This is a genomic window from Streptomyces sp. 12E (assembly GCF_055633275.1).
In genome coordinates this window covers 6,620,309-6,843,469 of the sequence record NZ_JBVNCJ010000001.1, presented here as the reverse complement: position 1 = coordinate 6,843,469, position 223,161 = coordinate 6,620,309, and the positions used below count along the sequence as shown (strand labels likewise).

General features: G+C 73.6%; 199 protein-coding genes and 10 pseudogenes (1 of these 209 running past the window's edge). 110 read left to right on the top strand and 99 right to left on the bottom strand.

All coding sequences use genetic code 11. From position 1 onward, the window contains the following. From ACZ8ZB_RS31440 to ACZ8ZB_RS31425, 4 genes are all read right to left on the bottom strand, one after another. On the bottom strand, nt 1-39 hold the 5' end (the start) of the coding sequence (locus ACZ8ZB_RS31440; protein ID WP_470740982.1) for an SRPBCC family protein. It extends 468 nt beyond the left edge of the window; 39 of the gene's 507 nt are visible here — the first part of the coding sequence; its start codon is at nt 37-39; its stop codon lies off the left edge, out of view. A gap of 247 nt (nt 40-286) precedes the next feature. Continuing rightward, on the bottom strand, nt 287-1,162 hold the full coding sequence (locus tag ACZ8ZB_RS31435) for an oxygenase MpaB family protein (RefSeq protein ID WP_470740981.1): 876 nt from the start codon (nt 1,160-1,162) through the stop codon (nt 287-289). A gap of 78 nt (nt 1,163-1,240) precedes the next feature. Next, nucleotides 1,241-1,507 carry a hypothetical protein gene (locus ACZ8ZB_RS31430; protein ID WP_381226537.1) on the bottom strand — a complete coding sequence of 89 codons (267 nt, stop codon included), beginning with the start codon at nt 1,505-1,507 and terminating at the stop codon, nt 1,241-1,243. A 34-nt stretch (nt 1,508-1,541) separates the two neighbouring features. Continuing rightward, the gene (locus ACZ8ZB_RS31425; RefSeq protein ID WP_470740980.1) at nt 1,542-2,339 is read right to left on the bottom strand and encodes a restriction endonuclease; all 798 of its coding nucleotides are present in this window, start codon (nt 2,337-2,339) and stop codon (nt 1,542-1,544) included. Between the two features lie 166 nt (nt 2,340-2,505). On the opposite strand from ACZ8ZB_RS31425, the gene ACZ8ZB_RS31420 reads away from it, so the two are divergent. Beyond that, nucleotides 2,506-3,198, top strand: a complete 693-nt coding sequence (locus ACZ8ZB_RS31420; protein ID WP_470740979.1) for a GAF and ANTAR domain-containing protein — start codon at nt 2,506-2,508, stop codon at nt 3,196-3,198. 15 nt (nt 3,199-3,213) lie between these two features. Here the strand turns inward: ACZ8ZB_RS31420 and ACZ8ZB_RS31415 are convergent, their stop codons facing one another. Then, the gene (locus tag ACZ8ZB_RS31415; protein WP_470740978.1) at nt 3,214-3,795 is read right to left on the bottom strand and encodes an AMIN-like domain-containing (lipo)protein; all 582 of its coding nucleotides are present in this window, start codon (nt 3,793-3,795) and stop codon (nt 3,214-3,216) included. Nucleotides 3,796-3,948: 153 nt separating this feature from the next. Between ACZ8ZB_RS31415 and ACZ8ZB_RS31410 the strand changes: the two genes are divergently transcribed. Beyond that, the gene (locus ACZ8ZB_RS31410; protein WP_470740977.1) at nt 3,949-6,540 is read left to right on the top strand and encodes a SpoIIE family protein phosphatase; all 2,592 of its coding nucleotides are present in this window, start codon (nt 3,949-3,951) and stop codon (nt 6,538-6,540) included. A 611-nt stretch (nt 6,541-7,151) separates the two neighbouring features. Then, entirely contained in the window at nt 7,152-8,117 is a 966-nt protein-coding gene (locus tag ACZ8ZB_RS31405; RefSeq protein WP_470740976.1) for a DMT family transporter, read from the top strand. Nucleotides 8,118-8,417: 300 nt separating this feature from the next. Here the strand turns inward: ACZ8ZB_RS31405 and ACZ8ZB_RS31400 are convergent, their stop codons facing one another. Then, nucleotides 8,418-10,409, bottom strand: coding sequence for a DUF1996 domain-containing protein (locus tag ACZ8ZB_RS31400; protein WP_470741629.1), 1,992 nt, complete (start codon nt 10,407-10,409; stop codon nt 8,418-8,420). Between the two features lie 207 nt (nt 10,410-10,616). Then, entirely contained in the window at nt 10,617-11,249 is a 633-nt protein-coding gene (locus ACZ8ZB_RS31395) for a GNAT family N-acetyltransferase (RefSeq protein WP_470740975.1), read from the bottom strand. A 104-nt stretch (nt 11,250-11,353) separates the two neighbouring features. Between ACZ8ZB_RS31395 and ACZ8ZB_RS31390 the strand changes: the two genes are divergently transcribed. After that, entirely contained in the window at nt 11,354-12,436 is a 1,083-nt protein-coding gene (locus tag ACZ8ZB_RS31390) for a YihY/virulence factor BrkB family protein (RefSeq protein WP_470740974.1), read from the top strand. A gap of 18 nt (nt 12,437-12,454) precedes the next feature. On the opposite strand, the gene ACZ8ZB_RS31385 is transcribed toward ACZ8ZB_RS31390, so the two are convergent. Beyond that, complete coding sequence (locus tag ACZ8ZB_RS31385; RefSeq protein ID WP_470740973.1) at nt 12,455-12,907, bottom strand: flavodoxin family protein; 453 nt, start codon at nt 12,905-12,907, stop codon at nt 12,455-12,457. 119 nt (nt 12,908-13,026) lie between these two features. On the opposite strand from ACZ8ZB_RS31385, the gene ACZ8ZB_RS31380 reads away from it, so the two are divergent. After that, a complete protein-coding gene (locus tag ACZ8ZB_RS31380) occupies nt 13,027-13,668 on the top strand; it encodes a class I SAM-dependent methyltransferase (RefSeq protein ID WP_470740972.1) in 642 nt (213 codons plus the stop codon). Nucleotides 13,669-13,686: 18 nt separating this feature from the next. Here the strand turns inward: ACZ8ZB_RS31380 and ACZ8ZB_RS31375 are convergent. The 5 genes and pseudogenes from ACZ8ZB_RS31375 to ACZ8ZB_RS31355 form a co-directional block, all read right to left on the bottom strand. Next, nucleotides 13,687-14,007 (bottom strand): annotated as a pseudogene (locus ACZ8ZB_RS31375) (transcriptional regulator); the annotation flags it as partial. 278 nt (nt 14,008-14,285) lie between these two features. Next, nucleotides 14,286-14,882 (bottom strand): Rv1733c family protein, encoded by a 597-nt coding sequence (locus tag ACZ8ZB_RS31370; RefSeq protein ID WP_470740971.1) that lies wholly within the window; start codon nt 14,880-14,882, stop codon nt 14,286-14,288. Between the two features lie 106 nt (nt 14,883-14,988). Then, complete coding sequence (locus ACZ8ZB_RS31365; protein ID WP_470740970.1) at nt 14,989-16,062, bottom strand: alcohol dehydrogenase catalytic domain-containing protein; 1,074 nt, start codon at nt 16,060-16,062, stop codon at nt 14,989-14,991. Between the two features lie 206 nt (nt 16,063-16,268). Further along, entirely contained in the window at nt 16,269-20,600 is a 4,332-nt protein-coding gene (locus ACZ8ZB_RS31360; RefSeq protein WP_470740969.1) for a cation-translocating P-type ATPase, read from the bottom strand. 25 nt (nt 20,601-20,625) lie between these two features. Beyond that, nucleotides 20,626-21,225: a hypothetical protein gene (locus ACZ8ZB_RS31355; protein ID WP_470740968.1), complete on the bottom strand. Its 600-nt coding sequence runs from the start codon at nt 21,223-21,225 to the stop codon at nt 20,626-20,628. Nucleotides 21,226-21,438: 213 nt separating this feature from the next. Here ACZ8ZB_RS31355 and ACZ8ZB_RS31350 point away from each other — a divergent pair, with 213 nt between their 5' ends. The 5 genes from ACZ8ZB_RS31350 to ACZ8ZB_RS31330 all read left to right on the top strand — a co-directional run bounded on the left by ACZ8ZB_RS31350 (nt 21,439) and on the right by ACZ8ZB_RS31330 (nt 26,659). Then, complete coding sequence (locus tag ACZ8ZB_RS31350) at nt 21,439-22,128, top strand: nucleotidyltransferase family protein (protein WP_470740967.1); 690 nt, start codon at nt 21,439-21,441, stop codon at nt 22,126-22,128. Between the two features lie 21 nt (nt 22,129-22,149). Further along, nucleotides 22,150-22,437 carry a BON domain-containing protein gene (locus ACZ8ZB_RS31345; protein ID WP_030833113.1) on the top strand — a complete coding sequence of 96 codons (288 nt, stop codon included), beginning with the start codon at nt 22,150-22,152 and terminating at the stop codon, nt 22,435-22,437. Beyond that, nucleotides 22,434-23,195 (top strand): metallophosphoesterase family protein, encoded by a 762-nt coding sequence (locus ACZ8ZB_RS31340; protein WP_470740966.1) that lies wholly within the window; start codon nt 22,434-22,436, stop codon nt 23,193-23,195. The genes ACZ8ZB_RS31345 and ACZ8ZB_RS31340 overlap by 4 nt, the downstream gene beginning before the upstream one ends. Nucleotides 23,196-23,457: 262 nt before the next feature. Beyond that, nucleotides 23,458-25,122 (top strand): alkaline phosphatase D family protein, encoded by a 1,665-nt coding sequence (locus tag ACZ8ZB_RS31335; protein WP_470740965.1) that lies wholly within the window; start codon nt 23,458-23,460, stop codon nt 25,120-25,122. 160 nt (nt 25,123-25,282) lie between these two features. Further along, nucleotides 25,283-26,659, top strand: a complete 1,377-nt coding sequence (locus ACZ8ZB_RS31330) for a trypsin-like serine protease (RefSeq protein ID WP_470740964.1) — start codon at nt 25,283-25,285, stop codon at nt 26,657-26,659. Between the two features lie 79 nt (nt 26,660-26,738). Here ACZ8ZB_RS31330 and ACZ8ZB_RS31325 read toward each other — a convergent pair whose 3' ends face one another. After that, a complete protein-coding gene (locus ACZ8ZB_RS31325) occupies nt 26,739-27,992 on the bottom strand; it encodes a cytochrome P450 (RefSeq protein WP_470740963.1) in 1,254 nt (417 codons plus the stop codon). 164 nt (nt 27,993-28,156) lie between these two features. On the opposite strand from ACZ8ZB_RS31325, the gene ACZ8ZB_RS31320 reads away from it, so the two are divergent. From ACZ8ZB_RS31320 to rfaE2, 7 genes are all read left to right on the top strand, one after another. Further along, the gene (locus ACZ8ZB_RS31320; RefSeq protein WP_470740962.1) at nt 28,157-28,663 is read left to right on the top strand and encodes a hypothetical protein; all 507 of its coding nucleotides are present in this window, start codon (nt 28,157-28,159) and stop codon (nt 28,661-28,663) included. 262 nt (nt 28,664-28,925) lie between these two features. Beyond that, entirely contained in the window at nt 28,926-29,888 is a 963-nt protein-coding gene (locus ACZ8ZB_RS31315) for an NAD-dependent epimerase/dehydratase family protein (RefSeq protein ID WP_470740961.1), read from the top strand. 74 nt (nt 29,889-29,962) lie between these two features. Continuing rightward, on the top strand, nt 29,963-31,630 hold the full coding sequence (locus ACZ8ZB_RS31310) for a carbamoyltransferase family protein (RefSeq protein WP_470740960.1): 1,668 nt from the start codon (nt 29,963-29,965) through the stop codon (nt 31,628-31,630). Continuing rightward, on the top strand, nt 31,627-32,691 hold the full coding sequence (locus ACZ8ZB_RS31305; RefSeq protein WP_470740959.1) for a glycosyltransferase family 2 protein: 1,065 nt from the start codon (nt 31,627-31,629) through the stop codon (nt 32,689-32,691). Before ACZ8ZB_RS31310 ends, ACZ8ZB_RS31305 begins: the two co-directional genes overlap by 4 nt. 142 nt (nt 32,692-32,833) lie before the next feature. Continuing rightward, nucleotides 32,834-34,081 carry a glycosyltransferase gene (locus tag ACZ8ZB_RS31300; protein ID WP_470740958.1) on the top strand — a complete coding sequence of 416 codons (1,248 nt, stop codon included), beginning with the start codon at nt 32,834-32,836 and terminating at the stop codon, nt 34,079-34,081. A gap of 68 nt (nt 34,082-34,149) precedes the next feature. Further along, nucleotides 34,150-34,776, top strand: coding sequence for a D-sedoheptulose-7-phosphate isomerase (locus ACZ8ZB_RS31295; protein WP_470740957.1), 627 nt, complete (start codon nt 34,150-34,152; stop codon nt 34,774-34,776). Beyond that, on the top strand, nt 34,773-36,188 hold the full coding sequence (gene rfaE2, locus ACZ8ZB_RS31290; protein ID WP_470740956.1) for a D-glycero-beta-D-manno-heptose 1-phosphate adenylyltransferase: 1,416 nt from the start codon (nt 34,773-34,775) through the stop codon (nt 36,186-36,188). The genes ACZ8ZB_RS31295 and rfaE2 overlap by 4 nt, the downstream gene beginning before the upstream one ends. A gap of 103 nt (nt 36,189-36,291) precedes the next feature. Here rfaE2 and ACZ8ZB_RS31285 read toward each other — a convergent pair whose 3' ends face one another. The 4 genes from ACZ8ZB_RS31285 to ACZ8ZB_RS31270 form a co-directional block, all read right to left on the bottom strand. Continuing rightward, nucleotides 36,292-37,509, bottom strand: a complete 1,218-nt coding sequence (locus tag ACZ8ZB_RS31285) for an MFS transporter (protein ID WP_470741628.1) — start codon at nt 37,507-37,509, stop codon at nt 36,292-36,294. A 380-nt stretch (nt 37,510-37,889) separates the two neighbouring features. Beyond that, nucleotides 37,890-38,453 carry a hemerythrin domain-containing protein gene (locus ACZ8ZB_RS31280; protein WP_470740955.1) on the bottom strand — a complete coding sequence of 188 codons (564 nt, stop codon included), beginning with the start codon at nt 38,451-38,453 and terminating at the stop codon, nt 37,890-37,892. Between the two features lie 90 nt (nt 38,454-38,543). Continuing rightward, nucleotides 38,544-39,077: a DoxX family protein gene (locus ACZ8ZB_RS31275; RefSeq protein WP_470740954.1), complete on the bottom strand. Its 534-nt coding sequence runs from the start codon at nt 39,075-39,077 to the stop codon at nt 38,544-38,546. Nucleotides 39,078-39,150: 73 nt separating this feature from the next. Continuing rightward, the gene (locus ACZ8ZB_RS31270; RefSeq protein WP_470740953.1) at nt 39,151-39,474 is read right to left on the bottom strand and encodes a hypothetical protein; all 324 of its coding nucleotides are present in this window, start codon (nt 39,472-39,474) and stop codon (nt 39,151-39,153) included. A 155-nt stretch (nt 39,475-39,629) separates the two neighbouring features. On the opposite strand from ACZ8ZB_RS31270, the gene ACZ8ZB_RS31265 reads away from it, so the two are divergent. Continuing rightward, complete coding sequence (locus ACZ8ZB_RS31265; protein WP_470740952.1) at nt 39,630-40,517, top strand: fructosamine kinase family protein; 888 nt, start codon at nt 39,630-39,632, stop codon at nt 40,515-40,517. Here ACZ8ZB_RS31265 and ACZ8ZB_RS31260 read toward each other — a convergent pair. From ACZ8ZB_RS31260 to ACZ8ZB_RS31250, 3 genes are all read right to left on the bottom strand, one after another. Beyond that, entirely contained in the window at nt 40,514-42,172 is a 1,659-nt protein-coding gene (locus tag ACZ8ZB_RS31260) for a catalase (protein ID WP_470740951.1), read from the bottom strand. The two genes, ACZ8ZB_RS31265 and ACZ8ZB_RS31260, sit on opposite strands and share 4 nt — an antisense overlap. A 191-nt stretch (nt 42,173-42,363) precedes the next feature. Beyond that, entirely contained in the window at nt 42,364-42,600 is a 237-nt protein-coding gene (locus ACZ8ZB_RS31255) for a hypothetical protein (RefSeq protein WP_470740950.1), read from the bottom strand. A gap of 264 nt (nt 42,601-42,864) precedes the next feature. After that, nucleotides 42,865-44,355, bottom strand: a complete 1,491-nt coding sequence (locus ACZ8ZB_RS31250) for a helix-turn-helix domain-containing protein (protein WP_470740949.1) — start codon at nt 44,353-44,355, stop codon at nt 42,865-42,867. A gap of 146 nt (nt 44,356-44,501) precedes the next feature. On the opposite strand from ACZ8ZB_RS31250, the gene ACZ8ZB_RS31245 reads away from it, so the two are divergent. From ACZ8ZB_RS31245 to ACZ8ZB_RS31230, 4 genes are all read left to right on the top strand, one after another. Next, nucleotides 44,502-45,122, top strand: coding sequence for an L-threonylcarbamoyladenylate synthase (locus ACZ8ZB_RS31245; RefSeq protein WP_030833055.1), 621 nt, complete (start codon nt 44,502-44,504; stop codon nt 45,120-45,122). A 26-nt stretch (nt 45,123-45,148) separates the two neighbouring features. Then, complete coding sequence (locus ACZ8ZB_RS31240; RefSeq protein WP_470740948.1) at nt 45,149-45,904, top strand: dienelactone hydrolase family protein; 756 nt, start codon at nt 45,149-45,151, stop codon at nt 45,902-45,904. 88 nt (nt 45,905-45,992) lie between these two features. Beyond that, nucleotides 45,993-47,498 (top strand): metallophosphoesterase family protein, encoded by a 1,506-nt coding sequence (locus ACZ8ZB_RS31235; protein ID WP_470740947.1) that lies wholly within the window; start codon nt 45,993-45,995, stop codon nt 47,496-47,498. 227 nt (nt 47,499-47,725) lie between these two features. Then, nucleotides 47,726-48,556: an aldo/keto reductase gene (locus ACZ8ZB_RS31230; RefSeq protein WP_470740946.1), complete on the top strand. Its 831-nt coding sequence runs from the start codon at nt 47,726-47,728 to the stop codon at nt 48,554-48,556. Between the two features lie 53 nt (nt 48,557-48,609). Here ACZ8ZB_RS31230 and ACZ8ZB_RS31225 read toward each other — a convergent pair whose 3' ends face one another. Further along, entirely contained in the window at nt 48,610-50,928 is a 2,319-nt protein-coding gene (locus tag ACZ8ZB_RS31225) for a SpoIIE family protein phosphatase (protein ID WP_470740945.1), read from the bottom strand. A gap of 60 nt (nt 50,929-50,988) precedes the next feature. Next, nucleotides 50,989-51,299: pseudogene (locus ACZ8ZB_RS31220) on the bottom strand (redoxin domain-containing protein); the annotation flags it as partial. A 580-nt stretch (nt 51,300-51,879) separates the two neighbouring features. Here ACZ8ZB_RS31220 and ACZ8ZB_RS31215 point away from each other — a divergent pair. Continuing rightward, nucleotides 51,880-52,656 (top strand): NPP1 family protein, encoded by a 777-nt coding sequence (locus ACZ8ZB_RS31215; protein WP_470740944.1) that lies wholly within the window; start codon nt 51,880-51,882, stop codon nt 52,654-52,656. Between the two features lie 78 nt (nt 52,657-52,734). After that, nucleotides 52,735-53,670, top strand: coding sequence for a hydroxymethylbilane synthase (gene hemC / locus ACZ8ZB_RS31210; protein WP_470740943.1), 936 nt, complete (start codon nt 52,735-52,737; stop codon nt 53,668-53,670). Between the two features lie 8 nt (nt 53,671-53,678). Here the strand turns inward: hemC and ACZ8ZB_RS31205 are convergent, their stop codons facing one another. Further along, the gene (locus ACZ8ZB_RS31205; protein ID WP_470740942.1) at nt 53,679-54,200 is read right to left on the bottom strand and encodes a hypothetical protein; all 522 of its coding nucleotides are present in this window, start codon (nt 54,198-54,200) and stop codon (nt 53,679-53,681) included. 498 nt (nt 54,201-54,698) lie between these two features. Here ACZ8ZB_RS31205 and ACZ8ZB_RS31200 point away from each other — a divergent pair, with 498 nt between their 5' ends. Continuing rightward, complete coding sequence (locus tag ACZ8ZB_RS31200; protein WP_470740941.1) at nt 54,699-55,490, top strand: RNA polymerase sigma factor SigF; 792 nt, start codon at nt 54,699-54,701, stop codon at nt 55,488-55,490. Between the two features lie 24 nt (nt 55,491-55,514). On the opposite strand, the gene ACZ8ZB_RS31195 is transcribed toward ACZ8ZB_RS31200, so the two are convergent. Beyond that, complete coding sequence (locus ACZ8ZB_RS31195; RefSeq protein ID WP_470740940.1) at nt 55,515-55,835, bottom strand: ANTAR domain-containing protein; 321 nt, start codon at nt 55,833-55,835, stop codon at nt 55,515-55,517. 249 nt (nt 55,836-56,084) lie between these two features. On the opposite strand from ACZ8ZB_RS31195, the gene ACZ8ZB_RS31190 reads away from it, so the two are divergent. Then, the gene (locus tag ACZ8ZB_RS31190) at nt 56,085-56,888 is read left to right on the top strand and encodes a VOC family protein (protein ID WP_470740939.1); all 804 of its coding nucleotides are present in this window, start codon (nt 56,085-56,087) and stop codon (nt 56,886-56,888) included. A 20-nt stretch (nt 56,889-56,908) separates the two neighbouring features. Here the strand turns inward: ACZ8ZB_RS31190 and glgX are convergent, their stop codons facing one another. Together glgX and ACZ8ZB_RS31180 are read right to left on the bottom strand one after the other, a co-directional pair. Continuing rightward, nucleotides 56,909-59,053, bottom strand: coding sequence for a glycogen debranching protein GlgX (gene glgX / locus ACZ8ZB_RS31185; protein ID WP_470740938.1), 2,145 nt, complete (start codon nt 59,051-59,053; stop codon nt 56,909-56,911). Beyond that, complete coding sequence (locus tag ACZ8ZB_RS31180; protein ID WP_470740937.1) at nt 59,050-59,562, bottom strand: pep a2; 513 nt, start codon at nt 59,560-59,562, stop codon at nt 59,050-59,052. Before ACZ8ZB_RS31180 ends, glgX begins: the two co-directional genes overlap by 4 nt. A 349-nt stretch (nt 59,563-59,911) precedes the next feature. Between ACZ8ZB_RS31180 and ACZ8ZB_RS31175 the strand changes: the two genes are divergently transcribed. From ACZ8ZB_RS31175 to ACZ8ZB_RS31150, 6 genes are all read left to right on the top strand, one after another. Beyond that, nucleotides 59,912-60,214 (top strand): DUF5133 domain-containing protein, encoded by a 303-nt coding sequence (locus ACZ8ZB_RS31175; RefSeq protein WP_470740936.1) that lies wholly within the window; start codon nt 59,912-59,914, stop codon nt 60,212-60,214. A 73-nt stretch (nt 60,215-60,287) separates the two neighbouring features. Then, complete coding sequence (locus ACZ8ZB_RS31170) at nt 60,288-62,285, top strand: alpha-1,4-glucan--maltose-1-phosphate maltosyltransferase (protein WP_470740935.1); 1,998 nt, start codon at nt 60,288-60,290, stop codon at nt 62,283-62,285. Further along, nucleotides 62,282-64,018: a maltose alpha-D-glucosyltransferase gene (gene treS, locus ACZ8ZB_RS31165; protein ID WP_470740934.1), complete on the top strand. Its 1,737-nt coding sequence runs from the start codon at nt 62,282-62,284 to the stop codon at nt 64,016-64,018. The genes ACZ8ZB_RS31170 and treS overlap by 4 nt, the downstream gene beginning before the upstream one ends. A gap of 28 nt (nt 64,019-64,046) precedes the next feature. Next, a complete protein-coding gene (locus ACZ8ZB_RS31160) occupies nt 64,047-65,405 on the top strand; it encodes a maltokinase N-terminal cap-like domain-containing protein (protein ID WP_470740933.1) in 1,359 nt (452 codons plus the stop codon). Between the two features lie 4 nt (nt 65,406-65,409). Further along, a complete protein-coding gene (gene glgB / locus ACZ8ZB_RS31155) occupies nt 65,410-67,635 on the top strand; it encodes a 1,4-alpha-glucan branching enzyme (RefSeq protein WP_470740932.1) in 2,226 nt (741 codons plus the stop codon). 109 nt (nt 67,636-67,744) lie between these two features. Further along, nucleotides 67,745-68,863 (top strand): glutamate--cysteine ligase 2, encoded by a 1,119-nt coding sequence (locus ACZ8ZB_RS31150; RefSeq protein WP_470740931.1) that lies wholly within the window; start codon nt 67,745-67,747, stop codon nt 68,861-68,863. A 6-nt stretch (nt 68,864-68,869) separates the two neighbouring features. Here the strand turns inward: ACZ8ZB_RS31150 and ACZ8ZB_RS31145 are convergent, their stop codons facing one another. Beyond that, nucleotides 68,870-69,103 carry a DUF6480 family protein gene (locus ACZ8ZB_RS31145; protein ID WP_470741627.1) on the bottom strand — a complete coding sequence of 78 codons (234 nt, stop codon included), beginning with the start codon at nt 69,101-69,103 and terminating at the stop codon, nt 68,870-68,872. Nucleotides 69,104-69,256: 153 nt separating this feature from the next. On the opposite strand from ACZ8ZB_RS31145, the gene ACZ8ZB_RS31140 reads away from it, so the two are divergent. Continuing rightward, the gene (locus tag ACZ8ZB_RS31140; RefSeq protein ID WP_470740930.1) at nt 69,257-71,161 is read left to right on the top strand and encodes an AMP-dependent synthetase/ligase; all 1,905 of its coding nucleotides are present in this window, start codon (nt 69,257-69,259) and stop codon (nt 71,159-71,161) included. 162 nt (nt 71,162-71,323) lie between these two features. Further along, a complete protein-coding gene (locus ACZ8ZB_RS31135) occupies nt 71,324-71,758 on the top strand; it encodes an ATP-binding protein (protein ID WP_470740929.1) in 435 nt (144 codons plus the stop codon). 2 nt (nt 71,759-71,760) lie between these two features. Here ACZ8ZB_RS31135 and ACZ8ZB_RS31130 read toward each other — a convergent pair whose 3' ends face one another. Both ACZ8ZB_RS31130 and ACZ8ZB_RS31125 read right to left on the bottom strand, forming a co-directional pair. Further along, nucleotides 71,761-72,192 carry an ATP-binding protein gene (locus ACZ8ZB_RS31130; RefSeq protein ID WP_470740928.1) on the bottom strand — a complete coding sequence of 144 codons (432 nt, stop codon included), beginning with the start codon at nt 72,190-72,192 and terminating at the stop codon, nt 71,761-71,763. Then, on the bottom strand, nt 72,189-72,560 hold the full coding sequence (locus tag ACZ8ZB_RS31125) for a PRC-barrel domain containing protein (protein ID WP_470740927.1): 372 nt from the start codon (nt 72,558-72,560) through the stop codon (nt 72,189-72,191). Before ACZ8ZB_RS31125 ends, ACZ8ZB_RS31130 begins: the two co-directional genes overlap by 4 nt. A gap of 330 nt (nt 72,561-72,890) precedes the next feature. Between ACZ8ZB_RS31125 and ACZ8ZB_RS31120 the strand changes: the two genes are divergently transcribed. The 10 genes from ACZ8ZB_RS31120 (at nt 72,891) to ACZ8ZB_RS31075 (ending at nt 88,308) form a co-directional block, all read left to right on the top strand. Continuing rightward, the gene (locus tag ACZ8ZB_RS31120) at nt 72,891-76,889 is read left to right on the top strand and encodes a HAMP domain-containing protein (protein WP_470740926.1); all 3,999 of its coding nucleotides are present in this window, start codon (nt 72,891-72,893) and stop codon (nt 76,887-76,889) included. A gap of 40 nt (nt 76,890-76,929) precedes the next feature. Then, nucleotides 76,930-79,344 (top strand): SpoIIE family protein phosphatase, encoded by a 2,415-nt coding sequence (locus ACZ8ZB_RS31115; RefSeq protein ID WP_470740925.1) that lies wholly within the window; start codon nt 76,930-76,932, stop codon nt 79,342-79,344. 103 nt (nt 79,345-79,447) lie between these two features. Further along, a complete protein-coding gene (locus tag ACZ8ZB_RS31110) occupies nt 79,448-79,840 on the top strand; it encodes an STAS domain-containing protein (RefSeq protein ID WP_470740924.1) in 393 nt (130 codons plus the stop codon). 127 nt (nt 79,841-79,967) lie between these two features. Beyond that, the gene (locus ACZ8ZB_RS31105; RefSeq protein WP_470741626.1) at nt 79,968-80,867 is read left to right on the top strand and encodes an STAS domain-containing protein; all 900 of its coding nucleotides are present in this window, start codon (nt 79,968-79,970) and stop codon (nt 80,865-80,867) included. Next, on the top strand, nt 80,864-81,283 hold the full coding sequence (locus tag ACZ8ZB_RS31100) for an STAS domain-containing protein (protein ID WP_470740923.1): 420 nt from the start codon (nt 80,864-80,866) through the stop codon (nt 81,281-81,283). The genes ACZ8ZB_RS31105 and ACZ8ZB_RS31100 overlap by 4 nt, the downstream gene beginning before the upstream one ends. After that, a complete protein-coding gene (locus ACZ8ZB_RS31095) occupies nt 81,283-81,723 on the top strand; it encodes an anti-sigma regulatory factor (RefSeq protein WP_470740922.1) in 441 nt (146 codons plus the stop codon). Before ACZ8ZB_RS31100 ends, ACZ8ZB_RS31095 begins: the two co-directional genes overlap by 1 nt. After that, entirely contained in the window at nt 81,723-82,775 is a 1,053-nt protein-coding gene (locus ACZ8ZB_RS31090; protein ID WP_470740921.1) for an anti-sigma regulatory factor, read from the top strand. The genes ACZ8ZB_RS31095 and ACZ8ZB_RS31090 overlap by 1 nt, the downstream gene beginning before the upstream one ends. Further along, on the top strand, nt 82,772-84,502 hold the full coding sequence (locus ACZ8ZB_RS31085; protein ID WP_470740920.1) for a PP2C family protein-serine/threonine phosphatase: 1,731 nt from the start codon (nt 82,772-82,774) through the stop codon (nt 84,500-84,502). Before ACZ8ZB_RS31090 ends, ACZ8ZB_RS31085 begins: the two co-directional genes overlap by 4 nt. Before the next feature lie 118 nt (nt 84,503-84,620). Then, entirely contained in the window at nt 84,621-85,994 is a 1,374-nt protein-coding gene (locus ACZ8ZB_RS31080; RefSeq protein WP_470741625.1) for an NAD(P)/FAD-dependent oxidoreductase, read from the top strand. Nucleotides 85,995-86,073: 79 nt separating this feature from the next. Beyond that, nucleotides 86,074-88,308, top strand: coding sequence for an FUSC family protein (locus tag ACZ8ZB_RS31075; protein WP_470741624.1), 2,235 nt, complete (start codon nt 86,074-86,076; stop codon nt 88,306-88,308). Between the two features lie 164 nt (nt 88,309-88,472). On the opposite strand, the gene ACZ8ZB_RS31070 is transcribed toward ACZ8ZB_RS31075, so the two are convergent. The 4 genes from ACZ8ZB_RS31070 to ACZ8ZB_RS31055 form a co-directional block, all read right to left on the bottom strand. Further along, nucleotides 88,473-88,901 carry a hypothetical protein gene (locus ACZ8ZB_RS31070; RefSeq protein ID WP_381230625.1) on the bottom strand — a complete coding sequence of 143 codons (429 nt, stop codon included), beginning with the start codon at nt 88,899-88,901 and terminating at the stop codon, nt 88,473-88,475. A 28-nt stretch (nt 88,902-88,929) separates the two neighbouring features. Then, nucleotides 88,930-89,160: a DUF5133 domain-containing protein gene (locus ACZ8ZB_RS31065; RefSeq protein ID WP_470740919.1), complete on the bottom strand. Its 231-nt coding sequence runs from the start codon at nt 89,158-89,160 to the stop codon at nt 88,930-88,932. A 31-nt stretch (nt 89,161-89,191) separates the two neighbouring features. Continuing rightward, nucleotides 89,192-90,055 carry an RNA polymerase sigma factor SigF gene (locus ACZ8ZB_RS31060; protein ID WP_470740918.1) on the bottom strand — a complete coding sequence of 288 codons (864 nt, stop codon included), beginning with the start codon at nt 90,053-90,055 and terminating at the stop codon, nt 89,192-89,194. Nucleotides 90,056-90,250: 195 nt separating this feature from the next. Then, nucleotides 90,251-90,691, bottom strand: a complete 441-nt coding sequence (locus ACZ8ZB_RS31055) for an ATP-binding protein (RefSeq protein WP_470740917.1) — start codon at nt 90,689-90,691, stop codon at nt 90,251-90,253. 156 nt (nt 90,692-90,847) lie between these two features. Here ACZ8ZB_RS31055 and ACZ8ZB_RS31050 point away from each other — a divergent pair, with 156 nt between their 5' ends. The 3 genes and pseudogenes from ACZ8ZB_RS31050 to ACZ8ZB_RS31040 all read left to right on the top strand — a co-directional run bounded on the left by ACZ8ZB_RS31050 (nt 90,848) and on the right by ACZ8ZB_RS31040 (nt 91,990). Beyond that, nucleotides 90,848-91,078 carry a hypothetical protein gene (locus tag ACZ8ZB_RS31050; RefSeq protein WP_470740916.1) on the top strand — a complete coding sequence of 77 codons (231 nt, stop codon included), beginning with the start codon at nt 90,848-90,850 and terminating at the stop codon, nt 91,076-91,078. Between the two features lie 4 nt (nt 91,079-91,082). Further along, nucleotides 91,083-91,246, top strand: a pseudogene (locus ACZ8ZB_RS31045) (ornithine decarboxylase); the annotation flags it as partial. 285 nt (nt 91,247-91,531) lie between these two features. Further along, nucleotides 91,532-91,990: a cyclic nucleotide-binding domain-containing protein gene (locus tag ACZ8ZB_RS31040; RefSeq protein WP_470740915.1), complete on the top strand. Its 459-nt coding sequence runs from the start codon at nt 91,532-91,534 to the stop codon at nt 91,988-91,990. 55 nt (nt 91,991-92,045) lie between these two features. Here ACZ8ZB_RS31040 and ACZ8ZB_RS31035 read toward each other — a convergent pair whose 3' ends face one another. Further along, entirely contained in the window at nt 92,046-92,663 is a 618-nt protein-coding gene (locus tag ACZ8ZB_RS31035; RefSeq protein ID WP_470740914.1) for a LysE/ArgO family amino acid transporter, read from the bottom strand. A 70-nt stretch (nt 92,664-92,733) separates the two neighbouring features. Between ACZ8ZB_RS31035 and ACZ8ZB_RS31030 the strand changes: the two genes are divergently transcribed. Continuing rightward, nucleotides 92,734-93,630, top strand: a complete 897-nt coding sequence (locus tag ACZ8ZB_RS31030; RefSeq protein ID WP_470741623.1) for a LysR family transcriptional regulator ArgP — start codon at nt 92,734-92,736, stop codon at nt 93,628-93,630. Here ACZ8ZB_RS31030 and ACZ8ZB_RS31025 read toward each other — a convergent pair. Continuing rightward, nucleotides 93,596-94,348 carry a TetR/AcrR family transcriptional regulator gene (locus ACZ8ZB_RS31025; protein ID WP_470740913.1) on the bottom strand — a complete coding sequence of 251 codons (753 nt, stop codon included), beginning with the start codon at nt 94,346-94,348 and terminating at the stop codon, nt 93,596-93,598. The genes ACZ8ZB_RS31030 and ACZ8ZB_RS31025 overlap by 35 nt on opposite strands. Nucleotides 94,349-94,481: 133 nt before the next feature. On the opposite strand from ACZ8ZB_RS31025, the gene ACZ8ZB_RS31020 reads away from it, so the two are divergent. Next, nucleotides 94,482-95,702, top strand: coding sequence for a saccharopine dehydrogenase family protein (locus ACZ8ZB_RS31020; RefSeq protein WP_470740912.1), 1,221 nt, complete (start codon nt 94,482-94,484; stop codon nt 95,700-95,702). Between the two features lie 111 nt (nt 95,703-95,813). Then, complete coding sequence (locus tag ACZ8ZB_RS31015) at nt 95,814-96,065, top strand: WhiB family transcriptional regulator (protein ID WP_381230645.1); 252 nt, start codon at nt 95,814-95,816, stop codon at nt 96,063-96,065. 38 nt (nt 96,066-96,103) lie between these two features. Here ACZ8ZB_RS31015 and ACZ8ZB_RS31010 read toward each other — a convergent pair whose 3' ends face one another. Then, nucleotides 96,104-96,553 (bottom strand): DUF6098 family protein, encoded by a 450-nt coding sequence (locus ACZ8ZB_RS31010; protein WP_470740911.1) that lies wholly within the window; start codon nt 96,551-96,553, stop codon nt 96,104-96,106. 154 nt (nt 96,554-96,707) lie between these two features. On the opposite strand from ACZ8ZB_RS31010, the gene ACZ8ZB_RS31005 reads away from it, so the two are divergent. Further along, nucleotides 96,708-97,058 (top strand): DUF488 domain-containing protein, encoded by a 351-nt coding sequence (locus ACZ8ZB_RS31005; protein ID WP_470740910.1) that lies wholly within the window; start codon nt 96,708-96,710, stop codon nt 97,056-97,058. A gap of 18 nt (nt 97,059-97,076) precedes the next feature. On the opposite strand, the gene ACZ8ZB_RS31000 is transcribed toward ACZ8ZB_RS31005, so the two are convergent. Continuing rightward, nucleotides 97,077-98,750 (bottom strand): FAD-binding dehydrogenase, encoded by a 1,674-nt coding sequence (locus ACZ8ZB_RS31000; protein WP_470740909.1) that lies wholly within the window; start codon nt 98,748-98,750, stop codon nt 97,077-97,079. An 18-nt stretch (nt 98,751-98,768) separates the two neighbouring features. Further along, nucleotides 98,769-99,377, bottom strand: coding sequence for a TetR/AcrR family transcriptional regulator (locus ACZ8ZB_RS30995; RefSeq protein WP_470740908.1), 609 nt, complete (start codon nt 99,375-99,377; stop codon nt 98,769-98,771). A 367-nt stretch (nt 99,378-99,744) separates the two neighbouring features. Here ACZ8ZB_RS30995 and ACZ8ZB_RS30990 point away from each other — a divergent pair, with 367 nt between their 5' ends. Together ACZ8ZB_RS30990 and ACZ8ZB_RS30985 are read left to right on the top strand one after the other, a co-directional pair. Further along, complete coding sequence (locus ACZ8ZB_RS30990; RefSeq protein ID WP_470740907.1) at nt 99,745-100,497, top strand: MBL fold metallo-hydrolase; 753 nt, start codon at nt 99,745-99,747, stop codon at nt 100,495-100,497. Nucleotides 100,498-100,538: 41 nt separating this feature from the next. Next, nucleotides 100,539-101,771, top strand: coding sequence for a DUF4032 domain-containing protein (locus ACZ8ZB_RS30985; RefSeq protein ID WP_470740906.1), 1,233 nt, complete (start codon nt 100,539-100,541; stop codon nt 101,769-101,771). Between the two features lie 19 nt (nt 101,772-101,790). Here the strand turns inward: ACZ8ZB_RS30985 and ACZ8ZB_RS30980 are convergent, their stop codons facing one another. Further along, nucleotides 101,791-102,663 (bottom strand): universal stress protein, encoded by an 873-nt coding sequence (locus ACZ8ZB_RS30980; protein ID WP_470740905.1) that lies wholly within the window; start codon nt 102,661-102,663, stop codon nt 101,791-101,793. 200 nt (nt 102,664-102,863) lie between these two features. Between ACZ8ZB_RS30980 and ACZ8ZB_RS30975 the strand changes: the two genes are divergently transcribed. From ACZ8ZB_RS30975 to ACZ8ZB_RS30965, 3 genes and pseudogenes are all read left to right on the top strand, one after another. Beyond that, nucleotides 102,864-103,541: an AIM24 family protein gene (locus tag ACZ8ZB_RS30975; RefSeq protein ID WP_470740904.1), complete on the top strand. Its 678-nt coding sequence runs from the start codon at nt 102,864-102,866 to the stop codon at nt 103,539-103,541. A 79-nt stretch (nt 103,542-103,620) separates the two neighbouring features. Beyond that, nucleotides 103,621-104,580, top strand: coding sequence for a threonine/serine dehydratase (locus tag ACZ8ZB_RS30970; protein WP_470740903.1), 960 nt, complete (start codon nt 103,621-103,623; stop codon nt 104,578-104,580). Between the two features lie 18 nt (nt 104,581-104,598). Next, nucleotides 104,599-105,107, top strand: a pseudogene (locus tag ACZ8ZB_RS30965) (serine/threonine protein kinase); the annotation flags it as partial. Here the strand turns inward: ACZ8ZB_RS30965 and ACZ8ZB_RS30960 are convergent. Further along, a complete protein-coding gene (locus ACZ8ZB_RS30960; protein ID WP_470740902.1) occupies nt 105,081-106,553 on the bottom strand; it encodes a serine hydrolase domain-containing protein in 1,473 nt (490 codons plus the stop codon). The pseudogene ACZ8ZB_RS30965 and the gene ACZ8ZB_RS30960 overlap by 27 nt on opposite strands. A gap of 74 nt (nt 106,554-106,627) precedes the next feature. Between ACZ8ZB_RS30960 and ACZ8ZB_RS30955 the strand changes: the two genes are divergently transcribed. Next, on the top strand, nt 106,628-107,599 hold the full coding sequence (locus tag ACZ8ZB_RS30955) for an LLM class F420-dependent oxidoreductase (protein WP_470740901.1): 972 nt from the start codon (nt 106,628-106,630) through the stop codon (nt 107,597-107,599). Between the two features lie 105 nt (nt 107,600-107,704). Beyond that, nucleotides 107,705-108,130 (top strand): SsgA family sporulation/cell division regulator, encoded by a 426-nt coding sequence (locus ACZ8ZB_RS30950; RefSeq protein ID WP_470740900.1) that lies wholly within the window; start codon nt 107,705-107,707, stop codon nt 108,128-108,130. On the opposite strand, the gene ACZ8ZB_RS30945 is transcribed toward ACZ8ZB_RS30950, so the two are convergent. After that, nucleotides 108,131-108,628, bottom strand: coding sequence for a DUF6328 family protein (locus ACZ8ZB_RS30945; protein ID WP_470740899.1), 498 nt, complete (start codon nt 108,626-108,628; stop codon nt 108,131-108,133). It lies immediately after the preceding gene. A gap of 137 nt (nt 108,629-108,765) precedes the next feature. Between ACZ8ZB_RS30945 and ACZ8ZB_RS30940 the strand changes: the two genes are divergently transcribed. Further along, complete coding sequence (locus ACZ8ZB_RS30940; RefSeq protein ID WP_470740898.1) at nt 108,766-109,107, top strand: hypothetical protein; 342 nt, start codon at nt 108,766-108,768, stop codon at nt 109,105-109,107. Between the two features lie 12 nt (nt 109,108-109,119). Here ACZ8ZB_RS30940 and ACZ8ZB_RS30935 read toward each other — a convergent pair whose 3' ends face one another. The 3 genes from ACZ8ZB_RS30935 to ACZ8ZB_RS30925 all read right to left on the bottom strand — a co-directional run bounded on the left by ACZ8ZB_RS30935 (nt 109,120) and on the right by ACZ8ZB_RS30925 (nt 111,535). After that, a complete protein-coding gene (locus ACZ8ZB_RS30935) occupies nt 109,120-110,103 on the bottom strand; it encodes an aldo/keto reductase (protein ID WP_470740897.1) in 984 nt (327 codons plus the stop codon). A gap of 63 nt (nt 110,104-110,166) precedes the next feature. After that, nucleotides 110,167-110,868: a ribonuclease H family protein gene (locus ACZ8ZB_RS30930; RefSeq protein ID WP_470740896.1), complete on the bottom strand. Its 702-nt coding sequence runs from the start codon at nt 110,866-110,868 to the stop codon at nt 110,167-110,169. A 184-nt stretch (nt 110,869-111,052) separates the two neighbouring features. Further along, complete coding sequence (locus tag ACZ8ZB_RS30925; RefSeq protein ID WP_470740895.1) at nt 111,053-111,535, bottom strand: VOC family protein; 483 nt, start codon at nt 111,533-111,535, stop codon at nt 111,053-111,055. Nucleotides 111,536-111,665: 130 nt separating this feature from the next. On the opposite strand from ACZ8ZB_RS30925, the pseudogene ACZ8ZB_RS30920 reads away from it, so the two are divergent. Next, a pseudogene (locus tag ACZ8ZB_RS30920) lies at nt 111,666-111,782 on the top strand (ATP-dependent Clp protease proteolytic subunit); the annotation flags it as partial. Nucleotides 111,783-111,815: 33 nt separating this feature from the next. On the opposite strand, the gene ACZ8ZB_RS30915 reads toward ACZ8ZB_RS30920, so the two are convergent. Then, nucleotides 111,816-112,205 (bottom strand): helix-turn-helix domain-containing protein, encoded by a 390-nt coding sequence (locus ACZ8ZB_RS30915; protein WP_470741622.1) that lies wholly within the window; start codon nt 112,203-112,205, stop codon nt 111,816-111,818. Between the two features lie 257 nt (nt 112,206-112,462). Between ACZ8ZB_RS30915 and ACZ8ZB_RS30910 the strand changes: the two genes are divergently transcribed. Next, nucleotides 112,463-113,350 carry an RNA polymerase sigma factor SigF gene (locus ACZ8ZB_RS30910; protein WP_470740894.1) on the top strand — a complete coding sequence of 296 codons (888 nt, stop codon included), beginning with the start codon at nt 112,463-112,465 and terminating at the stop codon, nt 113,348-113,350. A 22-nt stretch (nt 113,351-113,372) separates the two neighbouring features. On the opposite strand, the gene ACZ8ZB_RS30905 is transcribed toward ACZ8ZB_RS30910, so the two are convergent. Continuing rightward, a complete protein-coding gene (locus ACZ8ZB_RS30905) occupies nt 113,373-113,828 on the bottom strand; it encodes an ATP-binding protein (protein WP_470740893.1) in 456 nt (151 codons plus the stop codon). A gap of 334 nt (nt 113,829-114,162) precedes the next feature. Here ACZ8ZB_RS30905 and ACZ8ZB_RS30900 point away from each other — a divergent pair, with 334 nt between their 5' ends. Together ACZ8ZB_RS30900 and ACZ8ZB_RS30895 are read left to right on the top strand one after the other, a co-directional pair. After that, nucleotides 114,163-114,579: a hypothetical protein gene (locus tag ACZ8ZB_RS30900; protein WP_470740892.1), complete on the top strand. Its 417-nt coding sequence runs from the start codon at nt 114,163-114,165 to the stop codon at nt 114,577-114,579. Next, nucleotides 114,576-115,850: a streptophobe family protein gene (locus tag ACZ8ZB_RS30895; RefSeq protein WP_470740891.1), complete on the top strand. Its 1,275-nt coding sequence runs from the start codon at nt 114,576-114,578 to the stop codon at nt 115,848-115,850. Before ACZ8ZB_RS30900 ends, ACZ8ZB_RS30895 begins: the two co-directional genes overlap by 4 nt. Before the next feature lie 80 nt (nt 115,851-115,930). Here the strand turns inward: ACZ8ZB_RS30895 and ACZ8ZB_RS30890 are convergent, their stop codons facing one another. Both ACZ8ZB_RS30890 and mgrA read right to left on the bottom strand, forming a co-directional pair. Continuing rightward, nucleotides 115,931-116,341, bottom strand: a complete 411-nt coding sequence (locus tag ACZ8ZB_RS30890) for a hypothetical protein (protein ID WP_470740890.1) — start codon at nt 116,339-116,341, stop codon at nt 115,931-115,933. A gap of 678 nt (nt 116,342-117,019) precedes the next feature. Then, nucleotides 117,020-118,012: an L-glyceraldehyde 3-phosphate reductase gene (gene mgrA / locus ACZ8ZB_RS30885; RefSeq protein WP_470741621.1), complete on the bottom strand. Its 993-nt coding sequence runs from the start codon at nt 118,010-118,012 to the stop codon at nt 117,020-117,022. 126 nt (nt 118,013-118,138) lie between these two features. Here mgrA and ACZ8ZB_RS30880 point away from each other — a divergent pair, with 126 nt between their 5' ends. Together ACZ8ZB_RS30880 and ACZ8ZB_RS30875 are read left to right on the top strand one after the other, a co-directional pair. After that, complete coding sequence (locus tag ACZ8ZB_RS30880) at nt 118,139-119,023, top strand: LysR family transcriptional regulator (protein WP_470740889.1); 885 nt, start codon at nt 118,139-118,141, stop codon at nt 119,021-119,023. A 27-nt stretch (nt 119,024-119,050) separates the two neighbouring features. Next, on the top strand, nt 119,051-119,566 hold the full coding sequence (locus tag ACZ8ZB_RS30875) for a mycothiol transferase (protein WP_470740888.1): 516 nt from the start codon (nt 119,051-119,053) through the stop codon (nt 119,564-119,566). Here ACZ8ZB_RS30875 and ACZ8ZB_RS30870 read toward each other — a convergent pair. The 4 genes and pseudogenes from ACZ8ZB_RS30870 to ACZ8ZB_RS30855 all read right to left on the bottom strand — a co-directional run bounded on the left by ACZ8ZB_RS30870 (nt 119,548) and on the right by ACZ8ZB_RS30855 (nt 123,527). Next, a pseudogene (locus ACZ8ZB_RS30870) lies at nt 119,548-120,619 on the bottom strand (adenosine deaminase). The gene ACZ8ZB_RS30875 and the pseudogene ACZ8ZB_RS30870 overlap by 19 nt on opposite strands. A 46-nt stretch (nt 120,620-120,665) precedes the next feature. Continuing rightward, the gene (locus ACZ8ZB_RS30865; RefSeq protein ID WP_470740887.1) at nt 120,666-121,061 is read right to left on the bottom strand and encodes a VOC family protein; all 396 of its coding nucleotides are present in this window, start codon (nt 121,059-121,061) and stop codon (nt 120,666-120,668) included. A gap of 102 nt (nt 121,062-121,163) precedes the next feature. Further along, nucleotides 121,164-122,525: a phospholipase gene (locus ACZ8ZB_RS30860; RefSeq protein ID WP_470740886.1), complete on the bottom strand. Its 1,362-nt coding sequence runs from the start codon at nt 122,523-122,525 to the stop codon at nt 121,164-121,166. Nucleotides 122,526-122,630: 105 nt separating this feature from the next. Then, the gene (locus tag ACZ8ZB_RS30855; protein ID WP_470740885.1) at nt 122,631-123,527 is read right to left on the bottom strand and encodes a glycoside hydrolase family 19 protein; all 897 of its coding nucleotides are present in this window, start codon (nt 123,525-123,527) and stop codon (nt 122,631-122,633) included. Nucleotides 123,528-123,865: 338 nt separating this feature from the next. Between ACZ8ZB_RS30855 and ACZ8ZB_RS30850 the strand changes: the two genes are divergently transcribed. Together ACZ8ZB_RS30850 and ACZ8ZB_RS30845 are read left to right on the top strand one after the other, a co-directional pair. Continuing rightward, complete coding sequence (locus ACZ8ZB_RS30850; RefSeq protein ID WP_470740884.1) at nt 123,866-125,422, top strand: SDR family oxidoreductase; 1,557 nt, start codon at nt 123,866-123,868, stop codon at nt 125,420-125,422. A 67-nt stretch (nt 125,423-125,489) separates the two neighbouring features. Continuing rightward, entirely contained in the window at nt 125,490-125,930 is a 441-nt protein-coding gene (locus ACZ8ZB_RS30845; RefSeq protein WP_470740883.1) for an SPW repeat protein, read from the top strand. Nucleotides 125,931-126,372: 442 nt separating this feature from the next. On the opposite strand, the gene ACZ8ZB_RS30840 is transcribed toward ACZ8ZB_RS30845, so the two are convergent. Then, nucleotides 126,373-127,188: a GNAT family N-acetyltransferase gene (locus ACZ8ZB_RS30840; protein WP_470740882.1), complete on the bottom strand. Its 816-nt coding sequence runs from the start codon at nt 127,186-127,188 to the stop codon at nt 126,373-126,375. An 82-nt stretch (nt 127,189-127,270) separates the two neighbouring features. Here ACZ8ZB_RS30840 and ACZ8ZB_RS30835 point away from each other — a divergent pair, with 82 nt between their 5' ends. The 4 genes from ACZ8ZB_RS30835 to ACZ8ZB_RS30820 all read left to right on the top strand — a co-directional run bounded on the left by ACZ8ZB_RS30835 (nt 127,271) and on the right by ACZ8ZB_RS30820 (nt 132,604). Then, nucleotides 127,271-127,756, top strand: a complete 486-nt coding sequence (locus tag ACZ8ZB_RS30835) for a nucleoside deaminase (protein WP_470740881.1) — start codon at nt 127,271-127,273, stop codon at nt 127,754-127,756. A gap of 398 nt (nt 127,757-128,154) precedes the next feature. Further along, nucleotides 128,155-129,756: an alpha/beta hydrolase gene (locus ACZ8ZB_RS30830; protein ID WP_470740880.1), complete on the top strand. Its 1,602-nt coding sequence runs from the start codon at nt 128,155-128,157 to the stop codon at nt 129,754-129,756. A gap of 78 nt (nt 129,757-129,834) precedes the next feature. Then, nucleotides 129,835-130,929: a baeRF3 domain-containing protein gene (locus ACZ8ZB_RS30825; RefSeq protein WP_470740879.1), complete on the top strand. Its 1,095-nt coding sequence runs from the start codon at nt 129,835-129,837 to the stop codon at nt 130,927-130,929. A gap of 295 nt (nt 130,930-131,224) precedes the next feature. Then, entirely contained in the window at nt 131,225-132,604 is a 1,380-nt protein-coding gene (locus ACZ8ZB_RS30820) for a PP2C family protein-serine/threonine phosphatase (RefSeq protein WP_470740878.1), read from the top strand. Between the two features lie 25 nt (nt 132,605-132,629). Here the strand turns inward: ACZ8ZB_RS30820 and ACZ8ZB_RS30815 are convergent, their stop codons facing one another. Next, a complete protein-coding gene (locus tag ACZ8ZB_RS30815) occupies nt 132,630-134,120 on the bottom strand; it encodes a DNA-binding protein NsdB (RefSeq protein WP_470740877.1) in 1,491 nt (496 codons plus the stop codon). A 235-nt stretch (nt 134,121-134,355) separates the two neighbouring features. Here ACZ8ZB_RS30815 and ACZ8ZB_RS30810 point away from each other — a divergent pair, with 235 nt between their 5' ends. Together ACZ8ZB_RS30810 and ACZ8ZB_RS30805 are read left to right on the top strand one after the other, a co-directional pair. After that, the gene (locus ACZ8ZB_RS30810) at nt 134,356-135,468 is read left to right on the top strand and encodes an aminoglycoside phosphotransferase family protein (RefSeq protein WP_470740876.1); all 1,113 of its coding nucleotides are present in this window, start codon (nt 134,356-134,358) and stop codon (nt 135,466-135,468) included. Between the two features lie 329 nt (nt 135,469-135,797). Beyond that, the gene (locus ACZ8ZB_RS30805; RefSeq protein ID WP_470740875.1) at nt 135,798-137,762 is read left to right on the top strand and encodes an N-acetylmuramoyl-L-alanine amidase; all 1,965 of its coding nucleotides are present in this window, start codon (nt 135,798-135,800) and stop codon (nt 137,760-137,762) included. Nucleotides 137,763-137,818: 56 nt separating this feature from the next. On the opposite strand, the gene ACZ8ZB_RS30800 is transcribed toward ACZ8ZB_RS30805, so the two are convergent. From ACZ8ZB_RS30800 to ACZ8ZB_RS30785, 4 genes are all read right to left on the bottom strand, one after another. Continuing rightward, a complete protein-coding gene (locus ACZ8ZB_RS30800; RefSeq protein ID WP_381230780.1) occupies nt 137,819-138,316 on the bottom strand; it encodes a glycosyltransferase family protein in 498 nt (165 codons plus the stop codon). A gap of 57 nt (nt 138,317-138,373) precedes the next feature. Then, nucleotides 138,374-138,976: a CGNR zinc finger domain-containing protein gene (locus ACZ8ZB_RS30795; RefSeq protein WP_470740874.1), complete on the bottom strand. Its 603-nt coding sequence runs from the start codon at nt 138,974-138,976 to the stop codon at nt 138,374-138,376. A 164-nt stretch (nt 138,977-139,140) separates the two neighbouring features. Further along, entirely contained in the window at nt 139,141-140,046 is a 906-nt protein-coding gene (locus ACZ8ZB_RS30790; protein WP_470740873.1) for a universal stress protein, read from the bottom strand. Nucleotides 140,047-140,179: 133 nt separating this feature from the next. Beyond that, nucleotides 140,180-140,422: a DUF397 domain-containing protein gene (locus ACZ8ZB_RS30785; protein ID WP_470740872.1), complete on the bottom strand. Its 243-nt coding sequence runs from the start codon at nt 140,420-140,422 to the stop codon at nt 140,180-140,182. Between the two features lie 261 nt (nt 140,423-140,683). Here ACZ8ZB_RS30785 and ACZ8ZB_RS30780 point away from each other — a divergent pair. Then, nucleotides 140,684-141,162: pseudogene (locus tag ACZ8ZB_RS30780) on the top strand (hypothetical protein); the annotation flags it as partial. Here ACZ8ZB_RS30780 and ACZ8ZB_RS30775 read toward each other — a convergent pair. From ACZ8ZB_RS30775 to ACZ8ZB_RS30760, 4 genes and pseudogenes are all read right to left on the bottom strand, one after another. Then, nucleotides 141,080-141,658, bottom strand: a complete 579-nt coding sequence (locus tag ACZ8ZB_RS30775; RefSeq protein WP_470740871.1) for a TetR/AcrR family transcriptional regulator — start codon at nt 141,656-141,658, stop codon at nt 141,080-141,082. The pseudogene ACZ8ZB_RS30780 and the gene ACZ8ZB_RS30775 sit on opposite strands and share 83 nt — an antisense overlap. Nucleotides 141,659-141,734: 76 nt before the next feature. After that, nucleotides 141,735-143,303 (bottom strand): phytoene desaturase family protein, encoded by a 1,569-nt coding sequence (locus tag ACZ8ZB_RS30770; protein ID WP_470740870.1) that lies wholly within the window; start codon nt 143,301-143,303, stop codon nt 141,735-141,737. Nucleotides 143,304-143,342: 39 nt separating this feature from the next. Continuing rightward, nucleotides 143,343-143,612, bottom strand: a pseudogene (locus tag ACZ8ZB_RS30765) (tetratricopeptide repeat protein); the annotation flags it as partial. A 210-nt stretch (nt 143,613-143,822) separates the two neighbouring features. Next, on the bottom strand, nt 143,823-144,194 hold the full coding sequence (locus ACZ8ZB_RS30760) for a four-helix bundle copper-binding protein (protein WP_371241449.1): 372 nt from the start codon (nt 144,192-144,194) through the stop codon (nt 143,823-143,825). A gap of 145 nt (nt 144,195-144,339) precedes the next feature. Here ACZ8ZB_RS30760 and ACZ8ZB_RS30755 point away from each other — a divergent pair, with 145 nt between their 5' ends. The 7 genes from ACZ8ZB_RS30755 (at nt 144,340) to ACZ8ZB_RS30725 (ending at nt 150,211) form a co-directional block, all read left to right on the top strand. Next, nucleotides 144,340-144,717 (top strand): DUF6479 family protein, encoded by a 378-nt coding sequence (locus ACZ8ZB_RS30755; RefSeq protein ID WP_470741620.1) that lies wholly within the window; start codon nt 144,340-144,342, stop codon nt 144,715-144,717. Between the two features lie 77 nt (nt 144,718-144,794). After that, complete coding sequence (locus tag ACZ8ZB_RS30750; RefSeq protein WP_470740869.1) at nt 144,795-145,145, top strand: DUF8129 domain-containing protein; 351 nt, start codon at nt 144,795-144,797, stop codon at nt 145,143-145,145. A 204-nt stretch (nt 145,146-145,349) separates the two neighbouring features. Next, on the top strand, nt 145,350-145,856 hold the full coding sequence (locus tag ACZ8ZB_RS30745) for a SigE family RNA polymerase sigma factor (RefSeq protein WP_470740868.1): 507 nt from the start codon (nt 145,350-145,352) through the stop codon (nt 145,854-145,856). Between the two features lie 11 nt (nt 145,857-145,867). Continuing rightward, nucleotides 145,868-146,401, top strand: coding sequence for a cellulase (locus tag ACZ8ZB_RS30740; protein WP_470740867.1), 534 nt, complete (start codon nt 145,868-145,870; stop codon nt 146,399-146,401). 133 nt (nt 146,402-146,534) lie between these two features. Beyond that, a complete protein-coding gene (locus tag ACZ8ZB_RS30735; protein ID WP_470740866.1) occupies nt 146,535-147,833 on the top strand; it encodes a bifunctional glycosyltransferase family 2/GtrA family protein in 1,299 nt (432 codons plus the stop codon). Beyond that, nucleotides 147,830-149,095: a hypothetical protein gene (locus ACZ8ZB_RS30730; RefSeq protein WP_470740865.1), complete on the top strand. Its 1,266-nt coding sequence runs from the start codon at nt 147,830-147,832 to the stop codon at nt 149,093-149,095. Before ACZ8ZB_RS30735 ends, ACZ8ZB_RS30730 begins: the two co-directional genes overlap by 4 nt. 15 nt (nt 149,096-149,110) lie before the next feature. Continuing rightward, nucleotides 149,111-150,211, top strand: a complete 1,101-nt coding sequence (locus tag ACZ8ZB_RS30725; RefSeq protein ID WP_470740864.1) for a CapA family protein — start codon at nt 149,111-149,113, stop codon at nt 150,209-150,211. A gap of 209 nt (nt 150,212-150,420) precedes the next feature. On the opposite strand, the gene ACZ8ZB_RS30720 is transcribed toward ACZ8ZB_RS30725, so the two are convergent. From ACZ8ZB_RS30720 to ACZ8ZB_RS30705, 4 genes are all read right to left on the bottom strand, one after another. Next, entirely contained in the window at nt 150,421-151,458 is a 1,038-nt protein-coding gene (locus tag ACZ8ZB_RS30720; protein WP_470740863.1) for a hemolysin family protein, read from the bottom strand. Further along, entirely contained in the window at nt 151,455-152,792 is a 1,338-nt protein-coding gene (locus ACZ8ZB_RS30715; protein WP_470740862.1) for a hemolysin family protein, read from the bottom strand. Before ACZ8ZB_RS30715 ends, ACZ8ZB_RS30720 begins: the two co-directional genes overlap by 4 nt. Before the next feature lie 179 nt (nt 152,793-152,971). Then, nucleotides 152,972-153,997, bottom strand: a complete 1,026-nt coding sequence (locus ACZ8ZB_RS30710) for a hemolysin family protein (protein ID WP_470740861.1) — start codon at nt 153,995-153,997, stop codon at nt 152,972-152,974. Continuing rightward, nucleotides 153,994-155,331, bottom strand: a complete 1,338-nt coding sequence (locus tag ACZ8ZB_RS30705) for a hemolysin family protein (protein WP_470740860.1) — start codon at nt 155,329-155,331, stop codon at nt 153,994-153,996. Before ACZ8ZB_RS30705 ends, ACZ8ZB_RS30710 begins: the two co-directional genes overlap by 4 nt. 290 nt (nt 155,332-155,621) lie before the next feature. On the opposite strand from ACZ8ZB_RS30705, the pseudogene ACZ8ZB_RS30700 reads away from it, so the two are divergent. Together ACZ8ZB_RS30700 and ACZ8ZB_RS30695 are read left to right on the top strand one after the other, a co-directional pair. Further along, nucleotides 155,622-155,846 (top strand): annotated as a pseudogene (locus ACZ8ZB_RS30700) (sporulation protein); the annotation flags it as partial. A 159-nt stretch (nt 155,847-156,005) separates the two neighbouring features. Further along, nucleotides 156,006-156,461 (top strand): tellurite resistance TerB family protein, encoded by a 456-nt coding sequence (locus tag ACZ8ZB_RS30695; protein ID WP_470741619.1) that lies wholly within the window; start codon nt 156,006-156,008, stop codon nt 156,459-156,461. Between the two features lie 37 nt (nt 156,462-156,498). Here the strand turns inward: ACZ8ZB_RS30695 and ACZ8ZB_RS30690 are convergent, their stop codons facing one another. Then, nucleotides 156,499-157,431: a M56 family metallopeptidase gene (locus ACZ8ZB_RS30690; RefSeq protein ID WP_470740859.1), complete on the bottom strand. Its 933-nt coding sequence runs from the start codon at nt 157,429-157,431 to the stop codon at nt 156,499-156,501. A gap of 6 nt (nt 157,432-157,437) precedes the next feature. Continuing rightward, nucleotides 157,438-157,824 carry a BlaI/MecI/CopY family transcriptional regulator gene (locus ACZ8ZB_RS30685; protein WP_470740858.1) on the bottom strand — a complete coding sequence of 129 codons (387 nt, stop codon included), beginning with the start codon at nt 157,822-157,824 and terminating at the stop codon, nt 157,438-157,440. 144 nt (nt 157,825-157,968) lie between these two features. On the opposite strand from ACZ8ZB_RS30685, the gene ACZ8ZB_RS30680 reads away from it, so the two are divergent. The 4 genes from ACZ8ZB_RS30680 (at nt 157,969) to ACZ8ZB_RS30665 (ending at nt 160,213) form a co-directional block, all read left to right on the top strand. Further along, complete coding sequence (locus ACZ8ZB_RS30680) at nt 157,969-158,232, top strand: twin-arginine translocase TatA/TatE family subunit (RefSeq protein WP_470740857.1); 264 nt, start codon at nt 157,969-157,971, stop codon at nt 158,230-158,232. A 146-nt stretch (nt 158,233-158,378) separates the two neighbouring features. Then, complete coding sequence (locus tag ACZ8ZB_RS30675) at nt 158,379-158,834, top strand: Crp/Fnr family transcriptional regulator (protein WP_470740856.1); 456 nt, start codon at nt 158,379-158,381, stop codon at nt 158,832-158,834. A gap of 5 nt (nt 158,835-158,839) precedes the next feature. Next, on the top strand, nt 158,840-159,295 hold the full coding sequence (locus ACZ8ZB_RS30670) for a BON domain-containing protein (protein WP_470740855.1): 456 nt from the start codon (nt 158,840-158,842) through the stop codon (nt 159,293-159,295). Between the two features lie 81 nt (nt 159,296-159,376). Further along, nucleotides 159,377-160,213, top strand: a complete 837-nt coding sequence (locus ACZ8ZB_RS30665) for a pyridoxamine 5'-phosphate oxidase family protein (protein ID WP_470740854.1) — start codon at nt 159,377-159,379, stop codon at nt 160,211-160,213. A 94-nt stretch (nt 160,214-160,307) separates the two neighbouring features. On the opposite strand, the gene ACZ8ZB_RS30660 is transcribed toward ACZ8ZB_RS30665, so the two are convergent. The 9 genes from ACZ8ZB_RS30660 to ACZ8ZB_RS30620 all read right to left on the bottom strand — a co-directional run bounded on the left by ACZ8ZB_RS30660 (nt 160,308) and on the right by ACZ8ZB_RS30620 (nt 168,884). Beyond that, a complete protein-coding gene (locus ACZ8ZB_RS30660) occupies nt 160,308-161,000 on the bottom strand; it encodes a response regulator (protein ID WP_470741618.1) in 693 nt (230 codons plus the stop codon). A gap of 309 nt (nt 161,001-161,309) precedes the next feature. Next, on the bottom strand, nt 161,310-161,759 hold the full coding sequence (locus ACZ8ZB_RS30655; protein ID WP_470740853.1) for a pyridoxamine 5'-phosphate oxidase family protein: 450 nt from the start codon (nt 161,757-161,759) through the stop codon (nt 161,310-161,312). Nucleotides 161,760-161,899: 140 nt separating this feature from the next. Continuing rightward, complete coding sequence (locus ACZ8ZB_RS30650; RefSeq protein WP_470740852.1) at nt 161,900-162,784, bottom strand: SGNH/GDSL hydrolase family protein; 885 nt, start codon at nt 162,782-162,784, stop codon at nt 161,900-161,902. Between the two features lie 470 nt (nt 162,785-163,254). Continuing rightward, nucleotides 163,255-164,124: a universal stress protein gene (locus ACZ8ZB_RS30645; protein ID WP_470740851.1), complete on the bottom strand. Its 870-nt coding sequence runs from the start codon at nt 164,122-164,124 to the stop codon at nt 163,255-163,257. A 271-nt stretch (nt 164,125-164,395) separates the two neighbouring features. Then, the gene (locus ACZ8ZB_RS30640; RefSeq protein ID WP_470740850.1) at nt 164,396-165,199 is read right to left on the bottom strand and encodes a GvpL/GvpF family gas vesicle protein; all 804 of its coding nucleotides are present in this window, start codon (nt 165,197-165,199) and stop codon (nt 164,396-164,398) included. Then, nucleotides 165,196-165,510, bottom strand: a complete 315-nt coding sequence (locus ACZ8ZB_RS30635; RefSeq protein WP_470740849.1) for a gas vesicle protein K — start codon at nt 165,508-165,510, stop codon at nt 165,196-165,198. The genes ACZ8ZB_RS30640 and ACZ8ZB_RS30635 overlap by 4 nt, the downstream gene beginning before the upstream one ends. 37 nt (nt 165,511-165,547) lie before the next feature. Further along, nucleotides 165,548-166,477, bottom strand: a complete 930-nt coding sequence (locus ACZ8ZB_RS30630) for a gas vesicle protein (RefSeq protein ID WP_470740848.1) — start codon at nt 166,475-166,477, stop codon at nt 165,548-165,550. Next, nucleotides 166,470-166,937, bottom strand: coding sequence for a gas vesicle protein (locus ACZ8ZB_RS30625; RefSeq protein WP_470740847.1), 468 nt, complete (start codon nt 166,935-166,937; stop codon nt 166,470-166,472). The genes ACZ8ZB_RS30630 and ACZ8ZB_RS30625 overlap by 8 nt, the downstream gene beginning before the upstream one ends. Before the next feature lie 405 nt (nt 166,938-167,342). Continuing rightward, a complete protein-coding gene (locus ACZ8ZB_RS30620; RefSeq protein ID WP_470740846.1) occupies nt 167,343-168,884 on the bottom strand; it encodes an alanine/glycine:cation symporter family protein in 1,542 nt (513 codons plus the stop codon). 707 nt (nt 168,885-169,591) lie between these two features. Between ACZ8ZB_RS30620 and ACZ8ZB_RS30615 the strand changes: the two genes are divergently transcribed. Together ACZ8ZB_RS30615 and ACZ8ZB_RS30610 are read left to right on the top strand one after the other, a co-directional pair. Beyond that, nucleotides 169,592-171,286 carry a BCCT family transporter gene (locus ACZ8ZB_RS30615; RefSeq protein ID WP_470740845.1) on the top strand — a complete coding sequence of 565 codons (1,695 nt, stop codon included), beginning with the start codon at nt 169,592-169,594 and terminating at the stop codon, nt 171,284-171,286. 403 nt (nt 171,287-171,689) lie between these two features. Beyond that, nucleotides 171,690-171,911 (top strand): hypothetical protein, encoded by a 222-nt coding sequence (locus ACZ8ZB_RS30610; protein WP_470740844.1) that lies wholly within the window; start codon nt 171,690-171,692, stop codon nt 171,909-171,911. A 1,100-nt stretch (nt 171,912-173,011) separates the two neighbouring features. On the opposite strand, the gene rpsR is transcribed toward ACZ8ZB_RS30610, so the two are convergent. The 4 genes from rpsR to rpmG are packed head-to-tail and all read right to left on the bottom strand — an operon-like array spanning nt 173,012 to nt 174,902. Further along, complete coding sequence (gene rpsR, locus ACZ8ZB_RS30605; RefSeq protein ID WP_470740843.1) at nt 173,012-173,260, bottom strand: 30S ribosomal protein S18; 249 nt, start codon at nt 173,258-173,260, stop codon at nt 173,012-173,014. Nucleotides 173,261-173,298: 38 nt separating this feature from the next. Further along, complete coding sequence (locus ACZ8ZB_RS30600; protein WP_470740842.1) at nt 173,299-174,450, bottom strand: CobW family GTP-binding protein; 1,152 nt, start codon at nt 174,448-174,450, stop codon at nt 173,299-173,301. Continuing rightward, nucleotides 174,450-174,695 carry a type B 50S ribosomal protein L31 gene (locus ACZ8ZB_RS30595; RefSeq protein WP_073935410.1) on the bottom strand — a complete coding sequence of 82 codons (246 nt, stop codon included), beginning with the start codon at nt 174,693-174,695 and terminating at the stop codon, nt 174,450-174,452. The genes ACZ8ZB_RS30600 and ACZ8ZB_RS30595 overlap by 1 nt, the downstream gene beginning before the upstream one ends. 42 nt (nt 174,696-174,737) lie before the next feature. Further along, on the bottom strand, nt 174,738-174,902 hold the full coding sequence (rpmG, locus tag ACZ8ZB_RS30590) for a 50S ribosomal protein L33 (RefSeq protein ID WP_073935409.1): 165 nt from the start codon (nt 174,900-174,902) through the stop codon (nt 174,738-174,740). Between the two features lie 67 nt (nt 174,903-174,969). Between rpmG and rpmB the strand changes: the two genes are divergently transcribed. From rpmB to ACZ8ZB_RS30575, 3 genes and pseudogenes are all read left to right on the top strand, one after another. Further along, nucleotides 174,970-175,206 carry a 50S ribosomal protein L28 gene (gene rpmB, locus ACZ8ZB_RS30585; RefSeq protein WP_073935408.1) on the top strand — a complete coding sequence of 79 codons (237 nt, stop codon included), beginning with the start codon at nt 174,970-174,972 and terminating at the stop codon, nt 175,204-175,206. Further along, entirely contained in the window at nt 175,206-175,511 is a 306-nt protein-coding gene (rpsN, locus tag ACZ8ZB_RS30580; protein ID WP_470740841.1) for a 30S ribosomal protein S14, read from the top strand. The genes rpmB and rpsN overlap by 1 nt, the downstream gene beginning before the upstream one ends. Nucleotides 175,512-175,952: 441 nt before the next feature. Next, nucleotides 175,953-176,201 (top strand): annotated as a pseudogene (locus ACZ8ZB_RS30575) (integrase core domain-containing protein); the annotation flags it as partial. Between the two features lie 290 nt (nt 176,202-176,491). On the opposite strand, the gene ACZ8ZB_RS30570 reads toward ACZ8ZB_RS30575, so the two are convergent. Beyond that, nucleotides 176,492-176,872 carry a hypothetical protein gene (locus tag ACZ8ZB_RS30570; RefSeq protein ID WP_470740840.1) on the bottom strand — a complete coding sequence of 127 codons (381 nt, stop codon included), beginning with the start codon at nt 176,870-176,872 and terminating at the stop codon, nt 176,492-176,494. Between the two features lie 354 nt (nt 176,873-177,226). Here ACZ8ZB_RS30570 and rpmF point away from each other — a divergent pair, with 354 nt between their 5' ends. The 4 genes from rpmF (at nt 177,227) to ACZ8ZB_RS30550 (ending at nt 179,733) form a co-directional block, all read left to right on the top strand. After that, nucleotides 177,227-177,397 carry a 50S ribosomal protein L32 gene (gene rpmF / locus ACZ8ZB_RS30565; RefSeq protein ID WP_470740839.1) on the top strand — a complete coding sequence of 57 codons (171 nt, stop codon included), beginning with the start codon at nt 177,227-177,229 and terminating at the stop codon, nt 177,395-177,397. Nucleotides 177,398-177,402: 5 nt separating this feature from the next. Continuing rightward, nucleotides 177,403-178,578: a GTP-binding protein gene (locus ACZ8ZB_RS30560; protein WP_470740838.1), complete on the top strand. Its 1,176-nt coding sequence runs from the start codon at nt 177,403-177,405 to the stop codon at nt 178,576-178,578. A 66-nt stretch (nt 178,579-178,644) separates the two neighbouring features. Beyond that, the gene (locus ACZ8ZB_RS30555) at nt 178,645-179,076 is read left to right on the top strand and encodes a Fur family transcriptional regulator (protein ID WP_470740837.1); all 432 of its coding nucleotides are present in this window, start codon (nt 178,645-178,647) and stop codon (nt 179,074-179,076) included. 99 nt (nt 179,077-179,175) lie between these two features. Continuing rightward, nucleotides 179,176-179,733 (top strand): GNAT family N-acetyltransferase, encoded by a 558-nt coding sequence (locus ACZ8ZB_RS30550; RefSeq protein WP_470740836.1) that lies wholly within the window; start codon nt 179,176-179,178, stop codon nt 179,731-179,733. A gap of 62 nt (nt 179,734-179,795) precedes the next feature. Here the strand turns inward: ACZ8ZB_RS30550 and ACZ8ZB_RS30545 are convergent, their stop codons facing one another. The 6 genes from ACZ8ZB_RS30545 to ACZ8ZB_RS30520 form a co-directional block, all read right to left on the bottom strand. Next, the gene (locus ACZ8ZB_RS30545) at nt 179,796-180,512 is read right to left on the bottom strand and encodes a class I SAM-dependent methyltransferase (protein WP_470740835.1); all 717 of its coding nucleotides are present in this window, start codon (nt 180,510-180,512) and stop codon (nt 179,796-179,798) included. Nucleotides 180,513-180,733: 221 nt separating this feature from the next. Continuing rightward, nucleotides 180,734-182,488: an ABC transporter ATP-binding protein gene (locus tag ACZ8ZB_RS30540; RefSeq protein WP_470740834.1), complete on the bottom strand. Its 1,755-nt coding sequence runs from the start codon at nt 182,486-182,488 to the stop codon at nt 180,734-180,736. Continuing rightward, a complete protein-coding gene (locus ACZ8ZB_RS30535; RefSeq protein ID WP_470740833.1) occupies nt 182,488-184,332 on the bottom strand; it encodes an ABC transporter ATP-binding protein in 1,845 nt (614 codons plus the stop codon). The genes ACZ8ZB_RS30540 and ACZ8ZB_RS30535 overlap by 1 nt, the downstream gene beginning before the upstream one ends. Before the next feature lie 445 nt (nt 184,333-184,777). Then, nucleotides 184,778-186,163 (bottom strand): salicylate synthase, encoded by a 1,386-nt coding sequence (locus ACZ8ZB_RS30530; protein WP_470740832.1) that lies wholly within the window; start codon nt 186,161-186,163, stop codon nt 184,778-184,780. Between the two features lie 561 nt (nt 186,164-186,724). Further along, on the bottom strand, nt 186,725-187,456 hold the full coding sequence (locus ACZ8ZB_RS30525) for a class I SAM-dependent methyltransferase (RefSeq protein WP_470740831.1): 732 nt from the start codon (nt 187,454-187,456) through the stop codon (nt 186,725-186,727). A gap of 22 nt (nt 187,457-187,478) precedes the next feature. Next, entirely contained in the window at nt 187,479-188,195 is a 717-nt protein-coding gene (locus ACZ8ZB_RS30520) for a thioesterase II family protein (RefSeq protein ID WP_470740830.1), read from the bottom strand. 274 nt (nt 188,196-188,469) lie between these two features. On the opposite strand from ACZ8ZB_RS30520, the gene ACZ8ZB_RS30515 reads away from it, so the two are divergent. Then, nucleotides 188,470-189,696 (top strand): cytochrome P450, encoded by a 1,227-nt coding sequence (locus tag ACZ8ZB_RS30515; protein WP_470740829.1) that lies wholly within the window; start codon nt 188,470-188,472, stop codon nt 189,694-189,696. Here ACZ8ZB_RS30515 and ACZ8ZB_RS30510 read toward each other — a convergent pair. Genes ACZ8ZB_RS30510 through ACZ8ZB_RS30495 form a run of 4 tightly spaced genes read right to left on the bottom strand, consistent with a single transcriptional unit; the run spans nt 189,686 to nt 204,919 of the window. Further along, nucleotides 189,686-191,668: a Gfo/Idh/MocA family oxidoreductase gene (locus ACZ8ZB_RS30510; protein WP_470740828.1), complete on the bottom strand. Its 1,983-nt coding sequence runs from the start codon at nt 191,666-191,668 to the stop codon at nt 189,686-189,688. The genes ACZ8ZB_RS30515 and ACZ8ZB_RS30510 overlap by 11 nt on opposite strands. Further along, on the bottom strand, nt 191,665-192,807 hold the full coding sequence (locus tag ACZ8ZB_RS30505; protein WP_470740827.1) for a saccharopine dehydrogenase NADP-binding domain-containing protein: 1,143 nt from the start codon (nt 192,805-192,807) through the stop codon (nt 191,665-191,667). Before ACZ8ZB_RS30505 ends, ACZ8ZB_RS30510 begins: the two co-directional genes overlap by 4 nt. Next, nucleotides 192,804-198,272, bottom strand: coding sequence for a non-ribosomal peptide synthetase (locus ACZ8ZB_RS30500; protein ID WP_470740826.1), 5,469 nt, complete (start codon nt 198,270-198,272; stop codon nt 192,804-192,806). The genes ACZ8ZB_RS30505 and ACZ8ZB_RS30500 overlap by 4 nt, the downstream gene beginning before the upstream one ends. Then, nucleotides 198,269-204,919: an amino acid adenylation domain-containing protein gene (locus ACZ8ZB_RS30495; protein ID WP_470740825.1), complete on the bottom strand. Its 6,651-nt coding sequence runs from the start codon at nt 204,917-204,919 to the stop codon at nt 198,269-198,271. Before ACZ8ZB_RS30495 ends, ACZ8ZB_RS30500 begins: the two co-directional genes overlap by 4 nt. A 121-nt stretch (nt 204,920-205,040) precedes the next feature. On the opposite strand from ACZ8ZB_RS30495, the gene ACZ8ZB_RS30490 reads away from it, so the two are divergent. Together ACZ8ZB_RS30490 and ACZ8ZB_RS30485 are read left to right on the top strand one after the other, a co-directional pair. After that, nucleotides 205,041-206,708, top strand: coding sequence for a (2,3-dihydroxybenzoyl)adenylate synthase (locus tag ACZ8ZB_RS30490; protein ID WP_470740824.1), 1,668 nt, complete (start codon nt 205,041-205,043; stop codon nt 206,706-206,708). A 103-nt stretch (nt 206,709-206,811) separates the two neighbouring features. Continuing rightward, on the top strand, nt 206,812-207,009 hold the full coding sequence (locus ACZ8ZB_RS30485) for a ferredoxin (RefSeq protein ID WP_470740823.1): 198 nt from the start codon (nt 206,812-206,814) through the stop codon (nt 207,007-207,009). A gap of 153 nt (nt 207,010-207,162) precedes the next feature. On the opposite strand, the gene ACZ8ZB_RS30480 is transcribed toward ACZ8ZB_RS30485, so the two are convergent. From ACZ8ZB_RS30480 to ACZ8ZB_RS30465, 4 genes are read right to left on the bottom strand one after another with little or no spacing between them, the layout of a single operon-like run. Continuing rightward, nucleotides 207,163-208,650: an ABC transporter ATP-binding protein gene (locus ACZ8ZB_RS30480; RefSeq protein WP_470740822.1), complete on the bottom strand. Its 1,488-nt coding sequence runs from the start codon at nt 208,648-208,650 to the stop codon at nt 207,163-207,165. Next, nucleotides 208,647-209,468 (bottom strand): ABC transporter permease, encoded by an 822-nt coding sequence (locus ACZ8ZB_RS30475; RefSeq protein WP_470740821.1) that lies wholly within the window; start codon nt 209,466-209,468, stop codon nt 208,647-208,649. The genes ACZ8ZB_RS30480 and ACZ8ZB_RS30475 overlap by 4 nt, the downstream gene beginning before the upstream one ends. Beyond that, complete coding sequence (locus ACZ8ZB_RS30470; RefSeq protein WP_470740820.1) at nt 209,465-210,439, bottom strand: ABC transporter permease; 975 nt, start codon at nt 210,437-210,439, stop codon at nt 209,465-209,467. Before ACZ8ZB_RS30470 ends, ACZ8ZB_RS30475 begins: the two co-directional genes overlap by 4 nt. A 4-nt stretch (nt 210,440-210,443) precedes the next feature. After that, nucleotides 210,444-211,889 (bottom strand): ABC transporter substrate-binding protein, encoded by a 1,446-nt coding sequence (locus ACZ8ZB_RS30465; protein WP_470740819.1) that lies wholly within the window; start codon nt 211,887-211,889, stop codon nt 210,444-210,446. Nucleotides 211,890-212,177: 288 nt separating this feature from the next. Between ACZ8ZB_RS30465 and ACZ8ZB_RS30460 the strand changes: the two genes are divergently transcribed. From ACZ8ZB_RS30460 to ACZ8ZB_RS30430, 7 genes are all read left to right on the top strand, one after another. After that, a complete protein-coding gene (locus ACZ8ZB_RS30460; protein WP_470740818.1) occupies nt 212,178-213,023 on the top strand; it encodes a class I SAM-dependent methyltransferase in 846 nt (281 codons plus the stop codon). Nucleotides 213,024-213,117: 94 nt separating this feature from the next. Next, a complete protein-coding gene (locus tag ACZ8ZB_RS30455) occupies nt 213,118-213,366 on the top strand; it encodes a chorismate mutase (RefSeq protein WP_470740817.1) in 249 nt (82 codons plus the stop codon). 428 nt (nt 213,367-213,794) lie between these two features. Beyond that, nucleotides 213,795-214,028, top strand: coding sequence for a hypothetical protein (locus ACZ8ZB_RS30450; RefSeq protein ID WP_470740816.1), 234 nt, complete (start codon nt 213,795-213,797; stop codon nt 214,026-214,028). A gap of 171 nt (nt 214,029-214,199) precedes the next feature. After that, nucleotides 214,200-215,696 carry an ABC transporter substrate-binding protein gene (locus ACZ8ZB_RS30445; protein ID WP_470740815.1) on the top strand — a complete coding sequence of 499 codons (1,497 nt, stop codon included), beginning with the start codon at nt 214,200-214,202 and terminating at the stop codon, nt 215,694-215,696. Further along, nucleotides 215,693-217,498, top strand: a complete 1,806-nt coding sequence (locus ACZ8ZB_RS30440) for an ABC transporter permease subunit (protein ID WP_470740814.1) — start codon at nt 215,693-215,695, stop codon at nt 217,496-217,498. Before ACZ8ZB_RS30445 ends, ACZ8ZB_RS30440 begins: the two co-directional genes overlap by 4 nt. Beyond that, complete coding sequence (locus tag ACZ8ZB_RS30435) at nt 217,479-218,519, top strand: ABC transporter ATP-binding protein (RefSeq protein ID WP_470740813.1); 1,041 nt, start codon at nt 217,479-217,481, stop codon at nt 218,517-218,519. Before ACZ8ZB_RS30440 ends, ACZ8ZB_RS30435 begins: the two co-directional genes overlap by 20 nt. Continuing rightward, on the top strand, nt 218,516-219,232 hold the full coding sequence (locus ACZ8ZB_RS30430; protein WP_470740812.1) for an ATP-binding cassette domain-containing protein: 717 nt from the start codon (nt 218,516-218,518) through the stop codon (nt 219,230-219,232). The genes ACZ8ZB_RS30435 and ACZ8ZB_RS30430 overlap by 4 nt, the downstream gene beginning before the upstream one ends. Nucleotides 219,233-219,256: 24 nt before the next feature. Here the strand turns inward: ACZ8ZB_RS30430 and ACZ8ZB_RS30425 are convergent, their stop codons facing one another. Then, the gene (locus ACZ8ZB_RS30425) at nt 219,257-219,481 is read right to left on the bottom strand and encodes a hypothetical protein (RefSeq protein WP_470740811.1); all 225 of its coding nucleotides are present in this window, start codon (nt 219,479-219,481) and stop codon (nt 219,257-219,259) included. 9 nt (nt 219,482-219,490) lie between these two features. Here ACZ8ZB_RS30425 and ACZ8ZB_RS30420 point away from each other — a divergent pair, with 9 nt between their 5' ends. The 4 genes from ACZ8ZB_RS30420 to ACZ8ZB_RS30405 all read left to right on the top strand — a co-directional run bounded on the left by ACZ8ZB_RS30420 (nt 219,491) and on the right by ACZ8ZB_RS30405 (nt 222,147). Further along, complete coding sequence (locus ACZ8ZB_RS30420; protein WP_470740810.1) at nt 219,491-219,664, top strand: hypothetical protein; 174 nt, start codon at nt 219,491-219,493, stop codon at nt 219,662-219,664. Between the two features lie 415 nt (nt 219,665-220,079). Continuing rightward, on the top strand, nt 220,080-221,072 hold the full coding sequence (gene dhaK, locus ACZ8ZB_RS30415; protein WP_470740809.1) for a dihydroxyacetone kinase subunit DhaK: 993 nt from the start codon (nt 220,080-220,082) through the stop codon (nt 221,070-221,072). 54 nt (nt 221,073-221,126) lie between these two features. After that, complete coding sequence (dhaL, locus tag ACZ8ZB_RS30410; protein ID WP_470740808.1) at nt 221,127-221,744, top strand: dihydroxyacetone kinase subunit DhaL; 618 nt, start codon at nt 221,127-221,129, stop codon at nt 221,742-221,744. Next, a complete protein-coding gene (locus tag ACZ8ZB_RS30405; protein WP_470740807.1) occupies nt 221,737-222,147 on the top strand; it encodes a PTS-dependent dihydroxyacetone kinase phosphotransferase subunit DhaM in 411 nt (136 codons plus the stop codon). The genes dhaL and ACZ8ZB_RS30405 overlap by 8 nt, the downstream gene beginning before the upstream one ends. 21 nt (nt 222,148-222,168) lie before the next feature. On the opposite strand, the gene ACZ8ZB_RS30400 is transcribed toward ACZ8ZB_RS30405, so the two are convergent. Further along, on the bottom strand, nt 222,169-223,050 hold the full coding sequence (locus tag ACZ8ZB_RS30400; protein ID WP_470740806.1) for a glycoside hydrolase family 75 protein: 882 nt from the start codon (nt 223,048-223,050) through the stop codon (nt 222,169-222,171). Nucleotides 223,051-223,161: the final 111 nt, after the last annotated feature.

Sequence of the window (223,161 nt, the reverse complement as noted above, 5' to 3'; positions counted from 1 at the left end):
CTGCGGGCTCGTTCTGACCAGATGATGGCGAACCGCCACTTCGACCTCCCGTGTCCGCGCGTGACGTCAGTCAGCGTCAGCACTGAGTGCCCCTTCTGGCCGGGGTCAACCGGCGACTCCGCGTCGGGGCGGGCCGGGGCCGCGCGGCCCGGCGCTTGCGGGGCGCCTCCCCCGCTCCCGGCTTCGCCCGAGCGGGGCCCCCACCACCGCCCGGAGGTCTTCAAGGCGCTGGGGAAGGCACGGCTGTCCGCCGAGGCGACCGCGGGTGAGGCCGGTGTACGGGGTGTCAGGCCGGGGTGTCGCGGGTGGGGGCCAGGGCCCAACGGATGACCGAGGTGACCGCGGTGCCCAGGGGGCGTACGCAGACGTCCTCGGCCGGGGGTACGCGGGGCAGCCACAGCGCGCGGGAGGCCCAGCCGGGCAGCAGGGAGACGGCGTTGGCGGCGAGGACGCCGTACGGCACCCGGGCGAGCAGCGGGACGGGCGGGTTGAGCAGCAGGAAGCGGGCGGTGGAGCGCGCCTCGGGGGTGGCGCGCAGCTCGGCGCGGTAGGCGGCCAGCCGCTCGGCGAGTCCGGCGCGGTCGACCGGCGGGTCGGGCACGCCGAGCGCGGTGGCGACGCGCGCCATGTCGGCGACGTACGCGTCGCAGCCCTCGGCGTCCAGGGGACGGGCGCCGTAGCGCTGGTGGGCGCGCAGGAACATGTCGACCTCGGCGATGTGCACCCAGCACAGCAGACGGGGGTCGGACGCCCGGTACTCCTCGCCGTCGACGGTGGTGCCGCGCACCGTCTCGTGGACGGCCCGCACCCGGTCGACGGCCCGCTGGGCGCTGTCGGCGGTGCCGTACGTGGTGGTGGCGAGGAAGGTGCTGGTGCGCTGGAGGCGCCCCCAGGGGTCACCGCGGAACCCGGAGTGCCCGGCGACGGCGGCCATGGCCAGCGGGTGCAGCGACTGCAGCAGCAGGGCCGACAGTCCGCCGATGAACATCGACGCGTCCCCGTGCACCCTTCTGACCGGCCGGTCGGGGCCGAACCAGCGCGGGCCGGGCGTGCCGTGGATGCGTGCGCGGTTGTCCGGGCCGTCCGGGCCGGCGACCCGGGAGAAGATCGCCCGGCCGATCCGGTCGCGCAGCACCGAGCCGCCTTCCGTCAGCAGTCCCATGGCTCGCCCCACTTCCTCGCGCGCTCCGACGACCCGTCGGCGTCCACGGCCACACCTGCCCCGTACCCGGCCGGACGGCTAGGGAACGTCGCCCCGCCAGTCGTACACCCGGGCGTCGGTGCCGCGGGGCACGTACACCGCGCGGCCGCCCGCGCCGTAGCGGCCTATCTCGGTGGGCAGGCCGACGCCGTGCCTCAGCTCCGTCTCGCCGCGGTCGGTGACGTCCAGCAGCAGGCCGTCCAGCGGGCCTCCGGCCAGCTCCACGTACGACCGACCGTCGCGCGGGCCCGGGTCGTCGTGGTCCGCCCCGTAGACCCGGCCGCGCATGAACTCCAGTTCGTCCATACCGGCAGGATGGCACCCGGCACTGACAACGAGGTCACGCCTGGGCCCCGTCCGCGCCGGCCGCCCAGGGTTCCGGTGCCCGCCCCTCGCTCCAGGCGAGCAGGGCGTCGCGGTTCACGCACACGATGCCGCACTGCTCGGCGTACTCGACGGCCGGCGCGGTGAAGTCGCTGGTGGTGACGATGAGGGCGACATCCGCCTCGTGGACGGTGAAGCAGGTGCCGCCGAAGCGCTGCAGGTCCTGGGAACCCACCTTGTTGTCCTCGCCGTAGCGCTTGCACTGGACGACGAGCCGGCGGCCGTCGGGGGTCAGGGCCGTCACGTCGGCGCCCAGGTCCCCCGCTCCCCCGACGACCTCCACCCGCGTGCAGCCGTCCCGTGCGCACAGGCCGGCTATCGCCGCCTCGAACTCCTCGGGGCTCAGGGCGTCGTGGCCGACGCCCGGGGCGACGGGCGCGACGACCGTGGGGAGGACGTCGTCGTACGCTGCGGCCGGTGCGGGGATCGCGGGCGGAAGCGGGGAGGGGACGGGGTCGTCCAGGGCGTCGAGCGCCGTCGACGTGCCCCGTTCCAGGGCCTCGCCCGCCCGGCGGGCGATCCCCGCCGCGGACAGCCGCCGTCTGCGCCCGTGGGCCAGCAGGACCGCGAGGACCACGCACAGCAGGACGACGGCCCACACCGGGCGCCGCTGCACGACCGAGGCCAGCGCGCGCACCGCGAAGCCGGCGACGATCAGGGCCGTGGCGAGCAGGCCGAAGAACATGGCCGTCGCCCGCAGGTCGAAGCGGCGCCCGCGGTGTCCCGGACGCGTACGGGGCCGGTGCGTGGTCACCCTGGTGTTCCTCTCTCGCGGCCGGCAGGACGTGCGCCCCGGGGTCCACGGGGCTTGCGGAGACCGCTTACGCCGTCTGCCCCGGATCCGGCCGTTCACCGGCGTGCCGCACATCGGTGCGGGGTAGGGGCGGTGTGTGCTGACCGCGGCACCAGGGAGGCGGACGGTGGACTGGCGGAACTTCGCGCGGCAGATGGCCTCCATGGCGCGTGACCTCCTGGCCGAGCACACCCTCGACTCGACCCTGGAGCAGATCACGCGCAAGGCGGTGGAGCTCGTCGACGGCTGCGACGCCTCCGGGATCCTCGTCCTGCGGGGGGACCGGGTGAGTTCGCTGGCGCCGACCGCGCAGCTCGTGGTCGACAGCGACCGCCTCCAGGAGCGCCTGCGCGAAGGGCCCTGCCTCGACGCGGCCCGGCCCGACCGGGCCGAACGCCTCTTCCGCATCCCCGACTTCACCGCGGACCCCGAACGCTGGACGTCCTTCGTGCCGCGCTGCCGGGAGCTCGGGGTGGGCAGCATGATGGGCTTCCTGCTGTACACCCGGGAGGAGGAGCTGGGGGCCCTCAACATGTACTCCCACAAGCCGGGCACGTTCACCGAGGACAGCGAGACGGCCGGCTGGCTGCTGGCCTCCCACGCGGCGGTCGCCTTCTCCACCGCCAGGACCGACGCCCAGTTGCAGGACGCCATCGCCACGCGGCATCTGATCGGCGAGGCGATGGGCATCCTGATGGGCCGCCACCGGGTGACGGAGGACCAGGCCTTCGACCTCCTGCGCGCCCGGTCCCAGCGCACCAACACCAAACTGCGCGAGGTGGCGCGCCGGGTCTGCGAGACGGGCGCCCTGGAGCAGTGACCGCCCGGCGGTCGCTCAGCGGTCGCCGGTCCAGCCGTGGGCGACGTCGATCACGAGGTGGCCGTCGAGCCGCAGCACCCGGAACGGCAGCCGCGCCCGCGTACCGAGTCCGATCTGGGTCCCGCCCTCGAAGCTGCCGGCGAACCGCGCGTCCCGGAACGTGCGGTACCCGGTGAGGTCGACGCCCGGCAGGGGACCTCCGGCGCGCGCGGGGTAGGTGGGCTCGCCGCTCCCGGGGTCGTACGAGGGCGCGGCCACCCGCACCTCGAGGACGGCGCCGCCGGCGACGGGCACGGGCCGGCCCGATCCGTCCTGGCGGAGCCGGTCGACGTACCGGACGGAGTAGCCGAGGCCGTCGCGCGCGGCGCCGGGCAGGTCGACGACCATGCGGTCGTGGCAGTCGTGCCGCCCGGTCCTGACGTCCCGCACCGGCGTGGCCGTGCCGCCGGGGCCGGACTCGGGCAGGCTGCCCCAGCCGGTCGGGCACGTCGTGGTCGGGGCCGCCGTCGCCGGGGCGGCGACGGCCGGGACCGCCGCCGTGGTCAGCGTGGCGCCCACGAGCACGAGGGTCGCGCAGATCATTCTCTTTCGTAGCATTTTCAGCCCCCTGGGCTCGCATCCTTCTGGTATCGGGTGGGACGACCGGGATGACCCGAAGGTTGCGGCTCCGCCGCGCCGGACCGTCCGGCATGGCACATCCTGGTGGGGAACGAACGGATGTCCCGTGCGTCCGCACCGGGAGGACGCGACATGGATGATGCAGCCGCCGCACCGCGCGGGGAGCGGCCGGCGGGCGCGGACGGCCGCGGCGCCGGGGAGAGCGCGGGCGCGGACGTGTCCCGGGCGGCGCATCCGGCGGCCCGGCTCGAGGACGCGCTCGCGGAGCCCGTGGTGGCGGCGGTCCAGGACGTCGGCGGGTACGGCGGGCTGGTGTACCTGCGCTCGCGTGACCGGCGCTCGCTGGTGCTGTGCGTGGTGGCCGGCGTCCCGCGGTCGCTGCTGATGACCTGGTGGCGGGTGCCCGTGGGCGGCGCGCTGCCCATGTCCGAGGCGTACCGCAGGAGCGAGAGCATGTGGCTGCCGGACGAGCGGGCCATGATGCTGCGCTTCCCGCAGTTCACCGCCGCGCTGCCGTACTCGTTCGGTTCCGCCTTCCACCCGGTGCACGTCGACGGCGAACCCGTGGGCGTCCTGTCCGTCCTGCGCTCGGCCGCCCGGGAGCAGATGGACGAGCGGACGGTGCGGGCGGCGCTGCACGCCGCGGGGCGGGACATGGAGGAGCGCCTCACCGAGTTCGCCCGCCGGATGCCCGGCCGGGAGGGCGCGGAGGCCGTGACGTACGGCATCGACTACGACGACCAGCCGGTCGGCGTGAAGCTGCCCGCCCCCTCCCTCGGGGCCGTGTCGGTCGGCATGGTCGAGTGGGACCTGGACAGCGACCGGTGGTCCGGGGACGACGACGCGCTGTCCCTGCTGGGTGTCGTCCGGGAGGAGTTCGGCGGCACCATGGCGGAGGTCGAGGACCGGGTGTCCCCCGACGACCTGTACGAACTGCGGGCGGGCCGGCGGGAGGCGGCGGACACCGGGCAGATCAGGGGCCGGCACTTCAGGGTGCTGGAGGAGGCCGGGGACGACGGGCGCATCCGCTACCGGCCGGTCGAACTGTGGGGGCACGTCGTACGGGTGGAGGGGGACGCCCGGCTGCTGGTGGGCGCCCTCGTCGACGCGGTCGGCGGGGTCACCGCGGCGGAGGCCGCCGAGCGGCTGCCCGACGGGGTGTTCTCCCTGGACCAGGACGGCCGGATCATCTACGCCAACCGCCGCTGCCAGGAACTGCTGGCCTGCGACCTGGAGCACATGCTCGGCCACTACCCGTGGGACGTTCTCCCCTGGCTGCGCGATCCGGCCTACGAGGACCGCTACCGGGCCGCGATGCTGTCGCAGGAACCGGTGTCGTACCTGGTGCACTCCCCGGACGGCGTCTGGCTGGGGTTCGTGCTCTATCCGGGGGTGCACGGGCTGACCGGACGCGTCTTCCTCACCAGCGCTCCCGCCGGGGCCGAGCCGGGCGGGTCCCTGGCGCCGGCCGGCCCGGACACCGCGGCGGCGCCGGAGCTGGTCGGGACGGCCCGCGCGGGAGCGCTCTACCACGTGGTGCAGATGGCCAGCGTGCTGACCGAGGCCGTCACCGTCAGGGACGTCTGCCTGGCCGTCGCCGAGCAGCTGCTGCCCGCGTTCGGCGCGCAGGAGATCGCCCTGTACACGATCCGCGACAGCCGGATGCACCTGCTGTGGGAGTCCGGTTATCCGGAGCACTTCCTCGACGACTTCGAGGGCGTGCCGCTCAACGCGAACCTGCCCGGCGTGCACGCCCTGACCACCCGGCTCCCGCTCTTCTTCGAGTCGCCGGAGGCACTGGTCAACGCCTACCCCCAGCTCCTCCTGGACACGATGGGCGCCTGGGCGTTCCTGCCGCTGATCGCCTCCGGCCATCCGGTCGGCTCCTGCATCCTCGGCTGGAACGCGCCGCACCGGTTCACCCCCGAGGAACGCACCGCGCTGACCGCGCTGGGCGGTCTGACCGCGCAGGCGATGGAGCGGGCCCGGCTGTACGACGCCGAGTCCGCCGTGGCGCGGGGGCTGCAGGAGGGGCTGCTGCCGCACCGGCTGCCCGCCATCGACGGACTGCTCACCACCGGCCGCTACCTGCCGGGCACCCAGGGCATGGCCATCGGGGGCGACTGGTACGACGTGATCAGGACGGGGCGGGGGGTGGCGCTGGTCATCGGCGACGTCGAGGGGCACAGCGTCGGTGCCGCCGCCGTCATGGGGCAGCTGCGCAGCGCGGTGCACGCCTTCGCCGCCAGCGGCCGGCCGCCGCAGGAGGTCATCACCCACACCAACCGGCTGCTGGCGGAGCTGGAGACGGATCTCTTCGCCACCTGCTGCTACGTCGAGCTCGACCCGGTCACCGGCCGTGCCCTGGCCGTCCGGGCGGGCCACCCCCCGCCCCTGCTGCGCCACCCCGACGGGCACACGGAGAGCCTGGACCTGCCCGGTGGCGTGCTGCTCGGGGTGCAGCCGGAGGCCGTCTACCCGGTCACGGCGCTCACCCTGGCTCCCGGCAGCGTCCTCGCGCTGTACACGGACGGGCTCGTCGAGACGCCCGGCGGTGACATCGAGACGGGCATCGAGGTGGTCCGGCGCTGTCTGGCGCGCAGCCGCACCGACTCGGTGGAGGAGCTCGCCGACCAGTTGGTCACAACGGCCCGCCGGACCGAGGACCGCCCGGACGACGTGGCGCTGCTGCTGGCGGCGTACGACCGGCGGCCCGCCCGCTGACCGCGGCCCGCCCGCCGGTCGCCGCACCGGCGTGCGCGCGTGGCGCGGAGCGGGCGTGGCGCGCGGTCGCCGCCCCGTCCGTCTCCTCGTGCGCGCGCACTGTCCCCTCGTCCACGGCGACTCCCCCCTCGCGGCCTCGACGTCAAGGGTCACGCACCGGTGGCCGGAAGCATGGCCTCCGTCACAGCCGGCCGCGACCAGAACTGGCCGGCTCCTCGTATGCGCAGCCGCTCCCTCTCTGCCGGGGCCCGTGCCGCACGGCACCGAGGGGATCGTCGAGGACGTGGCTCCGGACCGGAGGGCCGTGGGCGGGGTCGCGCCGAGCGGGTCGACGGCGGGCCCGCGGGAGGTGAGCCGGGTGCGGACCGCCGAGGTGCGCAGCGTGCCGGTCGACGAGGCGCCGCCCCCCGGTGGCCCGTGTCCGGACTGCGGTGTCCGCGGGTACGCGGACGAGGCGGATGCCGCCATGGGCCTGACGACGGGGAAGCCGGGCGTCGGCCCCCGGGGGAGGCGGGAGGAGCTGCGGGAAGGCCTCCCGGTCGGATTGGTCCCCGATGACGGGGCGGAAGTGGACCTCTCTGCGGACCGCCGTCCTTCCTAGCGTCGGTGCCATGAACGCCGTCACCACGCGCGGGACCCTGCTCGCCGCGCTCGCCTGTGTCCTCGTCGGAGGCTCCTTCACCGCCAACAGCGTCCTCGGCGACTACCCGTACGCGGGCGGTCAGTTCCTGCGGTACGCGCTGGCCTGTCTGCTGCTGGTCCCCCTGGCCGGCCGGGGCTCCACCGCGAAGCTGCGGTCGCTCCCGGCCCGCGGGTGGGCCCGGCTGGCGCTGCTCGCCGCGGTCGGCATGGTCGGGTTCAACCTGGCCGTCCTGGCCGCGGAGCGGACCGCGGAGCCGGCGGTGCCCGGCGTCTTCGTGGGCTGCGCGCCCGTGGTGGTCGCCGTCCTCGTCCCCCTGCTGGACGGCTGGCGGCCGAGGCGGGCGGTGCTGTACGGGGCGTCGGCGGTGGCCGTCGGCGCCTTCACCGTGCAGGGCTGGGGGCGTACGGACGGGGCGGGTCTCGCCTTCTCGCTGTGCGCGCTGGTCGGGGAGGTCGGGTTCGCCGTACTGGCCGTGCCCGTGCTGCGGCCCCTGGGCCCCCGGCTGCTGTCCGCCGCGGTGTGCGGCGTCGCCGCGGTCGAGTCGGCGGCGGCCGGGCTGCTGCTCGACGGATCCGCGTGGCTGCGCCGCCCGGACGGGGTCGAGGCGACGGCGCTGCTGTGGCAGGCGGTGGTGGTCACCGTCATCGGCTTCGTGTGCTGGTACATGGGCATGCAGCGGATCGGCGCCGAGCGGGCCACCCTGTTCTCCGGTCTGATCCCGGTGGCGGCGGCGTGCACCGCGCCGCTCGTCGGCACCGGGTCCTACGGCACGGCGCAGGCGGCGGGCAGTGTCCTGGTCGGCGCCGGGGTCGCCCTGGGGTCCGGCGCGCTGCGCGTGCCCGTACGACTGCGCCGGTCCCGTGCCCTGCCCGAGCGGGCCGGCGCCTCCCCGGGCGGGGAGCAGGACGTCCTCGCCGGGACCCCGCACCGGTGAGCCGGTCCGGCGCCCGCGGTCCGGGCCGGGATGCCGGAGGGATCCCGTGAACCTCTCATGAGGAGGGAGGGCCGGGGACCACCCGGCCGGGCAGTCGGCCCTCGGTGACGGCCGCCCCCACGGGCGGACGGCGCCGTACGGCCGCCGCTGGTGCCGTCCGTGATGACCCTGCTGGGGCGGCTCGCCTGGTGGACGCCACGATGGCCGGACCGGGCCGTGCCGCACATCGACGCGGAGGGGAGGGGAACACGGGACGGCAGGGCCCCTGAGGAGTCCTGCCGCCGCCGATGTGCCGCGGAATCAGGCCCCGCGCCGCACGCTCCGCAGGACGAGGAATCCGAAGATCACCAGCACTCCGCCCAGCGCGGCCGGCCAGAGCTGGGCCCCGGTCTCGGCGAGGCTTCCGGTCCCGCCCTGTGCCCGCGACCGGTCCTCGGCGCCGAGTTCGGGGAGGCTGCCGGGCACTTCGGCGGCCTGGGCCGCCTGGCCGCCGCCGTCCTGGCCGCCCTCGTCACCGTCCTGGTTCCCGGCGCCGGCGTCGTCGCCGTTCCCGGCCGGGGCCGAGGCTTTGACGTCGGGCTGCTCGGTGGCCGGGGTCTTTGACGGCTGCTCCCGCGCACCGTCGTTCTGGTTTCCGTCGTCGTTCTGGTTTCCGTCGTCGCCCTTGTCGCCGCCGTCGCCCTTGTCGCCGCCGTCGTTCCGACCCGGGTCGTCGGGTGTGGCCGTGGGCTCCTCCGGCTGCTGCGGCTCCTCGCTCGGCTCACCGCCGCTGTCACCGCCGCCGCTGTCACCGCCGCCGCTGTCACCGCCGCCGCTGTCACCGCCGCCGTTGCCGCCGTCACCGGCGCCCGCACCGCAGGTGCGGCCCTCGTTGATGCACTCGACGACCTCGTTCATCAGGTCCTCGTCGAAGACGTTGATGAAGTCGCCGTGGTCCGTGATCGGCTTGTGCAGCTGCTCCGGGAAGGAGTCCACCGCGAACAGCGGGGTCGTTCGGCCTCCGTCGTCCAGGCTCGGCGCGTCGACGTCGTAGACGATGCGCTGCACCAGCTGCGGCACCGGTTCGAAGCCGGACGGGCAGTTGCCGGCCGCGTCCGCGAACGCCATGTGCGTACGGTGGTTGGCGCTGTCGATGTTGCGGCCGTCCCAGCAGCTCTGGAAGTCGAAGCTGCGCACCACGTCACTGCCCTGCGGGCACAGCGGGTACTTGTCCGTCAGCTGCCGGTCCTCGAAACCGGTGCAGCTCCAGGAGGCGTTGGCGTTGGCGGGGCCGTTGACGAACGACTTGGCGTCGCCGGTGATGATGCGCAGCAGCCGCGGCATGGCCGTGACCTCGCCCTGCGGGTTGCCCACGAAGGTCAGCGTGACCTCCTTGGGCGTGACGATCTCACCGACGTTGCCCTCGATGCCGCCGCCCGGGGAGCCGGCGTCCTGCTCCTGGGCGCCGTTCTGCAGGCGCAGCACGGGCCAGTAGTACGACGACCTGTCGCCCTGGTCCACGCAGCTGGTGTCCGCCGCCGCCAGCTCCTCGTCGCTGGAGAAGGCGTCGGTGGACTGGTTGCCGATGTAGTCGTGGAAGTGGTGGGCGCCGTTGCCGACACCCGGTGCGGCGATCACGTTGTCCGAGTTGAACAGGCCGTTCTCGTTGACGCCGCACTCGCTGACGAAGGCGCCGCGGGAGGCGTTCTCCGTCTGCTCCGGCTCCGGGACATTGGGCTGGACGCTCTTGATGTCGACGTAGTCGCCGGCGACGGGCCCGTTGCCGGCCTGACCGCCGTTTCCGCCCTGGTCCTGGTCCTGCTCGCCTCCCCGGTCCTGTTCGCCTCCCTGACCTTGCTGGTCCTGGCCGTCGCCTCCGTCGCCCGCCTGCTCGCCGTCGCCCTCCTGTCCGGCGTCCGGCTGCGCGGGGGCGTTGCCGGACTCGCGCACGGCGCAGCCGGCGAGTCCCTCGAGGCCCTCGGGGCGCTCGCCGACCCGCTCGATGGCGGTCGCGATGCGGGCGAGGGCCGCGGAGCGCTTCTCCTCGAGCGGCCCGGCTATCGCGTTCTCCGCGAAGCCGGGGTCCTGGCGGAGGGCCTCGGCCGACTCCCCGAGCCGCTTGTAGGCCTCCGCGATCTGCGCGTCCAGGCCGGCGAGCTCCTTGTCCACCTCCGCCCGCGCCTCCCCCGGCACCGACGTCAGCTCGGTGGCCACGTCCGGGCAGTCGATCGTGGCGCCCGAGAAGACCTGCGCCCGGCCGTCGCCCTGCCCTCCCTCCTCCGTCGCGGAAGCGTAGACGTTGGCCGCCGTCATCCCGCCGCCGCCCAGGATCAAGGCGAATGCGGCGAGGGTCGCGCGCTGTTTGGGGCGTCTGCGTGTGTTGCGTGCCAAGGCAGTACTCCTACGCTTCTGGTGCGGGGGGTGGGCAGGGGATTCCCACGCCCCATACGCAGGCGGGCCACCGGGTGTTCAAAGGACTCGCGGTTTCTTCGCGGAATCCCGGAGCACCCCGGCTCCCCGTCAGAGCCCGTCGAGGTCGTGCGTCGTGCGGCCGAGGCAGACGACCGAGTCGTCCATCGGGACGTCGATCTCCTCGAAGCCCATGCGGTCGTAGAAGGCGCGGGCGGGCTTGTTGGCCGTCGCCATGACGAGGTGGACGGACGGCACTCCCGCGTCCCGCAGGGCCCCGAGGAAGGTCCGCATCAGCTGCCGGCCGTAGCCGCGCCCCTGCCACTCGGGCAGCAGGTCGATGTGCAGGTGGGCCGGCCAGGCGGCCAGCTCCGGGACGATCATCCGCTCCGGGTGGTGCAGGAGCCGGGCGATCGCCTCGTCCGGGGTGGCCGGCGGACCGGACGGCTCGGGGTGGCGGTCGGCGACCAGGGGCAGCCACGCGGCCCGGAAGGTCTTGGCGAAGCGGACGGTGTCGGCGGTGCCGACGATGTAGCCGACCGCCCGGCCCCGGCCGTCGTCCAGCACGAAGGCCAGCTCCGGCTCCAGATGGACGTAGGGCGCCGCGAAGGTGTCGGGGAAGACACTGGGGTCGGTGTAATGGGGGCGGCTGTCCTGGCCGTTGTGCGCGGTGCGGATGCAGATGTCGTCGAGGGCCGGCCGGTCCTCGCGGCGGTACGGGCGGATCATGGGTGCCTCGGTCATGCCTGGCATCCTGCCCATTTGGGAGCGCTCCCACAACCCCTTTCGGGCCGGGTCGGGGCCCGGGTCGCGGGCTTAGTCCGCCGGTCCCTGGTTACCCGGGAGGCATGAAGCTGCATATCCCGGGACGGAACGGTCCGCAGGTCGGCGAGGGTGCGACGGACGAGCCCCGTCCGGGTCACGGGGGCGACGCGACGCCGGACGACCCCGGACCCAGCGACGCGGTGGAACGGGCTGCGCCGGACTCGCCGACCAAGCTGCCGAAAGGGGCGTGGGGCGCGGCGCTGAAGGGCAGTCTGCGCGAGTTCAAGGACGACGAGCTCACCGACCGGGCCGCGGCGCTGACGTACTACGGTGTGCTGTCGCTCTTCCCGGCGCTGCTGGCCCTGGTGTCGATCCTGGGCCTCACCGGCAGGTCGACCACGGACAAGGTGGTGGACAACCTCCAGGAGCTCACCGCCCCGGGCGCGGCCCGCGACATCATGACCCAGGCGGTGGAGCAGCTGCAGGGCCGGGCGGGCATCGGGTCGGTCGTGGCGGTCGTCAGTCTGCTGCTGGCCGTCTGGTCGGCGTCGGGTTACGTGGCGGCCTTCATGCGCTCCTCGAACGCGGTCTACGACATGCCCGAGGGGCGTCCGGTCTGGAAGGTGCTGCCGGTACGGGTCGGGGTGACGGTCGCGCTCATGGTGATGGCCGTGATCAGTGCGCTGATCGTGGTGTTCACCGGCGGGATCGCCCGTCAGGCGGGCGACCTGCTCGGACTGGGCGACACCGCGCTGACCGTGTGGTCGATCGCCAAGTGGCCGGTGCTGGTCCTGCTGGTCACCATGATGATCGCGCTGCTGTACTGGGCGGCCCCGAACGCCAAGGTCAGGGGCTTCAGGTGGGTCACCCCGGGCAGTTTCCTGGCGCTGGTGATCTGGCTGGCCGCGTCCGCCGGGTTCGCCCTCTACGTCGCGAACTTCGGCTCGTACAACAAGACGTACGGCACGATGGCCGGTGTCATCGTGTTCCTGATCTGGCTGTGGATCTCCAACCTGGCCATTCTGCTGGGTCTGGAGTTCGACGCGGAGATCGCCCGGCAGCGGGCCATCGCCGGCGGCCATCCGCCCCAGGCGGAGCCGTACACGCAGCCCCGCGACACCCGGGCCTGGGACGAGCAGGACCGACGGCGCATGGACGAGGCCTGACGGCGCCCGCGGCGCGGCTCAGTCCATCAGGCCGGCGGCGACCGTGGCGCCCAGCTCCCGGCAGCGCTCGACGGCCGCCTTGTCCGGCTCGCCGGTGACGGTCACGCCGTCGGCGGCGTGACGCCGGCCGAGCCCCGTCGTGATCGACTCGATGCCCCGCACCGCGCCCGTGACGTCGTTCCCGCCGTGCACGTAGTACCCGAAGGGCCGGCCCCGGGTGGTGTCCAGGCACGGGTAGTACACCTGGTCGAAGAAGTGCTTGAGCGCCCCCGACATGTAGCCGAGGTTCGCCGGGGTGCCGAGGAGGTGGCCGTCGGCGTCCAGGACGTCGGCGGCGGTGGCGGACAGCGCCGCCCTGCGCACCACCCGGACGCCCTCGATCTCCGGCGCGCCCGCGCCGGAGAGGACGGCCTCGAACATCGCCTGGCAGTTCGGCGAGGGCGTGTGGTGGACGATCAGCAGGGTCGGCACACCCCGACCCTGCCGTGCCGGTCCGTGTGTCCGCAAGCCGCCACGGGCGGTGTCCCGTTGTGAGGGCGGGCCGGGGATGGCACGATGCCCGGCATCGGTACGCGGAGACGGGGTGTGTCTTGGTCGACGAGGGTCACGGGTCACCGGCGGCGGCGGTGTTCGACGCGCTGGGCGGCGCGTACGAGAAGGCGTTCGCCTCCTCCCCGGCGCACCGGGCGTCGCTGGAGCGGCTGCTCGAAGGGCTGGCGCCCGGCAGCAGGGTGCTGGACGTGGGCAGCGGGACGGGCCGGCCCACGGCCGCCGCGCTCGCCGGTGCGGGTCACCGGGTGCTGGGCGTCGACGTGTCCCCCGTGATGGTGGAGATCGCCTCCCGGCAGGTTCCGGAGGCCGGGTTCCGGTGCGCCGACATCCGCCGGATGCCGCTCGAGGAGGGTTCGCTCGACGCGGTCTGCGTGTACTTCGCGCTGCTGCAGATGTCCCGTGCGCAGCAGTCGGAGCTGGTGGGCCGGCTGGCGCGGGCGCTGCGGCCGGGCGGCCTGCTGGCGCTGGCCACCGTGCCGCTGGACGTCGAGGGACTCGAGGGCGTCTTCATGGGGCAGGACGTGCGCGTCACCAGCTTCGCGGCCGAGGACGTCGTCGCCCTGGTGCGCGCGGCGGGCCTGACGGTGGAGTCGCGGGAGAGCGTCATGTTCACCCCGGCCCACCCCGACGCCCGGCCGGAGCCGCAGCTCTTCCTGCACTGCCGCCGCGAGGAGGCGTGACCCCTCGGCGGCCCCTCGTGGTCCCGGCCCGCCCTGTGCGGCCTGGAGGTCGGCGAGCAGCTCGGCCTGCCCCGCGAGCACGCCGGACAGGATGGCGCGCGCCACCCGCAGCAGCTCCGCCACGTGCGGACCGGTCGGCGAGCAGTACACGGTCGAGCCCTCCCTGCGGCCGGCCACCGGGTTCGTCCGCCGCGGCACCGCCGGCTGCTGCGAGAGGTGCGCCGGCTCGATGCCCGCCTCGGGAGGCATCTCCCCCGCCGCGTGCTCGCGCTCGCTGAGCAGTTCCAGCACGCGGATGCGGGCGGGACGGCCCGGGGTCTTGAAGGATTCGGCTTTCATCCGGTACAGCGGCGTGGCCGTCGTGCCGTCCCCCTTCCGGCGCGGCAGCACGGCCCGCACGACCGGTCCTCGGTCCATCGCCTCATCTGTTCGTCGGCGTCGGCGTCGGGGCTTTCCGACATCAGCGACTCGCTCCATCCCCGCCGTCCGGCGGCCGGACCCCGTGAGCGCACAGGGGGAGCGTGATCCGGACGCTCTTCCCCGGCCGTCGGCGTCGCCATTGCTGAACTTCGCAGTTCAGCAGGTCACGGAGTGCCCGGTCGCCACGGCGCCCCGCCTCAGCCCGTCATACGCCTGCGCCACGACGGCTCGACCCGGCTCCATTCCTCCTCCCACTCGGCCAGGCGCCGCAAGCGCAGCCGGGCGCGGACCAGCCAGCCGCCGAGCAGGACCAGTCCCCCGGAGGCGACGGCGACCGTGGCGCCGGCCATGACGGTCTGGAACCGCGCCTCCGCGCCCTCGGGCGGCGCGGGGACCAGCCGGCCCGCGGGGTCCGTCCACACGGTGACCTCCGTGCCCGCCGGGCTCCCCGGGTCGACCTCCGCCCGGCCCGTGCGGTCGGTGCCGTCGGAAGCGGTCCACCGCACCTTCGCCCATACGCCGCCGTCCCCGTTCTCCGTGACCGGCGCGGACAGCCCGGCGGCGTCCTCGGCCAGTACGGCGGGGACGGGGGTGGTCCGCTCCCGGCGCTCGGCGAGCGACCCGTCCACGGCCGCGGCCGCCGTCAGGCCGGAGAACGCCCCGAGCAGCAGGGCGAGGACGAGTGCGGCGAGCACCAGCCAGGCCTCGGCCAGATCGCTGCGGCGGCGCAGCGGGTTCCTCCGCCACCGCCACAGCCGCACCCTCCGGGGCCTCGCACCCTGTGTCCTCGCCATCGGAGGTCACCTCCTCGCGTGGGTGACGAACGGCGCCTCGTTCCAGGGTGGACCCGGCCGTCCCGCTCCCGCACGGGCCGAACGGCCCGGTCCGCCGGTGCGCCCGTCAGACCGTCGGGTGCACGGGCACCACCTCGTGCTGCGGAACGCCGAGGACGACCTTGAGCGCCCCGGTCTCGGCGGCGTTGCCGAAGACGTCGTAGGCCTCCTGCATGTGGTCGAGCGGGAACGTGTGGGTGACCAGCCGGCGGGTGGGCAGCCGGCCGGCGGCCGCCATCCGCAGCAGGGCGGGGGTGGAGCGGGTGTCGACCAGTCCGGTGGTGATGGTGACGTTCCTGCTCCACAGGTCCTCGAGGTGCAGCGTGGCGGGGGCGCCGTGCACGCCGACGTTGGCCAGGCGCCCGCCGGGCCGCACCACGCGGGCGCACAGCTCGAAGGTCTCCGGGACGCCCACCGCCTCGACGGCCACGTCCGCGCCGAGCCCGCCGGTGAGGTCCGCGATCAGCTGCTCGGGACCCTCACCGGCGTCGGCGACGGCCTCGGCCCCGAACTCCTTCGCGGCCTGCAGCCGGGAGGCCGCCACGTCCACGGCGACGACGCGTTCGGGGCCGAACAGCCGGGCGGTGGCGATCGCGGCGAGCCCGACGGGCCCGGCGCCGACCACGACGACCGTGTCACCGGGACGCACCCGCCCGTTGAGCACGCCCACCTCGTAGGCGGTGGGGAAGACGTCGGCCAGCAGCACGGCGTCCTCGTTCGCGACCGCCCCGGGCAGCGGGTACACCGACAGGTCGGCGTACGGGACGCGCACGTATTCGGCCTGGGTGCCGTCGACGAGGTGGCCGAGGATCCAGCCCCCGCCGCCCCGGCACTGGCCGTACACGCCCTCGCGGCAGTACCCGCAGCGCCCGCAGGCGGAGATGCAGGAGACCAGGACGCGGTCCCCGGGGCGCACGGTGCGGACGTCGCCGCCGGTCTCGACGATCTCGCCGACCGCCTCGTGGCCGAGGACGGTGCCCGGGCGGACCTCGGGCACGTCTCCCTTGAGGATGTGCAGGTCCGTGCCGCAGACGGTGACGGCGTCGACGCGCACGATGGCGTCGCCGGGTTCCTCGACGGCCGGGTCGGGGACCTCCTCCCAGGCGGACTGCCCGGGGCCGTGGAAGACGTAGCCCTTCATGCCGATCCTCACCCTCTCGCTCTGCGGCGGGCCGCGGCACCGGGCGCACCGTCACCCGCCTGCGTCGGCGGTGCCCGGGTGGGTGCCGGGACCGCCCTCCCCTTCCAGTCTGGGCGCAGGACGCCGGATCCGCTCGGGCCGGACGGTCCCCCGCCGCGCCCACGCGGCAAAGCCGCGTGTCGGCACGGCCCCGCGCCCCCGGAGGATCAGGCCACCGGCCGGGCGATGCCGCTGCCCGGCAGGTGGCGGGTCCGCCTCACGGAGTCGCCGAGGCGCAGGGCGAGGCGGGACGCGAGGTCGTACAGGCGCCGTACCGCTTCGAGGCGTTCCAGGCGCGGGGCGAGGACCGACAGGGTGATGGCCAGGGCGACGCCGGCCCAGGCGACGGGACCGAGTGGGACGCAGCCGAAGAAGTGGCTGACGCCCGGGGTCTGGACGAGGGCGGCGAGCACGGCCGCCGAACCCAGGGCCGTCGTCCACACCAGAGGGCTGTGGCGGCGCCCGGAGAGGGTCTGCGCCAGCTGGGCGCCGACCACCCCGCACAGGGCCATCGTGGTGGAGCGGCGTTCGGTGCCGGGGGTGAGGCGGCCGATCAGGTAGGCGGTGACCGCGCCGAGGCAGGTGGTGACGCCCCGGCGCCGGATGGAGCGCAGCAGGGGCGCGCCCAGGACGTCGAGGCCCATCGGGCCGCTCGCGGCGTGCGCCGCCGTCGACGGGTCGTCGCTCGGTGTCACCGCCACCGCCATGGCGGGGAACATGTCGGTGAGCAGGTTGACCAGGAGCAGTTGACGGGTCGACAGCGGCGAGGCCCCGGCGAGCAGGGTGCCCAGCACGCTGAAGCCGACCTCGCCCGCGTTGCCGCCGATGAGGATGCTGACCGCGTCGGCGACGCTGCGCCACAGCGCGCGGCCCTCGCCGACGGCGTCCACCAGGACGGACAGGTCGCCGGTGGTGAGCACCAGGTCGGCGGCGTTGCGGGCGGCGGCGGAGCCGCGGGCCTCGATGCCGACGCCGACGTCGGCGGCGCGGATGGCCGCGGCGTCGTTGGCGCCGTCGCCGGCCATCGCCACCACCCGGCCGGCCTGTTGCAGGGCCTCCACGACGTGCAGTTTCTGTTCGGGGGCGACCCGGGCGACGACTCCCGCGCCGTGCAGCGCGCGCACCCGGTCCGAGCGGCCCATGGCGACCAGGTCGTCCCCGGTGACCACCTCCGTCTCCTCGGGCCAGCCCAGTTGCAGGGCGATGGCGCGGGCGGTCTCCGGGTGGTCGCCGGTGAGCATGACGGGCAGGATGCCGGCCCGGCGCAGCTCCGTGAGCAGCTCCCGCGAGGTGTCGCGGGGTGCGTCGGCGAGGGCGATCAGGCCGGCGAACTCCAGGTCCGCGAGGCCGGCGTCGAGGTCGGCGTCCGCATCGGTCCCCCGGCGGGGGCGACGGGCGACGGCGAGGACGCGCAGCCCCTGGCCCGCCAGGGTGTGGGCGGTGCCGGCCACCTCCTCGGGAAGGTCCCGGCAGGCGGGGAGCACCGTCTCGGGGGCGCCCTTGACGACGAGGAGTGCGGCGTCGCCGTCCCGGCCGACGGCCGCCGCGTAGCCGCGGCTGGCCTCGAAGGCCAGCTCGCCGTCGGCGGTCCAGTCGTCGTCGGGCGGGGCGGCGTCGAGGACGGCCTCGTCGGTGGCGTGGGCGACCCGGCGCCCCTCGCCGGTCTCCTCCTGCGGGCAGGCCCGCGCGGCGAGCCGTACGACCGCCGCGGCGCTCTCGGCGTCCGGGGCGAGGACGGTGCCGTCGGCGGTGGCCACCCGGACCAGGCGGAGCCGGTTCTCGGTGAGGGTGCCGGTCTTGTCGAAGCAGACGGTGTCGACCCGGCCGAGCGCCTCCAGGGTGCGCGGGGTGCGGACCAGCACGCCCCGCCGGGAGAGCCTGCGGGCGGCGGCCGTCTGGGCGACGGTCGCGACCAGCGGCAGCCCTTCGGGGACGGCGGCGACGGCCACGGCGACGCCGCCGCTGACGGCACGCCGGAGCGGGCTGCCGCGCAGCAGGGACAGGCCGGTCACCAGCACACCGCCGGTGAGGGTCACCGGGAGGGCCGTGCGGGTCAGTTCCTGCAGGCGCGCCTGGACGCCCGCGGGCGGCGGGGTGCGGGCGGCCAGGGCGACGGCGCGGCCCGCCTCGGTGCGGTCGCCGGTGTCCACGACGAGCGCGTCGGCGCGGCCGGCCACGACGGTGGTGCCCTCGAAGACCATGCAGGTCCGCCCGGCGACCGGCGCGCCCGGGGTCGGTTCCAGTGCCTTGGCCACGGGCAGCGACTCGCCGGTGAGCGACGACTCGTCGACCTCCAGCCCGTCCGCCTCCAGCAACCGGGCGTCCGCCGGTACGACGTCGCCGGCGCCGAGGCTGATCCGGTCCCCCGGCCGCAGCCGGGCGGCGTCGACGGCGACCGTGCGGCCGTGGGCGTCCCGTCGGCGGGCCTGGGGCCGCTGGTGGGCGGCGAGCCGGGCGAGCGCCCGTTCGGCGCGCAGCCGCTGGAGGCCGCCCGCGACCGCGTTGATGTCCATGGCCCCGACGACGAGCAGCGCGTCGACGAGCGAGCCGAGCAGCGCCGAGGCGACCGCCCCGGTGGCCAGGACGGGGGTGAGCGGGTCGTCGAGCTCGCGGAGGACGGCGCCGGCCGCCTGCCAGGTCCAGCGGGCGGGGGCCGCCGCGGGCGTGCGGGTGAGCCGCGCGGCCCGCTGCCGCGAGCGGTCGGCGACCAGGGCGAGTCCGCGGGGCTCGGCGTCGGCGTCGGGGGTGCTGAGCAGGTCGCGGGCCTCGTGCGGTTCCAGGGCGTGCCAGGGCACGTGCAGCCGGGGTTCGGGCGGCGTGGCGGTGGCCACGCGCACGGCCGCGGTCACGCCGGCGAGCAGGGCGGCGGCCGCCGCGATGTTCACCGGGGCGTGCCGGGTGAGCCGCCGCCACAGACGGCCGCCGGGCGTGCCGCCGCGGGCCACCATGAGTCCGGACAGGGCGGCGCCCGCCCGGGCCAGCGCCTGCGAGCGACGGCCCACCCGGCGTGCCGCCGGGATCGCGGTCAGCAGGCGCCACACGTCCCCGAGTCCGTTCGGGACGAGCGCGTCGGCGCCCCAGGCGACGGCCGATCCCGCGTCGGTGAGGGCGATGGCCACGTCGCCGGCGGGCAGTCCCTCCGCCGCGTCACCGCCCCCGCCCGCGGCCGCGCGGGCGACGCTCACCACGATGTGCCCGTCGTTCTGCAGCGCCCGGACGACGTCGGCGAACGGCAGGCCGGCCGGGGCGACCTCGTCGGCCAGGCGGGTGATGTCCTTCAGGTCGGAGCCGCCCGTGACCACCACGTGCAGTCCCGCCCTGCGGGCCGCGTCGAGGACGGCCTCGGCGCAGGGGTCGACCGGGTCCCGGAACGCGGCGGGAGCCTCGTCGGGGGCGGCGTCGCGGCGCGGGCGGCTGCGCAGGGCGTCGGCGTGCAGGACGAGGGAGTCGGCGATCTCCAGTTGTCCCAGCCGCTCCCTGCCGCGCACGAGGACACCGGTCCGGGCGAGATGGGTCCCGAGGGCCGCGCCGAAGGCGGCCGGACCGTAGCGCGCGGCCTTGGGCGATCCCGCCAGGAGGGCCTCGGCGGCCTCCTGGGTGTCGTGGGTGACGAGGAGGGCGGCGGCGGCGCCCGCGACGCTGCCGGTGCCGGCGTGGGCCGCGTAGGCCTGGGCGGGCGTCACCCGCAACGGCGGGCGGGTGCCGGCGGGGCAGGGGACGCTGGTGCGCTGTTCGAGGCAGACGTCGTCGCACAGGGTCTCGAAGGCGGCGGCCCTGGCGACCGCCTCGGTGAGCTGGCCGGTGCGCAGCAGCCCGTCGAGCACCAGCGAGACCGGGGACTGCCCGGCACCGTGCGCGGCGGCGTTGGCCGCGGTGAGGGCCAGTTCCATGCCGCTGCCGCCGAACCGCTGCCGCAACAGGGCGCGGAAGCGGGGGTTCTCGCGCAGCAGGGTGACGGCGGCGGTGACCGCCTTGGGGCTGCGCGGCAGGCGCAGTGACCGGCCGGCCAGGGCGCCGGCCACGCCGGCCGCGTCCAGCAGCAGCGCGGTGGCGGCGATCCGTATCTCGCGGGGGTCGCCGGGATGGGCGGCCTCGGCCTCCTCCTCCGGGCCGGCGTCCTCGGTCAGTCCGAGGCGGGCGGCGAGCGCCACGGCACGCTCGCTCACGCGGTCGCCGGCCGCGTCCGTCGCGGCGGTCACCACGAGCCGGGCCAGTCCCTCGTCCCAGTACGCGGTCAGCACGTCGGGGTGGTCGAGCAGTTCGGCGGCGACCTCGCGGGCGAGCGGGGCGGCGGCGCCGTCCGGGTGCCGCAGGGCCAGGTGGACGCGGTGTCCGGCGCGCCAGTGCCGGCCGCCGCCGAGGGCGTTGCGGGCGACGTGGCCGAGGCGGCGCGTGGTGCCGTGGGCGGACGTCATGCCCCGCGCGGTGGAGCGGGCGGCGCCTGCGGCGGCTCCCGCCACGGCCCCGGCGAGGGGGGCGACGTCGAAGCGTGTGAGCATCTGCGCGGATCCCGTCGGTCGTGGCTCAGCCGGTGTGCCGGGCGCCGCGCGGCTGCCCGGGGGCGGCGTCCGGGCCCGGTCGGGGGGCGGGGTGCGTGTCGTGGTGCCGGGTGGCGTCGGCGACCTGCCTGAGGGCCGAGGCGGTGGCGGTGTCGCCCACCTTGGCGGGCTGTTCGCGCACCGGCTGCTCCGCCCGGTCGTCACGGCCGCGGAAGGGGGTGAGCCGGTCGCCGGGGCCCGCGGGCGGCCGGTCGGCGGGTGCGCCGTCCCCGGCCGGTGTTCCGTGCCGTCCGGCCGCGCCGGCCTGCGGCTGCGCACCCGGTCCGTCGTCCGGCCGTGCGGGGCGCGGCCGGGTGAGCCAGGCGACGGCCGCGCCGGTCAGCGCCACCGGCCATTCCACGACGCCGGCCACGCCGAGCACCCCGGCTCCGGCGTAGACGGCCATCCTGCGCCCGCGCGGGGACACCGCGCCGACCGCGTCCAGGGCGCCGCCGGCCACCCTCCCCACCTGCTCGGCGCCCGGCAGTCGCCGCAGGCCCGAGGTGACGGCCCGCAGGGGCTGCGGAAGATCGGACGGACGAGACGTGCCCTGCTCCATGTCGGCCTCCACGAGCGAGTCCCTCACGGGCACTCATCACCTTCCCTGGCTTTTGCACCATATTCCGTCACTATCAATGGGAATGCGCATTTTGTAAGCCCGTGGCCTCGAGGCCGTCGCACGGCGCCCCGGCCCGGGGCTCCGCCTTTCGCCCGCGCCCGTGTCGGAACGGGCACGCCGGGTACTAGGTGCAGGCACACGACGGCCGTGCGGACCGTCCGGTCCGCGAAGGGAGGGGTCATGACGGAGAACGGCGAGGACACCACACTCGCCCGGCCCTCGGGGCCCCGGGAGCTCCGTCTGGCCACGGACCTCCCGGGACCTGTGCCGGCGCACGCCGCGCGGAGCGGCGCGCACGTCCAGGAGGACGACCCGGAGCTGCCCCGCGACCGCAATCAGGCGATCCTGGAGGCGGCCAAGCAGGTCGGCGCGGTGCTCAAGCGGGGCGGGTACCCGTTCGCGCTGGCCGGCAGCGTCGCCGTCCACGCGCACGGCGGCAGCGGGAACCTCCAGCACGACGTCGACTTCTGCATCCGGCCCGAGGACGCCGAGTCGGTGGCCGCCACGCTCCGCGAGGCCGGGCTGACGGTGTACGCCCCGCCCGAGGACTGGCTGATCAAGGCCACCTGCTTCGGCCAGGACGTCGACCTCATCTTCGAGCTGGCGCACCGGCCCGTCTCCACCGAGATGCTCCGGCGGGCGCGGGAACTCCCGGTGGAGTCGGTGCGCATGCCGGTCCTGGCGCCCACCGATCTGCTGGCCGCCCTGCTGGCCGCCTTCTCGGAGCACCACTGCGACTTCGGGGCCGTCCTGCCCATCGCCCGCGCCCTGCGCGAGAAGGTCGACTGGGAGCAGGTGCGGCGCGACTGCGGGGACGAGCCCATGCCGGCCGCCTTCTTCTTCCTCCTGGAACGCCTGAACGTCATCTGAACGTCCGCGGAAGGAACTCCCATGAACACCCACGACGCCGGACCGGCGGGCGGCGCACCGGCGGCGGCGAGCCCGGAGTACCGCATCGCCCACCTCCAGGACCGTCTCGCCTCCGGCGAGCTCGGCGAACTCGGTGTACGGGTCGAGGTCCGCGGCGGGGCCGTGCTGGTCACCGGGACCGTCCCCTCGGCCCACTGCCGCGAGGAGGTCCTCGGCACGGTGCGCGAGGAGCTCACCGGACTCGAGGTGCACTGCGACATCGTGGTCAGCGAGACCGCGTCGCCCGATCACGCGGAGGAACTGTCATGATCCGGATCGCCGCCGTCGGCGACATCCACATGGGACCCGACACCCGGGGCACGCTGCGCCCCGCGTTCGACACCCTGCCCGACTGCGCCGACCTGCTGCTGCTGGCCGGGGACCTCACCCGGCACGGCACCGTCGAGGAGGCCCGCGTGGTGGCCGACGAGATCCGGGACCTGGGCGTCCCCGTGGTCGCCGTGCTCGGCAACCACGACCACCACGACGACCGGCAGGACGAGGTCACGGACGTCCTGCGGGACGCCGGCGCCCATGTCCTGGAGGGCGGTTCGGCGGTGGTGCGGGCCGGTGACGCGCGCGTCGGGGTGGCCGGCACCAAGGGGTTCGGCGGCGGGTTCGTCGGGGCGAGCGCCGGGGAGTTCGGCGAGCCGGTGATGAAGGAGTTCGTCCGGGTCTCGCGCCGGTGCGCCGACGGGCTGCGGGCCTCGCTGGAGAAGCTGGACCAGGAGGGCTGCGACGTCCGGATCGCCCTCACCCACTACTCCCCCGTGCCGGAGACCCTGGCCGGGGAGCCGCTGGAGATCTATCCGTTCCTGGGCAGCTACCTGCTGGCCGAGGCGATCGACACGGCCGGCGCCGATCTCGCCGTGCACGGGCACGCGCACGCCGGCACCGAGCACGGCATGACGACGGGAGGCGTGAAGGTGCGCAACGTCGCCCAGCCGGTCATCGGCCGCGCCTTCCACGTCTACCACCTGCCGGTCCGCGACCGCGCGGGCGCCGGCACGGGAGCGGCGACCGCCTGACCCACCGCCCCAGCGCCCCAGCGCCGCCGGTCGTACCGGCGGCGCTTTTCCCCGTTCCGGGCCGGGTCCGCGTACCGCCTCCCGGGTGCACGCCCCCGTGAGGCGCGCGCACTTCGGGCATTTCGTCTGCTTAGCATGCAAGCTCCGCGTCCCGTGCTCCGGGTCGCCGCGCACACGCCGGGCACGGCCGCGCTCGCCCGTCCGCGCCGCAGTCGGCCTGCGCCCTCCGTCCACCCGCCCGCCCCGCACGAGAGGACGCCGGATGGCGCCGTCGAGCCGTACCGGACCGCGGTCCGAGCCCGTTCCCACCCCGCACGACGCCGAACTGCGCGCCGCCGCACGGCGGCCGGCCCGCCGTCGCTTCCTCACCGCCACCGCCGCGGCCGCCGCCCTCGCCTTCACCACCAACCTCCCCGCGCGCGGCGCCTTCGCCGCGCGCCGGCTCGACGCGGCCCGGATCACCGGGGACCCGTTCACGCTCGGCGTCGCCTCCGGGGACCCGCTGCCCGGGTCGGTGCTCATCTGGACCCGGCTGGCCCCGGCCCCCTTCGAACCGGACGGGGGCCTCGGACAGCAGCAGGTGGAGGTCTCCTGGGAAGTCGCCGCCGACGAGTCCTTCGCCCTGGTCGTGCAGCGGGGCACCGCCCTCGCCCACCCCGAGTACGGGCACAGCGTGCGCGTCGACGTCCGGGGCCTGGATCCGGGCGGCCACTACTACTACCGGTTCCGCACGGGCGCCTGGATCAGCCCCGTCGGCCGCACCCGCACCGCTCCCCCGGCCGGCGCGGACACCGCGAGCCTGAGACTGGCGGCGGTCGCCTGCCAGGCGTACCACGACGGCTACTACACGGCGCACCGGCACCTCGCGCGGGAGGACGTCGACGTGGTGTTCCACCTCGGCGACTACCTGTACGAGTACGCCGTCGACTCCGCGGGCGGCGCCCGCGGCTACACCGACGTCGCGCTGCCGTCCGTGTTCGACCGCGAGACGACGACGCTGGCGGACTACCGGATGCGCTACGCGCTCTACAAGAGCGACCCCGACCTGCGGGCCGCGCACGCCGCACACCCGTTCGTCGTCACCTGGGACGACCACGAGACCGAGAACAACTACGCGGGCGCGATCGACGAGAACGGCAGCGACCCGGCGCTGTTCCTGCCCCGCCGCGCCGCCGCCTACCGCGCCTACTGGGAGAACCAGCCGCTGCGCGCCGACCAGTTCCCCGAGGGCCCCGACGCCCGGTTGTTCCGCCGGCTGCACTGGGGCGGCCTCGCCCAGTTCGACGTCCTCGACACCCGCCAGTACCGCTCCGACCAGGCCTACGGCGACACCCCGCACGTCCCCGGCCCCGAGTCGGACGACCCGGCGCGCACCCTCACCGGGGACGCCCAGGAGCGCTGGCTGCTCGACGGGTGGGGCGCGTCGACGGCGCTGTGGAACGTGATGCCCCAGCAGGTGTGCTTCTCGCAGCGCAGGCTGGACCTGAACGCCGAGGCGAAGGTCTCGATGGACGCCTGGGACGGCTACCGCGCCGGCCGGGGCCGTCTGATCGCGGGCGCGAAGGCGGCCGGTGTCGCCAACTGGCTGGTCCTCACCGGCGACGTCCACGTCGCGTACGCCTTCGACATCAAGGACGACTTCGACGACCCCGACTCCGCCGTCCTGGGCACCGAACTGACCTGCACCTCCGTCACCAGCGGCCGTGACGGCGCGGAGCACCCGGCCAACCGGGACACCTATCTGCGGGCCAATCCCCACCTGAGGTTCTACGACGGCCGGCGCGGCTATGTGCGCATCGAACTGGGGCGGGAGAACGCCCGGGCCGACTACCGGATCGTCCCGGCCGTGACCACGCCCGGCGCCCCCGTCCTCACGGCCGCCTCCTTCGTCACCGAGGTGGGCTCGCCCGGTCTGACCCCGGTCTGACCCGTCCGGGTGTCCGAGGTCGCACACGTGTACTGCACTTGGCGTCCGCACGTGTCCCGAACGCGGTAATCCCGGCGTGTCCTGACATCGTGTCGGATTCCACGGGCAAGGACTGAGTCTCCTCCGCAGCTCCGCACCACGAACCAAGGAGACGTACCGAATGGTCCTCAGACACGCCCGGGCCGCACGCAGGTCGGCGTTCACGGCGCTCGGCGCCCTCGTCCTCGCCGGACTGCCCCACGTCGCGGCGGCCGACCCCACGCCCGCGGCGGGGCCGACGCCCGGCGCCGCCCGGACCCTCGGCGCCGACCGGCCGTCGCCCCACCTGCTCGCCGCCCTCCAGCGCGACCTGCGGCTGGACGAGGCCCAGGCCTCCGAGCGGCTGGTCAACGAGGCCGAGGCGGGCACCCGCGCGGGCCGGCTGCGCAACGCGCTCGGCGACCGGTTCGCCGGCGCCTGGGTGCAGGGCGCCACGTCCGAGGAGCTCACGGTCGCGACCACCGCCACCGAGGACGTGCCCGCCATCGAGGCCCAGGGCGCCACGGCCAAGGTGGTGCGGCGGACGCTGGCCGGCCTGGAGGCGGCCAAGGCGGAACTGGACGCGGCGGCCGAGCGCACCGGCTCCCTCGACACGCCCGTCTGGTACGTCGACGTGCCGAAGAACCGGGTCATGGTGCAGGCGACCAGCCAGGAGGCGGGCGCCGCCCTCGTCAGGGCCGCCGGGCTGGAGGGCGAGGACGTCGGCGTCCGGATGACGACGGAACGGCCGCGCCTGCTGCAGGACATCACCGGCGGCGACGCCTTCTACATCGAGGGTTCCGCGCGCTGCTCCGTCGGCTTCTCCGTCACCGAGGGCGAGCGGGGCGGGTTCGTCACCGCCGGTCACTGCGGCAGGGCCGGCGCGACCACCACCGGGTACGACCTCACCGCGCAGGGCTCCTTCCAGGCCTCCGTGTTCCCCGGCGAGGACATGGCGTGGGTGGCCACCGACGACCGGTGGACGCCCACGCCGGACGTCAAGGCGCAGGAGGGCCGGGAGGTGCAGGTCACCGGTTCGGCGCAGGCGCTCGTCGGGGCGTCGGTGTGCCGTTCCGGCTCGACCACCGGATGGCACTGCGGGGTCATCCAGCAGCACGGCGCCAGTGTCCGTTATCCGGAGGGCACGGTCGACGGGCTGACCAGGACGACGGTGTGCGCGGAACCGGGCGACTCCGGCGGGCCGTTCGTGACGGGCGCCCAGGCGCAGGGCGTCACCTCCGGCGGGACCGGCGACTGCGTCGGCGGCGGTACGACGTTCTACCAGCCGGTCAACCCGATCCTCGGCGGGTTCGGTCTCACCCTCACCACCGCCGCCGCGGCGGCGCAGACCGCACCGGGCGGCCAGGACGACGGCGCGCAGGCGTGGACCGCGGGCCGGGTCTACGAGGTGGGCGCCACGGTGACCCGTGACGGCGTGCGCTACCAGTGCCTGCAGTCCCACCAGGCGCAGGCCGCGTGGGCGCCCGCCGGCACTCCGGCGCTGTGGCAGCGGCTGTGACGGTCCGACCGGTGCGGCGCCGGCGGCTCCCGACCGGGTCGGGAGCCGCCGGCGCCGCGGATTCCGGAGGGGCGCGGCGTCACGAGGGAACGGCGGGCGGGCGTACGCCGGACAGGAGTACGCCGCTGTGCGGGCGGGTCGGGACCCGGTGCAGCGGAATCGTGAGGTTCTGCTCCGGCACCGTGTACTCCATGCGGGCGAGCCGCACCGCGAGCGCCTCCAGCACGCCGACGGTGACGCCCTCGCCGGGGCAGCGGTGGCCGGTGCCCGGGTCCCCGCCGCCCTGCGGGATCAGTTCGTCGCGCGCCACGGACCGTTCGAGGAAACGCTGCGGGCGGAAGGCGTACGGATCACCCCACAGCGACTCGTCGTGGTTCTGCCCGTACACGTCGAGCACCACCAGCCCGCCGGCCGGGACCCACTCGCCCCGCCAGTACAGGTCCCGGGCGGCCAGGCCGCCGAGGAACGGCACGAACGGGTAGAAGCGGCGCACCTCGTGGGCGAACGCGGCGGTGAACCGGAGGTCGCCGTCCGCCAGGGGCGCGCGGTGCTCGGGCCACTTGTGCAGGGCGTGCGCGGTGAAGGCGACGAACCAGGCGACGGCGGTCGTCGGGCGGACGACGTTGAGCAGCTCCACCCCGGCGGTCTTCTCGTCCAGCGGTTCGCCGTCCGCGTCGCGGTGCCGGCACACCAGGTCGAGGACGGAGCCCGCGGGGGCGGTGACCGTGCCGGACCGTACGTCCCGCACCAGCCGGCCCAGCCGTTCCTCCTGCCGGGAGCGGGCGCGCCGGGCCCGCAGGTGGCGCGGTCCGGCGGTGGCGAAGCCGTCGACCATGGCGATCATGTCGCGGGCCGTCGCCTCGGCGCCGGCGTCGTCCAGGGGTATGCCGGCCCACCGGTGGGCCCCGGTGGCCAGCACCGTGCTCGCCTCGTCGAAGAGCACGACCGAGCCGCGCCGGCTCCAGGCGGGTACGGCCTCGTCCCAGGCGGCGGTGACATGGCCGACGAGGCCGGCGATCCGGCCGGGTTCGAGCAGCGGCAGGAACAGGGACTTGCGGGCGCGGTGGGCGACGCCGTCCAGGGTGTGCACCGCCTCGTGGCCGAACAGGGTGGCGAGTACGGGTTCGGGGATGGCGCGGTGCCGGTGCACGTTCCGTTCGTCGTAGAAGAACCGCACCGCCTCGGGTCCGCGCAGGGCGAGTGCGGGCCGGCCCAGGATCCTGGTGCGGACCACGGGGCCGGGGGTGTCGCGCATCCGGTTGGGCAGCCAGGCGTAGCCCTCGGCCAGCAGCGGCAGGGTGCGGTCGAGCAAAGGGCGGCTGAGTACGTCCATGGCCGTCGGGTGCCCCCAGGGGGTGCCGGAACACTCCGGGGGGCGCCCGTCCGGATGTGGCCGAGGCCACGTGCCGAAGGAGGTCGGGGTCATATCGGGGCGGGCGGGGCGACGGCTAGCGTTCCGCGCGGTCCTTTCACCCCAGCAGCTCGGACGGCCCGGCAGTGCAAGCAGATCTCTCCCCGGTCATCGCGGCGACCGCGCAGTGGCTGACACGTTCCTTTCCCGCGCCCGGCGGGGCGCTGGCGGCCGCGCTGTGCGAGGTGCAGGCGCGGCAGGCGGTGACCGTCGCCGCGCGGCTGCGGTATCCGACGGAGATGGACGCCGCCCTGGTCGGGCTGGCGGGGCCGGGGGGTTCCGGGCGGCTCGACTGGGTCACCGGGGCGGATGCGGGGGACGGGGGCGAGGGGGAGGGCTGGCGCACGTGGGTCGACGAGGTCGTGGCGAGCTGGGCGGTGTGTCTGCTGGCCGACGCCCGGCTGGCGGCGGCCGCGGTGGCGGCGCTGGGCGGGGACGGGTGCGCCGAGTTCCGGCGGCTGCTCGCGCCCGATGAGTCGGACCGGGGTGCGGCGGCGCTGTTGCGGCATCCGGATCTGGTCGATCCGGTGGCGGGGCTGCACCGGTCGGCGCTTCTCGGGCGGCTCGATCCGGACACCACGCTCGTGACGTGACCCCGCGGCTTCCCGCCGGGCCGGCGTGCGCGGGCGGGCCGGAGGCGGGGTGCGCGGCCCGGCGCCTGCGGGGTGCCTCCCCCGGAGGGGGTGCCCCCCCAGCGCCCGCCCGTGCCGCCCTGGGGCGCCTTCCGGCCTTGAGGCACGGGGGGAGGCACGACCGACCGCGGTGGGCGGGGCGCCGGGCGGTGACGCCGGGTGGTTCACCGGAATGCAGTAGGCGGTCGTGCCGGGAGCGGGGGCGGGGGGCAGGGTGGTCGGCATGAGCACCGTCATATCCCGGAAGTGGGAGCACGCCGTCGTCACCGGTGGCGCGGGATTCGTCGGCTCCCATCTGTGCGCCGCCCTGCTCGACGCGGGCGCCGCCGTCACCTGCGTGGACGACCTGAGCACCGGCCGGCCGGAGAACATCGCCCCGCTGCTCGAACGGCCCGGGTTCACGCTGGTGCGGGCCAACGTGGCGCAGGAGCTGCCGGTCGACCGGCCGCCCGACCTGGTGCTGCACTTCGCCTCCCCCGCCTCCCCCGCGGACTATCTGCGACTGCCGCTGCACACCATGGAGACGGGCAGTCTCGGCACCCGCAACGCCCTGAGGCTCGCCCATGACGCCGAGGCCCGCTTCGTCCTCGCCTCCACCTCGGAGGTCTACGGCGACCCGCAGCAGAATCCGCAGGACGAGCGGTACTGGGGCCACGTCAACCCGGTCGGCCCGCGCAGTGTCTACGACGAGGCCAAGCGCTTCGGCGAGGCGCTGACCACCGCCCACGCGGAGACCCACGGCACGGACACCTGCATCGTGCGGCTGTTCAACACCTACGGCCCGCGGATGCGCGGCCACGACGGCCGCGCCGTGCCGACCTTCGTCCGGCAGGCCCTGGCCGGCGAACCCCTCACCGTGACCGGTGACGGTCTGCAGACCCGCTCGCTGTGCTACGTCGACGACACGGTGGCCGGCGTCCTCGCGGCGGCCGGCCACGGCATGCGCGGCCCCGTCAACATCGGCAACCCCGTCGAGATCACCATGCTCGCCCTGGCCCGTCTCGTGGTCGCACTCACCGGTTCCCGTTCGGAGATCCGTTACATCGAACGCCCGGTGGACGACCCGGCCGTGCGCTGCCCGGACATCACGCTGGCCCGCGACAAGCTGGGCTGGGAGCCCCTGGTCGGCGCCGAGGAAGGGCTGCGCCGCACGATCGACTGGTTCCGCGCCGGAGCACGCCGCTGAGCGCGGCCGTCCCCGCCGGCCCAGGACACCGCGGCCCCACCCGGCCGCCCGATCCGCGAAAGGCCCCTCCGCCCATGCGCATCCTCGGTATCAACGCCCTCTTCCACGACCCCGCGGCCGCCCTGGTGATCGACGGACGGACCGTCGCCGCCGCGGAGGAGGAGAGGTTCTCCCGGCGCAAGCACGGCAAGCGTCCGCTGCCGTTCTCCGCCTGGGAGCTGCCCGAGCAGGCCGCCGCCTGGTGTCTGAAGCGGGCCGGGCTGCGCCCGGAGGACCTCGACGCGGTCGCCTACTCCTTCGACCCCGCGCTGGCCCGCCCCGCCGACGCGATGGGCCTGGACGACCCGTGGGACCACCTGCGGCTCACCTACGCGCGGGAGGCCCCCGGCTTCCTGCGGACCGCCCTGCCCGGACTCGATCCCGGCCTCGTCCGCTTCGTACCCCACCACATGGCGCACGCCGCCTCCGGCGCCTTCGCCGCACCGGACGCCGGGGACTGCTGCGTCCTCGTGCTGGACGGCCGCGGCGAACGCGCCTCGCACCTCGCCGCCCGCCGGGTGGGCGACCGGCTCGAACCCCTGCGCGCACAGGACCTCCCCCACTCGCTCGGCCTGGTCTACGAGGAACTCACCGAGCACCTCGGCTTCCTGCGCTCCTGTGACGAGTTCAAGGTGATGGCCCTCGCCTCCCACGGCACCCCGCGCATGCTGCCCGAGCTGCGCCGGTACGTGTACCCGACCGGCGACGGCGGCTTCCACGCCACCGGCGTGCCCTGGGCCGGACTGTGCGCGCCGCGCGGCCCGGACGAACCGTGGACCCGGGACCACGCCGACGTCGCCGCGAGCGCGCAGGCGGTACTGGAGGAGACCCTGCTGGACCTGGTGCGCTGGCTGCACGGCCGTACCCGCGGCTCCGTGCTCGCCCTCGCCGGGGGCGTCGCCCTGAACTGCGTCGCCAACTCCCGCATCGCCCGCGAGGGTCCGTTCTCCCGGGTGTGGGTGCAGCCCGCGGCCGGGGACGCGGGGACCGCGCTGGGCGGCGCCCTGCTGCTGTCGGCCGGCGCCGGTGACGAACCGGAGCCCATGACCGGCGCCGACCTCGGCCGGGACTGGTCGGACGCGGAGCTGGGGGCGTGGCTGAAGACCGCCGCCGTGCCCTTCGCACGGCCCCCCGACATCGCCTCCACCGTGGCCCGGGCGCTGGCCGACAACGGCATCGTCGCCTGGTTCCAGGGACGCGGCGAGTACGGCCCCCGGGCGCTGGGCCACCGCTCCCTGCTGGCCCATCCCGGGCACGCGGGCAACCTGGAGCGGCTCAACGACGTCAAGGGGCGCGAGCAGTTCCGCCCGGTCGCGCCGATGGTGCTCGCCGACCGGGCCGCCGGGATCTTCGACGGGCCGCTGCCCAGCCCGTACATGCTGTTCGTGCACGACGTGGCGCCCGCCTGGCGGGACCGCATCCCGGCCGTGGTGCACGTCGACGGCACCGCCCGCATCCAGACGGTCGATCCGGCGCGCGAGCCCCTGGTGGCGCGCATGCTGAGCGAGTTCGAGCGGCTGACCGGGCTGCCCGTGGTCGTCAACACCAGCCTCAACACGGCGGGCCGGCCGATGGTGGACGACCCGCGCGACGCCCTGGAGTGCTTCGGCTCCTCCCCCGTCGACCTCCTGGCCATCGGTCCGTACGCGATCCGGCGCGGCGATCTGTTCCGCTCCGGCGACGACGGCGAGGGCGTGCGGTGACCGGGCCGGTCGCCCCGGCCGGGGAGTACGCGGTGGTGGTGCCGACGCTCGGCCGGCCCTGCCTCGGGCGGTGTCTGCGGGCGCTGGCCGAGGCGGACGGGCCCGGCCCGGCGCGGGTCGTGGTGGTCGACGACCGCCCGGACCCGGCCGGTGCGCCGCTGACCGCCGCCGTTCCGCCGTCGCTGCGCTCGCGCACCCTCGTCGTGCCCGGCGGGGCGCGAGGCCCGGCCGCCGCCCGCAACACCGGGTGGCGGGCCGCCGGGGACGCGCCGTGGATCGTCTTCCTCGACGACGACGTGGTGCCCGGCCCCACCTGGGCCGACGACCTCGCGCTCGACCTCGCAGGGGCGAGCGTCGCGACCGCCGGGATCACCGCCCTGATCGAGGTGCCCCTGCCACCGGACCGGCCGCCCACCGACTGGGAGCGGGTCACCGCCGGGCTCGCCCGGGCCCGCTGGATCACCGCCGACATGGTGTACCGCCGCCGGGCACTGGAGGCCGTCGGCGGTTTCGACGAACGGTTCCACAGGGCCTTCCGGGAGGACGCGGACCTGGCGCTGCGCGTGCTCGACGCCGGCTGGACGCTGTCCGAGGGCCGCCGCACCACCGCCCATCCGGTACGGCCCGCCGGGCGCTGGGTCTCCGTGCGGCTCCAGGCGGGCAACGCCGACGACGTGCTGATGACCAGGCTGCACGGGCGCGGCTGGTGGCGGCGGGCACAGGCTCCCCGGGGCCGTCTGCCGCTGCACCTGGCGGTGACCGCGGCGGGGCTGACGGCAGCGGGGTGCGCGCTGGCCGGCCGGCTGTGCGCGGCGGTGGCGTGTGCCACCGGGTGGCTGGCGGGAACTGCGGAGTTCGCCCTCGCCCGGATCCTGCCCGGTCCGCGTACCCGGGACGAGGTCATCACCATGGCCTTGACCAGCGTGCTCATCCCGCCTGCCGCGACCTGGCACTGGTTGCGCGGCCATGTCGTGCACCGCACGGCACGGTCCCGTACGCACCGGGCCGGGCCGCCCGCGCCGGCGCACCGTCCGGGGGCCGGCGAACGGCAGCCCTCGTGATCCGCCCGGCCGGAGCCGCCCCCCGCCGGCGCGGCGGACCCGTGGTGTCCGGTGCGGGGGCGGAAGGAGCGGACCGCCCGGGGAGCGGCCCTATGAACATTCCGCCGCGGCCCGTGCCGCGGCCGATCACGGAGGTGCGCTCATGATCCCCGCTTCCGGCCCTCTCCCCCCGGGCGTGCTGTCCATCGCCCTGGTCTCGGAGCACGCGAGTCCGCTCGCCGCCCTCGGCGGGGTGGACGCCGGCGGGCAGAACGTCCATGTCGCCGCCCTGGCCGGGGCGCTCGCCGACCGCGGCCACCGCGTCACCGTGCACACCCGCCGTGACGCGCCCGACCTGCCCGACCGGGTGACGCTGCGCGAGGGGGTCGAGGTGCACCACGTCCCGGCGGGCCCCGCGCGGCCGGTGCCCAAGGACCGGCTGCTGCCGTACATGGACGGGTTCGGGCGCTGTCTGGCCCGGGTGTGGCGGGCGCGCACCCCGGACGTGGCGCACTCGCACTACTGGATGTCGGGGCTGGCCTCGCTGGGGGCGGCCCGGGAACTGGGGCTGCCGCTGCTGCACACGTACCACGCGCTGGGCACGGTGAAGCGCCGGCACCAGCGGCTCGCCGACACCAGTCCGCCGGAGCGGATCGGCTGCGAGATCGAGGTGGGGCTGGGCTGCGACCGTGTCATCGCCACCTGCCGGGACGAGGTCGCCGAGCTGGTCCGGATGGGTGTCCCGGCGCACCGGATCGGCGTCGTGCCGTGCGGCGTCGACACGGACCGGTTCTCGCCGGTGGGCCCGGTCGCGCCGCGCGGCCCGTTCCGGTACCGGCTGGTGCAGCTCGGGCGGCTGGTGCCCCGCAAGGGCGCCGCGGTGTCGGTGGCCGCGCTGGCCCGGCTGCCCGACACCGAGCTGCTGGTGGTCGGCGGTCCCCCCGCGGACCGCCTCGACGCCGACCCGGAGGTGCGCCGGCTGCGCGGCGTCGCGCGGGACGCCGGGGTCGCCGGCCGGGTGCGGTTCACCGGCGGGGTGGCCCCAGGGCGGGTGCCGGCGCTGCTGCGCTCCGCCGACGTGGTGCTGTGCCCCGCCGACTACGAGCCCTTCGGGATCGTCCCGCTGGAGGCCATGGCCTGCGGCCGTCCGGTGGTGGCCAGCGCGGTCGGCGGTCAGCTCGACACGGTCGCCGATCCCGGCACCGGCCGGCTGGTGCCGCCCGGCGACCCCGAGGCGCTGGCCCGGACCGTGGCCGGCCTGCTCGCCGACCCGGCGGCCCGTCGGGCGTGCGGGGCGGCCGGCCGCCGCCGGGTGCTCAGCCGCTACGGCTGGGCGCGGATCGCCGCCGCCACCGAGGCTGCGTACTGCGAGGTCCTCGACGCCGAGCCCGCCACGACCGGGACCGGCTGACCGCCGGCGTCCGCTGCTGGAAGGAGGTGCGGGCCTCGCCGCCGACGAGGCGGTGCGCCCGGAACACCATGACCGAACATCCCTCGCTCGACGCCGCCCGGCTGCACTGCCGGTCGCTCCAGGAGGCCCTCGACGGCCTCTGCCGGGGCGGCCTGCCCCGGATCGCGGACTGGGGCGGACGCCTCGCCGCCGTCCTCACCGACGGCGGACGGCTGCTGGCCGCCGGCAACGGCGGCAGCGCCGCCCAGGCCCAGCACCTGACCGCCGAACTGGTCGGCCGCTACCGCAGGGAGCGGCGCGCCTACTCGGCGCTCGCCCTGCACGCGGAGACCTCCAGCGTCACCGCCATCGGCAACGACTACGGCTTCGACCACGTCTACGCCCGCCAGGTGACCGCCCACGGGCGTCCCGGCGACGTGCTGATGCTGCTGTCCACCTCGGGCCGCAGCGCCAATCTGATCGCGGCGGCGGTGACCGCCCGGCAGGCCGGGCTGCGGGTCTGGGCGCTCACCGGACCCGGCCCGAACCCGCTGGCGGAGGCCGCGGACGAGGCGCTGTGCGTGGCGGCGGGCAGCACCGCGACCGTCCAGGAGACGCATCTGGTCGCCGTGCACCTGCTCTGCGAGTGTTTCGACGCCGCCGTGGCCGCGCCCCTCGCACGGAGTGCGGCGGCCGTCCCCGGGAGGGTGTCATGACCGGTCCGAAGCCGCTGGTGGTCGTGGGGGACGTCCTGCTCGACGAGGACATCGAAGGGGTCGCGACCCGGCTGGCCCCGGACGCGCCCGCCCCGGTCGTCGACGTCACCGGTGACCGCCGGCATCCGGGCGGGGCCGGGCTGGCCGCCGCGCTCGCGGCCCGCGGCGGCCGGGACGTGGTGCTGGTGACCGCGCTCGGCGACGACCCGGCCAGCGAGGCCGTGCGCCGGGAGCTCGACGGCCGGGTCCGGCTCCTCGAGCTGCCGCTGCACGGCACGCTGCCGGTGAAGACGCGGGTGCTGGCGGGCGGACGGCCCGTGGTCCGCATCGACCGGGGCGGCGGGACGCCGGGCGAGCCGGACGACGCGGTGCGCGAGGCGCTCGCGGGCGCGCACGCCGTCCTCGTCGCGGACTACGGACGGCACACCGCGGGGGCCGTGCGCCCGCATCTGGCGGACGCGGCGCGGCGCACGCCCCTGGTGTGGGACCCGCATCCCAAGGGGGACTCCCCGGTGCCGGGGGCGCGCCTCGTCACGCCCAACGCGGCGGAGGCGGTCGCCCTGTGCGCGGACACGCCGGGGGTGTCCGGCGCGTCGCTGGGCGCCTTCGCCGAGCGCGGGGCGGTGCTGGCGGAGCGCTGGCGGGCGGCGGGGGTCGCGGTGACGCTCGGGGACCGCGGGGTGCTGCTGACCCGGCCCGGCGGGGGGACGCCGATGCTGATCCCGGCGCCGTTCCGGGCGGACGGGGACCCGTGCGGCGCGGGCGACTGCTTCGCGGCGACGACGGTCGCGGCGCTGGCCGACGGGCTGCTGCCGGAGGAGGCGCTGCAGCGGGCGGTCGCCGACGCGGCGGCGTTCGTCGCGGCGGGCGGGGCGGGGAATCCGGACCTGTGGCACGCGCCGGCCGTGCCGGGCCCCGCGCACGATCCGGCCGCCGACGCGTTCGAGCTGGCGGAGAGGGTGCGGGCGCGTGGGGGGACGGTGGTCGCCACGGGGGGCTGCTTCGATCTGGTGCACGCGGGGCACGTCGGGCTGCTGGAGAGCGCGCGGCGGGTCGGCGACTGTCTGATCGTGTGCCTGAACTCCGATGCGTCGGTCACGCGCCGGAAGGGGACGGGGCGGCCGCTGACGCCGGTGGCGGACCGGATGAGGGTGCTGGCGGCGCTGGGGAGCGTGGACGCTGTGGTGGTCTTCGAGGAGGACACGCCCGAGGCGGTGCTGGGGCGGTTGCGGCCCGACGTGTGGGTGAAGGGCGGGGACTACTCCGTGCAGGAGTTGCCGGAGGCGGAGGTGTTGCGGTCCTGGGGCGGACAGGCGGTGGTGCTGCCGTATCTGGACGGGCGGTCCACGACCGCGCTGGCCCGGCGGGCGGCCGAGGCGGCGGCGGTGGCCCTGCGGGCGTCGGACGGGTGAGCCCGGGGGCGGGGCGGGGAGGTCTCCTCGCCCCCGCCGCCCCTTCCCGGACCCCCCTGTCGGCCCTGCGGGCCTCGTCCTCGAGCGCCGGACGGGCCGGGAGTCACGCCGCTGTCTCCAGGGTGGCCCGCTGGAGGACGGGCGAGGCCGTGGTGCGGCGGGTGTGGAGGAGGTGGCCGGCCGTGATCGACACGGCGATGATCAGGCCGCCGGTGATCAGGGCGCCGCGGGGGCCGGCGAGTTCCATCAGGAGGCCCAGGGCGGGCGGACCGCCCAGGCTCCACACGGTGCCGACGCTGCCCCAGACGCCGAGCACGCGTCCGCGCAGGTGGGCGGGCGGGTCGGTCTGCAGGACGGCCGTCCCGGCGGTGTCGGAGACGGACTCGACGACGGCCATGGGCAGCACCAGCACGAGCAGCACGGCCAGCGACGGGGACATCCCCGCCACCACCTGCAGCAGCGCACCCGTCGCCGCGAGGGCCCCGACCAGCCGCACGGAGGGTCGGCGCAGCCGCGCGCCGAGCACCGCGCCGAGGATGCCGCCGACCGCGAGGACGGTGGACACCGTGCCGAACGCCCCGGCGCCGCCCGCGAGCGGCCCGGTGACCAGGACGGCGAGCGTGAGCCCGTAGTTGCGGCCGAAGACCGCGCTGACACCGGTCACCCCGGCGAGCGCGAGCAGTCGGGGCCGGCGGACGAAGAAGGCGAGCCCCTCGCGGACGGTCATGGCGCTGCCCGGACGCGCGCCCTTCTCGGCGACGTGCCGGACCGCTCCCGCCGCCGGGCGCAGGAACGGGATGACCGCGGTCACGAACAGGAAGGAGAAACCGTTGGCGAAGTAGGCGGCGGCCGTGCCGAGGAACCCGACGGTCACGCCGGCGAGCGCGGCGCCCGCGAGCCGGCCCGCGTTGAACACCAGCGCGCCCACGCCGATGGCGGAGGGCACGTCCTCGGCGGGGACCAGGTCGTTGCCCAGCAGGGCGCACGCCGGGTTGTCGACGGTGGCGACGACGCCGGTGACGGCGGCCAGCACCATCAGGGACGTCATGTCGAGCCGGCCGAGCGCCACCAGGGTGGCCGTGGTGAACGCGATCAGGGCCAGCAGCGCCTGGCTGACGGCGGCCGTCAGCTTCCGCGGCCAGCGGTCGACCGCCGCGCCGCCGAGGACGCTCATGAGCAGGGCCGGGGCGGCCTGCACGGACATGGACAGGCCGGTGGCCGCGGCGGACCCGGTGATCTGCAGGACCAGCAGGTTCTGCACCGTGAGCTGCATCCACGTACCGGCGTTGGACACGAAGTTCGCGACGGACCACCAGCGCATGCTGCGGTGCCGCAGGGAACGCCAGGGCGAGCGGGACTCGGGCTGGGCGGGGGCGGGCGGGGAAGACACAGGGGCGCCACTCGGAAGGACGAGTCGGAGGACTCAGCGGAGGGGTGCGGGAGGCAGAACGCCGGCTGCGCTGCGCGGCGGCTCCCGTCACCCGGACAGGGCGCGGCCCATCGTGGCAGAAGGGACGGCCGAGTCGTTTCCGAGTGGCCGGGGATCACGGGGGTGCGGGCGTCAAAGGGGCGGTACGGGAGGGGACTTGGGCCGTGAGTGCGGTTGCTCACAGCGACCGGGGACGGGCAGGGACGGGGGAGGGCCCGGCGCCTGGGCGCCGGGCCCTCCCCCGTCCTCGTATGCCCTTGCCGGCTCCCGGGTCAGTCGTGCTTCCCGCGTCCGCTCAGCGCGTCGCGGATCCGGTCCACCATCCCCGCGCCCGGTGCCAGCAGCTTGTTCGCCGGGGGCTTGTCCGGGGCGGCCGGGTGCGGCCGGGTCGGGGCCGTCTTCTTCGCCTGCCGGACCTTGTCGCCGAGCCGGTCGAGCTGCTCCGGGGTGCAGGAGGCGCGCAGCATCGGGAACAGGTTCTGCTCCTCGTCGGCGATGTGTTCGCGGATCTCGCTCATCAGCGCGCCGATGAGCCGGTCGAACTCGGGATCGCCCGCGTCGCAGCCCTCCAGGTCCTTCATCGTCCGCTCGGCCGTGGCGTGGTCCTCGAGCTCACGGTCGGCCAGCGCGTCCCCGTTCTCCACGTGTTCCCGCACGGCCGGGTAGAGGTACGCCTCCTCGGCCACCGAGTGCCGGACCAGCTCGATGGTGGCCTGGTCGGCGTACACCTTGCGGTCCTTGTGGCCGGGCGGCAGCGCCTCGATCCTGCCGAAGAGCTCCTCGACCTCCCGGTGATCGGTCACCAGCTCGTCGATGACGTCGCCTCCGTGTCCCATGTCCTTCACCTCCGGTTCGTGGTGGCACCCGGCCGGGTCCACCCGCCGACGGGTCCCCCCGTCCCCGGGGAGCTAACGCGGCCCTGCGGATCAGCGGGACAGCCTGGCCCTGACCCGGCCGGCCGCCGCGGCGGGGCCGGCCCCGGCCCGGACGGAGCGGCGTACGAGGTGGGCGTCGCGGCGCAGGTCATGGGCGGCGTGCCGGCTCCGCCAGAGCAGCGAGGGGGCGGCGCCGGTGTCGTCGGCGGCGATCAGCAGACCGCCGAGCATGGACAGGTTCTTCAGGAAGTGGATGCGCTGCTGCATGCGCTGACCGGGTTCCTCCTCCTCCCAGAAGCGGTGGGCGGCCAGCGTCGTGGGCACGAGCGTGACGGCGAGGGCGAGCGCCGCCGGACGGGACAGGCGCCCCGTGGCCAGCAGCAGCCCGCCCACGACCTGGACGGCGCCGCTGAGGCGTACGGCGTCCTCGGTGCGGTCCGGCAGCACCGCGATGCGATCGGTGACGGGCTTGACGACGGACTCGGCGGCCGGGGCGACGTTCTGGGGGCTGCGGACGGAATCCAGTCCGCCCGCGACGAACATCGACGCCAGCATCGGCCGGCCGAGGACGCGCAACAGACTCATGCCTTCTCCTGGAGATGTGGGTCGGTGGAGGTGCGCCGGGTTCCCCGCCTGGCGGGGACCATTCGGCGCGCCCTCACCAGAAGCGGGTGGTGAGGACGGGCCGGTGGACGGCCTGCACGGCGTCGCGCAGGCACAGGGCGACGCCGATGGTGGTGCGCAGGACCGAGGGGCGTACGGTCTGGGCGGTCTCCGTGGCCAGGACCAGCAGGCAGCCGGCCGCCTGTTCCACCACGGACACCGGGAGGGTGTAGTCGCTGTCGGCGGCCGCGCGGAACGCCTTCAGCGGGATCCCGGCGCCGTCGACGGTCCGCCGGGCGGCCTGCTCCAGATGCTGTGCGGCCTGTTCGCACAGCGTGGCGGGCAGGGTGAGGGTGCGCTGGAACGATGAACTCGTCATGCTCCGAGTGCTCCCCCGGCGCGGTTTCCTTCGATCGGCGGCGGCCGGGATTTCACCGTCCCGCGTGACCGGCCGACGGCGAACGCGGGCGTGCGCGGGGCTCGTATCCTGGGCACCCCCGCTCGCCCGCGCACCCGCACGTGAGGAGTCCGCCCATGAGCCTCCCTCCCGGTCCGTCCGCCCGGGACGGTGACGGTCCGGGGGCCGTGGCGGCCCGGTTCACCGGGCGGGCGGTGACCGGTGTGCGTCCGCTGTCCGCCTCACTCGCCGAGGTCGCCCTCGACGACGGCCGGGTGGTGGTCGTCAAGAGCACCGCGGGAGCGGAGGCCGCGCGCGCCGAGGCGGCGGGGCTGCGCTGGCTGGCCGAGGCCGGGGCGGTGCGGGTAGCGGCGGTGCACGGTCACGACGCGCACCGGCTGGTCGTCGACCGGGTGGCGCAGGGCCCGCCCGGGCGGGGGGCGGCGCTGCGGTTCGGGCGGGAGCTGGCCGCGCTGCACGCGGCCGGCGCGCCGGCCTTCGGGGCGCCGCCGCCGGGCGGCCCGGTGGAGGCGTTCATCGGGCTCGCCCCGATGCGCAACGTCACCGGCGACGACTGGCCCGGCTGGTACGCCGCGCACCGGGTCCTGCCGTATCTACGCCGGGCGGTCGACGACGGCACCGTCACCACCGGTGAGGCGGGCGTCGTCGAGCGGGTCTGCGAGCGGCTGCCGGAACTCGCCGGGCCCGCCGAGCCGCCCGCGCGGCTGCACGGCGACCTGTGGAACGGCAACGTTCTGTGGGGCGCCGACGGACACGTCCGGCTGATCGATCCGGCCGCCCACGGCGGGCACCGGGAGACCGATCTGGCGATGCTCGCCCTCTTCGGCTGTCCCCGGCTGGACGCGGTGCTGGACGGCTACCGGGAGGCGGCGCCGCTCGCCGACGGGTGGCGAACACGCGTCGGCGTGCACCAGCTGTTCCCGCTGCTGGTGCACGCCGTGCTGTTCGGACGCGGCTACGCCGAGCAGGCGCTCGCGGTGGCGCGGTCGGCGGTCCGTCTCTAGCGGGTCACCACGTGCCGTTCGTCGGGGACGCAGTGGGTCATGGTGAGTCCCTCCACGTCGCGCGGCGGGTTGTCACCGAGGTTGGCCAGCCGCTTGCGGTCCTCGTCGGTGAGGTCCTGGCTCGCCAGGGGCTCGAGGTGGGCGACGTCCTCCGGCATGATCCCGAGGCCCTCGCCGACCCTGCGGCCGAGGTCGTTCTCGACCAGCAGGAAGTGCCACACCATGCGCTCCTGCACCTCCCGGTCGCACTGGGAGATCAGGGTGACGAAGTTCTTCACCAGGTCGTCGCGCTCCCAGTCCTCCATCAGGCAGTACCGCTGGCCCGCCTGGAGGTAGTCGTTGGTGCGCTCGATGCGCTTGCGGGTAAGCCGGCCCACGATCTCGGGGCCCTGGTCGTCGTGCGTCGGGTACTGGGCCTCGCGCAGACCGCCGGTGATCGACGGCTCGTAGTTGACGTGCGGGTTCTCCCCGCCGTTGTCCTGGAAGTACGCCATCTGGCCGTCGCGCTGGTTGGTGCGCACGTCGGCGTGCTTGGCCTGGTTGACGGGCAGCTGCAGGTAGTTCGGGCCGACCCGGTGGCGCTGGGTGTCGCTGTAGGAGAAGGTCCGGCCGACGAGCATCTTGTCGTCGGAGAAGTCCAGACCGTCGACGAGGACGCCGGTGCCGAAGGAGATCTGCTCGTTCTCGGCGAAGAAGTTGTCCGGCATCCGGTTCAGCACCATCCGGCCCACCGGCTTCGGCGGGAAGTCCTGCTCCGGCCAGGTCTTGGTGTCGTCCAGCGGGTCGAAGTCCAGTTCCGGGTGGTCGTGGTCGTCCATCATCTGGACCAGCAGTTCCCACTCCGGGTACTCGCCGCGTTCCACCGCCTCGTACAGGTCCTTGGTGGCGTGGCCGAGCGCCTCGGCCTGGACGTTCGCCGCGTCCTCGACGGTCATGCTGCGCACGCCCTGCTTGGGCATCCAGTGGTACTTGACCAGCTTGGTGTCGCCCTTGGCGTCGACCCACTTGTAGGTGTTCACGCCGAAGCCCTGCATGTGGCGGTAGTCCGCCGGGATGCCACGCGGGCTGAACAGGTTGACCAGCATGTGCATGCACTCGGGCGTCTGCGACATGAAGTCGAAGATGCGGCGCGGCTGCTGCTCGAAGGTGACCGGGTCGGGCTTGAGGGCGTGGATGACGTCCGGGAACTTGATCGCGTCCCGGATGAAGAAGACGCCCAGGTTGTTGCCGACGAGGTCCCAGTTGCCGTCCTCGGTGTAGAACTTCACCGCGAAGCCGCGGGGGTCGCGGGCGGCCTCGGAGGAGTCGCGTCCGCCGATGACGGTGGAGAAGCGGACGGCCACGTCGGTGCGCTTGCCCTCCTCCTGGAAGAGCTTGGCGCGGGTGTAGCGGGAGACCGGTTCGTCGCCCCACTTCCCGTACGCCTCGAAGTAGCCGTACGCGGTGACGCCGCGGGCGTGCACCACGCGTTCGGGGATGCGTTCCCGGTCGAAGTGGCTGATCTTCTCCAGGAACTGGTAGTTCTCCAGCGTGGCCGGGCCGCGGGAGCCGACGGTCCGCTGGTTCTGGTTGTCGTAGACCGGATGGCCCTGCCGGTTGGTGAGTACCTTTCGGTCGTCGCCCGGAGCGGGGCCCCGGCTCGAAACGTCCGTCATGATCGTGGGCTCCTTGAACTGCTCGACCCCCCGCGGTGGCGCGTACGAGGGTCATGCTGCCGCGCATCACCGCGGTCGGCGACTCGGGGAGCCGCCGGTTGCGTCAGACCGTGCGCGGGATGCGGTCCGCGACGGCACGGGCCCGGCCGCCGCGGCGGTGCGCGGCGGCCGAGTCCGGCACAGCGGTGTGCTCAGCCGCCGTTCAGGCGTGCGCGCAGCAGCTCCTTGCCGAGTTCCGCGCCCTTGCGGCTGTCCGCCTGGGCCTTGCGGAACAGGTCGGCGACCTCGGTGTCCTTGGCGCGTTCGGCGTCCTGGATGTAGCCCTCCAGGCGCAGTGCGTTGCTCAGGCACGCCTCGACGTACCAGATCAGGTTGTAGTCCTTGTCCTGCGTGCCGGTGGCGCCACCGGTCTCCGTCTCACTGGTCATCCGGATCTCCTCGTCGCGGTGCTCGTCACGGGCCCGTCCGCCCCGGCGTGCCGGGGCGGGGGCCTCCACAGCGGCGGACGGGTACCCGTCACCGCCGGAGGCACACAGCGACGAAAGGGCGGGGCGCGACCGGTCCCCCGTTCCGGTCGCGCCCCCGCGCTGTGCCGAAACTATGCGCAGCGGGGCGGGTCTGTGTACCGCGTCGGTGCCCGCTGCGGCCGCCGGAGGGCTCATCCGTGCACAACTGAGTCCGAAAGGCCCGGTTCACCCGCCCGCGAGGACCGGCTGCTCCAGGTCGCCCACCGCCAGATGGGCCAGCACGACCTCGTACAGGTCGGCCCCGGCGGCCAGCAACTGGCGTTCCAGGACCGGTTCGGCGCTGCGCACGTGCTCGCGCACGGTCTGGGCGTGCACGCCCAGGCTCTGCGCGGCCCGCTCGGCGTTGCCGCCGGCGGCGATCCAGGCGCACAGGGTCCGGCGCACGTTCCGGGCGTCCCCCTCCAGCCGCCCCAGCAGCTCCCGCGCCCAGCCGCCGAGGGCGGGGCCGCCCAGCAGGTCGGCGAGGCCCGGGAAGGGCGCCGTGCCGTCGCCGTCCGTCTGTCCGTCCAGAAGGTTGATCTGGGTCTGGAGCGCCAGGTGCACCACGGCCCGGACGGTGACGTCGTCGAAGTCGACGCCGAGCATGGTCTCCACGCGTTCCATGCGGGCCCGCACGGTGTTGCGGCTGACTCCGAGGACCTTGGCCGCGCTGACGGCGGTGAACTCCAGGCCCAGGCGGGTGGTGGCGAGGAGCTCGGCGCGGGTGTGGTGCGGCAGCGCGTCCAGCGGGCGCAGCACCCGGGCCGCCCAGCCGCGCAGTGCGGCGGGGTCCATCAGCCGCTCCGGGTGGGTGCGTTCGGCGTACACGGCCGTCTTGTCGGCGCGGAAGCGCGCCACCGCCAGGGCGCTGACGGCCTGCCCGTACGCGGTGGCGGTGCGGGCGAGGCTCTGCCACACACTGCCGCCGAGGAAGGTGTCCGGGTGCCGTTCGACCAGCGACCGCAGCTCGCCGGCGGTGGTCTCGCGGGGACTGACGACGATCACGTGCCCGTCCATCGCCGGGCAGCGCACGACCAGCGCCTCCTCCCGCGTGGTGTCCAGGCACTCCTCGGCGAGCCGGTCGCGCAGGGCGGGCGCGGACTCGACGACGTAGACGCAGGCCGTGTCGGCGTCGAGCAGGCCGGGCCAGAACCCGGCGGCGACCCGGCGGGCGGCGACGGTGTCCTCGACCATCAGCAGCTGCAGGATCGCCAGCCGCAGATCGGCGGCGGCCCGCCGCAGCCGGTGTCCGGCGGCGGTGGTCTCGTGGGCGGTCAGCAGGAGTTCGATCACCTGGGCGGTGTGTGTGACGACGTCGGAGGTGTGCCGGTCGAAGGGGGCCTCGCGGGAGACGGCCAGCACACGGGTCTCCCAGGGGTGCCCGATCCTCACCAGGCGCACGTGGCGCCCCTCCCCCTCCCAGGCGGCGGAGGCGATCCGGCCGGAGCCGAGGTCGGCGACGAGGGCCTCGTCCAGCGACAGCCGGGAACCGGCGAGCGGCGTGCCGACGGCGTCCTGGAGGGACACCTCCGCGTGCGCGGCGGCGGCCAGCCAGTCGACGACCCTGCCGATGTCCCGCCCGCCCGGACGCAGGTGTTCGAGCAGCTCCCGCTCCCACGCCGGATGCTCCCCGGCCGTCACCGGCGTCCGCCGGATTCCGTCCCCACGGCCTGCCACCTCGGTCTTCTCCTCGTTCTCTCGTCGTTCCCGGCCCAGGCCGGGGACGTTACCCCACCCGTGCGCGCGGCTCACCCCGCGCGTCCGCGCCCTGCCCCGGAACGGCGTGTGCGGCCCTCGGCCCCCCGGCGGCATAAGCTCGGTGAATGGCGAAGTACTTCGACGTGCACCCCGACAACCCCCAGCCGCGCACCATCGCGCAGGTCGCAGAGAGCATCCGCTCCGACGCCCTCGTCGCGTACCCCACTGACTCCTGCTACGCACTCGGCTGCCGTCTGGGCAGCCGCTCCGGCATCGACCGGATCCGCACGATCCGCAAGCTGGACGACCGGCACCACTTCACCCTGATGTGCCGGGACTTCGCGCAGCTCGGCCAGTTCGTGCGGATCGACAACGACGTGTTCCGCGCGGTGAAGGCATCGACCCCTGGCAGCTACACGTTCATCCTGCCCGCGACGAAGGAGGTGCCGCGCATGCTGATGCACCCCAAGAAGAAGACGGTCGGCGTGCGCATCCCGGACCACGTCGTCACCCAGGCCCTGCTGGCCGAACTCGGTGAGCCGCTCCTGTCCAGCACCCTGCTGCTGCCCGGCGAGGACGAGCCGATGACCCAGGGCTGGGAGATCAAGGACCTGCTCGACCACCAGGTGGACGCGGTGCTCGACTCCGGCGACTGCGGCACCGAGCCGACCACGGTGATCGACTTCTCGGGCGGGGAGGCGGAGATCGTGCGCAGGGGCGCCGGCGACGTCTCGCGGTTCGAGTGAATCCGGGTGAGGGGAAGGGGCCGGTGATGACCGCCGTACGGGGAACCGACGTCGACATCCGCACCGAGGACGGGACCGTCGACGCGTACCTGACGCACCCCGTGGAGGGGGGCGCCCGTCCCGCGGTCCTGTTCTTCATGGACGCCTACGGCCTGCGTCCGCGGCTGCGGGAGATGGCCGACCGGCTGGCGCGGGCCGGCCACACCGTCCTGGTGCCGAACGTCTTCCACCGGCGCGGGCGCGCCCCGGTGGTCGAGCTGCCGGAGTTCATCGACGCGGGGGCACGGCCGGGGATCTTCCGGCGGCTCCGTCCGACCATGCGGGCGCTGACGCCCGAGCGGGCGATGCGGGACGCCGGGGCGTATCTGCGGTGGCTCGCCGAGTGCCCGGCGGCGGCCGGCGGCCCGGTGGCGGTGACCGGCTACTGCATGGGCGCGGCCCTGGCCCTGCGCACCGCCGGCGCCTACCCGGACCGGGTGGCCGCCGTGGCCGGGTTCCACGGGGGCCGGCTGGCGACGGACGCGCCGGACAGTCCGCACCTGGTGGCCGGCCGGATCACCGCCGAGGTGTACTTCGGCCACGCCGACCGGGACCGCTCGCTGCCCCCGGAGCAGATCGAACGCCTGGAGCGGGCCCTGACGGACGCCGGTGTCCGGCACCGCTGCGAGGTGTACGCCGGGGCCGGGCACGGTTACACCCAGGCCGACACGGCCGCGTACGACAAGGATGCGGACGAGCGTCACTGGGCGGCGCTGCTCGACCTGTTGGCACGCACCTTCTGACCACTGCCCCCAACTCGGTCCCGTGCAAAGGGGGTTCACCGGCACCCCGCTCTCCGGCCGCCCCCCGCACCGTTGTTACGGTGCACCGGTGTCCGAATCCTCACGCGATACCGCCGAGGGCGCCGGCTGGGGCGCCGCCGAACGCGGTGCCTACCGGCGGCTGATGCCGCACAAGGCCGAGAAGATCTCCTGGTTCGACCCGAGAATGCTGTGGGCCGCCCGCAACGGGGTGCTGGCCTCCTGGCTCGGCGATCCCACGGGAGACACCCGCGCCCGCTGGGTGGCCCAGCGGGCCGCGGCCGGCGCACCCGCCGACAAGGTGATCCGGCGCGACGATCCGGACCGGTTCTCGTTCCTGGTGGTCGGCGACACCGGCGAGGGCGGCGAGCCCCAGTACGCGGTGGTGCCCGGGCTGCTGGAGGAGGGCCGGGACACCGCCTTCGCCGTGCTCGCCAGTGATGTGATCTACCCGGTGGGCAGCGCCGACGACTACGCCGACAAGTTCTTCCGCCCGTACCGGGACTACCGGGGACCGGTCTACGCCATACCGGGCAACCACGACTGGTACGAGGACCTCGGCGGCTTCATGCGGGTCTTCTGCGGCGACGCCCCGCCGCTGCCGCCCGGTCCTGCGCCGCGCCCGCTCAGCCGGGCCCGGCTGCGCTCCCTGCTGTGGCACCGGCCGCGCGCCGGGGACGGCGGGCGCCTGGACGAGGCACGCGCGATGCGGTCCGCGCCCTCCCAGCAGGCGGTGCAGCCGGGACCGTACTGGGCGATCGACGCCGGTCCGGTGCGGATCGTCGGCATCGACACGGGACTGCTGGGCACCGTCGACGCCGAACAGGGCGCGTGGCTGCGGGAGGTCTCCCGCGGCCCGCGCCCGAAGATCCTCGTCACGGGCTCGCCCCTGTACGTGGACGGCGAGCACCACCCGTGCCCGATCGAGGGCGGCGGCACCGTCGACGACGTCGTCCGCGACCCCGCCCACCACTACGTGGCCGCGATAGGCGGCGACATCCACAACTACCAGCGCTACCCGGTACGGCTGGAGGACGGGCGCACCCTGCAGTACGTGGTGGCGGGCGGCGGCGGCGCCTTCACCCACGCCACCCACACCATCCCCCGGGTGGACGTCGCCGGTGTCACCGAGCGGGACTTCCGCTGCTATCCGCTGCGCGGCGACTCCCTGGCCTTCTACAGCGCCCTGTACGGGCGCCGGCTGCGGCTGCGCCGCTTCTTCGCCCTCACCGATGCCGAGGCGATGGCCGTGATCGCCGAACGCCTCGGCATCGGGCCCACCCGGGCCCCGGGCGCGCCGGCACGGGTCACCCGCAGGATGCGGCTGGTCGCCGGGCTGCTCGGCACCGGACGCCGGCCCGACCGGCGCAAGCGGCTGCGACTGCCCGTGCGCAAGGCCTACACGTCGCTGTTCTCACCGGGTTCGGCCACCTACAGCCCGCCGTTCTTCAAGTGCTTCCTGCGGCTGGACGTGAGCCCGGAGGCGATCCGGCTGCGCTGTCACGCGGCCACCGGCCACCGCGCGCAGGAGGTCGCCCCGCCGGTCGAGGACGAGGTGGTCATCCCCCTCGGCTGAGCTACCAGCGGCCGGGGGCGGTACCGGTGACCGGCTGCGAGGGCCGGCCGTCCACGCCGACCGGACGCACCTCCACCGTCGTGTCCTCCCCCGTGCCGTCCCCGTGCGTCGTCATGCGTTCCCCACTCCGTCGGCCGTCCCCACCGGTCTCCCTACCCGCCCGGTTGATCACCGGCCCCTCGTCCCCGAGGCTGGGGGGACGACACTGTCCACGGGAAGGCACCCTGATGAGCGGCATCCCGAGCCACACCCTCAACGACGGCACGACGATCCCCGCCCTGGGCCTGGGCACCTGGCCGATGGACGACGCCGAGGCGGAGCGGGCGGTGGCCGAGGCCCTCCGGACGGGCTACCGCCTCGTCGACACGGCGGCCAACTACCGCAACGAGAACGGCGTCGGCCGTGCCGTGGCCCGGTCCGGCGTCCCGCGCGAGGAGGTCGTCGTGACGACGAAGCTCCCGGGACGGCACCACGGCTACGAGGAGACCCTCGCCTCCTTCGAGGAGTCCCGCGCCCGGCTCGGCCTGGAGTACGTCGACCTCTACCTGATCCACTGGCCGCTCCCCCGCGTCGACCGGTACGCCGAATCCTGGAGGGCCATGGTCAAGCTGCGTGAGGACGGGCTCGTCCGGTCGATCGGCGTCTCCAACTTCACGCCCGCCCACATCGAGCGGCTGGAGGAGGAGACCGGGGTGCTGCCCTCGGTCAACCAGATCGAGCTGCACCCCTTCTTCCCGCAGGAGGAACTGCGCGCGTACCACGCCGGCAAGGGCGTGCTGATCGAGAGCTGGAGCCCGCTCGGCCGCGGCTCGACGCTCCTGGACGACCTGGCCGTGGCCGCCGTCGCCGAGGCGCACGGGGTCACCCCGGCCCAGGCGGTGCTGCGCTGGCACGTCCAGCTGGGCGTGCTCCCCGTCCCCAAGTCGTCCGATCCCGGGCGGCAGCGCGCGAACCTCGACGTCTTCGGCTTCGAACTGGACGCCGCCCAGATGCGGACGATCGCCGACCGCGCCCACCGGCGGATCGGCGGGGATCCGGAGGTCCACGAGGAGTTCTGACCGGGCGCCCGGGCCGGTGCGTGCGGCGGTGGGGTACGGGAAGGAGCGGCGGATCACTCCTGCGGCAGCGGCTGCTCCGCCCAGATCGTCTTGCCGCCGTCCGTCTGGCGGCTGCCCCAGCGCTGGGTGAGCTGGGCCACCAGCAGCAGTCCGCGGCCGCCCTCGTCGTAGGCGTGGGCGCGGCGCAGATGCGGTGAGGTGGAGCTGGCGTCGGCGACCTCGCAGATGAGGGTGCGGTCGCGGATCAGCCGCAGCTGGACGGGCGGCACGCCGTACCGGATGGCGTTGGTGACCAGTTCGCTGACGACGAGTTCGGTGACGAAGGCGATCTCGTCCAGCCCCCACGCGGCCAGCCGTTCGCCGGCCCACTCCCGGGCGGCGGCCACCTCCCCGGGGTCCGGCGGCACGTCCTTCGTGGCGACCTGATCGGCGCCCAGGGCCCGGGTGCGGGCCAGGAGCAGCGCCACGTCGTCGCCGGGCTCCTCGGGCAGTACGTCCTTCAGCACGCCGTCGCACAGGGACTCCAGCGAGTCGGCGGGCGCCTCCAGGGCGCGGCACAGCGCGTCGGTGGCGCGGTCGATGTCACGGTCGCGGTCCTCGATCAGACCGTCGGTGTAGAGGGCGACGACGGCGCCCTCGGGCAGCTGGAGCTCCGTCGCCTCGAACGGCAGCCCCCCGACGCCCAGCGGGGGCCCCGCGTTCACTCGGATGAGCCGGCACGTCCCGTCGGGCAGCAGGAGGGCGGGCGCGGGGTGCCCGGCGGCGGCCACGGCCAGGCGGCGGGAGACGGGGTCGTAGACGGCGTACAGGCAGGTGGAGCCCAGTTCGCCGACGTCCTCGCGGTCGTCGGCGGCGAGATGGATGACCAGGTCGTCGAGGTGGGTGAGGAGTTCGTCGGGCGGGAGGTCCACGTCGGCGAGGGTGCGCACGGCCGTGCACAGCCGGCCCATGGTGGCCGTGGAGGGGATGCCGTGGCCGACGACGTCGCCCACGACCAGGGCGACCCGGCTGCCGGCCAGCGGGATCACGTCGAACCAGTCGCCGCCGATGCCGGCCGCCGACGAGGAGGGCAGATAGCGGTGGGCGACCTCGACGGCGGCCTGTCCGGGCAGCCCCTTCGGCAGCAGGCTGTGCTGGAGGGTGAGCGCGGTGGCGCGTTCGCGGGCGAAGCGGCGGGCGTTGTCGACGCAGACGGCGGCGCGGCTGGCGAGTTCCTCGGCGAGCACGGCGTCGTCGACGGCGTACCCCTCGGGGTGGAGGCTGCGGACGGCCACCGCGACGCCGAGGACGGTGCCGCGGGCGCGCAGCGGCACGGCCAGCAGCGAGTGGATGCCGGCCAGGCGCGCGGGGACGCCGCGCCCGGCCAGCCACCGGTCGAAGTCCGGCTCGCCGGCGCGGGCGAGCACCGCCCTGCACTCGCGCAGCGCCCGCGCGGGCGGGGAGGAGGACGGGTAGACGTCCGTCTGGCCGAGGCGCACCGCCGCCTCGGGGGCGCCCTCGGCGGCGGAGCCGTGCGCCACCCGGCGCAGTACGACCCCGGTGTCCGGCCGGACCGGGGGTTCGTCGACGCCGAGGACCCAGTCGTGCAGGTCGACGGCGGCGAAGTCGGCGACCGCCGGGACCATGAGCGCCACGAGCTCCTCGGCCGTGCGTACGACGTCCAGGGTGGTGCCGATGGCGGTCGCGGCCTCGTTCAGCAGGGCCAGCCGCTGCCGGGCCCGGTGCTGCTCGGTGTTGTCGAACGCCGCGAGGGCGGTGCCCACCGGCTCGCCGGAGGGTCCGGCGACCGGCCACATCTCCATGTTCCAGGCGTGCGGGCGGGGCTGGGCGGGGGCCCGGCTGTACATCTCGTAGTGCAGGGCCTCGCCGGTCTCGGCGACCCGGCGCAGATGCCGGTCCAGACCGAGGGTGTACTCGTCCTCCACGGGTTCCAGGCAGGACCGTCCGACGAGGTTCTCCTGCGGCTCGCCCAGCAGCCGGCAGGCGGTGTCGTTGACCAGGAGGTAGCGCTGGTCGGGGCCGACGACCGAGATCGCCAGGGACGCCTGCTGGAACGCCCGCGCGGCCAGGGAGGTCCGCGCCGAGTCGGCCGGCTCGGCGGTGATCAGGTGCCCGGCCGGGGCGCCCCGGGCGCCCAGCAGCGGCCGGACCGTGAGCCGGGCCGGCACGGGGTGACCGTCGCGGTGACGCAGGGTGACCGGGCCCGAGGGGAGGGGCGTGGTGCCGGGCGGCGCGTCCTCGGCGAGCAGCGCCCGTACGGCCCGTCCCACGGCCTCCTCGGCCGGGTGTCCGGTCAGCCGCCGGGCGCCCTCGCTCCACCCCGTCACGATGCCGCGGGCATCGACGACCATCGCGGCGGAGGCGTCATCCATTCGTCCAGGATCATCCCATTGCGTCCCCGCATCAACCGCGACGGTCCGCCCGGGGCCGTGCTACGCGCGGAGCGCGGCGAGCGCCCGGTCCGCGTGGGCGTTCATCCGCAGTTCGCTGCGCACGACCTCCAGGACGGCGCGGTCCCGGCCGATGACGAAGGCGGCCCGTTCCGTCGGCGCCGGGGCGGCCCGCCGCTTCACTCCGAACCGCTCACGGACCGCGCCGTCGGCGTCGGAGAGCAGGGGCGTGCCGAGGGAGTGCCGTTCGACGGCGTCCGCGCTGATGCCCGCCGGCCGCGCGCCGGCCGCACGTCGGCCGCGGCGAATTCGGCGGCGAGGTCACGGAAGCGGCAGGCCTCCCGGCCGGATCCGGCGAGCTCGACGCGCTGGGCGCGGCGGTCGTCAGGGCCCGGGACCCGGGTGACACGACCGGACTTCTGCAGCTGCCGCACCGTGCGGGTGACGTGCGGGGCCTCCACGCCCAGCCGGGCGGCCGGCTCCCCGGCCGCGTCGGCCCGGTGTCCGCCATCTGCCGCAGCAGTGCGACGGCGGCCCGGTCCAGCGGCACACCCGCCGGCGCCGTCAGCCGCTCGTGCCGGCGCGCGCCTGTGCTCAGGCGGGTGAGGCGGTGCAGCGCGCGCTCGCCCCCGGCCACTTCCGGAGGAGCGGGAACGCCAGGTGCGGACATGTACCGCACTTCACCATCTCATTGCGTGACTCGACCAGTCACCCATGTCCACTCCCTCCGCCCCACGCCCGAGGGACGGCGGCAGACGTTGCGGATGAAACAGGGCGATCCGGGACGGTCCGAGAGCCCGGCACCACGCGCGTCAGGCCACGCTTCACCAGCGGTACACCTGCATCCCCTTGGCATGTATACGACCAACCGGGATGCTGAACTCCCCATTCCCCCACAGCCGTTGGCTGCGCCCGGACCATGAGGAGGACGCAGTGCCGTCGAGCACGTCCCGAACGCACCGCAGGAGATGGCTGACCGGCCTGGCCGGCGCGGCCGCGCTCGTCATCGCCTTCCCCGCCACCGCCTTCGCCGCACCCCCTCCCGCCCTGCCGGCCGACGCGGACGCCCTGGAGCGGACGTACCAGCCCGCGTACGACTACGACACCGACGGCTGCTACCCCACGGCGGCGATCGGCCCGGACGGCTCCGTCAACACCGGCCTCAAACCGACCGGCGCCCTCAACGGCAACTGCCGTGACGCCTCGGACCTGGACGACACCAACGGCTACTCCCGCGCCCTGTGCAACAACGGCTGGTGCGCGATCGTCTACGGACTGTACTTCGAGAAGGACCAGGCCCTGCCGGGCACCGGCCTCGGGGGGCACCGCCACGACTGGGAGCACGTCGTGGTCTGGGTGCAGAACGACACCGTGCGGTACGTCTCGACGTCCAGCCACGGGTCGTTCACGGTCCACGCCCGCTCGGCGGTCCGCTTCGACGGCACGCACCCGAAGATCGTGTACCACAAGGACGGCATCGGCACCCACTGCTTCCGCCTCGCGGGGCCGGGCGACGAGCCGCCGGAGAACCACGAGGGCAGATGGCAGTACCCGGCGCTGGTCGGCTGGAACGGCTACCCGGCGGGACTGCGGGACAAGCTCAGCTCGTACGACTTCGGCAGCGCCCACTTCGGCCTGAAGGACGGCAGCTTCGCCTCCCACCTCGCCGCGGCCAAGCCCTCCGGCATCCCCTTCGACCCGAACGCCTGAGCGCACACGGCCCGTTGACGCCGGGGCGCCGTTCGGCGCCCCGGTACGGGCGGGACTCCGAGGGACTATCGTGTCGGCATGCCGCTGCCCGGACCGATCCGTGTCGTCTCCCGTGACTCACCCATGGCGCTCGCCCAAGTGGAGCGGGTCCGCGCCGAGTTGGCCGCCGCCCGTCCCGGAGTGCGCACCGAGGTCGTACCCGTGCGGACGACCGGGGACAAGTGGCTCGGCGATCTGTCGAAGGTGGAGGGCAAGGGCGCGTTCACCAAGGAGGTGGACGCCGCGCTGCTCGCCGGCGAGGCGGACGTCGCCGTGCACTGCGTCAAGGACGTGCCCGCCGACCGGCCGCTCCCCGCGGGCACGGTGTTCGCCGCGTTCCTGGAGCGGGACGACATCCGCGACGCCCTCGTCCACCCGGACAACCTCACCCTGGACGAGCTCCCGCCCGGCGCCCGGATCGGCACCTCCTCGGTGCGCCGGGTCGCCCAGCTGGCCGCCACCCACCCGCACCTGACGTGCGTACCGCTGCGCGGCAACGCCAACCGGCGGCTGGAGAAGCTCGCGGCCGGGGAGGCGGACGCCCTGCTGCTGGCGGTCTCCGGCCTGGAACGGATCGGCCGCACCGACGTGATCAGTGAGGTGCTCTCCCCCGAGGCCATGATGCCGCCCATCGGCGCGGGCGTCCTCGCGCTGCAGTGCCGTGAGGGCGACACCGACCTGATCGACGCGGTCGGCGCCCTCGGCCACCCGGACACCCGTCGCGAGGCCACCGCCGAACGCATGTTCCTGCATGTGCTGCAGGGACACTGCAACAGCCCGATCGCCGGCTACGCACGGGTGGACCGCGGCGGTGAACTGTCCCTGCGGGCGTGTGTCTTCACCCCGGACGGCAAGACCCGGCTGAACGCGCACGAGTGGGCGGGGCGGCTCGACCCGGCCACACTCGGCACCTCGGTCGCCGTGGCGCTGCTGCGCCAGGGCGCCCGAGAGATCATCGACGGCATCCCGCACTGACGCGACGCTCAGGCGGTGCCTTCCTCCGCCTGTTCCTGCAGGAAGACGCTCACCTGCTGGGCGAGGCTGTCCCGGCCCGTGCCCGCGGGCGCCCCCGCGGACCCCTCGTGCACGCCGACGCCGCCCGCCCACAGCCGGCGTCCGGCCCACTCCTCGTCGACGCGCAGCTGGACCTGGACGTCGACGAGGCTCAGGGCCGCCTCGGGGCCGGCCGCGTAGAGGACGGCGGTGGCACGGCGCAGCGGGTAGACGTCGAAGCCCTCGATGAACTGCGAATTGCGCCAGTCGATGAACGCGCTCTCGCCGTCGGGGCCGGTCCGTACGTCGATCTGACCGTCCTCCACGTGAATACAGAAAGGCCGGTCGCCGCGATTCTCCACGGTCACGCGGACACTGAAGTACGTCAGCCCTTCGGCGGCGTCGTCCCGTCCCCTCGGCGGTTCGCCGGATTCCAGACGGTGGACGCGGACCCGCAGACCGGCATGCTCGTCGTACTCCTGCCAGTCCCCGACCACGTTCGGCTCGTACACAGTGCACCTCTCGACTTCTGTCCGATGCTTCCTATCCGCGGCCTCGGCACACTGTCAAATGAGCGGAATGCGCCGTGGTCAGGCGGTTCGCCCCGGCTGACCGGCGATCAAGCGCTGCGCTGGAGGAATCCCCCCGGCCGGCCGGCCGGGGCCGGGGAGGGCGTGCCGTACGTCACGTCCGGCGCCATGATCACCGGCGCACCGTCCGAAGGTCCGCGACGGCGGGGACGGGCCGGCCCAAAGCCGCCCGCTCCGGCGCGGGGAATTTCACGCCGCGAATGCACTTGATTTCCCACCGTGCACCCTCCGGCTATTTCCCCTCGCCGAATTCCGGGAAAAGTTTTGGAATGACGGGCCGCGGGGAAGGGGATTCTCAGTGCTTCGGACAGGAGGCACGTCCGTGGGAGCCGCTTCGCGGGCCGCGGTCCTGTCGTGGTCCGAACCGCCGCTTCCCACGGTTTCTGTCCATCCGGCACCCCGCTCAGGGAGGTGCGCGTGATGCGTACCGTCAGTCCCAGGAAGCAGCATCCCCACGACGACGCCCCCGACACCGCCGGGGACTTCGCACGGCTGGCCCGGCTGCCCGACGGGCCCGAGCGCAGGATGCTGCGCGACGCGCTGGTCACGGCCTGGCTGCCCATGGCCGAGCGCATCGCCGTCCGTTTCCGGGGCCGCGGTGAGGCCCTGGAGGATCTGTACCAGGTGGCGGCTCTCGGCCTGGTCAAGGCCGTGGACCACTACGACCCGGCACGCGGCAACGCCTTCGAGGCGTACGCCGTGCCGACCGTCACCGGTGAGATCAAGCGCCACTTCCGCGACCACATGTGGACGCTGCACGTGCCGCGCCGGGTACAGGACCTGCGCAACCGTGTGCGGCACGCGGCGAAGGAGCTGGCGCAGACCACTCCGGGCCGCTCCCCCACGGTCGCCGAGATCGCCGCGCACACCCGCTTGTCCGAGAGCGAGGTGCGTACCGGGATGGAGGCCCTGGAGTGCTTCTCCGCACTGTCGCTGGAGGCGGAGATGCCGGGCACCGACGGTTACGCCCTGGGCGACGCGATCGGCGGCCCGGACCCGGCCTACGACACCGTCGTCGACCGGGTGGCGGTACGACCCTGTCTGGAGGCGCTGCCGGAGCGCGAGCGGCTCATCCTCTACCTGCGGTTCTTCCGGGGGATGACGCAGAGCGGCATCGCCGAGCAGCTCGGCATCTCGCAGATGCACGTCTCCCGGCTGCTCAGCGGCTGCTTCGCCCAGCTGCGCGAGGAACTCCTCGCCGAGACCGGCTGAGCGGGGCGGGCTCCGCCGGGCGCGTCAGCCCTCCGGCGGCGCGCCCGGGATCTGGGTGGGGCCGAGCCGGTCCAGGACCTCCTCCAGCACGGCGCGCACCTCCTCGGGCAGGAGCCCGGTGCGCCCCCAGACGAGGATCAGGTCGGCCACGGTGCGCAGCTTGATGTTCGTGCGCTGGGAGACCTCCTTCAGCACGGTCCAGCCCTGGTCGGGCGAGACCCGCCCGAGCGCGACGACCATGCCGATCGCCTGGTCCACCACCGCGTGCGAGACGACCGCGTCCTTCAGCTGCTGCACTTCTTCCTCCAGCTGGAGGATACGGTCCGCGCCTCCGTCCGTGGGCATGGTCACCTCCGGGTCCGGTGTGCCGCTCTGCTGATGCCTTCGCACAGTGCTTGAGTGCCTTCACCCAGTGTCCGATCCCTCCATCGTCACCACTGGGGCCGCCCTGCGCCACCGGGGTGGCCCGGAGGCGGCGGGGCCTTCCGTTTCGGTGCCGCCGTCGGGGTACTCGGCAGGCGCCCGGAGGGGTCCCGGCGGACACTGGTGCCATCCGGGTGGCTGCCGGGCCGACGAGATCAGGACGCGACTGCCATGAACCACGACATGCCCTCCCCCGCCGGCACGACGGACGTCGTCTCGACGCACTCCGTGTTCGGGGCGCCCTGCTGGGTGAGCCTGACCAGCCGCGACATAGAGACGACCGAGGAGTTCTACGGGGCCGTGCTGGGCTGGGAGTGGCGTCCGGTGCGCCTCGGCGACCGGTTCCGCATCGCCCTGTCCGAGGGCCGGCCGGTGGCCGGGGTCGCCGGGGTCGCCGGCATGTGGCGGATGGCGGTGGCGTGGACGCCGTACTTCGCGGTGCGCAGCGCCGACGAGGCCGCGGCGCGGGTGCAGGAGCGCGGCGGCACCCTGGCGGTCGGCCCGATCTCCCTGCCCCCCGGGCGCGCGGCGCTGCTGGCCGACCGGGACGGGGCGACGTTCGGGGTCTGGGAGGGCGAGCTGTTCAGCGACTGGCCCACCTGGCGCCGCGCACAGCTCGCGTTCGTCCGGCTGCACACCCGTGACGCCTTCGACGCCGCGATCTTCTACGGCGGGGTCTTCGACTGGGCGTCCGACAAGCCGGGCTGTGTCGAGGTGCGGTACGAGGGCGAGGAAGTGGTGCTGCGCAGCGAAGGGGACGTGGTGGCGCGGATCGAGTCGGGGGCGGCGGAGGCGGCTCCCGACCCGGCGGTCCGGCCGCACTGGCAGGTGCACTTCGCGGTGCAGGACGTCGCCGCCTGCGCCCGCGCCGCCGAGCTGCACGGCGGCAGCGTCCTGTCCCTGGGCGCCGACGAGGCCGTGCTCCGCGACAACGAGGGCGCCCAGTTCACGGTGGTGTCACGCCACGGGCGCTGACACCGGGTGCGTCCCGCCGGTCATCGGGCCGTGCGGGACGGGCGGGACAGCAGGACCAGGCTGCGGGGGCCCGCGGTGAGGGTGGTGGCCGCCTTGTGCTCCGCCTCGTCGGGGGTGCCCTCCGGGTCGGCGGTGTCGATCAGGGCCGTCCAGCGCTCCCCGTAGGCGGCGTCCGGCAGACGGAAGCGGACGGGTTCCCAGTGGCCGTTGAGCAGCAGCAGGAAGGAGTCGTCGACCAGGCGCCGGCCGCGCGGACCGGGTTCGGCGATGGCGTCGCCGTTGAGGAACACCCCGACCGAGTGGGCGTCGGAGCGCCGCCAGTCGTCGTCGCCCATCTCCCGTCCGTCCGGCAGCAGCCACACCAGGTCGGGCAGCGGCTGGCCGGCGTGGCGCACGGTCTCGCCCCGGAAGAAGCGACGGCGGCGCAGCACGGGGTGGGCGAGGCGCAGGGAGATCAGCCCGCGGGTGAAGTCCAGCAGCTCGCGCTGTTCGCCGGTGAGCCGCCAGTCGATCCAGCCGATCTCGTTGTCCTGGCAGTAGGCGTTGTTGTTGCCGCGCTGGGTGCGGCCCAGTTCGTCGCCGTGGGAGAGCATCGGGATGCCCTGGGAGAGCAGCAGGGTGGCGAGGAAGTTGCGCTGCTGGCGGGCGCGCAGCTCCAGCACGGCCGGGTCGCGGGTGGGGCCCTCCGCGCCGCAGTTCCAGGAGCGGTTGGCGCTCTCGCCGTCCCGGTTGCCCTCCCCGTTGGCCTCGTTGTGCTTGTCGTTGTACGAGACGAGGTCGTACAGGGTGAAGCCGTCGTGCGCGGTGACGAAGTTGACGCTGGCGCGCGGGCGGCGTCCGTTGTGCGCGTACAGGTCGGAGGAGCCGGTCAGCCGGGAGGCGAACTCGCCGAGGATGTGCTCCTCGCCGCGCCAGAAGTCCCGTACGGCGTCCCGGTACAGGCCGTTCCACTCCGACCACAGCGGGGGGAAGTTGCCCACCTGGTAGCCGCCCTCGCCCACGTCCCAGGGTTCGGCGATCAGCTTGACGCGGCTGATCACGGGGTCCTGCTGGATGAGGTCGAAGAACGCCGACAGCCGGTCGACTTCGTGGAACTGCCGGGCCAGGGTGGCCGCGAGGTCGAAGCGGAAGCCGTCGACGTGCATCTCGGTGACCCAGTACCTGAGCGAGTCCATGATCAGCTGGAGGACGTAGGGGTGGCGCATCAGCAGGCTGTTGCCGGTGCCGGTGGTGTCGTAGTAGTGCGACCAGTCGCCGTCCACCAGGCGGTAGTACGCGGAGTTGTCGATGCCCCGGAAGGAGAGGGTGGGGCCCAGGTGGTTGCCCTCGGCGGTGTGGTTGTAGACGACGTCGAGGATCACCTCGAGTCCGGCCGCGTGCAGGGCCTTCACCATCTCCTTGAACTCGGTGACCTGCTGCCCGCGGGTGCCGCGGGCGGCGTAGGCGTTGTGCGGGGCGAAGAAGCCGATGGTGTTGTAGCCCCAGTAGTTGGCCAGGCCCCGGCTCTGCAGCACGCCGTCCTGGACGAACTGGTGGACCGGCATCAGCTCCACGGCGGTGACGCCCAGCGAGGTGAGGTGTCCGACCACCGCGGGGTGCGCCAGTCCCGCGTAGGTGCCGCGGAGTTCCGCGGGGACGTCGGGGTGGGTGCGGGTGAGGCCCTTGACGTGGGCCTCGTAGATCACGGTGTCGGAGTAGGGGCGGCCGGGCCGGGTGTCGTCGCCCCAGTCGAAGGCCGGATCGGTGACCACGCCGAGCACGGTGTGCCCGGCGCTGTCGGCCCGGTCGGGCCCGTGCGGGTCGCGCTCGTACAGCGAGGGGTGGTTGTCGATCTGGCCGTCCACCGCGGTGGCGTAGGGGTCGAGGAGGAGTTTCGCCGGGTTGCAGCGGTCGCCGGCCGTCGGTGCCCAGGGACCGTGCACCCGGTAGCCGTAGCGCTGCCCCGGGCCGACGCCGGGGAGGTAGCCGTGCCAGACGAAGCCGTCGACCTCGGTGAGCCGCACGGTGGTGTGCCGGCCGTCGTCGTCGGCCAGGACCAGGTCGACGCGTTCGGCGACCTCGCTGAAGAGCGCGAAGTTGGTGCCCTCGCCGTCGTAGGACGCACCCAGCGGGTAGGGGCGCCCGCTCCAGGCGGGCGCCCCTTTCCGGTTCTGTCGCCGGGTCACCGGGCCTCCTCCAGGAGGCCGCCCGGCGTTCGCACCCGCCCGGTGAGCGTGGCGACGCTCACCTCGCGGGGCAGGTCCAGCCCTTCGCTCTCGCGCGGGTCGGGCGCGGTCGGCACGAGCGGGACGCGTTCGCCGGCGCGGGCGCGCTGCGAGAACCAGATGACCTTGCTGCCGTTCTCGGTGGCGCAGCAGCCCCAGCCGTCACTGCTCGCCGCGATGTGCTCGAGGCAGCCGCGCAGCTCCTGGTCGGGACGCAGGGCACGGTTGTTGTCCCCGATGGCGGTGATGAGGTGCTGGCCGTTCCACCACATCTCGATCGACGTGTTCTTGTCGGCGGCGTGCTCGTCGATGGCCCGCAGCAGCATCTCGGCGCCGCCGCAGACGGGCTCCATCAGGTTCTCCAGGTCCCAGAACCGGAGGTGGGCGGCCAGTATGCGGCTGACCTGTCCCACCCTCTCGGGGCTGACTTCCACGTCGAGGTGGTAGTAGCAGGGCACTGCGGTCTTCATGGTCGTTGGCTCCTCACGCGAAGCTCTCGTCCCTCCTCGCCCCCGCGGGGCGAGCCCCCGAACACGGAACGTGAGCGGGTATCGCTTCTGAGTCACCTTCAGGGTGGGGCGGTTGGGCCGTTCGTGCAACACGAGCGCACTCCGCGACCCCCGGGGCGGCATCCGGGCGGAGGCGGCCCGGCGCACCACCCGAGTGATTGAAAAGCCAACAAGACGATGCGTCATCACCCGTGCACCATGTGTGAAGACCTCGATCGCCGTTACGGATCCGTGCGGCTCCGCGCACGGCCGCCGCCCGACCGTCGGGACGACGCGCCTCGAATCGAGCCCCGGAAAGGTGAACGGCGCCATGCTGCTACCCGCCAAAGCCGAAGTCGCCCGGCAGTTGCGCCGGTACCGGGCCTGGGAACGCGTGATGCTGGCGGCCCCGGCCGATCACACGGTGCGGGCCACCTTCGAGGACGCCGGCCACACCCTCTGCGGGCTGATGGGCAAGCGCTGCGCCCGGGAGGCGGCGGACGCCGCCGAACGGTATCTGCGCACCCCCCTCGTCACCCGTCTGCGGGAACAGAACGACACGCCCCGTCCGGCGGCCGCGGTCCGACGGCGGCCTCCGGCCGTCGAGCGGCGCTCCCCGGCGGGAAGGCAGTGACCTTCCCGCCCCTGTCTGGTCCCACGCCCGGGCGTCCGCCCGGGCGTCGAGCACGGCGGAGGTGCACACACCCATGAAGACGACCCGGAGCGTCGGCCGTGTCCCGGTGAGGGACGTCCGGCCGGCCGTCGACTGCGGCCGGCGGCCGGCCAAGGCCGTCGTGGGCGAGGCGTTCGAGGTCACGGCGACCGTGTTCCGCGAGGGGCACGACGCGGTGGCCGCCGATGTGGTGCTGAGGGATCCCGAGGGGCGTCGGGGGCCGTTCACGCCGATGCGGGAGCTCGCGCCGGGCAGTGACCGGTGGGGCGCGGAGGTCGTCGCGGACAGCCCGGGCCGGTGGACCTACCGCGTCGAGGCCTGGGGCGACCCCGTGACCACCTGGCGCAGGACCGCCGGCATCAAGGTTCCGGCGGGCATCGACACCGGACTGGTGCTGGAGGAAGGCGCCGACCTGTACGAGCGGGCGGCGGCCGGGGTCCCGCGGGAGGACGGACAGGCCCTGGTCCTCGCCGCGGCCGAGATCCTGCGCGACGACTCCCTGCCCTGCGCCACCCGGCTGGCGGCGGCGTTGACGCCGGAGGTGGATGCGGTGCTTTCCCGGCATCCGCTGCGGGAGCTGGTCACCAGCAGCGACCCGCTGCCGCTGCTGGTGGAACGCGAGCGGGCCCTGTACGGCGCCTGGTACGAGTTCTTCCCCCGCTCCGAGGGCACCCCCTCCCGCCCGCACGGCACCTTCGACACCGCCGCCCGCCGCCTGCCCGCGATCGCCGCGATGGGCTTCGACGTCGTCTACCTCCCGCCCATCCACCCCATCGGCACCACCCACCGCAAGGGCCCCAACAACACCCTCGACGCCGGCCCCGGCGACGTCGGCGTGCCCTGGGCCATCGGCTCCCCCGAGGGCGGCCACGACGCCGTCCACCCCGACCTGGGCACCCTGGAGGACTTCACCCGCTTCGTCGCCCGGGCCGGCGACCTCGGCCTGGAGGTGGCCCTCGACTTCGCCCTGCAGTGCTCCCCCGACCACCCCTGGGTCCACAAACACCCCGAGTGGTTCCACCACCGCCCCGACGGCTCCATCGCCCACGCCGAGAACCCGCCCAAGAAGTACCAGGACATCTACCCCATCGCCTTCGACGCCGACTTCGAGGGCCTGGTCGCCGAGACGTGCCGCATCCTGCGGCACTGGACGGCCACCGGGGTGCGGATCTTCCGGGTCGACAACCCGCACACCAAACCCGTGCTCTTCTGGGAACGGGTGATCGGCGAGATCAACGCCACCGACCCCGACGTGATCTTCCTGGCGGAGGCCTTCACCCGCCCCGCGATGATGCACACCCTGGCCCAGATCGGCTTCCAGCAGTCCTACACCTACTTCACCTGGCGCACCACCAAGCGGGAACTGACCGAGTACCTGACCGAACTGACCGGGGAGGCCGCCTCCTACATGCGGCCCAACCTCTTCCCCAACACCCCCGACATCCTGCACGCCTACCTCCAGCACGGCGGCCGGCCCGCCTTCGAGGTCCGCGCCGTCCTGGCCGCCACCCTCTCCCCCGCCTGGGGCATCTACAGCGGCTACGAACTGTGCGAGAACACCCCCCTGCGCGAGGGAAGCGAGGAGTACCTCGACAGCGAGAAGTACCAGCTCACACCCCGCGACTGGCAGACCGCCGAACACCAGGGCCGCACCATCACCCCCCTGATCACCAAGCTCAACACCATCCGGCGCGCACACCCCGCGCTCCACCGGCTCAGGAACCTCCGCTTCCACCGGACGGACAACGACTCCGTCATCGCGTACAGCAAGCGCAGCGGCTCCGACGTCGTGCTCGTGGTCGCCAACCTCGACCCCCACCACACCCAGGAGGCCACGGTCTCGTTGGACATGCCGCACCTCGGCCTGGACTGGCACGAGTCGGCACCGGTGCGCGACGAGCTCACCGGCGAGACCTACCACTGGGGCAGGGCCAACTACGTGCGGCTGGAGCCGGGGCGGGCTCCCGCGCATGTCCTGCACGTACCGAGACCGCCCGCCGCACAGCGAAACGGAGGGCCAGGAACGTCATGACCGTGAACGAGCCGGTGCCGGACACCTTCGAGGACACCCCCGCCAAGGACCGGGACCCCGACTGGTTCAAACGAGCCGTCTTCTACGAGGTCCTCGTCCGCTCCTTCCAGGACAGCAACGGTGACGGCATCGGCGACCTGAAGGGCCTCACCGCCAAACTGGACTACCTGCAATGGCTGGGCGTCGACTGCCTCTGGCTGCCGCCCTTCTTCAAGTCGCCCCTGCGCGACGGCGGTTACGACGTCGCCGACTACACCGCCGTCCTCCCCGACTTCGGCGACCTCGCCGACTTCGTGGAGTTCGTCGACGCGGCGCACCAGCGCGGGATGCGCGTGATCATCGACTTCGTCATGAACCACACCAGCGACCAGCACCCGTGGTTCCAGGAGTCGAGGAAGGACCCCGACGGCCCCTACGGCGACTTCTACGTGTGGGCGGACGACGACAAGGGCTATCCGGACGCGCGGATCATCTTCGTCGACACCGAGGCGTCCAACTGGACGTACGACCCGGTGCGGGGCCGGTACTACTTCCACCGCTTCTTCTCCCACCAGCCGGACCTCAACTACGAGAACCCGCGCGTGCAGGAGGAGATCCTGGCGGCCCTGCGCTTCTGGCTGGACCTGGGGATCGACGGCTTCCGCCTCGACGCGGTGCCGTACCTCTACGCGGCCGAGGGCACCAACTGCGAGAACCTCCCGGAGACGCACGCGTTCCTGAAGCGGGTGCGCAAGGAGATCGACACGCAGTACCCCGACACCGTGCTGCTGGCCGAGGCCAACCAGTGGCCGGAGGACGTCGTCGACTACTTCGGCGACTACGCCGCCGGCGGCGACGAGTGCCACATGGCGTTCCACTTCCCCGTCATGCCGCGCATCTTCATGGCCGTGCGCCGCGAGTCGCGCTACCCCGTCTCCGAGATCCTCGCCAAGACACCGGCCATCCCCTCGGGCTGCCAGTGGGGCATCTTCCTGCGCAACCACGACGAGCTGACCCTGGAGATGGTCACCGACGAGGAACGCGACTACATGTGGGCGGAGTACGCCAAGGACCCCCGCATGCGCGCCAACATCGGCATCCGCCGCCGGCTCGCCCCCCTGCTGGACAACGACCGCAACCAGATCGAACTCTTCACCGCCCTGCTGCTCTCCCTGCCCGGCAGCCCGATCATCTACTACGGCGACGAGATCGGCATGGGCGACAACATCTGGCTCGGCGACCGCGACGCCGTCCGCACCCCGATGCAGTGGACCCCCGACCGCAACGCCGGATTCTCCTCCTCCGATCCCGGCCGGCTGTTCCTGCCGACCATCATGGACCCCGTCTACGGCTACCAGGTCACCAACGTCGAGGCCTCCATGGCCTCCCCCTCCTCACTGCTGCACTGGACCCGCCGGATGATCGAGATCCGCAAACAGAACCCGGCCTTCGGCCTCGGCTCCTACACCGAGCTGCCCTCCTCCAACCCGGCCGTCCTCGCCTTCCTGCGCGAGGCCCCCCCGAACGGGGAGGACGGGGACGACCTGGTGCTCTGCGTGAACAACTTCTCCCGCTTCGCCCAGCCCACCGAGCTCGACCTCAGCGCCTTCGAGGGACGCCACCCGGTCGAACTGTTCGGCGGGGTGCGCTTCCCGGCCGTCGGCGAACTGCCCTACCTGCTGACCCTCGGGGGCCACGGCTTCTACTGGTTCCGGCTCACCCGAGTCGCGTCCCGCATCGGCCGACGACTGTGAGCGTGTGCCGGGGAGAGGAGGCGTCACCATGACGAAGACCGCGTTCCTGCGGCCGCGAACCGCGCCCGCCGAGCCCACGGAATCGCTCACCGGGCTGCTGCGCGAGTGGCTGCCGCTGCAGCGCTGGTTCGCCGGCAAGGACCGGCCCGTCACCGACCTCGGTGTGCTGTCGATGACGGAGCTGTTCCCGGGCTGTCTGCACGTACTGGTGCACGCCGGTCACGGAGGCGTGCCCGCTCCCGGTGGCACGTCCCCGGCCGGTGACTGCTACCAGCTCCTCCTGGGTGTACGGGAACATCCCTCGCCGCGGCTCGGCAAGGCGCTCATCGGCAGGGTGCTGGACGGCCGGCTGGCCGGGCTGACGGTCTACGACGCCCTGCACGACCCGCGCGCCGCCCAGCTGTTCCTGGAACGGCTGCGTCGTCCCGGCGCGGCGGGCCCGTTGCGCTTCGAGTGCGACGGGTCCCAGCAGGTGCCCGCCGGACTGGTGCCGCGCCTGATGACCGCCGAGCAGTCCAACTCCTCGCTGGTGTACGGCGACGAGTACATCCTGAAGGTGTTCCGGCGCATCCAGCCCGGTGTCAACCCGGACCTGGAGGTGCCCGGGGCGCTGGCCCGGCAGGGCTGTCACCGGGTGCCCGCCCCGGTGGCCTGGTTCCGCACCACGGATCCGTTCAAGGCGACGCTCGGCGTGCTCCAGCCGTACCTGCGCAACGCCTCCGACGGCTGGACGCTGGCCCTGGACGCGCTCGCCGCCCATGACGACTTCACCGCGCAGTCGCACGCGCTGGGCCGGGCCACGGCGGACGTCCACCTGGCGCTGTCCTCGGCGTTCCCCATCGGCGCGCCGGGCGAGAACGGGCGGACGGCGGTGGCGATGACCGAGCGGCTGACCGCCGCGGCGCACGCCGTCCCCGCGCTCCAGCCGTTCGTGCCGGGGCTGCGGGCAGCCTTCGCCGCGCTGGCCACCTGCGACGCCGGGCCGCCCGCCCAGCGCATCCACGGCGACCTGCACCTGGGGCAGGTGCTGCGGGCGGGGCGTGAGTGGTTCGTCATCGACTTCGAGGGCGAGCCGTCCCGGCCGCTCTCCGAACGGCGCAGCGCCCACTCCCCCGTGCGGGACATCGCCGGGATGCTGCGCTCCTTCGACTACGCCGCCCGCCAGCGCCGCCCCTGGCGCCCGGAGTGGGCGCGCCGCTGCCGTGAGGCCTACTGCGCGGGCTACGCCGCCCGCGCCGGCTGGGACCCGCGCAAGAAGCACGGTCTGCTCCGCGCCTACGAGACCGACCGTGCCGTGTACGAGGTGCTGTACGAGGCCCGGCACCGACCCGACTGGCTGCCCGTACCCATGGCGGCGATCGAGCGCCTCGCCGTGAGAGGAGACTGAAGCCGTGGCCCTGCGTGACACCCCGCTTCCCGAGCCGGCCGGGTCCGTCCCGTCCGCCGCCGCGCCCCCCGGCGCCGCACCCGCCCTCGATCCGGCCGACCGGGGGCGCCTGCTGGCGGGCGCCCACCACGATCCGCACGCGCTGCTCGGCGCCCATCCGGTGCCCGGCGGGATCGCCTTCCGGGCGCTGCGCCCCTTCGCACGGGAGGTGAGCGTGATCGTCGACGGCGGGCGCACCCCGCTCGTCTCGGAGGGCGACGGCCTCTTCTCCGGCGTACTGCCGCTGGACGCGATCCCCGCGTACACGCTGACGGTGGCCTACGGCGACGAGGAGGCGGTGCCGACGCACGACCCGTACCGGTTCCTGCCCGCACTCGGCGAGTTCGACCTGCATCTGATCGGCGAGGGCCGGCACGAGGAGCTGTGGACCGCTCTCGGCGCGCACCCCATGACCCACCAGGGTGTCGCCGGCACCCGCTTCACGGTGTGGGCGCCGAACGCGCAAGGGGTGCGGGTCGCCGCCGACTTCACCCACTGGGACGGCACGGCGTTCCCGATGCGCTCGCTGGGCTCGTCCGGGGTGTGGGAGCTGTTCCTGCCCGGCGTCGGCGAGGGCACCTGCTACAAGTTCGAGATCCACTCCCGCCACGGCCACCGGTTCCTCAAGGCCGACCCGATGGCGCGGCGCACGGAGGCGCCGCCGAACACGGCGTCCGTGGTGACGGCCTCGCACTACGAGTGGGGCGATGCCGACTGGTTCGCGCGGCGGGCGGCGACGCCCGTGCACGAGGCGCCGTTCTCGGTGTACGAGGTGCACCTGCCGTCCTGGCGGCCGGGGCTGGGCTACCGCGAGCTCGCCGAGGAGCTGCCCGCGTACGTCGAGGACCTCGGCTTCACCCACGTGGAGCTGATGCCGGTCGCCGAGCACCCCTTCGGGCCGTCCTGGGGTTACCAGGTCACCGGGTTCTACGCGCCCACCGCCCGCCTGGGCACCCCGGACGACTTCCGGTACCTGGTCGACGCCCTGCACCGGGCCGGCATCGGCGTGATCATGGACTGGGTGCCGGCGCACTTCCCGAAGGACGACTGGGCGCTGGCCCGCTTCGACGGGGAGCCGCTCTACGAGCCGGGTGACTCGCGGCGCGCGGAGCACCCCGACTGGGGGACGTACACCTTCGACTACGCCCGCACCGAGGTGCGCAACTTCCTGGTCGCGAACGCCGTGTACTGGTGCCAGGAGTTCCACATCGACGGGCTGCGGGTGGACGCGGTCGCCTCGATGCTCTACCTGGACTACTCGCGCGAGGACGGCGGCTGGGAGCCGAACGCGTACGGCGGCCGGGAGGACCTGGCGGCGATGGCGTTCCTGCAGGAGATGAACGCGACCGTGTACCGGCGCTGCCCCGGGGTGGTGACCATCGCGGAGGAGTCCACGGCGTGGGGCGGGGTGACCCGGCCCACCGACACCGGCGGGCTCGGGTTCGGGCTGAAGTGGAACATGGGCTGGATGCACGACTCGCTGGAGTACGTCTCCCGCGAGCCGGTGCACCGCACGTACCACCACCACGAGATGACGTTCGCGATGGTGTACGCCTACAGCGAGAACTACGTGCTGCCCATCTCGCACGACGAGGTGGTGCACGGCAAGCAGGCGCTGGTGTCGAAGATGCCGGGCGACTGGTGGCAGCGGCGCGCCAACGTCCGTGCCTACCTCGGATTCATGTGGGCCCACCCCGGCAAGCAGCTGCTGTTCATGGGGCAGGAGTTCGCCCAGGGCGCCGAGTGGTCCGAGAAGCAGGGTCCGGAGTGGTGGCTGCTGGACGACGGGTACCACTCCGCGGGCGACCACCGCGGGGTGCGGGACCTGGTGCGCGACCTCAACACCGTGTACCGGGACACCCCGGCGCTGTGGCGGCGCGACACCGACCCGTCCGGCTTCCGGTGGGTGTCGGTGGACGCGGTCGACGACAACGTCTTCGCGTTCCTGCGGTACGACGCCGACGGCTCCCCGCTGCTCGCGGTGTCGAACTTCTCCCCCGTGGTCCGGCACGACTACCCGCTCGCCGTCGGCGACGACGTGATCGCCTGGCAGGAGGTCCTCAACACCGACGCCGCGCGCTACGGCGGCGGGGACGTCACCGACCCGGACCCGGTCAAGCCCGAGGACGGCACCGTCCGGCTCACGCTGCCTCCGCTCGCGACGATGTGGCTGGCCCCGACCGGCCCGTGAGAGTCCGGCGGCGCCGCCAGGTGTCCGACGCTCCGGCCGGGGCATCCGGGGTCGTACGACCGAGGGCTTCTCGGCGTCGTCACGGCAGGTCAAGGAAGGGCGGCATCAGGTGCGCACCGTCGGAGTGGAGGAGGAGCTCCTCCTGGTCGATCCGGAGAGCGGAGAACCGCGGGCGATGTCCGCGGCGGTACTCGCCCGCGCCGCCCGGGACGGCGCGGAACAGGACGTCTTCGAGAGGGAACTGCACGAGCAGATGCTGGAGTTCGCCACGCATCCGCAGTCCTCGATGGAGAGCCTGCACGCGGAGATCGTCCGCTGCCGCGAGGAGGCCGCCGGGCACGCGGGGGAGATCGGCTGCGCCGTCGCCGCCCTCGCCACCTCGCCGCTGCCGGTGAGCCCGGCCATCGGCGTCAACCGGCGGTACCGGTGGATGGAGGAGCAGTACGGCATCGCCACCCGGGAACAGCTCGTCATGGGCTGCCACGTCCATGTGTCCGTCGAGTCCGACGAGGAGGGCGTCGGGGTCGTGGACCGGCTGCGGCCCTGGCTGTCGGTGCTGTCGGCGCTGAGCGCGAACTCGCCGTTCTGGCAGGGCAAGGAGACGGGCTACAGCAGCTACCGCAGCCGGGTCTGGCAGCGCTGGCCCTCGGCCGGTCCGACCGAGCCGTTCGGCTCGGCCGAGCGCTACCACCGGCGGGTCGCCGACATGGTGGCCACCGGCGTCATCCTCGACGAGAAGATGGCCTACTTCGACGCCCGGCTGTCCCAGCAGTACCCGACGGTGGAGATCCGCGTCTCCGACGTCTGTCTGCACGCGGAGACGGCGGCGCTGATCGCCACCCTCGTCCGCGGGCTGGTGGAGACCGCGGCCCGCGAGTGGCGGGCCGGCCGGGCGCCGGTGGACCCGGGCGTCAGCCTGCTCCGGCTGGCCGCCTGGCAGGCGGCCCGGTCGGGGCTGACGGGCGAACTGCTCCACCCGCAGACCATGCGCCGCATGCCGGCCGAGGCGGTCGTCCGCGGCCTCCTCGACCACGTCGCCGAGGCCCTGGAGGCCACCGGCGACCTGGAGCGCGCCCGCGAGGGCTGCGCACGCCTGTTGCGCGACGGCAACGGGGCGCAGGTGCAGCGCGCCCTGCTGGAACGCACGGGGAGTCTGCGGGACGTCGTCACGGAGTGCGTACGGCACACCCAGGGGGCGGGCCGTGCGGAGGCCGCTCCTCGCGGGTAGGGGGCGTCAGAGGATGAGGATGAGGGCGTAGGCCAGGAAGAACGCCGCGATCAGCACCACGAGGACGAGGATCGCGGCCAGCGGGCCCTTGGCCCAGCCCTTGGTCGGGTTGTGCGTCTCCCGGGGGCCCGCCTCGGGCATGCTGCTCTCCGCGGGCGGGGTCTCGCCCGGGGGCACGCCGCCTCCCGGTTCGAGGCCGGTGGTGCGTTCCGGTTCGGGATCTGGATTGACGTAGCTCATGCCGTCCGGGTCCCCCGAAAGCGCCGAGATCATCAGTGCGGACACACTTGTCGCGATCCCGGCGCGGGGGCGCTCCCGCTCGGCTACATTCAGGCACCGCCGATGACGGTGCTCACCGGCCGAGTCACACCCCGTACACGTCAGGAGCAGTGCATGCGCGACCTCGCTCTCGCTCCCCGCTCCGCCCCGCCCCTGACCGGCGGCCTCGCCGACAGCCTCTTCGAGACGGCGGCCGAGAGCCCCGGCCTGCCGATGCTCGCCCACCGCGCCCGTCCGGCCTCCGCCGGCTGGGAGCGGATCACCGCCCTCGAGTTCCGCGACCAGGTGGTCGCCCTGGCCAAGGGCCTGGTGGCGTCCGGCATCTCGCCCGGCACACGGGTGGCGATCATGGCGCGCACCCGCTACGAGTGGACCCTCCTGGGCCACGCCCTGTGGACGGTGGGCGCCGAGATCGTCCCCGTCTACCCGACCTCCTCGCGCGAACAGGTGGAGTGGATCCTGCGGGACTCCGGCTGTGTGGGCGTGCTGGTGGAGGACGAACAGGGCGTGATGACCGTCGGGTCCGTGTGCGCCGCGCTGCCACGGCTGCGGCACGTCTGGCAACTGGACGCGGGCGCGCTGGACCAGCTGGTGGCGCGCGGCGCGTTCCTCCCGGCGGCCACGGTCGACTCGATGCGCCGCATCGTCCTGCCGGACTCCACGGCCGTCGTCGCCTACACCTCCGGCACGTCCGGCCACCCCATGGGCTGCGCGCTGAGCCACCGCGGCCTGGCCTTCATGAGCGACACCCTGCTGGCGGGCTGGCGCCACGTCACGGCGTCCCCCGGCGAGCAGGCCGCCGTCCTCGCCTTCCTGCCCTTCTCCCACGTCTACGGTCTGATGATCCAGGTGCTGTGCGTGCGCGGCGGGCTGCTGATGGGACACGAACCCGACATCGGCGGGGAGTCCCTGTCCTCGGCCCTGCGCACCTTCCGGCCCACCTATCTGTACGCCGTCCCCTCGCTGCTGGAGAAGATCTACAAGAACTTCCTGCGCGCGGCACGGTCGTCGGGCCGCGGCGCCCTGTTCGAGCGGGCGGCCGGCACGGCGCGGGACTTCGCCGCCGCGCTGGAGCGGCAGCGGCTGGGCCACGGTGCGGGGCCCGGCTTCGACCTGCGGCTCCAGCACGCCCTGTACGAGCGCACGGTCTACCGCAGGCTGCGGGCCGCGCTGGGCGGCCGGGTGCTGCGGGCCACCTCGGGCGGTTCGACGCTCAGCCGTGACCTGTCCCTCTTCTACGAGGGGATCGGCGTCTACGTCCACGACGGCTACGGGCTCACCGAGACCAGCGGCGGGGTGACGATGCAGCCGTTCGGGCGGGAGAAGTCCGGCACCGTCGGGCAGGCGCTCCCGGGCACCGAGATCCAGGTGGCCGACGACGGGGAGATCCTGGTGCGCGGGCCGTCGGTGTTCCAGGGGTACGTGGGCGACGAGGCCGCCACCCGGGCTGTGCTGCGCGACGGCTGGCTGGCCACGGGCGATCTGGGACGGCTGGACGCCGAGGGCTACCTCACGATCACCGGCCGCAAGAAGGACGTCATCGTCACGAGCAGCGGCAAGAGCGTGGCGCCGACGGCCCTGGAGCAGCGGCTGCGGATGCACCCGCTGGTCCACCAGGCCGTCGTCGTGGGCGACAACCGGCCGTGTGTGGGCGCCCTGATCACGTTGGACCCGGAGTTCCTCGACGACTGGCGGGCGGCGCTGTCCCTGTCGGGCGACACGCCGGCCCGGGAGGCCCGGGAGGAGAACGCGCTGCGGGAGGAGATCACGCGGGCGGTCGCCGCGGCCAACAGCAGTGTGTCGCGCTCGGAGTCGATCCGGGTGTTCCGGGTGCTGCCCGAACCGTTCGACGTCGCCAACGGGTTGCTGACGCCTTCGATGAAGCTGCGCCGGGACGCGATCGTGCGGCACCACGCGCTGGAGATCGACGCGATGTACCAGTCGCGGACGCGTCCGGGGCGGACGCCTGCCGTGGACGAGTCCTACGGCTGGGACGACTCGGACGACGTCTTCCGCTGACCGCCCGGGAAGGCGGGGGTCCGCCGCCGGCCGGCGACGGGTTTGTCACCGGCCGGGCCCGGGCATGCGGGCGCGTAGGCTCCGCCCGCGCGGGAACCCACAGTTCGAGAGGGCGCAGACGCAACGACGACTGCCCCGCGACGACGGGGCCTGGAAGGCGAGATGGCACGCGAGCCGCGTAGGGACAGGACACTGGCTGCCGAGGACATCACGAGCCGCAGCGTCAGCTTCCCGGGGAAGCTGCACGATGTGACGGACGCACGCCTGGTCGCGGAGGAGTTCCTCTTCGACCTGGCCCGTGTGTCGGCGCCGTCGGCCCCGGAGCACTGGGACGACATCCTCCTGGTGGTGACGGAGCTGGCCGCCAACGCGGTGCAGTACGCGCCGGGCCCGTTCCAGCTGCGTCTGCGCAGGACGTTCGACGGGGTGCACGTGGTGATGCACGACACCAGCACCACCGAGCCGACCCCGCGGCCCTTCCACCCCCACCGCGGCGGCGGGGGCATCGGCTGGCACCTGATCCACACGCTGTGCGATCAGGTCAGCGTCGTCAGCGACGACCAGGGCAAGGACATCCACGTCTTCCTGCCCTGGTGAGGCTAGGGCGGCGCGTCGCGCAGGGGGACGAACACGCTGACGGTCTTGCCTCCGCCCGGACGCCTGCGGACGTCGATGTCCCGCGCCAGCCGGATCACCAGGGGCCATCCGTAGCCGCTGCCCCGGTGCACGTCCGGCAGGGCGCCGGTTCCGCGGGCTGCCTCGGGGATGACGTCGCTGTGGTCGTGGACGTCGATCCGCACCCCCTCCCCGGTCGTCCGCACGTCGAAGCCGGCCAGTCCGGCGCCGTGCCGGATGGCGTTGGTGACCAGCTCCGACACGACGAGCGAGAGGTCGATCATGTCCTGGGGGTGCGGAGCGCGGCCCTCCGAGTCCCAGCGCGCCCGCACCGTCGCCTCGGCGTGCGCCCGTGCGCCGGCGGCACTGCGCACCCCCGTGCCGTCGGCCGGACGCGTCTGTCGTGCGGTGCTCACCCGGTGGGACTCTCGCGCGGCGGCAGCCGGTGATAGTAGTCGCCGACCGCGGTGAGGTAGGCGGGGTCCATGGTCTCGCTGTCGGTCCGGAACCGGGGCGCTTCCTTGACCTCGGCCCTGGTGCAGTCCAACGTCACCTGGCGTTCCCCCGCGTGGACGTCCGTGACGACGCCGACCGGCACCAGGACGCTGCGGCCGAACACCCACACGCCGGTGTCGACGACGAGGTGCCGCATGCCGTGGTGGTCGGCCTGCCGGTCCACATGGCCGATGGTGCCGTCGCTCGCGACGACGGTGTAGTCCGTGAGGTCCTGCTCCTGGACGTGGTCCAGGCCTGGCGCGTACGACCAGATGCTGTCGATGGACACTGCTCCTTGCCTCCCCGATGACGACGGATCCCCTGGGCGGCGCCCAGCTCCACAGCAGCAAATACCCGTCTGGAGCGCGCGCATTCGAAAGGCATGGACCAAAAGCGCGCACCGGCGGCCCGCCGCTCCGCGCCCCCGTGAAATCCGGCCGAGTACCCATCAGGGGCCGGTGCATGCACGCGTCCCGGGACTTTCCCGGACCGTCTCCCCCGAGGGCGCCACGCTTTGTTCCGCACCCGCGATCTGGGTTAGCCTTCGGCGTATTTTCTCATCGCGCACATCCGTGAACTGCGGAAACGCGCTCTGACTCTGGCCGGAACGAGGGTGCGCATGACCAGCAAGAGCACCGAGGGGACCGAGGTGGCACCGGGGGATCAGGAGCTGAGGCGGCTCCTGGCGGGACTGACGGCCGTACGGGACGGGGACTTCGGCACCCGGCTGCCGGACGACGCGGACGGCCTCATGGGGGACATCGCCAAGGTCTTCAACGGGATGGTGGACCAGCTGTCGGTGTTCACCTCCGAGGTCACCCGGGTGGCCCGCGAGGTCGGCACCGAGGGGGCGCTGGGCGGCCAGGCGCAGGTGCCGGGGGTCTCGGGCACCTGGGCCGACCTGACGGACTCGGTGAACGCGATGGCGGGCAACCTCACCGCGCAGGTCCGCTCCATCGCCCAGGTGACGACGGCGGTCGCCAAGGGCGATCTGTCGCAGAAGATCACCGTGGACGCCCGCGGCGAGATCCTCGAACTCAAGAACACCATCAACACGATGGTCGACCAGCTCTCCGCCTTCGCCGACGAGGTCACCCGCGTCGCCCGCGAGGTCGGCACCGAGGGCCGCCTCGGCGGCCAGGCCGACGTGCAGGGCGTGAAGGGCACCTGGCGCGATCTCACCCACTCGGTGAACTTCATGGCGGGCAACCTCACCGGCCAGGTCCGCAACATCGCGCTGGTGGCGACGGCGGTCGCCAAGGGCGATCTGTCGCAGAAGATCACCGTGGACGCCCGCGGCGAGATCCTCGAACTCAAGAACACCATCAACACGATGGTCGACCAGCTCTCCGCCTTCGCCGACGAGGTCACCCGCGTCGCCCGCGAGGTCGGCACCGAGGGCCGCCTCGGCGGCCAGGCACAGGTGCGCGGCGTCTCCGGCACCTGGAAGGACCTCACCGACAACGTCAACGTGATGGCGTCCAACCTGACCGGTCAGGTCCGCTCCATCGCCCAGGTCGCCTCCGCGGTGGGCCGGGGTGACCTGTCGCAGCGGATCAGGGTCGAGGCGGCCGGGGAGGTCGGGGCGCTGGCCGACGTCATCAACACCATGGTCGACACGCTGTCCGCCTTCGCCGACGAGGTCACCCGCGTCGCCCGCGAGGTCGGCACCGAGGGCCGCCTCGGCGGCCAGGCGCACGTGCCCCATGTCGCGGGCACCTGGAAGGACCTCACCGACAACGTCAACTCCATGGCGAACAACCTCACCGGTCAGGTGCGCAACATCGCGCTGGTGACGACCGCCGTGGCCCGCGGCGACCTGTCGAAGAAGATCGACGTCGACGCCCGCGGCGAGATCCTCGAGCTGAAGACGACCATCAACACGATGGTCGACCAGCTCTCCGCCTTCGCCCAGGAGGTCACCCGCGTCGCCCGCGAGGTCGGCACCGAGGGCCGCCTCGGCGGCCAGGCGGAGGTCGAGGGCGTCTCCGGCACCTGGAAGCGGCTCACGGAGAACGTCAACGAGCTGGCGGGCAACCTCACCCGGCAGGTCCGGGCGATCGCCGAGGTCACGAGCGCGGTCGCCGAGGGCGACCTGACCCGCTCCGTCAACGTGGAGGCCTCCGGCGAGGTCGCCGAACTCAAGGACAACATCAACTCGATGGTGGAGTCCCTGCGCGAGACCACCCGGGCCAACAAGGAGCAGGACTGGCTCAAGACCAACCTCGCCCGGGTCTCCGGCCTGATGCAGGGCCACCGCGACCTGCCCGTGGTCGCCGAGCTGATCATGGACGAGCTGGTGCCGCTGGTGTCGGCCCAGTACGGCGCCTTCTACCTCGCGGAGGACGGCGACGACGGTCCCGAGCTGCGGCTCGTCGGTTCCTACGGCTACCCCGACGACGACGGCCGGCCCACCCGGATCGCCTTCGGCCGCACCCTGGTCGGCCAGGCCGCGCGCAGCCGCCGCACCATCACGGTGGACGAGCTGCCGCCGGACTACGTCACCATCTCCTCCGGGCTGGGGCAGGTGGTGCCGACCACGCTGGTGCTGCTGCCCATCGTGGTCGAGGGCCAGGTCCTCGGCGTGATCGAGCTGGCGTCGGTGACCCCGTTCACCCAGATCCACCAGGACTTCCTGACCCAGCTGATGGAGACCATCGGCGTCAACGTCAACACCATCGTGGCCAACGCCCGCACCGACGAGCTGCTCGTCGAGTCGCAGCGGCTCACCGCCGAACTGCAGGAGCGCTCGGCGGAGTTGCAGACCCAGCAGGAGGAACTCCAGCACTCCAACGCCGAACTGGAGGACAAGGCCGCGCTGCTGGCCGCGCAGAACCGGGACATCGAGGCGAAGAACCTGCAGATCGAGCAGGCCCGGCAGGAGCTGGAGGCACGCGCCCAGCAGCTGTCGCTGGCCTCGAAGTACAAGTCGGAGTTCCTGGCGAACATGAGCCACGAGCTGCGCACTCCGCTCAACAGCCTGCTGATCCTGGCCCAGTTGCTCGCCCAGAACCCCTCGCGCAATCTCAGCCCGAAGCAGGTCGAGTACGCGCAGATCATCCACTCGGCCGGTTCGGACCTGCTGCAGCTGATCAACGACATCCTCGACCTGTCCAAGGTCGAGGCCGGGAAGATGGACGTCAGCCCCGAGCGGGTGGAGCTGCGCCGGCTCATCGAGTACGTCGAGGCCACCTTCCGGCCGATGACGATGCAGAAGAGCCTGGACTTCACCGTGACGACGGCGCCGGGCGCGCCGGCCGACCTGCTCACCGACGACTCGCGGCTGCGGCAGGTGCTGCGCAACCTGCTGTCCAACGCGGTCAAGTTCACCGAGCGGGGCGGCGTGGAGCTGCGGATCGAGCCCGCGCCGGACGACGAGGTGCCCGGCGATGTGCTGCGGGGCGGGTCCGTGGTGGCCTTCCGGGTGCAGGACACCGGTGTGGGCATTCCCGAGCAGCACCTGGAGGCGATCTTCGGCGCCTTCCAGCAGGCCGACGGCACGACGAGCCGCAAGTACGGCGGCACCGGGCTCGGTCTGTCCATCACCCGGGAGATCGCGCACCTGCTGGGCGGCGCGGTGACGGTGGACAGCGTCGCGGGCCAGGGCAGCACGTTCACCCTGTTCCTGCCCGTGGCCCGGCCGGACTTCGAGGAGCTGCTGCGGCCCTCGCCGTTCCCGGACGGGGAGCAGGGCCAGGCCCTGCCGGAGGTGCCGGCCCGGCAGCCGGCGGCGATCGAGACGGGGGCACCGTCCGGCCGGCGTCCGCGGCGGCTGCTCGTCGTGGAGGAGCGGCCCCGGGGCCTGCTGACCCTGGTCGCGGAGAGCGTGGTCCAGGACGTCGCGCACGGCGACGGCGCCTCCCGGCCCTCGGTCGACATCCTCACCGCCGTCGGCGCCCAGGAGGCGGCCGGTGCGCTGGCCGCCGATCCGTGCCACTGCGTGGTGCTGGAGCTCGGCACGGCCCAGGAGGAGGTCACCCGGTTCCTGGAGGCGCTGCGGGGCGACTCCGCCCTGGCGAGCGTGCCGGTGCTGGTGCACAGCGGCCACCGTGTGGACGCGGCGGTCGAGGAGGACCTGCGCTCCCGTGCCGAGGGCACCGCGCTGGAGTTCCTGTCCAGCCTCGACGAGCTGCGCGAACGCATCGCCCTGCACCTCTCCGCGGAGGAGCCCGGCGACGTGCTGTCGCTGGTGCGGCCCGACGAGCCGCAGCGGTCGGCGCCGCAGACCGTGGTGGACGACTCGTTCTCCGGCCGCACCATCCTCGTCGTCGACGACGACGCGCGCAATCTCTTCGCGCTCAGCGGGATCCTGGAGCTGCACGGCTTCCGGGTGCTGCACGCGGAGAACGGCCGCAAGGGCATCGAGAGACTGGTGGACAACCCCGACGTGGCGCTCGTGCTGATGGACGTGATGATGCCCGAGCTGGACGGCTACGCCGCCACGGCCGAGATCCGCACCATGCCGCAGTACGCCGAGCTGCCCATCATCGCCGTCACCGCGAAGGCGATGCCCGGGGACCGGGAGAAGAGCCTCGCCTCGGGGGCCAGCGACTACGTCACCAAACCGGTCGACACCCAGGACCTGATCGCCTGCGTCCGCCGCTGGCTGCCGGCATGAGCCCCGCCGCGGGATCCCCCCTCCGAGGAGCGTGCGCACAGTGAGCATCAGCGAGCACCAGGGCGAGCCGCAGAGCGGTGGGGCCCGGCTCGAGCGGCCGTCGGCCGGACCTGTCGGGCTGTCCGCGGACTCGCCCGTGGGCAGACTGGCGGCCACCGTGGACCGGCTCAGCCGGGAGGTGCGGGCGGCGCAGGCCGAGGCCGAGGGCCGGGCACTGATCGAACTCGCCAAGGGCATCCTCGTCGAACGGCTGGGATGCGGTCCCTCGCAGGCCGCCCGCCAGCTCGCCGAGCTGACCGAGCAGGCCGGGACGACCCAGCTGGAGTTCGCGGTCGAGGTCATCAACCAGGCCGCCCGGGACCGGATGTCCGAGGTGACGAACGCCTTCCTGGCCGCCACCCGGGCCGCCGAGGAGGCGGGGCGGGACCCCGCCGCCGTACGGCTGCGCGCGGCCGAGAGCGGGGCGCTGGCCGCGGACGACACCCAGGCCGTGGCCGAGTCCCTGCTCGCGCAGGCGCTGCGTCCGCTGGGCGCGGTGGCCGTGGCGATCTGGGCGGCCGGCGCCGACGGGTCGCTCACCCTGGCGGGCAGCGCCGGGTTCTCCCCCGCGGAGGCGGCGCGCTGGTACTACGTGCCGCCGGACGTGGCGACGGTCGCCCGGTGCGGCCTCGCGGAGCGCGACGGCCTGTGGATCACGTCGCTGGCCGACCGGGGCCTGCCCAGTGTCGGCCGGCACCACCACCCGGACGGCGGCCGGGCGGCCCTGCCCGCCGGTACGGGGGGCCGTGTGTACGGCGTGCTGGAGATCGTCTGGCCGGATCCGCTGCCCGAGCAGCCGCCGCAGATCGTGCGCCAGGTGGAGGCCCTGGCGGAGCTGTGCGCGCACACCCTGGAGACGTACACGGCGCCCGGCGGCCCGGCCCCCCAGCCCCGGGTGCTGCCGGACGCCGCGGAGCTGATGGACCTGGCAGACGGGCTGTACGACCCGGCTCTCGTCCTGGTGCCGCACCTGGACGACCAGGGCAATCTGCTGGACTTCCGCATCCAGCACGTCAACGGCCGCTTCCTGGACCCGGCGGGCCGGCCGCGCGCCATGGTCAGCGGCGCGCTGCTCCTGGAGGCCTACCCGATGGCCGCCGGGAACAGCGAGCTGTTCCAGCGGATCGAACGGGTGTACGCCACGGGGGAGCCGTTCCGCGCCCGGCGCATGAACCTGACCGCCCTGGTCGACCAGGTGCCGCTGGCGTCGGTCGCCGACATCAGTGTCAGCCGGCACGGCTCCGGCATCCTGTTCATCTGGCGGATCGAGGACGAGACGGCCCGCCTGGCGAGCCTGCTCCAGCACGCCCAGCGGCTCGGCCGGATCGGCGGTTTCGAGGAGAACCTGCTGACCGGGGAGATCACCTGGAACGGGCAGCTCTTCGACCTGTACGGGCGTCCCGAGTCCAGCCCGCCGGTGCCGCTGGAGGAGCTGCCGGCGCACGCCCACCCGGACGACGCCGTCACCATCGGCCGCTTCCTGCGCACGCTGCTGCACCACCGCCGTCCGGCGTCGGCCGCCTTCCGGCTGCAACGGCCGGACGGGGTGACCCGGCACATCCGGGTCGTCGCCGAGCCGGTCCTGGACACCGACGGTCGGCTGCTCACCACCCGCGGCGCCTACCAGGACATCTCCGCCCAGCACTGGACGGAGGTGGCACTGGCGGCCACCCGCGACCAGCTGGCGCACACCGAGCAGCACGCCAGCGAGCGCGACCGGCTGGCGCTGCAGTTGCAGCGTGCCATCATGCCGCCCACCCAGGCGCCGCTGCAGGTGCCCGACCTCGACGTGGCCGTCCGCTACCGGCCCGCGGAGGCCGAGCAGCTGGTGGGCGGCGACTGGTACGACGCCGTGGTGCTGCCGTCCCGGCTGGTGCTGCTGTGCGTGGGCGACGTCGCCGGCCACGGCATAGAGGCGGCGACCAGCATGGTCGTCCTGCGCAACGCGCTGCGCGGCCTCGCGGTCACCGGGGCGGGCCCCGGCCAGCTGCTGTCCTGGCTGAACATCGTGACGCACCATCTGACGGGCGGCGTCACCGCCACCGCGGTGTGCGCTCTGTACGACCCGGAGTCCCGCACCCTGCGGTGGGCCCGGGCGGGCCATCTGCCGCCGGTGCTGGTGCGCGGCTCCGAGGCCGCCCCGCTGCCGCTGGTGCGGGGACTGCTGCTCGGCGCCGTACCGGAGGCGGTGTACGAGGAGTCGGAGGTGCAGCTGGCCGCCGAGGACAACCTGCTGATGTACACGGACGGTCTGATCGAGCGCCGGGACCGCAGTGTGGAGGAGTCCCTGACCCATCTGCTCACCGCCGCCGCCTCCGCCCCGGACACGCTCGACCAGCGGCTGGACCGGCTGCTCACGTACAGCAGGTCGGACACGGACGACGACACCTGCATCGTGGGCATCCGGGTCGGCTGAGGAGGGTGCCTCGGCCGGGCGGGCGGGCCGAGGCATGACCGGACGATTCGGGGGTACGCGCGGCTGCGCGACGAACGGCTTGATCACTTTGCTGGAGGTACTCGTGCCCATTGCCCAGGAACCGTTGTCCGTCGAGGTGACCCTGCCCCGGGAGGACGTGGCGCTGCTCACGGTGGAGGGGTACTTGGACGTCGACACGGCGACCGAGTTCCAGCACCACCTGGCGAACCAGCTCCATCACGGCCGCCGGCACTTCCTGCTCGACCTGACGGCCGTCCCCTTCATGGACTCGTCCGGCATGAACATCATCCTCCGGGTCTATCAGGAGGCCCGTGAGCTGCCGGGGAGCGTGCACATCATCTCCCCCGTCCCCGCGGTGCGCCGCATCCTGGACCTGACGGGCGTGAGCATCACCGTGCCCGTGTCGGAGAGCGTCGACGAGGCGCTGGAGCGTGTGGACGCGCTGCCGGAGGCCCCGGTCGAACCGGAGGTCTGAGCGCGGTTCGCGGGGTCCGGCGCGGACGGCGCCGGAGCCTGGTTAGAGTGGCCATCCGGCCAAGGTCGCACCTGGGCCCCGGCGTTGGGGCGCGGTGCGACGCGACGACGACGAGGAGAAGAAGCAGGTGCCGGAGCACGAAGCGGGCGGAGCACTCGGAACACCGGCGCACGAGGTCAGGGACTTCCTGCGGCGCCGACGCGAGCAGATCGCCCAGCGGTGGGCGGACGAGCCCCTGTTCCGTACGGTGTTCACGGCCTCGCGCGACGAGGCGGTGGAGGCGGGGAAGGCGGTCGTCGACGCGCTGGCCCAGGTCGCCGACGCGCAGCAGGTCGAGGACCCGGACGCCGCGGGCTTCTCGGCGGTGCGCGAGCAGCTGGCCCGGATGGGGGCGGCCCGCTCCCGCGCGGGCCTGTCCAACACGCAGGTGTCGAGCGAGCTGGCGGCGCTGTGGCCGCCGGCCGAGAATCTCCTGGTCGCCGAATCGGGCCAGGCGTCGCCGGAGGAACTGCGGGCGTGGTCGAACACGCTCAGCATGCTCCTGGGCACGCTGCGTCTGGTGGCCATGCAGACGGCGCTGAGCGAGACGCAGTCCCTCATCGACCGGCAGCGGCTGCAGCTGCTGGAGGTGGCGACGCCGGTGATCAAGCTCTGGGACGGCATCGTGGCGGTCCCGCTGATCGGGACGCTGGACAGCGCCCGCAGCCAGGGGGTGATGGAGACCCTGCTGAACGCGGTCGTCGACCAGCACGCCCGGTTCGCGATCCTCGACATCACCGGTGTGCCGACGGTCGACTCGCTGGTGGCGCAGCACCTGATGAAGACGGTCGCCGCGGCCCGGCTGATGGGCGCGGAGTGCGTGGTGTCCGGCATCCGTCCGGCGATCGCGCAGACCATCGTCCACCTGGGTCTGGACCTCGGCACGGTGAAGACGCGGGCGAGCCTCGCCGACGCGCTCGGGTACTGCCTGCACGAGCTGGGGACGAACATCGTGAACGCGGCGCCCGACGGTGCGGGCCTGCGGTGAGCGAGGGGTTCTCCCGCCCGGTCGCGGGACATGTGCCGGTCCTCAGGCTCGGCGACGTTCTGCTGGTCACCCTACAGGGGGACCTGTACGACAGCACGGCGCACCGGCTCCAGCAGGACCTCTCCGAGACGATCGCCCGCAGCGGGGTCAGGGGGGTGGTCATCGACATCTCCGGCGTGGAGATCGTCGACTCCTTCCTCGGGCGGGTGCTGGCCGAGATCGCGGCGCAGACCGAGCTGCTGGCCGCGCGCACCGTGGTGGCCGGCATGCGGCCCGCGGTCGCCATCACCCTGGTGGAACTGGGTCTGACGCTGCCGGGGCTGCGGACCGCGCTCACCACCGAGGCGGCGATGGAACTCCTCGCGCAGCCCGTCGTGACATCCCGTTCCGGCGGCATGCGCGAGGGGAGTCCGTGATGCACACCGCCGCGGGCGTCGAGGCCCGCCTGCCCATCCGGTCGGACATGGACCTGGTGTGGGTGCGTCAGCACGTGCGGCAGGCCGCCGCCCGGCTCGGCTTCGGCCTGGTGGACCAGACGAAACTGGTGACCGCCGCCAGCGAGCTGGCCCGCAACACCCTGGTGCACGGCGGGGGCGGCCTGATGGAGGCGACGCACGTCAGCGTCGGCGGGGCCGACGGGCTGCGGCTGTCCTTCAGCGACTCGGGTCCCGGCATCCCCGACCTCGAGCGGGCGCTCAGCGACGGCTACACCTCCGGCGGCGGGCTGGGGATGGGGCTGGGCGGCTCCCGGCGCCTGGTGCACGACTTCGAGGTGAAGAGCACGCCGGGGTCGGGGACCACGGTACGGGTGACGTCGTGGGTGACCCGGCCGCCGCGTCAGCGTGAGGACGTCTGATGCCCCGCGTCCGGTACGTGCCGGTGCAGGACTCGACCCGGGTGCGTGACGTCCGGGTCGCGGCGGAGGAGGCCGCGGCGGAGGCCGGGCTCGACGAGCGGCGCACCGCCGACGCGGCGCTGGTGGCGACCGAGCTCGCCACCAATCTCCTCAAGCACGCGCAGGCGGGAGAGGTGATCGTCGACCTCGTGGACCCGCCGGTACCGGGTGAGGGCCGACCGGAACGGGTCGTGCAGATCACCGCGCTCGATCACGGGCCGGGCATCGCCGATGTGGACCGTGCGCTGCGGGACGGTTTCTCCACCACCCGCTCGCTCGGCGCGGGTCTCGGCACCTGCCGGCGTCTGGCCGACGGCTTCGGCCTGCACAGCGCGCTCGGCCGGGGCACCGTGGCGGTGGCGCGGCTCGGCTCCGCCGGCGGCGAGGACTCCGCCGGGGCTCCCGGTGTGCGCGCCGGCGGTGTGAACGTCCCGTTCGCCGGGGCGGACTTCTCGGGGGACGCCTGGGCCTGGGCCAGGTCCGGCGACCGGCTGACCCTGATGCTGGCCGACGGGCTGGGCCACGGGAGCGAGGCGGCGCGTGCCTCGACCGCGGCCGTCGAGGAGCTGCGCCGCTGGGCCCGGCTCCCGCCCGCCGAGTGTCTGCCCAAGCTCCACACGGCGTTGGCCGGCACCCGGGGCGCGGCCGTCGCCGTGGCGCAGCTCGACACCTGGGCCGGCCGGCTGCGCTTCGCGGGGATCGGCAACGTGACGGCCCGGCTGCGGGAGGGCGACCGCTGGCGCTCCCTGCTGTCCCGGCCCGGCATCGTCGGGGTGCACCGGCCGCTCACCGTGCGCGAGGACGAGGTCGACTGGACCCCGGAGAGCCTGCTGATCCTGCACACCGACGGTCTGCCCAGCCGCTGGTCCCCCGCCCCGGACACGGGACCGCCGACGGCCGACCCGGCCGTGACGGCCGCCGTCGCCGTCCGCGACGCCGGCAGTCCCGCGCGTCCGGCGCGGGACGACACCGCCGTGGCCGTGCTGGCCCCCGTACCGCCGGACCGCCCATGACGCACACCTGGCGGATCCGCACCGTCACGGACGCGGCACGCGCCCGTATCGCCGTGGCCCGGCTGGCCGCGGCGCACGGGGTGCCCACCGTCGAACGCGCCCGGCTGGCCGCGGAGCTCAGCGGCCGGCTGCGGCAGTGCCTCACCAAGGGCGGCGTCTGGGTGCTCACCCTGGACGTCCCCGGCCCGGCCGCCGGGGACGGGGCGCTGCACGCCTCGGTGGTGCCGGCGCCGGGCGCGGGCGCCGCGGGCCGCGCCCCGTGGACGGTGACCGTGCCGTGCCCCGAGCCCGGCCGGGTGGCCGGCGTCGGCACGGTGACGGAGGACCCGGCCGTCCTGTCCGAGGCGCTGCTGGGCGCCGACGAGGACACGGCCGCGGTGCTGGACAAGCTCGCCGAGCAGGAGGAGCTGGTCGCCTTCCACCGGGAGGAACTGCACCAGACCAACCAGGGCGTCCTGGCGCTGCACGCCGAACTGGACGCGGCGGGGCGCGCGCAGCGGGAGGCGTTCGCCGCCGAGCGCCGGGCGCGCAACGAGGCGGAGAACGCGCGCCGCAGGCTGACGTTCCTGGCGGACGCGAGCGCCGTGCTGAACGCCTCGCTCAACCACGACGAGATCGTGCGCCGGCTGCCCGAGCTGCTGGTGCCGCGGTACGCCCGCCACGTCGACGTATGGCTGTTCGACCAGGAGGACGACCGGCATCCGCCCACGTCCCATCCGCCCACGTCCCATCCGCGGGCGGCGATCCGCGCCGCCCGCACCGGACGCCCGCAGTACGCCGCCGCCCACCCCGGTGGTCTGCCCGGGGTGGACGACCAGCCCGCGTCGGCCCTGGACCCCGACCGGCCGCTGCTGTGCATCCCGCTGCTGACCCGCCGGGCGCCGCTGGGCGTGCTGACGCTGTCGTCGCCCGGTGAGCGCTGGGACCCGGACGACGCCGTGATGCTGCTCGAGCTCGCCCGGCGGGCCGGCACGGCCATCGACAACGCCCGCCGCTTCGAGCACAACCGGGACATCGCCGAGACGCTGCAGCGCGCCCTGCTCACCGAGCTGCCGACGACGCCGGCCCTGAGCCTGGCCGCGCGCTATCTGCCGGCCACGCACGGGCTGAACATCGGCGGCGACTGGTACGACGCCTTCCGGCAGCGCGACGGCGGTCTGATCACCGTGATCGGGGACGTGACCGGGCACGGGCTGCACGCTGCGGTGATGATGAGCCAGCTGCGCACCGCGCTGCGCGCCTACGCCGTCGACGGCGACAGCCCCGGCCGGCTGCTGACCCGGCTGCACGAGTACCTGCGCCACCTCCAGCCCGATCTGTTCGCCACGGCGGTCATCGCGCGGTTCCATCCGGACGGGCGCACGCTGACGTGGGCCGCCGCCGGTCATCCGCCGCCGGTGCTGCGGCTGCCCGACGGGCGGGTGCGCACCCTGGACGCCAAGCCCGGCGCGATGCTCGGCATCCCGCTGCGGCAGGACATCGCCGACCACACCGAGCGGCTGGCGCCGGGTTCGACGCTCGCGCTCTACACGGACGGGCTGGTGGAGCGGCGCGCCCGGGGCATCGACCCGGGCATCGAGCGGCTCGCGGCGGCCCTGGGTTCGTTCGGTTCCCCGGAGCTGGACGCGGATCTGGAGAACTCGGCGGACCGGCTCCTGCGCCCGCTGCTGAGCGATTCCGAGCGCGACGACGACGTCTGTCTGCTCCTGTGCCACCTGCGCGGCTGAACCGGCCGCGGCTGTCTTCCCGGTGCGTTCGCGCGAAGGTGCGGGCATCGTGGTGCTGAACAGGGGCACGCGTCAGTTGTCGATGTTCGAGGCAGAGCGCCTGGAGCCGCAGGAAGGGATGGACACCGTGACACGACCCAGGATCCTGGTGGTGGGCGCAGGTTTCGCCGGCGTGGAGTGCGTGCGGCGGCTGGAGCGCAGGCTCGCCCCGAACGAGGCCGACCTCACGCTGGTGACGCCGTTCTCCTACCAGCTCTATCTGCCGCTGCTCCCCCAGGTGGCCTCCGGCGTGCTGACCCCGCAGTCGGTCGCGCTCTCCCTGCGCCGGAGCGAGAAGTACCGCACCCGGATCATCCCGGGCGGGGCCATCGGCGTGGACCTGAAGTCCAAGGTCTGCGTCATCCGCATCGTCAACGGCGAGATCGTCAACGAGCCGTACGACTACATCGTGCTGGCCCCCGGCAGCGTCACCCGCACCTTCGACATCCCGGGGCTGACGGACCACGCCTTCGGGCTCAAGTCGCTCGCCGAGGCCGCCTACCTCCGCGACCACGTCATCTCCCAGCTCGACCTGGCCGACGCGAGCCACGACCCGGCCGAGCGGGCCTCGCGGCTGCAGTTCGTGGTCGTCGGCGGCGGTTACGCGGGCACCGAGACCGCGGCCTGCCTCCAGCGGCTGACGCACGCCGCCGTCAAGCGCTACCCGCGGCTGGACCCGGGCCTGATCAAGTGGCATCTCATCGACATCGCGCCGAAGCTGATGCCCGAGCTGGGCGAGAAGCTCGGGCGCAGCGCGCAGGAGATCCTGACCCGGCGCGGCATCGAGATCTCGCTGGGCGTCTCCATCGCGAAGGCGGGCGCCGAGGAGGTCACCTTCACCGACGGCCGGGTGGTGCCCACCCGCACCCTGATCTGGACCGCCGGTGTCGTCGCCAGCCCGCTCATCGCCACGCTCGACGCGGAGACCGTCCGGGGGCGGCTCGCGGTCAACGCGGACATGTGCCTGCCGGGCCACGACGGGGTGTTCGCGCTCGGCGACTCGGCCGCGGTGCCCGACATGGCCAAGGGCGACGACGCCGTGTGCCCGCCGACCGCGCAGCACGCCCTGCGGCAGGGCAGGCACGTCGCCGAGAACGTCATCGCGACGCTGCGGGGGCAGCCGACACGGCCGTACGTCCACAAGGACCTCGGGCTGGTGGTGGACCTCGGCGGCACCGACGCGGTCTCCAAGCCGCTCGGCTTCGAGATGCACGGTCTGCCCGCCCAGGCGGTGGCCCGCGGCTACCACTGGTCGGCGCTGCGCACCGGTGTCGCCAAGACGCGGGTCATGACCAACTGGCTGTTGAACGCGGTCGCCGGCGACGACTTCGTCCGTACCGGGTTCCAGGCGCACAAGCCGGGCAACCTGCGGGACTTCGAGTACCTGGACGCCTACCTGACGCCGGAGCAGGTGCGGCAGCACGTCGCGGAGGCGGGCCGGGCGGCACGGTGACCCGGGGGACGGGAGACGGTTCGCGCCCGGCGCCGCCGGGATCCGGGTGTGCGTGCGTGACGGGAGAGAGTGCGGCGGAGTGAAGGCGGCGGGACGCTCGGTGCGGGCACGGCTGCGGGACCGTCTGGCGGCGTCCGACCCCGGTCTGCTGCGGCTGACGGCCGGGCTGCGGACGGTGGGCGCGGTCGCGCTGACGCTGGCCGTGCTCGCTCCGGCGGGGTCGGACGTCACCCATTCGGTGGCGGGCGCGATGGCGGCGATGGTCGCCACCTTCTCCATTCGTGAGCGGCGGCGCGGCGCCCAGGCCGTCACGCTGGCCGTCGGCCTGCCGGTCGCGCTGGTGTCCGTGTCGCTGGGCGCGGTGCTCAACGCCCGGGTCGTCGCCGGGGACGTCTTCTTCGTCGTCCTCATCTTCTGCGCGGTCTACGGCCGCCGGTTCGGCGACCGCGGGACCGCGCTCGGGCTGATCGGCTTCCAGATCTACTTCCTGTCCCTGTTCGTCGGCGCCTCCGCCTCCGGGCTGCCGGAGCTGTGGGCCGCCCTGACCGTCGCGTTCGCGTGCAGCGCGCTGGTACGGTTCGCCGTCGTCCCCGTGACGCCCGCGGGGACGCTCGCACGGCTGCGCCAGGCCTTCCGGGCCCGGCTGGGCCGGCTGGTCTCCGCGTACCTGGCGCTGCTGGACGCCGGGCCGGACGGGATGGACAAGGCGCTGGAGGACGTGCGGGAGGGCAACGCCCGGCTGCACGAGACGGCCCTGATGATCCAGAGCCGGCTGGAGGAGGGCACGCCGGACGAGTCGGCGGCGCGGCTGGTGCAACGCCGGATCGCGGACGCGGAGATCGCCGCCGAGCGGCTCGGTCTGCTCCTGCTGTCGGCGCGCAGCGCCGAGCGGGCGGACACCCTCACCCTGCACCTGCCCGGCGCGCCCGCCCCGGAGGTGGGCCGGCTGCCCGGCCCGGACGAGTCCACGGCCGTACTGCGGCGGGACCTGCTCGCGCTGCGGGCGCTGGTGGTGCGCACCGGGACCGGTGGAACGGGCGTGGCCCAGCTGCGCAACCGACTGCTCGGTTACCGGGACGAGGAGAACCTGCCGGCCGCCACCCCGGCCGTGCGGGACGTGTTCCGGGCCGTCGGCGAGACCGCCCGCGCCGTCATGGGGCTGCGCGTCGCCCTGGAGGGTCCGCAGGACGAGTCGGACGACAGCCCGGCGACAGCACGCTCACGGGAGGAGCTGGACGCCGAGGACGCCGCCATCGACGCCGGTGAGGAGGACGAGCCGGCCGAGCGGCAGAAGGGGCTGCAACGGCCCACCACACGCGCCGCCGTGCAGGTCGCCGTGGGCTCGACGCTGGCCATCGCCGGCGGCGAGCTGCTCTCCACGGACCGCTGGTACTGGGCGGTGCTCACCTGCTGGATCGTGTTCATCAACACGGCCTCGACCGGCGAGATCCTGGTCAAGGGCTACCGGCGGCTGCTGGGCACGGTGTTCGGCGTCGTCGCCGGCATCGTGCTGGCCGGCCTGGTGGGCTCCCACACCTGGACGGCCTTCGCCCTGGTGCTGGTGCTGATCTTCGCCATGTTCTACACGGCGCCGCTGTCCTACACGCTGATGTCCTTCTTCGTGACGGCGATGCTGGGACTGCTCTACACCCTGTTGCACACCTACAGCTGGGAGGTGCTGGTGCTGCGGGTGGAGGAGACGGCGCTGGGCGCGGCCTGCGGGGTGGTCGCGGCGGCGCTGGTCCTGCCGGTGCGCACCGACCGGCGCACCGACGAGCTGCTGGTCACGGTGCTGGAGCGGCTCGCCGAGGTGACCGAGGCCGCCCTCGGTCAGCTCAGCGGCGGGCCCGCCGGCGACCTGCTGGACAAGGCACGGCGGCTGGACCAGGCACTGGGCGACCTGCGCTCCGCCACCCAGCCGCTGACGCATCCGGTCACCCCGTTGCGGGCCCGGCGCGCCACCGCGCGCTACGTGGTGGCGCTCCTCGAGACGTGCGCGTACCACGCGCGTTCGCTGGCCGCCACGGCGGAGTTGCTGCCGACCCACCCGTCGATCGCGGCGGACCCCCGGCTGCGCGGGGCGGCGGGGCGCACGGTGCGCAACATCGTGACGATCGCGGACCGTGTCGCCGGCGAGGACGTCACCACGCCGGTCGGGACCGGGCCGAGCATCGCGTCCCTCCTGGGCGGCGACGGCGGCGCCCGCTACGGCCGCGTCACCGGCCGGGTGCTGCGCCACCTGGAGCGCCTGGACGAGGCCGTGGTGGGTCTCGCCCGTCCCCTGGGCGTCCCGGTGAGGACGCCCGAGCGCTGAGGAGGCCGGCGCGGACGCAGCCGTGTCCCCCCTCGTTCGGTGTCCGGACGGCGTCGTCGAGGCCGTCCGGACCGGCCGGCGGTCCGCCCGTCCCGCCTCCGCCGCCCGTCGCGGCGCGCGCGTACGGCCCCGGCGGTCGCCGGGGCCGTACGCGCGGGCGCGGTTCAGAAGTCGGTCGGGAGGCCGCTGGCCTCCGCGATGCCTCGTAGCTCCTCGTTCTGGCGGTGGCGGTCCCTGATGTAGTCGGCGATCTCGTCCAGGCGGGAGGGGTCGGCGGCGGTCGCCGCGTCGGTGACCACCCGGACCGGTCCGGTGTCGTCGACCTCCAGCTCGACCACCTCGTTGTCCAGGCGGCCGGTGACGGCGGTGGCGATGACGAGGGCGGCCTCGTCGCGGACCTCCTGCGGCAGTTCCTCGTCCCCGCCGTCCAGCGCGAGGTCCATGCCGGACAGCCGGTGTTCCTCGATCGCCTGGAGGACCGGCTCCACCACATGGAGCAGAAGCCGGTAGTCCTCGGTGTCCATCCGGACCCGCAGGAGGTCGAGATAGACGTCCACAGCCCTGCCTTCCGGGGGAATCTCGGATTCGCTCATCCGCTTCGGGTTCCCCGCACGCCGCGGGTCATACGGAGGCCGGGGCGCCGGCCCCGCGCGTGTCCTGCCCGGCCGTGGCCAGCCAGCCGCGCGCGGTGGTGAGTGCGTGGCGTACGTCGCGGGTGCCGGTCGACACGCACAGGGTGTACGCCAGGTCGCCGGTCCGCGGGTCCGGGCCGGCCGGTCCGCCTCCGGCCGCCGTCAGGGTCTCGTACTCCTCGACGAGCCGGCGCAGCACGGTGGGGTGGGGCTTCAGCATGTGTCTCGCTTCCTGGTGGGGCGGGCGCCGCTCACGCCGTCGCCGAGTGTCCGCCGGTACCGCGGCGGCCGGTGCGCTGTCCCATCACGTCGGCGCGCACTCGGGCGCAGCTGCGGCTGATGAGACGGGAGACGTGCATCTGGGAGATGCCCAGCCGGTCGGCGATGCGGCTCTGGGTCATGTCCTCGAAGAAGCGCATGTAGAGGATGGCGCGCTCGCGCTCCGGCAGCTTGCGCAGGCCCTCCTTGGCGGACTCGCGGTCGACGACGATGTCGTAGGAGGCGTCCGCGGCGCCGAGGGTGTCGGCGAGGCTGTAGCCGTCGTCGTCGGACGACAGTTCCGCGTCCAGGGAGAGGGTGCTGAAGCTCTCCAGGGCCTCCATCCCGGCACCTACCTCCTCCTCGGTCAGCCCGGTGTGGGCGGCGATGTCCGCCACGGACGGCTCGGGGCTGCCGGGGTTCTGGGTGAGCTCGCGCCGGGCCACCCGCACCTTGTTGCGCAGTTCCTGCACCCGGCGGGGCACGCGCAGGGCCCACATCCGGTCACGGAAGTGCCGCTTGACCTCGCCGGTGATGGTGGGGACGGCGTAGCTCTCGAAGGCCCCGCGGCTCGGGTCGAAGCGGTCGATGGCCTTCACCAGGCCCAGGGCGGCCACCTGGCGCAGGTCCTCGACGGACTCGCCGCGGTCGCGGAAGCGGCCGGCGATGCGGTGGGCCATGGGCAGCCACGCGGTGACGAGCTCGTCACGGACGGCGTCCCGCTCGGGGCCGTCCTCGAGGGAGGCCAGCCGACTGAAGAGGGCGGCGGTGTCGGGGGCGTCGTCGTGCCGCCTGCGGGGCGCGGCGGTCGTCGTGTCGGAGGGGCCGGAAGGGTGGGCGGTCGTGTCAATGAGCATGCGGTTCGCTCCCGAACGGTGGTTTCAGGGATCTACCGCGGGAGGGCCGACGCCGGGACGCCCGGAGGGGTCCACAGCAGTCGTACCACTCCCGCTGGCGCGCCTCCGGTCCGAAGCACGAACCTCCGATTGCCCCCTCGCCGGTGGAACAAACTCCGCTTCTTCGCACGATGTGCCGGGGCCTGTTCCGGCCGGTCAGAGCAGGGGTACCACGGCAGTGATGCACTTGCCTCCGGCGGGCAGGTCGGACACCCGGACGTCGCGGGACAGCCGGCACACGATGGGCCAGCCGTGACCGCCCGGACGGCGGCGTCCCTGCCGGTCGGCCGGCGGCACGACGACGGGCAGTTCGTCGCTGCGGTCGCTCACCGACAGACGTACTCCGGGGCCGCTCACGTCGACCTGGAAGTCGGTGATCCCGCCGCCGTGCAGCATGGCGTTGGTGGTGAGTTCGGAGGCGACGAGCAGGGCGTCCTCCAGGGCTTCGGCGTCGCAGGGGGTGCGGGTGGCCCGGCACCGTTCGGACACCGCCCGTATGACGGCCTCGCGGACCTCGGCCGGACGGCACGGGCAGGGGGATCCGGCCCGGCGCGCGCCGGGTGCTTCGAGGGGTTCGGTCGTGTGCTCCTCGTACATCGTGCGGCTCCCCGATCTGTGACGGAATGGGCGGGTAAGGCATCAGACCTCCCTTTTCGGCTCACCTGTCCCGGTAACGGCAAACCTCCCGGACGTTCTCCGTACACCTGTCGTCATGCCTGTCGTCCGATCGGCGCACGGGGGTACGCGGACGGTATGACCGACGTGGTGGATTCGGACGAACTGATGCGGCGCATCCAGCGGGCACGGGCCTGCGCGGCGCAGGAGGAACGGACCTGGCGGGCCCGGGGCGACGAACTGGGGCGGGCGGGCGCCGGTGATCCCGGCGCGGCACGCGACGCCGAGGTGCGCAAGGTGGCCTACGGGGTGGTGCTGCGGGTGCTGGACGAGATCCTGACGCCGGGCAGGCACGCGGCGGAGGGCTGAAGGGGACGCCGGACGGCACCGTGCGCACCCGCCGTCGGTCGGCGACTTCGGCCGGCCTTCGACGCCCGCCCGGACGCGCGCGGCGCGCCGGTGACCGGTCCGGCGCCGTGCGTCGCCGAGGTGTGCCGACGGCGCTCGCGCCCGCTGGTCGTGGACGAGCGCGCGGGCCGAGGGCGGTGAAACAGGTCACCCGCCCCGGTTACCCGAGCGCCCTCGAAATGGTTTATCGTTCACTCATACGTGGTGGCGGAGTCGACCCCCGTCCTCCGGACATCACCGCTTGCGGCCCTGGCTGGCTTCCCCCGTCCAGCCAGGGCTCTTTCATGCCCGGTCGGGCCCGGCGGACAGGAATCGGACTTCTCGTGTCCGCCGAGGTGCCCCGAACGGCCGCAGCGGCTGAAATGAACGTAGGGAAAGCACCGGAACCGAACGCCCGGCGAGGAGCCCCGCGCCATGACCAAAGCGATCAAACTCCTGACCGCCCTTCCCCCGCCGCAGCGCGAGCGCCTGATGGCGCTGGCACGGGAGGTGTCCTTCCCCGAGGACACCCGGATCTTCGAGTCGGGAGGCGTCGCCGACCGGTTCTGGGTGATCCGCTCCGGCGCGGTCTCGCTGGACCAGCGGGTGAGCGACCTGCACCGGGTGACCGTCGCCGGCCTCGGCACGGGTGATCTGCTGGGCTGGTCCTGGCTGTTCCCGCCCTACCGGTGGGACTTCGGCGCCGTGGCCTTCAGCCAGGTGCGCGCCTACGAGTTCGACGCGGCGGCCGTCCTCCGGCTCTGCGAGGAGGACCCGCCGCTCGGGATGGCCCTGGTGCGCAGTGTCGCCGAGGTGCTCGCCCACCGGCTGGAGACGACGCGCGGCCAGCTGATGGAGCAGTACGCGATGCACCGGCGCACCGGGGCGCTGTAGAGCGGCCCCGCACCCGGTGGCGGAGCGGCGCGGGCACCGCGGCGGCCGGGCGGCGTCAGGCTCCGGCGATCAGTGTGAGGCCGAGGACGGCCATGGTGGCGGCGACCAGGCCGTCCAGGACCCGCCAGGCGGTGGGACGGGCCAGGAAGCGGCTCAGCAGACGGGCGCCGAAGCCGAGCGCCGCGAACCAGCAGACGCTGGCCAGTACCGCGCCCAGACCGAAGGTCCAGCGCAGCGGGCCGTGGTCGGCGGCGACCGAGCCCAGCAGGAACACCGTGTCGAGGTAGACGTGCGGGTTGAGCCAGGTCATCGCGAGGCAGGTGAGCACCGCGCGGCGCCGTGAGGTCGCCGCCTCGCCCTCGGTCTCCAGTCCGGCGGCGGCCGGGCGCAGCACCCGGCGGGCGGCCAGGGCGCCGTAGCCGAGCAGGAACGCGCCGCCGATCCAGCCGACCGCCGTCAGCGCGCCGGGCCAGGCCACGACCACCGCGCCGACCCCGCCGACCCCGAGGGCGATGAGGGCCGCGTCGGACAGGGCGCAGATGCCGACGACGGCGAGTACGGCGTCGCGGCGGACGCCCTGGCGCAGGACGAAGGCGTTCTGGGCGCCGATGGCGACGATGAGGGAGAGGCCGGTGCCGAATCCGGCGGCGGCGGTGGTGAGGGCGCTGGTCATGCGAAGGACGCTACGGTCGGGAGGACCCTGCAGTACAGCTAAGGATTCTTACGTACCCTTAGCCTTCGTGATGACGGATCTCCCGCTGGACCAGGTACGGACCCTGCTCGCCGTGGTGGACGAGGGGACGTTCGACGCGGCGGCGGCCGCGCTGCACGTCACGCCCTCGGCGGTGAGCCAGCGGGTGAAGGCGCTGGAGCAGCGCACGGGGCGGGTGCTGCTGCTGCGCACCAAGCCGGTACGGCCGACCGAGTCGGGCGAGGTGCTGGTCAGGCTCGCCCGGCAGGTGGGCCGGCTGGAGCGGGACGCGTACGCCGAGCTGGGGCTGAGCGGGGCCGGAGAGCCGACCCGGGTGCCGGTGGCGGTGAACGCGGACTCGCTGGCGACCTGGTTCCTGGGGGCCCTCACCCGCCTGCCGGCCGATTCGCGGCTCCGTTTCGAGCTGCGCCGGGAGGACGAGGCCCATACGGCGGCGCTGCTGCGGGAGGGGACGGTGATGGCCGCGGTGACCTCGTCACCGGACGCGGTGCCGGGCTGCTCCGTGCGGCATCTGGGGCGGATGCGCTACCTCCCGGTGGCGAACCCGGAGTTCGCCACACGGCATCTCGCGGGACCGTTGCGGGAGGCGCTGCCCGGGGCGCCCGTGGTGGTGTTCGACCGGAAGGACGACTTCCAGGACGGCTTCGTGCGCCGGCTCACGCGCGGGCGCGCCGAGGCGAGCGCACTGCGCCACCACGTGCCGACCTCGGAGGGCTTCGTCGAGGCGGTGGCCGCGGGCCTGGGCTGGGGCATGGTCCCCGAGGCCCAGGCCGGCCCCCTGCTCCGGGCCGGCCGCCTCACGGTGTTCGCCCCGGGCCGGGAGGTCGACATCTCCCTGTACTGGCAGCAGTGGAAGCTGGACTCCCCCGCACTGGCGGCGGTGGCCGACGCGGTCACGGAAGCGGCCGCGCGGGCCCTGCGGCGTTAGGGGCGCCGTTCGGACCCCGCCACCGCGCCAGGCCGTTCTCCGCGCTCTCCAGGAGCATGTCCAGCGCCGTCGGGTAGGCGCTGGTGACCATGCGGGTGGCCAGCAGGGGCGCGGCCTCGGCGAGTCGGGGGTGGGTGGCGGCGGGCAGGCGGGCGTAGGTGGAGCGCCACATCTCCTCGTCGGCGCGGCGCGCGGCGCCGGGCAGCGCCAGGGAGGCGGCGTCGAGGGCGGCGAAGGCCAGTGCGGTGTCGATGAAGGCGTGGTAGACGCGGACCGCCTCCGGCAGCGGGAAGCCCGCGGTGCGCAGCACGTCCAGCACCGTCTCGTCGGCCGCCAGTTCGTTCGCCCGGCCGGAGACCCGGCTCGCCGTGAGGACGGCGGCCTGCGGGTGCGAGACATAGGCGGCGTGGATGCGCAGCCCGAGGGCCCGCAGGTCGGCGCGCCACTGTCCCGTGGGGCGCCAGCCGTGCAGCGCCCGGCCGATCAGCGCGTCCCCGATGGCGAGGGTCAGCTCGTCCATGCCGCGGAAGTAGCGGTAGAGGGTGCTCGGATCGCAGTCCAGGGCGAGGCCGAGCCGGCGGGCCGTCAGGCCCGCACCGCCGTGCTCGCGCAGCAGGCGGAGCGCCGTCTCGACGATCAGCGTCTCGGACAGCACGTGGCCGCTCCTGGTCGGCCTGCGGCGGCGTCGCCGTTCCTCGGGGACCACGCGTTTCGGCATCACCGTCTCCTCGCGCTCTTATGCCAACACCATTGACCTTATGCCGTCGCGAGGCGTTGTATCTCCGGCCGGGGCCCCGTGCACACACCCCGGATCCATGAGGATCCACGAGGCAGAAAGGGAGTGCTCCGTCATGCGTGTACTGCTCGTGGGAGCCGGCGGCGTGGGTACCGCCGTCACCCGGATCGCGGCCCGGCGGCCGTTCCTCGACCGGATGGTCGTCGCCGACCACGACCCGGCCCGGGCCGAGGCGGCGGTCGCCGCGCTCGGCGCGGAGGGCGCCCGGTTCCGCGCCGAGCGGGTGGACGCCGGCGACGAGGACGGGGTGGCCGCGCTGCTCGGACGGCACGGCTGCGACGTCCTGCTCAACGCCACCGACCCCCGGTTCGTGATGCCGCTGTTCCGTGCCGCGCGCCGCGCCGGCGCCACCTATGTCGACATGGCGATGTCGCTGTCCCGGCCGCACGCCGAGCGGCCGTACGAGGAGTGCGGTGTCAAGCTCGGCGACGAGCAGTTCGCGCGGTCCGAGGAGTGGGCGCGGGCCGGGGCGCTGGCCCTGGTCGGCATGGGGGTGGAGCCGGGTCTCTCGGACGTGTTCGCCCGGTACGCCGCCGACGAGCTCTTCGACGTGATCGAGGAGATCGGCGTCCGCGACGGCGCGAACCTCACGGTGGACGGCTACGGCTTCGCGCCGTCCTTCAGCATCTGGACCACCATCGAGGAGTGCCTCAACCCGCCCGTGGTCTACGAGAAGGAGCGCGGCTGGTTCACCACCGAACCCTTCAGCGAGCCGGAGGTGTTCGACTTCCCCGAGGGCATCGGCCCGGTGGAGTGCGTGAACGTCGAGCACGAGGAGGTGCTGCTCGTCCCGCGCTGGGTCGACGCCCGCCGGGTGACCTTCAAGTACGGCCTGGGCCGTGAGTTCGTCGACACGCTCAGGACGCTGCACCTGCTGGGCCTGGACCGCACCGAGCCGGTGACCGTGCCCGGCCCGGAGGGCCCGGTGCGGGTCTCCCCCAGGGACGTGGTGGCCGCCTGTCTGCCCGACCCGGCGACCCTGGGCGAGCGGATGCGGGGCAAGACCTGCGCCGGCACCTGGGTGCGGGGCGTGAAGGGCGGGGCTCCGCGCGAGGTGTATCTGTACCACGTGGTCGACAACCAGTGGTCCATGGCCGAGTACGGCTGCCAGGCCGTGGTGTGGCAGACCGCCGTCAACCCGGTCGTCGCCCTCGAACTCCTCGCCACCGGAGTCTGGTCGGGCACGGGTGTGCTCGGTCCCGAGGCGTTCCCCGCGGGACCGTTCCTGGAGCTGCTGACCGCGTACGGCTCGCCCTGGGGGCTGCGCGAACAGTGACCGCTCGCACCGCGTCACGTTGTTTCACCGCCCGTCGACAGGTCACCCGAAAGGAGCAAGGCGCCCAAAAGGGTGCCTGTCCGTACCCACACCGATCGCAGGTGACTCTCGATGGACAACTGGCGCAGCCGTGCGGCCTGCAGGACCGAGGACCCCGACCTCTTCTTCCCGATCGGCACCACCGGCCCCGCCCTGATGCAGACGGAACAGGCCAAGGCCGTGTGCCGACGCTGCCCCGTGCAGGAGCAGTGCCTTCAGTGGGCGCTGGACACCGGGCAGACCATCGGGGTGTGGGGCGGTACGAGCGAGACGGAACGCCGCGCCCTGAAGCGCCGTATCGCCGCCCGGCGCTCCTCCGGCTAGGGGGTGTCCGGCCGGCCCGTCGCGGCCCAGCGCGGCGTTCAGCGGCCGGTGCGGCGCAGTGGTCCCCAGGGGTTCTCCTGGCGGGCCACTTCCGTACGCGCCTCGTCGATCACACCGTCGTCGATCCAGCACCGCGGACGGACCTCCGTGACCAGCGGCTCGTTGTCGGGGCCGCGGGCGACCTCCCGTCCCCCGAGCACCCAGGGCCGGGTGCCCGGCCCCTTCTCCCGCGGCAGGTGCCCGTAGTCGTACAGCCTGCGCGCCACCCACAGCTCCACCGGCCGGTCCCGCCACCACTCCTCGACGTCGAGCGGGTTCGCGGACAGTCCGGGCATGGCGACGCCCGTGAGGTCGTCGGTGCTGGACACGGCGCGCAGATCGGCCGCCGGACCGCGGGACCAGCGGACGTACAGGCCCCGCTCGCGCTCGACCAGCGCGGTGAGTTCGGCGAGTGTGCCGACGACCGGCAGATCGTCCGGTGCCTCCATGAACGGCCTCCCGACATGCCACGGGCTCAGGCGGTCCGTAGTACCCGCCCCGCGCGGACGGAACCGGGGCCGGCGCCCTTCGGGGGACCGTCCCGCCGTGCCCGGTCCCGTGCGCCGCGGTACGCTCGCGGGACGTCGCCGGAAGGGACCGACCATGAGCGTGCGCGTGCGCCGTGTCCACGAACCGCCCGAGCCGGACGACGGCGTCCGGGTCCTGGTCGACCGGCTGTGGCCGCGCGGTCTGACGAAGGACGCCGCGCGGGTGGACGAGTGGCCCAAGGGCCTGACCCCGTCCACGGAGCTGCGCCGCTGGTACCACGCGGCCGACCGGCCGTACGAGGAGTTCCGGGAGCGCTACGAGGCGGAACTCGCCGCTCCGGAGGCCGCCGGTCTCCTGGACCACGTCCGTGAACTCGCCGGGAAGGGCCCGGTCACCCTGCTGACCGCCGCCAGGAACCCCGAGACCGGTCACGCGCAGGTGCTGGCCCGCCTCCTGGAGGACTGAAGGGGCGGGCCGCGTGCCCTACGCCGTCCGTTCGGCCGCCGCCCGTCCGGCCGCCCGTCCGGAGAACAGGCAGCCGCCGAGGAAGGTGCCCTCCAGGGCGTTGTAGCCGTGGAGACCGCCGCCTCCGAAGCCCGCCACCTCGCCGGCCGCGTACAGCCCTTCGATCGGCCGGCCGTCGGCTCCCAGCGCGCGGGAGTCCAGGTCGGTCTGGATGCCGCCGAGGGTCTTGCGGGTGAGGATGTGCAGCTTGACGCCGATCAGCGGGCCGGCCGCGGGGTCGAGGATGCGGTGCGGGGTGGCGACGCGGCCGAGGCGGTCGCCGATGTAGCGGCGGGCGTTGCGGATGCCCTGCACCTGGGCGTCCTTGCTGTACGCGTTGTCCATCTGCAGGTCGCGGGCCTCGATCTGGCGGCGTACGAGGGCCGCGTCGAGCAGGGGTTCGTCGGTGAGGGCGTTCATCTTCTCGACGAGCTGTTCGACGGTCGGGGCGGTCACGAAGTCGGCGCCCTTGCGCAGGAACGCGTCCACCGGCCCGGGGGCGCCCTTGCCGAGCAGGCGGGTGCGCAGGAAGCCGGCCCGGTCCTTGGCGGTGATGTCGGGGTTCTGCTCGGAGCCCGACAGCGCGAACTCCTTCTCGATGATCCGCCGGGTGAGGACGAACCAGGAGTGGTCGTGTCCGGCGAGGTCCTCGGTGGTGCGCAGGTGCCGCAGCGTGCCGAGGGTGTCGTAGCCGGGCAGGCAGGGCTCGGGCAGGCGGCGGCCGAGGGCGTCGAACCACATCGAGGACGGTCCTGGCAGGATGCGGATGCCGTGTCCGGGCCAGACCGGGTCCCAGTTCCGCAGTCCCTCGGTGTAGTGCCACATGCGGTCTTGGTTGACCAGGCGCACGCCCGCGCGGGCGCTGATGTCGAGCATCCGCCCATCGACGTAGGCCGGCACTCCGGTGACCATCTCGCGGGGCGGGGTGCCCAGCCGCCCGGGCCAGTGGCGGCGGACCATGTCGTGCTCGGCGCCGATGCCGCCGCTGGTGACGATCACGGCCTGGGCGGTGAGTTCGAACTCGCCGATGGCCTCGCGGCTGGAGGCGACCCCGCGCGGCGCGTCGTCCCCGGCCAGCACGGTGCCGCGCACCCCGCTCGCGGTGCCGTTGCCGACGACGAGTTCGTCGACCCGGTGGCGGTGGTGGAAGGTGAGCAGTCCGCCGGCCGCGGCCTGCCGGGCGTACCGGGCGAAGGGGGCGACGACGCCGGTCCCGGTGCCCCAGGCGATGTGGAAGCGGGGCACGGTGTTGCCGTGACCGTCCGCGCGGAGGTCGCCGCGCTCGGCCCAGCCGACCGTGGGCAGGAAGGTGATGCCGTGGCCGTCCAGCCAGGACCGCTTCTCCCCCGCCGCCCACTCGACGTAGGCCCTCGCCCAGCGCACCGCCCAGCTGTCCTCGTCGTCGAGCCGGTCGAAGCCCGCGCTGCCCCGCCAGTCGTTCCAGGCGAGGTCGAAGGTGTCCTTGATGCCCAGGCGCCGCTGCTCCGGCGAGCCGACGAGGAACAGCCCGCCGAAGGACCAGAAGGCCTGGCCGCCGAGGTTGGCGGCGTTCTCCTGGTCGACCAGGGCGACCCTGCGGCCCCTGCTGGTCAGCTCGTGGGCCGCGACGAGGCCCGCGAGTCCGGCTCCGACGACGATGACGTCGGCGTCCATGGCGACCGTCCCTTCCTGTCATCCGGTGAGCAGCGCGGTCAGCAGTTGTTTCAGCCAGGTCCGGGCGCCCGCGACGTCCCGGTCCAGCAGCAGTCGGGTGGTGACGCCGTCGTAGGCGGCGATCACGGCGTGCGCGGCGCCCTCGGCGTCGCCGAGCACGGCGGGCAGTCCGGTGCGGCCGCGGGCCCGGGCGAGCCGGTCCGCGACGGCCCGCCGCAACCGCGCCCGGTGCTCCAGCAGGGCGCGCGCCACCTCCGGGTCGCGGGCGGCGTGCACCAGGAAGTCGGTCTTCACCAGCAGCCAGTCGCGGTCGAGGAGCAGGACCTCGGTGACGCGGTCCACGGCGGCGGGCACGTCGAGGTCGGGTCCGTCCTGGGCGAGGGCCCCGGCGACCTGCTCGGCGATCAGTTCGGCGCGCTGCGTGTACAGGGCGAAGAACAGTTCGTCCAGACCGGCGAAGTTGGAGTAGAACGCGCCCCTGGTGTAGCCGGCGGCCTCGCAGACCTCCTCGATCGAGACGTGCCCGAAGCCCTTGGCGGCGAAGACGGAGAACGCGGCTTCGAGCAGGTTCGCGCGCGTGCGCAGCCGGCGCCTGGTGACGCGTCCCGCCGTGCCCTCCACCGTCATGGCCGCCCCTTCGTCCGATACGGGAACGTATCCGATGCACCGCTGTATCGGAAGGCCCGGGAGCGGCGGAGTCCGCACCACGGTCCTGCCGGGTCCGGCACGCCGGGAGCCGGTCCTCCCCGCCCCGCTCCCCCGCACTGGGCCGCACCCGGACGGGGAGGGCCGACGGACGCGGACACGGGGCGGGGGGACGGTCCGGCCGACGCGGCGGACCGGGCGGGCCGGTCGCCCTGTCCGGGAGGCGTCCGGGCGCGTCCGTCACGGACACGCCGTCGCGGCCGGGCCCCCCGCCCGCGTCCGCGCCGTGATCTGCTTTCCTTCTCCCGTCCGGCAGGAACGGCCCGAACGACTGGAGCGCGGAGCGACCATGCGAGCAACCGTCCGGCACGTCGCGGAGGGCACCTATCTGGTGCACGGCACGAACACCAACTGGGTGATCCTGACCGAGGGGGACGCCCTCACCCTGATCGACACCGGCTACCCCGGCGACCGTGAGGGGCTGCTCGCCTCCCTGGCCGAGGTGGGGGGTTCGCCGGAGGCGGTGACGGCCGTGCTGCTCACGCACGCCCACAGCGATCACCTGGGATCCGCCGAGTACCTGAGCGCCGCGTACGGCACCCCCGTCTACACCCACAAGGACGAAGTCCCGCACGCCCGCCGGGACTTCCTGCACCAGGTGACCGTCGGACAGGTGCTGCGCAACGGCTGGCGGCCGGGCGTGCTGCCCTGGGCGGCGCACGCCCTGCGCTCCGGCGGGACGGCGGACGTGGCGGTCACCGCGCCCGAGCCGTTCCCGGAGTCCGGTCCCGGTCCGCTCGACCTGCCGGGCCGGCCCGTGCCCGTGCACACGCCCGGCCACACCGCCGGGCACTGCGCCTTCCACCTCCCGCACACCGGGGTGGTGGTGTCGGGCGACGCCCTGGTGAGCGGCCATCCCACCTCGCGGACCGAGGGACCGCAGATGCTGACGGACATGTTCCACCACGAGCGGGCCACCGCCGTGGCCTCGCTGGACGTCCTGGCCGGGCTGGACGGCGGCCTGCTGCTGCCCGGGCACGGCCCGCTGCACGAGGGGTCCGTACGGGACGCCGCCCGGCTGGCCCGGGAACGCGCGCAATAGGGTGAGGTGACGACCGCCCACGAGACGAGGACATCCCCGCCATGGCACTGCAGATCAACGCCACCAACCCGGAGCACCCCGCGCTCCTGTTGGAACTGCCGTGGCACCTGCCGCTGGAGGAGTGGCCGGAGGAGTACCTGGTGCCGCTGCCGCGCGGCATCTCCCGGCACGTGGTGCGCTACGCGCGCGCCGGCGACGAGGTGATCGCGGTGAAGGAGCTCGCCCGGCGGCCCGCGCTGCGCGAGTACGAACTGCTGCGCGACCTGGACCGGATCGGCATTCCGGCGGTGGACCCGCTCGCCGTGGTCACCGGCCGCACCGACCCCGCCGGGGAGCCGCTGGAGAGCGTCCTGATCACCCGTCACCTCGGCGGCTCGATGCCGTACCGGTCGATGTTCGAGACGACGCTGCGCCCGGCGACCATGCACCGGCTGATGGACGCGCTCGCCGTGCTCCTGGTGCGGCTGCACCTGGCCGGGTTCGCGTGGGGCGACTGCTCGCTGTCCAACACCCTGTTCCGGCGCGACGCGGGCGCCTACGCCGCCTACCTGGTGGACGCCGAGACCGGGGACCTGCACCCGGAACTGAGCACCGGCCAGCGCGAGTACGACCTCGATCTCGCGCGGGTCAACATCAGCGGCGAACTGCTCGACCTGGAGGCGTCCGGGGCGCTGCACCCCTCCGTCGACCCGATCGAGTTCGGCACCGAGATCTGCTCCCGCTACCAGGGCCTGTGGCAGGAGCTGACCCGCACCTCCGTCTACCCGGCGGGAAAGCACCACTACATCGAGCGCCGCATCCGCCGGCTGAACGACCTCGGTTTCGACGTGGCCGAGATGCAGATCGAACACGCCTCCAACGGCGACACGGTCACCTTCGTGCCCAAGGTCGTCGACGCCGGCCACCACCAGCGGCAGCTGCTGCGCCTGACCGGCCTGGACGCCGAGGAGAACCAGGCCAGGCGGTTGCTGAACGACCTGGAGAGCTGGATGGCCACCCAGGACGACTACGCCCCGGGCGACCCCCTCGGCGCCCGCCCTGAGGTCCTCGCCCACCGCTGGGTGCGCGAGGTCTTCCGGCCCACGGTGCGGTCCGTGCCGCCGGAGCTGCGCGGACAGATGGACGCCGCGGAGATCTACCACGAACTCCTGGAGCACCGCTGGTACCTGTCCGAGCGGGCGCAGCACGACATCGGTCTCGACACGGCCGTCGAGGACTACATCAGGAACATCCTGCCGAAGGCGCGGGAGACGCTCCAGCCGACGGCCGACTGACCCGGGCGGTCTCGCCGCGTCAGGCCGGCGGCACCACCGCCACCGGGCAGTCCGCGTGGTGCAGGACGCCGTGCGCCACCGAGCCGATCCGGGCGCCCACGGCCGTGCGACGGGCACGGCGGCCGACCACCATCAGCTGGGCGGTGCCCGCCACCGACAGCAGCACCTGTCCGGCGCTGCCCATCTCGACGTGCTCGACCACGTGCACGTCGGGGTAGCGCTCCCGCCACGGCGCGAGGGCCGCCGCCAGCGCCTTGCGCTCGTAGGGCTCCAGACCGCCGGCCTCGTCGAGGAGCCGGAGCGAGGCGGGGCTGTAGGCGAACACCGGCGGCAGGGTCCAGGCCCGTACGGCGCGCACCGTGGCCCCGCGCCGGTCCGCGGTCTCGAAGGCGAGACCGAGCGCGGCGGCGCTGTCCTCCGGATCGCCCTGCTGGCCGACCACGATCTCGTGCCCGGCGACCTCGTTCGACGCCTGGTCCCCGGCCCGTACGAACACCACAGGACGCTCGGCGTCGACGATCACCTGCTGGCCGACCGAACCGACCAGGAAGCCCACGATCCGCCCGTGGCCGCGCGAGCCGAGCACCAGCATCTCCGCGTCCGCGGCGGCGCCGGTCAGCGTCCGCACGGCGTCGCCCTCCAGGACGTCCGTCGTCACGGTGAGGCCGGGGTGGTGTTCGCCGACGGCGCGGACCGCCTCGTCCACCGACGCGCGGACCCACTGCTCCTGTGCCGCCCGGTCGCCCGTGTCCACCGCGTCGTGCGCCTCGAACCGCCAGGCGTGCACCACCCTGAGCGGCAGTCCCCGGCGGACCGCCTCCCGCGCCGCCCAGGCCAGCGCGGCGAGGCTCTCCCCGGTTCCGTCGATCCCTGCCGTGATCGGGCGCGTCATGCGGTTCCCTCCCGGTGTCGTATCCGAATTCGCGTGGTCCAGTCTTCCCTACGCCGCCTTCCCCACCGCACACGGTCGCGCCGCACGGGGAGCTCACCCGTACCCGAGCGGTCCGGCGTGCTCGGACCCACGAGGGACGGTGCCGGTCCCGCCCGTGCACGATCTTGGCGGAGGGAGAGGGTCCGGGCGAAGATGCCTCCATGAAGGGTGATCTGTTTTCCAGTCAGCACATGGTGCGGCCGGCCACGGCCGCGGGCATGTCCGTCGAGAACGCCAAGTGCGTCCGCTACACGGTCGACGGCGAGATGCTCGCCCGGCAGGGCGCGATGATCGCCTACCGCGGAAACCTCCAGTTCGAGCGCAGGGGCCAGGGCGTCGGCGGCATGCTCAAGCGGGCGGTGACCGGCGAGGGTCTGCCGCTGATGACGGTCCGCGGACAGGGCGAGGCCTGGTTCGCGCACGAGGCGCAGAACTGTTTCATCGTCGAGGTCGATCCCGGCGACGAGTTCACCGTCAACGGCCGCAACGTCCTGTGCTTCGACTCCTCGCTGTCGTACCGGATCGCGACCGTGAAGGGCGCCGGGATCACCGGGGGCGGCCTGTTCAACAGCGTCTTCACCGGACACGGCCGGCTGGGGCTGGTGTGCGAGGGGAATCCGCTGGTGATCCCGGTGTCGCCGCAGTACCCGGTGTACGTGGACACGGACGCGATCGTCGGCTGGACCGCCGGCCTGGCCACCTCGCTGCACCGTTCGCAGTCGCTGGGCTCGATGCTGCGCGGCGGGTCCGGCGAGGCCGTGCAGCTGATGCTGCAGGGTGAGGGGTACGTCGTCGTCCGGCCCAGTGAGGCGACCCCGCAGAAGGCACAGCAGCACTGAGCGTTGTTGACCCCGGCCGCCGCGCGGGTCAGGGTGGATCACGGCGCGGATCACCCCCCGGGCCGGAAAGGTGGCAGTCGTGATCGGGATCGCCGACATCGAGACCGCGGCCGGGCGGATCGCCGGACACGTGGTGCGGACCCCGACCGTGCCGAGCCCCGGGCTGTCGGCACTGCTCGGGGCCCCGGTCACCACGAAGCTGGAGCTGTTGCAGCGCACCGGTTCGTTCAAGGTGCGGGGCGCGGCGGCGAAGCTGCTGTCGCTGAGCGAGGCCGAGCGGGCCGCCGGGGTCGTGGCGGTGAGCGGCGGCAACCACGGGATCGCCCTCGCGGTGACGGCCGCCGCCCTCGATGTGAAGGCCACGGTGGTGATGCCGCGTTCGGCGCCCGTGCGGGCCGTGGAGATCGCGGAGTCCGCGGGCGCCTCGGTGCGGGTGACCGACGACATGGACGGCGCGTTCGCGCTCATGACGCGGCTCCAGCAGGAGGGGCTGACCCTGGTCCACCCGTTCGACGACCCGGTGGTGATCGCCGGGCAGGGCACGGTGGGCCTGGAGTTCGCCGAGGACGCCGAGGACCTCACGGACGTCCTGGTGAGCATCGGGGGCGGCGGGCTGATCGCCGGGGTCGCGGCGGCGCTGCGGGCGCGGCGGCCCGGGGTACGGGTCTGGGGCGTGGAGACCGAGGGCGCGCAGGCGATGTCCGAGGCGCTGGCGGCGGGCGGCCCGGTGCCGGTGCGGCTGACGTCGATCGTCTCCACGCTCAGCGCCCCGGCCGTGTCCCAACTGACGTACGAGCATGTGTCGGAGCTGGTCACCGAGGTGCTGGTGGTGCCGGACCGGGAGGCGGTACGGGGCTCGCTGGAGCTCGCGGACCACGCCAAGGTGTGGGCCGAGCCGGCCGCCGGCTGTCTGCTGCCGGCCGCGCGGCGGGTGCTGGAGCGGGTCGGCGAGGGGGCCAGACTCGGTCTCGTGGTGTGCGGCGGCAACGCCACCACCGGCGACATGATCGCCTGGACGGAGCACTTCGAGCTTCGCTGAGCCTCCCGTTGAACGGATCCCGCCCCCGGCCCGTCGTCCCCGTCGGACGGCGCGGGCGGTCTCCCGCCCGGCCACCGGACCCACCACGCCCCGGAGGGCTTCTCCGTCGCGCTGCCCGAGGGCTGGGAGCGGCTGGACACCTCGCGCGGCGCCGGCCGGGGCTACCGTGTCACCTTCGGCGCCGACGGGGACCCGCGCACGCTCGCCGTCACCTGCGGCACGCGTGCGGGGCCGGACGCGGCGGCCGTGTGGCGCGACGACGTGGAGCCCCTCCTGGAGCGGTCCGGCGACGGCTACGAGCGGGTCGGCAAGATCCGCGCGACGACGCACCAGGGGCGCGAGGCCGCCGACGTGGAGTGGTACGCCACGGTGGGCGGCACGCGGGTGCGCACCTTCGGCCGGGGCTTCCTCCTGGGCGGCGGGCGGGCTTCTCGCCGCGCTGGACGACCCCGGCCGCCGGCTGGGAGGAACCCGCGAGCCGGGAGGCACCGCGGACCTTCCTACGGACGTTCCGGCCCGCCGCGGACTGGACCGCGCGGGGCGCGCAGCTTGCGCAGGGGCCACGGGTGCAGCGGGCGGGTGAGCCAGCGGGCGGTGAAGGTCCGGTCGGTGAGGGAGCAGGTGACCCGCAGGCGGTGCGGCGTCTCCAGGAACACCAGGTCCACGGCGAGGGTCTCGCCGTCGGTCCAGCCTCCGCTCGCGGCGGTCGGGACGGGCTGCTCGGCGGTGGTCCAGCCCCGCCCGCCGGAGAACCGCGCGTCGAACCGCTCCCCGTCCTCGGTGAGGCCCAGGGTCCAGCCGCCGTCGGCGTCCGCCGTGACCTCGGCCGCGGTCAGCTTCGGCTGGTCGGCGCAGCCCCCGCCCTCCGGGGTGAGGACGGCGCCGGACCAGTCCCCGGCCCGCCCCGGCGGTACGGGCCCGCCCCCGGCCGGGGGCAGGGAGAGCCGTTCGAGTCGCTCGCGCAGGGCGCCGTCCGCGGCCTGACGGCCGGTCAGCGGCTCCGGGTGGAAGGCGGGCAGGAGGTGCCGCCAGACCAGGTCGAGGTACTCCTGCGTCCGCTCGGTCGCCGTCGTCACGGCGACCACCGCGTCGTGCCCGGGCAGGACGAGGCAGAACTGCCCGTAGGCCCCGTCGCCCCGGAATCCGTGCCGGGAGATCCAGAACTGGTACCCGTAGCCGCGGTTCGAGTCCTGCCGGTCCCCCACCAGCGCGGTTCCGGCGGTCGGTATGTGCGGGTGCGAGGCGCGGGCGACCCATCCCTCGGGCAGCAGCCGTTCGCCCCGCCGGAGGCCGTCGTCCAGGTACAGCTGGCCGAGCCGGGCCACGGCGTCGGTGGCGGCGTGCAGTCCGCTGAAGCCGATCTCGCGGCCGGTGCGGTCCCGCTGCCACAGCGCCTCGTCGATGCCCAGCGGGTCGAACAGCCGGGGCCGCAGGTACTCGGTGAGCGTTTGTCCGGTGACCCGCTGCACGATCGCGCCGAGGGTGTAGGTGCACGGCTGGTTGTAGGCGAAGACGGTGCCCGGGTCGTGCTGCGGCGGCTGGAGCAGGAATCCGCGCACGGGTTCGGCGGGGTCGGCGGCGAACGCCGCGTCGACGGTCTCGTCCTCGTGGCCGCTGGCCATGGACGCCACGTGCCGGACCAGCATCGCCCGGCTGCGCGGGTGGGTGATGTCTGCCTCGAACTCCGGGAAGTACGACAGCACCGGGGCGTCGAAGTCGAGCAGCCCCTCGGCCTCGGCGAGGGCGGCGGCGGTCGCGGTGAAGCTCTTGCTGAGCGAGTACAGCAGGTGCGGGCGCCGCGCGGTGTACGGCGCCCACCAGCCGGCGGCCACGAGGTGTCCGTGGCGCAGGATCATCAGGCTGTGCGGCTCGATGTCCGGGGCGGCTTCGAGGGCGTCGAGGAAGGCGTGGACGCCGGACGCGTCGACGCCCTGGGCGGCGGGGTCGGCGGTGGGGAGCGGGTGGGCTGTCATGACAGGCATCCTGCCCGGCGCGCCAATGGGTGATCCACCGTTTCCCCCGCCCCGGGCCGGGGGACCCGGCCGGCATGGTGCGAATCGGATACACGATGATGACCGAGCAGGCCGGCCCCCGTGAGCTGGTCGACCACGTGGTGCGGGCCGAGGCGGCCGGCTTCGACTTCTCGGTGACCTCGGACCACTACTTCCCCTGGCTGGCGTCGCAGGGGCACGCGCCGTACGCCTGGAGCGTGCTGGGCGCCGCCGCGCAGGCCACCTCGCGCATCCCGCTGATGACGTACGTGACGTGTCCGACGTTCCGCTACCACCCGGCGGTGGTGGCGCAGAAGGCCGCGACGGTGCAGCTGCTGTCCGAGGGCCGGTTCCGGCTGGGGCTCGGCTCCGGCGAGAACCTCAACGAGCACGTGGTGGGCGACGGCTGGCCGTCCGTGGACGTGCGGCACGAGATGCTCGAGGAGGCGCTGGAGATCATCCGTGCCCTGTTCGAGGGCGGTCACGTCAACCACCGGGGCACCCACTTCGACGTCGAGTCGGCCAAGCTGTGGGACCTGCCGGACCAGCCGCCGCCGATCGGCGTCGCGGTCTCCGGGAAGCGGTCCTGCGCCCTCGCGGGCCGGCTCGCCGACCTGGTGATCGCCACCGAGCCGAAGGCGGACCTGCTGGAGGAGTTCGACCGGCACGGCGGACAGGGCAAACCCCGGGTGGGGCAGCTGCCGGTGTGCTACGACCCCGACCGGGACGCGGCCGTCGAACGCGCCCACGACCAGTTCCGCTGGTTCGGCAACGGCTGGAAGGTCAACTCCGAGCTGCCGCACCCGGACTCCTTCGCGTCGGCGACGCAGTTCGTCCGGCCCGAGGACGTCGCCGCGTCGATTCCGTGCGGGAGCGACCCGGCGGACTTCGTCGAGGCCGTCCGCCCCTACGCCGAGGCGGGTTTCACCGAGATCGCCCTGGTGCAGATCGGCGGGGAGTCCCAGCCGGCGTACCTGGACTGGTCGGAGAAGACGCTGCTGCCGGCGCTGCGGGACGCGTTCGGCTGACGCCCCGGCGGCCCCGCGGCCGGTCGTTCACCCGCGGAGCTGAGCATCTTGCGCGGATGCGGGGTACTAGAGGGCTCTACGTCAGTACTTCCCGGAGGCCCTCTCGTGAACTCGTTCGTGCACAAGACCCTGGTGGTGGAGCTCCAGGCGGGCGCCGCGGACCGTTTTCCCGTACTCGCCCACCTGAGTTACGAGCCGTCCGACCCGTTCGCCGTCACCGTCGTCTTCAGCCACGACGGCCGGGTCCTCGCCCGCTGGCAGCTGGACCGTGAGATGGTCGCCGAGGGCCTCACCCGCCCGGTGGGCATCGGCGACGTGCGGCTGCGGCCGGAGTCCCGGGGTGTGGAGCGGGAGCTGCGGATGGAGTTCCTCGGCGAGGCCCACGCCGACGGCGGCCGGCACCACGCGGTGGTGTTCGCCTGGGCCGAGACGGTCGGCGAGTTCCTGCACGAGACCCGGCTGATGGTCCCGCCGGGGTGCGAGGAGGTCCGTGTGGACGACTTCCTCGCGGACCTCCTCACCGGGAACTGATCAGCGCGCGGTGTGGCGGTGCCGGGCCCACATCGGCAGGCCGAACCAGCACAGCAGGTACCAGCCCACCACTCCGGCCACCAGGTACGGGACGAAGTCGTCGTGGGTGGCCACGCGCAGGATGAGCAGCAGGGAGCAGCTGGTGGTGGCCAGCAGCAGCAGGAGGCCGAGCAGGGTGAGCCGGGAGGCCCACCGCACCGCGTGCGCCTTGATGCGCCGCCCCGAGACGAGCCGGTGCAGGGAGACCGGCCCGATGAGGGCGCCGGTGGCGCAGGCGCCCAGCACCACCGTGATGAGGTAGATCATCTGGTCGGTGTCGGACAGCTCGGGGTAGGTCGGGGTGAACACGACGGTCAGCAGGAAGCCGAACAGGATCTGCACCCCCATCTGGGCGACACGGACCTCCTGGATGAGCTCCGTCCACATCCGGTCCGCTCTCTCGTCCTCCGTCTCGTTCCGTCCCCGGCGCCTGTCCGTGCCCCGCTCCGCGTCCGACACGGTGCCTCCTTCCGTAGGCCTCCTTCTCCGGATGCCCCGAAAGCCGCCGTCCTCCCCGGGCCGATCACCGGTTTGGGGGCGCGGGCCCCGGTTACACGGACGGCTGATGACACCGAGGCCAGGAGGTCGTGGGACGTATGTCGGACACCCAGCTCACCGTGACGCTCAGCGGCGGGGACGTCGACGACGCCCGGGCGGTCGTCCGGGTCCTGGAGGGCGCGTTCGGGGCGGCGGACCAGCTCCCCTCCGAGGAGCACGCGACGGTCCGCGTGGCGACGTTCACCGGTGGGGGACAAAGTGCGGCGACCGGGGCCGCGGACGCGGGGCCGCTGTCGGCGCCGGTGACCGTCACCGTGCAGGGCGCCCCGGAGGCGGTGCGCCGGGCGGGCGACACCCTCACCCGTTCCTTCACGGCACGCGAGGAGGGCACCGTCGCCGGCGACCAGGAGCAGGAACGGCAGCTGCTCCTGGAGCCGTGACGTCCGCCGCCGCTACCAGCGGGCTTCGACCTGGTCCTTGATCCGCCGGTCGTAGAGGTCCCGGATCGCCGTGAGCGTCTCCCCGGACAGCTCCGGGAGCCGGGCGGCGGCCGCGTTGGCGCGCGCCTGCTCGGGCGAGCGGGCGCCGGGGATGACGGTGGTGACGCCGGGCTGCCCGGCGATCCAGCGCAGGGCCAGCTGGGCCGGGGTGTACCCCTCGGGGGCGAGCGCGGCGAACTCGGCGGCGGCCTCGACACCGGTCGCGTAGTCGACGCCGGAGAAGGTCTCGCCCTGGTCGAAGGCCTCGCCGTGCCGGTTGAAGGCACGGTGGTCGTTCTCGGCGAAGACGGTGTCCCGGGTGTACTTGCCGGACAGCAGTCCGGAGGCGAGCGGGACCCGGGCGATGATGCCGACGCCCGCCTCGCGGGCCGCCGGGAGCACCTCGCGCAGCGGCTTCATCCGGAACGGGTTGAGGATGATCTGCACGCTCGCCACGTTCGGCCGGGCGATCGCGGTGAGCGCCTCCGCGCAGGTCTCCACGCTGACGCCGTAGGCGGCGATCCGCTCCTCCGCCACCAGCGTGTCGAGGGCGTCGAACACCTCGTCGGTGGAGTAGACGGGGGTCGGCGGGCAGTGCAGCTGCACCAGGTCGATGCGGTCGACGCCCAGGTTGCGCCGCGAACGGTCGTTCCAGGCGCGGAAGTTGTCCAGAACGTAGTTCTCGGGGATCTGGTCGACCCGGCGGCCCATCTTGGTGGCGACCAGTACGTGCAGATCGGGCCGCCCGCTGAGGAACGACGCGATGGTCTGCTCGCTGCGTCCGTCGCCGTACACGTCGGCGGTGTCGAAGAAGGTGACGCCCGACTCGGCGGCGGCCTCCAGCACCGCGAGGGCTTCCTTGTCGTCGACGTCGCCCCAGTCCGCCCCGAGTTGCCATGTGCCGAGACCGATCACGGAGGCGTGCTGTCCCGACCTGTCGAATGTGCGCTCTTCCATGGGGTCAGTCTGTCATCCGTGCCGCCCGGCCGGCAGGCGGCACCGTCCTCGTCACGCTCCCGCTCAGACGCTCCGGGCCGCCGTCCGGCACTCGGGGTGGCCCCAGCCCTTGTCGTTCTTGGCGATCGGCTCACCGGCCGCGTAGGGCCGCCCGCACGGGCAGCGGCCGGGGAACTTGGCCTTGATCGTGCGGGACGACGAGCCGCCGCGCTGCCGGGGCGTCTTCGCCCCGCCGGACCCGCGCTTGCCGGCCGCGCCGCCCGCCGGGCGGTCCGGGACGGGCGGCGGCTCGGGCGAGCCCAGCTCGCTGCCGGCGTCCTCCTGGTCGGCGGCCGCCCGGCTGGCCGCGCGGTCGGCGAAGTCGTTGAGCCGGTCGCCGTCGACCTGGTGGGCGGGGACGTAGCGGAACTCGACCGAGCGGTCCTGGAGGAGCGCGTCGATGCGGACGACGAGTTCCTGGTTGGCGACCGGCTTGCCGGCCGCGGTGCGCCAGCCGTTGCGCTTCCAGCCGGGGAGCCAGGTGGTGACGGCCTTCATGGCGTACTGCGAGTCCATCCGGACCTCGAGCGGCACGGCGGGGTCGGTCGCCGCAAGCAGCCGCTCCAGCGCGGTGAGTTCGGCGACGTTGTTGGTGGCCCTGCCGAGCGCGCCCGCCTCCCAGCGGACCGGCCTCTCGGCGTCGTCGGCGACCACCCAGGCCCAGCCGGCGGGTCCCGGGTTTCCCTTCGAAGCCCCGTCGCACGCGGCCACAACTCGTTCACGCATGCGCTCGATCATGCCATGTCCGAACGGGCGGCCCGGGCCCGCTCGCTCCGCGCCGGCGGTCACCGGCGGGAACCGCCGTACGCGCACGCCGTGGACCGCGTCCGCGGTACGCGCCGCCGCCCTGCCCGGCGCGTGCACGGATCCGACGGCGGGACCCGTGGCGGCCCCGCCGTCGGCCGGGGTCTCACTCGCCCGCGTACGCCTTCTCCAGGGCGGCGATGTCGAGCTTGCCCATCGTCATCATGGCCTTCAGGGCGCGGTCCGCCTTCCGCCGGTCCGGGTCGCCGATCATCTCGGTCAGCCGCACCGCGTTGACCTGCCAGGAGACGCCGAACCGGTCCTTGAGCCAGCCGCAGGGGCCGTGCTCGCCGCCGCCCTCGACGAGCTTCTCCCAGTAGTGGTCGATCTCCGCCTGGTCCGCGCAGTCGAGCTGGAAGGAGATCGCCTCGTTGAACGTGAACTCGGGTCCGCCGTTCAGCGCGACGAACTTCTGGCCGTTGGCCGTGAACTCGACGGTGAGCACGGAGCCCTCGGCGCCGGGCGTGGCCGGGGTGTTGCGGACGATGTCGCCGAGGCTCGAGTCCTTGAAGACCGAGACGTAGAAGTTCGCGGCCTCCTCGGCCTGGCCGTCGTACCAGAGACAGGTGGTGAATCCGTCGGTGCTCATGGATACCTCCGGGGCGTGGAACACGGTCGTGAGGGTTGACCCGGCCCGGCCCCAAAACTCATCGGCGCGGCCCCGACCCGGTTCGACGACCGCCTCGCCGCCCGGTTGCTCGCGCAGCGCATCGTCGCCGGCCCGGCACACGCACCACGACGTGGCGGCCCTGCGGGCGGACATGGCCCGCGACAAGGTGTTCACCGCCGAGGAGGCCGTGGCGTACGGCCCGGTGGACGAGGTGCCGGCCCGGCGCCGGGCGGCGGGGGTGTGGGGCGCCGGGCGCCGGTCACGCGGCCAGGCAGAGCCCGCCGTGCGCGGAGCCGGAGACGCCCCGGGGCGTGGCGGCGGTCCGTCGGCCGGTGACGCGGACCAGCTCTCCGTGGGCCCGGGCCAGCAGGTCGCCGAGGCCGAGACCGAGCGCCCGGGCGGCGGCCGCGAGGACCTCCGAGGAGGCCTCCTTGCGGCCCCGCTCCACCTCCGAGAGGTAGGGCATGGAGATCCGGGCCGCGTCGGCGACGTCCTTCAGCGTCCGTTCCTGGGCGAGCCGCTCGCTGCGCAGCACGTCCCCGACCAGGTCGCGCAGCAGCGGCTCCCTGGGCACGGGGTCCGGCTCCGGCCGCGGCGGGCCGGGGCGCAGGGGGATGACGCGGGCACGGTCCGGCGCCTGGCCGGTCACCTCTTGGCTGGTCACCTCCTCAGCCTAGGAATTCCGGCCCCGAAAGGAAGGCACCGGAATTCCGCCCTGAGTGAAGGCGCTTCCGGGTACGGCCCGGGCTGCCGCGCGGGCCGCGCCCCCGTACCATCGGACGTACGAGTGACGACCGGTGCCCACCGTGGTTTCGAGCCCCTCGAACAGGTGGGCATGGGCCCGCACGACCTGGGTACCCGCAGGGCTCAGGCATATGTCAGCCGTGATGTTCGTGGGGAGAGGCAATGAGGACCGCCGTGATCCGGTCGCAGGCGCAGGGAGCGGAGCAGCACACCGGGGCCGGGACGGGTGACGGAGGTCTGCGGGGAGTGGCGGATCCGCGCGCCGTCGCACCGCGCGACGCCAGGGAGCTGTCCCGCCAGTTCTTCCGCCGCCTGGCGGAGCTGGAGGAGGGCACGCACGAGTACCAGTACGCGCGCAACACCCTCATCGAGATGAACATGTCCCTCGTCCGGTTCGCGGCCGGACGGTTCCGCGGCCGCGGCGACGACATGGACGACATCGTGCAGACCGGCATGATCGGCCTGATCAAGGCCATCGACCGGTTCGAGCTGTCCCGCGAGGTCGAGTTCACCTCCTTCGCGCTGCCGTACATCGTCGGTGAGATCAAGCGTTTCTTCCGAGACACCACGTGGGCCGTGCACGTGCCGCGCCGGCTCCAGGAACTGCGGGTCGAGCTGGCGAAGGCCCGCGAGGAGCTCGCCAGCCGGCTGGACCGGGAGCCCACGGTCGCCGAACTCGCCACGCTGATGAACATCACCGAGCAGCAGGTCGTCGAGGGGCAGATCGCCGCGAACGGGTACAACTCGTCGTCGCTGGACGCCGCCCTCACCGGTGACGGCCCGGAGAGCGGCGAGGCCGTCCTGGCCGACTTCATCGGCATCGAGGAGGAGGGGCTGCGCCTCGTCGAGGACTTCCACTCGCTCGCTCCGCTCATGGCCGAGCTCAGCGAACGCGACCGGGAGATCATCCACATGCGGTTCGTGGAGGAGGCCACCCAGGCGGAGATCGGCGAGCGTCTCGGCTGCTCCCAGATGCACGTGTCCCGCCTGATCAAGCGGATCATCGGCCGACTGCGCGAGGGCATGCTCGGCGAGCTCGGCTGCGCCTGACCGGGCGGGACGCCGTGGCCGGTCAGGCGGCGCCGAGGTCCAGCACCGCGCGCACGCGCTTGCCGACCGGCACACGTTCCACCCGGACGTCCCGCGCCAGCGCGCGGACGATCTCCAGACCGTGCCGGCCGACGCGCTCGGGGTTGCGCGGGAAGACCCGGGGCAGGCTGGCACTGCTGTCGTAGACCGCCACCGTGAGCGAGCTGTCCGTGCCCTCCAGCTCCAGGATGTACGGTCCCTCGCTGTGCCGGTCCGCGTTGGTGACCAGTTCGCTCACCACCAGCAGCACCGCGCCGTCGGCGCGCTCGTCGACCGTGGCGCACCACTCGGTCCTGAGCTGCTGGAGGAAGTGCGCGGCGAACCTCCGCGCCTCGGCGATGCATCCCGGCTCGCCGGTGAAGTGTGCCGACCGCCGCAGCGGTTCCACGGGCACGTCGAAACCAGTCGGTATCACTGCCCCGTCCAGGTGAGAGGTCATGCTTGTTTCTTTCCGCGTAGCCGGGTCGGCCGGACGAATCTGCACCGGTCCTGGTACCCCGACTCCCGCGGTACAGTCCACCTGATCCACGCGGCCTCCCGCGGGGCGGGAGGCCGGGTTCCGCCGGGGTGCGGCGCGGGGGGCGCCGTGAACGGACCGACGGCGGTGCGGAGCCTGACGACACCGCCCGTGGTGACGCCGGGCGGCGACGCCGTGGCGCACGTCGAGGGCACGGTCCCCGACCCGGCGGCCGAGCGGATCGCGGGCTCGCCCCGCACCGGCCGGACCCTGATGCCGGGGACGCCGCCGCAGGACCTGCCCGGGCCGTCACGCGGTGAGGGTCCGCGACGAGGGGGCGCCGTGCGACCCGCCCCGGTCGGTGGCGCGCCGTGACGCCCTGCGCGGGCGGCTGCCCGGGGCGCACGCGCTGACCGGCGACGGTGCTCTGGTGGGCACGGTGCCCGGCGTACCGGCCGGGGGCGGCGCCGACGGCCGGCTCGTCGTGTTCCGGATCGCCGGGAGCCGGCGCACGGCTCCCGGCGCCGTGCTCGACGCGGCCTTCGATCCGGTCACCGCCCGCGTCGAGGCGTTCCTGACGACTCTCGGCGAGCCGCCGGCCGACGCCTGCCGGGCTCCGGCGAGCACGCCCCGGCGATCCGGACGGACGACGGGCGCCGCCGGGAGGGCGCGCCGCGCGGACGGACCTCCCGGCGGGCGGGGGCGGGCGGGGCTGCTTAGCGTGCAGACGTGAGTGCGCGTACCCCTTCCGGCCGTCCGGCCGCCCGTCACGGCTGGGCGCAGGCCCTCGCCACGGTGCTCGGCGCGCTGATCGCCATGGGCGCGGTGGCCGCGCTGGGCCTGTGGGCGGCCGGCGCCACCGGTCTGCCGGGCGGTTCCTTCCCCCAGGTGGTCGCGGCGACCGTGGTCACGGCCGTCGGCGGGACGGTGGAGCTCTCCGGTGACGCCGGCGACCTGGCCGGCACGGAGGGCGGTCTGACGGTCATACCGCTGTCCGTCACCCTCACCGGGGCACTGGTCGTCGGCCTGGGTTTCCTGCGCCCGCTTCGGCACCGCGCGGTCGCCGGGGCGCCCGAGCTGGCCGGGTGGGCCGCGCGGATCGCCGCGCTGTGGCTGCTCGCGGTCCTCGGTCTCGCGCTCGCCGCGCGGCACACCTACGAGCTCTCCCTCGGGGACGGCCCGCTCGGCGACCTCGGTGACCTGTTCGGGATCAGGCCGGTGGTGGGTTTCTCCGCCGACGTGCCGCCGACCGTCCTCATCGGCCTGCTCTGGCTGGCGGGGGTACTGGCGGTGGCGCTGTCGGTGTCCCGGGGCGCCCCGTTGCCGGCCGGGCTGCTGCGCTTCCAGACCTCGGTGCGTCCCGCGGCGCGCGCGATGGTGCGGCTGCTGCTGGCCGCCGTCGCCATCGGCCTCGTCGTCGCGCTGGTCGTCGCCGCCACCCGGGGGCATGCGGCCGAGACGTTCGCCGTGATCCTGCTGGGGCTGCCCAACGTGGCCTGGCTGGCGCTGACGGTCGGGCTCGGCGCCACCTGGGACGGCAGGGTGGAGGGGCCCTTCGGGCTGCCCATGCCGCGGGTGCTCGACGAGGTGCTGCGCACCCCGGACGTCTCCGCCCTGAACCTGCGCACGCTCACCGAGCACGACGGCGGGAGGTGGTGGTGGCTGCCGGTGGTGGTCGCGGTGCTGCTGGTGGCCACCGCGTCCGTGACGGCGGCCCGCTCCCCCGCCCGGGTCCGGGCCTGGCGGCACGCCGTACGCACGGCGGTGGCGCTGGCGCTGACCGTGCTGATGATCTGTCTCACGGTCCGGATCTCCGCGCGGTTCGGCCTGTCCGTGCTCGGCATCGGTGATCCGGGCGAGGGCTTCTCCGGCCGGGTGCTGCTGAGGCCGCGGCTGTGGGGCGCCCTGGGCCTGGCCCTGCTGTGGGGCCTGGTCACCGGCTTCGCCGGAGCGCTGCTGGCACGGGCGCCGCGCCGCCGCCCCGGCGCCGGGGCGTCCCGGTGACTCCGGCGCGCCCCCGTCGGCGGCGGCCGTCGGGGCCGGGGAGGTGCTCCCGTACGTCCGGCCGGGCGGGGACGGTGGGATCAGGCGACCGGGACTCCGAGGACGCGGGCGGCGCGCTGCATGCGCAGGGCGTCCACGGACTCGGCCAGCAGTTCGTACTCGGTGGTGTCGTCGCCGGTGGCGACGCGTACCATCCGTCCGGCGGCGAGCGCCTCGGCCACTTCCTCCTGCCGGGCGACGTCGCCGCACCAGGTGCGCAGGACGGCGGGCACGTCGGGCACGCCTTCGGCGACGGGGACGAGCGCCCCCGGCGGTAAGTGCTCGGCGTCGGGCTGCGGGTCGAGGCGCTGGGCGATCCACAGGGCACGGTCGCGCAGCCACCACAGGGCGAGGGCGAGGGTGGGCGCCCGGTAGGTGCCGAGCGGTACGCCGATGCGCCGGCCGTCGCAGACCCCGTACGCGGTGACATGGCACAGGAATTCGTCGTGCACGTTCCCTCCCCCGCTGCGTCGCTCGCCCGCCGGGCCGGGCCGGCTGCCCGCCTCGTGGCTCGCATGCTGTGCGTGAGGGCGCCGTCGCGCGGTGTGAAGCGCTCTCGTTGTCGAGTATGTTCACCACTGAAACACTGTCACCATGTGTTTCCGGCCAGTCTCCTGGCATATTCACCGCTGCCGTTGGCCGAAACGGTACGGGTGCGGCCGACGGACCGCACATGACCTCGGGGTGGCCGGCCACGTCCCGGGGGGCGGGGCGAGGGGGCCGGTCACCGCGACCGGGTTGCGCCGTCCGGCCCGCGGACACGCCCCCGGGGAGATGGCCCATGACCATGGCCGCCCGCCGCTACGACGCCGTCGTCGCCCGCTGCTCCGGGCCTGGAGCGCCGACGCCGACGAGGCACGCGCCGAGGCGGGCGCCGCGACGCGCGAGCGGTTCCCCGGCTCCGTCCTCCGGCTCGCGGGGAGCCTCGACGGCCGCCACGGCACCGCGCGCTTCTCCCGGGAGCCGGTGAACCCGGTGGACGGCCCGGCCCCCGCGGCCGGCTCCGACGTGATCACGCCCGGTGCCGAGGACCGCGTCCGCGCCGTGCACGGGTTCCCGGACCGGCTGCCCGAGCGGGCGTGGGCCGGCGGGCCGGGCGGCTTCACCGCGCCCGGCCCGCACCGGCGCCCCTACTGCTTCACGACCGCGTCGATGCGGGCCAGCTCGTCCTCGGTGAAGTCGAGGTTGCGAGTGGCCGCGACGCTGTCCTCCAGCTGCTGCGGGCTGCTCGCGCCGACCAGCGCGGAGGTGAGGCGGCCCCCGCGCAGCACCCAGGACAGCGCCATCTGCGCCAGGGTCTGGCCGCGCGAGCCGGCGATCTCGTCGAGCGCGCGCAGCCGGGCCACCAGTTCCCCGGTGACGGCGTCGGTGTTCAGGAAGGGGCTGTCGCTCGCGGCCCGGGAGCCCTCGGGGATGCCGTCGAGGTAGCGGGCGGTCAGCAGCCCCTGCTCCAGCGGGGAGTAGGCGATGGAGCCGACCTGGAGCTCGTCCAGGGCGTCCATCAGCCCCTCGTCCTCCGGGCGGCGGTCGAGCATCGAGTAGCGCGGCTGGTTGATCAGCAGCGGGGTGCCCAGCTCACCGAGGATGCGGGCGGCCTCGCGGGTCTGCTCGGCCGAGTAGTTGGACACGCCGACGTACAGCGCCTTGCCCTGCTGGACCGCCGAGTGCAGCGCGCCCATCGTCTCCTCCAGCGGAGTCTCCGGGTCGAAGCGGTGCGAGTAGAAGATGTCGACGTGATCCAGGCCCATCCGGCTCAGGCTCTGGTCCAGCGAGGACAGCAGGTACTTGCGCGAGCCCCACTCGCCGTACGGTCCGGGCCACATCAGATAGCCGGCCTTGGTGGAGATCACCAGTTCGTCGCGGTACGGCGCGAAGTCCGCCCGCAGCGCCTCGCCGAGGGCGGACTCGGCCGCGCCCGGCGGGGGCCCGTAGTTGTTGGCGAGGTCGAAGTGGGTGACGCCCAGGTCGAAGGCGCGGCGCAGGATGGCGCGCTGGGTCCCGGCCGCGCGGTCGGGACCGAAGTTGTGCCACAGGCCGAGCGAGAGCGCGGGGAGCTTCAGGCCGCTGCGCCCGGTGCGCCGGTAGGGCATGTCCGCGTAACGGTCGGGGTGTGCGGTGTACAACACGACTCCAGGGGGTTGGCACACGTCTCGGCGGTTCCGTCGAACCGCCCGTCCACTCTGTCGTGACCTGCGGGCAGTGGTCCAACAGAAGAATCCGATGGGATTCAGCGGATACGCTTCTCAATCATGGAACTGCGCCACCTCCAGCACTTCGTCGCCGTGGCCGAGGACCGGCATTTCACCCGCGCGGCGGAGCGGCTGATGGTCTCCCAGTCGGGCCTGTCCGCGTCCATCCGCGCCCTGGAGCGCGAGCTGCAGACCCCGCTGTTCGTCCGCACGACCCGCAGGGTGACGCTCACCGAGGCCGGCCGGGCGCTGCTGGCGGAGGCCGAGCGGATCCTCGCCCAGGTGCGGGCCGCGCACGAGGCGGTGGCCGCGGTGCAGGGCGTGCTGCGCGGCACCCTCGCGCTGGGCGCCGAACAGTGCATCGCCGGAGTGAACGTGGCGGAGCTGCTCGCCGCGTTCCGGCGGCTCCACCCGGACGTGGAGATCCGGCTGCGCCAGTGGGGCTCGGCCGCGCTGGCGGAGGAGGTCGCGGCGGGACGGCTGGACCTGGCCTTCGCCTACCGGACGGAGGCGGATCCGGAGCAGCTGCGGTCGGTGCCGCTGACCGGCGAGCCGATGACCGTGCTGTGCCATCCGGACCACCGGCTCGCGCGGGGCGGGGCGCCGCTCACCCCGCACGACCTGGCCGACGAGGTCTTCGTCGACTTCCATCCGGACTGGGGCCCGCGCCGCGCCACCGACGCCGCCTTCGCCGCCGCCGGCGCACGGCGCACGGTGGCGCTGGAGGTGAACGACGTGCACAGCCTGCTCGACCTGGTCGACGAGAACCTGGGCGTCGCCGTCGTGCCGCGGCACTTCCGGTACAAGCGGGCCGCCCTCACCGCGCTTCCGCTGAAGGACACGGGTGAGGCGGTGTACGAGACGGTCGCCCTGGTCCCGTCACCACGGGCGACGAGCCCGGCCGCGCGGGCGCTGATGGCCCTGTTGGACGACGGGGGCGCGTGAGGCGCGCGGATGCGCGAGGGTGGGGGCATGCATGCCAAGGACATCCTCATCGACGGCTACGGCCGCATCCGGGAAGAAGTCCACGCCGCCGTCGAAGGGCTCGGCCCCGACGAGCTGAACGCCCGGCCCGGCCCCGACGCGAACTCCGTCGCCTGGCTGGTCTGGCACCTCACCCGGGTGCAGGACGACCACGTCGCGGACGCCTTCGGTCTCGAACAGGTGTGGTTCTCCCAGGACTGGGAGAAGCGCTTCGGCCTGGTCCTGCCCCGCCGCGACACGGGATACGGCCACACCTCGGCGCAGGTCGCCGAGGTGCGGGTCGGCTCCGGTGACCTGCTGACCGGCTACTACGACGCGGTGCACGAGCAGACGCTCGAGGTCCTGCGCGGGCTGACCGCGGCGGACCTGGAGCGCGTCGTGGACGAACGCTGGGACCCGCCGGTCGGCCTGGGCGTACGGCTGGTCAGCGTCCTGTCCGACGACCTGCAGCACGTCGGGCAGGCCGCGTACGCGCGGGGGCTGCTTCAGAGCACCGCGTCGTAGCCGGGCAGTACGACGTCCCGGATGAGCGCGTTGCGCTCGTCGAACGGCAGGAACGCGCTCTTCACCGCGTTCACCGTGACCGTGCGCAGGTCCTCGGCCGTCCAGCCGGCCTGCTCGACCAGCAGGGACATCTCGCGGGTCATGGTGGTGCCCGACACCAGACGGTTGTCGGTGTTGAGGGTGACCCGGAAGCCGAGGTCCTTCAGCGCGGTGATCGGGTGCTCGGCGATCGAGGCGGCGGCGCCGGTCTGGAGGTTGGAGGTCGGGCACATCTCCAGGGCGACGCGGCGGTCGCGGATCCAGGACGCGAGACGGCCGACCTTGCCGTCCACGATGTCGTCGGTGATCCGCACCCCGTGCCCGATGCGCTGGGCGCCGCACACCTGGAGCGCCTGGTGGATGCTGGGCAGGCCGTGGGCCTCGCCGGCGTGGATGGTGAAGGGCACGTTCTCGCGGCGCAGGTGCGCGAAGGCGTCGAGGTGGTCGGCGGGCGGGAAGCCGTCCTCGGCGCCGGCGATGTCGAAGCCGACGACGCCGGCGTCCCGGAAGGCGACGGCCAGGTCGGCGGCCTCGCGGACGCGGTCGAACATCCGCATGCCGCAGAGCAGGGTGCCGATCCGGACGGGCGTCCCGGCGGCGGCGGCCTTGGCCGTGCCGGCGGCGAGGCCCTCCTGGACGGTCTCCACGACCTCGCCCATCGTCAGCCCGCCCCTGGTGTTCAGCTCGGGGGCGTAGCGCACCTCGCCGTAGACGACGCCGTCGGCGGCCAGGTCGAGGACGTACTCCTCGGCGGTGCGCAGCAGGCCCTCGCGGGTCTGCATGACGGCGAGGGTGTGCTCGAAGGTGGCTATGTAGCGGACCAGGTCACCGGAGTTCGCGGCCTCGACGTACCAGGCGGTCGAGCTCGTCGGGGTCGGTGGTGGGCAGGGTGTGGCCGACGGCCTCCGCCAGTTCCACGACGGTCGCGGGGCGCAGGGCGCCGTCGAGGTGGTCGTGCAGCACCGCCTTGGGGAGGCGGCGGAGGGTCTCTGTGTCTATGCGCGTAGATTCCATGTGCGGTCGTTCCTCAGCGGGTCGTTCGGCAAGAAGGCGAAGCGGATCAGGGGGCGGCGGGCTGGAGCAGGTCCCAGCGGTTGCCGTACAGGTCCCGGAAGACGGCGACCGAGCCGTACGGCTCGTGGCGCGGCTCCTCCAGGAAGGCCACGCCGGCGGCGGTCATGCGCGCGTGGTCGGGGGCGAAGTCGTCGGTGCACAGGAAGAAGCCCACGCGTCCGCCGGTCTGGTCACCGACCCTGGCCCGCTGGGCCTCCCCCTCGGCACGGGCGAGCAGCAGCCCCGTGCCGGTGTGCCCGGCGTCCGGTTCGACGACGACCCAGCGGCCGCCGTCCGGCCGGGGCGTGTCCTCGGCGAGCCGGAAACCGAGCGCCCCGGTGTAGAAGCGGATCGCCTCGTCGTAGTCGTCGACGACGAGGGCGACCAGGGGGATGCGTCTCATCGCGGCCTCTCGAAGGGGGACTGACCGGAGAGGTTATACGTAAAACCGCCGGGCGCGCCAATCCCGCCCCGAGGAGGCGCCGGAGCGGGACCGGCCGGGCGGCTACGGATACGCGTAGGTGTTGAGGGCCGCGACGGCGGCCGCCGGGTCACCGAGGTCGTAGCGGTCCACGGCGAGGTAGTTGGGCTTCTTGCGGGCGGCCGGCTGGCAGAACCGGCGGGCGCGGTCGGCGAGCTTGGAGTTGTCCGTGCCGGCCGTGGAGGTGAGCGTGACGTCCCGGAAGTGGTTCATGACGAACAGGGGACGGAAGCCGGGTTCGGTGCGGGTCAGCGGGATGCCGGAGCCCGCGTCGTACCACCGGCTGTAGCAGGACCAGTCGGAGACGCCGACGCCCGGACCCATGGACCAGTGGTTCTCCACGGTCCACTCGCGCTGGTACATCACGCCGAAGGCGTCCCGGGTCGTTCCGGCGGCCCGGTCGGCGGCGCGGCTGCGGTCGGTGAAGATCAGCAGCTGGTGTCCGGCGGCGGTCAGCTGCCCCATGGTCGGCCAGCCGTTCTCCCGGACGCCGGTGCGGTCGGGCCGGTAGAGCACGTCCGGCAGCCCCTGGACGCGGGCGAGTTCGGAGCGCAGGACGCCCGGGTCGACGTAGTCCTCCAGGAAGACGGTGACGAACTGGTCGGGGTGGGCGCGCAGGAAGTCGACGATGCGCTGGAGGTCCACCCACAGGGCGACGGGCCTGCTGACCAGGGTGCAGCTGTTGTGGCAGAGGATCGCGCCGTCCGGGGTCTGGTGGATGTCCAGCATGAACCCGCGGACGCCGTCGGCGAGCTGGCGCTCGACGCCCCGGTTCTGGTTGGGGAAGAGGCCGACGAAGGGCGGGGCGAATCCGCCGTCGACGCCGTTGGCGTAGGCGTTGTGGGCGGTGAGGAAGGTGACCTGGTCCAGGGTGCGCCGGTCCCGCGCCGGCAGGGGGCGGGTCACCGGATCGACCGGGGTCAGGTACCAGGTGGCGAGATCGCCCGTGCCGCTGCCGACGGCGAGCGGGGCGGGACGGTCCGTTCCGGAGGGGCCCGGGGCGACGGTGAGGCGGCGGTCGGTGCCGGGGGCGGTGAGCGTGAACCGGTCCGCGCCCACGGAGGCGATCTCCCAGCGCGCCTCCGGGCTCGCGCAGGCCACGGTCCGGGCCCGGTCGCCGGCGCGGCCGAGGCAGGCGCCGGGGCTGTCGGCGTTCTCCAGGGTGCCGTCGGCGCCCAGGTTCCACCGCTGGTGGTCCTCGTCGCCGCGTGGTCTGTGCTGCTCGACCGCTCCGGATGCGGCGGCGGCGTTCAGTCCGGTCGTCGCGCTCTGGACGTAGTAGGCGCCGGGTGACGGAGCCGCCGCGGCGGGTGCGGGCACCACGGCCGCCGCGGCCAGCGCGGCGGCCGTGACGGTCGTGGCGAACAGGGCGTGGGGGGTGCGCATGGTGGCTGCCCTTCGTCCGGGCCGCGGCCCGCGCACGCGCGGCGCGCGGGCCGCGGCCCGAGGATTGTAGGTCAGGTGCATGACACCACGTCGAGCGGCCGGGCGTCAGCAGTACAGGTTGCCGCCGGGCGACGTTCCGAGGATCTGGGTGAACTGCTGGTACGCGCTCACCCTGCTCTGCACCTGCGCCGGGTTGCGGCCGTCGCACTCGAGGGAGCCGTTGATGCTGCGGATCGTCTGGCCGAAACCGGCCTGGGCGACCATGGCGTTGTGCGGGGTCATGCTGCCCGGGCCGGACTGGGTGTTCCAGTACCACAGGGCCGTCTTCCAGGCCACGGCCGCGTCGTTCTGCACCAGCCAGGGGTTGCCCAGGAGGTCGATGCCGAGCGCGTCGCCCGCGGCCTTGTAGTTGAAGTTCCAGCTCAGCTGGATCGGCCCGCGCCCGTAGTACGCGGCCTGCCCGGCCGGGCAGCCGTACGGCTGCCCCCAGTCGCAGTAGTGCGGGTAGTTGGCGGTGTTCTGCTCCACCACGTGCACCAGACCGCCGGTCTCGTGGCTGACGTTGGCGAGGAAGGCGGCGGCCTCCTGCTTCTTCACCGTGTCGCCGCCGGTGTTGGCGAAACCGGGGTAGGCGCTCAGCGCCGCGGTGAGCCCGCTGTAGGTGTAGAAGGGATTGCGGTTCGGGAACATCCGGTTGAACTGCGCCTCGGTCACGACGAAGTCGCCGACCGGCGTTCCGGGGCCGTTGTCACAGGCGTACGGCTCCCAGTACCAGGTGCTGACGACCGGGTCGTAACCCGGATTGGCGTGCTCGGCGATGTACGCCCGGCCGTCGGTGTAGCGCACGATGTCACCGGCGTTGTACCACCTTCCGGCCACCCAGTTCGGGTAACCGGAGCACGAGGCGGCGGAGGCGGTGGCGGTGGCGGCGGGGAGCAGCACCGGCACGCCGCCGGCGAGGACGAGGGCGGCGGTCACGGCGGCGATGCGTCTTCTCGACAAGGGGACGACTCCTTCGCGGGACGCGGCCGCTCCCGGACGAGGACATGCCTGAGCGGGGCCTCGCCCGCACCTGCCGGCGGGGCCGGTCACGGCGGTGGGGGCGGCCGTGGTGGGGGGTGTGGGACCACACTCAACCGCTTTGGTCTGTACCAGTCAAGGGTTTAGACCAGTCACCGTGACGGGGACGTGTCGGCCGGGGCGGGGCCCGGAGGCACGGGACGCCCGCGCCGGGGCACGGACACACGCCGCCGCTTGCTCCGAAGGGGAGCGGACCCGTGCGGAACCGTCGTTCCGGGGAAGTGATCGCCCGACACCGCACGCGACACGAGGAGGACACCGTGACGACACCTCAGGACGGCGCCGGACCGGGACCGCTCTGCCTGGTCACCGGGGCGACGGGGTACATCGGCGGGCGGCTCGTGCCCGAACTCCTCGACGCCGGGTACCGGGTGCGCTGTCTGGCCCGTTCGCCGGACCGGCTGCGCGACCATCCGTGGGCGGGCCGTGCGGAGGTGGTCCGCGGCGACGTCACCGACTCCGCGTCCGTGGCCGCGGCGCTGGACGGCGTGGACGTGGCGTACTACCTGGTGCACGCACTGGGGACGGGCCGCGACTTCGAGGAGACGGACCGCCGGGCGGCGCGGATCTTCGGCGGCCGGGCCCGGGAGGCCGGCGTACGGCGCATCGTCTACCTCGGCGGTCTCACCCCTGCGGGCGTTCCCGAGCGGGAGTTGTCCCCGCACCTGCGGTCGCGGGCCGAGGTGGGCCGGATCCTGCTGGACTCGGGCGTGCCCACGACCGTGCTGCGGGCCGCGGTGGTGATCGGCTCGGGGTCGGCCTCCTTCGAGATGCTGCGCCATCTCACCGAGCGGCTGCCGGTGATGGTCACCCCCACCTGGGTGCACACCCGGATCCAGCCGGTGGCGGTGCGCGACGTGCTGCGCGCCCTGGCGGGCAGCGCGGCCATGCCCGAGGAGGTCAGCCGGGCCTTCGACATCGGCGGTCCTGACGTGCTGACCTACCGGGACATGATGGTCCGGTACGCGGCCGTCGCCCGGCTTCCGCGCCGTGCGATCGTGCCGGTGCCGGTGCTCACGCCCGGTCTGTCCAGCCACTGGGTGGGCCTGGTCACGCCGGTGCCCGCGTCCGTCGCCCGGCCGCTCACCGAGTCGCTGCGGCACGAGGTGGTCTGCCGGGAGCACGACATCGCGCGGTACGTGCCCGACCCGCCCGGTCATCCGCTCGGCTTCGAGGAGGCGGTGCGCCTCGCCCTGAAGCGCGTGCGCGAGGCCGACGTGGCGACCCGGTGGTCGTCGGCCTCGGTGCCCGGCGCGCCCAGCGACCCGCTGCCCACCGACCCCGACTGGGCCGGCGGCAGCCTGTACACGGACCTCCGGGAACGGGCCGTGGACGCCTCGCGGGAGTCCCTGTGGCGGGTGATCGAGGGCATCGGCGGGGAGAACGGCTGGTACTCCTTCCCGCTCGCCTGGGCGGCGCGCGGGCTGCTGGACCGGCTGGCCGGGGGCGTGGGTCTGCGCCGGGGGCGCCGGGACGCGGCACGGCTGCGGGCCGGCGACTCGCTGGACTTCTGGCGGGTGGAGGAGATCGAGCCGGACCACCTGCTCCGGCTGCGGGCCGAGATGCGGCTGCCGGGGCTGGCCTGGCTGGAGATGTACGCCGAGACGGACGACGCCGGCCGCACCCGGTACCGCCAGCGGGCCCTGTTCCATCCGCACGGGCTGCTCGGGCACCTGTACTGGTGGGCCGTCTCCCCCTTCCACGCCGTCGTGTTCGGCGGCATGGCCCGCAACATCGCGCGGACCGCGGCGAGGACCGCGACCGGATCCGGCTCCCCCGCGAACCCTACACATAAAGGTGAAATAAGGGCAGAATGAACTTACGCGACCCTTACCGCGTACCGCACCGGACGCGGTCAGGCCTGCTAGTCAAAGGAGACGACTCATGGCCAACGTCTCGCACCCGCGCGGTGACATCACGAGCCACCCCGACGCTCCCGAGATGCGGGCACGGTACGACCGCATGCTCGGCGGTCGTGATGTGGCCCTCGTGGACGGACCGGTGTTCCTGCTCGGCCTCTACTGCGCGGCCTCCCCGTGGATACTCCACTACACGACGAGCCAGCCCGCGCTCGTGCCCCACAACCTGATCATGGGCATCGCGATCAGCCTGCTCGCCCTGGGCTTCACCGCGTCCCCGGCCCGCATGTACGGCCTCAGCGGGGCCATGTGCGCCCTGGGTCTGTGGATGATCGTCTCGCCGTGGATCGTCGGCAACGACCCCGACGCCGGGGTCGCCTGGAACAACATCGTCATCGGCGCCCTCACCCTGATGCTGGGCACGGCCTGCCTCGCCACGGCCGCCAAGAGCGCCCGCCGTCGGTAGGAAGGCCACGAAAGGAGCCGAGCGCCGGTCCGCGTCGGCCGCGGGCCGGCCCTTTCGCGTCCGGGCGGGACCGCCCCGGCGGCCGGGGGCACGAGCGGTGCGGCGGAGGCCTCGGGAAGAGGGGCGGGACGGGATCGACGGCGCCGTCGGCGGTGCGGGCGCGGACGGCGGTGCGGGCGTCCGCGGCGTACCGCCGCACCCCCGCTCCCGGGCCCGTCCCCCTTCCGGTCGACGGGCCGGACGGCGTGACCCCGCCGGACGAGCTCCCGCGCGAGGGCGGTTCCGGCCGGGCCGGATCCCGGCACGACGTGGAGGGGGCGGGAGGCGTGGGCGGCAGCGGACATGGCGGTCTCCTCGGCGGACGGCGCGAGGGATCACTTGCCGACTCCCATGACCGTTGCAGCCCGTAACGATGACGCCGGTCATGGGCGATGAGTGGTGGTCACCCCCGCCGGTCGTGCCGCTCCCCGTCCGCGGCCGCGGCGGCCGCGTGGACGTACGGCGTGGTCGTGGTCAGAGGGGTGAGGCCGAGGCGTTCGAGGATGGGCCGGCTCTGGCTGGAGGCGTCGACCTGGAGGTAGCGGTAGCCCCGGTCCGCGGCGACCCTGGCCCGGTGGGCCACCAGCGCGCGGTAGACGCCCCGCCCGCGCCAGTGCCGTACGGTGCCGCCGCCCCACAGCCCGGCGAACGGGGTGCCCGGTACCAGCTCCATGCGGGCCGCGCTCACCGGTTCGTCACCGGCCAGGGCCACGACGGCGACGACGGTGTCGGGGTCGGCGGCGAGCCGGTCGCCCAGCTGTCGGCGGAGGCCGGACGCGTCGGCGCCGAACGCCCTCTCGTGCACGTCGGCCACCAGGTCGGCCCCCGCCCGGTCGGTGACCGGCACGATGCGGACGCCCGCGGGCGGCTCCGCGTCCAGGGTGAGGCCGGCGACCTCGCCGACCATGAGCGTCTCGACCGGTCCGGGGGTGAACCCGGCCGCCACGAGCCGCTGCCCGAGGTCGACCGGCAGGTCGTGTCCGTACAGCTTCCACTCGAAGTCGCGGCCGAGCCCGGTGAAGTGCGCGATCTGCTCCGCGATCGCCGCGTCCGCGTCCACCGCCTCCAGGGCGGACCAGACGACGCCGTTCCAGCCGTGCGCGGGGCCCGTGTGGCGCACCACGGCGCCGACGCGCTCCACGTCCGCGCCGGGGCCGTCGGGCCGCGCCCCCCGGCGCATCTCGCGGTCGAACAGGGTGAGTACAGCGGTGTGATCCATACCCCGGACCCCACCACGGGGCGGCACCCGGGGCAACGGGATTAGGGTTGCCGTCGGTCGGACATCGCGAGGAGGCCGGTCCGTGGTCGTGCGGGACGAGGAACTGCCGTATCTGCGGCGCTGCGTGGAGCTGGCGGCCGAGGCGCTGGAGGCCGGTGACGAGCCGTTCGGTTCGGTGCTCGTGGCCGGGGACGGCACCGTGCTCGCCGAGGACCACAACCGCGTGGCCTCCGGGGACCGCACCCGGCACCCCGAGTTCGAGCTGGCCCGCTGGTCGGCCGCCCGGATGACCCCCGCCGAACGGGCCGCGGCCACCGTGTACACCTCCGGCGAGCACTGCCCGATGTGCGCCGCCGCCCACGCCTGGGTGGGCCTCGGACGCATCGTGTACGTCGCCTCCTCCGAGCAGCTGGCGTCCTGGCTCACCGAGCTGGGGGTGCCCGCCCCGCCGGTGCGGACGCTGCCCGTCGCCGAGATCGCCCCCGGCGTGGCCGTGGCCGGCCCCGTCCCCCGACTGGCGGAAGAGGTCAAGGAGTTGCACCGGCGGTTCCACCGCGGACGCGGCTGACCCACGGGACCGGTCGTCTCTCCCGGCGGTTCAGCCGTGCGTCCGCGGGCGGACGCGACGGTACAGGGCGACCCCGCCCGGGAGGAGCGCGGCGCCGGCGCCGCGGACCGGGAGCCTCCGGTCGGCGCCCGTGCCGGCGAGGGCGGCGGGGCCGCGTGCGGCGCCGCGCCGGGCAGAACGCGGCCGCGGCATCCGGGGCACGGCTCATCCGTGTGCCGCGGCCGGTTCACCCAGTCGGGCGTCCCGCCGTGCGCCCCCCGGGCGAAGGCCGTCGAACCCGTGGCGGCCGGACACCGGACCGGGGCGCCCGGCGCGCCGCCACGGGGCCGACGGGCGGGAGTTCCGGGGCCCGCTTATGGTGGGCGAGGGCGCCGGTCGGGGCGTCCCTGGAGGCATCGATGCTGGCCAAGCTGTCCAAGCGACTCTCGGTCCGGCGCTGTGCGGTGCGGCCCTCGGTCCGGCGCTGCGCGGCCACCGGGGCGGTCGGGCTGGCCCTGCTGGGTACGGGGCTGACGGCCGCCGGCCGGGCGGAATCCGGCCTCGACCGGTTCTACGACCAGAAGATCACGTGGACGGCCTGCGAGGGCATGGACCTGCCGAAGGACATGCAGTGCGGGGCGGTCACCGTGCCGCTCGACTACGGGAAGCCCGACGAGGGCACCCTCGAGCTGGCCCTGGCCCGCTATCGCGGCTCCGGCGACCCGCGGGGCTCGGTGCTGCTGAACTTCGGCGGCCCGGGCGGTTCGGGGGTGATGGGACTCGCCCAGAGCCGTGAGGACTTCCTGGGCCTGACCGAGGACTACGACGTGGTCTCCTTCGACCCGCGGGGCGTCGGCCGTTCCGCGCCGGTCAGCTGCGGCGCCGACGCCACCGGCCGGGCGCTGGAGGCCACCGGCGGCGAGGAGACGGCGGATCCGCGCGACACGCTGCGCAAGCTGCGCGAGGTGGTCGCCGAGTGCGTCGAGCACTCGGGTCCGGTCCTCGAGCACATCGGCACCGTGAACGTCGCACGCGACCTGGACGTGATGCGTCAGGTGCTCGGCGACGAGAAGCTCAACTACCTGGGGTTCTCGTACGGCACCCGGCTCGGCGCGGTGTACGCCGCCGAGTTCCCCGAGAAGGTCGGCCGCATGGCGCTGGACGGCGTGGACACGCTGACCGAGCCACTGGCCGAGCAGGGGCTGTCCGGCGCCAGGGGGCAGCAGACCGCGCTGGACAACTTCCTCACATGGTGCACCGAGGAGCTCGCCTGCCCGTTCGGGCAGGACGCGCGCGGCGCCCGCACGCTGGTCGTGGAGCTGGTCGACTCGCTCGACGAGAACCCGGTGCCGACCGACTTCGGTGGCGAGTTCACCGGCCAGGACCTGGCCGTGGCCATCGGGCAGGGCCTCTACACCAAGGAGCGGTGGCCGCTGCTGCAGCGGGCGCTCGCCCAGCTGATGGAGGACGGGGACACGCGCGGGGTGGAGGCCCTCGCGACCGGAGGGATGGCGCCGCCCGTGCCGCAGCGGGCCGACCACCCCCTCGTCGACGAGGAGGACGTGCCCCTGGACAACCTGCCGGCGGCGCTGATGGCGGTGAACTGCGCGGACGACCCCGACCGTCCGGACGCCGAACGGCTGACCCGGGACCTGGCCCGGCTGCGCAGCGCCTACACGGAGGCCTCGCCGGTCTTCGGGCCGTACCGGCTCGCCCAGGTGGTGCTGTGCTACGGCCGCCCCAAGGGGACCGACTACATCCGCGAGCGGGTCAAGGACCTCGACACGCCGAAGATGCTGCTGGTCGGCACCCGGGGCGACCCGGCCACGCCGTACCGCTGGACGGTGGAGACGGCCGAGCGGCTCGGTCCTTCGGCCGTGGTGCTGGACAACCGGGCCGAGGGACACACCGGCTACGGGACGTCCGAGTGCGTCCACCGCACGATCGACGACTTCCTGCTCTACGGCTCCCTGCCGCGCAGCGGCAGCTCCTGCGGATCCGAGGACGACGGCCGCTTCTGAGCGGCCGGCCGGGTCCGGGGAGGCGCAGGGGACTTCGCCCCGAATGCCCTGTCGGTGGATCCGCCCTATGGTGCTGTCATGGAGCACGATCTGAGTCCCGCGACCCTTGCCGAGCTTCGCCGACCGCGCCCCTACCCCGCGGTGTCCCTGCTGACGCCGACGCACCGGCGCGATCCCCTCAACGCCCAGGACGCCGTCCGGCTGCGCAACGCGGTGGCCGAGGCCAAGAAGAAGCTGGAGGCCGACCCCGCGGTCACCCGGGACCGGCGCGCCGACGTGGCCCTGCAGCTCGACCGGGCCCTGGCCGAGGTCGATCTGACGCACTCCGAGGACGGCCTGGTCATCTTCGCCGCGCCGGGCGAGCACCAGGTGTGGTCGCTCGCCCGCACCGTGCCCGAGCGCATCGTCCTCTCCGACACCTTCCTGACCCGCAACCTCGTCTCCGCGCACACGGCGGAGCGGCCGTTCTGGGTGCTGTCCGTCTCCGCCGACCGGGCCACCCTGTGGAGCGGCGGTGTGGACCGGGTCGTGGAGGAGCGTGCCGGCGGCTTCCCGCTGATCCGGGAGGAGCCGAACTTCGACCCCGAGCGGCAGGAGTGGATCGGCGACCAGCCGAGCAACTTCCGGGACGAGGACACCCGCCGGTTCCTGCGCGACACGGACACCGCGATGGGCAGACTGCTGCGCGCCCACCCGCGGCCGCTGTACGTCACCGGCGAGCCCGCCGCCCTGACCCTGCTGGGCGAGGCCGGCAGTGCGACCAAGGACGCCGTGCACGTCCCGCACGGCGGGCTGGCGCACGGCACGCCCGAGGCGGTGTGGCAGGCCGTGAAGCCGGCGCTCGAGGCCGAGGCCCGCAGGGGCGCCGAGGACGTGGCCCGGTCGCTGGAGTCGGCCCGGGGGCGCAAGGAGTTCGCGGCCGGCGTCGACGAGCTGTGGCAGAGCGCCCGGGAGGGCCGGGTCCGGCTGCTGGCCGTGGAGGAGAACTACCGGATCGCGGTGCGTGACACCGGCGAGCACCTGGTCGTCGCCGAGGACGGCGACCTGGACACCCGCGCGGACATCGTGGACGAGATCGTCGAGCAGTGCCTGGAGACCGGCGCCGAGGTCCGCTTCGTCCCGGACGGCGTGCTCGGGGACGCGGACGGGATGGCGGCGGTGCTGCGCTACTGAGCACGGGGCGACCCCCCGGTCACCCGCATGCGAACGTCTGTCCGTCGAACCTGCGAGTGAGTGGTGACGGTTTCCCGACGGTCCGTCATGTCACGTGCGTACCATGGGAGTTGAGACGCCGATAGCACCTCTGACGTATTCCCGCGGGTAACCCGGTGAAGACTGTGGCATATGCCTTCGGCACCGCCTTATCGTGTGTCGCCGAATCCCTCACAGGCCGTCGCGGGCTGTGCCACAGTCGTGACGGTCCCCTCCTCCGCCTGAAGGCCGTACCGTCCCCGCATCGGAGCGCGTCATGCCGTCCCCCCTCTCCGCGGACCGCCCAGCCGCCCAGCCGCCAGGACGCGGCCCGGTCGACGCGCTCATCTCGCAGACCCGGCGGCTCAAGGGCGAGGTGGACGCCGTACGCCGTGACGCCCCGGCCGACGCGGCGGACCCCCGGGAACGCTGGCGGCGCGCGCTGTACGACCTGGCATCGCATCAACTGGAGGATCTCGGAAGCCACTTGGCACAGCTGCGGGACGACCCGCTGCCCGCGTCGCGGCCCGACCCACCGGTCGGCCCGGTCGGCAGCGCGGAGTGGGACCTGCTCACGGACGAGGTGCGCTGGTCCGGGGAGCTGTACCGGATCCTGGGCCGCGACCCGGCCGCCGCGCCGCTCACCCTCGACGAACTGCCCTCGCTGGTCCTCGAGGAGGACCGGCCCAGGCTGACCGCGATGGTCACGGACTGTCTCGTCGACGCCCGGCCCATCGACGGGGAGTTCCGCGTCGTGCACCCGGACGACGGCGTGCGGACCGTGCACATGATGGGCGAACCGGTACTCGGCGCCGACGGCGGCACGGCCTCGATGTGGGCGGTGCTGCGCGACGTCAGCGAACTGCGCCGCTGCCGAAGGGCGGTGAACGAGACCCGTGACTCGCTGCACCGCCGGCGGCACGCCGCCGCGCGGACCGAGCACCGGCTCGCGGTCGAGCTGCAGGAGGCCGTGCTGCCGGCGTGGCACGGCCCCCTGCGGCTCCCGCAGGCCGGCCCGGGAACCCTCGATCTCGCCGCCGCCCGGCTGCCGTCGGCGCACGCGCGGATCGGCGGTGCCTGGTACGACGCCCTGGAACTGCCCGACGGGACGGCCCTGCTCGGCGCCGGCGACCTGCCCGGGCACGGCGTCGGCGCGGCCTCGGACAGGGCGATGCTGCTCGGCGCCGTGCGCGGCATGGCGATGGCCGGCACCGAGCCGGGCCTCCTGCTGGCCTGCCTCAGCCGATTACTGGACACCACCGCGCAGCCGGCCCTGGGCAGTGCCGCCTGCCTGCGTTACCGGCCCGGGACCCGCTCACTGCTGTGGGCGCGGGCCGGACACCCCGCCCCGCTGCTGTTCCGCGGCGGGACGGGGCGGGCGCTGGAGGCGCCGGACGGGGTACTGCTCGGCGCCGTCCCGGGCGCCTCCTACGGACAGGCCGAGGAGACCCTCGAGGCCGGCGACGTACTGCTGCTGCACACCGACGGGCTGGTGCCCGGACACGCCGGAACCACGGCCGCCCACCGTCTCCTCGAACTGGCCCCGCGCTTCGCCGCCGCCCGCACCGCGCGGGACTGCGTCCGTGCGGTCGTGGAGGAGCTCGGCGAGCGGGAGCGCGACGCCGCCTGTGTGCTCGTCGCCCGGGTCGCCCCGTAGCGGGGCCCGCGGGCCGGACCGCCCCTCACGCCTGGGCGCTGCCGCCCCTGCCCCGGGGCCTGGGCAGCACCAGTTCGATCTCCTCCCTGAGTTCCTGGATCCTCGGGTACGAGGCGTACTCGGCGGTGAGCCGGTACATCTGGCGCAGCCGGTCCCAGGTGCGGCGTGAGGAGTTCTGCCCCATCGACACCAGGGCGAGGCGCGCGAACCGGTCCGCCTGTTCGGGATCGTCGGCGATGAAGCACGCGGAGGCCATGGACAGGAAGTCGAAGATCTTCGACCGCTGCTGTGCGTCGACCCGCAGCGCCAGGGCCTTGTCCGCGTAGTGCTGGGCGTGCGCGGCCGCGTCCGGCTCGAACTCCGCGAGCGTCCGGTAGGCCAGGGCCTGCATGCCGTACAGGTCCGCCTCGTTGAACAGCTGCATCCAGTTCGGCGGGGGCACGTCCCCCCTGTCGGAGACGAAGAGGTCCTCCGCCCGGCCCAGGGTGCGGCGCATCGCCTGGCCCTTGCCCATGGAGGCCTGCGCCCACGCCTCGATGGTGTGGAACATGGCGCGGGTGCGCGGCAGGACCTCCTCGCCCGAGCCCGACTGGGCGAGTTTCATCAGATCCATCGCCTCGTCGGGCCGGCCCAGGTGCACCATCTGCCGGGCCGCCCGGGAGAGCGCCTCGCCCGCGCGCGGCCGGTCGCCGCCCTCCCGGGCCGCGTGGGCGGCGATCACGAAGTACTTCTGGGCCGTGGGTTCCATGCCGACGTCGTGCGACATCCAGCCGGCGAGGACGGCGAGGTTGGCGGCGACGCCCCACAGGCGCCGCTGGAGATGGGGTGGGTGGTGGTAGGCGAGGATGCCGCCCACCTCGTTGAGCTGGCCGACCACCGCCTTGCGCTGGAGACCGCCGCCCCGGGCGGCGTCCCAGGCGCGGAACACCTCCACGGAGCGCTCCAGTTCCTCGATCTCCTGCGAGCCGATCGGGGCGGCCTCGTAGCGGTCGGACCCGGCGGGTTCCGCGCGCAGGGGGTCGTCGAGTCGGGGAGCGTCGGCGGTCAGGGCCGGATCGGTGTGCAGCCAGTCGTGCATGGCGCTGCTGAGTGCGGAGCCCGCGGTGAGCGCGGCACCCGCGCCCACCAAGCCGCGTCGGTTGAGCATGAGGTCCATTCCCGTGAATTCGGTGAGGACCTCGGCTGTCCGCTCGGGCGCCCACGGCACTCCGTCGGGATGTTCCGCACTCCCGGGGCGTGGCCGTTTCCCCGTACGCCCGTGCCGGACCAGACCGAGATCCTCGATGGTCACGACACGGCCGAGACGCTCGGTGAACAGGGCCGCCAGCACCCGCGGCACGGGATCGCGCGGGATCTCTCCCATGTCGATCCACCGCCGCACCCGGGAGGTGTCGGTCGCCAGCTGGGGGTGGCCCATGGCCGCCGCCTGCCGGTTGACCAGCCTCGCGAGTTCGCCCTTGGACCAGCCGGCCAGGCCGAACAGGTCCGAGAGCCGGGTGTTGGGTTGTCCGCTCACGTCAAGCCCCCAGGTTCTCGGCTGAGTTGACAGTAGCCCGGTGCGGGTTGCCGGGCGACTATTCGCCAGGGTTCGCCAGGGTGCGCCAGATGGTGTGCCAGGGGCCATCGGGTGTCGAGTAGGAACGCGCCACCACGACCCCGTCGCCGCAGGGGCATTCCCCCAGGGTGCGTCCGGGCGGCCGGGCCGGGTGGTGCGCTGACGTCGCAGGCACACGAAGGGATCTGTATCACCCATGTACGCAGCATCGTCCTCCGTGTCCGCCCCGCCCCGGCCGCTGCGCCCCCGTCCGTCGGACAGCGGCCCCTACCTCGCCCCCGCGCGCCCGGCGAACCCCGTGCTGGGCGCGGGCAACGTACGGCGTACCGCGGGACCGGGCACCCAGCCGCTCAGCGGGCGGCTCGACCTGTCCGGCCCGCAGGGCGCCCAACTGCGCACGGCGATCGCGTCGGTGCACCGCATCTGCCCGGAGTTCGCGCCGGTCCAGGTGCTGCGCCGCACCGGCCGGTCCGTCCTGCTGGTCGGCGCCACCGGCCGGAGCACCGCGGTCGCCAAGTGCTTACTGGACCACTCCCCCTCGTGGAGCGAGCGGATCCGCCATGAAATAGCGGCATACCGCTCGTTCGTCCGGCACCGCCCGCCCGTGCGGGTGCCCCGGCTGATCGCGGCGGATCCGGACAACGGCACGCTGGTGATCGAGCGGCTGCCCGGCCGGGTGGCGGCGCTCCAGCGGCACCCCGTGGAGGCGCCGCCGCGGGCGGACATCAGGGCGGCACTCGGCGCGATCTGCCGGCTGAACTCCTGGCGGCCGCCGGCCGGGACGTTCGACGCGCCGCTGGACTACGCGGCGCGTATCTCCCGGTACCACGAACTGGGCCTGCTCACCGACCGGGACCTGAGCGACCTGCAGAAGCTGCTGCACGGCATCGCGCTGGCGACCGGGCGGCAGGGCATGGGCCAGTTCTGCCACGGCGACGCCCTGCTGTCGAACATCCTGATCTCACCGGCCGGTCCGGTGCTGGTGGACTGGGAGCACGCGGGCTGGTACCTGCCGGGCTACGACCTGGCGACGCTGTGGTCGGTGCTGGCGGACGCGCCGGCGGCGCGGCGTCAGATCAGCCAGATCGCCCAGTCGGCCGGCCCCGCCTCACGGGACGCCTTCCTGGTGAACCTGATGCTGGTGCTGACCCGGGAGATCCGCACGTACGAGGCGGCCGTACAGCGCTCGATGCAGGACACGTCCCCCGCGGCCCCGACCGGCGAGGAACACCGTCTGCTCCTCCGCCGCCTCCACGACGACTGTCAGCTCGCCCGCCGAGCAGTACGCGCGGCGGTGGGCACCCGCTGACCCGCCGAACCGCCCGTGGTGGGGGGAGGAGCGCGGGCTGCCCGCGCCCCTCCCCCCACCACGGGCAATCGTGCCGCTGGGGGGTGCCCCTCCGGGGGAGGCGCCCCGCAAGCGCCGGGCCGCGCAACACCCCGCCCCGCGCCCTTGGCGTACACCACTGACGCACCGCAGGCCCCGGCCCCGCCGCCACGGAATTCCCGCACACCCTGATTGACAAGGCGATCCGCGCCTCTCTGGGCATGATTGACGGATCATCGGCCGACCGGTACGACTGACGCACCGCTCGGCCCCGTCCGGCGCACTGTGTCCGATCGTCCCAGGAGGCTGCATTGCGAGAACCCTCCGTCGAGCCCCGCCACGCGGCCGGGCCGCCGAGACGCGCCGCCCGCGGTGCCCTCCGCGCCCTCGCCGCGGCCGCGCTGACGCTGCCGCTGCTGGGCGCGACGCCCACCCCGGCCCCTCCGGACGACACCCGGCTGCAGCACGCGTTCGCCACCGCCGCCGCCCGGTACGACGTACCGCGGAGCGTGCTGCTCGGTGTCTCCTACCTCCAGTCCCGCTGGGACGCCCACGGCGGCGCCCCGAGCGTGACCGGCGGCTACGGACCGATGCACCTCACGGACGCCCGCGCCGCGCTCGCCGCCTCCGACCACCACGCCTCCGGCACGGAGGATCCGCGCGGCGACGAGGCGCGCCCGCCGAAGCGTCCCGGGACACGAGCGGCACGGACCGGGAAGCTGCCGGACCGGCTCACCACACTGCCGGAAGCCGCCCGCCTGACCGGCCTCGACCCCGAACGCCTGCGTGAGGACCCGGCCGCGAACGTGGCGGGCGGCGCCGCCCTGCTGGCCGAGGCCCAGCGCCGGCTGGGCGGGCCGAGGAGCGACGACCCCGCGGACTGGTACGCGGCGGTCGCCCTCTTCTCCGGCGCGGACGACACCGCGTCGGCGGCGGCGTACGCCCATGACGTGTACGAGGTGATCCGCGCCGGCGAGGCACGGGTCACGGACGCCGGACAGCGGGTGGCGCTGGACGCCCGCCCGGACCTCGCACCCGACACCGCGGCGCTGGAGCGCGCCGGTCTGCGCACCGCCTCCGCCGCCGGGACGGAGTGCCCGAGGACGGTGTCGTGCGAGTGGATCCCGGCGCCGTACGAGGAGTTCGGCGACGGCGACTACGGCAACCACGACCTGGGGAACCGGCCCGCCTCGCAGCGCATCCGGTACATCGTCGTCCATGACACGGAGGGCGCCTGGGAGGGCGTCCTCGACATGGTGCAGGACCCCGCCTATGTGTCCTGGCAGTACAGTCTGCGCTCCACGGACGGCCACATCGCCCAGCATGTGAAGGCGAAGGACGTCGCCTGGCACGCGGGCAACTGGTACGTCAACGCGGGGTCGATCGGTCTGGAGCACGAGGGTTTCCTGGCGCAGCCCGACGCCTGGTACACGGAGGCGATGTACCGGTCCTCGGCCCGGCTGGTGAAGTACCTCGCCGAGAAGTACGACATCCCGCTGGACCGGCAGCACATCCTCGGCCACGACACGGTGCCGGGGACCACCGCCGCCACCATCCCCGGCATGCACACCGACCCCGGCCCCTACTGGGACTGGCGGCACTACTTCGAACTGCTGGGCAGGCCCCTGAAGGCCACGGCCGGCAAGCACGCGGGCATCGTCACGATCCGGCCCGACCACTCCGCCAACCGACCGGTCTTCACTGGCTGCGAGACCGCGGGCGAGCCGTGCGCCGCCCACGGGTCGAGCGCGGTGCGGCTGTACTCCGACCACGACGAGGACTCCCCGCTGATCAGGGACATCGGCCTCGGCTCCGCCCCGACCACCGGGGTGAACGACCTGTCCTCGCGGGTCTCCACGGGTCAGCAGTACGCGGTCGCCGACCGCTGGGGCGACTGGACCGCGATCTGGTACCTCGGCCAGAAGGCCTGGTTCGAGAATCCGCGGAAGCAGCCCACCGCGGTGCCTGCGAAGGGCACGGTCGTCACCCCGCGGAAGGGCCTCGGCCCGGTTCCGGTGTACGGGAGGGCGTACCCGGAGAAGGCCGCCTACCCGGAGGGCGTGCCGGCCCAGGCGGTGTCGCCGCTGCCGTACACGGTGCTCGAGGGCCAGAAGTACGTGACCGGGGGCAAGGTGCCCGGCGAGTACTACTACGCGGTGACCTTCGACGCGGCGTCCCACCGGGTGGTGCGGGGCGAGGACCTGTACTACGAGATCCAGTTCGGCCACCGGGTCGGCTTCGTCCGGGCGGCGGACGTGACGGTGACGTCGTCGTGAGGACGGGGAGGACGTAGCGGGAGGGCCGGGTTCCCGCGGAACCCGGCCCCTTGTGTTCAGCCCTGCTGGAACAGCTCCGCGGGCAGCGGCTTGAGGAGGGCGTACAGGTCGTCGGTGATCGGGCGGTCCCAGGCGGCGATGGTCACCAGGACGTTGTCGCTGCGGTCGAACTGCACGCAGGAGATCCGGCCTTCGGAGAGCTTGACGCGGCGCACGATCAGCAGGTTGTCGCCCTGCATCACCGGCACGTCCTCGGTGCCGACGACGGTGATCTCCTCGTCGTTCTCCAGCGCCAGCAGCAACTGCCCGACCTCGAAGGGGACCTCCCCCTCCGGGAGGTCCCGGGCCGGGGAGCCCTCGGGCAGATTGCCGATGACCATCGCGGGGCCGCGGCCGCCGAACAGGTCGTAGCGCAGGAAGACGCCCTGACAGCTTCCGTCGGGGGCGGGCAGCAGCCCGGCGCCCAGGTTGCCGGGCCAGTCGCCCGGGTCCATGGCCAGTACGTCGAAGTCGGGCCCGGCGGGCGTGGCACTGCGGCGGCGGAGGAACGACATGCCGCCATGGTACGTGCCCGGCCCCGGGTCCGGACGGTCGGGCGAGACCCTCCCCGGCTACCCGGACCGCCGGTGCCGCTCGTGGTGGCGGGCCACCCGGGCGCGGTTGCCGCAGGAGGGCTTGCACCACTCCTGGCGCGGGTGTTCCTTCAGGAAGTAGCGCACGCAGCGGGGGGCGTGGCAGGCGCGCAGGCGCTCGCGGTCGGGACCGGCGAGGAAGGCGATCGCGGCCTGGGCGAGTACGGCGGTCAGGTCCTGCCCGCCGTCCGGGACGGGGCGCCGGCGTACGGCGGGGCCGTGTCCGTCGGACCACTCCAGGACCGGGACGGTGGGGGTGCGGGCGGCGGCGGCGTTCAGGCGCCGCAGCGCCTCGGGAAGGGGCAGCAGACGGGTCGCGTCCGCGGGGCTCGGGTCGGCCGGGCGGACGGCGTGCGCGAAGAGGGTGCGGACAGCGGTGCGCAGGTCGCGGACACCGGCGAGACCATCGGCGTCGGCGACGTAGCGTTCCGCACCGGCCAGCGCCTCCGGGCGCGCCCGTACCCAGCCGGTGAGCCCGGCGGGATCGGCCAGGTCGTCGGCGACTCCGCCGTTGCCGTCATGACGGATGGTGAGGGCGAGGTCCAGAACGAGGTGGGCGTCCGCGATGATCGAGTCCCGCATGCGGCTAATGATAGACCCATATGCACCCATTAGCCGCCTCGGCTGCGGGCAGCCGCGCCTCCCCGGAGCCTCGAAGCCCTGGGAGGTGCCCTCCCGGGGAGGCGCCCCGCGGGCGCCTAGCGGCGCGACGCCTGCCCCGCCCCGGCTCGACCGGCCCCTCCGGGCTACTCCTCCGGTGCCGCCGGGGGGATCACCGCGACCGGACTCACCGCGTGGAGCAGCACCGCCTGCGTCACCGACCCCATCATGCGGGCCGGCGCCAGCAGCCGACGGCGATGACGGCCCACGACGACCAGCTCGGCGTCCCGCGACGCCTCGACCAGCCGGCCTGCCGCGTCCCCGGGCAGCACGTCGACGCCGGCGGCGACCCCGGGATGCCGCTCCCGGTGCGGGGCGAGGAAGCCGTCGGCCAGAAGACGGGTCTCGTGCTCGACGGCGTCCTGGTCGATCTGCGGCGGGGGCGTCTCCCCGGGCAGCATCCAGGTCTGCAGGGGCCACGGATAGGCGGCGAGGACCCGCAGCCGGGCATCGCGCGACGCCGCCTCCGCGAAGGCGAACGCGAGCGTCGCCTCGTCGGGGCTGTCGGCGTTCAGGCCGACCACCACGGGCCGGTCGGGCCCGGCCGGCGCCCCCTGCCCGCCCCCGTGTCCGGGCCGGGGCACGACGACGACCGGGCACTCGGCGTCACGGGCCGCGGCCAGGGAGTTGGAGCCGAGCAGCAGACTGGCGAAGCCCCCGCGGCCCCGGGAGCCGAGCACCAGCAGCCGGGCCGTGGCACCCGCCTCGGGCAGCAGCGCTCCCGGCGCGCCCTCCAGCGCGACGTACTCGACGTCGGGAAGGCCGCCGCTCCACCGTGCCAGATGGTCGCGGACCTGGTCGAGGACCGGGTCCTCGTCCGGGTCGGGCGGCCCGGCCGCCAGTACCTCGGGCTGCGTCCAGGGCGCGTACTGGCGCACGTGCACGATCCGCAGCGGGGCCTCGCGCCGGCGTGCGGCGTCGAGGGCCCATTCCAGGGCGCGCAGACTGCCGTCCGATCCGTCGACCGCCGCGATGACCGGCTGGGTGTCCATGGTTCCTCGCCTCCGGGATACGACCTTCGCCCTTCGCCTTCCCCGCTCGGCCCGGCTCAGGTGCGGGCCGGGGGAGGCACTTCGGATCGCGTGTCCGGAAAACCGCGCGGAACACCCGCTGCGGCGACGCCGCTCAGGTCAGGTCGAACTCCCCCTCCCGGGCTCCCGACACGAACGCGCCCCACTCGGCGGGGGTGAAGATCAGGGAAGGGCTCTGCGGACTGCCACTGTTGCGCATGGCGATGAAGCCCTCGACGAAGGCGATCTGGACATCGCCCAGGCCACGGCTGCTGGACTGCCACTGCGCGTTGCTGAGGTCCAGCTCCGGCTTGTCCCAGCCCGCGAGCGGGCGCTGCTGGGTGGTGCTCTCGGCCACGTCCGTGCTCCTCCCGATGACGTCGTCCGCGGGCCAGCCTAGCGATCGGTTCCCGCCCCCGACAGGCCGCGACGAGTACCTTTCCGCGAGGACCCGGGGCAAACGGAGCGGACCGGGACGGGACCCGGCCGCACCCGGGGAGACCGCCGGGGGGCGCACCGCCGGGCCGGTCCGGCCTGCGGCGCCGGTGGCCGCGCACGACGCGCGGAACGCCGGCGCGGGAAGGAGCGCAGGCCGTGCTCCTGCCCGGCGGGGCGTGGCCCGACCTGTCTGCCGCCGGGGACCGCCCGGGTGTTCCGGCCGGTGGAGAAGGCGACCGGCCGCAGCGACGACATGGTGATCCCGCGCGGGGTGAACCTCTTCCCACGCGGATCGAGGAGATCGTGCCGCGCACGCCGGGCGTGGCACCCCGCCTCCGGCTCCGCCTCACCGCCGAGGGCCGGATGGACTCCCTCACCGTCCGCGCGGAGGCCCGTCCCGGCACGGACTCCGCGACGCGGGACGCGGCCGCCCGGTCGGTCGTGGCGGCGGTGAAGGACGGCATCGGGGTTTCGGTGGACGCGGGGATCGTCGCCCCGAAGACGCTGGAGCGCTCGGTGGGCAGGATCCGGCGGATCGTGGACCTGCGCGGGAAGCCGGACCGACGGCCCGTCGCGGCTACTCGGCGGCGACGATCCGCTCGACCGCGGCCGTCACCAGCCGCTCGCGCTCGTCCGGGCCGAGGACGTCCGGCAGGGTGAGTTGCTCGACGATCAGCCAGTTCAGCGCCAGGTACAGCAGTCTGACGGCCGTGGCGTCGCCGGGCAGGCCCGACCCCTCGTGATAGCGGACGTTGGCCTCGACGTCGGCCCGGACCCGCTCGGTGAGCACCTCGCGCAGCCCGGGACGGCGGGTGGCCTCCAGCCGGAGTTCGAGCAGGGCGAGGTATCCGGTGCGGAAGGCGGCGACACGGCCGACCGCTTCCCGCATCAGCCTCGCGTAGGCCTCCCTGTCGCGCCCGGCGGCCCGCTGCCGGGCGATGAGCTCCTCGTCGGGCTGCAGCCGCTCGTAGACCCGGGCGCCGGCCTGGGTGAGCAGGTCGTCGCGCGAGGAGAAGTAGTTCGACGCGGTGCCGACGGGCACGGCGGCCTCGGTGTCCACCGCCCGGAACGTCAGCCCCCGGGCGCCCTCGCGGGCCAGCACCTCGATCGCGGCGTCCACCAGGGCGGCCCGCCGCTGCTCGTTCCGTCTGACCACTGCCACCACTCCGCCCGCAGCACTACCGGATACCACTTCATTCAGAGTACTGCACTCGGAGTTCTCCGTCGGCGCGTCACGCCTCCCCTGACTCCAGCACCGCCATCGCCGCGTTGTGTCCCGGTACTCCGCTCACCCCGCCGCCGCGCACGGCGCCCGCGCCGCACAGCAGGACGTTGGCGTGCCGGGTCTCCACGCCCCAGCGGCCGGTGCCCTCCTGGACGTAGGGCCAGGACAGTTCGCGGTGGAAGATGTTGCCGCCGGGCAGTGCGAGGTCGCGTTCCAGGTCCAGCGGGGACCGGGCCTCCAGACACGGGCGGCCGTCGGCGTCGGTGGCCAGGCAGTCCGCGAGGGGTTCGGCCAGGTGGGCGTCGAGCTGCGCGAGCGTCGACTCCAGGAGTTCCTCGCGTACGGCGTCGTTGTCCCGCTCGAACAGCCGCGCGGGGGTGTGCAGTCCGAACAGGGTGAGGGTCTGGTAGCCCCGGGCGGCCAGGTCCGGACCGAGGATCGTGGGGTCGGTGAGCGAGTGGCAGTAGATCTCGGAGGGCGGGGCGGCGGGCAGCTCACCGGCGGCGGCCCGGTCGTACGCGGCGGCCAACTGCCCGTACCCCTCGGCGATGTGGAAGGTGCCGGCGAACGCCTCGCGCGGGTCGACGGAGGTGTCGCGCAGCCCGGGCAGGCGCGTGAGGAGCATGTTCACCTTGAGCTGGGCGCCCTCGGCGGGCGGCGGGGGCGTGTCTTTGGTGAGCCTCGCGAGTTCCTGCGGGGAGGCGTTCACCAGGACGTGCCGCGCGGCGGCGACGCCCTCGCCGTCGGCCGTGCGGTGGGTGACCTCGGCGGTGCGGCCGTCCGTGTCGACGCGCACCGCCTCGTGACCGGTGGCGATGACCGCGCCGGCGGCGCGGGCGGCGTCGGCCAGGGCGTCGGTGAGGGCGCCCATGCCGCCGACGGGGACGTCCCAGGCGCCGGTGCCGCCGCCGATGACGTGGTAGAGGAAGCAGCGGTTCTGTTTCAGCGAGGGATCGTGGGCGTCGGCGAAGGTGCCGATGAGGGCGTCGGTGAGGACCACGCCGCGCACCAGGTCGTCGGCGAAGCGCTCCTCGACGGCGACGCCGAGGGGTTCCTCGAAGAGGGTCCGCCAGGCCTCCTCGTCGCCGACCGTGCGGCGCAGCTCCTCGCGGGTGGGCAGCGGTTCGGTGAGGGTGGGGAAGACGCTGCGGGCGACGCGGCCGGTCATGTCGTAGAAGCGCCGCCAGGCCCGGTACTCGCTCTCGGAGCCGGTGAGCCGGGCGAACGCCTCGCGGGTGCGCCGCTCTCCGCCGCCGACGAGCAGCCCGGTGGGCCGTCCGCCGCGTTCGGCGGGGGTGTACGAGGAGATGGTGCGGGTGCGCAGCCGGAAGTCGAGCCCCAGCTCCCGGACGATCTTCCGGGGCAGCAGGCTGACCAGGTACGAGTACCGGGACAGCCGTGCGTCGACGCCGGTGAACGGGCGGGTGGACACCGCCGCCCCGCCGGTGTGGTCCAGCCGCTCCAGCACCAGCACGGAGCGCCCGGCCCGGGCGAGGTAGGCCGCGGCGACGAGGCCGTTGTGACCTCCGCCGACGATGACGGCGTCGTACGTCCGGGTTCCCTCGGATGCGGTCATGGTTCTTCGTAGCACATCCCGGCCGCACCGGCCGGGGTCTCAGGTCCCGTCGGCCGCCCACCGCCGCCGCGGCGCCGCCCGGCGGTACAGCTCGACCGGCCCCGCGCCGCGGCCCGGCCGCTCCGGGCAGTGGGCCTCGCCGTCGCGGGCGGCGAGGGTGTCGGCGTGGTCGGCGCCGAGGACGCGTTCCCGGGTCTCGGCGACCCGCCGGTACTCGGTCAGCGCGTCCGCCCAGCGGCCCGGCCGGCCCAGGCCCGCGGCCACCTCGCGGCGGCTGACCAGGGTGTCCGGGTGGTCGGGGCCGAGGACTCACTCGCGCCCGCCACACCTCCCCCGTGCCGCCGCGTCCGATCCGGTCGAGCAACCGGCAACGGCCGTGGATCAGCCTGCTCTCCCCCATTTGCGGTGCCCGCCCCCGTCGCAGTCCGCCCCGCCCTCCCCCGGCCCGTCCGGTACGGCGACGACCCGCCCGAGTGTGCACGGTGCCGCGACGCCCGGTCCGCGTCGCTCACCGGCGGGTCAGTTCAGGGTGGCGAGGAACTCCGTGCAGGCCCGTGCGCAGGCGCGGCACGCCTGTGCCGTCTCCTCCGCCCCGGAGTAACCGTCGAACACCTGCGCGCTCTCCAGGCACACCTGACGGCACCACTCCACCTGGACGCGGATGGTCGCCTCGTCCACCTGGTTCTGTTCGGACAGCACCCGGCAGGTCGCGTCGCAGACCTCCGCGCACATGATGCCCTTGCGTCGTACGAGTTCCTGGTTCTCGGTGCCGTCCGGGTCCACGAGGCTCGCCCGCGTCGCGCAGGACCGCGCGCACTCAGTGCATGCCTGGGCGCACGCGAAACGGTCCTCCAGGAACCGGAACAGCTCTTCCTGGGATGTCGTCGTCACACTGCGCGGGTAGCCGCCGCCGGGGGCGGTCAAACCCGGTGCCCGCAAGGGTTCCCGCGGTTTCCGGGGGTTCGCGCCGGACGCCCGCGCGGCACGGGGAGGCGAACGGGTTGGCGGCCGGGACCGGGGGTACCCGCGAGCCATGATGAACACCGCGTGGATGGAAACGGCCGACCTCGCCGTGGGCCGCGGCGCCCTCGGTGCGGGGCTCGTGGTGGCGGGTGTGGTGGTCGTGGCGCTGCTGATCGGCATGTTCGCCCTCGGCAGCCGCCGGGTCAGGAAGGGCGAGGTGCACCGGCCCGGCCCGGAGGAGCAGCCCCGGATGCCCGAGGGCGGCCCGGTCCGGGAGACACGGGAGCGGCGGGAGCCGGACGAGGTGCCCAGGAGCGACGAGCGGCTGCTGCCGCACGAGCTGAAGGGCCACGGCAACGCCGGCAGCCGCACGAGCGCTTCGCAGGAGCGGCCCCGCTGGGACGGGGACAGCAGCGGGGCGTTCGGCAGCGGCGGACCCGGCGGCCGCTGACCGGCCACGGACCGTCCCGCGCCCCGTCGGCCCGACGACGGCGGGCCGGCACCGTCGTACACAGGGAAGTGAGAACCATGGCAGATCCCGCCCGCAACACCCTGCCGCTGCCCGATTACGACCATCTGCCCATCGGCGGGCTGGAGAGCCGGATCCGCTCGCTGTCCGCCGGCGAGGTCGAGGAGCTGCTGGCCTACGAGCGGTCGCACGCCGACCGGATCCAGGCGACCCAGCTGCTGACGGCCCGGCTGGAGCAGCTGGACGCGGGTGCCGAGCCGACGTCGGGCGACCCCGGCGCGCTGCGCCCCGAGCAGGGCGCCGGCCGGGGCGGGTCCCCCGTCTCGCCCGCCACCTCGCCGCAGCCGTCCAGCCCGCCGCCGCACGGCACCCCGGACCAGCGGGGCAAGCCGAAGGGTGACCGTACGTAGGCAGGACCGGTCGCCGCCCCCGGGGGCGGGCCGTACGTCCGTCGATCGCCGTGAGGCGGTCTCGGGCGTACGGCCCGCCCTTTCGCGTGTCCGGGGCGGGCGCGTGCGAGGTGAGGTGGATCACAGTGCTCGGGTGCATCGTTTCGCCGGGTCATGAGTCTTTGTCTCAGGTGTAAGGGGTTGTTCGGACACGGGGCGGTGGGGATGGAGCGGTTTCGGGTGGACGGCTTCGACGAGTTCGTGGCTGCCCGCTGGTCGGCGCTGCTCCATGTCGCGCGGCTGCTCGCCGGCGGCGACCGGCAGCGCGCCGAGGACCTCGTCCAGGAGGCCCTGGTGAAGCTGTGGTTCGTCTGGCCGAGGGTCGCCGAGCAGGCCCCGGAGGCGTACGTGCGCCAGGTGCTGGTGCGGATGGCGGCCCGTTCGGCCCGCCGGCGCTGGTGGGGGGAGCGTCCGGTGGGCGAACTGCCCGACCGGGCCGGGCCCGGCGACGTGTCGTCGGCGGTCGCGGAGCGCTCGCGGCTGGAGGCCGCGCTGGCGCTGCTGCCGCCCCGGCAACGGGCCGCGGTGGTGCTGCGTTACTGCGAGGACCTGCCCGAGGGCCAGGTGGCGCAGGCCCTCGGGTGCCCGGTGGGCACCGCTCGCTCCCACGCGTCGCGCGGTGTGGCGCGGCTGCGGCAGATCCTGTCCGACTCCGTCAGGCCCGTGGGATGAGGGGAGAAGCGATGGACGACTTCGAGCGTGAGCTGTCGCGCATGATGCGCGACAGCCGGCAGCCGGCTCCCTTCCGGTCCGAGCACCAGGAGCGGCTGTACGAGGGCATCCGGGTCCGCCGCCGGTCCCGGATGCTGTGGCGGGCCGGCGGTTCGGCCCTCGCGGTGGCCGGACTGAGCGTCGGGCTGGCCCTGCTGCCCGGCGCCGACTCCCGGTCGCTGCCCGCCGACCGCGGGCCGCTGCCGGCGACCGTTCCGACGCCGCCCCCGGGATCCACGGCACCCGCGACGTCCGCACCCAGTGCGGACCCGAGCGTGTCGCGGCCGCCGACGAGCACGTCCGGGACCGCGGACGCCGGTACCACGCCGCCCGGGCACGGCGGCACGCCGGCCCCTCCCCCGCCGTCCGCCACGCCGGGCGCGACCGGGCGGGACCCGACGGCGCCACCGCCGGTCACCACCGTGCCGGCCACCGCCGCGTCGCCCACTCCGCCGACGCGGCCGCCCTCCGCCACGGCCGACGGGGAGCCGCCCGGCAGCGGTTAGACCGCACCGCCGTCCCCGCCCGCGGGCGAAAGCCGCCCCGGGCCGTGTCCCCGACCATCACCCGGGCGCATCCGGCCTGCCCGCACCAGGGCCCCCGTCATGCCGTACGCCGGAGAGAGACCGTGAACCCGCCATGAGAACCGCGAGGCGGCCGGCACCGGCCGGCCGCCGCTCATCCGCCGCGTCCGCTGCGCAGGCGGCGCTGGAGCGCCGGGCGCCGCTGCCGGCGCACCATCCGGAACCCGTCCTGGACGTGGTCGTGCCCGTGCACAACGAGGAGAACGACCTGGAGCCCTGTGTCCGGCGGCTCCACGCGCACCTCGCGGAGACCTTCCCCTACGCCTTCCGGATCACCGTCGCCGACAACGCCAGCACGGACCGCACCCCGGCGATCGCCGCGCGGCTGGCCCGGGAGCTGCCGGGGACGGAGTGGATACGGCTGGCCGAGAAGGGCCGCGGCCGGGCCCTGCACACCGCCTGGTCCAGGTCGTCCGCACCGGTGCTCGCCTATCTGGACGTGGACCTGTCCACCGATCTCGCGGCCCTGCTGCCGCTGGTGGCCCCGCTGATCTCCGGGCACTCGGACATCGCGATCGGCACCCGTCTGGCCCGCGGTTCCCGGGTGGTGCGCGGACCGCAGCGGGAGATCATCTCCCGCTGCTACAACGGGCTGCTGCGCGGCACCCTCGCCGTGCGGTTCTCCGACGCCCAGTGCGGTTTCAAGGCGGTCCGGCGGGACGTCGCCGAGCGGCTGCTGCCGCTGGTGGAGGACCGGGGATGGTTCTTCGACACCGAACTGCTGGTGATCGCCGAACGCGCCGGGCTGCGCATCCACGAGGTGCCGGTGGACTGGGTGGACGACCCCGACAGCCGGGTCGACCTCCTGCCCACGGCGCTGGCGGACCTGCGCGGCATGGCCCGGCTGGGGCGTGCGCTGGCCGGCGGCCGGCTGCCGCTGGACGTGCTGCGCCGCCCCGGGGAACTCGACGGGGCCGCCGGGCTGCCGCCCGCGCTGGTCCCGCAGCTGGTCCGCTTCGCCGCCGTCGGGGTGGCCAGCACCCTGTTCCACCTGCTGCTGTACAGCCTGCTCCGGCCCGTCGCGGGCGCCCAGGCGGCCAACGCGCTCGCCCTGCTGGCCAGCGCCATCGCCAACACCGCCGCGAACCGGCGGCTCACCTTCGGGGTGCGGGGCCGGGCCGGGGTGCTGCGCCATCAGCTCAAGGGGCTGGCGGCGTTCCTGGTCGGCCTCGCCCTCACCAGCGGTTCGCTGGCCGTGCTGCACCGCACGGCGCCCGGGGCCGGGCCCCGGGTGGAGCTGCTGACGCTGGTCACCGCCAACCTCGCCGCGACCCTGCTGCGCTTCCTCCTCCTGCGGGCCTGGGTGTTCCCCGGCCGTCGCTCCCGCCGTACGACAGGATCCCCGACCTCATGACCACCGCCCCGGCCGGCCCGGCCCTGTCCCCCGTGCCCCGGTCCGAGACCGTTCCGCCGGCCACCCCGGACCCGCGCGAGCGGCTGCGCCGCGCCGTCGCGCACCACGGACCCGTCCTCGCGCTGTACGGCGTGCTGAAGCTGGCGGGCTTCGCCGTCTTCATGTTCCTGCTGGACTCGGCCGGCGACTTCCGTGAGAAGCATCCGCGCTTCGGCGGCGGCGCCCGCCCCTGGGACGTCCTGGGCAGCTGGGACGGCTGGTGGTACCAGCAGATCGCCCTGCACGGCTACGACCCGGCGCTGGAGCCGATACCCGGCGCCACCGGACTGATCACCCTCGAGGGCAACTCGGCCGCGTTCTTCCCGTTGTACCCGGCGTTGATGCGGCTGGTCTCGGAGGTCACCGGGCTCGGCCCGTACGGCGCCGGCATGACCGTGTCGGTCGTGTTCTCCTTCGTCGCGGCGCTCGGCATCCACGCCGTCACGGCCCGGCTGGGCGGGCGCAGGGCCGGTCTGGTCGCCGTGGGGCTGTGGGCCGTGTGGCCCGGCTCCGGCGCGGAGTGGGCGGTGTACTCCGAGTCCGTGTACACGGCGCTGGCCGCCTGGGCCTGCTACGCCGTGATGACCCGCCACTGGCTCACCGCCGGGGTGCTGACCTTCGCCGCCGGGCTCGCCCGGCCCACCGCCGTCACCCTGGTCGCCGCCCTCGCCGTCGCCGGACTGCTCGCGGTGCGGCGCCGCGAGGAGGGCGTCCGCCGTCCGCTGGTCGCGGTGGTGATCGCCCCGCTGGGCGCGGCCGGCTATCTGGGCTGGGTCGGGTACCGGATGGGCGACTGGGGCGGTTACAACAAGCTCCAGGACGGCGCCTGGGCCCACAAGTTCGACTGGGGCCGGCACAGTCTCGACGTGCTGACCTCGGTGCCCGTCGGGCACTTCGACTACCGGTTCGCGATGCCGATGGAGGACGTGATCGGGGTCGGGGTGGTGCTGCTGGTGCCGGTGCTGACGGTGCTGCTGGTACGGCTGCGCCCACCCGCCGTCCTCGTCGTGTACACGGTGCTGTCGTACCTGATGGTGATGGCCACCCAGCAGTACTTCGGCAACGTCTCCCGCTATCTGCTCCCCCTGTTCCCGCTGTTCGTCCCGCTCGCCCTGGCGATGCGCCGGCTGAAGTGGCCCTCGCTGGCCGCGGTGCTGGGCACGGCGGCCCTGGCCTCCGGCTCGTACGCGGGGTACGTCCTGTTCGAACTGGGCGTGCCGTAGCCCTACGGTGGAGTCATGGGCGCCGGGACGGTGACGCTGTTCCTGTGCGGGGACGTGATGCTCGGACGCGGGGTCGACCAGGTCCTCCCGCACCCGGGTGATCCCGCGCTGCGGGAGGACTGGATCCGGGACGCCCGCGGCTACGTGGAGCTGGCCCGGGCCGTGAACGGCCCGGTTCCCCGGCCGGCCCCGTTCCCGTGGCCGTGGGGCCGGGCGCTGGAGGTGCTGGCGGGGGCCGCCCCGGACGTGCGGATCGTCAATCTGGAGACCTCGGTGACGCGGAGCGACGCGTTCGCGCCGGGGAAGGCCGTCCACTACCGGATGAGCCCGGCCAATGTGCCCGCCGTGACGGTCGCGCGGCCCGACGTGTGCGTCCTGGCCAACAACCACGTGCTCGACTTCGGACGCCCGGGGCTCCGGGAGACGCTGGACGTGCTGCACGGCGCGGGCCTGAGAACGGCGGGCGCGGGACGGGACGCCGACGAGGCGTACGCGCCGGCGGTGGTGCCCGTCGACGGCGGCCGGGTGCTGGTGTTCGCCCTGGGGGCGATGTCGAGCGGCATCCCGCCGAGCTGGGCGGCGACGGCGGAGCGGTCCGGAGTGGCGTACCTCGCGGAACCTTCGGCCGCGGCGGCGGAGGCGGTCGTCCGGCGGGTACGGCGCGTGAAGCGTCCCGGCGACGTCGCGGTGGTGTCCGTGCACTGGGGCTCGAACTGGGGCCACCATGTGCCGCGGAGCCATGTGGGCTTCGCCCACGCGCTGGTCGACGGGGGTGTCGACGTCGTCCACGGCCACTCCTCGCACCACCCCCGCCCGGTCGAGGCGTACCGCGGCCGGCTGGTCCTGTACGGCTGCGGCGACTTCGTCGACGACTACGAGGGGATCACCGGGTACGAGGAGTACCGCGACGACCTGCGGCTCGCCTGTCTGCTGTCGGTCGCCCCGGACGGCGGGCGGCCGTCCGGGCTGCGCATGGTGCCGCTGCGGGCGCGGCGGATGCGGCTGGAACCCGCCGCGGAGGACGAGCGTGCCTGGCTGCGGGAGACCCTCGACCGGATCAGCGGCGTGGGCATCGTCCTCGGCGCCGACGGTGCGCTCGCCCTCGCCCCCCGGTGACCGGTCCGGCCGCGCCCGGCGGGGAGGCCCGCGGGTCCGTCCGCGGACGCCCCGGTGCGCGTCGGCCGTACGGCGTGCGCAGCCGCGGGGGCGGCCGGTGCCGAGACGCGTCCGGGCGGTGAGGCGGCGGCCGCCGTGCCCGGCCGGCACGACGGACGACGCCGCCGGACGGCCGGGTGACGGCCCGGCCGGGGACCGCCGTCACACCGTCACGCCGTCCACGGCTGCGGCTGCGGCTGCGGCTGCAGGAAGCGGGCCAGCAGGTCGTCCAGGCTCACCATGCCGGTGAGCCGCCCGGAGCCGTCGCGGACCACGGCCAGCGAGGCCCGGCGGCGGCGCAGCAGGTCGATCGCGTCGGCGACCGTGGCGTCCCCGGTCAGCTCGGGCACCGGGCGGGCCAGGGCGCGGGCGCCGGCCGCCCGCCCCCGGGCGCGCGCCACCACGGCGTCACGGGCGTGCACCGAGCCGAGCACCAGGCCGCGCTCACGGACCAGCAGGCGGGTGCGGTCACGGGCCGCGGCGACGCGCAGGATCTCGTCGACGCCGGCGCCGCCGTCCACCGAGACGATCTCGGAGGCCGGCACCTGCAGCTCCCGCACCGGGGTCTGCGGTTCGGTCAGCGAACGCGTCAGCAGCTCCGAGTCCGTCTCGCTGATCAGGCCGAGCCGCTCGGACTCCGCCACCAGGTGGGTGAGCTGCTCCCGGTTGTGGACCGAGGCCAGCTCGTCGCGCGGGGTGACCCGGCACAGCCGTACCAGGACGTTGCTGACCGCATTGAGCAGCCGGATCAGCGGCCGGACGGCCTTCACCACGGCCCGGAAGGGCGGCGACAGCAGCATCGCGGACCGCTCGGGGTGGGCGATGGCCCACGACTTGGGGGCCATCTCGCCGACCACCATGTGCAGGAACACGACCACGATCATGGCGACGGCGAAGGCGACGCCGTAGCTGACCGCGCTCGGCAGGCCCAGCTCGTGCAGCAGCGGGTCGAGCTCGTGGGAGATCGCGGGCTTGGACACCGAGCCCAGGCCCAGGGTGCACACGGTGATGCCCAGCTGGGCCCCGGCCAGCATCAGGGACAGCTCGCGCATACCCGCCAGAGCCGCTCCGGCACCGCGCCGGCCCTCGGCCGCGGCCTTCTCCATGCGGTGCCGCTTGGCGGCGACCAGCGCGAACTCGGCGGCCACGAAGAATCCGCTGCCGATCAGCAGCAGCACGGTGACGAAGAGTGCCATCGGGAAACTCATGCCTGCTCCTCCGTCCTACGGGCCGTCCGCTCGAGGCGCACGCGGTCGGGCACGTGCCGGTCGAGGGTGCGCACGTCGATCACGGCGGCGGCGCCGTCGGGCAGCTCGACCGTGAGCCGGTCCCCGACGGCGGGAAAGCGGCCGAGCCGGTCGACGATCAGGCCGGCCACGGTGTCGTAGTCCTCCTCCTCGGGCAGTTCGACGCCGGTGGCCTCGGCCACCTCGTCCAGCCGGCGGCCCGCGTCCACCAGCCAGCCGTCGCCGTCCGCGACGGCGACCGCGGTGACGGTGTCGGTCTCGTCGGCGATGTCGCCGACCAGTTCCTCGGCGATGTCCTCGTAGGTGACGATGCCGGCCACGCCGCCGTGCTCGTCCAGGACGACCGCGAACTCGTCGCCCCGCTCCCGCATCTGGGTCACGGCGTCGGGCAGCGGGAGGGTGTCCGGCAGCAGCAGGGGGCGCCGGGCGAGAGCGCCGGCCGTGGTGCTCTCCAGGCGGTCCGAGGGGAGGTGCATCAGCTCGGCGACCCCAAGGACACCGTTGACGTCGTCGGGGTGGTCGCCCAGCACCGGGTAGTTGGAGTGGCCGTACTCGGCGATGAGGTCGACCGCTTCGGCGGCGGTGGCGTCCTGGCGGACGAAGACGGCGTCCACGCGGGGCACCATCACCTCGTCCAGCGTCCGGTCGGAGAACTCCAGGGCGTGGTCGAGCAGCGCGGCGGTGTCCTTCGGCAACGCGCCCTGCTCGTGGGACTCGCCGATCAGATGGCCCAGCTCCTCCAGGGTGGCGCCGTGGTGCAGCTCCTCCACCGGTTCGATGCCGACCCGGCGCAGCAGCCCGTTCGCCGCCGTGTCGAAGATCCGCACGATCGGGCCGACGACCTTCAGATAGGCCAGCGTGGAGCCGGCCAGCGCCTTCGCCAGCCGTTCCGGCACGGCGATGGCGAGGTTCTTCGGGGCCAGCTCGCCCAGCACCATCTGCACGACCGTGGCCAGCACGAAGGCCAGCACGACCGCGATGCCGCTCACGGCCGCGTCGGGAAGGCCGATGCCGGACAGCGCGGGCCGCAGCAGCGCGGAGACCGACGGCTCGGCGATGAAGCCGACGACCAGTCCGGTCACGGTGATGCCGAGCTGGGCGCCCGACAGCATGAAGGACAGCCGCTCCAGCACCTTCAGGGCGCGGGCGGCCCTGCGGTCGCCGCCCTCGGCCTCACGGGCCAGGGCGAGGCGGTCGGCGGAGACGTAGGCGAACTCCTGGGCGACGAAGTAACCGGTGCCGGCGGTCAGGACGAAGACGGCCAGCAGGCCCAGGAGGGCGTTCGCGGCACTCACCGGCGTGCTGACCGCGAGGGGTCGTCCCGCCGCGTGCCGTGGTCAGGTGCCGCTGGGCGGGATGGTCGGGGACCGTGCCCCGGGGGGTCCGTCGGTCTGGCGGACAAGGACGTGCTCCTTCTGTGGGTGTGCGGTGTGTCAACGATTCCGGCCGGCGTGTTGTTCCCGGCCGGGGCGGGTCAGGCGGTGGCGGGGGCCGCCGGTCCGACCAGTTCGGACAGTACGTCCTCCATGGTCACGAAGCCGAGGACCGTGCCGCTCTCCCCCACGACGGCGGCGAGGTGGCTGCCCTCGGCGCGCAGCGTGGTGAGGGTGTCGTCCAGCGGGGTGTCGATGCGCACCCGGGTGACCTTGTGCAGCGCGCCGCGCGGGAAGGGCCGGTCGCGGTCGGCGGCTCCGAGGGTGTCCTTGATGTGCAGGTAGCCCAGGACCGCGCCGTCGGGGCCGGTGACCGGGAAGCGGGAGAAACCCGCCTCGGCGGCGAGGCGTTCCAGTCCGGCGGGGGTGATCGTGTGCGCGGCGGTGCGCATCCGCGGCGCGGGGACGAGGATCTCGCCCACCGGGCGGGTGCCCAGCTCCAGCGCGTCGCGCAGCCGCTCCCCGTCGGCGGGGCCGAGCAGTCCGGCCTCACTGGAGTCGACGACCATCCGGGCGAGCTGGTCGTCGGTGAAGACGGAGCCGACCTCGTCCTTCGGCTCGACGCGCAGCAGTTTCAGCAGGGCGTTGGCGAAGGCGTTGACGCCGAAGACGAACGGCTTGAGGGCCCGGGTGAGCGCCACCAGCGGCGGGCCCAGCAGCAGGGCGCTCGGCACGGGCGCGGCGAGCGCGATGTTCTTGGGCACCATCTCGCCGATCAGCATGTGCAGATAGGTGGCGAGGGTCAGCGCGATGACGAAGGCGATCGGGTGCACCAGGCCGTGGGGGATGTGGGCCGCCTCGAAGACGGGCTCCAGCAGACGGGCGATGGCGGGTTCGGCGACCGCGCCGAGCACCAGGGAGGAGACGGTGATGCCGAGCTGAGCGGTGGCCATCATGGCGGACAGGTGCTCCAGCGCCCACAGCGTCAGCCGGGCCCGTTTGTCGCCTGTCCGGGCGCGCGGTTCGATCTGGCTGCGGCGTACCGAGATCAGGGCGAACTCGGCTCCGACGAAGAACGCGTTGGTCAGCAGGGTCAGGGCGCCGATGGCGAGCTGCAGTGCGGTCATCGGGCTTCCTCCAGGAGCCGGCCGGCGGGCGCCGCGGCCGGTGCGGTGATGCGTATCCGGTCGGCACGGTGGTGCTCGACCTCCAGCACCTCGAGCCGCCAGCCGTCGAGGTCCAGCACGTCCCCCGGGACGGGGATGCGGGCCAGGCGGGTGGCGATCAGTCCGGCCGCGGTCTCGTAGGGGCCCTCGGGCGCGGTGAGTCCCACGTCCGTGAGCCGGTCGAGGCGGACGCTGCCGTCGGCCTGCCACACCGCGCGCCCGTCGGCCGTCGCCGGGGCGGACGCCAGGTCGGGCGCCTCCAGGGGGTCGTGCTCGTCGCGGACCTCGCCGACGACCTCCTCGACGATGTCCTCCACGGTGGCCACGCCCGCCGTGCCGCCGTACTCGTCGATGACCACGGCCATGGTGCGGTGCGCGCGCATCCGCTCCAGCAGCCGGTCGGCGGTGAGGCTGTCCGGGACCAGCAGGGGCGGGGCGGTCAGGTCGGTGACGGGCGTGCCGGCGCGCTTCTCCGGGGCCAGGGCGAGCACGTCGCGGATGTGGACGGTGCCGACCACCGCGTCGAGGCTGTCGCGGTAGACCGGGAAGAGGGACAGGCCGGTGGCGTGGCTGAGGGCGGCGGCGTCGGCGGCGGTGGCGTGCGCCTCCAGGGCCTTGACGTCGACCCTCGGCGTCATCACGTTCTCGGCGGTCAGCTCGCTCAGGTGCAGGGTGCGGACGAAGAGTTCGGCGGAGTCCGCCTCCAGGACGCCCTCGGCGGCCGAGTGCCGGGCCAGTGCGCCCAGTTCCTCGGCGGTGCGGGCGGAGGCCAGCTCCTCGGCGGGCTCCAGGCCGAGACGCCGTACGAAACGGTTCGCGGTGCTGTTCAGATGGCCGATGAACGGGCCGAACGCGGCGGTGAAGACGCGCTGCGGACCGGCGACCACCTTCGCGACCGCGGCCGGCCGGGAGATCGCCCAGTTCTTGGGCACCAGCTCGCCGACGACCATCAGCACCACCGTGGAGGCCAGTACGCCGAGCAGGGTGGCCGCCGTCGGGGCGGCGCCGCCCAGGCCGGCCGCGCGCAGCGGTCCGCGCAGCAGCGCCGCGAGGGACGGCTCCGCCAGCATGCCGATCACCAGCGAGGTGACGGTGATGCCCAGCTGGGCGCCGGACAGCTGCAGCGTCAGCTGCCGTACGGCCTTCAGCGCGCCGTCGGCGCCGCGCTCACCGGCCTCGGCGGCACGCTCCAGGTCACCGCGCTCGACGGTGGTCAGGGAGAACTCGGCCGCGACGAACACCGCGCACGCCAGGGTCAGCAGCAGGGCGAGCAGGAGCAGCAGGATCTCGGTCACCGCGTCACCCCCGCTCCCTCGGGGACCGCGGGGCCCGGACGGCAGGAGGTGGCACGGCTGCTACTGGGGGGATCACCCATCGGGAGATCGTCGCTCCTTCTCAAACGCGTGGGACGACATGCGGGGAAGCAGGATGTCCCGGCTCCGCACCAACTGTAAAGGAGACGCAAAGTCTCTCCTGATCGATCCCCTGTGATTCTACTCGATTGTAGAAGACGTATCGCGCGCCGCCGTGTGCGCGACACCCGCCTTCCACGGATCACACGCACGTTCAAGGAGCGGACGCCGCCATGGCGTTCAAACGACCGCTCGGCTCGCTCGGCGTGGGCGGCCCCACCGTCGACAGGGTGCTCGAACCCGGTCCGGTCAGACCCGGCGGCGCGCTCACCGGCCAGGTCCACCTCAAGGGCGGCCAGGCCGGTTTGGACATCGAGGGCATCACCCCGGAGCTGGTGGCGCGGGTCGAGGCCGAGCACGAGGAAGGCGAGCGGGAGGGCACCGTCGCCTTCGGCCGGTTCCCGGTCGGGGCATGGTCGCGGCGGAGGCCGTGGACGAGGTCGGGGACTTCTTCGAGGGCGAGGAGGAGGGGGGATGACTTCTACATTAGTGTAGAAATAAATGGGCGCCCGGAGCTCGTCGGTCCGGGCGCCCTCCCGACCACGTACGGAGTGCTCATGGCCCTGTGGGACCGCCTCAAGGAGTCCGCATCCCAGATGCAGACCCAGCTGACCGCCAGGAAGAACGACCTGAAGAGCGGCGCCTTCCGCGACGCGAGCATGGCGATGTGCGCTCTGGTGGCGGCCGCCGACGGGACGGTCGACCCGTCCGAGCGGCAGCGCGTGACCCAGCTCATCGTCACCAACGAGGTGCTGCAGAACTTCGACGCCGACAACCTGCGCCGCCGTTTCGAGGACAACATCGGCAAGCTGACCGCCGACTTCGCCTTCGGCAAGGTGAGCGTCCTGCAGGAGATCGCCAAGGCCGGGAAGAAGCCCGCCGAGGCGCGGGCGGTCATCCAGATCGGCATCGTCATCGGCGGCGCCGACGGCGACTTCGACAAGGACGAGCGGGCCGTGGTCCGCGAGGCGTGCTACGCCCTCGACCTGCCGCCGCACGAGTTCGACCTCTGAGCGGCCCCGGCCCCGCGGCGGGCGGCCCGCCGCGGGGTCACAGGGGGGTGGCCGCGTAGAGGATGAGGACCATCGTCACGGTGGAGTTCGCGGACGACATCGCGGAGGCGGCAGTCCCCGCGGCGGCGCCCCACGCCGCCAGGCCCACCGAGGTGAACACCGACGGCCAGCGGCGCGCCGCCGGAGCGGGTCCGAGCAGGGCCGCCACCCGGCGCGGCACCGGGCCCGCCGCCGCGAGGCCCGCCAGCGTGGCCACCGGAGCACCCCGGGAGACCAGGGCCGCCCTGCCGATCGCATACGCCACGGTGCGGCGGCTGCCGACCGTCCGGGCCGCGTCCTCGTCCGCCCACCGCTCCGCCGTGTACGCCACCGCCGTGCGCAGCGGACGCAGGAAGGGGTTGGCCCGCGCGGCCAGCTGGACGGCGAGCAGGAAACGGTGGTGACGGGCGGCCAGATGGGCCCGTTCGTGGGCGAACAACGCCCGCCGCTCGGCCGGCTCGAGACGCTCCAGCAGCGCCGTGCTCACCACGATGCGGCCCCGCCGGCCGCCCGGCAGCGCGTAGGCGTAGGGGACCTCGTCCGGCAGTACCGCCGCCTCCGTCCCGCGCAGCCCGGCCAGCGCCCGGTGGGCACGGCGGCGCACCCGGCCGTGCCGCCACAGCGTCCGCGCGCACGCCACGAGCACCGCGCACAGGGCGGGGATCGCGGCCTTGCCGGCCACCTCGTCGTACGGCACCGCCGCGCGCACCTCGGGATCGGACCAGCCGTCGGGCAGCGGATTCCCGGGCAGCTGGGCGGTGCCGACCACCATGACCAGTCCGAGACACACCGTGCTGCACACCGCCATCGTCGCCGCCACCGCGGTCAGCAACCGGGTCGCCGTGCGCGGGTGCAGATGCTGCTCGGCCAGGCGCGCGACCGGCCACGCCGTCAGCGGCAGCACCAGCGGCAGAAAGACGAACACCCCCATGAGGTCTCAGTCTTCCCCTTCGCCCACCGGCCGGCCCAGCAGTTCCCGCAACAGCCGTTCGTCGTCCGGCCCGAGACCGGTGACGAAGCTGGCCAGCACCGCCTCCCGGTCGCTCTCGGCGTCCAGCACCCGGCGCATCTTGTGAGCGGCCAGACCGGCATGATCGGAAGCCGGGGTCCAGGCGAAGGACCGGCCCGCCCGCTCCCGGGTGACCACGCCCTTGGCCAGCAACCGGGTCAGAATCGTGATGACCGTCGTATAAGCCAGGTCCCCGCCCAGGCGCTCCTGCACCCAGCCGGCCGTCGCCGGTCCGTCCGCCTCCCTCAGCACCGACAGGACCAGCGCCTCCAGCTCACCCTGCCCCCGCCGCCGAGGGCTCTGCCGTTCAACCACACCCCGCCTCCCTTCCACCACCGCCTGTTTCCCGAGCGGACATCGTATAGACGCCCTCGGCCCCCGCACGCCACCCCACTCACATCTACAGTGATGTAGATTCCGTCTGGGCCGCCCGTGCCACGGAGAAGGAGCATTGCACCCATGTTCGGACTGAGCGAGCTGGCCGTCATCCTCATCGTGGTCATAGCCCTCCTCGCCGCCAGAAGGCTCCCGGACCTCGTCCGCTCCGCGGGCAAGTCGGCCCGCATCCTCAAGGCCGAGGCCCGCGCGATGAAGGAGCAGGAGGACACGGCGCCCGCGGCCCCCCGGATCATCCAGGGGGAGACGCTGCCGCCGCCCACCACCGGAGCCGGGCGGCCCGGACACACGGGTGACACGCCGCCCGAAGGCCGGCCGGCCCGCTGACGGGAGCCCCGCCCGCCGATGGGCCGAAGGTCCCTCGGCCGGGGCCGGACGGCCCGTGGCTCCTCCCGCCGTCCGGGCACACGCTGGTCCCGGGGCACCGAAGCCGCCGTCCGGCTGCGGCGGCCGGCACGAGAGGAGACCGGGCGATGACATCCACCACCACTCTGACCGCGGGTCTCCCGGCCGCGTACCGCGACGTGCTGATGCGGCACGCCCACGAGGTCTCCTTCGCGGCCGGGGCTCGCCTGTTCGAGGAGGGACGGCGCGCCGACCGGTTCTGGATCGTCCGGACCGGAACCGTCGCCCTCGACCTGCAGGTCCCCGGTCACCGCGCGGTCGTGATCGAGTCGCTGGGCCACGGCGAGCTGATCGGCTGGTCCTGGCACCACCCGCCGCGCATGTGGCACCTGGGCGCCGGGACCACGAGCCCGGTACGGGCCTGGGAGTTCGACGCGGAGGCCGTACGGGCGCTGTGCGACGAGGACCCGGAGTTCGGCCGCGTGATCGCCGTGTGGGTCGGCCGGGTGGTCGCCCAGCGACTGCACACCACCCGGGTCCGGCTGCTCGACCTGTACGCCCCCTACGGCAGCGGAAGCAGGTGACGACCGTGAACGGCGGACCGTACACCGGGAGCGACGTCATGACGCGCGCCGTCGTGGCCGTCGGCCGCGACACCCCGTTCGAGGACGTCGCCCGGCTCATCGAGGAGTGGAAGGCCAGCGCGCTGCCCGTGCTGGAGGGCGAGGGGCGGGTCGTCGGCGACGGGGGCCCGCTCGAGGGCGTCGTCAGCCGGGTCGACCTGCTGAAGGTCTTCCTGCGGACGGACGAGGAGATCGCCGGGGAGGTCCGCCGGGAGATCGTCGCCCGCCGCTTCCCGGCCCCGTCCGGACCGGTGGGGGTGGAGGTGGCCGACGGGGTGGTCACCCTCACCGGCCGCGTCCGGGACACCTCCCTGGCACCGGTCGCCGCCCGCGCGGTGCGCGCCGTCGAGGGGGTGGTCGACGTCGGGTTCCGTCCCACGGACGGCGCGCCGGGACCGCGGCGCGCCGGGACCGCCGGCTGAGGGACGGGGGCCCGACCGGGTGCCGTTCCCCTCGTACGGGGAACCTCGCACTCATCGGACCGCGTGGAAGGAGCGGCGATCATGCGAGCTCACCTCGGCGACCACCTCGTCATCGAGAGTCCGGAGACCGGCGCCGCCCGGCGCGACGGCGAGATCGTCGGACTGCGCCACGAGGACGGCACACCCCCGTACGACGTGCGCTGGTCGGACACGCACGAGGTGTCGCTGGTGTTCCCCGGGCCCGACGCCCGCGTCAGGCCCCCCGGGCACGAGCCCGACCCCGGTGACATCGGCCGGCGGGTGGCCGCCGAACGCGAGCGGCGGGGCCTGAGCCGGGAGGAGACGGCCCGCCGCGCCCGGATGTCGCCGGACTACCTGGCCTACCTCGAGGAGCACCCGGGCGATCCGAGTCAGGCGACCCTCGTCCGGCTGGCCGGGGCGCTGGACACCAGTGTCCGGGCGTTGCGCGGCGGCGGAGTCGATCTGCCGCCCGGCCGGGGCGCTGCGCTGCTGCACCCGGAGCTCCACGACCTCGCGCCGGAGGAGTGCCGCGCCCTGCTCTCCACGCACGGTGTGGGGCGCGTCGCGGTGACGACGTCCGAGGGGCCCGCGGTGGTCCCGGTGAACTACGAGGTCGTCGACGGCGCGATCGTGTTCCGGACCGCCCCCGGCTCGGTGCCCGCGGCGGCCGTGGGATCGGAGGTCGCCTTCGAGGTCGACCACCTGGACGAGGCCATGAGCCGGGGCTGGAGCGTGCTGGCCGTCGGCCCCGCGCGGGAGGTCACGGAGCCCGACGAGACACGACGGCTGGCCGAAGGCGCCCACACCCTGCCGTGGGCCGGGGGCGAGCGGGAGATGTGGGTGTCGATCCGGCCCGCCCGGCTCACGGGACGACGCATCACGCCCGCCGGTCACTGAGCGGACAGGGCCCGCCGGGCGGGCGGCGCCCGGCGGGCCCTGCCCGCGGTCCTGCCCGGACACGGGTACGGTCGGCGCGGCTCGGCGCGTGCCGTCAGCGGCCCTCCTGCCGCAGCCGGTCCTGGACCTGGGTGGCGATGACGGCGGCCTGGATGCGGCGCTCCACGCCGAGCTTGGCGAGCAGCCGGGAGATGTGGTTCTTGACCGTCTTCTCGGCCAGGTACAACCGCTGGCCGATCTGGCGGTTGGTCAGTCCCTCGCCGATCAGGGCCAGGATCTCGCGCTCCCGTTCGGTCAGCCCGGGCAGCGCGTCCGGCTGCTCCTCCTTGCGCGGTCCGCCGCGCAGCCGGGCCATCAGCCGGGTGGTGGCGCTCGGGTCGAGCAGCGACTGGCCGCGGGCCACCGTACGGACGGCGGTCACCAGGTCGGAGCCGCGGATCTGCTTCAGCACGTACCCGGCCGCGCCGGCCATGATCGAGTCGAGCAGGGCCTCCTCGTCGTCGAACGAGGTCAGCATCAGACAGGCCAGGTCGGGCATGGCCGAGCGCAGTTCGCGGCACACGCTCACCCCGTCCCCGTCCGGCAGCCGTACGTCCAGGACCGCGACCCGGGGGCGCAGGGCGGGGACGCGGACCAGGGCCTGCTCCGCGGTGGCGGCCTCGCCGACCACGGTGATGTCCGGTTCGTCGTTCAGCAGGTCGTGCACTCCGCGCCGGACCACCTCGTGGTCGTCCAGCAGGAAGACCCGGATCGGGCTGCCGGGTCCCGGCTGCTCGCCGTCCGCCATCGACTGCTCCTCGTTCCGCGCTGTGTGATCGTCCACGCCGTCGGGATCCCCCGGCCCTCACATCTTGCGCAACGCGGGGACGGGAGACCAGGGCCGATCGGCCCCACTGCCCCGGACCGGACCCGCGGCGGCGAGCACCGGGGGCCGGCCGGCGGACCGGTCCACGGCGCGTCAGGCGCCCGGTCCGGCGGGAGGACGCGCCCGTCGGCGGGCGGGGCGGCGGACACGGGCGGGAGCCGGCCCGGCGCGGGGACGCGGAACCCGCCCTCCCGGACGACGGGACCGACCGCCGCGCCCCGGTGGCGGCCGTCATCCGTCCGCGACCGCCAGGCTCACCCCGTACAGGGAACGTCCGCCGACGAGCTCGCGCCCGGTGACCAGTTCGGCCTCGACCCGGACGAAGACCTCCCGCGCCGAGGGCGCCCAGGAGACCGGTCCGGTGCGGACCAGACGGCGGTGCTCGGCGGGATCGGTCACCACCGCGGCCGGGCCCGTGACCACCACGCTCCAGCCGGCGTGCCGGGCGGCGTCGACGTCGTCGGCCTCGAAGGCGACCACCGCGCCGTCGACCGCGCGGACCAGTTCGGAACCGGCGGCGGCACGCAGCAGGACCGCCCCGTCGGCGTCCAGGCGGAAGTCGACCGGCAGCACGGCGGGCAGGGCCCGGCGCGTGAAGACGATGCGGCCGACGGGCGCCCCGGCCATCAGCCGCAGGCACTCCTGCCGTCCGAGTTCACGGAAACCGTCATCGGGGTACATCCCAGCCCGTCCTTCGCCTGGTGCAGCGGTCCTGCGCCCTTCCACCTTGTGCCGGGCACGGCCGGAAGGCGAGGGCCGACGGTCCCGTTCCTCCCGGCGAACGGCCCGGCCGCCGTCGCGCCCGCTTCACACCGCGGGAGTCACGAGGCCTTCGGGAGCGCGGTGTCCGCCCCGCGGACGGCCGCGGCGAGGACGTCTCCGATCGCCCGGGCCCCCGAGGCGTTGGGATGCAGGGGCGCGGCCGGACGTGCGGGGACCAGGCCCTCGATGTGGCGGTCGGCGGGGGCGGCGCAGATGTCGTGTCCGATCCCCGGGGTGTAGGTGTCGACGAAGGCGGCGCCGTGTTCCTCGGCCGTGCGCCTCAGTACGTCGCTGAGGTGGTCGATCACGCCCTGGAGGTAGTCGGCGTCCTGCTTCCAGAAGGGCTGGGCGGGATGGCAGCCGCCGGGACGGAGGTAGTTGCCGTAACCGACGACGAAGACCCCGGCGTTCGGCGCGCGCCGGGCGATCTCGTCCAGCACGGTGCCGAAGACCGGTGCCCAGGCGTCGATGCGGGCCCTGACCTCGTCGGCGCCGCCCGCGGTGTTCTCCTCCGCACAGCTGGTGCCGTAGGGCTCGGGCAGGATGTTGACGCAGCCCAGCGCTTCGCCGAAGACGTCGGTGTCGTTGCCGCCGATGGTGACGCTGACGATGTCGGTGGCGGGCGTCAGCGCGTCGTACTGGGGTGCGGTGCCCGGGTACTGGGACGTGCTCAGATGGTCGGCGGTGGCGGCGGAGCAGGTGACGTCGGTGAGCCGCGCGCCGAGCTTCTCGGCCGCGACGTGCGGGTAGCCGGACAGGGAGCGCAGGCACATCGGGTCGGCCGGATCGGGCGGCGGCACCAGTGGGGCGGCCGCGTAGGAGTCGCCGAGCGCGACGTACCGGGGTGGTTCGGCCGTGGTCGACGCGGCCGTGACCGGTGGCACGGCCGACAGGGCGCCGGTGGCCAGCGCGGTGGCCAGGACCATGCGCAGGGTCGTCTTCAAGGACGCCTCCGTCCGACGGGTCGGGATGTACGGGTCTGCCCCGCGATGAGCATGCCCGAACGGGCATGCCGTCGCACGGCGGACCACGGCCGACTACTCCCGCTGGATGACGGTGCGGGGTCCGCCGGTCGGCGCCCGGGAGCGCCTTCGGTTCCGGACGCCTGTCACGGCCGGTACGGCCGACGGCGCGGTCCGGTGCGGCGGGGCGGGACTCTCCTGCCGCCCGGCGCGCGGACCCGGCCGGCAGGCCGGTCGTCCCTTTGCCGCAACGCCGTTCGAAAGCCCGCCACCGCACGCGCCGGGAAGCCCCGGAGGATCCCGTGCGGGAGAGGTCCGCCCCGCCGCCCCACGCAGGCCGGCCCCCGGCCGTGGACGACGGGCGGGGCCGCTCCGCGGCCGACGGGCGCCTCCCCGGCTCCCGTACGGGCCGCCGAGGCCGTCCTCGGCGGGAGGGTCTCGCTCCCGGTGGGTCAGTGACGGGGCACGACGGCCACGGGACAGCCGGTGTGCCGGATCACGGCGTGGGTGACCGGGCCGGTGCGCGGCGTCCGCGGGCGGTCGGTGAGCCGGCGCCCGACGACCAGCAGTTCCGCACCGGACGCCGCCTTCACCAGGGCCCTGGCGGGCCTGCCCTCGGCCACGGTCTCGAGAACCTCCACGTCGGGGTACTTGTCGCGCCACACCTGGAGCACGGCGGACAGGAAACGCAGCCATTCCTCGGCCCGCTGCGGACCGCCCACCAGGCCGACCTCACCCGGTCCCGGGGTGAGCGGGTCGGGCGCGCGCCAGGCGTACAGCGCCCTCAGCCGTGCCCGGCGCCGGCGGGCCGCCTCGAAGGCGAACGCGATCACCTCGTCGCACGGCTCCGCGACGTCGACGCCGAGCACCACGTCCCGGCGGCCGGCGCCGGACGCTTCCCCCGCCGTGCCGGCCCGTACGAGGACGACGGGACGGGTGGCCCGCGCCACGACTCCGAGCGCGACCGGGCCCACGAGCAGCCCGGTGACGCGGCCCGGCCCGCGCGAGCCCAGCACCAGCGCCTCGGCGTCGCCCGCCGCCTTCACCAGGGCGGCGGTCGCCGGTCCCTCGACCTGCTCGTCGTAGGGCCGTGCCTCGGGGCAGGCGGCCAGGACGCGTTCCTCCGCCGCCCGCAGGACTCGCCGCGCCCGGTGCCTCTCGGCCGCACGGGCGATCTCCGTCCCGTCCTGGCGCGGGTGTCGGTTCCGCACGTGCAGCAGCCGTAGCGGCCGCCCGCTGCGGACGGCCTCGCGGGCCGCCCACTCGGCGGCGGCGAGGCTCCCGGGTGAACCGTCGACCCCGACGGCGACAGGTGAGAACATCACGTACACCTCCGGAAAAGGCCTTCTCTCCCGATGACAGGGTCACGCGGGCGGCGGCGACCGGGACAGGGGCCGCCCGGGCCCGCACGGGGGGCCATCGGGCCCGTGCCCCCCGTGCGCCGGGGTCCGGCGGGCCCGAACGCCCCGGAGACCGGCGGCGGGCCGGCCAGATCCCCGTCCGGCCGGCGGGTGCCCGGTGCGTCCGCGTTCCGCGCCTCGGCCGGGGGCTTCGGCGTGCGGACCCGTGACCCGCACCTCGTCCCGCACGCCTCTAGGGGTGCTCCGCGTACTCCTGGGGCCGGGTTTCGGCGAAGGAGTACGGAGGCCAGGGGCCCAGGAAGCGGATGCGGAGGGCCGGCTGACCGGCTCGCGCGTCGCTCAGAACGGCGCCGACGGCGTCGATGTCCTCGCCCCGGACGAGCAGGGCCGCGGACAGGACGTCCGTCTCGTCGTCGGCGCGCCGGGTGAACGCGCGGTCGCGGAGGTCCTCGGCGACCGACAGCAGGCGGCGGCGTATCCCGGCGTGCAGTGCGTCGGCGAGTTCCCCGGCCGCCTCCCGTGCGCGCTGCTCCCGCTGCTTGGCGAGCAGCCTCCGCATGCCGGGGGACCTGCCGCCGCTCCCGTCCTCCGGCGTGTCCCTCACCGGGTCGCCGGCGGTCACGGCCGCGCGGTCCAGGGTGATCTCCACCCTCAGTTCGCAGCGGCCCGCCAGCGCCTCGAGCCGGCCGGTGAGGTCGTCCTCCTGCTCCCTGATCCAGTCGGCCAGGCACTGCTCGGCGCTCCGGCCGGAGGCGGGGTCGTCGGCGACCAGGACGTTGAAGGTCATCGGCAGGAGGCCGCCGGTGCGCTCCCAGACGGTGGTGACCGCCCGGCTCTGTTCCGCCACCCAGCGGCGCACCTGCTCGTCGCCGCCCTGGAAAGGGGCCGGTGCGGCGTCGTGCACCAGTGCGGCGACGCCGGTGCCGGGGACGCCGACCACGCGCACCGGGCGCCCGTCGAGCCCCGTGACGCCGTCGGCGGCGTCCCGCCGGTCCGGGATCACGGCGTACACGTACAGCGCGGTGTGCTCCGTCATCGGCCGGCCTCCTCCGCCCAGCGCCGGGGGTTGATCAGCTTGTCCACGACGTCGTCGACCACGTCGTCCAGGCCTCGGTGCAGGTCGGCGACCGAGGAGACGATGCCGTGGTCCTCCTTGATCTGCTCCATCGCCTCGTCCAGCTCCAGCAGGGCGTCCGCCAGGCGCTCGGCCTCCTCGGGGCTCAGGTCACCGCCTTCGATGCGGCGCAGGGCCTGCCGGTCCAGCGCCTCCTGGATGACCTCCACCAAGGTGACCACGAGGGAGAGCACCCCGTGTTTCAGGCTTTTCTCGTCGACGGTCAACGGCATGCCGTTCTCCCACCCTTCCTGTGCTGTGCCGAGTTCGTCATCCGACGGCCGCCACGGGGGAGACGGCGTTCAGCCGCTGCTCCCAGGCGACCGGATCGTCCGCCGCGAGCCGCACCTCGCCGTCCGCGGTGGTGCCGACCACCAGGACGTCGCCCCCGCCGGCGGGGGCGTGCCCGGGCAGCCGTCGCACCCCGGTGATGTCGGCCGTGGACAGCACCAGCGCCGGCCTGGAGTCCACGGGCGACTTCCAGACCAGCCGGTCGGCGGTCAGCCGCGCCTGCCCACCGCGCCACACCGGACCCGAGCGGCGCGGTTCCTGGAACCACAGATGCCCCTGGGCGAGCGGAGGCTCCTCGTCCGGGGCGGGCCCGCGCGGGAGGGCGGGCGCCAGGCGCCCGGCGCAGGCCCGGGTGAGCAGGTCGTGCAGTTCCTCGGGCGCCCGCGCGGAGAGCAGTTCCCGCCGGCCGTCGGCCGACGTCACCTCCACGCGCAGGCGTTCCTCGCCCCCGACGGTCCGCTCCGGCACCAGCCGCACGGCGCGCACCGCGGTCAGCTCCGTCTGCCAGAGGATCTCGCGCGGTTCGTCGCGCAGGACGACGAGACGCTGATCGGTGAGGTGGACGGTGCCGGGCCGCCACCCCTTGTAGACGTCCCCCCTCAGCAAGTGGCCGCCGCTCATCGTGCGGACGACGCTCTCGCCCTCCCGCAGCCCGAGGGCGCGGCGCGCGACGGACCGCTCGGCCCAGGCGCGGGTGGCCTCGTCCCAGTGGCGCATCATGCCGTACTCGAGCATCGTCTCCATCCCCGCGACGGCGGCCCGGACCGAGACGCCGATCAAGGGGATGTCGGCCACTGCGACGATGAGGTCCAGGTGCAGCACCGCGCCCTTGTTCAGCAGGACCTCCACCAGGTCGTCCAGGGTCACCCGCGGGTCCCGGACGGGCCGCATCGGAGGCCGGTCAGCCATCACGCCGCTCCGGCTCCCGTTCCGCGCGGGAGGGCGGGCCGGTTTCGGCGGTCCCGCTCCCGTCGACGGCGGCGGCGCGGTCCTCACCGGCCGTCAGGACTCCCGGGGTCCGTCCGGTGTCCTCCTCCGCCATCCGGGCCTGGGCGCTGCGCCAGCCGCACCAAGGGCACCACTGGTTCAGCAGCTGCTCCACGGGAGCGCGCTTGCCGCAGGCCGGGCAGGTCTCCTTCTCCTCACGGGACTGCCGCCACGCGGCGGTCTCCGTGTCCGTGCCGGAGGGGAACTCCAGCCCGTAACGGGCGGCGGTCTCGAACGAGGCCAGCGCCGCACGCAGCCGGATGCCCAGCAGCTCCACCCCGGCCACCGAGACCATGATGTCGGCGTTGAGGACGAGCCCCTTGTCCAGCAGGGTCTCGACCACGTGCGCCAGGCTGCCCTCACCGTCCCGCCGGGGCTGCATCGGAGCGACGCCCCCTCCCGGCAGCCCGCTGGCGGACGAAGACGGGGGGACCCCGGACGGACGCCCGCCGTCACTCGACGTCAACCTCTCGGGATAGCTGCTCATTGCAAGCGTTTAACCGCGCTCCCGCTCCTCACACCCCGCGGGACGACGGGAGTCGCCCCCGAACGGACCCACCGGCACCACGGGAGCGATGACACCGGTCGGGAGCGGACGCCGGGAACCGTGTCGCCCCACCCTCATCGTCTTTCGAGGCATGCCTCCGGAGCGCATTCCACCTGCGGGAACCGACAGGAGGAGGACAAAGCGAGCGGGCCCGCCCACACCAAGGCGCGAGGTGTGCGCGGGCCCTCCCCGGCCTTCGGCCGGGAACGCCCTCGAGGAGCCGGGCCGCAGGGGGTGCGGTCAGACGGTGCTCTTCATCGACTCCCGGTCTTCGCCGGACTCGTCGTCCGCGATCTCGCCGGCCTTGCGGGCTCGGACGTGTTCCAGGAAGGAGGCGAGCTCGCGCTTGACGACCGGGGCGAGGAGGTAGAGGCCGATGATGTTGATGACGGCGAGCATGAACAGCACGGCGTCGGCCAGGTCGATCAGGGTCTGCAGGGTCAGCAGGGAGCCGGCGACCGCGAACACGGTGTAGACGACCTTGTACGTCACCTCGCTGGCCCGGCTGCGGCCGAAGAGGTACGTCCACGCCTTGAGGCCGTAGTAGCCCCAGGTCAGCACCGTGGAGATGGCGAACAGCAGCACCGCGACGGTGAGGACGTACGGGAACCAGGGCAGGACGGTCTCGAAGGCGTCGGAGGTGATGGTGACGCCGCCGATGTCCTCGCCAGCGCGCGCCTCGCCCCAGCTGGCGGGGTTGGCGATGACGATGGTCAGCGCGGTCATCGTGCAGATGACGACGGTGTCGATGAACGGCTCCAGCAGGGCGACCAGGCCCTCGCTGGCGGGGTGCTTGGTCTTGACCGCGGAGTGGGCGATGGGGGCGGAGCCGAGGCCGGCCTCGTTGGAGAACGCGGCCCGCTTGAAGCCGATGATCAGCGCGCCGAGCACACCGCCGGCGACGCCCTCGGGGTTGAAGGCGCCCTCGATGATCGTGGCGATCGCGTCCGGGACGGCGGTGACGTTGACCAGGATCACGGCCAGGCACGCGGCGATGTAGATGCCGGCCATGGCGGGCACGAGCCTGCTGGTGACGTTGGCTATGGAGCGGATGCCGCCGAGCAGCACGATGCCGACGAGCGCGGCGACGAGGACGCCGAAGAACAGCGCGCCGGCGGAGGAGCCGAGTGCGCCGTCCTCGCCGCCGGTGACGGAGACCAGCTGCGCGTAGGACTGGTTGACCTGGAAGAGGTTGCCGCCGAAGAGGCCGAAGAACAGGATCATGAAGGAGGCCAGGACCGCGAGGACCTTGCCGAGCTTCTTGCCGCCCGCGCCGAAGCGGTCGGCCAGGCCCTTCGGGAGGTAGTGCATGGGGCCGCCGGAGACGGTGCCGTCGGCGTGCACCTCCCGGTACTTCACACCGAGGGTGACCTCGACGAACTTGGTGGCCATGCCCAGCAGGCCGCACAGGATCATCCAGAACGTGGCGCCGGGGCCGCCGATGGAGACGGCGACGGCCACGCCGGCGATGTTGCCGAGACCGACCGTGCCGGAGACGGCGGCGGTCAGCGCCTGGAAGTGGTTGACCTCGCCGGCCGACCCCTTCTCGTCGTACTTTCCGCGCACCACGTCGAGGGCGAGCCCGAACTTGCGCAGCTGGACGAGACCGAACCAGCCGGTGAACACCAGACCGGCGACCACCAGCCAGGCGACGATGAGCGGAAGGTCCGTACCCCCGACGGGAACGGCATAGAAGACGACTTCCCCGAGCCAGGTGGCTATGGGCTCGAAGAATCCGCTGACGGCCTCGTCGACGGACCGGGTGATGGAGTCGAGTGACACTATGGCTACCTCGATGGCGCAGGACCGGCGCACAGCGAACTGTGCCGGGACGGTGTGCTGTCGTTGAGCGAACGCCGCTGTCCGATCGGCGATCCCGGGGCCTGCTCCGCGGACTCGGAGCGTGATCACCCTGGTCATGCAGTCGGCGCGTGTGCCGACGCCCCGTGTGATGGCGAGGGGTGGTGCCACCTGCGGAGTTGCGCAGTTCTACCACGGTCTTCACGAGATGTTTAGTGACGCATCCCACATGACCATGAGTAATCGGCGAAAGCGCCAGGAAGCGATGCGAGACCGTTATGCGGACGGCTCGACCTCTTCACCGGACACCGCTCTGCCGAGTCCGGGGCGGTGAACCGAAAATGTCCCCGGTCGGACAGGGGATCGGTGCGTCGATCGAGGCCGGCCGGCTCCGGTTCGAGGGCTTGCGGTACGGCGGCGGGCCCGGTGCCCTGCCGTGCGTGGAACGCTCCGGCCGCCCGTCTTGCGGTGCGTGGAGGGACGAAAGGCACCGCGGTACCGGGCGCCGGTGAGTGTCCGGTCCGGAGTGGGGCGGACTCGCTCGGAGATCGTCCGACGGACTCGTCGAGGGCTACGGCCGAGGGGCCGGCGGCCCGGTGCGCGATGCGCCGCACATCCTTCTCGCTTCTCGGCCGCCGGGCGGCGTGCCGTCCGCCGCCGTGGCGGCACGCGTCCCATAGTGGATCTTCATGAGCATGGAACCGATCGACCGGACTCCGTCGGGATCCGCGCCCGCCCCTCCCGCCACCGGTGCGCCCGACCGCGTCCTCGTGGGCGTCGGGATGGCCGCCGTCGTCGCCTTGGTTCTGTGGGCCTGGCTCGGCGAGGAGTCCTTCGACGGCGCCTCCTCCACGAGTCTGGCGTGGGTCCTGGACAACTTCGGCTGGTTGTTCGTGGTCGCCGCGGACGTGTTCCTGGTCCTGTGCCTGGTGATCGCCTTCAGCCGGTTCGGCCGGATCAGGCTGGGCGAGGACGACTCCGCGCCGGAGTTCGGGAACCTCGCCTGGATCGCGATGATGTTCAGCGCCGGCATGGGCATCGGCCTGATGTTCTACGGCGTCGGCGAACCGCTCACGCACTACCTGGTGCCGCCCCCGGCGAGCGGCGTGCGCCCCGGATCCGGCGCGGCGGCGCGCACGGCTCTGGAGTACTCGTTCTTCCACTGGACGCTCACCCCGTGGGCGATCTACGGGATCGTGGGGCTCGCCCTGGCGTACGCCGTGTTCCGCAAGGGCCGCGGCAATCGGCTCAGCGCCGCGTTCGTACCGCTCATCGGGGCCCGGCGGGCCGAGTCGTGGCAGGGCAGGGCGATCGACCTGCTCGCCGTGTTCGCGACCGTCTTCGGCACGGCGACGAGCCTGGGGCTGGGCGCGCTGCAGGTGGCCGAGGGTCTCGACCTCACGGTGGGGGTGAGCGTCTCCCGGACCACGGAGCTGGTCATCATCGCGGCGCTGTCGGCGGCGTTCGTCGTCTCGGCCTTCTCCGGACTGCACCGGGGCATCAAGTGGCTGTCGACGTTGAACATCGTGCTCGTGGCGGCGGTGATGGTGTTCGTCTTCCTGCTCGGGCCGACCGTCTACATTCTGGACACGATCCCGGCGTCCGTCGGCGGCTACCTGCAGAACCTGCTGCCCATGGCCACGCGGACCGGCGCCTTCTCCGACCACGCCTGGCTGGGCGCCTGGACGATCTTCTACTGGGCCTGGTGGCTGTCGTGGGCGCCGTTCGTGGGGACGTTCATCGCCCGCATCTCGCACGGCCGGACCATCCGTGAGTTCCTCGTCGGCGTGCTGCTGGTGCCGAGCGGGGCGACCGTCGTCTGGTTCTGCGTGATGGGCGGCACGGCGCTCCGCGTCGAATCGACCGGGCAGGCGGACCTCGCGGGCGCGATGGAGGACGGTGTCGAGGCGTCGCTGTTCGCGATGCTGGACGCGCTGCCGATCGGCACGGTCACGTCGTTCGTCGCGATGGTCCTGGTCATGACCTACTTCATCACGAGCGCCGACTCGGCGTCGCTGGTGATGGGCTCCCTGACCAGCCGCGGGGCGCTGCACCCGCCGTCGTGGCTGGTCGTGGCGTGGGGCGTGCTGATGGCGGCGGTGGCGGCGGTGCTGCTGGTGGTGGGCGGGCTGGACTCGCTGCAGACGGCGACGATCCTGGTGGCGCTGCCGTTCGTGGTCGTCATGCTGCTGCTGTGCTGGGCGCTGTTGAGGGAACTGCGGCAGGACCCCGCCGCGGGCCCCTCCCGCCACCACGCGCTGCACGGGCTGCGGGACGTCGTGCGGACGATGGTCGGCGACGTCGTCGCGGAGCGGGACCGGGCACGCCACCACCGGCTGCGACGGGCGGCGAAGGCCCGCACGGAGTCCGACGACGGGGCGTGACGCGCCCTCGCGACATCCGAACGGGTCATCCAGGGTGATGGCCGGCTTGGTCGGCGCCGCCCAAGACCCGTGCGAACGGGAACTGGTCACGGCGGACACCCACGTCGAGCAAGGGCCGGTCCTGCGGGAGCGACCCGCGTCGTCTGTCTGGTCGCCGTCCTGGCGTCCTTCGGGCTGTTGCCCTGGCTGTCCGGCAGGGACCCGGCACTGACCGTGCTGCGCGCCCGGTCCGCCGAGCAGGAGCCGGCACGAGGGCCCTGGACGCCGTACCGCGGGACCTCGGTCTGGAGGCCGGCCCCCTGTCCCTGCTGGGGACATGGGTGTCCGGCCTGCTCCACGGCGATCTCGGCACCCCCTGGGTGCCGGGGGCCGAGGTCCTGCCCTCCGTGATCACGGGCTCCGGGTGTCGCTGGCCCTGACTGCCTGCTCGTCGGACGTGGCGCTCCTGCTGGCGTCCGCCCTGGTCGCACCCGTGCTGATACGGGACCGGGGGTCGGCCGGGGCCGTCGCCGCGATGCCGGCCGCCGTACCGGAGTTCCTGCTGCCGCCCGTCGCCCGCCGCACCCTGCTGCGGCCGCCCGGCTTCGCCCTCGCCCTGGCCTTCCCGGGGTTCCTGCGGGGCTGAGCTCCCCCGCCCGGCGACCGGACTGCCCAAGGAGGAACGGCACTCCCGATGAACGGTGTTCTGTTGGACGTCCGTGGTCTCGTCGTCCGTCACGGCAAGGCCGCCGCCGTCGACGGCGTCTCCTTCACCCTGGCCGTGCTCCAGCTGCGCCGCCCGGGGCCACCGGGCAGGTATGCGATCTCGAGCACGGCCACCGGAGTCCGACGGCGGTCGCCCGACCGGATCACGAGGGCGTCCGGATGCGACGGGAGGCACACTCATGTACGGAACGGCCCGCAGCGAGTGGCGCACGAACCCGCGGCGAGCCGCGGTCCTCGGGGCCCCGCACGCCTGCGACGGTTTCGTCCCGGCGCAGACCCTGCATGCCGCTCCGGTCAGGGACGGCGTGGCGGTGGGGCTGGCCACCGTCTGCCGCACGCTCCGGTTGCCGGAGGCGGCCGGGCACGTCGACGTGGTGCGTGATGGTGACGGTGACGGTGACGGTGAACGTCTCTACCGGCCCAGGCCGGACGACGGCCACCGCCGCTACGCTCGCGCCATTCAGGCCCGGCCCCCGGAAAAGAGAGCAGGACACTCGTGTTCGGACTGAGCGAACTCGCCATCGTCCTCATCGTCGCCATAGCTGTTCTCGTCGCCGAGAAGGGCCCTGGACTGGCCCGATCCGCAGGCAGGCCGGCCCGCATCCTCAAGGCCGAGGCCCGCGCCATGAAGGAGGAAAGCGGGGCAGCGGATGGACTCCCCGGATCATCCAAGGCGGAGCCACCGCATCGGGCCCCGGTGCGACTGACCCTGACGCGGAACGGCAGCCCGCCTCCGCGTCCGGACAGACCGAGCGGACAGCCGGAACGCCGCCACAGGGGAGCAGGCCGTAGGCCTCTGCTCTCCCGGCGAAGTGGTAGTACCTCGCGCCCTTCGGCGGCAGGTCGTGCAAGAGGCGGCCCCCGGGCAGATACGCCGGCCCTGGTAGAGGGCCGCGTCCACGATCTCCCGCATCGAGTACCTGCCGGTGACCGCTGGCCGAACGATGCCGGTCCTTCCGCGCGGTGATCGCCGGTCAACGAATCACGAACCACCCTTTCAGCGGTAGCCCGCACGAGGAGTCAGCGGCCGTTTGCATTACCCGGGTAGGGCAGGAGAGCCATCTCCCGGGCGTTCTTGATAGCAGTGGCGATCTGGCGCTGCTGCTGGGCGGTGACGCGGGTGACGCGGCGGCTGCGGATCTTGCCGCGGTCGGAGATGAACTTGCGCAGCAGGTCGGTGTCCTTGTAGTCGATGTAGGTGATCTTGGCAGCGTCGAGCGGGTTGGGGCGAGGCTTGACGGGCTTACGGGATTCCTGGCGGCGGGCCATGGGCGTTGCTCCTTGAGCATGGAGAGTCGTCGGAGGGGTCAGGCGGAGTCGAGGAGGCTGTTGAAGACGGCGGGCAGGTGCTTCCACGCCTCGCGCCCGGCGGCGTACTCGGCGTCCGTCAGCAGGCAGGATTCGAGGATTTGCTCGAGTCCCTCCCGGTCCAGGTCCGGGGAGGTGAAGACGAGATGCTGGCAGCGGTCGCCGTGTTCGGGGTGCCAGTCCAGTGACGCGGCGGCCCGCCGCATGGGCGGAACCATTTCCCACGCGGCGTCGGGCAGAGAGGCCAGCCACGGACCGGCGTTCTCCACGCACAGCGCGCCTCCCGCGGCGTCCCAGGCGAGCAGGGTGTCGGGGCGGTCGGCGAGCCAGAACCGGCCGCGACTGCGCGCGGCCGCGCAGCACAGGTCCTCCAACGCCTCGTAAAGACGCCCGGGGTGGAAGGGCCTGCGACGACGCCATACGAGCGTGGCCACACCGGCCTCGTCGGCTTCCTGGGGCAGTAGTGCGCACGCCGGATGCTGGGCGGCGGCCGCCGACTCGACGTCGAAGCCGGCGAAGGCGACCTCGGCGAGTTCGCCGGAGCCCGCCGCCACCTGACGGGCGGTGGGGTGCAGTTGCGTGAGGAGCGCCCGGTCCTCGCTGTCCGCCTCCTCGTTGTCGACCAGGGCGAGGACGGGCGCGTACTCCAACTGCCGGGCCCAGGTGTCGCCGACGGTGCGCTGGTCGGCGGGGGCGGCCTCCAGGCCGACTTCGGACAGATCGTCGCCGTTGGCCAGGTAGGGCAGTACGAGTGCTGGGTCCACAGCGGTGATCACGTTGGTGAGGACCAGGTCGTCCCCCTCGTGCGCCGCGACGACCTCCGCCATCGCCTTCGGTTCGACCGAGTCCCACAGTTCGACGACGGCGAGCCGGGTCAGGCCGCCGCCTGCCAGCCGTTCCAGCTCGGGGACGAGGTCCTCGCGCAGTGCGCAGCACGCACAGTCGTTGATCAGCGGGGTCTCCCCCCGGGACAGGTCGCCTGAGGCGTCGCGGATCAGGCGGCGTACGGTCCCACTGCCCGCGCCGGTCAGGTCGTGGTACAGGGCGACGCTGCCGGGCACGGCCTTCAGAAGCCAGTCGACGACCTCCCTGCGTGCGTCCGCATGGAGTCCGGCGACGAGTACGACGGGCAGTCGAGGCTCCTGCCCCATCACCGGGCCCCGTAGCGGCGCTCGAAGCGTTCGACCCGGCCGGCGGTGTCCAGGACGCGGGCGGTGCCGGTGTAGAAGGGGTGACTCACCGAGGAGATCTCGACATCGACGAGCGGGTAGGTATGGCCGTCCTCCCACTCGATCGTCTTGTCGCTGGTCATCGTGGAGCGGGTGAGGAAAGCGTGGTTCGAGGCGGTGTCACGGAAGACGACAGGGCCGTAGGCGGGGTGGATGCCGGGCTTCATGGCTGAGGAGAACCTCTCGGAGGGGCGGGACGGAGGGGGATTTCAGCGTTCTTCGCGGAAGTCGACATGGCGGCCGACGACGGGGTCGTACTTGCGCAGCACCATCCGGTCGGGGTTGTTGCGCCGGTTCTTGCGGGTGACGTAGGTGAAGCCGGTGCCCGCGGTGGAGCGCAGCTTGATGACCGGGCGAAGTTCGTTGCGTGCCATGAGGCTAGTATATGAGAATGATTGCCATTACCAATAGCCAGTGGCTGCAGAGAGGCAGGTAACACCCATGTCCGCCCACTGCCAACTGACCGGCGCCAAACCGGGCTTCGGCAACAAGATCTCCCACTCGCACCGGCGCACCTCGCGCCGTTTCGACCCGAACATCCAGCACAAGCGCTACTGGCTCCCCAGCGAGGGCCGCCATGTCCGTCTGACGCTGAGCGCCAAGGCGATCAAGACGGTGGACGCCATCGGCATCGAGGCGGCCGTGGCACGGATCCGGGCACGCGGAGGGAAGGTCTGATGGCGAAGAAGAGCAAGATCGCACAGAACGAGAAGCGCAGGGAAACCGTCGAGCGGTACGCCGCCCGGCGGGCCGAACTCAAGGAGATCGTCCGCCGCCCCTCGTCGACCGAGGACGAGCGTCGGAGCGCACTGGCGGAGCTGCGCCGGCAACCACGCAACGCCAGCGCCACTCGAGTGCGCAACCGCGACAGCGTGGACGGCCGCCCCCGCGGCTACCTTCGCAAGTTCGGTCTGTCCCGGGTCCGCACCCGGGAACAGGCACACGCCGGTTTCCTGCCCGGAGTGACCAAGTCCTCCTGGTGACCGGACTCCGCTGACGCCAAGGCCGCGTCCGTGCCCTGCCGACGGACGCCGGCCGGTGTCCACGCCGCCCGTCGGCCCGTCATACCCGGCGGGCCGACGAGACGCACCGAGGGCGTATGTCCTCACCCCGGGCCGCCCGCCGGTCATCAGCAGCATCGCGCCTCACAAGGACCACACCGTCGACGATGCCCTCGGCCTGGCCGTCCCCGGCGAACCGCACGCCCACCACCCGCCGGATCCGAGGCCGTGGTCACCCGCCCCGAGTAACAGGGCCTCACACATCCCCTCCACCACACCTGCGGAGTCGTCCCGGCACAGGCATGCGCCCGGGCTTGGAGGCACCCGCCATCTGACCGGCAGCCCTGCCCTGATGTGCCGGCACGGACTCACCCGCTCCGCCACCAGTGGGCCGAACAATCGCGTCGTCAGGACGATCGGACCTGCACCGAACTCGGCATCACGCCGAAGAGGAACCGGCCCTACCGGCCACAGACGAACGGCGAAGTCGAACGCTTCCACCGCACCCTGGCCGACGGCTGGGCTTTCGCACGCTTCTGCTCCAGCGAATCAGCCCGCCGCAAAGCCCTGCCGGCCTGGCTCCATCACTGCAATCACCACCGCCCCCACACCGCAACCGGCGGCAAACCGCCCGTCACCAGACTGACCAACGTCCCTGGGCAGTACAGCTAGGCCATCAGCCCCAGCTCGCCGGTACACGTACGGACTCGCCCTGCCCTCCCGGCCACGGTCGCCACCGTGACGCCCGGCACCCGGCACCCGGCACCCGGCACCCGGCACCCGGCACCCGGCACCCGGCACAGCATCTCGTACGACCCGACCGCATCGAGTGCGGTCAAACCGTCGTAACAGTAGCGCAGCCCGTACTTTTCCCTCTCCGTCTCCGGCAAGTCCCTGCCATCCCGCCGGTTCTGCCCGTACCGGGAGCACCCGCCCTCACGGCCCCGAGCAACCGGCGACGGCTACGGTCCATCACGGTGCAGGGGGACGGCCCCGTCGGTACGGCGGACGATGCGGCGACCGGTGCGGGCGTACTCGACGTGCCGGGCGGCACGTGGGGTGGAGGGAAGTCCGCGCAGTCCCGCCCACTTGCCGTACAGGTCGATATCGGTGCCGGTGAGGAAGTCCAGGAGAGCGGGGTCGGTCGACGCGAGGCCGTCGACGAAGCCGTACGCGTCGACCACGAAGGAGTCGCCCCCGGAGCGAGCGGGCCGGACATACCGGATCAGGACGTGGTCCTCATCCGGGTGGCGCCGCCTGCTGGGCACACCACCGACGTCGACGACGAGGTCGAAGCTGTCGGCGTGGAGGTGGACGGGACCGGCGTCCTGCGAGGTGCGCACGCGATGCGGGTACGGCTCGCGCAGGCGGCTGCCGAGGACGCGGGCCGCGGCGACCACGAGGGCGTCGGCACTGTTCTCGTAACCGGTGAGGACGACGGCTCCGTCCCGTGACAGGCGCGCATGCGGTCGACGTGCGCGGACGTGACCGACACCGCGGTCCGGCGCCCTGGACCCAAACGCTCGCCGTCGGTGCGCAACCGCTTGTCCGCCTCCTGCTGCGACATACCGTCCGACGACAACTATCAGATATGAAAACCGTTATCGTATGCTGTCGATGTCTCTCCGGTGCGGTGTCGTGGTCGAAGCTCTCCGCCCCGATCGAGGCGATCCCCTTCCTGACCGAGAGGAACCACCATGGCCGTGCCCAAGCGCAAGATGTCGCGCAGCAACACCCGTCACCGCCGCGCCCAGTGGAAGGCGAGCACGCCGAACCTGGTGTCCGTGACGGTGGACGGCGTGACCCACCGGGTGCCCCAGCACCTCGTGCCCGCCTACCGGCGCGGTCTGCTGCGTCCGGAGGACTGACGCCGATGTCCTCACAGCGCCTGCCCGTCACCGTGTTGTCGGGCTTCCTCGGCGCCGGCAAGACGACCCTCCTCAACCACGTCCTCACCAACCGCGAGGGCCTGCGCGTCGCGGTGATCGTCAACGACATGAGCGAGGTCAACATCGACGCCGCCCTCGTGCGCGGGGGCGAGGCGGCGCTCTCCCGCACCGAGGAGCGGCTGGTGGAGATGACCAACGGCTGCATCTGCTGCACGCTGCGGGACGACCTGCTGGAGGAGGTCGACCGCCTCGCCCAAGAAGGCCGCTTCGACTACCTGCTCATCGAGTCCAGCGGCATCTCCGAGCCGATGCCGGTCGCCGCCACCTTCGCCTTCGCCCGCGACGACGGCGCCGTGCTGGGGGACGTGGCCCGGCTGGACACCATGGTCACCGTCGTGGACACCGCCAACTTCCTCACCGAGCTGGACACCGGGGACGACCTCGCCGAACGGGGGCTGGCTCCCTACGAGGACGACGAACGCACGGTGAGCGACCTGCTGGTCGACCAGGTGGAGTTCGCCGACGTGCTGGTGCTCAACAAGCTGGATCTGGTCGACGACATGGACGCCGACCGGTTGCGCGGGGTGCTCGCGCGGTTGAATCCGAGGGCCCGGTTGATCAACTCGGTGCACGGCCGCATCGACGCCCGCGACATCCTGGCAACCGGACGCTTCGACCTGGAACACGCCCAGCAGGCACCGGGCTGGGTGCGGGAGCTGAACGGCGACCACGTCCCGGAGACCGAGGAGTACGGCATCTCCTCCCTCGTCTTCCGGTCGGCGGCGCCCTTCCATCCGGCACGGCTCTGGGACTTCGTCACCCGGGACATGGACAGCGGCATGTACGGCCGGGTCCTGCGGTCCAAGGGCTTCTTCACCCTCGCCGGCCGAAACGGCGTGACCGGCTTGTGGTCCCAGGCCGGTTCCGTCGCCCGTTTCGAACCCTCCGGGATCCGCGATGCCGACGCACCGCACGCCCAGGAGCTGGTCTTCATCGGTATCGGCCTGCAGGCCGATCGTCTTCGTGCCGCTCTGGCCGGCTGCCTCATGGCCGTGGGAGAACCGGCGCCCACGACCGACCCCTTCCCCGGCTGGGAAACCGGAGAAGTCTGCACGCACGAAGACGAACATGAAACCTCGTCCCTGACAGCGGCCGTGTGACCGGACTCGGGGCGGTCGAGCGCGTTCGGCCGTCCCGGCCGTCCCCACCGTTACGGAGGCACACACATGCACGGAACGACCCTCGGCGAGTGGCGGCCCACCCCGCAACGGGCCGCGGTCCTGCAGGCGTTGACCGCCTGCGACGGCTTCACCTCCGCCCAGACCCTGCACGCGGCGCTCACGGCGGACGGTGTCGTGGTCGGCCTGACCACCGTCTACCGCACCCTCCGCCTGCTGGAGGCGTCGGGCCGGGTGGACATGGTGCGCGACAGCGACGGTGAACGCCTCTACCGTCACCGGCCCGCCGACGGCCACCGGCACTACCTTCTGTGCCGACGCTGCGGCCTCAGTCTCGCCGTGGACTCCGAGGAAGTCGAGCGGTGGGCGGTCGAGGTGGCGCGCGTCACCGGGTTCCACGACGTGGACCACACACTCGAACTGACCGGGATGTGCGACGACTGCCACGCCGGACGCGACGGCGGCCGAACGGACGCCTGACACAGCAGGCCGGTGAGGTGGCCACGGGCTTGCCGACACCCCGACCACGGGCGCACGACCGCACCATTCGACAGCGGGTGCCGTGACAAGCTTTTCCACGTGACAGCATTCGAAGTCGCCGCCCCCACGTTCACCCAGTTCACTCGGTCGTCTTTGCTCCCCGGCGTCCTCAGGCGGGAACTCGCCGCCTGTTGGGCCACGGTGGTCAACTCCGGCGGAGCGGTCATTCCAGCGGACTGTCCGCCGCCACCCCTGACACCGGCGGACCTCGAAGCCGCCGTCGACCGTATCGCGGAGCATCTGGCGCCCGATCGCTGCAGATTGCTGACGGCCACATTCGACGGCGCCCTCGGGGGCTGGCTGCTCCTCCGCCGCGAGGCGCACCCGCTCGAAGCGCACTGCGGTGTGGTGAACCACGTGCAGACGCAGGTGCACCTCAGGGGACTGGGTATCGGGGCCGCGCTGATGCGTCGCGTCCACCACGTCGCACGGGAGGAGATGGGCCTGGAGCGACTCAAACTGACGGTGCGGGCCGGGCTGGGGCTCGAGCACTTCTACCGCAAGGCCGGCTGGACCGAGGTCGGCCGGTGGCCGGGTGCGCTGCGTCTGGCACCTGGTGACGACCGCGACGAGATCCTCATGAGCCTCGCACTGTGACGACGGCGTCGGCACACCCCGGCGACAGCGCCTCCCGACGGAGCGCCGAGGCGGGGGCCGACTCAGGCTCCAGAGCCCGTCAGTCCTTCAACGCCGCGAGCACGCAACTGCTCCCCCACCTGCCACACCGGTGTGACGCGGCTGAATCCCGACTGGTGCAGCAGTTCGGCGTGGCGGCCCACGGAGAGGTGCCGGTTGCCGCCGCCGGACGACGGACGGCTTCTCTCCCGCTGCTCGAACAGGTCGGCCGGCTCGGGGTCCAGGGCGGCCTCCCGCCGCCAGTCCTCCCAGACCTCGCTGCCGTGATCACCCGCCCGCTCGGCCCGGCAGCGCCCCACATGAGCGGTCAGGTCCGCGCAGGACCGCACGTCCGGAGGGAAGTGGTCCCCGTTGACCAGCGTCCCGCCAGGGCGGAGCAGAGCCGCGAGAGAGCGGTAGGTCTCCAGCAGGACGCGGGCGGGGAGGTAGTGCAGGGCCGTCGTCGAGACGGCGACGTCCAGGCCGCGGGGCAGCTCCAGGGCATCGGCCCAGCCGTCCTCACCGATCACCGCGTGCGCATAGCGGGCGGCGTCCGCGTGGTGGGTTCGTCCCAGCTCCGGCAGTACGGGGTCCATGTCGACCGCGATGGTCTCCGCGCCCGGCAGGCGGCCGACGAACCTGTCGGCCCGGACCGTGAAGCCGTGACTGCAGAGGATGAACCCGAGGTCGTCGGACGGGATGTCACGGTGCCGCAAGGTGACGATGCCCTCCGCCAGGCTGCGGACGTCCGGATGCCCCATGCGGGTCAGCAACGCGGCGTAGCGCAGCGACTCCTCCCCCCACGGGACAGGCCAGTCCGCAGCTCAATGCATGCCGTAGCTCCTCCGGAGAGGCCACGTCGATCCCGACGGCGTCCGGAGATCCGGTGCGGGTCCGGGCCCAGCCGCCGGGCTGGACAGCGGCGGACATCGGGCAGGATCGAGCAGGTCGGTCACCAACCGGTGGCCCGCGGCTGGGCCGATCACCGGGTCGTCTCCGTCGTGCCGGCCGGTACCAGGCGCCAGCCGCGGCTGCGGCGGCGCCGTTCCCAGAAGCGGGCGTAGAGGCCGTCGACGGCGAGCAGTTCTTCGTGGGTGCCGCGTTCGCTGATCCGGCCCTCGTCCAGGACGAGGATCTGGTCGGCGGCCACGACGGTGGACAGCTGGTGGGCGATCACCAGCAGGGTGGAGTCACGCATCAGGGTCCGCAGGGCCTGCTGCACGTACTTCTCGTTCTCCGGGTCGAGGGCGGCGGTGGCCTCGTCGAGCAGGACGACGGGGGCGCGCTTGAGGACGGCGCGGGCGACGGAGACACGTTGCCGTTCACCGCCGGACAGGGAGGTTCCGCCCTCACCGACGCGAGTGGCCAGGCCCTCCGGCAGCCGCTCGACGATCTCGTCGACGCCGGCGATCCGGGCCGCCTCGCGCACCTCCTCGTCGGTGGCGTCGGGCCGGCCGACGCGGATGTTGCCCTCCAGAGTGTCGTCGAAGAGGTACACGTCCTGCTGGACCACGGAGATCTGGGCCATCAACTGTTCCACGGGCATCTCGCGCACGTCGGTGCCGCCGACGCGGACCGATCCGGCGTCCACGTCGAAGAAGCGGGCGATGAGCCGGACCAAGGTGGTCTTGCCGGCACCGGAGGCGCCGACCACCGCGGTCATGGTGCGCGGCGGAACACGCAGGGAGACGTCCCGCAACACCGGGTTCCCGTCGTCGTAGCCGAAGGCGACGTCCTCGAAGACGATCTCGCCGGGGTGGTCGAGGACGGCGCTGCTGCCGGTGTCGGGCAGGGGCGGCTCGTCCAGCAGGGCGGCGAGCCTGCCGAGGTCGTTGCCGGCCACGCGCAGCATGCCGCTCATGCCGGCCGCCTCCGACAGCGGGCCGACGAACCGGGCGGCGAGCGCGAGGAGCGCGACCAGGGCGGCGGGCTCCACGGCGTCGTTCAGGGCCAGGATCACGCCGGTGGCCACCAGGGCGGCGAAGCACAGCTGGACGGCGAGGCCGCCCGCGAGCAGCCGGGGCATGGTCTCGGCGAGCATCCGGCCGGCCGCCTTGCTGCGTTCCTCCACCGCGGCCTCCAGCGGGGCGTAGCCCTCGCGATCGCGGCCGAAGGCCCGCAGGGTCTTCTGCACCCGCGCGAACTCCACCACCCGGTTGCCGGCGAGGGCGTCGGCGGCGTCCCGCTGCCGTTCGCTGCGGCCGATCCAGGAGGCGGACCAGCGATGGGTGGCGTACAGCAGCGGGGCGCAGGCCACCAGAACCAGACCGAGGCGCCAGTCCAGGACGAGCAGGGCGAGGGCGACGGTGGCGGGGGTGACGATGCCGCTGACGAGGGGGGTGAGCTGGTGGGCGAAGACGTTGGTGACGGTGAGGGTGCCGGTGGTGGCGCTCCGCGCGACGCGGCCCACCTTCTCGGAGGTGAACCAGCCCAGCGGCAGCCGGACCAGGTGATCACCGAGCCGGTCGTGCAGGGTGGTGAGGGTGACGACGGCCAGTCCGAAGCCCCGCATGGCCTGCTGGTAGCGGGCGACGCAGGTGACCACGACGAGGACCGTGAGTACCGCCAGGTGCCGCAGGGCTCCGGCGGCGTCGCCGTCGAAGACCGAGCGCAGCACGGGCACCAGGAAGGCCATGGCGACGCCTTCGAGGACCGCGTAGGCGACCAGCCAGGCGAAGTAGCGGCGCAGGGCACCCTGGTGGTCGGGCCCCAGGACGGTGGCCAGGTGGCGGATCATCAGGCGGTCTCCTCGGTGCCCTCGGTCGGCTCGGTGCCGGGCGCGTCGGCGGGGTGGTGGGCCCTCCACATGCGGGCGTAGCGGCCCCCGGCGGCGAGCAGTTCGGTGTGCGCGCCTTGCTCGACGACCCTGCCCTCCTCCAGGACGACGATGCGGTCGGCGCCGGTGATGGCGGACAGGCGGTGGGCGACCACCAGGACGGTGCGGCCCCGTACCAGGGTGGACAGGGCGTCCTGGATCTCCGCCTCGGACTCCGGATCGGCGTAGGCGGTGGCCTCGTCGAGGACGAGGACGGGCGCGTCGGCGAGCAGGGCGCGGGCGATGGTGAGGCGCTGCGCCTCACCTCCGGAGAAGCGGGCGTCCTCGCCGACGACCGAGTCGTAGCCGCGCGGCAACCGCGTGACGCGCTCGTGGATGCGGGCGGCGGTCGCGGCGGCGACGAGGTCGTCGTCGGTGGCGTCGGGACGGCCCAGGCGCAGGTTGTCGGCGACCGTGCCGTGCAGCAGCTGCACGTCCTGCAGGACGAACCCGACGTGCCGGTACAGCTCCTCGGGGGCGATGTCGCGGACGTCGGTGCCGCCGATGCGGACCGCGCCGGCGTCCACGTCGTGGAACCTGGGGACGAGGCCCGCGAGGGTGGACTTGCCCGCGCCTGAGCCGCCGACCAGGGCGGTGACGGTGCCGGCCCGGCAGGTCAGGTCGATGCCGTGGAGCACGGGCCGGCCGGAGGCATAGCCGAAGACGACCCCGTCGAGCACGACGTCGTTGCCGTCCGGCTTCTGCGGCCTGTCGGTGACGGGGAGTTCGGGGATGTCCAGCAGCGCGGCGATGCGTCCGGCGGCGGCCACGGCCTTGCGCTGTGCGGTCAGGCCCTGGTTGAGGGTGAGCAGGGTGGTGGGCAGGACGGCGGCGACGAGCACCTCGGCGAGGACGTCGGCGGGGGTGACCCAGCCCTCGTGCGTGAACCAGATGCCGCCGGCCAGTCCGACGACGGAGATCACCGGCACGGACAGGGCCATGGAGGTGTACGCGTCCAGTTTCAGCACCGGCCGGACCCAGCCCGCGTACTGGTCGCCGTAGGCGTGCACGGCCTCCCGGTACCCGGCGTGGACGCGGCGGGTACCGCCGAACACCTTGACGACGCCGATGCCGTGCACGAACTCCACGACGGCGGCGCCGACGCGGCCGAAGGCGGTGTCCACCGCGGTCATCTTCTCGGTGAAGCCGCGCATCATGAAGGCGTACGCGGTGAAGTAGACAGGCAGGGTGGCGAGCGCCAGCAGGGCGAGCCGCCAGTCGACCCACACCAGGTAGCCGAGTCCGGCCGGCGGCAGCGCGATCGCGCCGGCCAGTTCGACGTCGTGGTGGGCGGTCAGATGGTGCAGGTCGTCGATGTCCTCCTGGGCGGCCTTGCGGACCTGCCCGGAGGTGGTGGACGAGTACCAGCCCAGCGGCACCCGGCCGAGCTTGGCCACCATACGGCGCCGCAGATCGGCCTGGAGACGGCCGTCCGCCAGGTGGGTGATCCACAGGGCGGCGCCGGTGCAGCTCCAGCCGACGACCAGGGCCACGGTGACGACGACGGCCGCGGTGGCCACCCGATCGCGGTCCAGGAGACCCTCGGCGAGCAGGACCCGGCCGATCTCGGCGATGCCGACGAAGGGCACCAGGGTGGTGACGGCGCCGACCGCGCCCAGCACGATGCCGAGCCTCGTCATCCGGGCGACGGGCCGGCGCAGTTCACGCAGGGCGTCGGCGGTGCGCCGCCGTTCGTCGCGGTCGGCGGTGGCCGACGGGGGTTCGGACTGCTGCTCGGGGGCGGTCGCGGGTTCGGTGGTGGTCATCGGGGTGTCTTCTCCCTTGCTGCTCCCGGCCCGGCCGCGGCGGTGCCGACGCCAGGTGCTCGGCGGCCGTGCGGACGTGCGGCGGTCCGATGACGCCGAAGTGGTCGGTGGGCACATCGGTCACGGTGAACCGGCCCGGGCAGCCGCCGCCGTCGCGGGCCTTCCCCGGGTTGTCGGCGTGGCTCGGGCGGCGCTCTTGCAGGACATGCGCGCCGCGGTGCGGCGTCGCGCGGACGGTGCCGCAGTCACCGGAACCTCCGGCGGCGCCGGAGCGGACGACCGTACGGACGATGCCGGTGTGGTCGGGCGCCTGCACGGCCTCGTCGGTGACGATGGCACCCTGGCATGCTCGGCGAAGGCGGACCCTGCCGGGGCATGACGGACGGCGCCGACGTGGCCCCGGCCTGTTCCTGCGATCACCATGCGCGCAGGCGCCCGACCCGGCTCAGGTAGCCGTCACGGAGGTGGTCACGGGCGCCGGGATGCCGTCGCCCGCGCCCGTGACCGGGGTGGAGGGCACCAGATGGCCACTCACCGCCCGGAGCTTCTCCCTGGTCTCCTCCAGCTCCCGTTCCGGGTTGGAGCCCGCCACGATGCCGGCTCCGGCGCGCAGCCAGGTCCGGTCGCCTCGGCGCAGGACGGTGCGCAGCACCAACGCCGCGTCCAAGGTGCCGTCGGCCTCCAGCCGCACGACCGCGCCGCTGTACAGCCCGCGCTCCTGTTCCTCGGCACGGCTGATCGCCGCGAGCGCGGGCCCCTTGGGTATGCCGGAAGCGGTCACCGCGGGGAACAGCGCGGCGAGCGCGTCCCATCGGTCGTGGCCGGGCGTGAGCCGGCCCCGCAGCCGGGAGGCGAGGTGCTGCACGCTGCCCCGCTCCTCCACGGCCATGAACTCCTCGGTGCGCACCGACTCCGGCAGGCACACCGTGTTCAGCTCCTCCTGCACCAGGCGTACGGAGACGGCGTGCTCGTACACCTCCTTGGCGTCGCGGTGGAGTTCGGCGCGACGGGCGGCGTCCGCGTCGGAGTCGCCGGTCAGCGCGCGGGTGCCGGCCAGCGGCTGGGCCGTGACGAGGCCGTCGGCCTCGATCCGGGCCACGATCTCGGGGCTGAAGCCGGCGGCCTCCCACCCGCCGTGCCGCAACAGGAAGGAACGGGCCGGCAGGTGGCTGCGCCGTCCCGCCACATAGGTGGCCGGAAGGTCGATCTCGTCCGGCACGGACACGGTGCGGGAGACGATGGCCTTGTCCAGCTCCCCCGCGCGGATGGCGCGTACGACGTCGGCGACGGCGGTGCGGTACCGGTCGGCACGCTCCTCCAGGTCGACCGCGACGCGCGCGGCGGCGGGCTCGCCGGCCGAGGTCGTGGCGGTGTGCAGCCGTCTTTCCAGAGCGTCGAGGGCGTCCGGTCCGTCGGCCCGCAGTACGGCCGCGGTGGGCGTCAGTTCGATCTCGCGTTCCGGGACGACGAACCGGGCGAGGGCCCGACCGCCGGTCGTACCGCCCCCGTGGTAGGCGTGGGCGAGTTCGAAGGAGATCCAGCCGTGCGCCGATCCGACGCCGTCGGTCCGTGTCCGGAGGAGTTCCCCGGCGGTGGCCAACGGGTGAGCGCCCGCGGGTAGTTCCGTGGTTTCGACGTCCGTGCCGTGCAGCCTGACGGAGGTCTCGTCCACCTCGATCACGACGGACTCGCCCTCACTCCATGTGACGGAGCCGCCCTGCTCGTAGAGGAGGTGGGGTGCGTCGGTGCTCGCGGACAGAGCCGCGGCGACGGCGACGGGATCGCCGGTGAAGGTGAGTTTGCGCTCAGGGAAGGATTCCCGGTGGGTCACGGGAGGTTCTCGCTTTCCGGTTGGCAGCGGGCGTCGGCGGCTGTGACGGCACGGCCGACGCCCCATGAGGGGGCGCGGCACCGTCTCGCGGCGGTGGTGAGGGAAGTGGGTGGCCGGGAGGTGTCCGGGCGGCCGGGCTCCGCGCGGTCCCGCGGGTGACGATGACGCCGTGACCACGCCCGAGGAGCCCGTCTCCGGGTGAGCCCGGCGCCCGGGCCGCGTACCGGCCTGTCGTGCTGACGGCGGCCGGCCGGCGGACCTTTCGCGCGGCGGGGCGGGACCGGCCGGCACGTTCGGCGGCGCATCGCTGCCTCCGTCACGTGCGGTCACTCCCTTCGACGGAACGTACCCGGCGGGGGAAAGGCCGGCCCGGCACCGCACTCGCAGGAGCACGGCCCCACAAGACGGATCGAGCGCCACCCATGTAAGCGCTATTGAAAACGATTGTCAATACATTTGGTTGGGTGTCGACCCTCCGGGAGCCCATGGGCCGCCCTCGCGCGAGGGCGGTGGCCTGCCCGTGACACGACAGCAACGGAGGACGCCCTGGTCACCGCCACGTCACCGGATCAGCTTGCCGATCTCCGGCGAGCCCGGAACACCCCCGGCGCTCACCAGACTGCTGCTCATTCCGGCCTCCTGCGCGAGCTGCTCGAGGCTGAGGTTCTCCCAGTCGTAGGTGTCGGAGTTGGTGCGCACCAGCTCACCCCGGCGGAAGACCTTCCAGGACGTCCGCCAGCGCATCACTTCACCCTCGAGGGGCTCGGCCTCCGTCCACCACTCGTAGGTCTGCTCGCCGATCGCCTCGCGCAGCATCCTGAACGGCGGTACACGACGGGCGGTGCCGACTCCCATCAACTCCACGATGATCGGTCCGCCCTCGGGCAGCCTGCCGCGCAGGTTCCGCCACAGGTCGACGCGTTCGGCCTTGGTGAGGTGGCCGACCACACCGAAGATCACCACTGCGCTGACGGTGTCGGGCAGGGTGAGCTCCTGAGCGGGTTCCGCCACGACCGTCACCCGCTTCCGTAGGTCCTCGTCCCCGAACACCCGGCTCGTGAGCATCGCCCGCATCGGAACGGATGGCTCCGCAGCGATGATCGGGACGCCCGGCAGTGCTTGGGCGATGACTGCGGTGATCCGCCCCGTGCCCGCACCGATCTCGACGACGGGGCCGCGAGTGGTGTCGACTCCTGCCAGGGCGGCAGTGAGGGGCCCGGCACTCGTCTGCACGTGGCGCGCGGCCACCATCTCGTAGAACTCCGCGGAGGCGGTGTAGTAGTCCGCGACCATGACAGTGACGTCCTTTCAGGTCTCAGGGGGTGCTGGGCCACGTGTGCGCGGGTCGGCGGAGGTCGAGACCCAGGTCCCGGCCGATGGTCTCGGCCAGCAGGGCGCGGTGGGGGACGAGGAAGAAGTGGCCGCCGTCGAAGGCCGTGACGGTCAGGGGATGCCGTGTGGTGCTCGACCACGTCTCGGCGTCCTGCGCTCCGCACTCGGGGTCCCTGGAGCCGAAGAAGACGCTGACCGGACAGTCCAACGGCTCGGCGGAGGACGGCTGGTACGTCTCGATCAGCCGGTAGTCGCTGCGGACGTATCCCAGGATGGCGGCACGCAACTCCGGGTCCGCGAGCACCTCCTGAGGTGTCCCGCCGTAACGCGCCAGTTCATCGATCAGCGCGCTGTCGTCCTGGTGGTGGATGTCGCCCACCACCGCGTGGTGCGGTGACGCCCGGCCGGCGGCCAGCAGCCGGACCGGCGCCTGAAGGCCCCGGCGCCGCAGCTCCAGAGCCACCTCGTAGGCGACCGCGCTGCCCATGCTGTGGCCGAAGAGGGCACAGGGCCGGTCGAGCAGCGACTGGAGGGCGTCGACGACCTCGCGGACCAGGACGTCCATTGAGTCGACCGGACCGTCGGCGAAGCGGTCCTCCCTGCCCGGGTACTGCACGGTCACGTGCTCGATCTCGTCCGGCAGCAGGCGCTGCCAGGGGCGGAACGAGGAGGCCGCACCGCCGGCGTGCGGGAAACACACGAGGCGCAGACGCGCTTCGGGCCGAACCACCGGCCTGCGCAGCCAAGGTCCGAGAACCGACTGATTCACCATTTTCTCCTACCGCGAGCCGCAGCTCGTACCGCGAGTTGCACAAGGCAGTCGTACTGCCACCGCTCCAGCCACTTCATCATCAATCTCCGGTTCCGTCCAGCCCCACCCGAACTTCGCCCGAGTAAATGCATTACTTTTCTGTAGCAACCGAAGGTTGCGATGGTTAGGATACCGATGTCTCCGTACAAAGGATTTAACAGCCATGACTGAAACCGACGCGGCCGGCGCCGCTTCCCGCTCCTTTCCGATGGTCCGCGGATGCCCGTTCGCCCCACCGGAGGAGTACGCGGAACTCCGCAGGCGGGGCCCGGTGTCCCGGGTGACCCTGCCCACCGGCCGTCAGGCCTGGATCGTGACGGGCTACCAGGAGGTCCGCGCGGTACTGGCCGACCCCCGGGTCAGCGCGGACATCCGCCACCCGAACTTCCCGGCGCTCGTCGACGGCGAGCAGGAGGTGGGCGCCAGGACGAGGCCGTTCATCAGAATGGACCCGCCCGAGCACACACGGTTCCGGCGGATGCTGCTCGCCGAGATGACCGTCCGCAAGGCGCGCCGCATGCGCAGGGACATCCAGCGCATCGTCGACGAGCGCATCGACGAACTGCTCGCCGGCGGCCCCCCGGTCGACCTGGTCACCCACTTCGCCCACACCGTGTCCAGCACGGTCATGTGCGAGCTCATCGGAGTACGACGCACCGATCCGTGGTTCCGGCGCGTCACGGGGACCCTGGGATCCCAGGTCTTCGGTGGCGGCGCCAGCACCGCGGAAGGCGCGGCGGAGGGCATCGGCGCCCTGTCCGCCGTGGTGGACGGGATCATCGCGGAACGCGAGACGAACCTCGGTGACGACCTGCTCAGCAGACTGATAGCCGAGCGGCTGCACACCGGCGAGGTGAGCCGTGAGGAGCTGATCACGACCATCGCGATTCTCGTCGTGGCCGGCTGGGAGACCACGACGAACCAGATCGCCCTGAGCGTGCTGGCGCTGCTGGAGAACCCGGACCTGATCGCGGAGCTGCGCGCGGACCACACCAAGTTCCCGGCCGCCGTCGAAGAACTCCTCCGAGTTCTTTCGGTCGGAGACTCCATCGCCCTTCGCACCGCCACCGAGGACATTCGCTTCGGGGAGCATGTGATTCGAAAGGGCGATGGAGTTATTCCTCTCTTGGCTTCAGCAAATCACGATGAGAGTGTCTTCGAGACGCCCGAAAAGATTGATTTCGAGAGGAAAGGAAAACAGCATGTAGCGTTCAGCTACGGAATTCACCAATGCGTCGGCCAGAACATCGCCCGCCTGGAACTGGTGACCGCTGTCAGCACCCTCCTGGACCGCATCCCCACGCTCCGGGCGGCGGCTCCCCTGCACGCGGTCCGGTTCCGGCACGAAGGCATCGCCTTCGGGCCGGAACAGGTACTCGTCACCTGGTGACCGCCGGCCGTTCCGCACCGCGCAGCACGCCCAGGTGCGGAACGGCCGCTCCATGGGGCGACGGCGGGGGCTCGAGGGTCAGTCCCGCCTCCTCCGCGATCCGGTCCAGGGTCACCGTGTGCCAGTGGTACGCGTCCCGCACCTCCCGCACCATCCGCGTCCCGTCGAAGACGCGCCAGGTCGTCTCCAGCCGCATCAGCTCCTCACCGGCGGGTTCACCGGCCATCCACCACTCGTAGCGCAAGCCGCCGAGGACGGCCTGGCGCAACCGGGTCGCCGGCATCGACACCGGGGTGTACAGCCCCATGAGCTCGACGACGAGCGGCGCGCCCGGCGCGAGACGGTCGGCCAGGTCCCGCAGCAGCGCACGGCGCCGGTCCGGGTCCAGGTGCCCGAGCATCCCGCAGGCGACGGCGCCGCAGATCCGGTCGGGCAGGACGAGGTCGTTCGCGGCGTCGGGCAGCACCGTCACCCGCTCCCCGATCCCGGGGTCCTCCGCGAGCCGGCTGGTGAGGATGGCGCGCATACCCGGCGAGGGCTCGGCCGCGACGATCCGGCAGTCCGGGTAGGCGGCGGCTATCTGACGGGTCACCAGGCCGCTTCCCGCGCCGATGTCCAGCAGCGGACCGGCTTTCGGGTCGATGCCCGCGAGCGAGGCGACCACCGCGGGGCCGGTCCGGTCCGTGTGCTCCCGGGCCCCGAGGTCGAAGAACTCGGCCGGCTGGGTGTACCCGGCGCCGGGGGTGTCACCCTCGGCGCCGGACGGCTCCTGCACGGCCGGCCTCGGTTCGGCCGACGCGGGTGACGCGCCCCTCTGGATCGGCCCGTGGCCACGACGCTCCCTCGAACCACCGGTGCCGGAAACGGTCAGGTCGGCCACGGCCAGCGGAGTGGGCGCGGGCGGGCGGATCAGTTCGGGGGGACCGAGGCGGGCCATCAGGTCCCGCCAGACTTGGAAGACGGTCAGGTCGTGCTGCGCGGTACGCAGGACGTCCGTGCCCTCCCCGATCGCATCGCGCAACGCACTGAGCGCATCGGTCACCGCCGACGGCCACAGGTCGGAGAAGACCCCGTCGAAGCTGTGCGGACCCTGCGCGGGATCACCGACGACGGAGTGCGTCGGCAGCTCCAGCCATTCTGCGCCGGGACCGGACCGGAAGACGAGCCGGTGCCCGTCGTCGCGCGGCGAGTGCATCCGGGGGTGCCAGAGCACCGGTCCGTGGGTGTCCGCGAGCGTCAGCACCCCGCCCTCGGTGGCGATGGCCACGCGATGCCAGAAGAGCGCGTGGTTGTCCCGGTCCCCCGGATGGATCTGGTTCTGCACGCGCAGCGTCAGAGGCGCTCCGGCCAGGGCGCCGTGCAGCGTCCGCACCGGAATCCGTCCGTCGGACGCGGCGAGCACCTCGTCCCCGACGGCCGCGACGTCCCCGAGGTGCCACGGGCGCAGGCCGCCGAGCGCCCTGCCCAGGATGTCTATCAAGGGGGCCAGTACGTGCACCGGGGACGCCGCGTCGACGTACAACACCTTCTGTCGGGCGCGGAGTCGGCGTGCCGCTTCGAGGAAGACGCGCACGGGCTTCACGTGGACGTAGTGGGTGTTGACGCGGTACTGCAGCTTCCGTTTCCTGGCGATGCGCAGGGTGTCCGACAGCTCGTCCGGATGCAGGGGGTGTTCCTGGAGCACATGCACCCCCCGGTGCAGGAGCGCCTGGCTCAGTTCGGTCCCGGACCCTCCCATCACGGCTGACGGGACGACGACGCAGGCCACGTCGATGTCGTCGGGCAGCTCGTCGATGCCGGTCCAGCAGGGCACGCCGAGCCGTTCGGCGGTCTGCCGGGACTGGCTGCTCCCCTTGGCGAGGATGCCCGCCAGCTCGAAGTCCGGGTGCTCGCGTACGGCGTCGATGTAGAACCGGCCGAAGTTGGTGCCGGCCACCACCGTCCGCAGCGGCCGGCCGGGGGAGGCGTTCACAGCTCACCGTCCTCGAAGTCGTCGCCCGCCTGCTCGCCGGTGTGGCCTCCGCCTTCGTAGACCGAGAAGTCCGCCGCCCCGGTGCGGGTCAGTTCGTCGATCGCCTCGGCGGGTTCCAGGACGTCCCCCGCGAAGTGCAGACCGGGTGGGACGCGGCCGTTGCCGAGGGCGCGGACGGTGTGTGCGGCCACGGCCGCCGTCAGCCGGTAGCTGTCGTCCGTGCGCACGACGGCGGTGCGGCGCCGGTCCGGCCCCGACAGGGTGAGCACCAGGCGGTAGTAGGGTTCGGCGCCCGCCAGGTCGATCTCGCCCGCCCGGATGATGCGCTGGACCAGTTCCTCCCGCTGCTCGGGCGTGTCGACGGGCAGGGTCGGAAGCGCGGTGAACAGGGCGCGCACCTGGCTGCCCGGGAAGACGTTGTACCACTCGGCCTCGGCCAGGCCGGTGGCGCGCGCGCCGCGTTCCATCTCCGCGGTCAGCAGCGGCTGCAGGGCGACGCGTTGCGGGTAGTGCGGCACCTCGGCGTTCTCGTTCACGCGCAACGCGCGCGGGACGCGCCGGCCGTTGCGCCAGGCCGCCAGCGGATGCCCGTAGGGCTCGCCGCCCGCGCCGCCGACATCCAGCGAGAGCAGGATGTCGGCGGCGACGGTCGCGGTGGCGCGTTCCAGTCCGCCGGCGTAGGCGACCAGGCGCGTCGCACGCGTCGCGTCCCGCTCGGCCAGTTCCGTCAGCCGTCGGTGGACCAGGAGGGAGAGGCCGGGCACGGTGCCGGCCGACAGCACGACGGTACGGCCGGCCGGCACCGCGCCGGTGGCGGTCAGCGCCTCGTGCACCGGGTCGTCGCCGAGGACGTCGACGTAGTCGGCATCCGCTGCGAGGGCGGCCCGGGCCACCGTGTCCTTCAGCGCGTAGCTGGGCCCGGCGCAGTTCACGACCACACGGCAGCCCGCACAGAACTCGGCGAGCGAGGCGGCGTCCAGCGCGTCCACCGCACGGGTCTCCACGCCGGTCCGGTCCGCCTCCACGCGGATCGCCTCGGGCCTGCGGGCGCCCAGACGCAGCGGCCCGTCGCCCGCTCGCGCCAGGGCGGCGGCGGCGTGGCGCCCCACCGCCCCGGACGCTCCCAGGATGCCGATCACGCTTCCATCCCTTCGATGATCTCGCGCAGATGTCCGAAGACGGTCGGCACGTTGTCGCCTGTCATGCAGGTGAAGTGCTCGCCCGGAATCTCGCGGCTCTCCAGGTCGCCGAGGCAGATCTTCGCCCAGTGGTCGGTGATGGTGTCCGCGCTGCCGGGGAAGGGGTACGCGCCGTTGTGCCGCAGGAAGGTGATGTCACCCGCGTACGGTTCGGCCCGGTGCCGGCTCAGCGCGTACGTGCTCTGCTGGTAGGTGCGCAGCGCGCGCAGCAGTCCCTCCGGCTGGTAGGTGCCCTCCAGGGCGGGAGGCAGCGCCTCGCACATCCTGGTGACGCGGGCCATGCGCGGCAGCGACTCGAGGTTGGTGAACGCCTCGGCGATGTCCGCGTACTCCCCGTCGAGGTCGGCGAGCGCACCGTCGACGATCGCGTCGGGCGAGCGTTCGAGTACGGCGCCGACCGCGGCGCCCACCCGGTCGGAGTCGGCCGGGAACCCGATGTGGGCGTGGTCCATGCCCATCATCAGGGAGAAGGAGTACTCGGAGAGCAGTTCGTCGTCGATTCGGAAGGTCGGGCTGTGACTGCTGATGACGGTGAGGCTGCGTACCTCCGCACCGGCCTCCGTCAGTCCGCGCGCCACCTCGGTGGCGATGACGCCGCCCACGCAGTAGCCGACGACGTCGAAGGACGTGTGTCCGGCGTCGAGCAGGGCACGCACGTACCGTGCGGCCAGCCGGTCGATCAGTCCGTTCGGGTCGGCGTTGAGGAACGTGTCCAGCTCCGGGATCTCCAGGCCGACCAGTCCGTTGCGGCCGGCCGCCCTGTTGCGGATCTCGGTGACGAGCGGCCGGTAGGGAAGGAGCGTGCCGGTGCCCGCGTGCACCAGGACGGTCACCGGCCGCGAAGGGGGCGTCTCGACCAGCGTGACGATCGGGGAGGCCTCGCTCCCCTCGCTCTGCTGGTCCGCCGAGACGTCACGCAGGTAATCGGCCAGTCCGGCGACCGTGGGCCGGCGCAGCAGGTGCCGGAGGACGACCTCCCACTCCAGGTCCCACTCGAGGCCGTCCAGGCCGTCGAGTCCGTCCCTGAGCCTGCCGACGATGCGTGCCACGAGCAGGGAGTCCCCGCCGAGATCGAACAGGTCGTCGTCGCGGCCGACCTCGTCCAGCTCCAGCAGTTCGGCCCACAGGGCAGCGATGGCCCGTTCCAGTTCGTCCCGGGGCCGGCTCGAGGTGGGCGCGTCGGCCTGCCGGTCGGTCTGCGCGGCCCAGGTCTCGAGCCTGGCGCGGTCCAGCTTGCCGTTCGCGGTCTTCGGCAGCTGATCGAGTATCTGCCACCGGGTCGGCACCGAGTACTCGGGCAGCAGTTCCGCGCAGCGGCTGCTCAGTTCCGCCACCGCGACCGGTGCCCGTGTCGGCTTGGGCTGCACGAAGTACAGCCGCTGGCCGTAGGCGGCGGCCTCCTGCGGCCCGGCGGGGAACTCGGCCGCGATGCGGCCGTCCTGCTCACCGAGCAGCGCGGTCCACTGCTGCGCGGTCAGGAAGGACTGCTCGTCCGCCGCGCGGACGTCGGTGAACGGTCCCGCGTGTTCGGGGAGGAATTCGGTGGAGATCCGCAGGGCGTGGTCGTCGTCGCCGGCGTTCTGCAGCAGGACGAGCCAGCCGCCCGCAGTGACCAGTGAAGCCAGCCGGGCGAGGGCCGCCCCGGCGTCCGGGACGTTGTCCAGCACCCCGACGCAGATCAGCACGTCCACGGAGTGGGGCAGGAAGCCCTGGTCGCGGGGCTCCTCCGCCGGGTCGAAGGAGGCGCACCGGACCCGCGGGTCGTCCGCGAAGCGCTGTTCGACCTGGGAGCGGTGCCGGGAGGACGGATCGGTGGCCAGATAGTCGAAGGTCGCGTCTCCCAGGGCGGGCACGAGCTCGGTCACGGCGCCACCGCCGCGCAGACCGACCTCCATCACGCGCAGGGGAGTGCCCTCCGGATGGTTACGGGCCATCTCCGTGACACCGGCCACGAGCACCTGGTGCAGCGCGTGGGCCGCGGGGTTGTTCTTGTAGGCGGCGTCGAGCGCGTCGGCCGAGGCTCCGGAGAACGGCAGGTCCGCCGGGTCGGCCCGACCGGTGAGCAGGGACGGCAGGACGCGCGCGCAGTTGCGGACCATGGCGAACAGCTCGGGGCTCCACTCCGCCTCGCGTTCGCGTGCGGCCGCGTCCTCCCACGCCTGCTCGGTGGCCCCGGGGGCGGGGACGGTCAGGTCCCGGTAACCACCGGCGTCCTCCTTGAGCCTGCCTGCCGCCACCAGACCGCGCAGCCAACGGCGGACCAGACGGTGGTGCGCCGGGTCGACCTCCAGCGTCTCGCAGATCCGGTCGGCCGTCCGGGGCTCTTCCGATCCGGCGAACGCGGGGGCGAGCGTCTCGCACATGGCGGACAGCGCGGCGGCGTTCAGTGCCGTACGGAAGGCCGTGAGCGCGGGCAGGTCGACGCCCTCGGCCGCGTCCTGCACGGCCCGCTCGAAGGCGGCCCCGAGCGGGGCCGGCACCGGCAGCGGTTCGCTGAGGTGGGCGGGCTCGACGAAGGCGGCGAGCGTACGGGGGGTCGTCTGGCCGGCGTCGCCGCGACCGCCCGCCACGACGACGGCCGCCGCGCCGACGGAGGGGAGTGATTCGACGGCCGCCTGGATCTCACCGAGTTCGATCCGGTAGCCGCGGATCTTCACCTGGGTGTCCGCCCGGCCCTGGAACTCGATCACGCCGTCCGGGTGGTAGCGCCCGAGGTCGCCGGTGCGGTAGAGCCGCTCGCCGGTGACCGGGTGCTGGACGAACGCCGCCGCGGTGCGCTCCGCGTCGCCGAAGTACCCCTGGGCCAGGCCGATTCCGCCGATGTACAGGTCGCCGGTGACCAGGTCCGGGCGGGGTCGCAGTGCGGAGTCGAGGACGTGGAAGGTCTGGTTGGCCAGTGGCTTGCCGTACGGAATGCTGCGCCGGCCGCGGTCGGTGTCGGAGACCGGGTGGTGGATGGACCAGATGGATGCCTCGGTGGCGCCGCCCAGACTGTGCACCTCGGCGGCGGGGGCCCAGCGCCGGACCGCGTCCGGGAGGCTGACGGGGATCCAGTCCCCGGAGAGCATCATGAGCCGGACGGAGGGCAGCGGCGGGTCGTCGGACCGCAGGTAGTCGTGGAGCATCTGGAGCTGCCCGGGCACCGAGTTCCAGACGGTGACGTTCTCCCGCCTGACCGTCTCGGCCCAGCTGGAGGGGTCGCCCCGGCGTTCGGGGTGGGGCATCACCACGGTCGCGCCCACGGACAGCGGGCCGAACAGGTCGTAGACGGACAGGTCGAAGCCGAGTTGGGCCAGGGCGAAGACACGGTCGTGTTCCGTGACCGCGAACCGGCGGTTGATGTCGACGACGGTGTTCAGCGCGGCGGCGTGGCTGATCATCACGCCCTTCGGCGCGCCCGTCGAACCCGAGGTGTAGATGACGTAGGCCAGGGAGTCGGGGTCGGCCTGTGCCTCGGGGACGGCGGCCTCGCTGTCGGGGAGGACGTCCACCGCGATGACCGGGATGCCGTCCGGCCGGTCGCCGTCGGCCAGCCAGGACTGGGTGAGGACGGCCCGCGCCTTGGCGTCGGCCAGGATCGCGTCGCGGCGCCGGGGCGGCTGCGTGGTGTCCAGCGGCAGGTAGGCGGCACCGGCCATGAGCGCACCGAGGACGCCGGCCGCCTGCTCCCAGCCCTTGTCCATCGTGATCGCCACGATCTGCCCGGGGGTGACGCCTCTCGTCGTCAGGGCCCGGGCCACGCCGGTGGCCCGCGCGACCAGCTCGCGGTAGGTGACCTCGCGGTCCTGGTCGAGGACGGCCACGCGGTCCGGGGTGCGGCGCGCGGTGTCGAGCACGGCCTCGTGCAGCAGGGCACGGGGAACCGGAGCGCTGGTGTCGTTCACGCGTGCGCGTACGGCACGGGTGTGCTCGGGAAGGTCGATCTCCGCGGGCGCCGACCAACTGTCGGCGTCCTGGGCCAGGCGGTGCATGAGGGCGGTGAAGGCGCCGAACAGGTCGTCGGCGGTGCCCTCCGCGAGGACGCCTTCCCGTACGTCCCAGCTCAGCGCGAGACCGTCGCCGCGCTCCATCACCTGACAGTCGATCCAGACCTGCGGCGTCTGCGTCTGGGCGTGCCGGACCACGGCCTCCGGCTGCCGCATGGTGGCGGAGCCGAGGGTGCTGGTGAACACGACCGGCATGAGGAGGGTCTGGGCCTCGCGGAGCCGGGCCATCTCGGTCAGCACCTGGCTGCCCGTGAACAGCGAGTGGGCCAGGTCCTCCAGCAGGTTGGAGCTCACGGTGCGGACGCGGTCGGCGAAGGCCTGCGGCTCCCGCAGGTCAACGGCGAGCAGTTCGACGGAGGTGAAGTCGCCCACCAGCCGGTCGACGTCCTCGTGCAGCGGAAGCCGGGTGAAGGTGGGGAGGTTGAGCATGAACTCGGGGTTGCGGCTCCACCGGCCGATCACTTCGGCGAAGGCGGTCAGGGCCGCGGCGGACATGGGAATCCCCAGCGCCGCGGCGTTGGCTTCGAACGCCTTGCGCTGCTCGGCGCTCATCACGGTCTCGTACCGGCGGAAGGGGCCGAGGGCTCCGGTGCCGTCCGCGAGCGGCAGCTCCGGGGGGCCGGGCAGGTCGGGAAGGCGCCGCAGCCAGTAGTCGCGGTGCCGGTTGTACTCGCTGGTGAGCGTCTGGCGGCGGCGCGCCAGCACGTAGTCGCGGAACCGGGCGTTCAGCGGCACCAGTCGCCGGCCGTGGTACACGTCCTCCAGCTCCGCGAGGACGATCAGGAGGCTGGCGTAGTCCACGATGAGCTGGTCGATGGACAGGTGCAGCAGCAGCGCGTCGTCACATCGGGTCATCCGGAGCTCGAAGAGCGGCGGCCGGTCGGTGGGGGGTACCCGTGCGGCCAGTTCGTCCCGGACGTCCGCCACTCGGCGCTCCACGTCCGCCACCGAGGCCCCCCTCATGTCCTCGACGGGGATCGGTGTCGCGGGGATGCCGGGCAGCACCTCCTGGGAACCGTCCGGGTGCACGACCGCCCGCAGCATGTCGTGCCGTTCCACGATCGCCCACCATGCCTCGTTCAGCCGGTCCGGATCGGTGTCGGCGGGGTAGGCGAGCTCGGTGTAGACGTGGCAGGCGACACCGCCGTAGCCGTAGGCACTGCCGCGGCCGACCAGGTACGCGCCCTGGATGTCGGTCAGCGGGAACGGCTGGTGTGCGGCGCCGGGGTCGGGAACGAGGCGGGTGGCCTGCGCCCGTTCGGACAGATGGGCCAGCACGTCCTCACGACGCGAACGCAGCAGCGCGCGCCGCTCCTCGGTGAGTGCGCCCTGGGGGGCGCGGAAGCGCAGCTTGCCGTCCTCCTCCCAGAGCCGGATGCCGTGCCGCTCCAGGTCCGCGACGATGTCCTGCGCTTTCATATCTCTCCACTCTCTTCGAACTCATCGGTGACCTGCATGCTCTCGATGCGCGCTGCCAGGTCTGCCAGGGTCGACGCCGCCAGGAAGGCACGTACGGGTACGTCCGTGCCGAAGGACTCGTTGACGGCTCCGACGAGGCGCAGCGCCGTGAGGCTGTCGCCGCCCTCACTGAAGAAGTTGGCGTTGCGGTCGTGTACTCCGGTGCCGAGAAGGTCGGACCAGATGGCCGCGATACGGCGCTCGACCTCGCCCTTCGGCGGCCCCCCGGCCTCGGTCTCCGAAGCCACCGAAGCCGCGAGCGCGGTCCGGTCGATGTCTCCGTCGTCGGCGGCGGGCAACCGGTCGAGCCCGTCGACGAACGTGAAGCGGCCGGGTGTGGCATGCGCCGGAAGGAGTCTCTCCAGGTGCTCGGGGACACCCGTCGGCCGCTCGCCCACCGGTACGACCACCGCGTGCAGCCTGCGGTCGTCCTCCGCTCCGGTGACGAGGACCACCGCGCGGGCGATTCCCGGGTGCGTCTCGAGGGCTGTCTCGACCTCGTCCGGTTCGACGCGCCGACCGCCGATCCGGACCGGTTGCCCGGAGCGTCCGAGCAGGTCGAGCGTTCCGTCCGGCCGGTGGCGCGCCCGGCTTCCGGTGCGGTACCAGCGTGTCCCGTCCTGTTCGACGATCCGGCTGAGGTGTCCGCCCCCGGCCCGCTCCGTGATTCCCTCGTCGCTGATCCACAGTTCGCCGCCGACCCAGTCCGGACAGTCCCGTCCGGCGGTGTCGACCACGCGGTGCCGTCGGCCGGCGAGCGGCAGGCCGGACGGCATGGGCGTCGCATCGGCGGGATCCGTTGCGGGCGGCTCGTACGCGCCGGCCCACAGGGCCGTGCCGGGCACGCCGCTGAGCGAGAGGAACCGGCATCCCCGGCCTGCCAGGTCGCGCAGTCTGCGCGGCAGGTCGTGGCCCACTCGGCCGCCCGAGACCATCACCAGGCGGAGCCGGGCGGGAATGCGGGCTTCGGCCGCCGGCGATTCCGCTTCGGTGAGGAGCCGGTCCAGCAGGAACGGAGTGCTGTTCCACACCGTGACGTCGTGTCGGACCGCGAGCCGCGCCAGCGCGGCGATGTCGGCGCGATCGGTGGTGTCGGGCAGTACGAGTGTCGCGCCGGCGCCGAGCAGACCGAAGACGTCGAACACGGAACGTACGGTGTCAGGTTCGGACAGCGCGATCCCCCGGTCCCCCTCACCTACCGAGTACCGCGCCCGGATGTCCGTCAGCGTGCCCTGGACCGCCGCGTGGCTGAAGGTCAGGGGGCCGTGCTCGGTGAGGCGGACGTGAGCGGGAGTGTCGGGATCACCGCGGAACGGTGCGGCCGGAGCGGCTGACGCCATGACGTCGGAGACGGTGACCGTCCGTACTCCGCCGATGTCGGTGCCGGGGGTGCCGGTGACGACGAGGGTGGCCCCCGCCGACTCGCAGTGCTCCGCCGCGACGTCGACGTCGGCTGCGGGCCGCAGCGGCAGGCAGGCGGCGCCCGCGGCCAGGGTTCCGAGGGCCGCGACGATCTGGTCGACTCCGCCGGGCAGCAGGAGTGCGACCGTGTCGCCGGGGCGGACACCGTGGTGGGACAGCCCTCCTGCCATCAGGGCGGCGCGCTCCGCGAGTCGGCCGTACGTGAGGGTGCCGCCGTCCGGCAGGAGGAGCGCCGTACGGTCCGGGTCGGCCTCGGCCCGTCGGAACACGTCCTCGTGCAGGAGGCCGGCGGGGACGGGCCCGGGAGCACCGGTGATCCGCTCCCGCGCTTCCTTCTGCTCGGGCGGCAGCGCGGCGGGGAGCGGACCGTGCTCCCAGTCCTCGTCGGCCAACCGGTCGAGCATGCGGCAGTAGGAGTCGAACATGGCGTCCAGCACGCCCGGGCGGAACAGTTCCTCGACGGCGTCCCAGCTCACCAGGATGCCGCCGGAGGACTCCGTCACCTGGTTGTCGAGCATGACCTGCGGCGTCTGCGAGATGCCGAAGACCTTGGCCGGGAAGGCCCCGCTCAGGTCCTTGGTCGCCCGGTCGCCCACGCCCACCGTGCTGCTGAAGACCACGGGCATGGCGGCCTCCACCGTGCCCGTGCGCCGGGCGAGCTCCTGCATGAGCCAGATCGCGGACGCCTCCCTGTGGTCCAGGTCCTCGCCCATGACCTGCTGGAGGCGGTGCGCGGCGTCGAGCCAGCTCTCGCCGGGCCGGGGCTTGTGGCCGATCAGCGACACCGACGTGAAGTCGCCGACCAGGCGGTTGATGTGGGGGTGCACCGGCAGCCTGTTGAACAGGGTCAGGTTGACGGTGACTCCGTCCTGGTCGCTCCAGGCCGCCAGGACCTCCACATAAGCGATCAGCAGCACCACCGAGGGCGTCAGCCCGTGCTGCCGGGCCCGCTCCCTCAGCGTCTCCCACCGGCCGGCCGCCAGCGGCCGGCTGCGACGGGTGAACCAGGGGCGGGCCACCGCGGCCGGGTCGCCGGCGAGCGGCAGCTCGGGGGCGGGCGGCAGGTCGTCCAGCCTGCGCAGCCAGTACTCACGGGCCCGCTCGACGTCGTCCTTCTCCGGGACGACGTCGAGGACGTAGTCCCGGAAGGAGATGTCGATGGCGGGCAGTTCGGTGTCCGGGTCGGCGTGGAGTGCGTCCAGTTCGGCGTAGAGGGCCATGATGGAGGCACCGTCGAGGACGATGTAGTCGAGTCCGACGGCCAGCCGGGTCCGCGTGCGGCCGCCGCTCGGGTAGCGCACGGCCCGGATGTCGAAGAGGGGCCACCGGGTGGGGTCCAGGCGCCGGTGGGACGACTCGGCGCGCAGTCCGTCCAGCACGGCGGGCGCCTCGTCCTCCGTGCCGACCTCGGTGACCGGGATGGTGAAGCGGGGCACGTCGCGCAGGATCCGTTGCCGGCCTTCGTGGTCGAAGACCGCGCGGAGCATCTCGTGGCGCTGGATCAGCGTCTGCCAGGCACGTTCGATGCGGGCCAGGTCGACGTCGACGCCGTCGAACTCGCTGTAGTGGTAGGTGCCCACACCGCCGAGCGGCAACCGGTCGTCGCGGCCGATCCAGAAGGCGCGCTGCACGTCGGTGGGCGGGAACGGCTCGTGCCGGTTGGCGATGTCGCCGGTGCCCAGGGTCGTGGCACGGTGTTTCTGCCGGGTGAGGGTCGCGGCGAAGTCGGCCAGCTTGGGGCGGGTGAACAGCTGGGCGACGCGCGCCCCTCCGACATCGCGTGCCCGCAGAGCGGCGATCACGCGGGTGGCCAGGAGGGAGTCCCCGCCGAGTGCGAAGAAGTCGTCGTCGCGTCCGATGTCAAAGGCGCCGAGGAGCTCGGACCAGACCTGGGCGAGGGTGGTCTCCGCCCAGCCCACGGGCGGCTCGCCGCGTCCGTGTCCTGAAGCCGCCGCTCCCGCCTCCACCAGTGCCGCGGCCTTCTTGCGGTCGGGCTTGCCGTTGGCCGTCAGCGGGAGGGCGTCGACGATCTCGATGCGGGAGGGGACCATGTAGGCGGGAAGCCGCTGCGTGAGGCTGGCCCGCAGGTCGGTCCCGGTGGGCTTCTCCGTCGGGGTGCCGGCGGCGACGAGGGCCAGCTGGGCCGGCTGACCGGTCACCAGGGCCACGCAGCCGGAGACGTCGGGCCGGCCGGCGGCCGCGGCTTCCACCTCACCGAGTTCGATGCGGTGTCCGCGCAGCTTGATCTGGTGGTCCACGCGGCCGAGGAACTCCAGTACGCCGTCGGAGCGGTACCGGGCGCGGTCACCGGTCCGGTACCAGCGCCTGCCCTCGTGCAGGACGAACTTCTCGGCGGTGCGGTCGGGGTCGCCGCGATAGCCCTCGGCCAGCCCGGCGCCGCTCACCCACAGCTCTCCCGCGACCCAGTCCGGGCAGTCCCTGCCCCGTGCGTCGACCACGCGGGCCCGCATGTTGGGCAGGGGGACGCCCCAGGGGATGGAAGCCCAGCCCGGGTCGACCTCCTCGACCTCGAAGACCGTCGAGTGCACCGCCGCCTCGGTCATGCCGCCCAGCGCGACGAACCGCGCGGCCGGTACCAGGGCGTGCAGGCGTCCCGGGAGGTCCATGCCCACCCAGTCACCACCGAGCAGGACAAGCCGGAGCGTGTCGCCCAGCCCCTCGGGGTCGGCCTCGGCCGCGGTGAGGGTCATGTCGAGCAGGGCGGGGACGCAGTTGACCAGAGTGATCCGGTGCTCACGCATCAGTCGGATCCAGTGCTGCGGGTCGCGTTGGGCCGCCTCGTCGATCAGGACCACCGAGCCACCCGCCGACAGCGGTCCGAACAGGTCGTAGACCGCCATGTCGAAGTCCAGCTCGGCCAGGGCCAGTCCGCGATCGGACGCCTGTACCCCGAAGCGCGCGTTGATCGCGGCGAGGGTGTTCATCGCGGCGCCGTGGGAGACGTCCACTCCCTTCGGGGTGCCCGTGGACCCGGAGGTGAAGATCGTGTAGGCGACCGACGAAACGGGCTGGTCCAGCACCGGAGGCGCGGGCTGCAGGGCGTCGGCCGCGTCGAGGGTAAGGACGCGGGGCGAACCGCCGTCGGCCCGGGCGGGCAGCTCCACCGCGCCGGGCGCGTCGGTCAGCACCGCCGTCACCGCGGCGGCCTGAAGGACGCGCGCCGCGCGCTCGGCGGGCTGGTGCACACCGACGGGAACGTAGGTCGCGCCGGCTCCCAGTACGCCGAGTACCGCCGCGACCTGTCCGGCCCCCCTGGTGAGGCGCACCGCGACCGAGTCGCCCCGCCGGACACCGGCGTCGGTGAGCAGCGCGGTGACGCGCCCGGCCCAGGTCCGCAGTTCCTGGTAGGTGAGGGGGCGGCCCGTCTCGTCGATCAGCGCCACCCGTTCGGGCTGCTCGGACGCGGCCCGGTGGAACCCCTCGTGCAGGCGCTCGGTCACCGCGGGCGCGTCGGTGTCGTTGACGCGCTCGCGGACACGGGCCTGGTCGGCAGGAAGCCGGGTACCCACGGGGCGGGCCCACGCGTCCTCGTCGTCCAGCAGGGTCTCCAGCAGGTTCCGGTAGGCGTCGAAGGCCGCGGCGGGCACGCCGGGCGCGAACAGCTCCTCCCTGACGTCCCAGTTGAGCAGGAGGCCGCCGTCCAGCTCGGTCACCTGTGCGTCCAGCCACACCTGGGGGCCCTGGGAGATGATCCAGGAGGGCTCGCCGAAGGTCTTCCGCACGGCGCGGCCGTAGACCTCCCCGAGGCCGAGGGCGCTGGTGTACACGACGGGCGCGAGGACGGGCGTGCCCCCCGCGGCACGGGAGAGGTCCCGCAGGACCTCGACGCCCGAGTACGAGCCGCGCGCGATGGTTCTGCGCAGCTCCGCCTGGATGCCTCGTGCCGAGTCGGCGAACGGCTGCTCGGTGGCGAGGTCGACGTCCAGCAGGACGGAGCTGCTGAAGTCACCGATCAGCAGTTCGGTGCCGGGCCGGCTCAGGTCCCGGTCGAACAGGGGGAGGTTGAGCAGGAACCTCGGCTCGGCGCTCCAGGCGGCGAGCACCTCGGCGAACGCAGCGGCCAGTACCGCTGTCGGAGTCACTCGGTGCTGCCTGGCCCGCTCGAGCAGGACACGCTTGCGCCGGGACGTCAGGTGGTGGTGCAGGCGAACGGTCCGGTGGTAGCGCGGCGCGGCGGATTCCGGGCTGAGCGGGTCGACGACCGTGGGCAGTTGGGGCGGGGCGCTCAGTCCGTCCAGCCGCTCGCGCCACCAGTCGCGCGCCGCGGCCACTTCGGCCTTCCGGCGCACCCGGCTCTCCCGCAGATAGTCCCGGTAGCTGTGGCCGATGTCCGGCAGCGGGGTGTCCGGATCGTCGTAGAGGTGCTGGAGGTCCGCCAGCAGGACACGCATGCTGGCGGCGTCGGCGCCGACCATGTCGAGATCGATGTGGAGGCGGGTCCGGTTGTCGGGCAGCAGACTGAGCGCGACGTCGAACACCTCACCCTGCTCGACGTCCATGCGGCGGTGGGTGTAGCGGTCCCGCAGCCGGTCGAGCCCCTCGGCGCGGCCGTCGGCCGGTTCCTGGGTGAAGTCGTGCACCGTGACGGCCGGTTGCACGGGCTCGGCGAGGATCCGCTGCCGGCCGTCGTCGAGCACCTCGACCCGCAGCATCTCGTGGCGTCGGCGCAGTTCGGTCACGGCGGCCGCGAGGCGTTCGGGGTCGAGGCCGGTTCCGTCGAGTTCGGCGTAGAAGTGCGCTCCGACGCCGCCGAGGGGCTGGTCGTCCTGGCGTCCGATCCAATAGGCGTGCTGCATGACGGCCAAGGGGAACGCGCCGTCCGAGGGCTCCTCGTCCCGCCGCTGTGCGTCCGCTTCGGGCAGGTCGGCCCGCGTCGGCTCCGGGGTGTCCGGCTCGTCCGACAGCACTGTGGCCGGGGCGGCGCTCAGAATGGCCAGCCATTCCCGCAGCGTCGCCGCCTCGGCGAGCTGCTCGTAACCGACCCCGATGCCCTGACGGCGCCAGTCGGCCGTGAGCCGGATGAGCCCCAGGGAGTCGAGCCCGAGCTCGAACGGGTCGGCGTCGAGTGTCACTTCCGTGCGGGGGACGTCCACGGCGGCGGCCACCGCCGCGAGCACCTCCGATTCCCCCAGCTCCGCTCGTCCCGGTGCAGGCGCTTCGCTCACGAGTTCCGGTTCCTCCCTCATCACACCGCCACACTTTCAAATGACAATCATATTCACTTGGCCTAGCCTAGACGCTTGTTGACGTTTGCACCAGCCACAACTTCCGTACCTTGGAGGACATATGGGCACGACTTCGGCCCACCGAGCACCGGCCGGCACACCGGACTGGCCCGGCTGGCCACCCGAGGCCGCGCAGCGCTACCGCGACGCCGGCCACTGGCGGGACGAGGTCTTCGGTGACCTCCCGGCCCGGCAGGCATCGGCACGCCCGCAGGCCGTGGCCCTGGTCGACGGCGACCGTCGCTGGACCTACTCGGCGTTCGAGGCCGACGTCGAGGTCCTGCACCGGTCCTTGCACCGTCTCGGACTGCGCCGGGGCGACCGGGTCATCGTGCAGCTGCCCAACCGCGCGGAGTTCGTTCTGCTGTGGTTCGCCCTGCAGCGGCTCGGCGCCGTGCCGGTCCACGCCCTGCCCGGACACCGTCGCCACGAAATCGCCCACCTCGCCCGGATCACCGAGGCGGTCGCCTACGCGGTCCCCGACCGGCATGCCCGCTTCGACTACCGGCCGCTGGCCGCGGACCTGGGCGCCGACCATCCGTCGCTGCGGCACACGATCGTCGTCGGTGACACGGGAGGCCACACCGGCTTCGTCCCCTACGAGACGTTGCTCGATCCGCAGGCGCCCGCCGTCACGCCCCCGGAGCCGCCCGTCGCTCCCGGGGACCTGGCGCTCCTCCTGCTGTCCGGAGGCACCACCGGCACGCCCAAGCTCATCCCGCGGACGCATCAGGACTACGCCTACAACGCGCGGGCCGCGGCCGAGGCGTGCCGGCTCGATGCGGACTCGGTCTACCTCGCCGTCCTGCCGATCGCCTTCAACTTCACGATGAGCTGCCCCGGTGTCCTGGGCACACTGCAGGCCGGCGGAACCGTGGTGCTCTCCCCCAGCCCGAGCCCCGGCACCGCTCTCGAGCTGATCGAGCGCGAGAAGGTCACCATCACCGCCATCAACCCGCCACTCGTGCCGTACTGGCTGCGTGAGTCCGAGGACGGCCGTCACGACCTCTCCAGCCTCGCCGTCCTGCAGGTCGGCGCCGCACGACTGGCCGACGACCTCGCGCGCCGCATCGAGCCCACACTCGGATGCCGGCTCCAACAGGTGTTCGGGATGGCGGAAGGCCTGCTCAACCTGACCGCCCTCGACGACCCGGACGAGATCGTCTGCTCCACCCAGGGCCGCCCGGTCTCGCCGGCGGACGAGGTCCTCGTCGTCGGTCAGGACGGTGCGGCCGTACCCGACGGCCACGTCGGCGAGCTGCTGACGCGAGGCCCGTACACACTGCGCGGGTACTACCGCTCCCCCGAGCTGGCTCGGACGCACTTCACCGAGGACGGCTTCTACCGCACCGGCGATCTCGTCCGGCGGCTCCCCACCGGACACCTCAGCGTGGTCGGCCGTGTCAAGGAGCAGATCAACCGAGGCGGCGAGAAGATCGACGCCACCGAGGTCGAGGAGCACCTGCTCGCCCACCCCGACATCGACTCCGCGGCACTCGTGGCCGCGCCGGACCCCGAACTCGGGGAACGTTCGGTGGCGTTCGTCGTGTGCTCGGGCCCGGCTCCCGGCACCCGGGAACTGGCCTCCTTCCTCCGTGAACGCGGACTGGCGGCCTACAAGGCACCGGACCGGGTGGAGGCGATCGAGCGGATGCCCTTGACCCCTGTGGGAAAGACGGACAAGAACGCGCTGAGGGAGATGGCACGACGCGCGGACGGACGGGCTTGATGGCGAGCGCCACGCTGCCCGGTCCGACGGCGCCCGGTCCGGCGGTGCTTGGTTTGACGATGTCCGGTCCGGCGGCGCCCGGACGGGCGGGAGAGGAGTATCGGTGCGCGTATCCGTCGACCGCGATCTCTGCGTAGGTGCCGGGCAGTGCGTGCTGTCCGCCGAGGGCGTGTTCGACCAGGACCTGCACGACGGGCTCGTCGTGCTCCGGACATCCGATCCCTCGCTTGCGGAGCTGGACGCCGTCCGCGACGCGGTGGACCGGTGTCCCGCAGGGGCCATCACGCTACACGAGGGGTGACCTGATCCGGGGCGAACAGCGCGGCGGGGAAGAGGTGGCAACCGGCGCCACGCCGCGCTGCTCCTCCCGTAGATCCCGGCTCCCGGTCCGGACCGGACCGGGAGCCGCTCCCCGCGCCGTACGCAGCCCCGTCCGCAGGCGCCCCTGTATGGTTCAACTCCCGGGCATACCCGCATCCTCCTCCTGCCGGCACCCCGATGGACGCAGGTGCGTGGCCGGAGGCCCCAGAGTGCCGTCCACCAACGCGAGGCATCGGTCCGCCGTGGCGGCGACGGCCCCGCTGTGCGTGATGAGGAGCACGGCAAGGCCCCGTTCCTCCCGCAGTGTCGCCAGCATGTCGAGCACTTCCCGCTCAGTGGCGTCGTCGAGGGACGCGGTCACTTCGTCGCACAGCAGCACGCGCGGCCCGGCAGCGACGGCTCGCGCCAGGTTCGCCCGCTGGCGTTCCCCTCCACTCAGCTCGCCCGGGCGGCGGCCCGCCGCGTTCCGGGGAAGGGCGACCGCGCTGAGGAGCTCCGCGACCGGGGGCGGGGTGAGACCACCGCGGGCGGCTGCGCGACAGGCTCTCTCGAGGGCCTTGCCGACGGTTTCGCGTGGGTTGAGGGCGGCACGGCTGTCCTGGTCCACATGAGCCACCGAGAGCCGGTCGGCCGCCGATCTGCGGGCGACGGACCACGGCTGGGGCGTGCCGTTCAGCCAGAGGCGGCCGCCGCTCGGTTCCAGCGTGCCCGCCAACACCCGTGCCAGCGTGGTCTTGCCTGCTCCGGAGGCGCCCATGACGGCCACACACTCGCCGGCGCCCAGTGTCAGGTTCACATCCCTCAGGACGTGTTCCCCGCCTGGTCCTCCCCGGACGCCCTCAGCCCTCAGCACGCATGCCCTCTCCCCCGCAGCACGTGCGTCGGGTATCCCCTCGACCGGTCGCCGGGGGACGCTCGGGCCCCCGGCGGCACTGCGGTCGGGGACGTCGGCATCGGTGAGTGCGCCGTGGGCCATGGCGAAGCGACGGTGGGTGAGACGGTTGACCACGTCCATGTCATGACTCACCACCAGCATGGCGGCATGGCCGGCGGCTGTGCGCAGGAGGTGGATCAGATCCTCCGTCGTGCTCGGGTCGAGGCCGCTCGTCGGCTCGTCCAGGACGAGCAGCTCCGCGCCGGCTGCCAGAGCCGAGGCCAGGGCCACTCGTTGAGCCTGGCCTCCGGAGATCTGGTGGGGGAAGGCTCGCGCCAGGTCCGCGGGCAGTCCCATCCGTTCGAGTGCGTTCCTGCGGAAGGACGCGAGCTGCGCACGTGCCGCTCCGGACCGGCGGGCCGCGCGGTCCAGCACCCATCCGACCCGATGCTCGGCGGGCAGCGCGCTGGCACAGTCCTGCGGCAGGTACGCGGCCAGGCGCCCACGCACCCGCCGTGCGCCGACGGGTGAGAACGGGTCGTGGCCCGCGACCCGGACCGTCCCGCCGACGTGTGTCAGTCCCTGTCTCGTATAGCCCAGCAGGGCGTGTGCCAGTGCCGTCTTGCCCGACCCCGACCGGCCGACCAGTCCGACCCGCTCCCCCGGCCGTATCGTCAGCGAGCAGTCCGAAAGCACCCTCCGCTCGGCGGACGACAGGCTCAGGCTCGCAACCTCCACCAGGTTCATGGCGCGGTCTTCCGTTCGTTTCGTGGCTGTCTGTCGGGAGACGTGAGGCGGTCCGCGGTCAGGGTCATCCCGAGTGCGAGAACGACCAGCAGCAGGGCCGGAGCCAGCACCGGCCACGGCTGGGCTCCCGCGCCCACCGCGTTCTCCCGGACCAGCCGGCCCCAGTTGGCGGCCGGCGCCGGCGCGCCGAGGCCCAGGAAGCCGGCTGTCGCGCAGAGCTGCGTGGCGGCGATGAAACGGAGGCCGGCCTCGGCCCACGCTTCGGAGGCGATGTTCGGGAGGATGTCGTGGCGGATGACCGCGAACCTGCTGTCCCCCCGTGCCAGCGCGGTGCGTACGTAAGCCAGGTCGGCCAGCCGGGCGGTGGCCGCGCCGATGACACGCACGGAGAACGGCAGACTCACCAGGGTGACGGCCACGAGTACGGCGAAGTCGCTGCCCGGTCTGCCGGCCGCGATCAACAGCGTGATCAGGAGCGGGGGCACGGCCGCCAGGCCGTCCACGACGCGCAGCACGCCTTTGAGGGGTCCGCCCCGGGCCAGGCCCGCACACGTACCGACGACCAGCCCGACGATGCTGCCCAACACGGTCGCCGCCAGGGCCTGGAGGACGAGGGTCCGCCCGCCGTGCACCGTTCTGGCCAGCGCGTCGCGCCCCAGCACATCGGTACCGAAGGGCCTCGACCAGCTCGCCGGTTCGAAAGGCGTGCCCACCCGTTCGGTCGGTGAGGGCAACGGCAGCCACGGTCCGGCCAGTGCGACCAGCATCGTCAGGAGCAGAGCTGCCGTCAGCAATCGTCCGAGGATCGCACGTGTCACGGCGCACCCCGTCCGGCCCGACGCCACGACGCGGGGCGGGACCGGACATTCAGCAGTCCGGCCAGCAGGTCGCCCACGAACAGGATCAGCAGCGCGGAACCTGCCAGGGCCAGCCCGAGTCCTTGCACCATCGCGGCGTCCCGATAGGTGACGGCACGGGCCAACTCGCTTCCCACACCTGGATAGTTGAACAGCGTCTCCACGACGAGGCCGCCACCGAGCAGCCCTGCCGCCATCACCGCCAGTCCTTGGATCCCGGGAGCGGCGGCCGCCGGCAACACGTAGGACCATGCCAACCGCACTCCCGACTCCCCGTCCAGCCGGGCCTGCTCGATCGCGGGGCTCTCGGCGACGCTGACCACAGCGGCGCGGACCAGACGGGTCGCCACCCCGAGGCCCCCCAGAACCAGGCCGGTCACGGGCAGCACCAGCATGTCCGGATGCTGCCAGGGAGAATCCCCCGGCGGGAACAGCGACACCGCCGGAAACAGCCCACCCTGGTGTGCCAGCACCACGACCAGCCCGGTGGCCAGGAGGAACTCCGGCAGCGCGATCAGCGCCACCGTCATCGACGACAGCAGCCGGTCCCCGAGCCGACCGGCCCGGAGACCGGCGACCAGCCCGAACGTCGTGGCGAGCACGGCGATGCCGGCCACCGCGAGCCCGACCAGCACCACCGAATTGCCGAACCTCGAGGCGAGCACCTCGGCCACCGGCCTGCCGGCGGCCGAGGAGCGGCCGAGGTCACCGGTCAGCGCGTCGCCCAGCCACGTCACGTAGCGTGCCACCGCCGACTCGTTCAGACCCAGGCGCTCCCGGATCTCCGCCCGTTCGCTCTCAGTGGCGTCCGCGCCGGCGACGACCCCTGCCGCGTCCCCGGGCAACGCCTCGGTCGAGAAGAAGAGCACCGCCGACAACAACAGCATCATCGCGGAGGCCGTCACGCCACGGGTCAGCCCGAACCGGATCACGCGATCAGGCCGAAGCGAGTTCGGCGGCCGAAAGGTCCGGGAACTGGAGCGATCGCACACCGCTCACCTTGTCGGTGTGGGCGTCCACGGTGGGCACGAAGACCGGGATGATCTCGTTCCCCTTCTCCCACAGCAGGCCTTGCGCCTTGTGCGAGGCCGCCTCCCGGTCGCTTTCGGCCGGCGCGCTGCGCGCAGTGGCCACCAGTTTGTCGACGTCGGGGAAGGTTCCGGGGGTGTGATTGGCCTCGAAGGGTGCCGACGGGTTGTATCCGGCGGCGAACGGGAGGCGCTGGTAGGCCTCGTAGTCGGCGAAGAGCTGCCCGGCCGGCAGCTCGTTCAGGCTGGCCTTCACTCCGATGGCCCGGAGGTTCTCCACTATCAGCGTGGCCGTCTCAACCATGCCGGTCAGTTCGGGACCGGCGGTCAGTTCGATCGACATCCCTTCGTGACCGGCCTCGCGCAGCAGCGCCTTCGCCTCGTCGGGGTCGTGGGGCCGCTGCTCCAGGCCCTTGTCATAGCTGGGGAAGCCGAGCGCCGGGACGTCGTTGCCGATCTCGGCGCGGCCGAAGTACACCGTGTCCACGATGGCCTGGCGGTCGACCGCGAGGCGGAACGCCCTGCGCACGCGCTCGTCCTTGAACGGCGCATGCGACATGTTCATCTCGAACCGCAGGTTCGACACGTACGGCGGCTCACCGGCACTCACGGTGAGACCGCGGGTCTTCGCCAGGTCCCGCGCATTGAAGGGCGAAACCCCACTGACGAAGTCGGCCTGTCCCTCCCGAAGCGCGTTCACTCTCGCCTCGGCGTCACCTATGGACAGCAGGTGGATCTCGTCCAGGTGCACGTCGTCGCCGAAGTAGTCGGGGTTGCGGCGCAGCACCGTCTGTTGCCCGGGCTCGAACGCCTCGATCACGAACGGCCCGCAGGAGGGTGTCTTCGGAGTGAACTCGGTGGTGCCGTCCTTGATGACCAGCATGCTCTGGCACAGCAGAAGGCGTCCGTCCGCGATCGGCTGCGTGGTGGGCAGGCGGAGGGTGCGCCGGTCGAGCTTGCGGGCGGAGGCGAGGTCGAAGTTGCGCCCGACGAGGCGGGTGAACGGCAGACCCTCCAACTCGTCCGGTGCGCGCAGCGAGTGGAGCAGGTCGGAGGCGGTCACCGGGGATCCGTCGGTGAAGGTGACGGAGTCACGCAGCCGCAGGGTGTACGACGTGAGATCGTCACTGATCTCGATCGACTCCAGGATCCCGTAGCTGACGCCGTCCGGCTGCCCCGCGTCGATGGCCCCGAGAGGGGCGTGGACGAGTCTTGCCCGGACGAAGTCGAGAGCCGTCGGGCCGACGAAGTAGTTCAACGTCTCGCTCGACCCGCCTCCGGCGAAGGCCGCGCGCAACGTCGCACCCGCGTCGTCGCCACCGCCGTCCGAGGACGAGGAGCAGGCGGTCAGCAAACCTGAGACGCCTGCGGCGGTCAAGGCACCGTACCCGAGGAAGGCGCGACGGGAGAGATTACTCACAGTATGTCCTTGCTTGCGAAGAGAAGAGACAGGGGGTCGGACACAGGCTCATCACTGCCTGGGCGCAGCGCAGATGACACCCGAGCGAGCACGCCGGGCAGCCAGAGCCCGGCCCCGACCAACTCGGCACGTGACCGTGGCGCCTCACGCCCCATCATATGGAAACAATAATCGTTCTCAATAACGTTTACATGAAAACGATTTCCAACTAGGCTGTCGGCCATGGCGAATGTCGACGAGGCAGGACTGATCACGTACCTGAGGACCAACCGGGCGTTCATGGCGCCGGTTGTCGAGCAGGCCGTCGGCCTGCTCGATCTGAAAGGCCGTCACCGCATCCTCGATGTGGGCACAGGCGCGGGCGGCGGCCTGGTCGCTCTCGCCCGTGCCGCCGGTGGACAAGCACGAGTCCTGGGCGTGGACCGCAACGAGAGCGCGCTCGCGCTGGCCCTCCGGCACGCGGAGGAGGAGAACGTCCTCGGTCAGGTACACACCGAGAGCGCGGACCTGCTCCAGGTTGCCGCAAGGACCTCCCGAGAGGACCGTTTCGACGCGATCTGGGCGAGCGACGTCATCTGGCCGGGGAATGTCGAGGATCCCGCAACGGCGGTCGCACGGCTGGCCGGAGCCCTGTCACCGGACGGCGTGCTCGCGCTCTTCACGAGCAACTACTACAGCTCGACGTTCCTCCCCGGCCACGCCCGCCTGGAGCGGCAGCTCCTCACCGCCTCGGAACTGGACTGGGGAATCCCCGCCGACGGCCCGGAGCACTACGCGCGGCACGTGCACTGGATGACCGCGGCCGGCCTGCGCGACGTGCAGCTCCACGTGCTGCCCCGGGTCGGTTTCCCCGCGGACGCGGACCCGACAGTCCGTCCCTACCTGGAGAAGGTCGTGTGGCCTCAACTACTGGCGGGGGCTCGGGCGCGGGGCAAGGACGCGGGGATGACGAAGGAGGACATCGCACGGGCTGAGGCCCTGCTGACCCCCGGACGTCCTGAGTACGTGGTCGACGAGCCGGGCTACTACCTGATCCATCCCACCCTGCTGGTGACCGGACGTCGTTGACGCCCTCGGCGTGTCCACCCCCGGCACGCCTTCCGCCGCTGACGTGGCGAAGCAGCCGCTCTCATCGACCTTGCACGGGAAGGCACTCTTACGCATGCCCAGGGCCACGGACAGCCCCGCCGAAGGCCTGCACACGCATATCGCGGAGCTGGACGCGGCCATCATCGAACTGGTCCGTCGGCGTACCGAAATCTGTGCACAACTGACCACTCAGCGCCGGGCCGCCGGAAAACCGACGATCGAACTCGCCCGTGAGAACGACGTCCTGCAGCGATACAGCGAGGCACTCGGGCGCCCCGGCACCTCACTGGCGATGCTTCTGACGGAACTGGGGCGACGGTAGCTTCCCGGCCGCAGGCCGGACCTCCAGGCCCTCAAGACCTCCGCCGACGCTCCCCCGGCCGACCGGGGGCACCGATGTCGGGAGACCACGACACGGGCGCCGACGGCCGGAAACGGTGTGACCGCGCACAGCACCAGCCCGGTCAGGACCTCGGTGGCGGCCGGTCACCCGTCCGTCCCACGTCCCTGTCAGCTCCTGTGCATCAGCACCACCCACGGATCCCGGCCTCGACCGGGCCGGCCTGCCGACCGCGTGGAGGACAGGGAAGTACGGACGAACGACGGTCCGCGCCGCGTCGAAGAGCATGCCGTGTCCGTCCCTGCGGGACGTATGCGCCTACGCGCAGGCCGAGGACATCGAATACGACTGGACGCCACCGAAATCCAGGTCCGTCGGCCGGCGGTCGAGCAGGGCAGGGCAGGAAGCGGGTGGTCCTCCCCGACGAGAAGCAGAACGCCATGAAGGTCACCGTCATCGCCGATCGACACAGTCGCACCTTGTGGCCCGACACTCTGCGGACCAGGACGGTGCACGACGGCACCGCGGGCATCAGTGACTGTTCCGGCCGCTTCGGCGCCGTCGAGGTCGCCCTGGACGACGACCACCTCGGACCGGGCCGAAACCAGCCGGGCCGGTCCGCCGCAGATCCAAGTCAGCTCTGAACAGGCCAGACACATCACCTCCCGCTGTCACACACCGCGACTGGCAAGGAGCCGCTCCGCCGGACGGAGCGGGAGGAAGGCCGAAAGAATCCAGACTTATGAAAATGATTGTCATCGTGTTACGGTCATCGTCCATCCGATCTTGACCGAGCACTGCCCCGGAGTGTCCCCGTGCGTCTCCCCGCCCGTCTCCTCCCCCTCACCGCGGCCACCACAGCCTCCTTCCTGCTCACCGGCTGCTTCTCCGCGACGTCGGACGCCGGGGGCTCCTCCGGGGGCGAGAGCCGCCGCATACGCGTCGCGATGATGCAGCCGCCGCGCTCGGGGCTCTCCCCGCTCTCCGACGACGCGTTCAAGCTGTCCCGCTGGTCGACCGCCGAGACCCTGGTGAAGCTGGACGCGGACGGCGACGCCGAGCCCGCCCTCGCCACCGAGTGGAAGCAGGCCGGGCGCGATTGGACCTTCACCGTCCGGGACGGTGTCACCTTCCACGACGGCACCGACCTCACCGCCGAGGCCGTGGTCGACTCCCTCACCCGCGCCGCCACCGCGTCCCCCAAGCCGCGCATCCTCGACGGCGTCGACATGACCGTGAAGGCCGACGGGAACAAGGTCACCGTCACCACCGCCGAGGAGGACCCGCTCGTCCCGCAGCGCCTCAGCTCCCCGCAGCTCGCGATCCTCGCGGCCAAGGCGTACATGGGGAAGACCGTGAACCCGGTCGGCGCCGGCACCGGCCCCTTCGAGCTGACCAAGGTGAACGGCACCTCCTCGGCGACCCTCGACCGCTACGACGACTACTGGGGCGGCGCGGCCAAGGCCCCCGGCATCGACGTCCGCTTCGTGCCCGACGGCACCGCCAGGGCCGCCGCCCTGCGCAGCGGCGAGGCCGACATCGTCGAGGCGGTCCCCGTCTCGCAGGCCGCCGTGCTCGACCAGGACCTGATCACCGAGGTCCCCATGCCGCGCACCAACACCCTGTACCTGAACACGGAGAAGGGCGTCTTCAAGGACGCCTCGCTGCGCGCGGCGGCGCGGGAGGCGATCGACGCGAAGTCCCTCGTGGACGGCGTGTACGAGGGACGCGCCGACGTCGCCGAGGGCCTGCTGGGCCCGGCGCTCCCGTGGGCGACCGGACTGCGCGAGCCGGTCGAGGGACGGGCGAAGGCAGGGGATCCGGCCGGGAAGACCGTCACCATCGGCACCTTCACCGACCGCGCCGAACTCCCCGAGGTCGCCGCCACCCTGCAACAGCAGCTGCAGAAGGCCGGCTTCAGGGTGAAGCTGGACATCCGCGAGTACGCGAACATCGAGTCCGACGCGCTGGCCGGCCGGTTCGACGCGTTCATCCTGTCCCGGGCCACCGTCCTCGACTCCGGCGACCCGGCCGCCTACCTCTACAGCGACTTCGCGTCCGAGGGGTCCTTCAACATCTCCCAGCTGACCGACCCGGCAGTCGACAAGGCGCTTCAGAAGGCGTCCACGGCGCCGACCGGTGACGCGCGGCGCAAGGCGATCATCGAGGCCGAGGCCGCCGTGCTCGCCACGGACGCCGCGGTGCCCATGCTGCACGAGCGCGTCATCCAGGGCGACGCGGCCGGGGTCGCGGGCGCCGCCCACGACCCGCGCGAGCGGGAGCTCGTCACGATCGACACCCGGGTCAAGTGAGGTCCCGCACACGTGGGCAGGCTGGTGCGGCCACGCTGACCCGCCTCGTCTGCCTCACCGCCGTACTGGCCGCCGTCGGCCTGCTGCCCTGGCTCTCCGGCCGCGACCCCGCGCTGACCGTGCTGCGGGCGCGGTCGGCCGAGCAGGAGCCCACCCGGGAGGCCCTGGACGCGGTGCGTCGTGATCTCGGCCTGGACGCGGGTCCCCTGTCCCTGCTGGGTGACTGGCTCGCCGGGCTGGTCCGCGGCGACCTCGGCACGTCGTGGGTCTCGGGCACCGACGTGCTGCCGTCCGTGCTCTCCGGTCTCCAGGTGTCGCTGGGCCTCATGGCCGCCGCCCTCGCGGTCGCGGTCCTGCTCGCCTGCGCGCTGGTCGCGCCGGTACTGGTGCGCGGCCGGGGGTCGGCGGGCGCGTTCGGCGCCATGCTCGCCGCGGTGCCCGAGTTCCTGCTCGCCACGGTCGCGCTGCTGGTGTGCGGGGTGTGGTTCGGCGTGCTGCCGACCTCCGGCTGGCAGGGCCCGGAGTACATGGTTCTGCCCGCCGTCGCCCTCGGCGTCCCGGCGGGCGGACTCCTCGGCCGCCTGGTCGCGGACGCGCTGCCGGCCGTGCTGGACGAGCGCTGGGTGGAGCTGTGGCGGGAGACCGGGGTGAGCCGGGCGCGGATCGCGGCGGCCGCCCTGCGGCGCGTCCTGCCGCCGCTGGTCCCGCAGTTCGGCATGGTGGCCGTCGGCCTGACCGGCGGGGCGGTCGCCGTGGAGACGGTGTTCGCGGTACCCGGCAGCGGCCGTACGGCGCTCGGTGCGGCGAAGTCCCAGGACCTGCCATTGCTCCAGGGCTCCGTCCTCGCCCTGCTGGTGCTGGGACTGGCCGCGGGCGCGCTGGCCGCACTCGTACGGCGCCGTCTGCTCGGCCCGGCGCTGCGCGACGCGGGCCTGACGCTGCCCGCGCCGCGCCCGGTGCGCGCGCACCCGGCGGTCCCCGCGGCACTGGGCGCCGTCCTGGTGGCCGCCATCGGCTGGGGACTGCTGCGCGACCCGTACACCGTGGACACGACGGCCCGCCTGCTGTCCCCGTCGTGGACGCATCCGCTCGGCACCGACGGGCTCGGCCGGGACGTCCTGGCCCGCCTCGGGCACGGCGCGACCACGACGGTCGGCACGGCAGTCGCCGTGTGCCTCGCGAGCCTGCTGCTCGCGCTGGCCCTCGGATTCCTGCCGCGGGTGGCCGCCGGGGCCTCCGACATCGCCAACGCGCTGCCACCGGTGATCGTCGGCATCCTGGTCGCGGCGGCCGTGGGCCCCGGTACGGGCGGCGCCGCCCTCGCGGTCGCGCTGGTCTCCTGGCCCCCGTTGTCCGCACACGCGGCGGCCCTGGTGCAGGAGGTGCGCGCCTCGGCGTTCCTGACCGCCCAGCGTGCCATCGGCGCCACCCCGTGGTGGATCCTGACCCGCCACGTCCTGCCGTCGGTGGCCGGCCCCGTCGCCCGGCACGCGGTCCTCCGCCTCCCCGGCATCGCCCTCGCCCTCGCCTCCCTTGGCTTCCTGGGACTCGGCGCCCAGCCACCCGCCCCCGAATGGGGCCTGCTGCTCGAGGAGTCCCGCGCGTACGTGGAGCGGGCCCCGTGGGCGGCGCTCTCCCCGGCGGTCGCCCTCGCTCTGCTGGCCGGTCTCGCCGTGGCGGGCGCGGCGTACACACAGGGGCGCACCGTCCCGCGCACCCGCCGTACGGCAACCGGCCGCACCACCCGGCCCGCTCCCCACCCCTCCCGGAAGGAGGACTCCCTTGACGGCAGCACCACCTGACACCGACGCCCTCCTCTCGGTACGCGGTCTCGGCATCTCCCTGCACGGGGTCCCGGTCGTCAGCGGACTGACCTTCGACGTCCACGCCCGTGAGGTCCTCGCCGTGGTCGGCGAGTCGGGCGCGGGCAAGTCCCTCACGGCACGCGCGCTGCTGGGCGCGGCCCCCCGGGACGCCCGCGTGACGGGGAGTGTGCGGCTGTGCCGCAGCCCGGGCTCGTACGACGAACTCGTGGGCGCCCCGGCCGCGGCCCGCACCGCCCTGCGCGGCCGCCGCACGGCCCTCGTTCCGCAGGACGCGCTCTCCGCGCTCTCCCCCGTGCATCCCGTGGGCGACCAACTCGCCGCCGCCGTACGGTCGGTGGCACGGGTCTCGCGCACGGAGGCCCGTGCGCGGGCGGTCGCCGCGCTCGACCGCGTGGGCATCGCGGACGCCGCACGCAAGGCGCGGGCGTATCCGCACGAGTACTCCGGTGGGATGCGCCAGCGCGCCGTCATCGCCATGGCCACGATCAACGAGCCGGACCTGCTGATCGCCGACGAGCCGACGACCGCGCTGGACCCGGACCTCCAGGAGCAGGTGCTGCGGGTCCTCGGCGAGCAGCGCGAGGCGGTGGGCGCCGCCCTCGTCCTGGTCACGCACGACCTGGGAACGGTCCGCGACCACGCCGACCGCGTACTCGTGATGTACGCCGGACGCCAGGTCGAACAGGGCCCGGCCCGACGCGTGCTGGACCGCCCCGCGGCGCCGTACACGGCGGGGCTGCTGGCGTCGCTGCCGCCGGACGGACCCGGTGGGCACGGCGGCCGTCGGCGTCTTCCCACCATCCCCGGCGCCCCGCCCGCCTTCGACCGCCTCCCGCCCGGCTGCGCCTTCGCGCCCCGCTGCCCGCTGGCCGACGACCGCTGCCGGCGCGAGGAGCCTCGGCCCCGGACGGCCGGCGACGGCCGTGAGGTCTCCTGTCACCGCCGGGAGGACGTACCCCACCCGGCGACCGAGTTGTTCCTGGAGCGGTCCGCATGAGCACCCCCGTGATCCCCGCGCCGCGCCGCGCCGCGGACGACCCCCTGCTGGACGTCCGCGACCTGGTCGTCCGCTACGGCCAGGTCACCGCCGTGGACCACGTCTCCTTCACCCTGGAGACGGGCGAGACCCTCGCCCTCAACGGCCCGTCGGGCTGCGGCAAGTCCTCCACGGCCACCGCCGTGCTCCAGCTGCGACGCCCGGACGCCGGCGAGGTCCGTTTCGAGGGACGGGAGCTGACCGCGCTCACCGAACGCGAACTGCGCCCGCTCCGCCCCCGGCTGCAGCCGGTCTTCCAGGACCCGTACGGCTCGCTCAGCCCCCGCCACCGCATCCGGGACGCGGTGGCGGAACCCCTGCGCGTCCAGGGCCGCTGGGACGACGCGGCCGGCCCCGCCCGGGTCGCCGAGCTCCTGGACCGGGTCGGCCTGGACACCGCCCACGGAGACCGCTTCCCGCACGAGCTGTCCGGCGGACAGTGCCAACGCGCGGGCATCGCACGGGCGCTGGCGTCCGAACCCCGGCTCCTCGTCCTCGACGAACCGGTCTCCGCCCTCGACCCGTCCGTCCGGGCCGGCGTCCTCAACCTGCTCGCCGACCTCCAGGAGGAACTGGGGCTCGCATACCTGTTCATCTGCCACGACCAGGCGGTCGTGCGCCACTTCGCGGACCGGACGATCGACATGCGCGACGGCCGCCTCGTAGGGAGGTGACCGTCCGCGTCCCCTGCCAGGCCGTCACTCTCCCGGCTGCGCCGCCACCGACACCCGGAACAGCCCCTCGGAACCGGTCTGCCACTCACAAGCACAGTAGGGCCGGAAGCGCGCGGCCTCACGGGTCTGCCGCCACGTGGCGGTCTCCGTGTCCACGCCGGAGGGAAACTCCAGTCCGTGACGGACGGCAGTCTCGAACGAGGTCGGCGCCGCACGCAGCCGGATGCCCAGCAGCTCCATCCCGGCCACCGAGACCTGATGTCGGCATTGAGCACCAGCTCCTTGTGCCGGCAGGGGCTCGATCACGTGCGCCAGGCCGCCTTCACCGTCCCGCCGGAGCTGCATCGGAGCGACGCCCTCTCCCGGGAGCCCACCGGCGGACGAGTGCGGGAAGAGCCGGGACAGGCGCTCGCCGTCAACCTCTCGGGGTAGCTGCTCATCGCAAGCGTCCAGCCGACTCTCGTCCTTCACACCCTCCACAGAACAACAGGTGGCCTCCACGGACAGGCGTACCGGCGGCACAGGACCGATGACACCGGTCAGGAACGGGTGCCGAAAACCGTTCCCGGACACATGCAGGGACCAGGGCGCGCCCGAGACGTTCCCGCACGTGACCTTCGCTGCCGCAAGGCCGATACTGCCGACAGCGGCACTCCGTCCCCGTCCCGCCCGACCATCCGACCCACCCGACGCCCCATCACCTAAATCAGCATCGAGTCAGCATCAGTACCGCCGGAACCCGCTTCAGGCCGCTGCGAACCGTCAAGATCGAAAACTTTCTTCACCTACTTTGACCAGCGAAAACACAGGTTGAAGCACTACCTGCTAACCTTCCCAGGAGGTACCCATGAGGATGCTCATCAACGTCCCGGAGACCGTGGTCGCGGACGCGTTGCGGGGAATGGCGGCAGCCCATCCCGAGCTTGCGGTGGACGTGGAGAACCGGGTGATCGTACGCAAGGACGCGCCCGTGGCCGGGAAGGTGGGCCTGGTGTCCGGCGGGGGGTCGGGGCACGAGCCGCTGCACGGCGGGTTCGTGGGGCCGGGGATGCTGTCGGCGGCCTGTCCCGGCGAGGTGTTCACCTCCCCGGTGCCCGACCAGATGGTGCGGGCCGCGGCGGCCGTGGACAGCGGGGCCGGGGTGCTGTTCATCGTGAAGAACTACACCGGTGACGTGCTCAACTTCGACATGGCCGCCGAGCTGGCCGAGGACGAGGGCATCCAGGTCGCGAAGGTGCTGGTCGACGACGACGTGGCGGTGACCGACAGCCTGTACACGGCCGGCCGGCGGGGCACGGGGGCGACCCTGTTCGTGGAGAAGATCGCGGGCGCGGCGGCGGACGAGGGACAGCCGCTGGAGCGGGTGGAGGCGATCGCCCGGCAGGTGAACGAGAACTCCCGCAGCTTCGGTGTGGCGCTGAGCGCCTGCACCACGCCGGCCAAGGGCAGCCCCACCTTCGACCTTCCCTCCGGTGAGCTGGAGCTGGGCATCGGCATCCACGGCGAGCCGGGCCGGGAGCGGCGGCCGATGATGACGTCCGCCGAGATCGCCGAGGTCGCCCTCGACGCGATCCTGGAGGACCTCACACCGCGCAACCCCGTCCTGGTCCTGGTCAACGGCATGGGCGCCACCCCGCTGCTGGAGCTGTACGGCTTCAACGCCGAGGTGCAGCGGGTGCTCGGCGAACGCGGGGTCCCCGTGGCCCGTGTCCTGGTCGGCAACTACGTCACCTCCCTCGACATGGCGGGCGCCTCGGTCACCCTGTGCCAGATCGACGAGGAGCTGCTGCGGCTGTGGGACGCGCCGGTGCGGACTCCGGGACTGCGCTGGGGCATGTGAGGCACGCCGGTGCCATGGTTCGGTTCAGGAGTACCTACCACGCAAGGAGTTCCCGTGCTCGACGCCGACTTCTTCCGCCGTTGGATGACGGCCACCGCCGCGTCCGTGGACCGCGAGGCGGAGCGGCTCACCGCCCTCGACTCGCCGATCGGGGACGCGGACCACGGCAGTAATCTCCAGCGCGGGTTCCGGGCGGTGAGGGACGCGCTGGAGAAGGAGCCGCCCACCACGCCCGGGGCGGTGCTGGTCCAGGCCGGACGGCTGCTCGTCTCGACGGTGGGCGGTGCGTCCGGTCCGCTGTACGGGACGCTGCTGCGCCGCACCGGCAAGGCGCTCGGGGACGCCGCCGAGGTGGACGAGCGGCAACTGGCCGAGGCGCTGCGCGCCGGGGTGGACGCGGTGCGACAGCTCGGCGGTGCCGCACCGGGCGACAAGACGATGATCGACGCGCTGACGCCCGCGGTGGACGCCCTCGGCGACTCCTTCGCCGCCGCGCGCGACGCCGCCGAGGAGGGCGCCGTGGCGACGACGCCGTTGCGGGCGCGCAAGGGCAGGGCCAGTTATCTGGGCGAGCGCAGCATCGGGCACCAGGATCCGGGAGCCACGTCGGCGGCACTGCTGATCGCCGGACTCGTGGCGGCCGCGGCGGACACGGAGGCCGGCGGTGAGTGACGAGAAGCTGGTGGGGATCGTGCTGGTGTCGCACAGCGCGGCGGTGGCCGCGTCGGTGGCGGAGCTGGCGCAGGGTCTGGCGGGCGCCGGCGGAGCGGTTCCCGTCGCGCCGGCGGGCGGCACCGAGGGCGGTGGGCTCGGCACGAGCGCCGAGCTGATCGCCGCGGCGGCCGCGTCCGTCGACCGCGGGGCGGGGGTGGCCGTGCTGACCGATCTGGGCAGCGCGGTGCTCACCGTGAAGGCTCTGCTCGCCGAGGGCGACGAACTCCCCGAGCGGACCAGACTGGTGGACGCGCCGTTCGTGGAGGGCGCGGTGGCCGCGGTGGTCACGGCCTCCACGGGGGCGGACCTGGCCGCGGTGGAGGCGGCGGCCGTCGAGGCGTACACGTACCGGAAGGTGTGAGGAGGGCGGCGCCCGGCCGGTTCAGTCGTCGGCGTCCACGAACCGCCGGGCCAGCCGCTCCCCCGCCGTCACCGCGGCCCGGTGGTCCTCGATGGGGGTCACCCGGCTGTTCTTGAACACGATGTAGGTGACGCCGGAGGGCGTGCCGCCGACGAGCGGGTCGGGGTCGATGCCGAGCGACTCGGCCGTGGCGTAGGAGGCCTCGCCGATGATGTCGGCGGGGCCGGTGTCGCCGACGACCGCGTACCGCACCCGGTCGCGGTACACCACCGCCACCACCGATCCGCCGCGCACGCCGTGGGACCGGTGGTTCCACACGGCGCTGGGCGCGGGCACCACCACGTAGGGGGTCTCCTCGGAGCTCAGCGGGCGGCCGTCGGACTGGGTGAAGGCCGTGGAGGCGGAGAAGTACGGGTCGGTGCGGGCGTTGCAGCGCGGGCCGGGGCGGCCGTCGCAGTCGATGTCCATGTCGGCCTTCCAGAACACGGCGTCGTGGGTTGCGCACACCGGGACGGTGGCCTCGGCGCCGCGGTCCTCGCGGTAGCGGCCGTGGGAGACGGGTGCGCAGGCGCGCACCTTGGCCAGCAGGTCGGCGGCGGAGACGGGGTCCGTGCGCCGTACGGGCGGTTCGGTGCGCACCTCGGCCGACGGAACGGCGGGAACCGGGTCCGTGCGCCGTACGGGCGGTTCGGTGCGCACCTCGGCCGACGGGGCGGCGGGAACCGGGTCCGTGCGCCGTACGGGCGGTTCGGTGCGCACCTCGGCCGACGGAACGGCGGGGACCGGGTCCGTGCGCCGTACGACCGGTTCGGTACGGAGCTGGGGTGCGATGGTGGAGGGAGGCGAGGGGGTCAGCAGGGCGACACCGGCCATGGCCAGGGTGAGCGACTGGACACGGGACACGATCAAGGGGAGCCTCTCGTCGGGGTCACGGGCGCACACTCAGCGGAACTTTGCACCATTTCGTCCCGATTCAGCGGCGTAACGGCCCCGACAGGGCCGGACAGCGCACGA

Coding starts and splice junctions, on each gene's coding strand:
- ACZ8ZB_RS31430 (WP_381226537.1), bottom strand. CDS start 1,507: ATGGACGAACTGGAGTTCATGCGCGGCCGGGTCTACGGGGCGGACCAC.
- ACZ8ZB_RS30790 (WP_470740873.1), bottom strand. CDS start 140,046: ATGGACACCCAGCCGGTCATCGCGGCGGTCGACGGATCGGACGGCAGT.
- ACZ8ZB_RS30735 (WP_470740866.1), top strand. CDS start 146,535: ATGAGAACCGCGAGGCGGCCGGCACCGGCCGGCCGCCGCTCATCCGCC.
- ACZ8ZB_RS30725 (WP_470740864.1), top strand. CDS start 149,111: ATGGGCGCCGGGACGGTGACGCTGTTCCTGTGCGGGGACGTGATGCTC.
- ACZ8ZB_RS31340 (WP_470740966.1), top strand. CDS start 22,434: ATGATCCGGATCGCCGCCGTCGGCGACATCCACATGGGACCCGACACC.
- ACZ8ZB_RS30540 (WP_470740834.1), bottom strand. CDS start 182,488: ATGATCCGCCACCTGGCCACCGTCCTGGGGCCCGACCACCAGGGTGCC.
- ACZ8ZB_RS30960 (WP_470740902.1), bottom strand. CDS start 106,553: ATGACAGCCCACCCGCTCCCCACCGCCGACCCCGCCGCCCAGGGCGTC.
- ACZ8ZB_RS31370 (WP_470740971.1), bottom strand. CDS start 14,882: ATGGCGAGGACACAGGGTGCGAGGCCCCGGAGGGTGCGGCTGTGGCGG.
- ACZ8ZB_RS30935 (WP_470740897.1), bottom strand. CDS start 110,103: ATGGAAGAGCGCACATTCGACAGGTCGGGACAGCACGCCTCCGTGATC.
- ACZ8ZB_RS30710 (WP_470740861.1), bottom strand. CDS start 153,997: ATGACCGCACTGCAGCTCGCCATCGGCGCCCTGACCCTGCTGACCAAC.
- ACZ8ZB_RS30745 (WP_470740868.1), top strand. CDS start 145,350: ATGGAGCGGTTTCGGGTGGACGGCTTCGACGAGTTCGTGGCTGCCCGC.
- ACZ8ZB_RS31050 (WP_470740916.1), top strand. CDS start 90,848: ATGACCGACGTGGTGGATTCGGACGAACTGATGCGGCGCATCCAGCGG.
- ACZ8ZB_RS31070 (WP_381230625.1), bottom strand. CDS start 88,901: ATGAGCGAATCCGAGATTCCCCCGGAAGGCAGGGCTGTGGACGTCTAT.
- ACZ8ZB_RS30645 (WP_470740851.1), bottom strand. CDS start 164,124: ATGTTCTCACCTGTCGCCGTCGGGGTCGACGGTTCACCCGGGAGCCTC.
- ACZ8ZB_RS31065 (WP_470740919.1), bottom strand. CDS start 89,160: ATGCTGAAGCCCCACCCCACCGTGCTGCGCCGGCTCGTCGAGGAGTAC.
- ACZ8ZB_RS30420 (WP_470740810.1), top strand. CDS start 219,491: ATGTCGGCATTGAGCACCAGCTCCTTGTGCCGGCAGGGGCTCGATCAC.
- ACZ8ZB_RS30655 (WP_470740853.1), bottom strand. CDS start 161,759: ATGTACCCCGATGACGGTTTCCGTGAACTCGGACGGCAGGAGTGCCTG.
- ACZ8ZB_RS30770 (WP_470740870.1), bottom strand. CDS start 143,303: ATGACCGCATCCGAGGGAACCCGGACGTACGACGCCGTCATCGTCGGC.
- ACZ8ZB_RS31230 (WP_470740946.1), top strand. CDS start 47,726: ATGAGCGGCATCCCGAGCCACACCCTCAACGACGGCACGACGATCCCC.
- ACZ8ZB_RS31300 (WP_470740958.1), top strand. CDS start 32,834: ATGATCCCCGCTTCCGGCCCTCTCCCCCCGGGCGTGCTGTCCATCGCC.
- ACZ8ZB_RS30680 (WP_470740857.1), top strand. CDS start 157,969: ATGTTCGGACTGAGCGAGCTGGCCGTCATCCTCATCGTGGTCATAGCC.
- ACZ8ZB_RS31135 (WP_470740929.1), top strand. CDS start 71,324: ATGGCACGCGAGCCGCGTAGGGACAGGACACTGGCTGCCGAGGACATC.
- ACZ8ZB_RS31255 (WP_470740950.1), bottom strand. CDS start 42,600: ATGACCAGTGAGACGGAGACCGGTGGCGCCACCGGCACGCAGGACAAG.
- ACZ8ZB_RS30810 (WP_470740876.1), top strand. CDS start 134,356: ATGTACGCAGCATCGTCCTCCGTGTCCGCCCCGCCCCGGCCGCTGCGC.
- ACZ8ZB_RS30535 (WP_470740833.1), bottom strand. CDS start 184,332: ATGACCACCACCGAACCCGCGACCGCCCCCGAGCAGCAGTCCGAACCC.
- ACZ8ZB_RS30865 (WP_470740887.1), bottom strand. CDS start 121,061: ATGAGACGCATCCCCCTGGTCGCCCTCGTCGTCGACGACTACGACGAG.
- ACZ8ZB_RS31435 (WP_470740981.1), bottom strand. CDS start 1,162: ATGGGACTGCTGACGGAAGGCGGCTCGGTGCTGCGCGACCGGATCGGC.
- ACZ8ZB_RS30955 (WP_470740901.1), top strand. CDS start 106,628: ATGGTGCGAATCGGATACACGATGATGACCGAGCAGGCCGGCCCCCGT.
- ACZ8ZB_RS30625 (WP_470740847.1), bottom strand. CDS start 166,937: ATGCAGCCCCGGCGGGACGGTGAGGGCAGCCTGGCGCACGTGGTCGAG.
- ACZ8ZB_RS31325 (WP_470740963.1), bottom strand. CDS start 27,992: ATGGACGTACTCAGCCGCCCTTTGCTCGACCGCACCCTGCCGCTGCTG.
- ACZ8ZB_RS31345 (WP_030833113.1), top strand. CDS start 22,150: ATGAACACCCACGACGCCGGACCGGCGGGCGGCGCACCGGCGGCGGCG.
- hemC (WP_470740943.1), top strand. CDS start 52,735: ATGCCGCTGCCCGGACCGATCCGTGTCGTCTCCCGTGACTCACCCATG.
- ACZ8ZB_RS31005 (WP_470740910.1), top strand. CDS start 96,708: ATGAGCGTGCGCGTGCGCCGTGTCCACGAACCGCCCGAGCCGGACGAC.
- ACZ8ZB_RS31020 (WP_470740912.1), top strand. CDS start 94,482: ATGCGTGTACTGCTCGTGGGAGCCGGCGGCGTGGGTACCGCCGTCACC.
- ACZ8ZB_RS31295 (WP_470740957.1), top strand. CDS start 34,150: ATGACCGAACATCCCTCGCTCGACGCCGCCCGGCTGCACTGCCGGTCG.
- ACZ8ZB_RS31160 (WP_470740933.1), top strand. CDS start 64,047: ATGACGAAGACCGCGTTCCTGCGGCCGCGAACCGCGCCCGCCGAGCCC.
- ACZ8ZB_RS31280 (WP_470740955.1), bottom strand. CDS start 38,453: ATGGGACACGGAGGCGACGTCATCGACGAGCTGGTGACCGATCACCGG.
- ACZ8ZB_RS30615 (WP_470740845.1), top strand. CDS start 169,592: ATGAGCATGGAACCGATCGACCGGACTCCGTCGGGATCCGCGCCCGCC.
- ACZ8ZB_RS31175 (WP_470740936.1), top strand. CDS start 59,912: ATGCTGCTACCCGCCAAAGCCGAAGTCGCCCGGCAGTTGCGCCGGTAC.
- ACZ8ZB_RS30720 (WP_470740863.1), bottom strand. CDS start 151,458: ATGAGTTTCCCGATGGCACTCTTCGTCACCGTGCTGCTGCTGATCGGC.
- ACZ8ZB_RS30665 (WP_470740854.1), top strand. CDS start 159,377: ATGCGAGCTCACCTCGGCGACCACCTCGTCATCGAGAGTCCGGAGACC.
- ACZ8ZB_RS30875 (WP_470740888.1), top strand. CDS start 119,051: ATGCATGCCAAGGACATCCTCATCGACGGCTACGGCCGCATCCGGGAA.
- ACZ8ZB_RS31415 (WP_470740978.1), bottom strand. CDS start 3,795: ATGCTACGAAAGAGAATGATCTGCGCGACCCTCGTGCTCGTGGGCGCC.
- ACZ8ZB_RS30905 (WP_470740893.1), bottom strand. CDS start 113,828: ATGACCTCTCACCTGGACGGGGCAGTGATACCGACTGGTTTCGACGTG.
- ACZ8ZB_RS30880 (WP_470740889.1), top strand. CDS start 118,139: ATGGAACTGCGCCACCTCCAGCACTTCGTCGCCGTGGCCGAGGACCGG.
- ACZ8ZB_RS31225 (WP_470740945.1), bottom strand. CDS start 50,928: ATGGATGACGCCTCCGCCGCGATGGTCGTCGATGCCCGCGGCATCGTG.
- ACZ8ZB_RS31330 (WP_470740964.1), top strand. CDS start 25,283: ATGGTCCTCAGACACGCCCGGGCCGCACGCAGGTCGGCGTTCACGGCG.
- ACZ8ZB_RS30820 (WP_470740878.1), top strand. CDS start 131,225: ATGCCGTCCCCCCTCTCCGCGGACCGCCCAGCCGCCCAGCCGCCAGGA.
- ACZ8ZB_RS30630 (WP_470740848.1), bottom strand. CDS start 166,477: ATGGCTGACCGGCCTCCGATGCGGCCCGTCCGGGACCCGCGGGTGACC.
- ACZ8ZB_RS31085 (WP_470740920.1), top strand. CDS start 82,772: ATGACGCACACCTGGCGGATCCGCACCGTCACGGACGCGGCACGCGCC.
- ACZ8ZB_RS31120 (WP_470740926.1), top strand. CDS start 72,891: ATGACCAGCAAGAGCACCGAGGGGACCGAGGTGGCACCGGGGGATCAG.
- ACZ8ZB_RS30930 (WP_470740896.1), bottom strand. CDS start 110,868: ATGCGTGAACGAGTTGTGGCCGCGTGCGACGGGGCTTCGAAGGGAAAC.
- ACZ8ZB_RS31265 (WP_470740952.1), top strand. CDS start 39,630: ATGAGCCTCCCTCCCGGTCCGTCCGCCCGGGACGGTGACGGTCCGGGG.
- ACZ8ZB_RS30985 (WP_470740906.1), top strand. CDS start 100,539: ATGGCACTGCAGATCAACGCCACCAACCCGGAGCACCCCGCGCTCCTG.
- ACZ8ZB_RS31025 (WP_470740913.1), bottom strand. CDS start 94,348: ATGCCGAAACGCGTGGTCCCCGAGGAACGGCGACGCCGCCGCAGGCCG.
- ACZ8ZB_RS31360 (WP_470740969.1), bottom strand. CDS start 20,600: ATGCTCACACGCTTCGACGTCGCCCCCCTCGCCGGGGCCGTGGCGGGA.
- ACZ8ZB_RS31260 (WP_470740951.1), bottom strand. CDS start 42,172: ATGACGGACGTTTCGAGCCGGGGCCCCGCTCCGGGCGACGACCGAAAG.
- ACZ8ZB_RS31335 (WP_470740965.1), top strand. CDS start 23,458: ATGGCGCCGTCGAGCCGTACCGGACCGCGGTCCGAGCCCGTTCCCACC.
- ACZ8ZB_RS31275 (WP_470740954.1), bottom strand. CDS start 39,077: ATGAGTCTGTTGCGCGTCCTCGGCCGGCCGATGCTGGCGTCGATGTTC.
- ACZ8ZB_RS30860 (WP_470740886.1), bottom strand. CDS start 122,525: ATGCGCACCCCCCACGCCCTGTTCGCCACGACCGTCACGGCCGCCGCG.
- ACZ8ZB_RS30460 (WP_470740818.1), top strand. CDS start 212,178: ATGGCGAATGTCGACGAGGCAGGACTGATCACGTACCTGAGGACCAAC.
- ACZ8ZB_RS31245 (WP_030833055.1), top strand. CDS start 44,502: ATGGCGAAGTACTTCGACGTGCACCCCGACAACCCCCAGCCGCGCACC.
- ACZ8ZB_RS30430 (WP_470740812.1), top strand. CDS start 218,516: ATGAGCACCCCCGTGATCCCCGCGCCGCGCCGCGCCGCGGACGACCCC.
- ACZ8ZB_RS30660 (WP_470741618.1), bottom strand. CDS start 161,000: ATGGCGGACGGCGAGCAGCCGGGACCCGGCAGCCCGATCCGGGTCTTC.
- ACZ8ZB_RS31190 (WP_470740939.1), top strand. CDS start 56,085: ATGAACCACGACATGCCCTCCCCCGCCGGCACGACGGACGTCGTCTCG.
- treS (WP_470740934.1), top strand. CDS start 62,282: ATGACCGTGAACGAGCCGGTGCCGGACACCTTCGAGGACACCCCCGCC.
- ACZ8ZB_RS30695 (WP_470741619.1), top strand. CDS start 156,006: ATGGCCCTGTGGGACCGCCTCAAGGAGTCCGCATCCCAGATGCAGACC.
- ACZ8ZB_RS31035 (WP_470740914.1), bottom strand. CDS start 92,663: ATGACCAGCGCCCTCACCACCGCCGCCGCCGGATTCGGCACCGGCCTC.
- ACZ8ZB_RS31180 (WP_470740937.1), bottom strand. CDS start 59,562: ATGAAGACCGCAGTGCCCTGCTACTACCACCTCGACGTGGAAGTCAGC.
- rpsR (WP_470740843.1), bottom strand. CDS start 173,260: ATGGCCCGCCGCCAGGAATCCCGTAAGCCCGTCAAGCCTCGCCCCAAC.
- ACZ8ZB_RS30455 (WP_470740817.1), top strand. CDS start 213,118: ATGCCCAGGGCCACGGACAGCCCCGCCGAAGGCCTGCACACGCATATC.
- ACZ8ZB_RS30750 (WP_470740869.1), top strand. CDS start 144,795: ATGGCAGATCCCGCCCGCAACACCCTGCCGCTGCCCGATTACGACCAT.
- ACZ8ZB_RS31010 (WP_470740911.1), bottom strand. CDS start 96,553: ATGGAGGCACCGGACGATCTGCCGGTCGTCGGCACACTCGCCGAACTC.
- ACZ8ZB_RS30840 (WP_470740882.1), bottom strand. CDS start 127,188: ATGGATCACACCGCTGTACTCACCCTGTTCGACCGCGAGATGCGCCGG.
- ACZ8ZB_RS30595 (WP_073935410.1), bottom strand. CDS start 174,695: ATGAAGCCCGGCATCCACCCCGCCTACGGCCCTGTCGTCTTCCGTGAC.
- ACZ8ZB_RS30555 (WP_470740837.1), top strand. CDS start 178,645: ATGCACGGAACGACCCTCGGCGAGTGGCGGCCCACCCCGCAACGGGCC.
- rpsN (WP_470740841.1), top strand. CDS start 175,206: ATGGCGAAGAAGAGCAAGATCGCACAGAACGAGAAGCGCAGGGAAACC.
- rpmG (WP_073935409.1), bottom strand. CDS start 174,902: ATGGCACGCAACGAACTTCGCCCGGTCATCAAGCTGCGCTCCACCGCG.
- rfaE2 (WP_470740956.1), top strand. CDS start 34,773: ATGACCGGTCCGAAGCCGCTGGTGGTCGTGGGGGACGTCCTGCTCGAC.
- ACZ8ZB_RS30980 (WP_470740905.1), bottom strand. CDS start 102,663: ATGACGCGCCCGATCACGGCAGGGATCGACGGAACCGGGGAGAGCCTC.
- ACZ8ZB_RS31095 (WP_470740922.1), top strand. CDS start 81,283: ATGCACACCGCCGCGGGCGTCGAGGCCCGCCTGCCCATCCGGTCGGAC.
- ACZ8ZB_RS31240 (WP_470740948.1), top strand. CDS start 45,149: ATGACCGCCGTACGGGGAACCGACGTCGACATCCGCACCGAGGACGGG.
- ACZ8ZB_RS30825 (WP_470740879.1), top strand. CDS start 129,835: ATGGAGCACGATCTGAGTCCCGCGACCCTTGCCGAGCTTCGCCGACCG.
- ACZ8ZB_RS31350 (WP_470740967.1), top strand. CDS start 21,439: ATGACGGAGAACGGCGAGGACACCACACTCGCCCGGCCCTCGGGGCCC.
- ACZ8ZB_RS31200 (WP_470740941.1), top strand. CDS start 54,699: ATGCGTACCGTCAGTCCCAGGAAGCAGCATCCCCACGACGACGCCCCC.
- ACZ8ZB_RS30640 (WP_470740850.1), bottom strand. CDS start 165,199: ATGACGGAGCACACCGCGCTGTACGTGTACGCCGTGATCCCGGACCGG.
- ACZ8ZB_RS30675 (WP_470740856.1), top strand. CDS start 158,379: ATGACATCCACCACCACTCTGACCGCGGGTCTCCCGGCCGCGTACCGC.
- ACZ8ZB_RS30975 (WP_470740904.1), top strand. CDS start 102,864: ATGAAGGGTGATCTGTTTTCCAGTCAGCACATGGTGCGGCCGGCCACG.
- ACZ8ZB_RS31170 (WP_470740935.1), top strand. CDS start 60,288: ATGAAGACGACCCGGAGCGTCGGCCGTGTCCCGGTGAGGGACGTCCGG.
- ACZ8ZB_RS30845 (WP_470740883.1), top strand. CDS start 125,490: ATGGCCAACGTCTCGCACCCGCGCGGTGACATCACGAGCCACCCCGAC.
- ACZ8ZB_RS31390 (WP_470740974.1), top strand. CDS start 11,354: ATGAAGCTGCATATCCCGGGACGGAACGGTCCGCAGGTCGGCGAGGGT.
- ACZ8ZB_RS30635 (WP_470740849.1), bottom strand. CDS start 165,510: ATGCCGTTGACCGTCGACGAGAAAAGCCTGAAACACGGGGTGCTCTCC.
- ACZ8ZB_RS30515 (WP_470740829.1), top strand. CDS start 188,470: ATGACTGAAACCGACGCGGCCGGCGCCGCTTCCCGCTCCTTTCCGATG.
- rpmF (WP_470740839.1), top strand. CDS start 177,227: ATGGCCGTGCCCAAGCGCAAGATGTCGCGCAGCAACACCCGTCACCGC.
- ACZ8ZB_RS31080 (WP_470741625.1), top strand. CDS start 84,621: ATGGACACCGTGACACGACCCAGGATCCTGGTGGTGGGCGCAGGTTTC.
- ACZ8ZB_RS30480 (WP_470740822.1), bottom strand. CDS start 208,650: ATGAACCTGGTGGAGGTTGCGAGCCTGAGCCTGTCGTCCGCCGAGCGG.
- ACZ8ZB_RS30490 (WP_470740824.1), top strand. CDS start 205,041: ATGGGCACGACTTCGGCCCACCGAGCACCGGCCGGCACACCGGACTGG.
- ACZ8ZB_RS31040 (WP_470740915.1), top strand. CDS start 91,532: ATGACCAAAGCGATCAAACTCCTGACCGCCCTTCCCCCGCCGCAGCGC.
- ACZ8ZB_RS31310 (WP_470740960.1), top strand. CDS start 29,963: ATGCGCATCCTCGGTATCAACGCCCTCTTCCACGACCCCGCGGCCGCC.
- ACZ8ZB_RS31055 (WP_470740917.1), bottom strand. CDS start 90,691: ATGTACGAGGAGCACACGACCGAACCCCTCGAAGCACCCGGCGCGCGC.
- ACZ8ZB_RS31395 (WP_470740975.1), bottom strand. CDS start 11,249: ATGACCGAGGCACCCATGATCCGCCCGTACCGCCGCGAGGACCGGCCG.
- ACZ8ZB_RS30545 (WP_470740835.1), bottom strand. CDS start 180,512: ATGGGGCATCCGGACGTCCGCAGCCTGGCGGAGGGCATCGTCACCTTG.
- ACZ8ZB_RS31285 (WP_470741628.1), bottom strand. CDS start 37,509: ATGCGCTGGTGGTCCGTCGCGAACTTCGTGTCCAACGCCGGTACGTGG.
- ACZ8ZB_RS31195 (WP_470740940.1), bottom strand. CDS start 55,835: ATGCCCACGGACGGAGGCGCGGACCGTATCCTCCAGCTGGAGGAAGAA.
- dhaK (WP_470740809.1), top strand. CDS start 220,080: ATGAGGATGCTCATCAACGTCCCGGAGACCGTGGTCGCGGACGCGTTG.
- ACZ8ZB_RS31145 (WP_470741627.1), bottom strand. CDS start 69,103: ATGAGCTACGTCAATCCAGATCCCGAACCGGAACGCACCACCGGCCTC.
- ACZ8ZB_RS31410 (WP_470740977.1), top strand. CDS start 3,949: ATGGATGATGCAGCCGCCGCACCGCGCGGGGAGCGGCCGGCGGGCGCG.
- ACZ8ZB_RS30740 (WP_470740867.1), top strand. CDS start 145,868: ATGGACGACTTCGAGCGTGAGCTGTCGCGCATGATGCGCGACAGCCGG.
- ACZ8ZB_RS31000 (WP_470740909.1), bottom strand. CDS start 98,750: ATGGACGCCGACGTCATCGTCGTCGGAGCCGGACTCGCGGGCCTCGTC.
- ACZ8ZB_RS30560 (WP_470740838.1), top strand. CDS start 177,403: ATGTCCTCACAGCGCCTGCCCGTCACCGTGTTGTCGGGCTTCCTCGGC.
- ACZ8ZB_RS31405 (WP_470740976.1), top strand. CDS start 7,152: ATGAACGCCGTCACCACGCGCGGGACCCTGCTCGCCGCGCTCGCCTGT.
- ACZ8ZB_RS31015 (WP_381230645.1), top strand. CDS start 95,814: ATGGACAACTGGCGCAGCCGTGCGGCCTGCAGGACCGAGGACCCCGAC.
- ACZ8ZB_RS30795 (WP_470740874.1), bottom strand. CDS start 138,976: ATGCGGGACTCGATCATCGCGGACGCCCACCTCGTTCTGGACCTCGCC.
- ACZ8ZB_RS30600 (WP_470740842.1), bottom strand. CDS start 174,450: ATGGGGCAGGAGCCTCGACTGCCCGTCGTACTCGTCGCCGGACTCCAT.
- ACZ8ZB_RS30525 (WP_470740831.1), bottom strand. CDS start 187,456: ATGGTCGCGGACTACTACACCGCCTCCGCGGAGTTCTACGAGATGGTG.
- ACZ8ZB_RS31315 (WP_470740961.1), top strand. CDS start 28,926: ATGAGCACCGTCATATCCCGGAAGTGGGAGCACGCCGTCGTCACCGGT.
- ACZ8ZB_RS30910 (WP_470740894.1), top strand. CDS start 112,463: ATGAGGACCGCCGTGATCCGGTCGCAGGCGCAGGGAGCGGAGCAGCAC.
- ACZ8ZB_RS30925 (WP_470740895.1), bottom strand. CDS start 111,535: ATGAGCACCGACGGATTCACCACCTGTCTCTGGTACGACGGCCAGGCC.
- ACZ8ZB_RS31090 (WP_470740921.1), top strand. CDS start 81,723: ATGCCCCGCGTCCGGTACGTGCCGGTGCAGGACTCGACCCGGGTGCGT.
- ACZ8ZB_RS31400 (WP_470741629.1), bottom strand. CDS start 10,409: ATGACGGCGGCCAACGTCTACGCTTCCGCGACGGAGGAGGGAGGGCAG.
- ACZ8ZB_RS30940 (WP_470740898.1), top strand. CDS start 108,766: ATGTCGGACACCCAGCTCACCGTGACGCTCAGCGGCGGGGACGTCGAC.
- ACZ8ZB_RS31030 (WP_470741623.1), top strand. CDS start 92,734: ATGACGGATCTCCCGCTGGACCAGGTACGGACCCTGCTCGCCGTGGTG.
- ACZ8ZB_RS30500 (WP_470740826.1), bottom strand. CDS start 198,272: ATGAAAGCGCAGGACATCGTCGCGGACCTGGAGCGGCACGGCATCCGG.
- ACZ8ZB_RS30730 (WP_470740865.1), top strand. CDS start 147,830: ATGACCACCGCCCCGGCCGGCCCGGCCCTGTCCCCCGTGCCCCGGTCC.
- ACZ8ZB_RS31365 (WP_470740970.1), bottom strand. CDS start 16,062: ATGAAGGGCTACGTCTTCCACGGCCCCGGGCAGTCCGCCTGGGAGGAG.
- rpmB (WP_073935408.1), top strand. CDS start 174,970: ATGTCCGCCCACTGCCAACTGACCGGCGCCAAACCGGGCTTCGGCAAC.
- ACZ8ZB_RS30830 (WP_470740880.1), top strand. CDS start 128,155: ATGCTGGCCAAGCTGTCCAAGCGACTCTCGGTCCGGCGCTGTGCGGTG.
- ACZ8ZB_RS30800 (WP_381230780.1), bottom strand. CDS start 138,316: ATGTCGTTCCTCCGCCGCCGCAGTGCCACGCCCGCCGGGCCCGACTTC.
- ACZ8ZB_RS31140 (WP_470740930.1), top strand. CDS start 69,257: ATGCGCGACCTCGCTCTCGCTCCCCGCTCCGCCCCGCCCCTGACCGGC.
- ACZ8ZB_RS30690 (WP_470740859.1), bottom strand. CDS start 157,431: ATGGGGGTGTTCGTCTTTCTGCCGCTGGTGCTGCCGCTGACGGCGTGG.
- ACZ8ZB_RS30990 (WP_470740907.1), top strand. CDS start 99,745: ATGCGAGCAACCGTCCGGCACGTCGCGGAGGGCACCTATCTGGTGCAC.
- ACZ8ZB_RS30755 (WP_470741620.1), top strand. CDS start 144,340: ATGAACACCGCGTGGATGGAAACGGCCGACCTCGCCGTGGGCCGCGGC.
- ACZ8ZB_RS31060 (WP_470740918.1), bottom strand. CDS start 90,055: ATGCTCATTGACACGACCGCCCACCCTTCCGGCCCCTCCGACACGACG.
- ACZ8ZB_RS30995 (WP_470740908.1), bottom strand. CDS start 99,377: ATGACGGTGGAGGGCACGGCGGGACGCGTCACCAGGCGCCGGCTGCGC.
- ACZ8ZB_RS31270 (WP_470740953.1), bottom strand. CDS start 39,474: ATGACGAGTTCATCGTTCCAGCGCACCCTCACCCTGCCCGCCACGCTG.